Source organism: Brevibacillus brevis NBRC 100599, from assembly GCF_000010165.1.
GTDB lineage: Bacteria > Bacillota > Bacilli > Brevibacillales > Brevibacillaceae > Brevibacillus > Brevibacillus brevis_D.
The window spans coordinates 357,501-532,500 of sequence record NC_012491.1; the positions used below are offsets into that span (position 1 = coordinate 357,501).

General features: G+C 48.4%; 171 protein-coding genes, 1 rRNA gene and 4 riboswitches (2 of these 176 only partly in view). Of the genes, 122 read left to right on the forward strand and 50 right to left on the reverse strand.

Annotation, left to right across the window (positions count from 1 at the left end; genetic code table 11):
* The 5 genes from BBR47_RS02060 to BBR47_RS02080 form a co-directional block, all read left to right on the forward strand.
* A 23S ribosomal RNA gene (locus BBR47_RS02060) occupies nucleotides 1-500 on the forward strand (it extends 2,429 nt beyond the left edge of the window).
* Nucleotides 501-761: 261 nt separating this feature from the next.
* The gene (locus tag BBR47_RS02065) at nucleotides 762-1,436 is read left to right on the forward strand and encodes a response regulator transcription factor (RefSeq protein WP_012684103.1); all 675 of its coding nucleotides are present in this window, start codon (nucleotides 762-764) and stop codon (nucleotides 1,434-1,436) included.
* Nucleotides 1,433-2,728 carry a sensor histidine kinase gene (locus BBR47_RS02070; protein WP_012684104.1) on the forward strand — a complete coding sequence of 432 codons (1,296 nt, stop codon included), beginning with the start codon at nucleotides 1,433-1,435 and terminating at the stop codon, nucleotides 2,726-2,728. Before BBR47_RS02065 ends, BBR47_RS02070 begins: the two co-directional genes overlap by 4 nt.
* 140 nt (nucleotides 2,729-2,868) lie before the next feature.
* On the forward strand, nucleotides 2,869-3,156 hold the full coding sequence (locus BBR47_RS02075; RefSeq protein ID WP_012684105.1) for a HesB/YadR/YfhF family protein: 288 nt from the start codon (nucleotides 2,869-2,871) through the stop codon (nucleotides 3,154-3,156).
* A gap of 143 nt (nucleotides 3,157-3,299) precedes the next feature.
* Nucleotides 3,300-4,211 (forward strand): hypothetical protein, encoded by a 912-nt coding sequence (locus tag BBR47_RS02080; RefSeq protein WP_012684106.1) that lies wholly within the window; start codon nucleotides 3,300-3,302, stop codon nucleotides 4,209-4,211.
* A 75-nt stretch (nucleotides 4,212-4,286) separates the two neighbouring features.
* Here the strand turns inward: BBR47_RS02080 and menC are convergent, their stop codons facing one another.
* The 4 genes from menC to BBR47_RS02100 all read right to left on the reverse strand — a co-directional run bounded on the left by menC (nucleotide 4,287) and on the right by BBR47_RS02100 (nucleotide 10,278).
* Entirely contained in the window at nucleotides 4,287-5,435 is a 1,149-nt protein-coding gene (menC, locus tag BBR47_RS02085) for an o-succinylbenzoate synthase (protein WP_012684107.1), read from the reverse strand.
* 20 nt (nucleotides 5,436-5,455) lie between these two features.
* Complete coding sequence (locus BBR47_RS02090) at nucleotides 5,456-6,595, reverse strand: M20 peptidase aminoacylase family protein (RefSeq protein ID WP_012684108.1); 1,140 nt, start codon at nucleotides 6,593-6,595, stop codon at nucleotides 5,456-5,458.
* 69 nt (nucleotides 6,596-6,664) lie between these two features.
* A complete protein-coding gene (locus tag BBR47_RS02095; protein WP_012684109.1) occupies nucleotides 6,665-8,074 on the reverse strand; it encodes a YfcC family protein in 1,410 nt (469 codons plus the stop codon).
* A 179-nt stretch (nucleotides 8,075-8,253) separates the two neighbouring features.
* Entirely contained in the window at nucleotides 8,254-10,278 is a 2,025-nt protein-coding gene (locus BBR47_RS02100; protein ID WP_041749209.1) for a sigma 54-interacting transcriptional regulator, read from the reverse strand.
* Nucleotides 10,279-10,465: 187 nt separating this feature from the next.
* On the opposite strand from BBR47_RS02100, the gene BBR47_RS02105 reads away from it, so the two are divergent.
* Together BBR47_RS02105 and BBR47_RS02110 are read left to right on the forward strand one after the other, a co-directional pair.
* Complete coding sequence (locus BBR47_RS02105) at nucleotides 10,466-11,137, forward strand: LytTR family DNA-binding domain-containing protein (RefSeq protein ID WP_012684111.1); 672 nt, start codon at nucleotides 10,466-10,468, stop codon at nucleotides 11,135-11,137.
* Between the two features lie 142 nt (nucleotides 11,138-11,279).
* Nucleotides 11,280-12,791, forward strand: a complete 1,512-nt coding sequence (locus tag BBR47_RS02110) for an acetyl-CoA hydrolase/transferase family protein (RefSeq protein ID WP_012684112.1) — start codon at nucleotides 11,280-11,282, stop codon at nucleotides 12,789-12,791.
* A gap of 83 nt (nucleotides 12,792-12,874) precedes the next feature.
* Here the strand turns inward: BBR47_RS02110 and BBR47_RS02115 are convergent, their stop codons facing one another.
* Nucleotides 12,875-14,041, reverse strand: coding sequence for an MFS transporter (locus BBR47_RS02115; RefSeq protein ID WP_012684113.1), 1,167 nt, complete (start codon nucleotides 14,039-14,041; stop codon nucleotides 12,875-12,877).
* 157 nt (nucleotides 14,042-14,198) lie between these two features.
* Between BBR47_RS02115 and BBR47_RS02120 the strand changes: the two genes are divergently transcribed.
* Nucleotides 14,199-14,639 (forward strand): Lrp/AsnC family transcriptional regulator, encoded by a 441-nt coding sequence (locus BBR47_RS02120; protein ID WP_012684114.1) that lies wholly within the window; start codon nucleotides 14,199-14,201, stop codon nucleotides 14,637-14,639.
* Between the two features lie 76 nt (nucleotides 14,640-14,715).
* On the opposite strand, the gene BBR47_RS02125 is transcribed toward BBR47_RS02120, so the two are convergent.
* From BBR47_RS02125 to BBR47_RS02150, 6 genes are all read right to left on the reverse strand, one after another.
* Nucleotides 14,716-15,747 (reverse strand): cytochrome d ubiquinol oxidase subunit II, encoded by a 1,032-nt coding sequence (locus BBR47_RS02125; RefSeq protein ID WP_012684115.1) that lies wholly within the window; start codon nucleotides 15,745-15,747, stop codon nucleotides 14,716-14,718.
* Nucleotides 15,744-17,078 carry a cytochrome ubiquinol oxidase subunit I gene (locus BBR47_RS02130; protein WP_012684116.1) on the reverse strand — a complete coding sequence of 445 codons (1,335 nt, stop codon included), beginning with the start codon at nucleotides 17,076-17,078 and terminating at the stop codon, nucleotides 15,744-15,746. Before BBR47_RS02130 ends, BBR47_RS02125 begins: the two co-directional genes overlap by 4 nt.
* A 163-nt stretch (nucleotides 17,079-17,241) precedes the next feature.
* The gene (locus BBR47_RS02135; protein WP_012684117.1) at nucleotides 17,242-18,015 is read right to left on the reverse strand and encodes a pirin family protein; all 774 of its coding nucleotides are present in this window, start codon (nucleotides 18,013-18,015) and stop codon (nucleotides 17,242-17,244) included.
* 54 nt (nucleotides 18,016-18,069) lie between these two features.
* A complete protein-coding gene (locus BBR47_RS02140) occupies nucleotides 18,070-18,456 on the reverse strand; it encodes a DoxX family protein (protein WP_012684118.1) in 387 nt (128 codons plus the stop codon).
* Nucleotides 18,457-18,531: 75 nt separating this feature from the next.
* Nucleotides 18,532-19,158 (reverse strand): FMN-dependent NADH-azoreductase, encoded by a 627-nt coding sequence (locus BBR47_RS02145; RefSeq protein WP_012684119.1) that lies wholly within the window; start codon nucleotides 19,156-19,158, stop codon nucleotides 18,532-18,534.
* 140 nt (nucleotides 19,159-19,298) lie between these two features.
* The gene (locus BBR47_RS02150; RefSeq protein ID WP_012684120.1) at nucleotides 19,299-19,745 is read right to left on the reverse strand and encodes a MarR family winged helix-turn-helix transcriptional regulator; all 447 of its coding nucleotides are present in this window, start codon (nucleotides 19,743-19,745) and stop codon (nucleotides 19,299-19,301) included.
* A 191-nt stretch (nucleotides 19,746-19,936) separates the two neighbouring features.
* Here BBR47_RS02150 and BBR47_RS02155 point away from each other — a divergent pair, with 191 nt between their 5' ends.
* Entirely contained in the window at nucleotides 19,937-21,037 is a 1,101-nt protein-coding gene (locus BBR47_RS02155; protein ID WP_041749211.1) for a carbohydrate kinase, read from the forward strand.
* 3 nt (nucleotides 21,038-21,040) lie between these two features.
* A complete protein-coding gene (locus tag BBR47_RS02160; RefSeq protein WP_012684122.1) occupies nucleotides 21,041-21,967 on the forward strand; it encodes a pseudouridine-5'-phosphate glycosidase in 927 nt (308 codons plus the stop codon).
* A 76-nt stretch (nucleotides 21,968-22,043) separates the two neighbouring features.
* Here the strand turns inward: BBR47_RS02160 and BBR47_RS02165 are convergent, their stop codons facing one another.
* Nucleotides 22,044-22,955, reverse strand: coding sequence for a VanZ family protein (locus BBR47_RS02165; RefSeq protein WP_231850544.1), 912 nt, complete (start codon nucleotides 22,953-22,955; stop codon nucleotides 22,044-22,046).
* A gap of 218 nt (nucleotides 22,956-23,173) precedes the next feature.
* Between BBR47_RS02165 and BBR47_RS02170 the strand changes: the two genes are divergently transcribed.
* The 6 genes from BBR47_RS02170 to BBR47_RS02200 all read left to right on the forward strand — a co-directional run bounded on the left by BBR47_RS02170 (nucleotide 23,174) and on the right by BBR47_RS02200 (nucleotide 30,555).
* Nucleotides 23,174-25,594 (forward strand): heavy metal translocating P-type ATPase, encoded by a 2,421-nt coding sequence (locus BBR47_RS02170; protein ID WP_012684124.1) that lies wholly within the window; start codon nucleotides 23,174-23,176, stop codon nucleotides 25,592-25,594.
* A 64-nt stretch (nucleotides 25,595-25,658) separates the two neighbouring features.
* Nucleotides 25,659-25,859 carry a cation transporter gene (locus BBR47_RS02175; protein WP_012684125.1) on the forward strand — a complete coding sequence of 67 codons (201 nt, stop codon included), beginning with the start codon at nucleotides 25,659-25,661 and terminating at the stop codon, nucleotides 25,857-25,859.
* Between the two features lie 744 nt (nucleotides 25,860-26,603).
* A riboswitch (cyclic di-AMP (ydaO/yuaA leader) is annotated at nucleotides 26,604-26,750 on the forward strand.
* Between the two features lie 394 nt (nucleotides 26,751-27,144).
* Nucleotides 27,145-28,371, forward strand: coding sequence for a quaternary amine ABC transporter ATP-binding protein (locus BBR47_RS02185; RefSeq protein ID WP_012684126.1), 1,227 nt, complete (start codon nucleotides 27,145-27,147; stop codon nucleotides 28,369-28,371).
* Complete coding sequence (locus BBR47_RS02190; RefSeq protein ID WP_012684127.1) at nucleotides 28,355-29,194, forward strand: ABC transporter permease; 840 nt, start codon at nucleotides 28,355-28,357, stop codon at nucleotides 29,192-29,194. The genes BBR47_RS02185 and BBR47_RS02190 overlap by 17 nt, the downstream gene beginning before the upstream one ends.
* Nucleotides 29,191-30,126, forward strand: coding sequence for a glycine betaine ABC transporter substrate-binding protein (locus BBR47_RS02195; RefSeq protein WP_081437212.1), 936 nt, complete (start codon nucleotides 29,191-29,193; stop codon nucleotides 30,124-30,126). The genes BBR47_RS02190 and BBR47_RS02195 overlap by 4 nt, the downstream gene beginning before the upstream one ends.
* An 18-nt stretch (nucleotides 30,127-30,144) precedes the next feature.
* The gene (locus BBR47_RS02200; protein ID WP_012684129.1) at nucleotides 30,145-30,555 is read left to right on the forward strand and encodes a hypothetical protein; all 411 of its coding nucleotides are present in this window, start codon (nucleotides 30,145-30,147) and stop codon (nucleotides 30,553-30,555) included.
* Nucleotides 30,556-30,611: 56 nt separating this feature from the next.
* Here the strand turns inward: BBR47_RS02200 and BBR47_RS02205 are convergent, their stop codons facing one another.
* Nucleotides 30,612-30,980, reverse strand: a complete 369-nt coding sequence (locus tag BBR47_RS02205; RefSeq protein WP_012684130.1) for a DUF2294 domain-containing protein — start codon at nucleotides 30,978-30,980, stop codon at nucleotides 30,612-30,614.
* 242 nt (nucleotides 30,981-31,222) lie between these two features.
* Nucleotides 31,223-31,369, forward strand: a riboswitch (cyclic di-AMP (ydaO/yuaA leader).
* Between the two features lie 795 nt (nucleotides 31,370-32,164).
* Between BBR47_RS02205 and kdpA the strand changes: the two genes are divergently transcribed.
* The 11 genes from kdpA (at nucleotide 32,165) to BBR47_RS02260 (ending at nucleotide 46,766) form a co-directional block, all read left to right on the forward strand.
* Nucleotides 32,165-33,838: a potassium-transporting ATPase subunit KdpA gene (gene kdpA, locus BBR47_RS02210; RefSeq protein WP_012684132.1), complete on the forward strand. Its 1,674-nt coding sequence runs from the start codon at nucleotides 32,165-32,167 to the stop codon at nucleotides 33,836-33,838.
* A 73-nt stretch (nucleotides 33,839-33,911) separates the two neighbouring features.
* Nucleotides 33,912-35,951 (forward strand): potassium-transporting ATPase subunit KdpB, encoded by a 2,040-nt coding sequence (gene kdpB / locus BBR47_RS02215; RefSeq protein WP_012684133.1) that lies wholly within the window; start codon nucleotides 33,912-33,914, stop codon nucleotides 35,949-35,951.
* Nucleotides 35,952-35,986: 35 nt separating this feature from the next.
* Nucleotides 35,987-36,550 (forward strand): potassium-transporting ATPase subunit KdpC, encoded by a 564-nt coding sequence (kdpC, locus tag BBR47_RS02220; RefSeq protein WP_012684134.1) that lies wholly within the window; start codon nucleotides 35,987-35,989, stop codon nucleotides 36,548-36,550.
* A 21-nt stretch (nucleotides 36,551-36,571) separates the two neighbouring features.
* The gene (locus tag BBR47_RS02225; RefSeq protein ID WP_012684135.1) at nucleotides 36,572-38,902 is read left to right on the forward strand and encodes a universal stress protein; all 2,331 of its coding nucleotides are present in this window, start codon (nucleotides 36,572-36,574) and stop codon (nucleotides 38,900-38,902) included.
* A gap of 12 nt (nucleotides 38,903-38,914) precedes the next feature.
* Nucleotides 38,915-39,640, forward strand: a complete 726-nt coding sequence (locus BBR47_RS02230) for a hypothetical protein (RefSeq protein ID WP_012684136.1) — start codon at nucleotides 38,915-38,917, stop codon at nucleotides 39,638-39,640.
* Nucleotides 39,641-39,703: 63 nt separating this feature from the next.
* Nucleotides 39,704-40,546 (forward strand): arginase family protein, encoded by an 843-nt coding sequence (locus BBR47_RS02235; protein WP_012684137.1) that lies wholly within the window; start codon nucleotides 39,704-39,706, stop codon nucleotides 40,544-40,546.
* Nucleotides 40,547-40,707: 161 nt separating this feature from the next.
* Nucleotides 40,708-42,039: a DUF4179 domain-containing protein gene (locus BBR47_RS02240; RefSeq protein ID WP_012684138.1), complete on the forward strand. Its 1,332-nt coding sequence runs from the start codon at nucleotides 40,708-40,710 to the stop codon at nucleotides 42,037-42,039.
* A 123-nt stretch (nucleotides 42,040-42,162) separates the two neighbouring features.
* Entirely contained in the window at nucleotides 42,163-42,729 is a 567-nt protein-coding gene (locus BBR47_RS02245) for an RNA polymerase sigma factor (protein WP_012684139.1), read from the forward strand.
* Nucleotides 42,710-44,368, forward strand: a complete 1,659-nt coding sequence (locus tag BBR47_RS02250; protein ID WP_012684140.1) for a DUF4179 domain-containing protein — start codon at nucleotides 42,710-42,712, stop codon at nucleotides 44,366-44,368. Before BBR47_RS02245 ends, BBR47_RS02250 begins: the two co-directional genes overlap by 20 nt.
* A 189-nt stretch (nucleotides 44,369-44,557) precedes the next feature.
* A complete protein-coding gene (locus BBR47_RS02255; protein ID WP_007728877.1) occupies nucleotides 44,558-45,124 on the forward strand; it encodes an RNA polymerase sigma factor in 567 nt (188 codons plus the stop codon).
* Nucleotides 45,105-46,766 carry a DUF4179 domain-containing protein gene (locus BBR47_RS02260; RefSeq protein ID WP_012684141.1) on the forward strand — a complete coding sequence of 554 codons (1,662 nt, stop codon included), beginning with the start codon at nucleotides 45,105-45,107 and terminating at the stop codon, nucleotides 46,764-46,766. Before BBR47_RS02255 ends, BBR47_RS02260 begins: the two co-directional genes overlap by 20 nt.
* 59 nt (nucleotides 46,767-46,825) lie before the next feature.
* Here BBR47_RS02260 and BBR47_RS02265 read toward each other — a convergent pair whose 3' ends face one another.
* Entirely contained in the window at nucleotides 46,826-47,455 is a 630-nt protein-coding gene (locus BBR47_RS02265) for an HXXEE domain-containing protein (protein ID WP_012684142.1), read from the reverse strand.
* Between the two features lie 19 nt (nucleotides 47,456-47,474).
* Nucleotides 47,475-48,065, reverse strand: coding sequence for a TetR/AcrR family transcriptional regulator (locus BBR47_RS02270; RefSeq protein WP_012684143.1), 591 nt, complete (start codon nucleotides 48,063-48,065; stop codon nucleotides 47,475-47,477).
* A gap of 165 nt (nucleotides 48,066-48,230) precedes the next feature.
* On the opposite strand from BBR47_RS02270, the gene ytaF reads away from it, so the two are divergent.
* From ytaF to BBR47_RS02315, 9 genes are all read left to right on the forward strand, one after another.
* On the forward strand, nucleotides 48,231-48,923 hold the full coding sequence (ytaF, locus tag BBR47_RS02275) for a sporulation membrane protein YtaF (protein ID WP_012684144.1): 693 nt from the start codon (nucleotides 48,231-48,233) through the stop codon (nucleotides 48,921-48,923).
* A gap of 107 nt (nucleotides 48,924-49,030) precedes the next feature.
* Nucleotides 49,031-51,835 (forward strand): calcium-translocating P-type ATPase, SERCA-type, encoded by a 2,805-nt coding sequence (locus BBR47_RS02280; protein ID WP_012684145.1) that lies wholly within the window; start codon nucleotides 49,031-49,033, stop codon nucleotides 51,833-51,835.
* A gap of 30 nt (nucleotides 51,836-51,865) precedes the next feature.
* Nucleotides 51,866-52,582, forward strand: coding sequence for a sporulation protein YunB (yunB, locus tag BBR47_RS02285; RefSeq protein ID WP_012684146.1), 717 nt, complete (start codon nucleotides 51,866-51,868; stop codon nucleotides 52,580-52,582).
* A 126-nt stretch (nucleotides 52,583-52,708) separates the two neighbouring features.
* Entirely contained in the window at nucleotides 52,709-53,683 is a 975-nt protein-coding gene (locus tag BBR47_RS02290; RefSeq protein WP_012684147.1) for a copper amine oxidase N-terminal domain-containing protein, read from the forward strand.
* A gap of 120 nt (nucleotides 53,684-53,803) precedes the next feature.
* Nucleotides 53,804-54,877, forward strand: coding sequence for a PAS domain-containing sensor histidine kinase (locus BBR47_RS02295; protein ID WP_026133877.1), 1,074 nt, complete (start codon nucleotides 53,804-53,806; stop codon nucleotides 54,875-54,877).
* Nucleotides 54,849-55,505 (forward strand): response regulator transcription factor, encoded by a 657-nt coding sequence (locus tag BBR47_RS02300; protein WP_012684149.1) that lies wholly within the window; start codon nucleotides 54,849-54,851, stop codon nucleotides 55,503-55,505. Before BBR47_RS02295 ends, BBR47_RS02300 begins: the two co-directional genes overlap by 29 nt.
* Nucleotides 55,506-55,702: 197 nt before the next feature.
* Nucleotides 55,703-55,870, forward strand: a complete 168-nt coding sequence (locus BBR47_RS30760; RefSeq protein ID WP_012684150.1) for a hypothetical protein — start codon at nucleotides 55,703-55,705, stop codon at nucleotides 55,868-55,870.
* A gap of 23 nt (nucleotides 55,871-55,893) precedes the next feature.
* Nucleotides 55,894-56,361, forward strand: a complete 468-nt coding sequence (locus BBR47_RS02310) for a cytochrome c oxidase subunit II (RefSeq protein WP_012684151.1) — start codon at nucleotides 55,894-55,896, stop codon at nucleotides 56,359-56,361.
* A 15-nt stretch (nucleotides 56,362-56,376) separates the two neighbouring features.
* Nucleotides 56,377-58,050 carry a b(o/a)3-type cytochrome-c oxidase subunit 1 gene (locus tag BBR47_RS02315; RefSeq protein ID WP_012684152.1) on the forward strand — a complete coding sequence of 558 codons (1,674 nt, stop codon included), beginning with the start codon at nucleotides 56,377-56,379 and terminating at the stop codon, nucleotides 58,048-58,050.
* Between the two features lie 57 nt (nucleotides 58,051-58,107).
* On the opposite strand, the gene BBR47_RS02320 is transcribed toward BBR47_RS02315, so the two are convergent.
* Nucleotides 58,108-58,863 (reverse strand): SDR family NAD(P)-dependent oxidoreductase, encoded by a 756-nt coding sequence (locus tag BBR47_RS02320; protein ID WP_012684153.1) that lies wholly within the window; start codon nucleotides 58,861-58,863, stop codon nucleotides 58,108-58,110.
* 127 nt (nucleotides 58,864-58,990) lie between these two features.
* Between BBR47_RS02320 and BBR47_RS02325 the strand changes: the two genes are divergently transcribed.
* Nucleotides 58,991-59,623 carry a nitroreductase family protein gene (locus tag BBR47_RS02325; RefSeq protein WP_012684154.1) on the forward strand — a complete coding sequence of 211 codons (633 nt, stop codon included), beginning with the start codon at nucleotides 58,991-58,993 and terminating at the stop codon, nucleotides 59,621-59,623.
* 325 nt (nucleotides 59,624-59,948) lie between these two features.
* Here BBR47_RS02325 and BBR47_RS31870 read toward each other — a convergent pair whose 3' ends face one another.
* The 4 genes from BBR47_RS31870 to BBR47_RS02340 all read right to left on the reverse strand — a co-directional run bounded on the left by BBR47_RS31870 (nucleotide 59,949) and on the right by BBR47_RS02340 (nucleotide 63,738).
* Nucleotides 59,949-60,059, reverse strand: coding sequence for a putative holin-like toxin (locus BBR47_RS31870; protein WP_012684156.1), 111 nt, complete (start codon nucleotides 60,057-60,059; stop codon nucleotides 59,949-59,951).
* Nucleotides 60,060-60,247: 188 nt separating this feature from the next.
* Nucleotides 60,248-61,642: a sensor histidine kinase gene (locus tag BBR47_RS02330; RefSeq protein ID WP_041749213.1), complete on the reverse strand. Its 1,395-nt coding sequence runs from the start codon at nucleotides 61,640-61,642 to the stop codon at nucleotides 60,248-60,250.
* Entirely contained in the window at nucleotides 61,629-62,336 is a 708-nt protein-coding gene (locus tag BBR47_RS02335) for a response regulator transcription factor (RefSeq protein ID WP_012684158.1), read from the reverse strand. Before BBR47_RS02335 ends, BBR47_RS02330 begins: the two co-directional genes overlap by 14 nt.
* A 37-nt stretch (nucleotides 62,337-62,373) precedes the next feature.
* Nucleotides 62,374-63,738, reverse strand: a complete 1,365-nt coding sequence (locus BBR47_RS02340) for a hypothetical protein (RefSeq protein ID WP_012684159.1) — start codon at nucleotides 63,736-63,738, stop codon at nucleotides 62,374-62,376.
* Between the two features lie 254 nt (nucleotides 63,739-63,992).
* Between BBR47_RS02340 and BBR47_RS02345 the strand changes: the two genes are divergently transcribed.
* The 3 genes from BBR47_RS02345 (at nucleotide 63,993) to rpmG (ending at nucleotide 66,507) form a co-directional block, all read left to right on the forward strand.
* Nucleotides 63,993-64,949: a hypothetical protein gene (locus BBR47_RS02345; protein ID WP_012684160.1), complete on the forward strand. Its 957-nt coding sequence runs from the start codon at nucleotides 63,993-63,995 to the stop codon at nucleotides 64,947-64,949.
* 169 nt (nucleotides 64,950-65,118) lie between these two features.
* The gene (locus tag BBR47_RS02350) at nucleotides 65,119-66,333 is read left to right on the forward strand and encodes a GTP-binding protein (protein WP_012684161.1); all 1,215 of its coding nucleotides are present in this window, start codon (nucleotides 65,119-65,121) and stop codon (nucleotides 66,331-66,333) included.
* Between the two features lie 24 nt (nucleotides 66,334-66,357).
* Nucleotides 66,358-66,507: a 50S ribosomal protein L33 gene (rpmG, locus tag BBR47_RS02355; protein ID WP_012684162.1), complete on the forward strand. Its 150-nt coding sequence runs from the start codon at nucleotides 66,358-66,360 to the stop codon at nucleotides 66,505-66,507.
* 1 nt (nucleotide 66,508) lies between these two features.
* Here rpmG and BBR47_RS02360 read toward each other — a convergent pair whose 3' ends face one another.
* Entirely contained in the window at nucleotides 66,509-67,666 is a 1,158-nt protein-coding gene (locus tag BBR47_RS02360; protein ID WP_012684163.1) for a glycerate kinase, read from the reverse strand.
* Nucleotides 67,667-67,755: 89 nt separating this feature from the next.
* Entirely contained in the window at nucleotides 67,756-68,919 is a 1,164-nt protein-coding gene (locus BBR47_RS02365) for a cation:proton antiporter (RefSeq protein WP_012684164.1), read from the reverse strand.
* A gap of 230 nt (nucleotides 68,920-69,149) precedes the next feature.
* Between BBR47_RS02365 and BBR47_RS02370 the strand changes: the two genes are divergently transcribed.
* Nucleotides 69,150-69,494, forward strand: coding sequence for a cupin domain-containing protein (locus tag BBR47_RS02370; protein ID WP_012684165.1), 345 nt, complete (start codon nucleotides 69,150-69,152; stop codon nucleotides 69,492-69,494).
* Nucleotides 69,495-69,544: 50 nt separating this feature from the next.
* Here BBR47_RS02370 and BBR47_RS31760 read toward each other — a convergent pair whose 3' ends face one another.
* From BBR47_RS31760 to BBR47_RS02380, 3 genes are all read right to left on the reverse strand, one after another.
* Nucleotides 69,545-69,679: a hypothetical protein gene (locus BBR47_RS31760; protein ID WP_012684166.1), complete on the reverse strand. Its 135-nt coding sequence runs from the start codon at nucleotides 69,677-69,679 to the stop codon at nucleotides 69,545-69,547.
* 26 nt (nucleotides 69,680-69,705) lie between these two features.
* Entirely contained in the window at nucleotides 69,706-69,996 is a 291-nt protein-coding gene (locus BBR47_RS02375) for a hypothetical protein (RefSeq protein ID WP_012684167.1), read from the reverse strand.
* Between the two features lie 98 nt (nucleotides 69,997-70,094).
* The gene (locus tag BBR47_RS02380) at nucleotides 70,095-70,508 is read right to left on the reverse strand and encodes an Lrp/AsnC family transcriptional regulator (RefSeq protein WP_012684168.1); all 414 of its coding nucleotides are present in this window, start codon (nucleotides 70,506-70,508) and stop codon (nucleotides 70,095-70,097) included.
* A gap of 118 nt (nucleotides 70,509-70,626) precedes the next feature.
* Here BBR47_RS02380 and BBR47_RS02385 point away from each other — a divergent pair, with 118 nt between their 5' ends.
* The 4 genes from BBR47_RS02385 to clpP all read left to right on the forward strand — a co-directional run bounded on the left by BBR47_RS02385 (nucleotide 70,627) and on the right by clpP (nucleotide 73,000).
* Complete coding sequence (locus BBR47_RS02385; RefSeq protein WP_012684169.1) at nucleotides 70,627-71,385, forward strand: MBL fold metallo-hydrolase; 759 nt, start codon at nucleotides 70,627-70,629, stop codon at nucleotides 71,383-71,385.
* Between the two features lie 150 nt (nucleotides 71,386-71,535).
* Nucleotides 71,536-72,129 carry a winged helix-turn-helix domain-containing protein gene (locus tag BBR47_RS02390; protein ID WP_007726169.1) on the forward strand — a complete coding sequence of 198 codons (594 nt, stop codon included), beginning with the start codon at nucleotides 71,536-71,538 and terminating at the stop codon, nucleotides 72,127-72,129.
* Nucleotides 72,126-72,383, forward strand: a complete 258-nt coding sequence (locus BBR47_RS02395; protein WP_012684170.1) for a hypothetical protein — start codon at nucleotides 72,126-72,128, stop codon at nucleotides 72,381-72,383. The genes BBR47_RS02390 and BBR47_RS02395 overlap by 4 nt, the downstream gene beginning before the upstream one ends.
* Before the next feature lie 35 nt (nucleotides 72,384-72,418).
* Complete coding sequence (gene clpP / locus BBR47_RS02400) at nucleotides 72,419-73,000, forward strand: ATP-dependent Clp endopeptidase proteolytic subunit ClpP (protein WP_012684171.1); 582 nt, start codon at nucleotides 72,419-72,421, stop codon at nucleotides 72,998-73,000.
* 114 nt (nucleotides 73,001-73,114) lie between these two features.
* Here the strand turns inward: clpP and BBR47_RS02405 are convergent, their stop codons facing one another.
* On the reverse strand, nucleotides 73,115-73,750 hold the full coding sequence (locus BBR47_RS02405; protein ID WP_012684172.1) for a hypothetical protein: 636 nt from the start codon (nucleotides 73,748-73,750) through the stop codon (nucleotides 73,115-73,117).
* A gap of 206 nt (nucleotides 73,751-73,956) precedes the next feature.
* Here BBR47_RS02405 and BBR47_RS02410 point away from each other — a divergent pair, with 206 nt between their 5' ends.
* The 3 genes from BBR47_RS02410 (at nucleotide 73,957) to BBR47_RS02420 (ending at nucleotide 76,876) form a co-directional block, all read left to right on the forward strand.
* Nucleotides 73,957-75,642 carry a methyl-accepting chemotaxis protein gene (locus tag BBR47_RS02410; RefSeq protein ID WP_012684173.1) on the forward strand — a complete coding sequence of 562 codons (1,686 nt, stop codon included), beginning with the start codon at nucleotides 73,957-73,959 and terminating at the stop codon, nucleotides 75,640-75,642.
* A gap of 347 nt (nucleotides 75,643-75,989) precedes the next feature.
* Complete coding sequence (locus BBR47_RS02415; protein ID WP_012684174.1) at nucleotides 75,990-76,352, forward strand: hypothetical protein; 363 nt, start codon at nucleotides 75,990-75,992, stop codon at nucleotides 76,350-76,352.
* An 89-nt stretch (nucleotides 76,353-76,441) separates the two neighbouring features.
* Entirely contained in the window at nucleotides 76,442-76,876 is a 435-nt protein-coding gene (locus BBR47_RS02420) for a metal-dependent hydrolase (RefSeq protein WP_012684175.1), read from the forward strand.
* Nucleotides 76,877-77,041: 165 nt separating this feature from the next.
* Here the strand turns inward: BBR47_RS02420 and BBR47_RS02425 are convergent, their stop codons facing one another.
* Nucleotides 77,042-78,691: a DUF6583 family protein gene (locus tag BBR47_RS02425; RefSeq protein WP_012684176.1), complete on the reverse strand. Its 1,650-nt coding sequence runs from the start codon at nucleotides 78,689-78,691 to the stop codon at nucleotides 77,042-77,044.
* Between the two features lie 214 nt (nucleotides 78,692-78,905).
* Between BBR47_RS02425 and BBR47_RS02430 the strand changes: the two genes are divergently transcribed.
* The 9 genes from BBR47_RS02430 to BBR47_RS02470 all read left to right on the forward strand — a co-directional run bounded on the left by BBR47_RS02430 (nucleotide 78,906) and on the right by BBR47_RS02470 (nucleotide 89,128).
* Entirely contained in the window at nucleotides 78,906-79,820 is a 915-nt protein-coding gene (locus tag BBR47_RS02430; RefSeq protein WP_012684177.1) for a LysR family transcriptional regulator, read from the forward strand.
* Nucleotides 79,821-79,917: 97 nt separating this feature from the next.
* Complete coding sequence (locus BBR47_RS02435; protein WP_231850546.1) at nucleotides 79,918-81,006, forward strand: DUF418 domain-containing protein; 1,089 nt, start codon at nucleotides 79,918-79,920, stop codon at nucleotides 81,004-81,006.
* Nucleotides 81,007-81,105: 99 nt separating this feature from the next.
* A complete protein-coding gene (locus tag BBR47_RS02440; RefSeq protein ID WP_012684179.1) occupies nucleotides 81,106-82,209 on the forward strand; it encodes a citrate synthase/methylcitrate synthase in 1,104 nt (367 codons plus the stop codon).
* 651 nt (nucleotides 82,210-82,860) lie between these two features.
* The gene (locus BBR47_RS02445; RefSeq protein ID WP_012684180.1) at nucleotides 82,861-83,889 is read left to right on the forward strand and encodes an NADH:flavin oxidoreductase/NADH oxidase; all 1,029 of its coding nucleotides are present in this window, start codon (nucleotides 82,861-82,863) and stop codon (nucleotides 83,887-83,889) included.
* Nucleotides 83,890-84,034: 145 nt separating this feature from the next.
* Nucleotides 84,035-84,625, forward strand: a complete 591-nt coding sequence (locus BBR47_RS02450; RefSeq protein WP_231850547.1) for a TetR/AcrR family transcriptional regulator — start codon at nucleotides 84,035-84,037, stop codon at nucleotides 84,623-84,625.
* 74 nt (nucleotides 84,626-84,699) lie between these two features.
* Complete coding sequence (locus BBR47_RS02455; RefSeq protein ID WP_012684182.1) at nucleotides 84,700-86,079, forward strand: MFS transporter; 1,380 nt, start codon at nucleotides 84,700-84,702, stop codon at nucleotides 86,077-86,079.
* Between the two features lie 71 nt (nucleotides 86,080-86,150).
* Nucleotides 86,151-87,536, forward strand: coding sequence for a PLP-dependent aminotransferase family protein (locus tag BBR47_RS02460; RefSeq protein WP_012684183.1), 1,386 nt, complete (start codon nucleotides 86,151-86,153; stop codon nucleotides 87,534-87,536).
* Between the two features lie 102 nt (nucleotides 87,537-87,638).
* Nucleotides 87,639-88,412 carry an HAD-IIB family hydrolase gene (locus tag BBR47_RS02465; protein ID WP_012684184.1) on the forward strand — a complete coding sequence of 258 codons (774 nt, stop codon included), beginning with the start codon at nucleotides 87,639-87,641 and terminating at the stop codon, nucleotides 88,410-88,412.
* A 23-nt stretch (nucleotides 88,413-88,435) separates the two neighbouring features.
* On the forward strand, nucleotides 88,436-89,128 hold the full coding sequence (locus BBR47_RS02470; RefSeq protein ID WP_012684185.1) for a M24 family metallopeptidase: 693 nt from the start codon (nucleotides 88,436-88,438) through the stop codon (nucleotides 89,126-89,128).
* Between the two features lie 179 nt (nucleotides 89,129-89,307).
* On the opposite strand, the gene BBR47_RS02475 is transcribed toward BBR47_RS02470, so the two are convergent.
* The 11 genes from BBR47_RS02475 to BBR47_RS02525 all read right to left on the reverse strand — a co-directional run bounded on the left by BBR47_RS02475 (nucleotide 89,308) and on the right by BBR47_RS02525 (nucleotide 101,558).
* Nucleotides 89,308-89,889, reverse strand: coding sequence for a hypothetical protein (locus BBR47_RS02475; protein WP_012684186.1), 582 nt, complete (start codon nucleotides 89,887-89,889; stop codon nucleotides 89,308-89,310).
* Between the two features lie 549 nt (nucleotides 89,890-90,438).
* Nucleotides 90,439-91,254, reverse strand: a complete 816-nt coding sequence (locus tag BBR47_RS02480) for an ABC transporter permease (RefSeq protein ID WP_012684187.1) — start codon at nucleotides 91,252-91,254, stop codon at nucleotides 90,439-90,441.
* The gene (locus BBR47_RS02485; protein ID WP_012684188.1) at nucleotides 91,251-92,237 is read right to left on the reverse strand and encodes an ABC transporter ATP-binding protein; all 987 of its coding nucleotides are present in this window, start codon (nucleotides 92,235-92,237) and stop codon (nucleotides 91,251-91,253) included. Before BBR47_RS02485 ends, BBR47_RS02480 begins: the two co-directional genes overlap by 4 nt.
* Nucleotides 92,238-92,258: 21 nt before the next feature.
* Complete coding sequence (locus BBR47_RS02490) at nucleotides 92,259-93,068, reverse strand: ABC transporter permease (protein ID WP_041749214.1); 810 nt, start codon at nucleotides 93,066-93,068, stop codon at nucleotides 92,259-92,261.
* 1 nt (nucleotide 93,069) lies between these two features.
* A complete protein-coding gene (locus tag BBR47_RS02495) occupies nucleotides 93,070-94,167 on the reverse strand; it encodes an ArsR/SmtB family transcription factor (protein WP_012684190.1) in 1,098 nt (365 codons plus the stop codon).
* A gap of 152 nt (nucleotides 94,168-94,319) precedes the next feature.
* Nucleotides 94,320-95,648 (reverse strand): DUF4129 domain-containing protein, encoded by a 1,329-nt coding sequence (locus BBR47_RS02500; protein ID WP_012684191.1) that lies wholly within the window; start codon nucleotides 95,646-95,648, stop codon nucleotides 94,320-94,322.
* Nucleotides 95,645-96,835 (reverse strand): DUF58 domain-containing protein, encoded by a 1,191-nt coding sequence (locus BBR47_RS02505; RefSeq protein ID WP_012684192.1) that lies wholly within the window; start codon nucleotides 96,833-96,835, stop codon nucleotides 95,645-95,647. The genes BBR47_RS02500 and BBR47_RS02505 overlap by 4 nt, the downstream gene beginning before the upstream one ends.
* Before the next feature lie 4 nt (nucleotides 96,836-96,839).
* Nucleotides 96,840-97,778 carry an AAA family ATPase gene (locus BBR47_RS02510; protein ID WP_012684193.1) on the reverse strand — a complete coding sequence of 313 codons (939 nt, stop codon included), beginning with the start codon at nucleotides 97,776-97,778 and terminating at the stop codon, nucleotides 96,840-96,842.
* 48 nt (nucleotides 97,779-97,826) lie between these two features.
* The gene (locus tag BBR47_RS02515; RefSeq protein WP_012684194.1) at nucleotides 97,827-99,053 is read right to left on the reverse strand and encodes an MFS transporter; all 1,227 of its coding nucleotides are present in this window, start codon (nucleotides 99,051-99,053) and stop codon (nucleotides 97,827-97,829) included.
* Nucleotides 99,050-100,099 (reverse strand): ArsR/SmtB family transcription factor, encoded by a 1,050-nt coding sequence (locus tag BBR47_RS02520; protein WP_012684195.1) that lies wholly within the window; start codon nucleotides 100,097-100,099, stop codon nucleotides 99,050-99,052. The genes BBR47_RS02515 and BBR47_RS02520 overlap by 4 nt, the downstream gene beginning before the upstream one ends.
* A gap of 154 nt (nucleotides 100,100-100,253) precedes the next feature.
* On the reverse strand, nucleotides 100,254-101,558 hold the full coding sequence (locus BBR47_RS02525; protein WP_012684196.1) for a homocysteine synthase: 1,305 nt from the start codon (nucleotides 101,556-101,558) through the stop codon (nucleotides 100,254-100,256).
* Nucleotides 101,559-101,649: 91 nt separating this feature from the next.
* Nucleotides 101,650-101,756: riboswitch (SAM riboswitch) on the reverse strand.
* A gap of 311 nt (nucleotides 101,757-102,067) precedes the next feature.
* Between BBR47_RS02525 and BBR47_RS02530 the strand changes: the two genes are divergently transcribed.
* Both BBR47_RS02530 and BBR47_RS02535 read left to right on the forward strand, forming a co-directional pair.
* A complete protein-coding gene (locus tag BBR47_RS02530) occupies nucleotides 102,068-102,379 on the forward strand; it encodes a rhodanese-like domain-containing protein (RefSeq protein WP_007721173.1) in 312 nt (103 codons plus the stop codon).
* 80 nt (nucleotides 102,380-102,459) lie between these two features.
* Nucleotides 102,460-103,086 (forward strand): SCO family protein, encoded by a 627-nt coding sequence (locus tag BBR47_RS02535; protein ID WP_231850548.1) that lies wholly within the window; start codon nucleotides 102,460-102,462, stop codon nucleotides 103,084-103,086.
* On the opposite strand, the gene BBR47_RS02540 is transcribed toward BBR47_RS02535, so the two are convergent.
* Nucleotides 103,083-103,421, reverse strand: a complete 339-nt coding sequence (locus BBR47_RS02540; protein WP_012684198.1) for a YqzG/YhdC family protein — start codon at nucleotides 103,419-103,421, stop codon at nucleotides 103,083-103,085. The two genes, BBR47_RS02535 and BBR47_RS02540, sit on opposite strands and share 4 nt — an antisense overlap.
* A gap of 102 nt (nucleotides 103,422-103,523) precedes the next feature.
* Between BBR47_RS02540 and BBR47_RS02545 the strand changes: the two genes are divergently transcribed.
* From BBR47_RS02545 to BBR47_RS02565, 4 genes are all read left to right on the forward strand, one after another.
* Entirely contained in the window at nucleotides 103,524-104,294 is a 771-nt protein-coding gene (locus BBR47_RS02545) for a hypothetical protein (RefSeq protein ID WP_012684199.1), read from the forward strand.
* 98 nt (nucleotides 104,295-104,392) lie between these two features.
* Complete coding sequence (rnjA, locus tag BBR47_RS02550; RefSeq protein WP_012684200.1) at nucleotides 104,393-106,063, forward strand: ribonuclease J1; 1,671 nt, start codon at nucleotides 104,393-104,395, stop codon at nucleotides 106,061-106,063.
* Between the two features lie 79 nt (nucleotides 106,064-106,142).
* Nucleotides 106,143-106,571 (forward strand): BrxA/BrxB family bacilliredoxin, encoded by a 429-nt coding sequence (locus BBR47_RS02555; RefSeq protein WP_012684201.1) that lies wholly within the window; start codon nucleotides 106,143-106,145, stop codon nucleotides 106,569-106,571.
* 642 nt (nucleotides 106,572-107,213) lie between these two features.
* Nucleotides 107,214-107,921 (forward strand): SDR family oxidoreductase, encoded by a 708-nt coding sequence (locus BBR47_RS02565; protein ID WP_012684202.1) that lies wholly within the window; start codon nucleotides 107,214-107,216, stop codon nucleotides 107,919-107,921.
* Nucleotides 107,922-108,032: 111 nt separating this feature from the next.
* Here BBR47_RS02565 and BBR47_RS02570 read toward each other — a convergent pair whose 3' ends face one another.
* On the reverse strand, nucleotides 108,033-109,262 hold the full coding sequence (locus tag BBR47_RS02570; protein WP_012684203.1) for an MFS transporter: 1,230 nt from the start codon (nucleotides 109,260-109,262) through the stop codon (nucleotides 108,033-108,035).
* 186 nt (nucleotides 109,263-109,448) lie between these two features.
* Between BBR47_RS02570 and BBR47_RS02575 the strand changes: the two genes are divergently transcribed.
* The 8 genes from BBR47_RS02575 (at nucleotide 109,449) to BBR47_RS02610 (ending at nucleotide 118,964) form a co-directional block, all read left to right on the forward strand.
* Nucleotides 109,449-110,435: an LCP family protein gene (locus tag BBR47_RS02575; protein WP_012684204.1), complete on the forward strand. Its 987-nt coding sequence runs from the start codon at nucleotides 109,449-109,451 to the stop codon at nucleotides 110,433-110,435.
* Between the two features lie 70 nt (nucleotides 110,436-110,505).
* Complete coding sequence (locus tag BBR47_RS02580) at nucleotides 110,506-111,957, forward strand: spore germination protein (protein WP_012684205.1); 1,452 nt, start codon at nucleotides 110,506-110,508, stop codon at nucleotides 111,955-111,957.
* An 11-nt stretch (nucleotides 111,958-111,968) separates the two neighbouring features.
* A complete protein-coding gene (locus BBR47_RS02585; protein ID WP_012684206.1) occupies nucleotides 111,969-113,093 on the forward strand; it encodes a GerAB/ArcD/ProY family transporter in 1,125 nt (374 codons plus the stop codon).
* Nucleotides 113,093-114,226 carry a Ger(x)C family spore germination protein gene (locus BBR47_RS02590; RefSeq protein WP_012684207.1) on the forward strand — a complete coding sequence of 378 codons (1,134 nt, stop codon included), beginning with the start codon at nucleotides 113,093-113,095 and terminating at the stop codon, nucleotides 114,224-114,226. Before BBR47_RS02585 ends, BBR47_RS02590 begins: the two co-directional genes overlap by 1 nt.
* 107 nt (nucleotides 114,227-114,333) lie before the next feature.
* A riboswitch (SAM riboswitch) is annotated at nucleotides 114,334-114,449 on the forward strand.
* A gap of 100 nt (nucleotides 114,450-114,549) precedes the next feature.
* On the forward strand, nucleotides 114,550-115,563 hold the full coding sequence (locus tag BBR47_RS02595; RefSeq protein WP_012684208.1) for a methionine ABC transporter ATP-binding protein: 1,014 nt from the start codon (nucleotides 114,550-114,552) through the stop codon (nucleotides 115,561-115,563).
* A complete protein-coding gene (locus BBR47_RS02600) occupies nucleotides 115,564-116,229 on the forward strand; it encodes a methionine ABC transporter permease (RefSeq protein ID WP_012684209.1) in 666 nt (221 codons plus the stop codon).
* Nucleotides 116,230-116,289: 60 nt separating this feature from the next.
* Entirely contained in the window at nucleotides 116,290-117,129 is an 840-nt protein-coding gene (locus BBR47_RS02605; RefSeq protein ID WP_012684210.1) for a MetQ/NlpA family ABC transporter substrate-binding protein, read from the forward strand.
* A 188-nt stretch (nucleotides 117,130-117,317) separates the two neighbouring features.
* Nucleotides 117,318-118,964: a peptide ABC transporter substrate-binding protein gene (locus BBR47_RS02610; RefSeq protein ID WP_012684211.1), complete on the forward strand. Its 1,647-nt coding sequence runs from the start codon at nucleotides 117,318-117,320 to the stop codon at nucleotides 118,962-118,964.
* Between the two features lie 56 nt (nucleotides 118,965-119,020).
* Here the strand turns inward: BBR47_RS02610 and BBR47_RS02615 are convergent, their stop codons facing one another.
* On the reverse strand, nucleotides 119,021-119,470 hold the full coding sequence (locus BBR47_RS02615; protein ID WP_012684212.1) for an SRPBCC family protein: 450 nt from the start codon (nucleotides 119,468-119,470) through the stop codon (nucleotides 119,021-119,023).
* A gap of 115 nt (nucleotides 119,471-119,585) precedes the next feature.
* Between BBR47_RS02615 and BBR47_RS02620 the strand changes: the two genes are divergently transcribed.
* The 8 genes from BBR47_RS02620 to BBR47_RS02655 all read left to right on the forward strand — a co-directional run bounded on the left by BBR47_RS02620 (nucleotide 119,586) and on the right by BBR47_RS02655 (nucleotide 129,354).
* Nucleotides 119,586-120,389, forward strand: a complete 804-nt coding sequence (locus BBR47_RS02620; RefSeq protein WP_012684213.1) for a helix-turn-helix domain-containing protein — start codon at nucleotides 119,586-119,588, stop codon at nucleotides 120,387-120,389.
* Between the two features lie 241 nt (nucleotides 120,390-120,630).
* On the forward strand, nucleotides 120,631-122,256 hold the full coding sequence (locus BBR47_RS02625; protein ID WP_012684214.1) for a peptide ABC transporter substrate-binding protein: 1,626 nt from the start codon (nucleotides 120,631-120,633) through the stop codon (nucleotides 122,254-122,256).
* Between the two features lie 423 nt (nucleotides 122,257-122,679).
* Complete coding sequence (locus BBR47_RS02630) at nucleotides 122,680-124,329, forward strand: peptide ABC transporter substrate-binding protein (protein WP_012684215.1); 1,650 nt, start codon at nucleotides 122,680-122,682, stop codon at nucleotides 124,327-124,329.
* A gap of 134 nt (nucleotides 124,330-124,463) precedes the next feature.
* Nucleotides 124,464-126,059 (forward strand): peptide ABC transporter substrate-binding protein, encoded by a 1,596-nt coding sequence (locus BBR47_RS02635; protein WP_012684216.1) that lies wholly within the window; start codon nucleotides 124,464-124,466, stop codon nucleotides 126,057-126,059.
* A gap of 128 nt (nucleotides 126,060-126,187) precedes the next feature.
* A complete protein-coding gene (locus BBR47_RS02640) occupies nucleotides 126,188-126,445 on the forward strand; it encodes a hypothetical protein (RefSeq protein ID WP_007721136.1) in 258 nt (85 codons plus the stop codon).
* A 41-nt stretch (nucleotides 126,446-126,486) separates the two neighbouring features.
* Nucleotides 126,487-126,963, forward strand: a complete 477-nt coding sequence (locus BBR47_RS02645; protein ID WP_050763813.1) for a hypothetical protein — start codon at nucleotides 126,487-126,489, stop codon at nucleotides 126,961-126,963.
* Between the two features lie 172 nt (nucleotides 126,964-127,135).
* Nucleotides 127,136-128,791, forward strand: coding sequence for an N-acetylmuramoyl-L-alanine amidase family protein (locus BBR47_RS02650; protein ID WP_012684218.1), 1,656 nt, complete (start codon nucleotides 127,136-127,138; stop codon nucleotides 128,789-128,791).
* A 14-nt stretch (nucleotides 128,792-128,805) separates the two neighbouring features.
* Entirely contained in the window at nucleotides 128,806-129,354 is a 549-nt protein-coding gene (locus BBR47_RS02655) for a GerMN domain-containing protein (RefSeq protein ID WP_012684219.1), read from the forward strand.
* Nucleotides 129,355-129,932: 578 nt separating this feature from the next.
* On the opposite strand, the gene BBR47_RS02660 is transcribed toward BBR47_RS02655, so the two are convergent.
* The gene (locus tag BBR47_RS02660; RefSeq protein WP_012684220.1) at nucleotides 129,933-130,136 is read right to left on the reverse strand and encodes a DUF378 domain-containing protein; all 204 of its coding nucleotides are present in this window, start codon (nucleotides 130,134-130,136) and stop codon (nucleotides 129,933-129,935) included.
* A 185-nt stretch (nucleotides 130,137-130,321) separates the two neighbouring features.
* Between BBR47_RS02660 and BBR47_RS02665 the strand changes: the two genes are divergently transcribed.
* The 4 genes from BBR47_RS02665 (at nucleotide 130,322) to pstB (BBR47_RS02680) (ending at nucleotide 133,978) form a co-directional block, all read left to right on the forward strand.
* Entirely contained in the window at nucleotides 130,322-131,257 is a 936-nt protein-coding gene (locus BBR47_RS02665) for a phosphate ABC transporter substrate-binding protein (protein WP_012684221.1), read from the forward strand.
* A gap of 89 nt (nucleotides 131,258-131,346) precedes the next feature.
* Nucleotides 131,347-132,294 (forward strand): phosphate ABC transporter permease subunit PstC, encoded by a 948-nt coding sequence (pstC, locus tag BBR47_RS02670; protein ID WP_012684222.1) that lies wholly within the window; start codon nucleotides 131,347-131,349, stop codon nucleotides 132,292-132,294.
* Nucleotides 132,295-133,185, forward strand: a complete 891-nt coding sequence (pstA, locus tag BBR47_RS02675; RefSeq protein WP_012684223.1) for a phosphate ABC transporter permease PstA — start codon at nucleotides 132,295-132,297, stop codon at nucleotides 133,183-133,185. It abuts the gene before it with no gap.
* 19 nt (nucleotides 133,186-133,204) lie between these two features.
* On the forward strand, nucleotides 133,205-133,978 hold the full coding sequence (pstB, locus tag BBR47_RS02680; protein ID WP_012684224.1) for a phosphate ABC transporter ATP-binding protein PstB: 774 nt from the start codon (nucleotides 133,205-133,207) through the stop codon (nucleotides 133,976-133,978).
* A gap of 72 nt (nucleotides 133,979-134,050) precedes the next feature.
* On the opposite strand, the gene BBR47_RS02685 is transcribed toward pstB (BBR47_RS02680), so the two are convergent.
* Together BBR47_RS02685 and BBR47_RS02690 are read right to left on the reverse strand one after the other, a co-directional pair.
* Nucleotides 134,051-134,434, reverse strand: coding sequence for a hypothetical protein (locus BBR47_RS02685; RefSeq protein ID WP_050763814.1), 384 nt, complete (start codon nucleotides 134,432-134,434; stop codon nucleotides 134,051-134,053).
* Between the two features lie 60 nt (nucleotides 134,435-134,494).
* Nucleotides 134,495-136,540 carry a methyl-accepting chemotaxis protein gene (locus BBR47_RS02690; RefSeq protein ID WP_012684226.1) on the reverse strand — a complete coding sequence of 682 codons (2,046 nt, stop codon included), beginning with the start codon at nucleotides 136,538-136,540 and terminating at the stop codon, nucleotides 134,495-134,497.
* 230 nt (nucleotides 136,541-136,770) lie between these two features.
* On the opposite strand from BBR47_RS02690, the gene pstB (BBR47_RS02695) reads away from it, so the two are divergent.
* Entirely contained in the window at nucleotides 136,771-137,523 is a 753-nt protein-coding gene (gene pstB / locus BBR47_RS02695; protein WP_012684227.1) for a phosphate ABC transporter ATP-binding protein PstB, read from the forward strand.
* Nucleotides 137,524-137,587: 64 nt separating this feature from the next.
* Here pstB (BBR47_RS02695) and BBR47_RS02700 read toward each other — a convergent pair whose 3' ends face one another.
* A complete protein-coding gene (locus BBR47_RS02700; protein ID WP_007721121.1) occupies nucleotides 137,588-137,926 on the reverse strand; it encodes a winged helix-turn-helix transcriptional regulator in 339 nt (112 codons plus the stop codon).
* Nucleotides 137,927-138,096: 170 nt separating this feature from the next.
* Here BBR47_RS02700 and BBR47_RS02705 point away from each other — a divergent pair, with 170 nt between their 5' ends.
* The 8 genes from BBR47_RS02705 (at nucleotide 138,097) to BBR47_RS02740 (ending at nucleotide 144,637) form a co-directional block, all read left to right on the forward strand.
* A complete protein-coding gene (locus BBR47_RS02705) occupies nucleotides 138,097-138,720 on the forward strand; it encodes an ester cyclase (RefSeq protein WP_012684228.1) in 624 nt (207 codons plus the stop codon).
* Nucleotides 138,721-138,748: 28 nt separating this feature from the next.
* Nucleotides 138,749-139,300 carry an NAD(P)H-dependent oxidoreductase gene (locus BBR47_RS02710; RefSeq protein WP_012684229.1) on the forward strand — a complete coding sequence of 184 codons (552 nt, stop codon included), beginning with the start codon at nucleotides 138,749-138,751 and terminating at the stop codon, nucleotides 139,298-139,300.
* Nucleotides 139,301-139,334: 34 nt separating this feature from the next.
* Entirely contained in the window at nucleotides 139,335-140,048 is a 714-nt protein-coding gene (locus tag BBR47_RS02715) for an SDR family oxidoreductase (RefSeq protein WP_012684230.1), read from the forward strand.
* 106 nt (nucleotides 140,049-140,154) lie between these two features.
* Nucleotides 140,155-141,447 (forward strand): arsenic transporter, encoded by a 1,293-nt coding sequence (locus BBR47_RS02720; protein ID WP_012684231.1) that lies wholly within the window; start codon nucleotides 140,155-140,157, stop codon nucleotides 141,445-141,447.
* Between the two features lie 132 nt (nucleotides 141,448-141,579).
* The gene (locus BBR47_RS02725; RefSeq protein WP_012684232.1) at nucleotides 141,580-141,969 is read left to right on the forward strand and encodes a hypothetical protein; all 390 of its coding nucleotides are present in this window, start codon (nucleotides 141,580-141,582) and stop codon (nucleotides 141,967-141,969) included.
* A 27-nt stretch (nucleotides 141,970-141,996) separates the two neighbouring features.
* Nucleotides 141,997-142,599: a gluconate 2-dehydrogenase subunit 3 family protein gene (locus BBR47_RS02730; protein WP_012684233.1), complete on the forward strand. Its 603-nt coding sequence runs from the start codon at nucleotides 141,997-141,999 to the stop codon at nucleotides 142,597-142,599.
* Nucleotides 142,586-144,205 (forward strand): GMC family oxidoreductase, encoded by a 1,620-nt coding sequence (locus BBR47_RS02735; RefSeq protein ID WP_012684234.1) that lies wholly within the window; start codon nucleotides 142,586-142,588, stop codon nucleotides 144,203-144,205. Before BBR47_RS02730 ends, BBR47_RS02735 begins: the two co-directional genes overlap by 14 nt.
* Before the next feature lie 96 nt (nucleotides 144,206-144,301).
* Nucleotides 144,302-144,637: an ArsR/SmtB family transcription factor gene (locus BBR47_RS02740; RefSeq protein WP_012684235.1), complete on the forward strand. Its 336-nt coding sequence runs from the start codon at nucleotides 144,302-144,304 to the stop codon at nucleotides 144,635-144,637.
* 21 nt (nucleotides 144,638-144,658) lie between these two features.
* Here the strand turns inward: BBR47_RS02740 and BBR47_RS02745 are convergent, their stop codons facing one another.
* Nucleotides 144,659-144,910, reverse strand: coding sequence for a glutaredoxin family protein (locus BBR47_RS02745; RefSeq protein WP_012684236.1), 252 nt, complete (start codon nucleotides 144,908-144,910; stop codon nucleotides 144,659-144,661).
* A gap of 170 nt (nucleotides 144,911-145,080) precedes the next feature.
* Between BBR47_RS02745 and BBR47_RS02750 the strand changes: the two genes are divergently transcribed.
* The 15 genes from BBR47_RS02750 (at nucleotide 145,081) to BBR47_RS02820 (ending at nucleotide 158,873) form a co-directional block, all read left to right on the forward strand.
* Entirely contained in the window at nucleotides 145,081-145,329 is a 249-nt protein-coding gene (locus BBR47_RS02750) for a gamma-type small acid-soluble spore protein (RefSeq protein ID WP_012684237.1), read from the forward strand.
* A gap of 152 nt (nucleotides 145,330-145,481) precedes the next feature.
* Nucleotides 145,482-145,868, forward strand: coding sequence for a holo-ACP synthase (acpS, locus tag BBR47_RS02755; RefSeq protein WP_012684238.1), 387 nt, complete (start codon nucleotides 145,482-145,484; stop codon nucleotides 145,866-145,868).
* 264 nt (nucleotides 145,869-146,132) lie between these two features.
* Nucleotides 146,133-147,170: an outer membrane lipoprotein-sorting protein gene (locus tag BBR47_RS02760; RefSeq protein ID WP_012684239.1), complete on the forward strand. Its 1,038-nt coding sequence runs from the start codon at nucleotides 146,133-146,135 to the stop codon at nucleotides 147,168-147,170.
* Between the two features lie 397 nt (nucleotides 147,171-147,567).
* Nucleotides 147,568-148,899: an IS3 family transposase gene (locus BBR47_RS02765; protein ID WP_012684240.1), complete on the forward strand. Its 1,332-nt coding sequence runs from the start codon at nucleotides 147,568-147,570 to the stop codon at nucleotides 148,897-148,899.
* A 378-nt stretch (nucleotides 148,900-149,277) separates the two neighbouring features.
* The gene (locus BBR47_RS02770; RefSeq protein ID WP_012684241.1) at nucleotides 149,278-150,651 is read left to right on the forward strand and encodes a hypothetical protein; all 1,374 of its coding nucleotides are present in this window, start codon (nucleotides 149,278-149,280) and stop codon (nucleotides 150,649-150,651) included.
* A 185-nt stretch (nucleotides 150,652-150,836) separates the two neighbouring features.
* Nucleotides 150,837-151,277, forward strand: coding sequence for a hypothetical protein (locus BBR47_RS02775; protein WP_012684242.1), 441 nt, complete (start codon nucleotides 150,837-150,839; stop codon nucleotides 151,275-151,277).
* A 2-nt stretch (nucleotides 151,278-151,279) separates the two neighbouring features.
* Nucleotides 151,280-152,482: an alanine racemase gene (alr, locus tag BBR47_RS02780; protein WP_012684243.1), complete on the forward strand. Its 1,203-nt coding sequence runs from the start codon at nucleotides 151,280-151,282 to the stop codon at nucleotides 152,480-152,482.
* Nucleotides 152,483-152,712: 230 nt separating this feature from the next.
* Complete coding sequence (locus BBR47_RS02785) at nucleotides 152,713-153,012, forward strand: CopG family ribbon-helix-helix protein (protein WP_007721089.1); 300 nt, start codon at nucleotides 152,713-152,715, stop codon at nucleotides 153,010-153,012.
* A 3-nt stretch (nucleotides 153,013-153,015) separates the two neighbouring features.
* Nucleotides 153,016-153,366, forward strand: coding sequence for a type II toxin-antitoxin system PemK/MazF family toxin (locus tag BBR47_RS02790; RefSeq protein ID WP_005830205.1), 351 nt, complete (start codon nucleotides 153,016-153,018; stop codon nucleotides 153,364-153,366).
* A gap of 292 nt (nucleotides 153,367-153,658) precedes the next feature.
* On the forward strand, nucleotides 153,659-154,003 hold the full coding sequence (locus tag BBR47_RS02795; RefSeq protein ID WP_231850601.1) for an anti-sigma regulatory factor: 345 nt from the start codon (nucleotides 153,659-153,661) through the stop codon (nucleotides 154,001-154,003).
* A gap of 5 nt (nucleotides 154,004-154,008) precedes the next feature.
* Entirely contained in the window at nucleotides 154,009-155,010 is a 1,002-nt protein-coding gene (locus BBR47_RS02800) for a PP2C family protein-serine/threonine phosphatase (protein ID WP_012684245.1), read from the forward strand.
* 25 nt (nucleotides 155,011-155,035) lie between these two features.
* A complete protein-coding gene (locus BBR47_RS02805) occupies nucleotides 155,036-155,362 on the forward strand; it encodes an anti-sigma factor antagonist (protein ID WP_012684246.1) in 327 nt (108 codons plus the stop codon).
* Nucleotides 155,362-155,856, forward strand: a complete 495-nt coding sequence (gene rsbW / locus BBR47_RS02810; RefSeq protein ID WP_012684247.1) for an anti-sigma B factor RsbW — start codon at nucleotides 155,362-155,364, stop codon at nucleotides 155,854-155,856. Before BBR47_RS02805 ends, rsbW begins: the two co-directional genes overlap by 1 nt.
* The gene (sigB, locus tag BBR47_RS02815) at nucleotides 155,825-156,613 is read left to right on the forward strand and encodes an RNA polymerase sigma factor SigB (RefSeq protein ID WP_012684248.1); all 789 of its coding nucleotides are present in this window, start codon (nucleotides 155,825-155,827) and stop codon (nucleotides 156,611-156,613) included. The genes rsbW and sigB overlap by 32 nt, the downstream gene beginning before the upstream one ends.
* 97 nt (nucleotides 156,614-156,710) lie before the next feature.
* Entirely contained in the window at nucleotides 156,711-158,873 is a 2,163-nt protein-coding gene (locus BBR47_RS02820) for a Tex family protein (RefSeq protein ID WP_012684249.1), read from the forward strand.
* Nucleotides 158,874-158,898: 25 nt separating this feature from the next.
* Here the strand turns inward: BBR47_RS02820 and cmpA are convergent, their stop codons facing one another.
* Both cmpA and BBR47_RS02825 read right to left on the reverse strand, forming a co-directional pair.
* Nucleotides 158,899-159,021 carry a cortex morphogenetic protein CmpA gene (cmpA, locus tag BBR47_RS30770; RefSeq protein WP_012684250.1) on the reverse strand — a complete coding sequence of 41 codons (123 nt, stop codon included), beginning with the start codon at nucleotides 159,019-159,021 and terminating at the stop codon, nucleotides 158,899-158,901.
* 76 nt (nucleotides 159,022-159,097) lie between these two features.
* Nucleotides 159,098-159,436, reverse strand: coding sequence for a hypothetical protein (locus tag BBR47_RS02825; RefSeq protein ID WP_012684251.1), 339 nt, complete (start codon nucleotides 159,434-159,436; stop codon nucleotides 159,098-159,100).
* A 156-nt stretch (nucleotides 159,437-159,592) separates the two neighbouring features.
* Between BBR47_RS02825 and BBR47_RS02830 the strand changes: the two genes are divergently transcribed.
* The 7 genes from BBR47_RS02830 (at nucleotide 159,593) to BBR47_RS02860 (ending at nucleotide 166,429) form a co-directional block, all read left to right on the forward strand.
* Nucleotides 159,593-160,054: a SprT family protein gene (locus tag BBR47_RS02830; RefSeq protein ID WP_012684253.1), complete on the forward strand. Its 462-nt coding sequence runs from the start codon at nucleotides 159,593-159,595 to the stop codon at nucleotides 160,052-160,054.
* Nucleotides 160,055-160,150: 96 nt separating this feature from the next.
* Entirely contained in the window at nucleotides 160,151-161,167 is a 1,017-nt protein-coding gene (gene thiL / locus BBR47_RS02835; protein WP_012684254.1) for a thiamine-phosphate kinase, read from the forward strand.
* A gap of 5 nt (nucleotides 161,168-161,172) precedes the next feature.
* Nucleotides 161,173-161,643 (forward strand): tRNA (adenosine(37)-N6)-threonylcarbamoyltransferase complex ATPase subunit type 1 TsaE, encoded by a 471-nt coding sequence (gene tsaE / locus BBR47_RS02840; protein ID WP_041749765.1) that lies wholly within the window; start codon nucleotides 161,173-161,175, stop codon nucleotides 161,641-161,643.
* Nucleotides 161,624-162,346 carry a tRNA (adenosine(37)-N6)-threonylcarbamoyltransferase complex dimerization subunit type 1 TsaB gene (gene tsaB, locus BBR47_RS02845; protein WP_012684256.1) on the forward strand — a complete coding sequence of 241 codons (723 nt, stop codon included), beginning with the start codon at nucleotides 161,624-161,626 and terminating at the stop codon, nucleotides 162,344-162,346. Before tsaE ends, tsaB begins: the two co-directional genes overlap by 20 nt.
* Nucleotides 162,347-162,350: 4 nt before the next feature.
* A complete protein-coding gene (rimI, locus tag BBR47_RS02850) occupies nucleotides 162,351-162,806 on the forward strand; it encodes a ribosomal protein S18-alanine N-acetyltransferase (RefSeq protein ID WP_012684257.1) in 456 nt (151 codons plus the stop codon).
* Nucleotides 162,806-163,888, forward strand: a complete 1,083-nt coding sequence (tsaD, locus tag BBR47_RS02855; RefSeq protein WP_012684258.1) for a tRNA (adenosine(37)-N6)-threonylcarbamoyltransferase complex transferase subunit TsaD — start codon at nucleotides 162,806-162,808, stop codon at nucleotides 163,886-163,888. Before rimI ends, tsaD begins: the two co-directional genes overlap by 1 nt.
* Before the next feature lie 303 nt (nucleotides 163,889-164,191).
* A complete protein-coding gene (locus BBR47_RS02860) occupies nucleotides 164,192-166,429 on the forward strand; it encodes a hypothetical protein (RefSeq protein ID WP_012684259.1) in 2,238 nt (745 codons plus the stop codon).
* Nucleotides 166,430-166,437: 8 nt separating this feature from the next.
* Here the strand turns inward: BBR47_RS02860 and BBR47_RS02865 are convergent, their stop codons facing one another.
* Entirely contained in the window at nucleotides 166,438-168,372 is a 1,935-nt protein-coding gene (locus BBR47_RS02865) for an ABC-F family ATP-binding cassette domain-containing protein (protein WP_012684260.1), read from the reverse strand.
* 107 nt (nucleotides 168,373-168,479) lie between these two features.
* On the opposite strand from BBR47_RS02865, the gene BBR47_RS02870 reads away from it, so the two are divergent.
* From BBR47_RS02870 to BBR47_RS02895, 6 genes are all read left to right on the forward strand, one after another.
* Nucleotides 168,480-169,058, forward strand: coding sequence for a 5-formyltetrahydrofolate cyclo-ligase (locus BBR47_RS02870; protein ID WP_012684261.1), 579 nt, complete (start codon nucleotides 168,480-168,482; stop codon nucleotides 169,056-169,058).
* 131 nt (nucleotides 169,059-169,189) lie between these two features.
* Nucleotides 169,190-169,705, forward strand: a complete 516-nt coding sequence (locus BBR47_RS02875) for a MogA/MoaB family molybdenum cofactor biosynthesis protein (RefSeq protein WP_012684262.1) — start codon at nucleotides 169,190-169,192, stop codon at nucleotides 169,703-169,705.
* Nucleotides 169,699-170,700, forward strand: coding sequence for a molybdopterin-binding protein (locus BBR47_RS02880; protein ID WP_041749216.1), 1,002 nt, complete (start codon nucleotides 169,699-169,701; stop codon nucleotides 170,698-170,700). The genes BBR47_RS02875 and BBR47_RS02880 overlap by 7 nt, the downstream gene beginning before the upstream one ends.
* 61 nt (nucleotides 170,701-170,761) lie before the next feature.
* On the forward strand, nucleotides 170,762-171,154 hold the full coding sequence (gene tatA / locus BBR47_RS02885) for a twin-arginine translocase TatA/TatE family subunit (RefSeq protein ID WP_012684264.1): 393 nt from the start codon (nucleotides 170,762-170,764) through the stop codon (nucleotides 171,152-171,154).
* A 21-nt stretch (nucleotides 171,155-171,175) separates the two neighbouring features.
* A complete protein-coding gene (gene tatC / locus BBR47_RS02890; protein ID WP_016740769.1) occupies nucleotides 171,176-171,952 on the forward strand; it encodes a twin-arginine translocase subunit TatC in 777 nt (258 codons plus the stop codon).
* A 104-nt stretch (nucleotides 171,953-172,056) separates the two neighbouring features.
* Complete coding sequence (locus tag BBR47_RS02895) at nucleotides 172,057-172,479, forward strand: hypothetical protein (protein WP_041749217.1); 423 nt, start codon at nucleotides 172,057-172,059, stop codon at nucleotides 172,477-172,479.
* Between the two features lie 67 nt (nucleotides 172,480-172,546).
* On the opposite strand, the gene BBR47_RS02900 is transcribed toward BBR47_RS02895, so the two are convergent.
* Nucleotides 172,547-173,866, reverse strand: a complete 1,320-nt coding sequence (locus BBR47_RS02900) for a CAP-associated domain-containing protein (protein WP_012684267.1) — start codon at nucleotides 173,864-173,866, stop codon at nucleotides 172,547-172,549.
* 265 nt (nucleotides 173,867-174,131) lie between these two features.
* Here BBR47_RS02900 and groES point away from each other — a divergent pair, with 265 nt between their 5' ends.
* Together groES and groL are read left to right on the forward strand one after the other, a co-directional pair.
* Entirely contained in the window at nucleotides 174,132-174,416 is a 285-nt protein-coding gene (gene groES / locus BBR47_RS02905; RefSeq protein ID WP_012684268.1) for a co-chaperone GroES, read from the forward strand.
* Nucleotides 174,417-174,471: 55 nt separating this feature from the next.
* On the forward strand, nucleotides 174,472-175,000 hold the start of the coding sequence (gene groL / locus BBR47_RS02910; protein WP_012684269.1) for a chaperonin GroEL. Its footprint extends 1,103 nt past the window's final position; the window shows 529 of its 1,632 coding nt (coding positions 1-529); it begins with the start codon at nucleotides 174,472-174,474; the stop codon falls past the right edge of the window.

Here is a 175,000-nt window from a genome sequence, read left to right on the forward strand (position 1 = left end):
GTTCCGCATGGAAGGGCCATCGCTCAACGGATAAAAGCTACCCTGGGGATAACAGGCTTATCTCCCCCAAGAGTCCACATCGACGGGGAGGTTTGGCACCTCGATGTCGGCTCATCGCATCCTGGGGCTGAAGTAGGTCCCAAGGGTTGGGCTGTTCGCCCATTAAAGCGGTACGCGAGCTGGGTTCAGAACGTCGTGAGACAGTTCGGTCCCTATCTGTCGCGGGCGTAGGAAGTTTGAGGAGAGCTGTCCTTAGTACGAGAGGACCGGGATGGACGCACCGCTGGTGCACCAGTTGTCACGCCAGTGGCACAGCTGGGTAGCTATGTGCGGACGGGATAAGCGCTGAAAGCATCTAAGCGTGAAGCCCCCTCCAAGATGAGACTTCCCACAGCGCAAGCTGGTAAGACCCCTCATAGACGATGAGGTTGATAGGTTCGGTGTGGAAGCGCGGTAACGCGTGGAGCTGACGAATACTAATCGGTCGAGGACTTATCCACACACTCTTAGCAATCATGCGTATTCAGTTTTGAAGGAATGAGGCGAAAAGCTGTATTCCCGATTACTTGTTAAAAGTAATGGAGAATGCAGCTTTTTTTGTATTTCCGCCAGTACGTACAAATCTGATTCAAAAAAATACGTGCTCTAATGAAAGGAGCGTGTGCACAGCCAAGATCGGCGAGTGTGGTCATTATTGTGATTCCAGTCGATTATGCTATGCTGAATGACATACAGCTTTTTCAAATGAAAGAGGGATTAATATGCTTATTCTTGCAGTGGAGGATGAAAAAGCGCTGCTTCAGACAATTGCAGGAGTCCTGGCCGACGAAGGATATCAGGTGGATATGGCAGACCGCGGAGATGACGGCTTGTTATTGGCGGAACGCGGCATCTACGATTTGCTAGTCCTAGACATTATGATGCCAGGAATGGATGGTCTTTCACTGGTGAGAACGTTGCGTACAAAAGGGATAATGACGCCGGTTTTATTTTTAACGGCAAAAGATAGCGTAGAGTCGAGAGTCGAGGGATTGGATGCCGGAGCAGACGATTATTTGGTCAAGCCGTTTGCGGCCGAAGAACTGACGGCGAGAGTGAGAGCCCTTTTGCGTCGACAAGGGAAACAGAACACAGAAGGCGAGCTGGCATACGGTCCTCTATCGCTGAAGATAAATGAATATGACGGGTTTGTTGATGATGAGCCGATGAAGTTAACCACGAAGGAGTACGAGCTACTCAAGTACTTCCTGCAAAATCGGGAGCAAATATTGACGCGCCAACAAATTTTTGACCGCGTATGGGGAATTGATTCAGAAGCGAATTACGGAGTGGTCGATTTGTATGTCCACTACCTGCGTAAAAAGCTGGGTGCTTACGAAGGCTTCATCCGAACGATCCGCAATGTGGGCTACATTTTGAAAAAGGAAAACAAATGATGTTTCGAAAAACGAGGATTCGGCTCGTAACGTTGAACGTAGTAGTGGTGCTTCTCTTGTTGAACGGGCTGGGTAGCGCAGTCTACTACACGATGAAGTACCGTCTCTATTCGCAGGTGGATCGAGAAATGACCAAAGTCAGCCAAAGGCTGGCAGTTGATGCTTTGCCTCGACTCCATCGTATTGAAGACGACCCTTTTCCATACAACCGTCAGGAGAGGAAAAAGTTTAACGATCTAGATCGCCGATATGTTTTGCTCGTCTGGGATAGCTTTGGTCGTGTCATCGGGACGGCATTTAGTGATAGGCTGGAGCCAGAGGAGTATGCAAAATTCCAGCATAACGGAAAAGCAGACGGAATCGAAACAAAAACAGTGAATGGGCAAATCTACCGCATGCAGACAGTTACTGTTCCGAAAAAGGTCGTTGTAGGCAATCGGATACAGACTGCGTACCAGTTTCAACTGATTTACAATCTGGCGCCTGAGCAAAACGTGCTGGACAGCTTGCTATACGTTGTCATGATCGGCGACATTATCAGTATTGTCATTGCGATTGTGGCTGGGTGGTTTTTGGCGAGAAGGGCACTAATCCCGATCCAAGTCTCGTGGGAAAAGCAGCAGCAGTTTATTGCCGATGCTTCTCATGAGCTGAGGACGCCGCTCACGGCCATCATGGTCAATCTAGAAAGGCTTTTCAAACACCCGGATCACACGATTGAGCAGGAAAGTGAAAAAATCATGATTGGGATGCAGGAGGCCAAGCGCTTGAGCAGGCTCGTCTCGGATTTGCTCACACTGGCTCGCAGTGATTCTAACGAGTTGCAGATCATGAATCAGACGCTGCGCTTAGACGAGGTAGCGATCAAATGCACCCAGGTTTTTGCACAACTTGCCATCGCACGGGAAATTCGCCTCGAAACAGACATCCAGCAACCCATTGAGATGGTGGGGGACCAAGAACGTCTGCATCAGCTTATGGTTATCTTGCTGGACAATGCCTTGAAGTACACGAACGAAGATGGCCGGATTTATGTTTCTTGCAAAAAGGAAGGCGGTCGCGTTTCGATTCTTGTAAAAGACAGCGGGATCGGGATTTCCAAGGAGGATATTCCGTATTTGTTTGATCGCTTCTTCCGGGTGGATAAAATGCGCTCTCGTGCGACAGAAGGAACAGGCTTGGGGCTTTCTATTGCCAAATGGATCGTGGATGCTCATCACGGAAAAATTCAGGTCAGCAGTGAGGTAGGTATCGGAACCAGTTTTTTGGTTACACTTCCAATAAAGCCGTAAACAGATGGAAAGAACCGTTTTCCCAGAGTAGGGAATCGGTTCTTTTTTCAGATAGTGGAGCAATTCCATTTAACATACATTTATGTTTCAAATATCTCTAAATTGAGGTAAACTATAAGCAGAGAGGAGTGGTTGTACTCATGAACATGACGATCACTAAAGCAGCGGTAGCATGGTTTCGGGAAGAATGGGGATGCAAAGAAGGAGACAGCATTCGTTTTTTTGTCCGGTACGGAGGCGTTAGTACGGTCCAGGATTCATTCTCGATGGGGATTGCCAAAGAGTTGCCGAATGAAATCGGCATTTCGGCAGTAGAGGATGGCATCACATTTTATATGGAAAAAGATGAGCTGTGGTATATGAATGGAAAAGGGCTGGTTGTCGATTATCGCCCAGAGACAGACGAAGTGGAATTTAAGCTGGATTAAGTAAGGAAAATGATAGCGAGTAGGATGAAGGGCTCCGGATATTCGGGGCCTTTTTCCATGTGCGAAAAAAACCGATATTATACTTTACAAACAAAAATGTATGTTATACTATGGGTGCATAAATGGAAAAAGGAGGAGGTTACATGCGTTTACTTGATTCTTACTTGGAGCTTGGCATTACGGGAATGGCACGTGCAGCTGTAGCAGGATGGTTCGACGGTCATTATGGGGCAGCTTTATTGGCAGGGTACTTCATGGATCGTGAGCACGATCTCCCTGAACATGTAAAAGAGGGCATTGAGCGGACATGCGAATCCTTCCGCAAGCAAAAACCTGAATGGTTTGTTCCACTAGATCAAGACGAGAAAGCTGACCCCTCCTTGTTACAGCACGTCATCGATGGCCTCCAGCAAAATGTGAAGCAGCTTCGGACATCAGGCCATGGACTAGCACTAGGTGTGTTGGCATTAAAAGCACTGCGCGAACGCCCTGATATGATCACTCCGACTGTGGTGGATGGCCTAGTCAGGATTCTCCAAGCGACGACAGAAGACAGGAAAGACCGTTATTGGGGCATCGAGAATTACCATGGCATGACGATTGATGATGTCAAAGACGACGATGTTGCGCCTTACCATACAACAGCAGAGATGGCAGAGCGGGCGTTTGACGAGCTACATTTGGTTATACCGCCGCGTGATATTAACGGGGTACGTTATCATTTGGCAAGCGAGGTCGTTCATAACATCACACAGGCTCATGCGTTAACAGATCTAGAGCGATTCGGTTATGAGGATATTGTGAAGCCTGGTATCGTAAACCATCGTCTTCAAATCTATTTGAATCGCCATGTTCCTCCGTTCACTTTAGAGGATGAGGTGAAGGAGCCAGCTTTCGAGGAAATTTTTTCACCGCTATACTGGGAAAGGCTCTACAGCGATCCTCATGCATTGAAGCTTCCGTATGCTGCGTTGGATCTCTTAAAGCGGTTCCCGTCGGAGAAGAGAGCTCTTGCCGAACGTAATTTGTGCAAGCTTTTGACGATTACGGATTAATAAAATCTCACAAATAAAAAGAACAGGGAGGCCAATGGGCACTCTCTGTTCTTTTTCACTTCGAATGAGCGTCATCTACCAGGTAGGAATGACTGTCGTAGTAGACTCCCGATTTGCATAGTAGCTTTTATGCTCGATCAGGGCATTGCGAATGGCAGACTCATTGATGTCAAAACCGATCCCTGGCGTTGTCGGTACAGCCAGCATGCCAGGTGCTGCAAAATCGATGACAGGTGTCACGATATCTTCCGCAAAGTAGCGATGCGAAGGGGATGTATCGCCGGCAATCGTGAAGTTGCTAAGCGAGGCCATCGCGATATTATGCGCCCGTCCAATTCCTGCCTCCAGCATTCCTCCGCACCATACAGGTACGCCGCGTTTCTCACACAGGTCATGAATCTTCTTGGCATCTGTCAGACCGCCTACGCGACCGATTTTGATGTTGATAATCCGGCAACTGCCGAGCTCGAGAGCTTTGCGGGCATCTTCTACTGTATGGATACTTTCATCGAGGCAGATCGGCGTTTTCAGTTCTCTTTGCAAGGTCGCATGGTCGATGATGTCATCATGAGCCAATGGCTGTTCAATCATGATCAAACCGAAGCCGTCTAAAGCCTTCAGCATCTCCATGTCTGCCAGCGTATACGCAGAGTTTGCGTCCGCCATCAGTGGAACATCTGGTCCAAATGTGTTGCGGATCGCACGCATTGGCTCGACATCAAAGCCCGGTTTGATTTTCACTTTGATCTTTTTGTAGCCGTCACGGATGAAGCCTTCTACGCGTTGCAGCAGTTTTTCGATAGTCGGCTCGATTCCGATACTCACACCGACGTCAATCGTCGTACGAGTTCCGCCCAATGCTTGGGAGAGGGAGAGACCGTTCATTTTGGCGTACAAATCCCAGACGGCACCTTCCAAGGCAGCTTTGGCCATGTGGTTGCGGCGCATCCAAGAGAAGAGGCGGGATACATCATCAGGATGCTCGATCTCCCGTGAAAACAGCTGCGGGATCAAATACTTTTCGAGCATGTACCAGACCGTATCGACATCTTCCTCGTTGTAAACAGGGACGTCCATCGCGACGCTTTCACCGAAGCCGACATGGGCACCGCTGTACGCACGTACCAGAATGCATTCCTTGTGGGTTTCGACTCCCATGCTCGTCTCAAAAGGGGAATTCAACGGAATTTTGATTCGTTGCAGGTCCACGCGTTCGATTTTCATATTCATCTCTCCTCAACCGTTCATTTGGATTGTCGCTCAAACGTATTCAATACCGTTCTTGCCAAAATCTCGATGCCGTCTAGCAGCGCTTCTTTTTCAAAAGTCATCTGCGGGTGATGAAGTCCTGGTGTCAGGCCACAGCCTAAACCAAGCATGGTCGCACGAAGCTGTGGCCGTTCCTTGGTGTAGTAGTGGAAGTCTTCCGCGCCCGGTGTCTGAATCGGCGGTTCGAGCTTTTCTGCCCCAAAGGTTTGGGTAATGGCATCCGCCATGATCAGTCTCGCTTCTTCGTTCACTTCCGCCGCATAGACGCGTTCAGTGATCTCGTAAGACAGCTCAACTTCATATAGACGGGAAACGTGCTGCAAAATGTGCTCGACACGGGCAAATAGGGCGTGAATGACTTCATTCGTCTGTGCCCGTAGGTCCAAGTGGAACTGCGCCGAGCCCGGAATGATATTGCTGCTTTTGCTGCCAGCGGAAAGCTGCGTCATTTTGACGGAATAAGGGACGAGCGGATCGAGATGAATGCCTTTTAACTGCTCGACAATCGCAGCGGCTACCTCGATAGCGTTGACTCCGAGGTGAGGCCGTGCGCCATGAGCATCGGCACCCTTGATGTGCCCGAATACTGTACCTGCCGCTCCGTGCATGATGGCAGAAGCAGCTGTACCGCGTGGGATTTCTTGAATGGGACGAAGGTGGACACCGTACAGAAAATCAATATCGTCCACTACCTGCTTGTTCACCATCGCAAGTGCGCCATTTCCGCTTTCTTCTGCTGGCTGGAAAATGAGCTTTAGGCGCCCAGGGAGCTGGACGTCCATTGCTTGCAGAACCATGAGGACGCCTAATGCCATGGTCATATGCGCATCGTGTCCGCAGGAATGATTTGCGGTAAAGACGCCGTTTACTTCTTGCCAAAGGGCGTCCATGTCTGCTCGTACGCCTACAGTCAATTTTCCTGGCGTCAGATCGCCCCATTCGCCAACCACTCCCGTCACGTCATCAAAGGTAGTGACGTGGCAATGATGTTTTTTCAAGAAGTCAGCAATGAATGAGGTAGTTTGGACTTCCTCCCAGCTTATCTCTGGATGCTGGTGTAAATGCTCGTATAGAGAAAAAATGGCGGGCTGCAATTGTTTGATCGTTGTGCGCATGGTTCCTCCATCGGTTTGTTCGTACGCCAATCTATTTGACGCAGCCAGTTTAGTGAATTAGCTCATTTATTACGAAACGCCGATTGTCACTGCTACAATGAGCGCGATTGAGGCGATCACGGCCCAACCTGCTAGTAGCTTCCAAATGAATTTGACCCATTTCTCATACGGAATGCCTGCAACAGCCAGATAGCCCATCAACGCAGAAGAAGTCGGGATAATGGAGTTGGTGACCGCATCGCCGTATTGGAAGGCAAGAACCGCAATCTGACGTTGGATGCCGAGCAAGTCCGCAATCGGTACCATGATCGGCATTGTTGTCGCTGCCTGTCCACTACCGGAAGAAATAAAGAGATTGAGAAAGGCTTGAATTACAAACATAGCCAGAACGGTTACGGCATCTGGCAAATGACCAATCGCCGAAGTCAGACTGTTAATCATCGTATCGATAATTTTTCCGTCTTCCAGGACGACCGTAATCGCACGGGCAAAACCGACGATCAGCGCTCCAAACGTAACAGCTCTCGCACCAGCGACGAAGGAATCAAACAGCGTATTGACCGACAAACCTCCGACGAGACCAGCAACAAGGCCCATGATCAGGAAGGAAGCGGTAAGCTCGGTCAGGAACCATTCGTACTTGAATACACCGTATACGTTGAAGGCGAGGCCACAGACCATTACCAGGAAAACGAGCTTGTGGCGTGCATTCAGATCGGGAATGTCTACTGTTGCCTGTTCTTGACTTGCGTGATTCTCCACGCCATAAAGCACGCTCTTGGTCGGGTCTGCTTTGACACGATACGCATAGCGCATGACGTACCAGATGGCAAAAGCGAGTACGAAGACATACACAACAGCGCGGAAGGTAAGACCAGAGAAGAGCGGCAATTGCGCGAGGGACTGTGCCACCCCAACCGTAAATGGATTGATCATCCCACCCATGAAGCCGGCTGCTGCCCCCATGGTGATCATGGCTGTACCTGTTACGGCATCAAAGCCCATTGCACGAGCCAGCGCGATACCGATCGGAACGAAGATGATGCTTTCTTCTGCCATTCCCATCGTAAATCCACCAATGGAGAAGAGGAACATGGAAGCAGGAATGAGCAGCTTTTCCCGACCTTCCAAGTGTCGGACACCTTTATTGATCCCGGCCTCAATCGCTCCTGTCTGGCGGATGATTCCGAATACACCGCTTACAATAAAGATGTAGAAAATGATTTGCGCACCTTTTTGCATCCCTTCTGGAATCGCTTTGAACATGTCAAAGAACGAGACCGGATCACTTTCCACAGGATGGTAGCTGCCGTTGACGACGATGGTTTTGCCTGAGGCAGCGTCCTTGACGCGATCGAATTCACCAGCCGGAAGCACGTAGGAAGCCAGGGCTGCCAAAATGATGATGATAAAGAGAATGGCATAGGTATGCGGCACAGAAAAACGTTTCTTTGCAGGTTTCAATGGATGTGTAGACATGAGGTCACCTCGCTTTTTTTTGCTTATGACAAGCAAGGGTCGTGCCAAGTGTCGAAATTTCCCGAATATAAGCGTTTTCAGTGGATTTTCAACGGCAAGGGAAGGGAAGAAAATGAGCTTTAGGAATGTTTATTAGGTTTTATGCAGCCTAATACATCCTATTATTCAATGGGCGGATGCTAAATCCGCCCGTGTTTTCGCAACAATTCGATACCCGCGGGGGTGATGGAGGTTCCTTGTCGAGTTGTGCCTGAACGCACCAAACCTTGCTGTTCCAGCAGTTTTAGCTTGTGCCGCAGTGCGCTCTCCGTCCAGCCTACGGATTGCAGTTCGGGAGAGTGCGCCAATTGATAACGCCCGACTGGTTTGTTGGATACGTAATAATGATGCAAGCAATACAAAATGTCTAGGTCGCGGTTGTCGTCCAAATTGGGGATAGAAGCCGTCTGCTGCTTTTTGAAAAGGCTATCCGTCAATCGTTTGGGGAGATCCTGAATGCCGATGACAGGATGCTCGCTTACTGTAATGGCATAGTCGACGACATTTTTCAGTTCGCGAATGTTCCCCCGCCAGTCATGTCGATAGAATAGCTCCATGACTTCTGGCGACCATGTTTTGCGAATACCTTGCTGCTCCAGATGCTCATCGATGAGAAGGGGAATATCGCTGATTCGCTCACGCAAAGCGGGAATTTGGATCGGCAGGACAGCCAAACGATAGAACAGGTCCTCGCGAAAGCTTCCTTGGGAAACAGCGTCTTCCAAATCGCGATTGGTAGCAGCGATGATGCGGCAATCCACAGAAAGAATTCCCGTACCGCCCACGCGGATGACCTGCTTTTCTTGCAGTACGCGAAGCAGCTTGACCTGAATGGCCCCAGAGATGTCCCCCACCTCATCGAGAAATATCGTCCCGCCATCCGCTTGCTCAAACAGGCCGGGCTTTCCGCCTTTTCGTGCTCCTGTAAAGGCACCGTCTTCGTAGCCAAACAACTCGCTCTCCAGCAGGTTTTCTGGCAAGGAGGCACAGTTGATTGCGACAAAGGGGCCGTTTTTGCGTAGCGAGTGCTGATGAATGGCATGGGCGAACAGCTCTTTTCCCGTTCCGTTTTCGCCTGTCAGCAGAATCGTTTGATTGTTTTTTGCCATCTTTTTGCCGAGCTCGATGGATTGGAGCAGCGGTTGGCTTTGTCCTTTGATATCGGAAAAGGAGTAGGTGGCTGTATGACCGCGCAACGTAAGCGTGGTTCGCAAGCGTTGGATTTCAGTCACGTCTTTTAGCGTACAAACGAAGCCTAAATGCTCATGCCTACGGCGGATGCTTTGACTGCTGACGATAAATTGTTTGTGATCAATGGCTACGAGGGCGTCCTCCTGATCATCCTGTTCAAAAAAGGGTTGCAGCAAGCTGTGCTCCTTCAACACCGTGTATGGTTGTCCAACAATGGTAGATGCATGTGGACAAAACAGCTCAACGGCGACGTCGTTTATAAACGTGATCAGACCTTGTTCATTGCAAGCGATCACGGGGTCTTTGACTGCCTGAAAGGTAGATTGTAGCTGGCTGTTGAGTTTCTGTACTTCTGCGTAGGAGGTGCCGAGCATTTTCGCGAGCTCAGACATTTCTACAATGAAGGCAGACAAGTACTCGCGCTCCCATTCACTAGGCACACCTACCTTGCGACCGGTATCAATCAGGTCATGAATGCTGATTTTGCGAAAACCGAGATCGATCACCTCCACATGAGGAGGAAGAGGTACGTCAGGAACGCTCATGATGATGGCGTATTGAAATTCGAGATCATCAAATGTACAGCCAGGGTGAAAGGGAACGTAATTCAAATGATCGACGTTCGCCTCTAATAGATTTTGGATGACCTCCTGTGCGGAAACTGGCGAATTGTTCATAACAGGGACGGTCGTCCCCGGAGGGATCTGCATCAGGGCTTTCATTTTGTGCAGCTCGAAAAAACGGTTTAAAACCGTGATGGGTACGGAGTCAGCAACAGCTTGACGGGCAACTGTGTACAGCTCCGGGGATTTGGTTGTGATAAAGACATGATCGACTCCGCTCAAATCGGGAATGTGCTCATGGCTGGCATAACCGACGACTTTACAATACGGCTCGAAATAAGCCCGCAGCTCCTTTAACAAAAATTCGAGAGTGTCCGTTCCTTTTGCAATCAAGACAATGGTGTGGTCCATGCTGCACCGCCTTTGCTTAAACAATCGTGAATGTTTTGTAATCTCATGATAGCACAATGCCTGGCTGTAATCGGATGGATTCGCTTGTATAGAGAGGAAAGACAAGGATTGATTTGGTGGTAGGGAAATGTGTTTTAATAGGAGATAGAAGATAGAAAAAGCAATAACACGAGCAGGAGGAATCAGCATGGAGGACAGATTGGTTCCAGAGGTGCTGCAAATGATTGGGGAAGTCGTGCCAGACGGGGTATCGATTGCGATCTCGGACGGATCACAATACTTGTACTATCAACCGAGTTCGAATATTGATTTGAAAATTACGCCAGGGGATCTCGTTCCCATTGGCTCGGCTACACATCAAGCGCTCTTGGAAATGGGAAAAGTGGGGCATCAGGTGGAGAGTCGTATTTTTGGTGTGCCGTACTACGGACTCTCGCTTCCATTAGTGCGAAATGGTCAGGTCGTGGGCTGTATTACCGCCATCTATCCCCCTCAAAGCGTTCCGCTGACAAATCCGGAGGCGCGTCTATCGTTTTTAGTCGGAAAAGGGGAGGCTGGCTGGCTGCCTATTCCGTTAACAGAGATCGTCTATATTAGCTCTCATGATGGAAAAACGCTTCTGCACACGGCTAGTGGATCATATGCGAACAAATACAACATGGCTGAACTGGAGTACATGCTCCCGCAAGAGCGATTTGTGCGTTGTCATCGTTCCTATTTCGTCAATATGGAATCGATCGGCTTTATTCACCCGCATTTTCATTCGACGTTTTTATTGGAAATGAAGGATAAGCAAAAGACGAGAGTTCCTGTGAGCCAGTCGTACGCCAGCTCGTTTCGGCAATTGCTCGGCTTCTGAAATATCTGACAAATGAGAACGGTTCGCTGTCGTTTTTTCTTGATAGCCGCGTAAATATTCTGTTTTGCTGAAAATCGAGTGCCCGCTCAGAATCCGTGTGTTAGTGTAAAAGGCAACAAAGATGGCATGGGAGGTCACAATGATGTGGGAACGCTTACGCGATAAACGACTGGCAGATAAAATCGTGACGGCTGAGGTAGCAGCAGGATGGATTGAGGATGGCATGACGATCGGGTTAAGTGGTTTCACGCGTGCTGGTGATGCCAAGGTCGTGCCGCTCGCATTGGCTGAGCTGGCGAAAAAAGAGAACAAGCCTTTTGGCGTAAACGTATATACAGGAGCTTCACTTGGCTCCGATGTGGATGCCGTGATGGCGGAAGCGGGGATCATCAACAAGCGATTGCCTTTTCAAGCTGATCCGGTTATGCGCAAAAAAATCAACGATGGCAGCATGATGTTCGTTGACCAGCATTTGTCTCATACAGCGGAAGCGATTCGTCAGGGAGCGATAGACGCGGTCGACTACGCGATTGTGGAAGCGGTTGCAATCACAGAAGAGGGCATGATCATTCCGGCTACGTCCGTGGGGAACTCCAATATTTTCGTAGAAAATGCCAAGCATGTCATCATTGAGTTGAATATGGCTCAATCGGTGGAGTTGGAAGGCATCCATGATATTTATACACCAGCAAAACAAGGAGAGCGTGAACCGATTCCGCTCACGTCCGTGGATCAGCGAATCGGCACAGCAGGGATTCCTGTCGATCCGGATAAAGTAAAAGGGATTGTCCTGACGAATCAGTTGGATTCTCCGTCGACGATTGTGGAGCCGGACGAAGAAACGGCGCAGATCGCGGCGCATCTGATCGAGTTTTTGCGTCAGGAGGTAAAAGAGGGACGCTTGCCGAACAATCTCGCGCCATTGCAATCGGGGATTGGGTCGGTAGCGAATGCGGTTTTCAACGGATTTTTGGATTCGGAATTCACGGATCTGACGGTCTTCTCGGAAGTGTTGCAGGATGCGGTGTTTGATTTGCTGGATGCAGGTAAAATTTCGTTTGCCTCTGGCTGTTCGATAACGCTGACAGCTGAAAAGATGAAGCATGTCACCGAGAATTTCGCCCAATACCGGGACAAACTGCTGTTGCGTCCGCAAGAAATCACGAACCATCCAGAGCTGATTCGCCGCCTCGGTCTGATTGCGATCAATACCGCGATTGAAGCGGACATCTACGGCAACGTCAATTCGACCAATGTATCGGGTACGAGAATGATGAACGGTATCGGCGGTTCTGGTGATTTTGCTCGTAACGCACGTCTGGGTATTTTCGTAACCAAATCGATTGCCAAAGGTGGAAACATCTCGAGCATCGTTCCGTTTGCCTCCCATGTGGATCATACCGAGCACGATGTAGATATTATCGTCACTGAGCAAGGCCTGGCTGACCTGAGAGGCTTGGCTCCGCGCCAGAGAGCCATCAAAATTATCGAGAACTGTGCGCATCCGATGTACCGCGATCAATTGATGGCGTACTACGAGGAAGCACTCACACGTGGCGGACACACTCCGCATGTACTGGAAAAGGCATTCTCCTGGCACGTACGTTACGCGCAGGAAGGCACCATGTTGGAGAAAAAGCCAGCGTTGGTTTAGTCGATGGAATGATGAAAAAAGCAAACCCGCTCGGGCGTTAAGCCTTGGCGGGTTTTTCTAGTCTCCAGTGCAAAGTTTACGTTTTACGCTTGCAAGCTTTTCTGCCTTTTTTCCTGAGCAAACGAAACCCAGGCAAAGCCAAAGCCGACGAGGACGAGCAGACCGCCGACCCAGCTGATGTGAACGATACCTACATGGTCTACGATCACTCCACCAAGTCCTGCACCTAGCGCCAGCCCAAGCTGAAAAACCGAGGTGTTCATGCTGAGGGCCACCTGCGAAGAGTGAGGGGACAGCGTGATCAAATAATACTGCTGGGCTGGAACGGTGGTTTGCACGGCAGCGACCCAGAACATAACCGTGATGATTGCCCACGTGAACAGTTGCGAAGACAGCGGCAGGATCAGCAGGATAGCCGCATGGAGAAGCAAGCTGACATACAGCGTGGTGCGAATCCCCCATTTGTCGGTGGAGACGCCTCCGATCCGCGAGCCAGCCACACTAGCGAGGCCAGCCAAGAAAAGCGTGGTGCTTACCCAAGCAGTCGTCATGGCGGAAGTGCTCTGTAGAAGCGGAGTAATGTAGGTATAGACGGTGGAATACCCTGTGACAAAGAACAAAGAGATACATAGCGCATGAATCACCCGTTTGTTGCGGAGTGCGGCCAATTGTTTGCGTAGCGGGACGGTTTCTTCCCCCTGCTGCTTCGGCAAAAAGGCGAGGATGGCAAAGAAGGGAATCAGTGTCAGGACGGCAATGAGCGCGAAAACAGGACGCCATCCCCAGATGTCTCCCAGCATGGTACCAAGTGGAACCCCAAGCACGAGCGAAAGGCTGAAGCCCATGAGGATGATCGCGATGGAGCTGCCTTTTTTCTCCGGGGAGGCCATGTTAGCAGCCTGCGCGAGAGCTACCACGGTGTAGATGCCTCCGCAAAGCCCCAGTAGAATGCGGGATACCATCAGTAGGGAGAAGCTTTGGCTTATAGATGCGAGCAGATTTGCCACTATGAAAGAAAACAGTGTCCAAAGGATGAGCTTTTTGCGCTCTACTCCCGCGGTGAGCGCAATCAAGACCGGAGCCCCAAAGGCAAAGGCAAGGGAAAAGGCGGTCACTAACTGACCAGCAAGGGAGAGGGAGACATGGGTGTCATCTGCGATCATACCGATGATTCCGGTCACGATTGACTCAGCAGTGCCAATCATGAATTCTCCCAAGGCCAGCAATAGGATTAAAAATTTTTTGGGCAAGGTGGTTCACTCCTCGGGCTAACAAAATTGATGTAGTGACATTTTACAAAACGATTTCTATAATTTACATACATGAACCAAGGTGTTTTCGATGGATGGATTTCTATATACAAGTTATTTTGTGAAAAACACTTATGGATTTGAAAGGGTGATCTGCGTGGACCAAATTGATTACAAAATCATGAGCTTGTTGCACGAAAATTCGCGGATACCGTTTGCGGAGCTGGGGAGAATCATCGGGATGACGCAGCCTGCCGTGAAGGAGAGGGTCCGTCGTTTGGAGGAGCAGGGAATCATTACGGGCTACCACGCGTCGATCTCTCAGGAAAAGCTGGGTAAGCACACGACTGCTTTTGTCATGTTCCGCACCAAACAATGTGCGGCGTTCATCGATTTCTGCAAGCAATCGCCGGAAGTGACGGACATGTACCGGATCAGTGGGGAGTATAACTACATGCTGAAAGTGGTAACAAGGTCGACGGAGGAATTGGTTGCCTTCTCGGAACGCACTGGGGATTTCGGCTTCTCCTATACATTGATCGTGCTAACGGCGCCGTTTGAGCAAAAAATGATGCTGGAGGAAGAGAAAATCTTCTGATCGTGCTTTTGACCGAAAAAAAGAGGCTCCGCCGTATCAGGGCGAAGCCTCTTTCCTTTTGCGTTTTGCGAAAGTGCTATTTTTGCCGGACGTACTGCTCGTCCCTCATAAACAGACGCCAGAAATAAATAAAACCGGGTACGAGAATCGCAAAGCCGACTAAATAACAAATGAACAGAGCGTGGAACGTATCCGGGTGTGTAAAGCTGGACTCAATCGTCACATTGGGATAGACGATGTAGGGGAGGCGTGCAGCACCATACGCATAGCTGGCGAGCAGGTATTGCGTCGTGGCGACAATGACCGCAATCCGCGGAAGGTGGATGCCGAAATATCGACGATCTTGTGGTACCAAGAGAGCGATATAGCTAATGAAAAAGCAGACCGCCGATGCAATAAGCCACGGCAAATAGTCGAGAATGCGCTCATATAGCCATTTTGCCTCCATTTGCATCGTCATCACGGTAACCAATGCCGCAAGCAACGTAATCGGCCCCAGAAACACCGCATCCCGGCGATAGACAGAGAAGGCTTGCTTTTCACCTGCGACGAAGGAGTAGTCCGCGAGAAGCAGCGACGAGAGGTAGAGTGTGCTGCTGACGGCAAGACCAATAAAAGAATAGACGTGCGGGCTGGTCAAAAAGAGTCCCCAATCGAGAGACTCCACACCATTGATCGTTCGAGACAACCCGCCCTGTGTCACAGGGAGCACGCTGATTAACAGAGCTGGCACCAATATCCCGGTAACGCCTGAGACGATGCTGAGCATCTTGTCATACCTGTGAATCAGATGAGAAAACACCATGAATGTACTGCGAATCAACATCAATAACACCACGAGACATCCGGGAACAAGCAGCAGGCTTGCCAATGTGTAGGTCGCGCCAGGGAAAAAGGTAACGAGTGCGACTACAATTAACACGATAAAGACATTCACGACCTCCCAGGAGGGCGAGAGGTAGCGATTGGCGATTTGAGTGGCTTTGGTTTTTTCCCGATTCAAATAGATCATCGACCAAAAACCAGCACCGAAGTCGAAGGAGGCCGCAACGGAATAGATAACAACGAAAATCCAGAGCAGCGTAATGGCAATAATCGTATCGGTCATGCTGTTCCTCCGTCCACTTTCGGCTGTTCTGGCGGATCGAGCTCCAAGGGATGGCGGCCAAAATAGCTACGGAATACGAGTAGGGTGATGATCGCGAAAAATACGTACACCGAGAGGAAAATCCAAAATAGAGTAGAGATGCCTGCTGCTTGGGTAGCGGCGTCTACTGTTTTCATCACACGATACACCACCCATGGCTGGCGTCCAGTGCAGGCAAATATCCAGCCGAATTCGATGCCTAGCAAGGCGAGCGGGCCACTTACGACAAAGACCCAGAGAACCCAACGGGGATACTGAGAGCGCTTTAGGAGCTTCTTCCAAGCGAAGCCGATGAAACCAACGAAGATCAACAAGCTGCCGATGATGACCATCCCGTTAAATAGCGTATGGATGTAGAGTGGAGGCCACAGCTCCTTTGGAAAGTCGTCCAGACCGACCACGACCTCGTCAAAGCGGTTGGCTGCAAGGAAGCTGAGCGCCCATGGAATCTCGATGGCGTATTTGACTTTTTTCGTCTCGGGATCGGTAAAGCCGCCAATCGCGAGTGGGGCATATGCTTGTGTTTCAAACAGTCCTTCCGCAGCGGCCAGCTTTTCCGGCTGGTATTCATGCAAAAGCTGCGCCGACTCGTGACCGTTCAAGGCAGTTAAAAGGGAAAAGGTGCCTCCCACGATTAAACCGGCCAAGAGTGCTTTTTGGTGATACAAATAAACCCGACTCCCTTTTTCGGCGCGAAGCATTTTCCATGCTGCTACTCCAGCGACGATGAATGCCCCCGTCATATAAGCAGAGACAGTTACATGACCTGCCGTCACGAAAAAGCTGGGATTAAAAAAAGCTTTCCAGGGGTCCACGTCGACAATCTGCCCATCGACCATCCGAAAGCCAGTTGGCGTGCCTTCAAAGGCGTGGACATTCGTAATCAGGATCGCGGAGGCCGTCGCACCAAGCAAAACCATGAACAAGCTCAGCAAACGCATGTTGCGGGATAGGCGGTGAGCCGCGTAGACGTAGATGGACATAAATAAGGCTTCCACGAAGAAAGCGAATATTTCGATCTGAAAAGGCAGCGAGATCACCTTGCCGACAATCGCCATGAACCCAGGCCATAACAGGGAAAGCTGGACCCCAGCAATCGTTCCAGAGGGGATCGCGACACCTAGCAAGATCGCCTGCGCTTTTGTCCAGCGTTTGGCCATAATCTCGTAATCGCGGTCACGCGTCCGCCAAAAGAGGAGCTCCACCAGCAAGATCATGAGCGGGAGACCAACACCCATGGTCGCAAAAATAATGTGAAAGGCCATAGTCGTCCCGAAAATGGCTCTGGTCATCACGATATCTTCCACGTTCAACTTCCTTTCTGATCGACACCAAAAATTGTTAACGATTTCCTCGTTAATGTCCCATGAGGAGGCGGAGTTTATACGAAAAAGACCGTCACAAAAATGTGACGGCCGGGCTTGATGATAGGATAAGGGCGTTTGGAAGAGTAGATTATTTACGATAAAGTGGATAATCAACCTCAGTTGGTACCTGAATCAACACCAGGCGGAGCGGAGCATCCGTTGATGCTGTGTAGATGGCTGTGTTGCTTTCCTCGGTGGAGAGAACGACAAAGTCACCTTTGGTTGCCGGGGTGTGATTCTCGCTGACAGTTGCTTTCTCTGCAACGCTTCCGTTTCCTTCCACTATGACGACTGCGTGAGCATAACCAGCCGGGAGTTCTTTTGCATACGACTTTCCAGCGGGAATCGTGATATCGCTCATAAAGGAATCCGTGACCAACTGAATGGGCGCAGATGATCCGATGATGTGCTTCACTTGCACTCCATCTACATCCTCAGACGGAAACTCCTCATGATCATACTGATGGTAAGTCGGTGGTTGCTTCGTCGTTTGTGCCAGATGCGGTTCAAACCAGATTTGAAACATTTCCGTATCCTTGCCGAGATCTTCTGCATGGTACGCGCCTGAACCGGTTTGCATGATCTGTGCGCCGCCTGTCGACACCTCTTGAAGATTTCCGAGCGTGTCTCGATGTCCGACTGTCCCTGTAAGGACATACGACAAAATTTCAAAGCCGGAGTGAGGGTGCAGCGGAATTTCAAATGTCTTCAGTGATTTTGCCCATGCCCAGTAAAAAAGTGGTCCTACCCGTTTGACAACGGAGCCTTCATGAGGGAAGCCAATTGGTTTGTTCTCTACGATTTCACCGTCGCCAAAATGTCCTTTTGCTTGCTCGTTCTTTGTATAGACGCGGATTTCCATCTGATGTTCCTCCCTTAGTACAATTGCTGGCTTACGGGTTGTGAGGAGTTACCATTAAAACAAGATGTATGCACCTGGACCGATCAACGCTACACCAATAACTACTGCGATTATTGTCAGGTTGTATTCGAATCCGTTTTGTGTCACCCAATATCCATTTTGCCCGTGTACCTTCAGAATGGCAACCAGCATTGTGAAAGCAAGTAAAATAGCACTTGGCCAGATACCTACGCCTGCCGCAAACATCAGACCACCAACGAGTTCAGACAATCCAGCGACAAAGGCCATCGCTACGCCAGGTTTCACTCCGATGGACTCCAGCCAGCCGCCTGTTCCTTTCAGACCATAACCGCCAAACCAACCAAACAATTTCTGCGTACCATGACCTGCAAACGTCAAACCAATGACCAAACGAATTAACAACAATCCAGTATCCAACACTTTTCATCTCTCCTTAATTACTTTTAATTAGTATATCTTTATTTTGAGATATTTGCCCAAAAAGGCTGGCGGGCCTTAGAAGGATTCCGCCAGTTTTACTGCTTTTTCTACACCAGCTGCAACGAGCTCAGCTGCTTTGTCTTGGAATTGGTTGTGACCTTCTACGATTACTTCGGTTACATTGTTAACGCCCCAGAAGCCGAGGATCGTGCGAACGTATTTGTTTGCCATTTCCATCTGAGCCATAGGCCCTTCGGAATAAACGCCACCGCGTGCGCTCAACAGAGCTACTTTTTTGTCGCCCATCAGACCAACTGGACCTTCAGCTGTGTACTTGAATGTTTTACCTGCTTGGGAGAGGTAATCCATGTACGAGTGCAGAACAGCAGGAACAGTGAAGTTCCACATTGGGAAAGCAAATACGACTTTGTCTGCTGCTGTAAACTGGTTCAGGTATTTGTTAACCAAGTCAGCACGTTTTTGCTCATCAGCAGACAGCTCGATGCCGTTTCCTGCTTTCCACATAGCAGTCAGCATGTCGTTACCGTAATAAGGGAGGTTTTCTGCAAACAGATCCAACTCAACGATTTCGTCATTTGGATGTGTTTCTTTGTATGCTTTCGTGAAAGCTTCGTACAGCTTTACACTTGTAGCCTGCTCAACTGGGCGATCGTTTGCTTTAATAAAAAGTACTTTACTCATGGAAATTTCATTCCCCTTCCGTTTAGTAAGTGACTAACTTTTAATGTGTATATCTTGATTTTAAGATTATTACGTATTGGATCTTTTGTCAACACTTTTTTGAAAGATAGTGTTGGAGAGCGGGGACGGGGACTGCTCGTCTAATAAGTAGCTTGAGCAGTACGTCCCAATTTTTTAAGCAGTTCGATTGCTTGACGCTGTTCTTCTGGTGTGAGACCTTCCATCGCTTTCTCAATTGCGAGTTGATGAGGCGGGAAGATTTCAGACAAAAATTGATGCCCTTTTTCAGTGAGTTCTGCAAAAATGACGCGTCGGTCTGCTGAACAGGGCTTGCGAATGAGCAGTTGCTTCTTTTCGAGTTTGTCCACAACGTATGTGATGTTTCCGCTGGAGATCAATATTTTTTCGCCAATTTGCTGCAATGGTTGAGGACCTTTATGAAATAATACCTCTAGTACGCCGAATTCAGTTGGATTTAGTCCATGCTCGCGAATGTGACGATTGGAGTGAGCGGTAACCCAGTTGTATGACCTTGATAAAACGACAAAAAGATCGAGGGGATCATTTCGCAGTGGTTTGTCAGACATATGGACCCTCCTTTACATCTACATCGAGATTTCGATATCTCTAATTTAAGATAATCCTACATGATTGCATTCCTATTTGTCAAATTTAGAAAAAATAAAATGAAAACACGCTTGTGTAAACAGTTGTCTACGTGATAGACTTTTGTTTGTAAACAAGCTGTGAAAGCGTAACAGAAGAAAGGAGGATGACCGTGGAAAAAGACATGCAGATCCTTCATCATATCCGGCAAAATCCTTTTATCACGCAACAGGAGCTGGCTGATCTGATTGGCATCTCACGTTCAGCGGTAGCTGGCTACATCGCACAGTTGACCAAACGCGGGGAAATCAAAGGACGGGCTTATGTACTTCGTGATGAAGGAATGATTGCTTGTATCGGTGGGGCCAACCTGGACCGCAAAGCACGCGGCAAGCAACAGGTGCGTCTACACTCATCCAATCCCGTAACGATTATGGAATCGTGTGGAGGGGTGGCACGGAATATCGCGGAGAACCTCGGTCGTCTTGGCTGCAATACGTCCCTCATCACCAGCGTTGGCGAGGACAAAGAAGGCGAGTGGCTCTTGCAGGAGACGAAAAAGCACGGGGTGCACATCAGCCAAGTGTGGCGACTGCCTACACAGCGTACGGGAACGTATACGGCGCTTCTCGATATTGACGGCGAGATGGTTGTTTCTTTGGCGAACATGGATATTTACGATGCTCTCACACCGGAGATGTTCGCAGAAAAATGGTCGCACATTGCAGCAGCCCACGTGGTTTTCATCGATACAAACATTCCGGCGGACTGCTTGGCCTACATCATCGAACGTTGCCGGGAGGAAAACATCCTGCTCTTCGTTGACCCGGTCTCTTCCATTAAAGCAAAGAAGCTCCCACAGCAATTGGACGGAGTAGAGGCGATTTTGCCGAATCGCGAGGAAGCCGAGCTGATGGCTGGCATGAAGATCACGACGATCGAAGAATGCGCCGAGGCTTGCCGCAAGATCAGGGAACAAGGCGTCAAGCACGTCATCGTGACCTTGGGAGAAGAAGGCATTTACTATCAATCCGAGGACGTTGAGGAGCATATGCTTCCATATCCAACAGAAGTAGTAGATGTTACAGGTGCGGGAGATGCGTTCGCGTCGGGACTCTTGTATGGCATTGTAAACGGAGAGTCTTTCCAGAGAGCGTGTCGCCTTGGATTGGCAGCATCCGCTTTGACATTGCAAACAGAGCAGTCCGTATCTCCTCTATTAAAAGCAGAACAATTGGAACTGGCCGTAGAACAATTCGAAAAGGAGCGATAAGAGATGAAACAATATTTGACCTTTACTGAGGAAGTACGCCACGCACTGGAGAACAACCTGCCGGTAGTTGCGCTGGAGACAACGATCATTTCGCACGGTATGCCGTATCCGCAAAACATCGAAATGGCGAAAGAAGTAGAGCAAATCATTCGCGACAATGGTGCTGTACCAGCTACGATCGGGATCATGGACGGCAAAATCAAAATCGGTTTGACTGACAGCGAGCTGGAAGAGTTTGCGACGAACAAAAATGTAGCAAAAGTAAGCCGTCGCGACTTCGCATATATTTTAGCTAGTGGTAAAATCGGTGCGACTACAGTAGCCGCTACCATGATCGCAGCTGAGATGGCTGGTATCCACATGTTTGCAACTGGCGGTATCGGTGGGGTACACCGTGAAGGCGAAATCACTTGGGACGTATCTGCTGACCTGACTGAGTTGGCACAAACAGATGTAGCTGTAGTATGCGCAGGTGCGAAATCGATCCTCGATATCGGCCGCACACTCGAATATTTGGAAACGCAAGGTGTACCAGTTGTGGGCTACCGCACGGATGAATTCCCTTCCTTCTTCGCTCGCAAAAGCGGATTTGGCGTAGACATGCGTATCGATACACCAGAAGAAGTCGGTAAGATGATGAACACCAAATGGGATCTGGGGCTCAAAGGCGGTATGATTATCGCGAATCCAGTACCAGAATCTGATGCACTCAACCACGAGGAAATCGAGGCTGTGATCCAAAAGGCACTGGCAGAAGCAAAAGAAAACAACATTGCAGGGAAACAGGTAACGCCATTCATGCTCGATAAAGTGAAAAAGCTGACAGAAGGCAAGAGCTTGGCAACAAATATCGCGCTGGTGAAACACAATGCTGAAGTAGCTGCGAAAATCGCGGTAGCTTATCAGAAAGAAGCGAATCAAGGTAAATAAGAGAGATTGAAGAACAAAATAGGGAAAGAAAAACGAGCCGCTAGAATCGCTTCTAGGGCTCGTTTTTTTATTTTACTTACTCCCACCAATGTTGCATTCCACGGATTCCAACATCCCACAGCTTAGCGTTTCCGGAAACGATAATGGTAATTTCGTTTACCTCGTTAAAAGGCATCTCCCTTAAAGCTTCTGCCCCTTGATAGGATTGTTCGTTTAACTGAGCTAGTTCTTGTCCATCTACGATGATTTTGGCTTCACCCTTTGAGCCCCCATTGTCGGGAATGCCGAAATAGAAAGAAAGCCAGACATTTTTTTGGTTCCCCAGAATATAGTTGTATGTTTTGGTTGATTCCCCTTCACTGCTATACACGTTCATTTTCGGCTCTATTCGCTCACCTGCTACCGAAAAGCTTGGGAAATTCTCAGTTATAGGTGTAGTTCCTGTCATTTCTTTCATAACCGTTAATGATTGAACGGGGCCTTCTCTTTTTTGGAGGATTTCAGAGACAACCATGACTCCAAATACAAGTACAACAATAGTTAGAGCCGAAGCCATGAGCTTTTTATAAGAAAGGTTTGAAGAAAATCCAACTCGATAGGCAACATAACCAATCGCTGCACCTATTGTATTGGATATCACATCATTTACATCAAAGCTACCAAGATAGGTTAAGGCCTGAACTGTTTCTAGAACGAAAATCGCTAAGACAAACAAGGATATGAACTTCCCAAATCTTACACGATACAACAGGGGAAATAATATTCCAAAAGGGATAAAAGCAGCAACGTTTCCGAAATCAACAATCCATGAATAAGTTAGTTCTGGAAATGTAAGTGGTACTCCTTCTGGAGCAAGGATAAAGGTGTATCCATCTACACTTGTTGCACCGTCGAGTCTGTTAAACGCAAAGAACATAAAAAATAAAATTAAAATTGTATAGCATATGGTCCCAACTAAGATAATTTGCCGTGATTTCGTTTCCATCATTTCAATCTCCTTAAAGCTATTTGTTTCTGAATGATTTTACTCTGAATGAATACGTAAGTGATTAGCTGTTAGTCACTTGATGCCCATTTAGAAAAAAATTGAAAAAAGTACTTGATATACCCTAAGGGGGTATTGTATAGTAAAGGTGTGATCAGGAAACAACGTTAGGGAAACGATACGATAAAATATACCCCCAAAGGGTATTTGGAGGGATTATAATGAGTGCCAAAACAGCAGAGGCAACAGTCGCAATCTCAGGGATGACTTGCGCAGCTTGTGCACTGCGCATCGAAAAGGGCTTGGGAAAAATGGAGGGAGTGGAGACCGCCAACGTCAATCTGGCTTTGGAAAAATCCACAGTGGTGTTCGATCCAACGAAAACGAACATCGACGACATCCGCTCCAAAATTGAATCGCTCGGCTATGGAGTAGTCTCTGACAAGGTGGAGCTAAACATCTCGGGAATGACATGTGCGGCTTGCTCCACACGGATCGAAAAAGGCTTGAACAAAACAGCCGGGGTTCTAAAGGCAAACGTGAACCTGGCGATGGAAACAGCCACAGTCGAGTACGATTCCTCACAGGTAAGTGTGACAGACCTTATTCAAAAGGTAGAGAAGCTAGGGTATCAGGCGACTCGCAAGGAAGATGGAAAAGAAGAAGAAAAAGTAGATCGTCGCCAGGAAGAAATCAAACGGCAGACCCGCAAGTTCTGGATTTCCGCGATTCTGTCGCTCCCACTGCTCTGGTCGATGGTGAGCCACTTTTCCTTCACCTCGTTTATCTGGCTGCCTGAAAGCTTGATGAATCCGTGGGTACAGCTCGCATTGGCAACACCAGTACAATTCATCATCGGAGCACAGTTTTACGTCGGAGCTTTCAAAGCCCTTCGCAACAAGAGTGCCAACATGGATGTGCTGGTTGCTCTCGGTACCTCGGCAGCTTATTTCTACAGTTTATGGGTCGCGATCAACTCCATCGGTGCTCATGGTGGCCACATGCTGGAGCTGTACTTTGAGACCAGTGCGGTACTGATCACGTTGATCGTTTTGGGTAAACTGTTTGAGATGAAAGCAAAGGGACGTTCTTCGGAAGCGATCCGCAAGCTGATGGGCTTGCAAGCAAAAACAGCAGTAGTCGTACGAGATGGCGTCGAAATGACCATTCCTGTAGAAGAAGTGAGACTAGGCGACGTCGTTCACGTGAAGCCGGGCGACAAAGTACCTGTCGATGGCATCGTCATGGAAGGACAGTCCGCAGTAGATGAGTCCATGCTGACTGGTGAAAGTATTCCAGTGGATAAAGCCGCAGGCGATACCGTTATCGGAGCCACCTTGAACAAAAACGGCTTTTTGAAGGTCCAGGCAACCAAAGTCGGAAAAGAAACGGCTCTGGCGCAAATCATTAAAGTAGTGGAAGAAGCACAAGGAACAAAAGCACCGATTCAGCGTGTAGCTGACAGCATCTCCGGGATTTTTGTCCCAATCGTAGTAGGGATTGCTATTCTTACCTTCTTGATCTGGTACTTTTTCGTTATACCTGGCAACTTCGGTGAGGCTTTGGAAAAAGCAATTGCCGTACTCGTAATCGCTTGCCCATGCGCCCTCGGTCTGGCAACACCGACCTCAATCATGGCGGGCTCTGGACGCGCAGCTGAGCTGGGCATCCTGTTCAAAGGCGGGGAGCATCTGGAGACGGCTCACCATTTAGATACGATCGTCCTCGATAAAACAGGGACTGTAACCAAAGGCGAGCCAGAACTGACAGACGTCATCGCCATTGATATCGAAGAGCAAGAGCTGCTCTCTTTGGTCGGTGCCGCTGAGAAAAACTCCGAGCACCCATTGGCTCAAGCCATCGTTCGCGGTATTGCGGATAAAGGAATCACCGTGGCTGATACGGGTTCGTTTGAAGCCATTCCTGGTTTCGGTATCCGGGCCACCGTCTCCGGCAAAGAAGTACTCGTCGGTACCCGCCGTTTGCTGGAAAAACATCAAATTTCGTACCAAGCAGTGTCTGATACCATGCTGGCACTGGAGCGCTCCGGTAAAACGGCGATGCTCGCAGTCGTCGAAGGCAAGCTCGCTGGCTTGATTGCCGTAGCGGATACGATCAAACCAACCTCCAAGCAAGCGGTTCAGCGCATGAAAGCAATGGGATTGACTGTTATCATGATGACCGGTGACAACCGTCAAACCGCCGAGGCCATTGCCCGTGAAGCAGGAATCGATCACGTCATCGCAGAAGTCCTGCCTGAAGGCAAAGCTGCAGAAGTGAAAAAACTGCAAGAACAAGGCAAAAAAGTCGCGATGGTCGGCGATGGTATCAACGACGCTCCAGCACTCGCTACCGCTGACGTCGGTATGGCAATCGGTACAGGTACTGATGTGGCGATGGAAGCAGCCGATATTACCCTGATGCGCGGCGAACTGACTAGTGTCGCAGACGCCATCGAGATGAGTAAGCTCACCATCCGCAACATCAAGCAAAACCTGTTCTGGGCATTGGCCTACAACACCTTGGGCATCCCCATTGCAGCAATCGGCTTACTCGCTCCATGGCTTGCCGGTGCCGCAATGGCCTTCAGCTCCGTATCCGTCGTACTCAACGCACTAAGACTGCAACGAGTGAAGCTGTAACAACAGTAACAAGCGGCTTCGTCCGCCTTACCTATACAACATAAAATGCAAGGAGAGATTGATCATGACAAATATCACATTGAACGTAGAAGGCATGTCTTGCAATAAATGCGTAGCGCGCATCGAGAACACATTGAAAGATCTGGGTGCAGAAGGCAAAGTAAACCTGGCTGAAAAAAAGGTTGAGGTTTCCTACAACGAGAGCAACTTGACTCTCGATGCAGTGAAAGAAGCTATTGAAGACCAAGGCTACGACGTCGTTTAATCATCGTGTTTTTGAAAAGCAAAGCTCCTGCCTGATTCATTGAGGCAGGAGCTTTTTCAATTGTGATTTGAGTAGCTGTAGTGGAGGGGGAAGAAGCCCATTTCCAGTCTACGCTTCGGCCTACGCCCCGCAAGGGGTTAGACTGTCCGCTCCGAAATGAATGTCGGGAGTGCTTCAAAAGTAGGGTTTCGAGGATGTAGTCTCAGAGGTTGAAGCTGAAAACCCCCGCCATTCATTTCGGAGCTAAGTAGGGCTCCAGAGGCGCTAGGACTGGAAATGTTCTTCTTCCCAAGCGGCTATTGTTTACATCTTGAAAGCATCATTCAAAAAGTCTTTAAAAAAGCGTAGAACCTCAACAGCTCGTAGAGGAAACAGGAGAAATAAGCGAAGATCTTTGGACACACCTACCGAGGCGCAGTGAAAAAAAGCGAAACTGCCTTTAGCGTCCACCTCTGAGACACATCCTGATGGACTACTTTAGACGCGGTTTCGCTTTTTTTCACGGAGCCGGGCACCCCATGCTCCCGCGCAGGGGTTCCAAGAATCTGAGCGTTTTCTCCTGTTTCCTCCCCACCACAACAGCGAGTATAACGCACTAATCCTTCAACCGAATAAGCAACGAACAGCTAATCCAATCCGACTCATAAAGAAAGCCGTAATCCGGTTAAAACCATGCTAAACGAACGTTCACAATAACTGGAAGCCAGCGTATAATTCAAATCACAATCACGCTTCAATAAGAAACAACACATACGGCCTAGTTCCGATATTCTCGGAAGCGGGGGAACCAATCTTTTGGGGTTAATCCTGAGTGATCAGGAGGGATGAGGAAATGTCTTCTCTGCCATCCTACCCGTCAGCTAACCTCGTCGGCCAAAGCAGGGAAGGTCATGGATGGATAAAGTCTAGGCATTTTATGCGCAACAAGGGGATTCCTTGCGGGCGTGTGATAGGCCGATACAGGCTTTTTCTTTGGGGCCTTTGTTCTGGAGAAAAAGGATGGATCGGTCTATTTTTTTATGGAAATATCGACGAGCAGCTTACGCGATACAGTCGTGAAGGAAATGGTGTGGATCGCTGGGAGGCAGTCGGTACGACATAAACCGCTGACAATCGAAATCGGGAAGACAGAGTACAGGGAGTCCTGACAATGGACGCCAGGTATTCCGTAAGCCTGCGGATTTTCTACACGAGTAAAAATCAAGCGTGCCTGCTTTGGTTTGCTGGAGTGTGGAAGCTTCGCGGGCTTTTTACATTTACGAAAAAACGAAGGATGAGGGATATCATGTCCAAAATGAAAGTCCATCAACTTACAAAAGTGTTCGGCAAGCAGCCCGAGCTGGCCTTGAAGCTGCTGGCGGAAGGACGTACAAAAGAACAAATTTACAAGCAAACCGGCCAGTCCATCGGTGTCAATCAGGTCAGCTTTGAAGTCGAGGAAGGCGAAATCTTCGTCATCATGGGCCTATCCGGCAGCGGCAAATCAACCTTAATCCGACTGTGTAATCGACTGATTGACCCAACGAGCGGAAGCATCGAGATCGATGGGGAAGAGATCGTGGCCATGAAGGCGACAGCTTTGCGCGAGGTGCGGAGGAAGAAGCTCGGGATGGTTTTCCAAAACTTCGCCCTGTTTCCACAGCGGACGGTACGGGAAAACGTGGAGTTTGGTTTGGAGATTCAACAAGTACCACCAGGGCTCCGACAAGAAAAAGCACGGGAAGCGCTCGCGCTCGTTGGATTGACCGAGTGGGAAAATGCGTACCCAGATCAATTGAGCGGAGGTATGCGTCAACGAGTCGGATTGGCGCGGGCGTTGGCTAATAATCCAGATATTCTCTTGATGGACGAAGCGTTCAGTGCACTGGACCCGCTCATTCGAAAAGATATGCAGGATGAGCTGCTGGAGCTTCAGATGACGATGAAAAAGACGATCCTGTTCATTACACATGACTTGCATGAGGCGTTGCGACTGGGCGACCGGATTGCCTTTATGAAAGACGGGCAGATCATTCAGATCGGCCGCCCAGAAGAAATCCTGGCAGACCCAGCGGATGAATTTGTACGGAAGTTCGTGGAGGATGCCGACCTGTCAAGGGTACTCGTTGCTGAAAATGTGATGAAACGGGCAGAAGCAATCACCCCTGACAAAGGGGCGCGAGTGGCGCTGCAACTGATGATGGATAACGGCGTGTCCAGCCTGTACGTCGTGGACAAAAAGCGCACACTGCTCGGATTGATTACGGCGTATGACGTATCACTCGCGATCAGTACGGGAGATTCGCTGGAGGCAATCATGAAAACCGACCTCCCTACCGTTTCGCCTGACGCACGTCTGCACAGCTTGTTCCCGATGATGGCAGACCTGCATGTCCCGATTGCGGTAGTGGGCGAGCAGCAGCGTTTGTTGGGTGTCATCGTAAAAGGAGCGGTGCTAGGCGGGCTGGTAGGCAAAGTCAATGTACAAGAGCATCAGAGAGCAGAGGTGATGAGTGATGGACGTCGTGCCTAAGCTACCGATTGGCGGTTGGATGGAAGGGTTCGTGGAGGTGCTGGGCCAGTACAAAGGGGTATTGTTTGATCCGGTGGCTATCGTCATTTCCACGATGGTGACTTACTGTTCTACGGTTTTGGCAGAGATACCTTCGCTGATTCTCATCTTGCTGCTGGGGGCCGCTGCGTGGGTTTTTGCAGGGAGAGCGTCCATGGTCTTTACGGTTGTTGGACTTTCTCTCATCCACAACTTGGGGTACTGGGATGAAACGATGGAGACATTGGGACTCGTCCTCACTGCCACCATGATTTCGATCGCTATCGGGATTCCGGTGGGCATTCTTTGCGCGAGACACGATACGTTTCGCAATCTGGTTACGCCAATACTGGATTTGATGCAGACGATGCCAGCGTTCGTTTATTTGATTCCCGCCATCTTTTTCTTCGGTTTGGGCGAGGTGCCGGGAGTTATTGCCTCCGTTATTTTTGCTTTGCCGCCAATCGTGCGTCTTACGAACTTAGGCATTCGTCAGGTCCCAGCGGAAATGGAGGAAGCGGCGGACGCCTTTGGCGCAACTGGGTGGCAAAAGCTCGTGAAAGTGCAGCTGCCGTATGCGAAATCGACGATCTTGGCGGGCGTCAATCAGTGCATCATGCTCGCCCTGTCGATGGTGGTCATAGCGGCTATGATCGGGGCGAAAGGCTTGGGTGCAGACGTATATCGCGCCGTATCGCAAGTGGATATAGGAAGAGGATTCGAGGCGGGGCTATCCATCGTGATCATCGCTATCGTCCTGGATCGGCTTACACAACATGCAGGAAAAAAGGAGAGAAACACATGATGAACAAAATAGTTCCAGCTTTCTTGGCAGGGATGATGGGAGCAACAGCTTGGCTCGCAGGCTGCTCCAGTCAAAACACAAACACACAAATACCGACAGCAACGGTGGTCGGTCCTATTGCTTCTGAGACGTCGGACAACGCTTTAGGAGAAAAGCTCGACTACAAAATCATCGGAATCGACGCAGGAGCAGGCTCGATGGTAAAGACTGAGGAAGTCATGAACCTGTATGGCTTGGATAAATGGCAGCTTGTCGAAGGCTCAGATGCAGCGATGACAGCCGCTTTGATCAAGGCGTACGAAGCGAAGGAACCGATTATTATTACGGGCTGGACGCCGCATTGGATGTTTAAAAAGATGGATTTGAAATACTTGGAAGACCCGAAGAACGGCTTTGGCGGAGCGGAACAAATCCATACCATCGTGCGCAAAGGGCTGAAAGAGGATCAGCCTGCTGCCTATCAATTTCTGGATAAGTTCTGGTGGGAGCCAGCTGATATGGAGTCGGTCATGGTTCAAATGATTGACGGAAAAGATCCGGAAGTGGCCGCTGCGGAATGGGTAAAAAATAACGAAGCCAAAGTGGCGAAATGGGTGGAGGGCATACAGCCTGTCCAAAAAGAGAAGCTGACTCTCGCTTATGTAGCATGGGATTCCGAGATTGCCAGCTCGCACGTCGTCGAGCATGTGCTGGAACAGAAGCTGGGGTATGAAGTCGAGTTGAGTCAGGTGCAGACTGGACCGATGTGGGCAGGTGTGGCAATTGGGGATGTGGATGGAATGGTTGCGGCGTGGCTGCCGTCTACGGATACGAGCTATTTGAAAAAATTTGGTGGGCAAATCGAGGATTTGGGTCCGAATCTCGACGGAACCAAAATCGGACTCGTGGTTCCTTCGTACATGAACATCTCGTCCATTGAGGATTTCCAATAAGAAAGGAGAGGTGCTGCTATGAAGCATTATTTTGTAATGGGCAGAGGGGAAGCTTTCACTTCTTTTGTCCAGACACTCTGCTGCGACAGTTTGCCTGCATTTTGGGGAAGGAATCCAGGTGCCTTTTCATTGACGGTGGGGTCTGGAGACAAGACGATTCAGCGTTTTTTGCCCATCTCATTTGACGAGTGCTACCGCGATCAGGAATCCTTGCTGCTCTACCATTCCGTCTACATTTTTCCAGATGAGTGGGCGGAGGGACGAGACTTCGTTACACTGTTCAGGCAACTGGGTTCCTGCCGGATTTTTGTGATGACACAGGAGCATCGGAACGCGATGTTATACAAGGCGCTCGGGGCGAATCACGTCATCGTGAGTCAGCCCGGGTATAAGGGTTACGGCTGGTTGGCTGAACAGATGAGTGGCTAAGAGAGGAATAGAAAAGGCTCCGCCTGCACATGAGGTGGAGCCTTGTTTTCGTAAAATTAGCCCAACATTTTTTCGAGGTCCTTGTCCAATACATAAACCTCGATCCGTTCACCCATCTTCGTGCTGATGTCGCTATGGCTCGATAGTACCTTACAGCTGGTCAGCTTTTCTACGATTTCTTCTGATTCTTCGCTGTACATTTCACGAAGAACCTCGCGCATTTCTTTGACGATGCGGCGACCTTTATCGTGACTGGACAGATGCTTTTCTTCGACGGTGAGAACGCCCTTGAACCTAGCGATGACCATATCACCGACGATGTAGGTCTTCGCTTCCTGCGGACCTCGTCCAATCAGTTCGCGCTGAAATTTTATGAATGCTTCGCTGATTTCGGCTTCCAGCTTTTTTTTGTTAGAGATGGCCAAACGCCATACCTCCCATAATTTATCATTGTGCCTAATATTACTCAGCAGTCTTGGGACTGTCAAACAAATAGGCTGATAATGTGAAAACGCAAGAGAAACGATGAAATATCATGATCGGATGAGGCCTGATAGGTTTAAACCGCTTACACGGATAAAGAATGCAAAAATCGTGTGAAAAAGACTGAAATAGGACATTAACATCCGATTATGCCGGACGTATAATGAGATTCGTAACCAACAATTGCAAAATATGGCCAAATCCCGAGGCACTCGGGAACGGAGGACCCAATCAGTAGGGGTTAATCCCACGAATGAATCGTGGGAGGGATGAGAAACTCTTTCGCCATCCTACCCGTCAGCTAACTTCGTCGGCTAAAGCGAGGGAGGTCTAAAGACCGCCTATTTGAGGAGGCCTTTTTGTTATCCGTATGGAACGACAAAGGTTGACTCGAAACGTAATGCAGGTCTTTTCGTTTTGCTCAAAAACGGTCAATGACCGTTGTTACTTACAAGAAAATAGCTGTTTTTTTGAAAAAGGAAACGGGAGACAAAACGCAAAGAAGGCAACTTCAAGTCGGCTGGGCGTTAGGTAGACCAATGAGTACTTTTTCTCCGAAACAAAGGATCGTTTTTATTTGCCGCGAAAAGGCGGGCGACTTCTTTCGTCTGTTTATCTTTCGCTCGGTCAAATGTGGCGATCCTTCGGGGGAATCGTAAGCATTGGTCTATTTTTTTATCCTAAATGGCAGGCTTTCTTCAAAAAAAGTGTGTTCAAAAAGGTGGCTTTTCGACGTCGCATAAGCCCTCAGGACTACTACGTGATCAAAAGACAACTTTTTGAACTACCTTTACAAGAAAGCTGGTACAGGGGATAGCGAGAGAGACGACTCGGTCAGACTTCACGGAAACAATTCATACGGCAAAAAAAGGAGGGACATGGCATGGACGTGGTTTCCATACTACTCTTGGCGCTTTCATTCGGTGTATTTTTTGCACTCATCAAGTTTTGTGACGCCGTGGTAAGAGAACAGGGAGGGAAAGAGAAATGATCTGGTTGCTTTTGATTATGGCAGGGCTTGCGATGTACCTGTGCCACGCATTGATTTACCCGGAAAAATACTAGGGGTTACCCGAATCATTCGTTTATTTGGAACCATTTTTTAGAGGGAGTAGGAGGAACTGTCGTGGACTTTATACAAATAGCGTTGGTTTTGGTGGTGCTTTTCGTGCTCGCCATACCGATGGGAAGATATTTGGCACGCTCCTTTTCGCTGGAGACGACCCGATTGGACCGTGTTTTTGGCGGGTTGGAAAAAGCGATATACAAGCTGTCTGGCATTCGCGTAGCAGATATGACCTGGAAGCAGTACGCAATGGCTGTGCTGGTCAGCAACATTTCGATGGTAGCGATTGCGTATCTTTTGCTTCGTTTGCAAGGGATGTTACCTGGAAACCCGAGTGGGATCGCGGCGATGGAGCCGTTGCTTTCTTTTAACACGGCTGTCAGCTTTTTGACGAATACGAATCTTCAGCATTACAGCGGAGAGAGCGGATTGTCGTATCTATCGCAGATGCTGGTCATTATTTACCTGATGTTTACGACCCCAGCGACAGGGATCGCAGTCGTGATGGCCTTTATGCGCGGGCTGACTGGACAACGCAGCATCGGTAACTACTACGTAGACCTAGTACGTGCTCATACACGTGTGTTGATTCCACTGGCGATTGTCGTGACATTGCTCTTGGTGTCCCAAGGCGTGCCACAGACGATGGAGCCGACCGCAACAGCGACAACCATTAGCGGAACGGAGCAACAAATCGCTCGTGGTCCCGTTGCTTCACTCGTATCGATTAAGCATTTAGGAACAAACGGGGGCGGATTCTTCGGGGTAAACTCCTCGCATCCGTTTGAAAACCCGACACCGCTAACAAACGTGATCGAAATTTTGTCGATGTTCTTGATCCCAGCGGCACTGCCGTTCGCATTCGGCTTCTTGGCGAAGAGCCGCAAGCAAGGCTGGGTTATTTTTGGAGCGATGTTCGTGATGTTCCTGGCGTTCCTGATTACGGCCTATGCCAATGAAGGAATCGGCAATCCAGCACTGGAGCGGGCTGGCCTGTCACAAGAAATGGGCAGCATGGAAGGGAAAGAAGTCCGATTTGGTATCGCACAAAGCGCCTTGTTCACCGCCGTGACAACAGCGGCAACGACAGGAACCGTGAACAACATGCACGATACATTGACACCACTTGGCGGCTTGGTTCCGCTCGGTGAAATGATGCTCAACTGCGTATTCGGGGGAGATGGCGTCGGAACGATTAACATTTTGATGTATGCGATTTTGGCTGTATTCTTGGCGGGCTTGATGGTAGGGCGTACGCCTGAATTCCTCGGCCGCAAGATCGAAGGAAAAGAGATGAAGCTGATCGCCATCGCGATTCTCGTTCATCCCCTGATTATTTTGGCGCCAACCGCCATTGCATTGGCAACAGAAATGGGATCGTCCGCAGTGTCGAACCCAGGCTTCCACGGCATTTCACAAGTGCTGTACGAGTACACTTCTTCCGCAGCCAACAACGGTTCCGGTTTTGAAGGATTGGGCGACAACACGCCATTCTGGAACATTTCTACGGGACTCGTCATGCTGTTCGGCCGATACGTCTCGATTATTACGATGCTGGCGGTAGCAGGCTCCTTGCTCGCAAAAACGCCGGTACCGGAAACAATGGGTACACTGCGCACAGACAATAGTGTATTCACAGTGATTTTGATTGCCACGGTGGTGATCGTAGGCGCACTGACATTCCTGCCTGTGCTTGCTCTTGGCCCAATCGCCGAGTGGCTAACAATCCGATGATAAGAGGAAGTTTAATAGCTCACTTTGAACTTCGATTTGAAAATGAATACTAGAGGCAAAGGAGTAATTTTCCATGAGTAGAACGCGCACGGTTGCGCTTCCTAAAGATTTGTATCAACGGGCCTTTGTCGAGTCCTTCAAAAAACTGGACCCGCGTGTGATGATGAAAAATCCAGTCATGTTCGTGGTAGAGATCGGGTTCTTCATTACGCTTCTCCTGACGTTTGTGCCGAATTTGTTTGGGGGAGCTTCGGACCCGTTTTACAACGGCGTCGTCAGCTTGATCCTGTTCGTGACGATTTTGTTCGCGAACTTCGCAGAAGCCTTGGCAGAAGGGCGCGGCAAAGCACAGGCAGAGAGCTTGAAAAAAACGAAGCAGGACACGCAAGCAAAAAAAGTGGGGAAAGATGGTCGCGTGCAAGTCGTCAGTTCCACAGAACTGCGAAAGGGCGATCTGGTCATCGTGGAAGCAGGCGAGCTGATTCCATCCGACGGGGAAATCGTCGAGGGTGTCGCCTCTGTGGACGAATCAGCGATTACAGGTGAATCCGCCCCGGTCATTAAAGAAGCAGGTGGCGATTTTAGCTCTGTCACGGGAGGCACACGTGTCGTCAGTGACCGCATCCGTGTCCGGGTGACGACTGATCCCGGCGAATCGTTTTTGGATCGCATGATTTCGTTGGTGGAAGGAGCGAAGAGACAGAAGACTCCGAATGAAATTGCGTTGAATACGCTGTTGGTCAGCTTAACGTTAATTTTCTTGATCGTTTGCACGACTTTGCTGCCGATAGCCAACTATGTACATGCAGCCATTCCGGTTGCGACACTGATTGCTTTGCTCGTTTGCTTGATTCCAACCACGATTGGCGGACTCTTGTCAGCGATTGGGATTGCAGGTATGGACCGGGTCACACAGTTTAACGTCATCGCCATGTCGGGTAAAGCGGTTGAGGCGTCTGGTGACATCAACACTATTATTTTGGATAAAACGGGAACGATCACGCATGGTAACCGGATGGCTGCCGAGTTTGTCACCGTAGGCAACACCAAAAGCACGGAATTGAACCGAGTAGCTGCACAAAGCTCAGTCCATGACGAAACACCGGAAGGACGCTCTGTTGTAGAGCTGGCGAAAAAACAAGGTCTGGCACCTGCTGAACTGGAATTGCCCGGTTCCGAAGGCGTGGAGTTCCGCGCTGAAACAAGAATGAGCGGGACGAATCTGGCAAACGGGGTCATCATCCGTAAAGGAGCCGTCGACGCCATCAAGAAATACGTGGCAGAGCAAGGGGGCAACATCCCTGCTGATTTGGATGAAAAAGCAAACCGGATTGCAACGGCGGGCGGCACGCCATTGGCTGTAGTAGAAGGCAATACGATTCTCGGTTTGATTTACTTGAAGGATACCGTAAAGCCAGGGATGCGCGAACGCTTTGAAGAGCTGCGCCGGATGGGGATTCGTACGGTCATGTGTACGGGAGATAACCCGCTGACAGCAGCGACGATTGCCCGCGAAGCTGGTGTAGATGATTTCGTAGCGGAAGCCAAGCCGGAAGACAAGATTGCGCTGATCCGCAAAGAACAAGCGGCAGGCAAGCTGGTCGCCATGACAGGTGATGGTACGAATGACGCGCCAGCTCTCGCACAAGCCGATGTTGGTCTGGCGATGAATACAGGAACGGTAGCGGCGAAGGAAGCAGCGAACATGGTCGACTTGGATTCTGACCCGACCAAAATCATCGAGGTCGTTGCGATTGGCAAGCAGCTTTTGATGACACGCGGTGCATTGACGACGTTCAGTATCGCCAATGACGTAGCGAAATACTTCGCGATCATTCCTGCGATGTTCATGCTGGCGATCCCGCAAATGAGTGCACTCAACATTATGGGCTTGGCTACACCGCAAAGTGCGATTTTGTCCGCGTTGATCTTCAATGCGATCATTATTCCGATCCTGATTCCGTTGGCGATGAAAGGTGTGAAATACACGCCGATGAGCGCGACAAAGCTGCTTAGCCGCAACCTGGTGATCTATGGCTTGGGAGGAATTATCGTTCCGTTCGTGGGCATCAAGCTGATTGACTTGATTTTGAGTGGATTGAATTTAATTTAATTCATATTGAAAAAAGAAAGCTCAGGTGAACCGATATGATTTTGAAAAATTTGCGTCTCAGCCTCGTTTTGCTGCTGATTTGCGGCGTTGCCTACCCGCTGGCGATGACAGGAGTTGCACAGGTTGTCATGCCTGCACAAGCAAGTGGTAGTCTCATCACCGATGGGAGTGGCAAGGTGGTTGGCTCCGAGCTGATTGGGCAGACCTTCACCGATCCGAAGTACTTCTGGGGCCGCATTTCTTCTATTGATAACAATGCGTCAGGCTCTGGCTCGAACAACTACGCGCCATCCAACCCGGCCCTGATCGAACGTACGCAAAAGGATATCGCCGCATTTCTAGCAGCGAATCCTGGCGTGAAGCAGGAAGACATCCCGGCTGATTTGCTGACTAACTCCGCTTCCGGTCTGGACCCGCATATCTCTCCAAAGGCTGCCCGAATACAAGTAGAGCGTGTAGCCAAGGCCCGTAATCTCGAACCGGTACAATTACAGGCTCTGATTGAAGCGAATACAGAGGGAAGAAGCTTGGGTGTATTCGGAGAGCCGCGTGTCAATGTAGTGAAGCTGAATTTGGCCTTGGACGAATTGAAGAAGTAAAGATAGAAGGAGGGCTGCGAGATGGTAGAGCAGTTTCGGCGAAAGTCCCCGGAGGAAATCTTGCAGTCCATCTCCAGAATGCACCGGGGCAGGCTGAAAATCATTCTGGGGGCAGTCAGTGGTGCAGGTAAAACTTATCACCTGCTCATGGAAGGGCAGACGCTTAAGAAAAAAGGGATTGATGTGGTCGTAGCTGGCTCAGTTGAGGCCACTCATCCCAAGCTGGCGCAAAAGCGGGAGGGTTTGGAGCAAATCGAGCCAATCATCTGGTATTCTCTCGGGGAAGCGAAACATGATCTGGACGTTGCAGCCATTATCGAGCGAGATCCGGAAGTTGTGCTCGTAGACGGTTTGGCTCATCGCAATCGTTCAGATGCCCCGCGTCCAACCCGGCTCGACGATGTTCAGTTTTTGCTGAATAACAATATTAGTGTGATTGCGACGGTCAACATTTACGAGTTAGCCGGGATGAAAGAAATGGCGGAGCGACTGACGAAGGCTGAAGTGCGGATTGACCAGTGTGTCCCTGAGGATACGCTTGCCATGGCTGACGAGGTGAAATTGCTCGACGTCACGCCAGAAGCCATTCTGAAACGGCTGCAAGAAGATGATCGCAACCCGACTCGAACGAAGCATCCGTTGTTTCGAAGAGACAATCTGCATATGCTGCGAGAACTCGCTCTTCGGTTCGTAGCTACGGGCGTAAACGAGGATTTGGAGGATTATCGGGAGAAGCACGGCATGGTGGGGGCTTCAGGAGCCACAGAGAAGGTACTGGTTTCTGCCCAGTATCATTGGAACGGCTCGATATTGGTTCGGCGCGGACAACAGGTTGCCAAGCGGCTCGGCGGAGAGCTCTTGGTCGTCTGTTTTCTCCCTTTATCCAAAAAGCTGACGAAGGAAGAAGCGACTTTTAAGAGATCCATCGGAAAGCTCGTGGACAAAGTCGGTGGTACCTTTGAAGAGCAGATGCTTGCACGTGAAAAGGACGTAGCAAATGAGCTCGTCGCCTATGCGATGGAGAATAATGTGACCCGCATCGTCATGGGGCAGTCTAAGCGTACGCGCTGGGACGAGATATGGTACGGCTCCATCGTCCATAAGATTCTTCGGCAAACGAAAAATATCGATATCTTGATCGTGGCAGATCGTTCCGAGCGAGACGGTGAGCGCGTCATGCCGACCAAGCGAGAACAGGCGGTAACGGTCAATCCGTACCGACGACTCTCCGATGAGGAGATGCAGCAAGAAATCGGGAAAATCAAGCGCGGGACGCTAAAAGTATATGTAGGAGCCGCACCAGGTGTCGGCAAGACATACACGATGCTCCGAGAAGGTAACGAGCTAGCTGAAAATGGCATCGACGTGGTGATTGGGCTTTTAGAAACGCATGGACGAAAAGAAACCATTGAGCAGGTAGGGGGACTTCCTCTTATCCCGCGCAAGCGCATCCCGTATAAAAATGTGACGCTAGAAGAAATGGACACAGACGAAATTATCCGGCGAAATCCGGAGGTCGTACTGGTGGATGAGCTGGCACATACGAACGTGCCAGGGAGTGCCTATGAGAAGCGATATCACGATGTCGAGAAGATTTTGGCTGCGGGTATTTCCGTCATCTCCACGATGAACATTCAGCACTTGGAGAGCTTAAATGACAGCGTCGAGCAAATTACGGGAATCCGCGTTCGAGAGACGGTGCCGGACCATATTCTGCATCAGGCAGATGAGGTAGAGCTGATTGATATTTCACCCAAAGCGCTACGCCAGCGGATGCGGGAGGGAAATATTTACGCGATGGAAAAGGTGGAGCAGTCACTGACCAACTTTTTCAAAACAGGGAATTTGATCGCGTTAAGAGAGTTGGCCCTGCGTGAAGTGGCGGACGACGTCGACGAACGCTTGGAGGCATGGGAGCGACGAACGCTGCGCGGGCCTTGGCGGCAGCAGGAAGTCATTTTTGTCTGTGTGAATTTGCGGGCAGATAGTGAACGATTGATTCGCCGAGGGTTCCGAATTGCCTATCGGCTGAAGGCGTCCTGGCATGTAGCTTACGTGCAGGATCATCCGTCGCTGACAGAAGAGGAAGAGACGCAGCTGGCGAAGCTGAAGGCACTAACGGAGCGTCTCGGAGGTCGTTTTGAACGATACGAAGCCCCTTCCCGACGCAAGGTTTTCACCAAGCTAGTTTGGCATATGAACGAAAAAGGAACGACGCAGGTCGTCATCGGGCAGTCGGCACGAACCCGCTGGAAGGAAATTCTCGAGGGTTCGGTCATCCAGCGATTATTGCGGGAGGTCCGACACATGGATGTGCTGGTCGTGGCTGATCACGCACCCGATATGATGTGAGGGAGGGTAATGATGGGCACAGAAAAAGAAGGGCAATGGGACCAAAGCGTGGCAGACGCCTATAGCCGTTTGGAGTGCCTGATACGAGAGCCAACTACGGAGGCAGATTTGTTTTCCAGGCTGATACGGGTCTATCTGGAGGAAGAAGAGGTGCGCATACGGCAAAAGCTAAAGCGCAAATCCTCACAGCGAATCTCTCGCGTCATGCATGAGCGGGTGGGTGAGTTTTTGTCCGGGCAGTTGAGCGGGCTTTCGTTTCAAGTGATCGACGGTCTCTTGTTTATAAAGAGGGAAGAGCAGCTAGTCGGGGCACTCAAATGCATCCCTGATCTCGGTAGCTACGATACGCCGTCCTGGAATGCGACGCTCGCCCGTTTTACCAAGCAGTATCAGAAGCGGTTCAATCTGGCGCCAGAGAAGCTACTGTTCGTTATCTGCTCGCTCGCCAAAAGCCTGGATGCAGCCCATGCCAAGGAGTTGACCGGAATTGATGTGTGGTGTGGCGCGGCATTAACGACTCCCGCCTATCGGGATGCGCTTCAAATGTATGTCAGCAAATGTGTGGAGGTCATGGACGCTCTCCCGCAGCCTGTACACCAAGTGTATTTTTTAAGTGCAGATGTCCATCCGAATGCGCTTGCTTGCCAATTGCTGCGCGGGGAAAAAGCATCCTTGCCAGATCGTTGGTTACGACCGTCCGTCGGTGATCTCATCCAATTTTTGCAAGGCAGGCTGTGATATACTTTTAGGGATGTTCATACAAATGAATTTCCTTGGGAGGGACTGTTTATAAACGTAAAAGTGGCTAGTATCCCGCATTTCACAGGGGCGTATATCTCTGGTACAGAGTTAGCTCCGGACGCGCTTCGTACAGCAGGATTGATCGAGCAGTTGCAGCAGAATGGCTTGGAGGTGCAGGATGTAGGAAATCTGCATCTTCCCGATGAGTTGCCGCGCCATAATATTCCACCAGTTCGTAATTGGCCGGCTCCGCGTATGCTTTGGGATTTGCTGCAAAAGGACGCGCAAGAGTGGCTCAATACAGACGATTTTGTCTTGATGCTCGGCGGCGATTGCAGTTTGGTCGTTGCAACGGCGCAGGCTCATCAGGCTATTCATCAAGAGAAAGCGTATCTGCTGGTGTTAGACGGTCATCTGGATGCATTAGTGCCATCGGCTTCTCGCTGTATTGGGGCAGCAGGGATGGGATTGTGGTTTTTGCTTCAGGATCGTGGACAATGGATCGAACCAAGTGGCTGGGATGCAGAGCGAATCCGCCTTGTCGGCTGTCAGCAGATGCCAGCGGAGACGTTTGGCGTAGAGGTCATGACCTTGGCTCAGCTCACAGAAGGAAGTATTGTGGAACGAGTTTCTCATACGCTCCAATCGATCCCGCCTGATGCCAAAATCCTCGTTCATTTCGACGTAGATATCATGCACAAAGACGCGATGCCAGCGGCTTATTCTCCAAGTGATATTGGACTGTCTCTGTCGGAAGCCGAAGCATTAGTGGCGACTGTTCTACGAGATTCGCGCGTGACCAGTATGGAAATGACGGAATTCTCAGGCGCAAGGGATACCACTGGCGAGTATGCAAGGAGACTGGTAGAGTTGCTCGCTCGGGCACTAGCTGCACGTGCTTAAAGCCCTCTCATTTATGAAATAGTAAATTCGATAACGAGTGAGCTCGGCAGACCTGATTTCGTTCAGGCTGTCGAGCTCTTTTTTTGCGTGCTCCTCGTGAACCGAACGATTGTTTCTCGTGAATATTGAGTGAATCTAGGAAAATAAGGAGTGGAGCAGTTATGAAAAAAATGGCATTATGTGTGGCAGCATTGGCAGTCGTTGTATCAACGGGAATCCTCGTGTCCCCGTCGTTTTTCACAAGTAGTCCGGCAGCAGTGGTGAATGCAGCACCGTCTGTGAATACTAGCTTGTTTGTCTCGCAAAAGGCTGGAGATCCTGGAATTTTGCAAGCCGCTCAAAATGGATTTACCCAGCCGCTTGATCTGAAAGTGACCGATCAAGGCTTTATCTTGGAAGCAAAAGAGGTTCTGGCAGACCCGCTGCGCATCAGTATCATCGCCGGGGTAAAAGACAAAGACGGCAAGGCAACAGATGTGTATTGGGATAATTTCCACACCCCCACCCATGAATATCAAGAAATCACGATCAAGGATAAAGCGGGCAAGGTTTTACATAGCTCATCCCCCAATCAAGTGTCGTGGAAAACAAACCAGATAGGCGATTACATCCTGTTTGAACACGAGCTCAGAAGCTATTTTGACGATGGGAACAAGCTGCCGGACGAGCTGGTCGTAGAGTTCCACATGAAAAAGATGGGCAGTACCAAAGGCAACTGGCAGCTGTCGGTACCCGTGAACTTGAAAAAAGCAAAAGCTGCGACGAAAACAGTGGCTGTCAATCAGTCCCATACCTCTCTCCAAGGATTTCAGTTCGATTTGCGAGAGATTACCTTTGCACCGAGTGGAACAGAAGTGGTGATTGATTCGAATAACAAGGACTTCAGCTATCAGCTTGTCAATGAAAAGGGAGTCGTCCTTGGCGCATGGGACTCTGCAGTCGCTATCCATGATGAGAGCATTCAGAAAAACGTAATCAATACGATGAAATGGCGCGAGTCTGCTCCAGTGGAAAAAGGGCTGCGACAATTTCATTACTTCCACGACCTGAAAGAATCGAATGGTCTAACCTTTAAGCTGCATGCTGTTTATACAGAGGAAGAGCCAGGATTCAGCGTAAAACTGGACCCTGCCAGTGTGGGAGCAAAGCCAGTTACAGCAGAAAAGAATGGGACTCGCTTCACGTTTCACAAGGTATCTAAGGGCAGCGGAGAGGATCGCCACAACATCGAGTTTGAGGGGACGCTAGCGGAAGGAGTAGTGGGAATCTTCCCGTTTGATACATGGTACGTGACGGACGAAAAGGGCAAAAAGTACAGTGCGGTATGCCATATCGAGGAATCCGCCAATCAAAATGGACGGATGAAAGTAAGAGGGAATTTGGAAATCGAGGAGATGAAATCCTTGCCAAAGCAAATGACGATCACCTTTGACAGTATGTTGAAGGAGCATCGCGATGTGAGCTTTGCGGTACCTCTTTTGACAGGAAAATAAAATTTTTCAAAATAACGAGAAAGGATTTTCCAGCTCATTCGTATTAGTGGTGAATCAACCAAAACAGGAAGCTGCGCAGCATTCCCCACTGGCTGATCGGTGATAGATGGAGGAGTAGGAAAAATGCCGGACGATCGGGAATTGATCGAGCAAATCCAGGCGGGCAATCATCAGCTGTACAGTCAGATTATCGACAGGTACAATGGCAAGATCGTGACCTACTTGTACAAAATGATCGGTAACATGCCGGACGCACAGGATTTGGCTCAAGACGTGTTTACCAAAACCTTTTACCTATTGAAAGACTATCGGCCTGAGCACAAGTTTTCTTCATGGCTGTATCGCATCGCGAGCAATCATTGTCTCGATGAAATACGAAGACGCAAAAGGACGGAGCAGACCGCTATCGTAGAGGAACAGATCGTTGATCCAGAGACACCAGAAACCGCCCTGTTAAAAAAGGAACGGGACGCCCAGTTGGAACACAGTATCATGCTGCTGGATGAGGAGTATCGCGAGGTGTTCGTCCTGCACTACTTACAGCGTCTGTCGTATCGGGAAATCAGCGAGCGACTGTCTCTTACGGAGAGCGCTGTTCAAATGCGTTTGTTCCGTGCTCGTAAAGAGATGAAAAAAAGCCTGACGAAAACAATGGGAGGGGGAGATGTTCATGAAATGCTTCATGTTTAATCAATGGAAGCTCTATGCCAATGGCGAGCTCCCCCCTGCCGCAAGCAAAGGACTGGAACAGCATGCAGTAGAATGCCCACAATGTCAAATCAAGCTGCAAGAGTGGGTAGATCACATGCTGGAAGAGGAATTTTCCACTTATCCGGAAGTTCCTGTACCCGATACGTTTACGGACGAGGTCATGCGTAAACTGTTCGAAGCAGCTCCCGCACGCACGGCACGGAAGCGCTCCTCCCGAACCAGAAGACAAAGGGGCTGGGATATTGTGAAGAAGACAGGATTGGTAGTAGCAGGACTAACGGCTTTGGTCGTGACAGGTACGGTCGTTTCACCGACGTTTGCCAACTATGTGAATAGCTTGTTCCAGATTGAGAAGGATGCGGATAATGGCATGAAAAATGCTGTTGATAAAGGTTTTGTCCAAAAGCTTGAGCAAAAAGTAACCGATCAAGGGATTACTTTCGAAGCAAAAGAGGTGATGGCAGACTCGATGAGAATCGCCGTGATCTATGATGTGTACGACCAGAACGGCAAGCAAATTAAAATTGGTGAAGATGGACACCTACTGAATGCTTATCTGATTGATTCAACAGGGAAAGATTGGTTGGAAGACGATGGACCAACCTTGGGTGGTCACGGAAAGTATTTTATCGTAGAGCAGCCCTTAAACACTATTTTTGAATCTGCCGAAGCTACTCCGAATATGTTGACCTTAAAATTAGAACAGACCGAAATCGCAGGGAAAAAGGGAAAATGGTCATTGGAAATCCCGATCGATATGAAGAAAGCCAAGGAAGCGACCAAAACCGTTGTTTTCCAGGATACAGCTTTTCATTCACCACTGGGTATGGAGATTGAACTGGAAAAAATCGAATTTTCCCCGAGTGCGACCCGCCTGATGCTAGAAACTACTCTTGCTAAATCAGCTTATGTAGAAGTTGAACGGGAAATGGAAGAGGTAACCTTGGAAGGCGAGAGATCCAATATAACGGAAAAATACAAGGATCCCATTTTATCGGGGAACGATATTGCGTACGAAATTACAAACGAAAAAGGCGATGTCGTAGCTGCTTGGGATAATCCGTTTTTGGATGAGGGAATTACGAAGGAGAAGAATGTTCTCAGGTTAATGGGAGCGGTAGGCAGGTCACAAGGTGACTATGAGATGAAGTGGTGGCATACATTTGGCCCGATACAAGGGGAGCAAAAACTAAAGCTACAGCTCAAAAAAATTTATGAGAAAAAATGGGCTTCTTCTAAATTCGATCTTGCTCCAGCAGAATTAAACAAGAGATCAGCAACCTTCAAAGATGAAACAGGCAGTACCTTTACATTTTCGGCCTTTTCATTTGAGTCGGGTAGTGACAATAAGCCAGGTGTGGCTGTCTTGACAGTAGAAGGCACATTGGGGAAAGATGTAGTCAATACCCAATCTTGGGATGTAAAGGATGAAAATGGCCAGAGCCATCCGGTCCGTTTGAAAACCAATAGCACCAGAGACAAAGATGGACGAGTGCACGTCAAAGGTAAACTGGAAATTCCTCGTATGGAGAAACGACCAAAAAGTCTTTCGGTAACCTATAAGGAATATGCAGTGGAACACCCCGTAAATTGGGAAGTGCCGTTTGAAATCAAATAGATGAAAGACAGACAGGGGAAGAGGCTGACAGAGGCCTCTTCTTTTTTATTTCGATAAGTGATTATAGAATTTTTTAAAAGTAGAGAAAGGTTTTTCCAGCAATTCCGTATTAGCTTATGAATCAACCAAAACGGAAGCTGCGCAGCATTCCCCGCTGGCTTGATCTGTGATAGATGGAGGAGTAGCAAAATGCCGGACGATCAGGAACTAATCGAGCAAATCCTGGCTGGCGATCATGAGCAGTACAGACAAATTGTTGACAGATACAAGGGCAAGATCGTTGGCTATTTGTACAGGATGATCGGCAACATGCCAGACGCACAGGATTTGGCTCAAGACGTGTTTATCAAAACCTTTTATCGTTTACACGACTATCGGCCTGAGTACAGGTTTTCTTCATGGCTGTATCGAATTGCGAGCAATCATTGTTTCGATGAAATGCGAAAACGTAAACGGACAGAGCAGGTAGAAATCGATGAGGAGCAGCTGATTGACCCAGACACGCCAGAGACGACTTTGTTGAAAAAAGAACGGGACGCCGAGCTGGAACGCAGCATCATGCTACTGGATGAGGAGTATCGGGAGGTATTCGTCCTGTTTTACCTACAGCGACTGTCGTATCGGGAAATCAGCGAGCGACTGTCTCTCTCGGAGAGCTCCGTTCAGATGCGATTATTCCGTGCCCGCAAAAAGATGAAGGACAGCCTAGAGAAAACGATGGGAGGGGGAGCTATTTATGAAATGCTTCATGTTTAATCAATTGAAGCTATACGTAAACGATGAGCTGGCCCCTGCCGAGAGCAAAGGATTGGAGCAACATGTGGAAAATTGCCCACAATGCCAGAAGTACCTGCAAGAGTGGGTAGAAGGCATGCAAGAAGTGGATTTTTCCGACATTCCAGATGCTCTTGTACCCGATACGTTTACAGATGAGGTCATGGATAAGCTGTCTGATGCAGTTCCTCCACGTTCTACGCGAAAGCACTCCTCCCGAACCAGAAGACAAAGGGGTTGGGATATTGTGAAGAAGACAGGATTGGTAGTAGCAGGACTTACCGCGTTGGTGGTGACAGGAACGGTTGTATCACCTACGTTTGCGAATTATGTGAATAGCTTGTTCCAGATTGAAAAAAATGCGGATAGCGGTATGAAAAATGCTGTCAATAAAGGCCTTGTCCAAAAGCTGGAGCAAAAAGTAACCGATCAAGGAATTACGGTCGAGTTAAAAGAGCTGTTGGCTGACTCGATGAGGATCGCAGTCATCTATGATGTGTACGACGAGAGCGGTAAGAAGATTGAAGATCATAATTTGAATGCGAAGCTAATTGATCAGAACGGTAAGGATTGGTTTGAGGATGATGGAGGAGATAATTGGGGAAGTCATGGAGAGTTTTTCATCACAGAGCGATTTTTGAACGAAATCTTCGAATCAACTGAGGCGACTCCTGACCAACTGACCTTGCATTTAGAACAGACAGAAATCGCAGATAAGACAGGAAAATGGTCATTGGAAGTTCCGATCGATATGAAGAAAGCCAAGGAAGCGACGAAAACGGTTGCCTTCAAGGATACTGTTTTTCAATCGCCGCAAGGGCTTGGGATTGAGCTGAAAAATATCGAATTTTCCCCGAGTGCGACACGGGTCATGCTGGATACCACTTTCCCAAAATCAGCTTATTTGGAGGTTGAACGAACGTCGATCCTGTACGATCGGAAAAATCCGCAAGGCGCCATTGTCACAGAAAAAGAGCGTGATCCTGCTTTTTCGGGAGAGAATATGATGTACGAAATCACCAATGAAAAAGGGGATGTGGTAGCCGCTTGGGATATGAAATCATTAGATGATGAGCTTGATAACAAGGAGAATGTTCTTTTCACACCAAGAACAGAAGAAGAAGCGGAAGAAAGACCAGAAGGCGATGTCTTGAATTGGTGGCATACATTTGGCCCGATACAGGGAGAACAAAAATTAAAGCTTGAGCTAAAGAAAATTTATGAGAAAAAGCTGGCTTCGCCTACATTTGATCTGGTTCCAACAGAACTAGACAAGAAAGCTGCGACTTTCAAGGATGAGACAGGCAGTACCTTTACATTCTCTTCTTTTGCATGGGAGCCAGGTAACGGCGAAGATCTAGGTGAGGCCGTAATGACCATAGAGGGTACATTAGGAAAAGGCATAGTCGAGAACCGCGATTGGTCTGTAAAGGATGAAAATGGGAAGACTTACGCTGCGTCAGTGAGCACGGAAAGCACAAGAGACAAGGACGGACGGGTACAGATCAAAGGTGAGATCTCGATTCCGCGCTTGAAGCAACAACCGAAAAAGCTCACGGTATCCTACGCTACCTATATGATGGAACACGACGTGAAGTGGGAAGTACCGATTGAAATCAAATAGTTCAAAGAAAAGGAAGAGGCCGACAGTGGCCTCTTCTTTTTCATCACAGGAGCTGGTTTTTATGATTTGTGTACGTAAGGCCCCAACTGTTGACGAGTAAAGGTATAACGGGAATTTTCGTCCTTTAGCCAAATATTCCCCTTCACAATGAGAATGTACACCGCAACGATGAAGTAGCCCGTCCCAATGAACCAGTCTGATGTGGTTACCATGCCAGTGGAAATAATGTGCCTGATATACCATACCCCGATCGGGATGTGGAAGAAAATCACGGCGAACAAGCCCGGATTGTAGAGCGTTTTCGCTTTTAGATTCGCAAAAACTCCATGCCAGATAAACTGAAAGAAGCCCATGAGAATCGGTGCCAAGCCGAGCCAGATGACCGTTGGGAACAAGAGGGGAACCAGATAAAAGACATAGGCAATAACGAGGTTGATGATCATCGCAGACTGTGGATTCAGCGGGTAACGCTCTGGATGGCTGCTTTTGAAAATCAAACCGTTAAACAGTCCGGCAAAATATCCGGGCCAACGATACTCTTCATACTGATGAACAAGGATGGCGATGAAGCTTAGCCACAACAGCCGCTCGATAATAGGAATGGTACCCCATTGAATCATCAAATACAGACCAACGCCAACTGCCACTAGCAGACCGAAATCAGACCAGTATTTTCGCAAAAAGCCCATCTGTCTCTCCCCCTATTTCTTATTTTTCATGAAAATAGCGTGCGAATAACAAATCAATCTGTTGTTCTACGGAAGCTATCTCGATGCCAGCGCCTGTAGACAATATTGATTTGAGCAATGCTGGCAGAAAAATCGCTCCGAACAACTGCATGATCATCATCATGAGAACCTCATGGTTTTCTTCGTGGGTAATTTCCTTCAAAACTCTCTCAATCTTCACAAATCCGATGCTTTTGAGGAATTGACCGTACTCATATTGCGAAGTAAATACAGCGCCACCAAGTGAGAAGATTCGCGAAACCAGCTCGGGATATTGCTGGATGATCTGCACGTAGCTCATTAAAAACTGCTTGAGTCGTTCTTGGGGAAGCAGAGATGTGTTATCCAAGATATCAAATGTAGCTGTAAAGCTGCCTAGAAAAGCGCTGAGGGCTTCATTGATGAGCCTATCCTTGGAACCGAAATAGTAGTTAACCAAAGCAACGTTGGTACCGGAATCCGCTGCGATTTTCCGCACGGTTACACTCTCGAAGCCCTCCATCTTGATCAAATCCAGTGTCGATTGCAAAATTTTTGCTTTCGTTTCGGTGTTTTTGTCTGCCTGTGACATGACCAACCTCCTTTTGAATAGAAGCAAAATGCTTTGTTAAACGACGTTTTAAACGTTGTTTAATTTTATGGTATCAGCTTCCACCCAAGAAGGCAATGATTTATTGGCACATCAGCGGAGCTTTTCGCGTATACCTAATAGGCAATGGGAAAGAGGTGACCACATATGAGCGGATGGCTCGCACTCCTGCTCGTTTCCCTGGCCATCAGCATGGACAGTGTCAGTGTAGGATTGACGTATGGTTTACGGAACATGAGAATGCCCTTTTTGTCGCTCGTTGTCGTTTCCGGTTGTTCGTTTGCTGTTGTCTATGGTGTCATGCTTGTAGGCTCATCCCTCACCGAATGGTTAACACCCGAGATTGGCCAGTATATTGGAGCTGCGGTCTTGATCCTCATGGGTTTGTTTACTCTGTGGCGGCTGATTGAGACAAGGTCAGGGACAGAGGTTCAGGAGTCTACTGCTGCGAGCAACAACGCCGTTGTAGCCGAAGAAAAACAGGAAGAGCAGGAACCCATCGTATTATTGTCGCAGTTCCGTATTTTTGGTGTGATGATCCAGATTTTAAAAGATCCGTCCAAAGCCGATACTGACCGTTCTGGGCATATTATGGGCTGGGAGGCCGTCATGTTGGGGCTTGCTCTGTCTTTGGATGCTTTCGGCGCAGGCATCAGCCTTACGTTTTTGGGATACTCGCCACTGCTTGTCGCACTCTGTATCGCAGTGATGAGTGCCTTGCTTCTTGTGGTAGGAATTGCTCTCGGCAGCCGTGCAGGAAAAGCCAGCTGGCTGACGCGGCTCACCTGGCTGCCGCCGATTTTGTTGATTTGCATTGGTGTAGCCAAAAGTTTGAAATAACCGACAAACTAACACGGACCCGTCCAGATAAATGGACGGGTTGTTTTATTTTCTAGCTCGTCTGCATACACATGAAAATGAGTGAGATGTGGATGGAGGAGATGTAGGTGGATACACAGCCAATTCGAAAATGGTACACGCTGGCGGCGGCCGACGTGACCGAAGCCCTTCATAGTGATGCTGCGCAAGGGTTGACTCAGCAGGAGGCGGAGCGGCGACTGGCTAAACAAGGTGCCAACCAGTTGGCTGAACAAAAGCGAAAGCCTCTCTACTCGGTCTTTGTTGATCAGTTCAAGGATTTTATGGTACTCATCCTGTTTATCGCAACATTGATCTCGTACTTCCTCGGAGAGTACTTGGATGCGATTGCGATTATTGCGATCATCCTCATTAACGGCATCCTCGGCTTTATTCAGGAGGCCAAGGCTGAGCGATCCTTGCAAGCGCTAAAGGAGCTGGCATCCCCGATGGCGCGTGTCATCCGAGGTGGGAACATTTCTATGATACCGGCTTCGCGGCTGGTACCTGGTGACCTGGTGCAATTGGAGGCTGGGGATCGTGTTCCCGCAGATTTGCGTTTGCTTTTGGCCAATCGGCTAGAGGTAGAGGAGTCTGCATTGACAGGAGAGTCTGTTCCCGTCGGAAAAAACGTGAAAAGACTGGAGACAGCCCAGGCCTCCACTGTACCGCTTGGCGACCAAAAAAATCTCGCTTTCATGGGCACGATGGTGACCGGAGGAACAGGGAGCGGTATCGTCGTAGCGACAGGGATGAGCACAGAAATTGGGAAAATCGCGCACTTGATGAATACAGCGGAAGAAGCAGAAACGCCTTTGCAGCTGCGCTTGGAGCAAATGGGCAAAATTCTCGTGGTCGTCGCACTGCTGTTGACGATTGTGGTCATTGCTGCTGGTGTCTGGCATGGTCATGAGCTGTTTACGATGTTCCTGGCCGGGGTGAGTCTCGCAGTTGCGGCGATTCCCGAAGGCTTGCCAGCGATTGTGACTGTCGCGCTAGCGCTTGGCGTCCAGCGGATGATCCGCCGCAATGCGATCGTACGCAAGCTGCCATCAGTCGAGACGTTGGGCTGCGCCTCTGTTATTTGCTCCGACAAAACAGGGACCCTGACTCAAAATAAAATGACAGTTACCGAAGTGTGGCACAGCGATTCCACGTATGAGGTGAGCGGTAGCGGCTACGCACCAGAGGGAGCCTTTCACTACCTGGGGAAAATGGTATCTCCCGCCCGTGACGGGGCTCTCACGCAAATGATCCGAATCGCAGACCGATGCAACAATGCCCGTTTGACATGCGAGGAGCAAAGCACGCGCAATCTGCTTGGGATGGGCAAGGCATCACGCTTTTGGCAAGTCATAGGCGACCCGACTGAAGGTGCTCTCAAGGTGCTTGCCGCGAAGGCATTGGGCGGCAATACAGAGCGTACCACCCCAAAGAATCAGGGACAGCGTGTGGAGGAGCTCCCCTTTGATTCTGACCGCAAAATGATGTCCGTCGTCGAAAAGGGGATGGACGGTGTGTATTCCCTGCTGACCAAAGGCGCGGCGGAGGCATTGCTGGCGAGATCGACACATATTTTGTGGAAGGGTGAGCTCATTCCACTCTCCGCAACGCTTCGTCACCAGGTACTGGAGCAAACGGAACACATGGCGGGCAAAGCGTTGCGCGTACTAGGCTTCGCCTATAAGACACTGCAAGGCTATCGCCCGGGACAGCCGATTGGCTCTCTGGAAAACAATCTTGTCTTTGTCGGATTGGCCGGGATGATCGATCCACCGCGTGAAGAGGTACGTCCAGCGATCGATCTTTGCCATCAAGCTGGGATCAAGACAGTCATGATTACAGGCGACCACAAGGTGACAGCAGAAGCAATCGCCCGTCAGATTGGTTTGATGCGTGGCTACGGAGAAGTATTGGAGGGGCGGGAGCTGGATGGCATGTCAGATGAGCAACTCGCAGAGTATGCGGAGCGAGTGACTGTCTATGCCCGTGTGTCTCCTGAGCACAAGCTTCGGATTGTCCGTGCCCTGCAAAGTCAAGGACATGTTGTCGCCATGACCGGGGACGGTGTCAATGATGCTCCTGCGATCAAGACCTCAGACATTGGGATCGCGATGGGGATTACCGGTACGGATGTGACGAAGGAAGCGGCCGATCTCGTGCTGCGCGATGATAACTTCGCCACGATTGTTGCCGCCGTCGAGGAAGGGCGTAACATCTATGACAACATTCGAAAATTCATCCGTTATTTGCTGGCGTCCAACGTAGGCGAGATTCTCGTCATGTTTTTTGCAATGCTCCTTGGGCTTCCTTTGCCTTTGGTGCCGATCCAGATCTTGTGGGTCAATCTCGTGACAGATGGTTTACCGGCCATGGCGTTGGGCATCGATCAGGCGGAAAAAGATACGATGTATCAGAAGCCGCGCAACAAGGCAGAGAACATATTCAGCCGAGGCTTGGGCTGGAAAATTATTAGCCGTGGCTTTCTCATCGGGGCCATGACGCTGCTCGCGTTCTGGCTGACTCTCAAAGAGAATCCGAATGACTTGGTGCATGCCCAAACGGTCGCTTTCGTCACGTTGGTGATGGCGCAGCTGATTCACGTTTTCGATTGCCGGAGTCAATACAGTGTTTTTCACCGCAATGTATTTGAAAACAAATACCTCGTTTGGGCCGTACTTTCGTCGATCGTGCTCGTGATCGGTGTCGTATACATGGAGGCACTCCAGCCGATCTTCAAAACGACGGATCTGAATCTGCGCGATTGGGCATTAATTTTGGTCACGGCGGGAGTTCCTACGTTTGTCGCGGGAATCGGTGGGGTGCTTACCGGCAGCAGACAGCGCACAAGCAAAGAAAAAAAACCAGCTATGCGTACGGTTCGTCCTGACTAACCGAGCCGCCAAAGGGGAGAGGGGGCCATCGTGCGTGTGAGAAGGGGAGGATGGAAAAGACGCAGAAGGAGAATTTTTGCTGGGATCCTGCTAATCATTGTGGTATTGATTGTTTTGTTTATCGTTGTGGAACGCAGGGTGGAGCCGACGTTGATGCTGATTGCCCAGGCCAAGGCAGAGCAGGTCGCCAAGCTCGCGATTACCGATGCAGTCACCAAACGCATGACCCAGCAGGGTGTCGACGTCAACGAAGTTGTCATCATGGAGAAGGACGAGAGTGGTAGCATCAAAGCGGTGAATTTTAATTTCAAAGAGTATTCCCGGATTGTGGGGGAAACGACAGCCCGTATTCAAAATCGCTTGAAGGAATTCGAGCAGGAGCACGTCCAGACAACCATACCACTAGGCTTGGCTACCAAAAACGTCTTTCTGGAGCACATTGGGCCTGATATTCCGGTGTCGTTCGTTCCGATTGGTGCGGTCAAAACCAAGCTAGAAACGAAGCTGAAGCAAGCGGGAATCAATATGGTGCTGGTGACGGTCTACATTTATGTGGAAGTCGATCTGCGGGTCATTATTCCTTTTGCAACCAAACAGCAAACAGTCACCACGGAAATCCCAGTCTCCGAAGCCCTGATCGTCGGCAAGGTACCGACTTATTTGTACGACAATCCATCCGGGAAGCCCGATGTACCGATGCCGCGAACGGACCAAGTCCCAAGCAACCCGATCCCAAGCCAGCCGTGATGTTTTTCGCTTATACATGAAGGATTTACACATCTATGAAAATTTTGTTGAAACGTTTCTGAAAGGGTGCCGTCCAATGAATAGAGACACACAAAAACAAACAAGCACATTGGAGGCATAAACAATATGAAAACAATCCGTACAGGTATGATGACAATCGCGGCACTGGCCGCTTTGGGAACTAGCGTGGTATCTGCAACCTCCGAACCAGTAAAAGAACTTTCTGTTAACATAAACGGTCAAGCAATCGCACAAGATGCGATCTTCGATAAAGGTCAACAAACCGTACTGGTTCCACTTCGTCCTGTTGCTGAAGCTCTTGGTTTCAAAGTAAGCTGGAACGACAAGGAAAAAGCAGCAGAAGTGCAAAGAGGCGCGATCACCAGCTACGCAAAAGAAGGAGAGGATCGCTATCCTTTCGCAAAAATGTACAAAACGCTGGGAGCAGAGCCTCGCGTACTGAATGGCAGCACCTATGTGCCAGTTAAATTCGTAGACGAAATCCTGCAAGCAGACGTGAATGTAACCGATGATACAGTGACTGTAGTGGAGGACGAAATCGCTCCTATGCGCACAGGTACCATTACGAACATCAACAAATCCGATAAAGGCTACTCGGTTACACTGAACATCTATGAGTCTGGCATCATCCTGCACCTGACAGCAGACACCAAAATTACGGATGAAGCTGGTAAAGTACTGAAGCCAGAAGACTTGAAGCTGGGTATGGCCGTAGATGCTACGACCGAAAAATTCATGGCGATGAGCCTGCCGCCACAAACAAGTGCGCTCAGCATTACGGTAAAAGGCGGCTTGGAGACTCAGGACATCCTGGGAACAGCGGGAAAAGTAGCGAGCATCTCTGCTGACAAAGATGGCAACTACAAAATGCTCGTAGAGGGTCGCGGTATTACCGGAACCTCCCAAGAAAAAATCAACCTGAACATTACCGAAAAAACGGTGATCATCAATGCGCGAGACAACAAGGTACTCTCGCCAGCTGAACTGAAAGAGGATATGCAAGTAGTTGCCTTCTACGGCCCAATGATGACGAAGAGCCTGCCGCCTATCGGCACTGCTGAAAAAATCGTAGTAGAGTAAGAGGAAGTACGGGATGGCATTTGCTGTCCCGTTTTCTTATGTTCAGGGAATTCCCTGATACACTTTCTTTTATGGAAACTTTACAATAACGTTAGGATGATTGTCTCAAAAGGAGGAGCCATGGGTACGTCGAGTGAAGTGCTTTCCCTGATGCAGTCCATCTTTGCCAACGTCAGCGATGCGATCCTGGTGATTGATCAGGAGGGACGAATCGTAAAAGCCAATGCTGCGTTGGAGCAGATGACGGGCTGGACAGAAGAAGAGCTGATTCGAGATAAACATATTTGCGAGCTGTGTCTCGGAATGGCAACGTGTATGGAAGAAACGAGCTGCGCGGATTGCTTTTTTAAGCGCGTGCAAATGCCTTCATTCGAAATGAGGCTCCGAACGAAATCGGGTGTGGATTACCCTGTCGCTGCCAGCTCAGCGAGGCTAGAGGATGAATCGCAGGGGAAGCTGGTCATGATTTTGCGTGATATGTCTGCGCAACAGCGAGTGGAAAAAGAGCGCTACCAGTACAAGCTGACGAATTTTGCGATCCAAGCACAAGAAGAAGAGCGAAAGCGCATCGCCCGGGAGCTGCATGATGGCGTAGGGCAGGCGCTTTATAGTATTTTAGTGGGACTAAACGTAGTCAGACAACGAGAATTGAGCGAGCCGGTTATGCAGCATGTCGCGGAATTAGTGAATATGACTTCCAAGGCGATGGAGGAAGTGAAGCGTATGGCACTGGAGCTGCGTCCATCTGCACTGGATGATCTCGGTTTACTGCCTGCCTTACGTTCGTTGATGAAACGGGTGGAAAAGACGTTTCACATCCAGGTGGAGCTGCATGTTCAGGGGGAAAAACGCAGATACTCCGCTGCGATGGAAACAGCACTGTACCGGATTGTACAGGAAGCCATGACTAATACGGCAAAATACGCAAAGGCGAGCCATCTAGGAATCATGTTCGAGAATAGGGAGAAGGAAATTGTCGTCACGATTGTGGATGACGGTGTAGGATTTGAAGTAGAGAAAACATTGAAAATCGGCAAAGGTCTCGGAGTGTTTGGCATGAAGGAGCGTGCCCAGCTGCTTGGTGGTACCGTTGATATTCGCTCCGCACCCGAGGAAGGAACGACGGTGATCGTCCGAATTCCGGTGCCGAAGGAGGGGGTAGAGGATGAGCATTCGTGTCTTGATCGCCGATGATCATGCGATTGTACGCTCTGGGCTGGGGATGCTGATCAACGCTCAGGAGGACATGGAAGTCGTCGGATATGCGGCTGACGGAAAAGAGGCATGTGAAAAAGCATGGGAAGTCCGGCCCAACGTCGTCCTGATGGATTTGAGCATGCCGCCTGGGGAAAACGGCTTGACGGCAACGGCCAGACTGAAGGAAACGGCACCAGACATTCAGGTGCTCGTGCTTACGATGCATGATGACGAGGAATACTTGTTTCGGGTACTGCAAGCTGGTGCTGCCGGCTATATTTTAAAAAGCGCCCCTGACCTCGATTTGATCACGGCGATCCGCTCGGTCAATCAGGGCATGGCGTATTTGTATCCATCTGCGACGAAATCTCTGATCGAGGAATTTCTGCAAATGGTCAAGAACGGTGAAGAGCAGGCCAAGTACGACATCCTGACTGATCGGGAAAAAGAAGTGCTGGTCTTGATCGCAAAGGGCTTCAGCAACAAGGAAATTGCCGAGCAGCTCACTGTTTCCGTCAAGACGGTAGAATCGCATAAAGCGCATATTATGGAAAAGCTCCACCTGCGTACGAGGCCTGATTTGGTGCGGTATGCGATTAAGAAGGGCTGGCTGGATTTTGAGTAAGGACGATCCCAACACGGGGTCGTCTTTTTTTGTGTCGAACCTGTGACCAAAAATGGTCATAAAAAGGTCGAAATCAGGGGTTTCCCGGAACATTTTAGGGGATTTCCCCGAATTACTTCCAAGGGGTTCCAGCGTTAGAATGAAGGCGTGAAAACTACACCGCGCCCGTGAGGCACGTAGGAAAGGAGAAGAGCGCGATGGAGACGCAAGTTAACAAGGCGGAGAAAGGCAAGAAATCAAAATCCAGCAAGCTGCAAACGGACCAGGAAGACTTGAAGGGAACGTTTGTCGCGGTTCTGATCGTCGGAGGTATCATTCTAGTCGGTTGGTTGGGTGTATTTGGGCTTTTCCTGGATAGGGCGTAATAAGGAAGTAAAGGAGGGTACTTATGCATTTGCATCGATATGAAAAAATCTGGTTGATGCTTGGCGCAGGCGGTTTGGCCTTATTTATTGTATTATTGTGCGTCAATGCGTTTGCCATGGGGATGGCTCCGCCAAGTAATATGGAAATGATTGATCCGGAGAAGGTTACGGAGACGCCTCCTTTTGATAAACCAGGCTTGAAACAGGTAGGAGACAACGAATACGACGCTTACATGACAGCATTTGCTTTCGGCTTCTCTCCGACCAAGATGGAAATACCAGTTGGCGCAACGGTGAATTTCCACGTCACAAGTCCAGACGTTATTCACGGATTCCAGATTCCAGAGACCAACATTAACTTCATGGTTCTGCCTGGACACATCAGCTCGGCGACACACACGTTTGACAAGCCAGGTGAGTATTTAATCCTTTGTAACGAATACTGTGGCGCAGGTCATCAGGTAATGGCGACCACAATTATTGTGAAATAAAGGTAGGTGAATCCTATGGTAATCGCACGGAAGGTCGAAGATACACTCCCCCATGTCCCGGTTCAGCGTTCTGCGGCAAGGCTTAGTTTGGCCTATGTGTGGGTAGCTTATATTGCATTCGGTTTGGCAGCTGTGGCTGGGATGGTGCAGGGCATGGTTCGCGGTGGAATCATGGAACTACCGAGCTGGACAAATTACTATCAAATTTTGACCGCTCATGGCGTGTTGATGGCACTTATTTTTACCACGTACTTCATCGTCGGATTTATTTTCTCAGGAGTCGCCCGCACGACAGGTGGTTCCTTGCACGGAGCCGCCCTGAAATTTGGATGGGCCGGCTGGATTCTCATGACGCTAGGGACGTTGATGGCTGTTGTCACCATTCTGTTGAATGAAGCCTCTGTCCTTTATACGTTCTACGCACCACTGAAAGCATCTCCGTACTTTTACATTGGTTCTGCCTTGCTCGTAGTAGGCAGCTGGCTAGCGGGATTCGGGGTTTTTGCCAGCTATCGCAAATGGAAACGCGAAAATAAAGGGAAAACGTCTCCGCTGTTCCTCTACATGGGAGTCACTACTTACATTTTGTGGATTACTGCGACGATTCCTGTAGCGGTGGAGGTTCTGTTCCAACTCATCCCGTGGTCACTCGGGTTGGTTCCGACGATTAATATCATGCTCAGCCGTACGCTGTTCTGGTTTTTCGGTCATCCACTCGTTTATTTCTGGCTATTGCCTGCTTATATGGCTTGGTATGTATGTTTACCAAGAATCATTGGCGGTCACATCTTCAGTGATTCGCTCAGTCGACTCGCTTTTATCTGCCTGCTGTTGTTCTCGATTCCTGTCGGGTTCCACCACCAATTGATGGAGCCGGGTATCTCACCAGCATGGAAAATGATCCACGTGACACTGACGCTGATTGTTGTAATCCCGTCTTTGATGACAGCCTTTTCGATGTTTGCCATTTTTGAAACAACTGGACGTAAAAAAGGAGGAGTTGGACTTTTCGGTTGGTTCAAAAAACTGCCTTGGACAGACGTACGTTTCTTTGCTCCATTTGTAGGGATGCTGTTCTTCATTCCTGGCGGAGCTGGGGGAATTATTAACGCAAGTAACCAGATTAACGCGGTCGTGCACAATACGATTTGGGTTACCGGTCACTTCCACATCACGGTAGGGGCTGCTGTTGCGCTCACCTTCTTCGGTGTCACCTTTTGGCTAATTCCAGCATTGACCGGAAGGCAGTTGACCAAGACTGCGAATCGGATGGGAATGGTGCAGACGGTATTCTGGGCAGTAGGAATGTTCTTGATGTCGCTCGCTATGCACACGATGGGCTTGCAAGGGGCGCCACGCCGCACGGACTACACAACGTATATGGATCACCCGTTAGCTCTGGGCTGGATGGATTACCAGCGCCTGATGGCTTTTGGTGGAGGACTGTTGTTCGTATCTGCGATTCTCTTGATCCTGATCTTGCTGTATCTGACTTTCTACGCACCAAAAGGGAATACAGAATATCCGATTGCCGAGACAGAGACAACGCAAGAAGTTCCAAAAATTTTGGAGCGCTGGCCAGTTTGGATCGGATTGGTCGCCTTCCTGATTATTCTCGCGTACGGTTATCCGATTTTGCAACAAATTCAGCACCAAGCACCAGGCTCGCCTCCTTTTGTGACTTGGTAAGACGATACGTATGAAAAAGCCGCTCATTCCATTTGGAAGCGAGCGGCTCTCCTATTTTTATGGTTCGTATATCATCTTGCGGGTCATTCCGCCATCTATAATCAGCTCAGTACCCGTAATGAAATCGTTGTCCTTTTGTGTCAAAAATAGACATGCACGGGCAATATCGTCGGGTGTTCCTACGCGACCTACCGGATGCTGGGCATGATCACCGGGACGAAGAGCGGCATAATCGCGGTGCTCAATCCAGCCGGGAGAGATCGCGTTGACGCGAATCCCATCGGGGCCGAGTGAGACACCAAGCGCATGTGTTAAGGATAAAATGCCTCCTTTGGAAGCCGCGTATGCCTCCGAGTGTGGCTCGGACATGTGCGCCCGCGTCGAACAAAGATTAAGGATCGCGCCTCCACCATGGCGACGCATGATTTTGGCTGCTTCTCTCGATGCGAGAAAAACACTGCGCAAATTCGTGTTCAAAATATGGTCCCATGCTTCAACGGTCAGTTCATAGGGAGATTCCCATACAGACAAGCCCGCGTTGTTGATCAAGGCATCGAGTCGCCCCCAGCGTTCATCGACGGTTCTCATCAATTGTTCGATCTGCGCTGGTACGCTGACGTCGATGTGCTCGAAGTGTGCAGTACCTTTCACTGCTTCTGTCGAGTTGATTAGCGATGCCGTTTCCTCTCCCGCAGCACGATTGTACTCGGCGATGACGACATGTGCTCCTTCGGTAGCATACATGGTGGCGACAGCCCGTCCGATACCTTGGCCACCGCCAGTGACGATGACAATGTTATCCGTGTATTTCATCGAGAGTGCCTCCAAACAATAGGGTATGAAGCGAATTGTAAAAAGTGATTGCAAAATGTTTGTAACGATAATAAAGTAAGTAGTATCTTTTTAACAGCGTACTATACAGTATGGAGGAGATTCAATCATGAATACAGAACTGAAAATTACCGCTGAACAGGTAATGGAAGCCCGTCACAGCGTACGTAAATACGATCCGAATGGAAAAATTCCACAAGGCGAGCTGAACGAAATTCTGCGTCTTGCAGCAAGTGCGCCATCGGCTTGGAATTTGCAGCATTGGCGTTTTCTCGTCGTAACTGATCCTGCGATCAAAGAAAAACTGCTCCCAATCGCATACAACCAGCAGCAGGTAGTGGATGCTTACGCTACGATCATCATTCTCGGCGATTTGGAAGCTTATAAGTCTGCTCGCCCTGTTTATGACGAAGCATTGGCAAAAGGTTACGTTACAGAGCAAGTGCGGGAGAACATGATCGCACAAATCGAAGGGGCGTACAATAACAACCCGGAAATCGCGCGTGATGAAGCAATCCGTAATTCATCCTATGCAGCGATGCAGCTCATGCTGGCGGCAAAAGCAAAAGGATACGACACGTGCCCAATGGGTGGATACAACCGTGATGCGCTCATTAAAGAGCTGAACATCCCATCCCGCTATTTGCCAACACTCATGCTGACTTTGGGGAAAGCAAGCGTGCAAGCTTATTCGACTTCCCGTTTCGGCTTGGATCAATTGGTTATTCAAAATAGCTTCTAATAGCGTGTTCCAACAGCAAAAAACTCATCCACGCCACATATATATGCGGCAAGGGTGAGTTTTTTCCGTTGCTTCATTGTGCAAGTTTGCTTTTTCCGAAGCGTCAATCAAAGATTGAACGTATATCAACTAACATGTTATATTGGAGATATGATATGATATACTCTATATCGTATAAGGTTTTTTCTTAATGGATTCGGATATAAATAAAACCGTAGGTGTTCCCGCACCCACGGTTACTTCAATAGACGTTCCTACAAGGGAGCGGCTCCATATGTGTTACAGTGAAAAGACCGCCGCCTGGCCTCGCAAGCTCAAGGGCGGTCTATTTCTTTTTGAGGTAAGTAAGCAGCGCCAAAATGAACATGCCAAACATAAACATAAGCGTCAGCGCTTGATAAACCTCCACCAGCATCACCCCCTCGTTTTTAGACATGAGAGAGTGAGCCGACCACCCTTGAGAGATCTCGTTCTATTGAATTACCTTAATTTTACGAAAAGTGATAAGGAAAGACAATGAAAATACCTGATAGAAATATTACCGGGAACAAGCGAAAGTGACGAGTCAATTCCTCTTATACTTTCTCACGAAAAAAGGCAGGGGAGCGATTCGCTCTTCCTGCCTTATTGATTCGCCAACAACGGTAAATCGACCATAATCGATGTTCCTTGACCAAGGGCACTGCTGACCGAAAACCGCCCGGCATGGAGCTGAATGATCTCTTTGCAGATTGCCAATCCCAGACCACTGCCGGAGAGTTTGGAGCGTCCTTTGAAAAACTTTTCTGTGACATGCGGCAAGTCTTCCGGGTTAATGCCTTCGCCAGTATCCGTGACGGTGACAAGAAGCCTATCAGCTGACAAGGAAGCTGCGATAACGATCGAGCCATTTTGTGGCGTGAATTTTAATGCGTTATCCAATAGATTCACAAATACTTGCTTCAGCCGATTCGGGTCTCCCATAACGATAAGTGGGGTGGGGGGAGTCTCCAGCTTCAACTCGATTTGTTTTGCATGGGCACGTACTGAAAATTGAAGATGCAAATCTTGGAGAAGCTCCCGGACATCCATGGGCACACGAGACAATTTCATCTCACCGGATTGAAACTTCGAGAAATCGAGCAATTCCTCGACGAGCCCGATCAAACGATCTGTCTCCTTGGAGATGACCTCCAGACCGAGCATCGTCTCCTCAGGTTCTTCCAAACCACCCGAAATGAGTGTTTCGCCCCACCCTTTAATCGACGTAAGTGGGGTGCGCAGCTCATGGGAGACAGAGGAGATGAAGTCATTTTTCAGCTTTTCGTTTTTCCCGATCTCCGTTGCCATGTAATTGAAAGTATCCGCGAGAGTTCCTACCTCATCATCGAATCGTTTTGGAGCGCGGACAGAAAAATTTCCTTCTGCCATTTGTTTAGCCGCGTTGGTTAAATCTTCGATAGGGTCAACGATTCGTTTTGCCATGAGCAGGCTGAGTGCAAAAGCCAGGATGACTACGCCTGTCCCAACGCCAGCGCCGTACAAGGCAATGCGATTTACTGCTTGGTAGAGCGGTTCAGCAGAGATCGTGTACCGCAGAACACCTACAAATTCTCCGCTGTACGTAAGCGGGTTGGACACCGCGATGACGCGCTCCCGCGACTGTGGACTTTTCCCGATGTAGAGACCACTTTGCCCCTTGAGGGCATCCATCACATCAGGGGTATTGATAATCTCGCTGGTCTGAAAGCCGTAGGAGTTGAGAATGACCTTTCCCCCTGGGTCCAAGACCTCAATTTTGGCGTATTCCTGATTCGAAACATTCTCCAAAATGTATCGTGCTTTGTCTTTTAACCGATAGCCAGTGGCATACTTGTTAATAAAATTGGTGAAAGTCGTGCTGCGGGTCACTAATGCTTCGGTCGCAGTCCCGATGTAATACGTATGAACGGCCCAGTAAAACAGTCCCTCCAAAAGCAACACGATCAGAAGGAGGATCAGGCCGAAATGAAGAACCAGCCTACTCTTAATGCCTTTCATCTGGGACGTCCTTTCGCCACAGGTAGCCATACCCCCAGACTGTCTCCAGGAAAGCTGGATGAGCCGGATCGTCCTCGATTTTTTGCCGGATTCGGCGGATATTCACATCAACGATTTTTAAATCCCCGACAAAAAATTGACCCCAAACTGCTGTCAAAATCTCGTCCCGACTGATGGCTTTGTTCGCATTTTCTGCGAGTAATTTGATGATGGCAAATTCTTTTGGCGTGAGGTCAATTTCTTGTTCCGTCCGAATTAGCTTTCGTTCATCGAGCAATAGTCTGAAGGGGGCAATGTTAATTTCATTTTTGTCCTCGGCTTCAGGGATGGGTGTCAATCTGCGGTGCAACGCTTTGACACGGGCCAGCAGTTCCGCAGGGCTAAACGGCTTGGAGACGTAATCGTCCGCCCCGAATTCGAGACCCATGACTTTGTCCAGCTCCTGGCTTTTCGCCGTCAACATAATGATCCCGAGACGCGGATATTTTTTTCGTAGCTGCCCACATACTTCGAAGCCATCAATGCCGGGGAGCATGACGTCGAGAATTGCGATGACGATGTCCGTTTGTTGATCTGCGAGATCAAGTGCTTCTTCTCCGGTGCCAGCCTCGATCACCTCATAGCCCTCGCGTTTGAGATTGATGCGCACAAAATCCCGGATGGATTTCTCGTCTTCCAGTAATAGAACCTTCATTGGGCAAATCTCCTTGATAAGGATTTACTATTTCACTTTATTCCCGGTTCGTCATCGGTTTGTAGAGCTGACGAATCTCCTCCGCGGTAAGCTGCATGGATCGATATTCCGCGAGAGCAGCCTTTCCAAGGGTAGGGGTTGTTTGCGGTAAAATGGCGATCAAAACTTGTTTGCCCTCTTCCTTCAGCAAAATGTAGGGAACTTGCTTTTGCTTCAATCCGCTCTCAAATTTGATCCATTCGTTTTGTGGAATGCTTTGCAGCGTTAGTAATTCCGCCTTATTTTTCCCATTCGCACCGTAATATTGGAATCGGACTAGAAGTGGATTCGTATCATGGTTGATGGAGATGGTGTACTTTTCGCCCCATTTTGCCGGAATCTTGAGGTCAAAGCCCTGTGAGTAATTTTGATAATGATCCTCGATGTGTTTCAAGCCCGTTTTCCCGTCCCATTGGAAGTAGGAGGAGACCCAAGGGATTTCTGCCATGGCTAAATCCTCTGTCCCAGCGGGTTGTATCTTTGTGCCGATCTCGATGATGCCATCACCGTTGATATCTTCACTTTCCAAAGAATACGGCTTGAAGGTCAGGTCCATCTCTCCTTCTATTTTTGCCAAAGGGTTGGACAGTTGTCCATTGTCCCAGAGGAGTAGTTCAGTGGAAGCAGAGTGAGCACCTAATCCAGCATCAATAAATAGTCCGTTTCGGGTTGGTGATGCTTTTCCGATGATAGCCTGATAGTAGCCATTCACATATCCGTCAAGGGCTAGCTCCGTCTTTTTGGCGATTGTGCCGTTCGCCGCCCCATACAGCTCGGCTTTGGATGTGAAGTTATTTTTATCGAGAACAACGAGAGCGAGATCCTCCTGATTATCTCCTGTCAAATCGCCTACGGCCATAATGGTATAGGGCTGCTTCATCAATTCCTGGGTCATATTATTCGCTAGCGAATAAACGGAGAGCTCCTTGTTCAAATCTTCGCCGCCGCCCATTCCAATCAGCATTTCTGGAATTTTGTCCCCTGTGAGATCTTGAAAGGAGACGTAATCCAATTCACTGCCGACACCCGTAAAGGAGGAGAGCTTTTCCCAGTTTCCTTGCTTTTGGGTAAGCACAAGCACACCGATTTCATAATCGGTTTTTTCGGTTTTGTAAAAAGCGACGACCTCTGCAACCCCATCTCCGTTTAGGTCCTGTAGGGAGACGGCACTGGCTTCTGCGGGATGAAGAGGAACAGATAATTGTGACCCAGCCGGCAAAAATTGCATGACGGCCTGATTGATCGATTTTTGATCGCCGTCTGCTGACGGGGCGCGCATCAATTCATTGGGTGTATCTGTGAGTCCGCAACCGCTAACAAGCGAGGCGCAGAGTGCTGTCGTTACGAGCCAAGCCTTTTTCATTTCAAATGTTCCTTTCTATTGCTGCATCCATTTGACTATATTGTAGCTTGCCCATCCCGCAAATTTGTTGCAAAACGGTAAAAAAACCCGTTTTTGAGCTTTTCATGAACGAACGAACATGCTCTAAGCTACCTTATACAGGAAAAAAGTGCGAGAGAACAGGGAACATTGTACTAGCAACAATTGACCTAGCAAATTCGTTTAAAAATGTAGGATAGGAGTTGGATGTTATCTATACGAAGGAGGAGAATAGGATGAAAGCATGGCATAAAACAATGGCGGCAGTTCTTTGCAGCGGCACGGTTCTCATGGCTTCGGGTGTTGGGGCTGACCCAGTTCAAGCGACGGGCACCCAATCACAAGCATTTGCGCCGGTAGTCTTATTGCAACCAGAGCAAAATATCCCGTTCACCATACAATTTGTCGATGGATTTGTGGCAAAAGTAACGAACACAAAAACAAAAGCGACGAGTACAGTAGATATATCGGACAATAAGGCTACGTACGTGAAGCAAGGGATTTATCATGCCAATGGAAAGCTGCAAAAGGCAACCAATGGATATACAGAAAAGCTGGTGGAGCTGGTGCCCTTCCGGGATGCGAAAGGCAACCTGCGTTACATGGGCAAGCAAATCCTGCATGGACTGAACACAGAGGATCGTTTAGCAGTGGCGACAAGTGTGTGGAACGTCGTTGACAAACAACCGCAGCTTTTACAGGTAACGGTTCAAAAAGCAGACTGGGACAATATGCCGTCGACAGATGTGACGATCAATAGCGGCTTCAGTATGAGCAGCGATAGTACCTTTGTCCTCGACACGAAGTATGCAGACGTGACAGGGGACAACATCAAGGATCACATTTTCCTTGTAGGCGATAAGATGGGCGTATCGATGAATCAGACGGCCCATAACCTGCGTGTCGTGGTTCGGGAAGGGAAGGATAATCAGCAGACGTTTATCTCTGTAGGAAAGCACGACAGTGGTATTCTTCCGAAGCTCGCCATTACAGATGGTAATGCCGATCAGGTGAAAGACATCCTCGTCACAATGCCGACTGCGACAGGTCATGTGTATAGTCAGCTTACGTGGAAAGAAAATCGCCCGCAGCCAGTCGTCGACCAGGGGAAATTAAATGATCGTCAGGCGTACCAGCCAGTCATTGGGGTTTATGGTGAAGCGGTTGGGATGAATAAGGCAAAAAAACAATAGGAGAGTAGGCGTGGACGAAATCAGTCAGAGTGAAATCTGGCTGATTTTTCTTCAGTTTATTAAATCGTAATAATTACGTTTTGTGTTGACTCTGGATATTTCGATGCGTTATGATAACCATCAAATCGTAATAATTACGTTTTGAGAAAACTGAAAAGGAGAACCTAGCATGAACATGATTGAAAAGAAAATCCCTGTCACAGTCCTGAGCGGGTACTTGGGAGCGGGCAAAACAACGATACTGAACCATGTCCTGAACAATCGGGATGGGCTACGAGTCGCCGTGATCGTTAACGACTTGAGCGAAGTAAATGTAGACGCTTCTCTTATTATTTCGGGTAGTGGTCTTTCACGCGTGGATGAAAAGGTCGTAGAGCTGTCGAATGGCTGCATTTGCTGCACCTTGCGAGAGGATTTGCTGACGGAGGTAGAGCGTCTGGCTTTGGAAGGACGGTATGATTACATACTGATTGAATCGACGGGAGTAGGCGAGCCGGTTCCTGTCGCCCAGACTTTCACATACGTAGACGAAGAAAATGGCATCAATTTATCGTCCCTATGCCGCTTGGACACGATGGTGACCGTAGTAGATGCGTACCGCTTTTGGCATGACTTTTCGTCCGGCGAAAACCTTTTGGACAGAGGGCAGGCAGTTGGTGAAGAGGATATTCGTGAGGTAGCGGATCTGTTGATCGACCAGATTGAATTCTGTGATGTGTTGATTCTGAACAAATGTGATCGCGTTGCTCCAGATGATTTAATCCAGCTGGAAGCGATTCTGCGCAAGCTACAGCCACATGCTCGCTTCATCCGTGCTGTTCGTGGACAGGTGGACCCGCAAGCAATTTTGAATACCCATCTGTTCGATTTCGAGACTGCCAGTCAATCAGCGGGATGGCTTGCTGAGCTCCAGAAGGAAGTGCATACACCTGAGACGGACGAGTACGGAATTTCCTCCTTCGTGTATCGCAGTCGCAGGCCGTTTCATCCAGCCCGTTTCGAAAAGTGGTTGGAGGATTGGCCAGAGGAGATTGTACGTGCCAAAGGATTTTTCTGGTTGGCGACACGAAATGACGTGGCGATGACACTCAGTCAGGCGGGGCCATCCATCGAAATCGGAACGGCAGGCTATTGGACAGCGGCGTTATCGGCAGAAGAGCAACAAGCCATTCTGGTAGAAGAGCCGGATTGGCAGCAAACATGGCATCCCGTACATGGGGATCGAACCACAGAGCTCGTGTTTATCGGAATTGATCTGAGCCAGGAGCAAATCGTGAAGCATCTCGATGCATGTCTCCTGACCGATGAGGAATACGAGGCAGACTGGAGTAACTTGCCCGATCCACTCCCAACAGCAGATGCTGTTATCGAGACGACCTTGTAAACAAAAAAGAGGAGGCTGACATCCATGCGTGTGAACATTACTCTGCAATGCACCGAAACCGGAGATCGCAACTATATCACATCCAAAAACAAACGGAATCATCCCGAGCGATTGGAACTGAAAAAGTACTCCCCGCGACTAAAGCGCTATACCCTTCATAGGGAAACAAAGTAATTCAAAAGATACGGTTAACAGAATGCTGGAGCGGGATAGTAGCAATCCGCATAACCTGCTCGGCTGTCTGCTCCAAAAGCGAGGCAGCTTCGAGCATCGATTGATCCAGCGTCATCGGTTTGTTGGTGATGCTGACAACGGCAGAAACGCCTTTTTCATAAAGGGTGTCGATGCCATTTCCAATGGAGCCAGCGAGGACGATGACGGGAATGCCGTATCGTTGCGCGACTTGGGCGACTCCACATGGCGTCTTTCCTTGGGCAGTCTGGAAGTCGACTTGGCCCTCGCCTGTGATCACAAGATTGGCTTTGTCCATGGCTTCAGCGAGTCCGGTTGTCTCAATCACAATTTCAATACCGGAACGCAGCTGACCATTTAGAAAAGCGAGAAGGGCACCAGCGACACCACCCGCAGCACCCGTTCCAGGCAGATCGTGAATGGCGATGCCGCGGGTCTTTTCAATCAAGTCAGCGAAATGGCGCAAATAATCATCCAATTGCAGCACCATTTCGGGTGTAGCTCCTTTTTGCGGGCCAAAAACGTGAGAAGCGCCATTGGGTCCAACAAAAGGATTGGTGACATCACATGCGATGACGAAGTGACAGTCAGTCAGCCGCTTATCAACCTGACTGGTATCAATACGGCTCAGTCGTGATAATTCCCCCCCTCCAAAAGAGAGTGGCTGATCGTTTTGATCGAGAAGCACATATCCGAGGGCTTGGAGCATACCAGCGCCTCCATCATTGGTAGCACTGCCACCCAGTCCCAGAATGAACTTGCGGCAGCCTTGATCCAGTCCAGCCGTAATCAACTGACCAAAGCCATAGGTCGTCGTGACAAACGGGTCGCGATCTGCGGCAGAAATCAAGTAAAGGCCAGATGCAGCAGCCATTTCGATCACACAGGTTACACCGTCACCCAAAATACCGAATTCAGCAGAAATGTCCTCTCCAAGCGGGTTTTTTACGGTGGCGGTCAGTATTCTGCCATCTGTGGCATCGACCAGGCATTGAATAGTACCTTCGCCGCCGTCAGCCATCGGTTTCACGATGAGTTCACTTTGCGGGAGTGCGCGTTGAATCCCTGAGCGAATAGCTTCGCCCACCTGTTTGGCAGTCAGGCTGCCTTTAAAGGAATCCGGAGCGATTACAATTTTCATGACGGTGTTCCTCCTATCAGGTAGGGTGTTTTTACCATAATAAAAAAGACTGTCTCCCGCGTCTATGGCGAGAAACAGTCTTGGTTGTGTTAGGCGTTCTTTTTCAATGCCATTTCTTCTGGCTGTGTCGTTTTCGAGAAGAACCATTTCATCATTGGTGGAGTGACGATAGTGGTTAAGAGTACGACGACAATCAGGACGGCAAACATGTCTTGCGTGAGCAAATTGTTCTCCAAACCAATGGCGGCGATAATGAGTGCCACTTCTCCACGCGATACCATGGCAGCACCAATGGCCATTGAGTTTTTCCATGGGAAGCCTGTGATTTTTGCACCAAAAGCACCACCGATGAGCTTGGAGACAATCGCGATGACGCTCAAGAGCACAATCAATCCGAGATTTTCCAAGATGCCAGAGAACTGTGCCGTTACCCCGATCGAGGTGAAGAAGACTGGCACGAAAACCGCGTAGCTGATAGTTTCGACCTTGTGCGTTACTTCTGTCTTGTAATTGGTTAAGCTGATGGCTACACCGGCGATGTAGGAACCGATGATGGCGGCAACCCCTGTGTATTCAGCAAAATAAGCGAACAGGAAACAGATAATGAGTGCTGCGGAAATGACCGATTCTGTAACCTGCAACGGAGCAAATTTTTTCAAAACCCAAGGGACAACCTTCCAGGAAAGAGCGATGACGATGGCAAAAAACGCGACCTTTTTCAATACCACCATGCCGAGATTTACGTCCCCGCCAGCAAAGCTCATCAAGAAAGCGAGCGCGAGGATGACCAAAACGTCATCAATGACAGCAGCTCCCATGATCGTTGCGCCTTCTCTTGATTTTAGCTTGCCCAATTCCTTCAACGTTTGTACGGAAATACTCACACTGGTAGCAGAGAGCAGCAGGCCCAGGAAGATCGCTTCAATATTGGAGAGACCAATCGCAATCCCGGCACCATAACCGAGTGCAAGTGGCATGACAATTCCTGCGATCCCTACGCTGGTTGAAGACTTGGCAGTGCGTTTGAACTCATCAATATCGGTCTCCAAGCCTGCGATAAACATGAGAAGGATAACCCCGATTTGACTAATTTCCTTGAGGATTTCTGTGTCTGTGACTAGCCCGAGAACGGTAGGACCTAGAACGATACCGATGAGCAGTTTCCCCAAAACGGATGGCTGTCCCAGCCGTACGCTGATATCACCAGCGATTTTGGAGGCAATCAAAATGACAGCCAGCTGAAAAATAAGCATGTGGTTTCCCCCTTTTTACAAAATAAAAAAGAGCCCGCAATCACAGCTTTCTTTTTGTCGGCTAAAAAAAGACAAAAAGAACCCTATGATGACAGGCTCCTCCAGTTGCGAATCAAATATTCACTTATCGTACACAAATATTATAACAAAGCCAGCAGAAAAAGTAAACACTTGGTGACAAATGCTCCTCAGCGTGTGAAGATAGAGCAAAAACTGGAGGAGGAACAGACATGGCGAAAATCAGCAAAGAGAATGCAGAGCATTATCATTGGGGAGATCAATGTGATGGCTGGCATCTGGTCAAAGGCCAAGAGCTCAGCGTCATTCATGAGCGGATGCCAGGAAATACAGCAGAAGTTCGCCATTATCACGAGAGGTCGCGACAGTTTTTCTTCGTGCTGTCAGGACAGGCTATGCTCGAAGTGGATGGCGTTCGTAATGTGATCAACAGGCAGGAAGGGGTAGAAGTGCCTCCGGGAGTCAAACACCAGATGAAAAACGAGGGAGCAGAGGATGTGGAATTTCTTGTGATCTCGCAGCCGACAACAAGAGGAGACCGCATCCAGGAAAATTAAAGAAAGCCTGACCGTCAAAGGATGCGGTCAGGCTTTTGTATGTGTCATGCTTATTTGAAATTGGTAAAATCGGATACTTGCGCGAAGAAATCTGCCAATGCATGTATTCCTTCGAATGTTTGGTAAGCAAAAATAGGCAGACCCACAATAAACAACAAAGCTTCTCCGATATATTTGGCGATCATATGATCAACCTCCTTTTGGATGTTCGTTACGCTACGCGATCCAAAACAAAGGAACCATATGTATCCATTTCGCTGTCTGTATGCTGCATGCGCCTGAATAAGCGAAGGCGCTGCGGTTGCCTTGCCGCCATTGGATAAGTCTCAACCAACAATGTGTTAATAGGAGGTCGGTACATATCCGTGACGTTCTGAGGTAGAGCCCGGTTTTGCAGGCAACACTGTCTGAGACAAAAAGCAGAAGTGAAGCATCCTACAAAAATCGCGACCAAGGCGAAGAAATCTTCCAGCGAAAACAGCAATAACAGCATATCTTCCATGGCGATTCTCCTCCTTTCGTATTCCTCATTCTACTCTTGTTCACAAAATCGTGCAATCTTAAAAATTTATGAGAGCGAATACATTGACAAACTACCAACTATTTCAATTTGTTAATCGATAGGTTGACACGGTAGTTCCCAAAAGGAAGCAAGGCATCTAAAAAATGATTGAGGGCCTCTTGATCTTGAACATGTACCACCATGGAATAGCAGCCTTCTCCGCTAATGCGATGTGCTTGGACGATCTCGCTGCGACTTTTTATAAAACGCGTGAAGAGAGAATGATCGGTAGTGGTCATGAACATAGTGACCAGAGCAGTGAGGAAAGGGGCAATTTTAGCTTCATCAATGAGCGTCGTGTAGCCTTGAATAATCCCTTGCTGCTCCATCCGTCTAATGCGGTTGCCCACGGCTTGACCGCTTAGATGGACCTGTTCGCCGATGTCCTTCCACTGCAAGCGGCTGTTTTTGCGTAGCAAGGCAAGGATGGAGAGATCAATTTGGTCTAGCATGCGTAACTCCTTTCACGGCGAAAGTGGGAAGCCAGCAATCGTTTCGCGGCAACCGTTCACGGCCTTATACAATAAACGTACATCCATTATAGCGATAACGAGGAAAGGAAGAAATGATATGCAGATTCAGCTTGTACGACATGCTACCTTGCGTGTGGAATATGCAGGGCAGACATTTTTGGTCGATCCGATGTTTAGCTCCAAGGGCGAATTGCCAGCCGTACCAAATACGCCGAATCAGCGCCCGAATCCAGGAGTAGAATTGCCCATATCCGTGGAGGAAGTACTCGCTGGCGTGGACGCCGTCTTGGTGACGCATACCCATTTTGATCATCTCGATGAAGCGGCCATCCGACTTCTCCCGAAGCATTTGCCTGTATTTTGCCAGCCACCTGATCGAGAAAAGCTGGTGCAGCATGGCCTCGAACAAGTCATTGCCATCGAAGAGGCGTATACATGGCAAGGTATTCACCTGCATCGGACAGGTGGTCAACACGGAACAGGGGAAATTGGACAGCAAATGGGGCAAGTATCTGGCTTCGTTCTACAGCGAGCTGGTGAGCAGACGCTGTATGTGGCGGGGGATACGATTTGGTGTGAGGAAGTGGAACAGGCCATCGCTGAATATCGTCCGGATACGATCGTTGTTTTCGCAGGTGCGGCCCGGTTCTTGACGGGAGACCCGATCACGATGACGAAGGAGGATATCGTCCATGTCGCAAATGCCGTACCCGACAGCCGAATTCTCGTTGCCCACATGGAGACGTGGAACCATTGCTTGCTCAGCCGCCGGGAATTGAATGAATGTTTGCAGGAAAAACAGCTGTCTGGACGTGTACATGTTCCGCAGGATGGCGAAATCATCTCTTTTCAATGACGAACCGAATCGTAATAAAAAACAAAAGCTCCGCAGGCTATAGCGGGGCTTTTGACGTTGTCGAAAAAAAGGCTTAACCATCATTTGACAAACAAAAATGAACGTAATAAACTATTTTTACGTAAATGATTAATGTCATGAGGTGTTGTTGTGGCGCACGAACAACTGGAAACATATGTAGTCGAGAAGCCGGAACAGGCGATGGCGCTATTGAACCCGCTCCGTGCCGAGATTTTAAGCCGTTTGGCAGAGCCTGCTTCAGCAGCAGAAGTAGCGCGTGGTATCAATGAAATCCCGCAGCGTGTCAATTATCACTTGAAGGCCTTGGAAAAGGTTGGATTGGTTAGGCGGGTAGGGAGTCGACAGGTGCGCAATCTCGTCGAGGTGCTTTATTTGGCGATTGCGCGGACGTATGTGCTCTCGGAAGGACTGAACTGGGGCAATGATACCGTTCAGCAAATGAAGGATCAAGGGTCGCTGTCTCATCTGGTCCAGACAGCAGAACGAATCAAGCGGGATGCCATGCTCTTGCTGGAGCGCTCCGATCAAGAGGTGGAGGTTCCGAGCGCCTCACTGAATGCGAGCATTCAGCTAGCCAGTGCGGAACAGCGCAGTGCTTTTGTAGAGGAATACGTCCAACTGGTGAATCAGCTTGTGGCGAAGTATCAGCCAAAAGAAAAAGGACAAGAGACGTATCAGGTCGTTCTTGCGGTTTATCCAAAACAAGGAGGAGACGAGGCATGAAGGCACACGTTGTGGAGTCAAACAAGTCCAAACCCGTAATCGTTTGGGAAAATCGTATCCAGCCACAATCTGATCAGGTCATTGCCATGCCGAGCCGAAACGGAAATGGAGTTGTGGTCGAAAGAGAAGCTGCTGTTCAGACATGGTCAGTGGGTCCGGCGAGTAATCCGGCAGTGGTGACGCAGGTTTCATCTGGATTTAACAAAAAATCAATGGCGGTTCCACAAGCAACCAGCATGCGAATGGCAGCGTAAAAAGTTGAGCGTAAACAAACGAAGGAGGGTTTTTCATGAATCTCATTCCGGTAGTAGTCGAGCAAACGAGTTATGGAGAGAGGTCCTATGACATTTACTCCCGGTTGTTGAAGGATCGCATCATTTTTCTCGGAAGTGCCATCGATGATCAGGTAGCCAATGCAGTCGTAGCTCAGTTGCTGTTCCTAGCAGCAGAGGACCCGAAAAAAGACATTCACTTATATATCAATTCGCCCGGAGGCTCTGTCACAGCAGGGATGGCGATTATCGATACGATGAAGTTTGTGGCACCTGATGTGTCCACGATCTGCACTGGAATGGCAGCGTCTATGGGCGCGATGCTTCTCGTAGCAGGAGCGCCCGGCAAACGGTACGCGCTGCCCAATGCAGAAGTCATGCTCCACCAGCCGTGGGGAGGCAGTCAAGGACAGGCGAGCGATATTAAGATCGCAGCAGATCGTATCATGCGACATCGCCACATGCTGTATACGATCATCTCGGAGCGGACGGGAAAAACAGTCGAGCAAATCGAAAAAGATGCAGACCGCGACTATTTCCTTACCGCCGCAGAGGCGCTTGAATACGGCTTGATTGATAAAGTGATCGAAAAATTATAGAGATGGGGATAGAGGGTAAAGTGGCTTTTAAGCTTGGAGTTTAGCGTACCGAATGTTTGAACCGTCAGGGATTTTTCCTGACGTTTTTTTCTGCATACGAACGTGTTTAAAGGATTAAGTTTTACCGACTTGTTCTAGGAAGTTGTTCAATTGCTCCATAGCGTTGTTAACATTCATAAAAAAGATATCGATATCCGTAACGGTATACTTTTCAAGTAATTTCTCAGGTTTCGTAATTAATGTGTATAGATTTATACCTGTCTCATCCTGCTCTTGCTCAGGGTATACATAGATGAGTAGATCGTCAATTCGCTCTCTTAGCTCAATGATTTCATTTGCGGTGAGTTTTGCAGCTATATGTTCTTCTGTCAACAAATCATTAAGCTGCCTTGTGAGTTGGGTCAATTTGCGATTCGCGTCAAATAATTTTGCGATGGTTTGCTCGTTGTAGTGTTTTGCAAGGTAGAGCGAGATGATATTTTCTACACTTTCATAAATTTTCATCCTGCTATTTCCTTGTTTATACCCATTAACATACATTTGAAGTGATTCTAATGTGATTTCTTTTCCATTGGCATTACCTAAAAAATCACTGATAGATCCTACGTATCTATAGTTATTAAATACATTTTCTGAGTAGGTGTATGCAAGCATGCGGATTTCATCTTCACTGATGTCGGCTGCATCCTTATTGCATCCGGAGGTCACCAACACTAGCATCAAGGATAGCATGATTAGTATCTTTTTCATGATTTGTCGCCTCCTAAAAATAAAAAGATGACAAAGAGCATCAATTTTCTGACCAGTTTAACACCTTCATTTTAACATCACTTTGCCCCGATATTTGCCAGCCCGTCAGGATTTTTCCTGGCGGTCTTTTGTTTGCACATCAAAGTGTTTAAAGGAAAGAGGAGCCGGGTATGAACAAGAGTATCAGATGACGGGAGGCACATCTTGTGAAAATCAGAACAAAAATCATCCTGGCTTTTGGTGTCATATTGGCAGTCATGTTCGGTTCAGGTACGTATATGCACCTGCAAATGCTAGCAATGAAGGCATCCTACACCCAGATTATCGAAGAGGAAAAATTATTGACGGATCTGCGTGAAATGCAGTTTATCATGACAGGTCGAAATAATGACGAAAGAGCCTACTTGTTAACAGGCGATGAAGAATTTCGGAAGGAATTGAAGGGAAAGGCAGCAAAGGTGGACAGCTTGTTTGCCAAAATGAACAGTACTCTAGAGTCTTCTCACCATCGTGAAAAAATGGAGGAGGCAATGGGACTGTACAAGTCCTTTCTGGAGTCGAGTGATAAAGCGGTAGAGGCACAGGATAATGGGCTACATAAAGAAGCTATCGCGCATCATTTCGGCCAGGAGCGGCAATCGAGAATAACACTGGATTCGGTTGTGAGTGGACTGGTCGAAGAGGTGCGTAATGAAATCGAAGTAGATAGACAGGAGCTGGAGGAGAACGAAGGAATTTCGGCTATGATCCAGTTGTTTTTTAATGCAGTGGGAATTCTCGTCGCGATTGTGGTCGGCGGTTTTCTAATTCGATCGATTGTGGCACCGCTGCATCGGGTGAACAAACAGCTACATGAGATCGCTGATGGAAAAGGAGATTTGACGCAAGAGTTGACCGTCTTTTCCAAAGACGAGATTGGACAGTTGGCAGGCTCATTCAACCGGATGCTAGCCAATTTACGAGAGCTGATTTCTCAGGTTCGTGGACATGCCCAACAGGTTGCAGCCGCGGCTGAACAATTGACAGCGAGCTCGAAGCAAACGAGCCAAGCTACAGAACAGATCGCCATCACGATCCAGGAAATGACGGAAGGAACGGACAGACAATCCCAAAACGTAGAAGAGAGTCAGCAAGAAGTCGAGGAAATATCCGCAGGAATTGAAAAAATTGCGGAACGTGCCCAAAGCGTGTCTGCTGCGGCTGCCAGTACCTCAGAGCTGGCGACAGAGGGGGATCGAACCATCCAGCAGTCGGTTTCCCAGATGAACGGGATCGGAGAAACGATGGAGAATTTGACTGCACTGGTAGGTGGCTTGGGAAAACGCTCCGAGCAAATCGGTCAAATCGTCGAAGTCATTACGCAAATTTCAGGTCAGACGAATCTATTGGCATTGAATGCCGCCATCGAAGCGGCGAGGGCTGGCGAACATGGCAGAGGCTTTGCTGTCGTGGCGGATGAAGTACGAAAGCTGGCAGAGCAGGCATCTGCATCAGCACAAGAAATCTCCCAACTGGTAGCGTCGATCCAGATGGAGACGACCAACGCAGTCCTCACGATGGAAAAAGGCTCTCAAGAAGTAGCAGATGGGATGGGTGGCGTCGCAAGAGCAGGAGAAGCGTTCTCTCAAATTCGCGATGCTGTTGTAGGCGTGACGAATGAAATTCAAGAGGTATCGATTGCTGCACATACTCTTACGGAAAGTACAGGCAAGGTCGGACAATCGATGCAGATGATCGCGACTGTCGCGCAATCGGCAGTCTCTCACTCGGTGGAAGTCTCGTCAGCTACAGAAGAACAGCTTGCTTCGATGGAGGAAATCTACGCCTCGGCGGCATCACTTGCGAGCCTCGCGGATGATTTGGAAAAACTGATAGGCCATTTCAAGGTATAAAGCTTCGTCACAGGATACACCCCTTAGAATCGACAGAAAGATTCTGAGGGGTGTTTTTTCGTTTACGCCAATTTCCACAAAGCCAATCTTCGATACACGAGAAAAACCACGAGATTCACTGCTTAGCTTGGCGAAAGTGGGGGATGAAGCTGCTCTGGGAAGTAAGGGCTTTGTTGCTTTTTGAGTTAAATTTCTCGATATTTTTATAGAACATATGTTCTTATTGTGGTAAACTCTTCCTGTGTGGAGGTCATCGCCATACTCTGTAATCGTGGAAGATGAGTCTGTCACAGCGCCTCTAGTTGCGCTATGATAAGGCTTACGCGTTAAAAGGCGGAGGGGAAAGTATGAAACGATTCCGATTTGATCAGCAAGTAGGCAAAATAATTGATCGCTATAATTCCGTCCAGGCGACGATTTCTCGTGTCATGCGCACACCTGATTCCGTTTCAATAGGATGTATCCATTTGGAGGCAGGCGGGATTGTCGGTTATCATCCGGCGACTTGCCCTCAGCTTTTTCTCGTGGTGAATGGTGAAGGCTGGGTACGCGGTGAAGGTACAGAGCGTATCCCGATCCAGAGTGGTCAGGCGGCATTCTGGATCACAGGTGAAGGGCACGAATCAGGCAGTGAAACCGGAATGACTGCCATTGTGATCGAAGGAGATGGGCTCGATCCGGAGAGCTTCATGTCCTTGTTGGAGACATAACGCTTGTATGTATGATGGTACTGGTTTGCCATTCCACCAACCGTACATAAGCTCCCAAGACTCCCCAAGAAAGACGGTGTGAAAGGCAAATGACATGGAAAACACATATGGTACTCGGTGCCATTGCAGGCTACTGTGCCTATCCTTCGTGGAAGGGTAGTGTCATTGGTGCAACGATGGCACTTGTACCCGATATCGATCAAGCAAATAGCAAGCTCGGAAACTTGATGGGACCTTTGTCCAAAATGCTGCAAAAAGGATTCGGTCATCGTACGGTGACACATTCATGGGTGATTTTATTCCTTCCGTTCCTGCTGTTCGGCGATTCTTTGGCTGCCATGGCAGCGCTTTGGGGGATTTTGTCCCATCTGGTCAGTGATATGTTGGTGGGACGCATTCAGTTATTGTGGCCGTTGCGAGTGGGATGGCTCGGCATTCCGGTGTCCAAGTCGATGTATCGGACTGTGGATCGGATCGTTTTCTATGTAGCGATTGTGTATATCGTAATCAAGGGTTATCAGTAAGAAGAAGGACATGGAGAAAGGACCTCCCATCTAGAGGTCCCTCTCTTTCATATATTTGTAATATTCAGCACGGTTTGTGGTTTTAATAAAAAAGCTGACACCGGTTTTGACCGATGCCAGCTTGCTAGTAATGATTATAAGCGGATTCTTCTTATCACGAAACAATTAAGGCCCCATGAACTGTTGCACGAGCTCAGCATGTTCATTCATGAACTTATCTGCGTTTTGCATGACTTCTTGTTGCGCTTCCATCATTTGTTGGTCAGACACTGTAACGAAATTGATGGAGTTGTCAGCAGTCATAGCTGGAATTTCCAGTGCTTTGCCGAATTCTGCTTTGGACTTCAGCTTGAAGCTAAAGCCTTTTGGCATATCCGGAGTAGGGTTCGAGAAGTTCACTTTTACCGTGCCGTCAGAATCTACACCATTGTCCGTCTTCGTTTCGTTCACAGTAACATTACCGGTCAGAGCAACAGGGTTAGAGGAGTATTCGTCTGCCGCTACGAGTGCAAAGTCATACTTTCCGGTTGTTTTCTTGTCTTGCTTAGTTGTATCGAAAGTAGTCGAGAGGTCCAGAATTGGCTGGTCGGTCTCCTTCATCAGGATGCTGAACTTGCCCTTTGTCTTGTCTTTTTCTTTTGTCGCTCTGTAGGTGAAAGACATTTCGCCATTTTGCTGATCAGACAGGTTGTGCAGGGAGTAACGGTAGTACGTTTCTGCGCCTTTATCGTAAGAAACACTGTTGTAGACCAATTGATCTTTTTTCCCTTTGTCGTCGACCAAGAGTTTGCGGGACAAGATTTGATGATCGCTATTCACAAGCACGACCATCTTCAATTGCTCAGTTGATTTGGCGTTTGTATCTTCTGTATCCTTGATGATGTCATCGAAGGCTTGCTCGTAATCCTTCTTGAATTCTTCTTTGCTGATTTCTTCTACTTTGTAGCCACTGTCGAGCATCAGTGTAGCCACATTGTGGTAGCGGCTGTAGATCAGGTCAAACAGCTTCTGGTCTGCTTTTGCTTTCTCGGCAATTTGCTTCGTCAGAGCCGCGCCTTCTTGGGCGTTAAAGGTAACAGTGATCTCTCGTGCATCTTCCTTGAGACCTTCTTCAGAGAAAGAAACGTCTTTTTTGATGCTTACCTGGCTGTCTTTGATGCTGTCAGCATACAGCAAGGCATATGGAGTCATGACTGTTTTGAGTTCATCTTGGTTAAAATTGATCGCTTCATTTAAATCGCTATAGCGTACGAAGCGCTTTGGCAGTTCCTCGCCGCCCAGCTTTTGCTTAAGTGCATCGCGATCTTTCAGGTCCATATAAGCGTATTTAGAGTAAAACTCCGGTAGCTTGAAGCCCATAACAGAATCATTCATGAAGTACTCTAGAGAAGCCAGCTTTTTATCTTGTAGGTGAACTTCCAGGTTCCCCGATTGTTGATTTTTCTGTTCATCGATGTTGCTTTGCATCACGATCTTCGCTTTGCCCAGCATGTCGAGAATTTTTTGCGCCTGTGGGTCTGGGATGGTTGCATCTAGGGCAATGTCACTCAACTCAGTGGTGGAGTGAACTGGTTTTTCCAAGTACGGCTTCATGTAGTCTTGGTATTCCCCGTAAGCTTTGGATACGTCGCTAGAAAACTTCATCATGCTCTCCGCTTCCGCTTGCAGGTAAATCGTTTTTGCACTCTTAAACAAGTCGTACTTTGCATAGGCTGTTCCTAAACCACCCAGCACAACGACAGCCGCTGCCCCCGCGATCAGCCATGCTTTTTTCTTGCTTTTGCGCGGTGGGTTCACGTTTGTTGCAGTTTCCATCTTTTCTCTCCCCTTTTGTTCTCTCTCTTTGGTGAGTCCAATGTGCGTAATGATTTTGCGCACTCGATTTTGTATTGTACCATAAGGGGGAAAAAGGAGAACGATTTCCAGTAAATTTCTTCAAAAATGAGGAAGAAAGACCCAAAAAGTTGCATTCTTCCTACTTTTGTATGCATATAGAACACAGAAAAAGCGACAGCAGGGGGGAGATCACGTGGATTTTCGCGTGCTGCAAACGTTTATGGTCGCGGCCACGACAGAAAATTTTCACCAGACAGCAGAAGCGTTGTTCATTGCGCAGCCTACTGTCAGCCAGCATATACGTCAATTGGAAAAGGAATTGGGGATCAAGCTGTTTGAACGGGTTGGCAAACGCGTTCGGTTAACGGCTGCGGGCAAACGCTACTTGCCACATGCAAAAGGACTTCTTCAACAGTGGCATAGCAGTATGGAGGACTTGCAGGCTTGGAGACAGGGCTATCGGGAGAAGCTGCAACTGGCTGTTTCCCCGATTATTGCCCGTGCTCGTTTTTCCCATTTGCTGCACCGTTACACCAAGCTCTGTCCCGATGTAGATATCTCGATTAAAATTGTCGACTCCGTGGAAATTGGCCCACTGGTGCAAAATGGACAGGCTGATCTGGGCCTGACCCGGATGGTGCCAGGGGAATTCCAGTTGTCTACTTATCTTTTGTACGAAGATCCTATTGTCTTTGCAGTCCCTCACAGCGGCGGAGATATGGAGGCGCCCTTGCCTGATTGGGAGCAAGAGGTGCAAGCGAACCGTCTGCTGACCCATAATCACCCGGGCTATTGGGATGAGTTGCTGTTGCTTTTGCGTCAGAGGGGGCTTTCCTTGCGTACGATGGCTGTTTCGCAGGTAGACATTACAAAGCGATTCATCGAGGATGGGTTGGGTGTTTCCTTTTTGCCTCGGACGGCTGTCGATCGGGATTTGTTTGAAAACCGTTTTATTGAACTACCCACACCAGGCCTTGTTTTGCCGAAGGTCGCTTCTTATTTGCTGGTACCTAAAGCAGGAATTAGCGAGCCAGCGCAGCATTTTATGGAAATCTTGCATTCCTTGTATCCACCGATGCCGCTTGTTCAGCCGGGTGGACGGACATAGAAGATAACAAGCCTGTAAGGTAGAGGTAAGGTGAATCAATAGTTTTGATGAGTATATGTATGCTACACTGAACCCTGCTTAAAGACAGCAGGAGGGAATGACGAATATGCAGGCGGAACCAATCACACAGAAGGATCGGATTTATTCTATTGATATTGTAAGGGGATTGGCATTGTTCGGGATTTTGCTAGTGAACTTGCCTAGCTTTATCATGTATTCGGAAGACGTTCGTATGCCAATAGAGGCAGGGATCGATGCATGGATTCGCTTGAGCTATGATTTATTCATTCAAACGAAGTTTTTCGGGATTTTTTCGTTTCTGTTTGGCTTGGGTTTTTACATTTTCATGTCACGGGCTGAACAACGTGGACAAAAAGTATTTCGTCTCTTCAGCAGACGGTTGTTCGCGATGTTTTTCATTGGTGTGATTCACGTTATTTTGTGGTTTGGAGATATTTTGACGGTGTATGCGCTTCTCGGCTTTTTACTGATGCCTTTTTATCGAAGAAAGTCTTCTACGATTCTAGCATGGGCAGCCAGTCTGGGAGGAGTGTACATGCTCACTCAAGGCGTGGCACTTGTACAGACGCTTAATGGTCAAGAAGTATATCCATTTGTAGCATCACTCCAGACGACACTGATACCGATCTTTGTGATGTTCCTGTTTGGTTTGTACGCGGGAAAACGCGGTTTCATTGCTCAAATTCGCGAGCATAAACCGTTGTTAAAACGAATCGCTACTACAACTCTGGCAATCAGTCTTCCAATCGCAGCAGGGATTGTGTGCGCGAGCGGTGTCGTCTTTGGTTCAAAGCTTGAACAAGTGAATAAAATATTGGTTGACCTGAGTACACTGCCTATGGCGCTGTGCTTGATAGCCAGCTTGTTTCTGTTGCTGGATCGAGAGTCGGCAAGGAAGGTTCTCCAGCCATTTGCCTACACAGGACAAATGGGGTTAACGACTTATTTGGGTCAGACAGTCATCATGACCATTCTGATTCCTTTGTTCGGTATTACGGCCATGCCGCTCTCTTCTTGGCTTTTGCTCGCGCTTCCGATCTATGCGTTTCAATTACTCGCAAGCTGGTTGTGGCTGAAGCGTTTTAATCGAGGTCCGATGGAAAAGCTGTGGCGCTTCCTGACGTACGGACGTAAAAAGAAGGCAGTTCCAGCTCCTGCTAACTGATTGTAAAACGTGATCAAAAATCCGGTTTTCTTTTATTTCCCTTCACGATTATGAATCGATTATACTGAAGAGAAAAGAGACGAAAATGGAGTGGTGATGATGACAAAACAACATCCTTTGGCTATCGGCTTGGATGGTATCGCCGTAGCAGAAACAGACCTTAGTTTGGTGGATGGAATTAATGGACTGCTGGTGTACCGCGGTCATTGGGCGCGTGATTTGGCTATTCACCACACATTTGAGGAAGTGGCACACCTGCTCTGGTTCGGACATTTGCCGAGCGAGCAGGAGCTGACGGATTTAAAAGATAAGCTCAAAGCAAACCGTGAGCTGCCGGAGCATGTAAAAGGAATTTTGAAGCTGATCCCAGCAGATGTAGATATGATGAGTGTCCTGCGTACAGGCGTTTCGGCCCTGGGTAGTTCCTCGCACGGCTTCCCGCCAACCATCGATGAGGTGATTGCGCTGGCTGCCAAGATGCCAACAATCGTTGCGTATCGTTTTGCTTGTCTGGAGGGCCTCGAGCCGCTGGCACCGAATCCAGAGCTGGATCATACAGCGAACTATCTGTATATGCTCAAGGGCGTAAAGCCGAATGCGGCACATGTACGTGCACTCGATGCATACCTGATTTTGACACAGGAGCATGGCATGAATGCATCGACATTCTCCGGTCGTGTCGTGAGCTCGACTGAATCTGATCTGATTTCTTCCATTACGGCAGCTATCGGAACCCTAAAAGGGCCGTTGCACGGCGGAGCACCATCCGAAGTGACGGAGATGATCGAGGCGATCGGCACGAAGGAAAATGCAGAGCCGTGGCTGCGCAACAAGCTGGAGAGCGGCGGACGTTTGATGGGCTTCGGACACCGTGTCTATAAAACGATCGATCCGCGTGCAACTGCTCTGCGCGTCGTTGCATCCGAGCTGTCGTCCAACGATCCGTGGTTCGATCTGGCGACACACGTAGAAAAAGTAGGCTTGCAGCTGCTGGAAGAGTACAAACCAGGCCGCAAGCTGAATACAAACGTAGAGTTTTTTGCCGCAGCTGTCATGCGCGCAGTTGGCTTGGATGACAATTTGTTTACACCGACATTTGCTGTGAGCCGTGTGGTTGGCTGGAGTGCGCACATTCTGGAGCAGGCAGGCAATAACCGCATCATTCGCCCGCAATCCAATTACATTGGCACGATGCCAGAATAATAAAGACGTTAATTATAAAAGCTATCCGTTATGCGGATGGCTTTTTTTCGTGGTTTATAAATGTGGCTGTGGTGGAGAGAAGAATATTTCCAGTCTAGGCTCCAGGCTCCGTCCCGCTGAGGGCTGAGACTGTCCGCTCCGAAGGGATTCGCGGGGAAACGCAAAAGTGGTAGCCGCTACGTCGCATGGGCACGGTTGCGTTTCTTTTGCCCGCGAATCCCTTCTCCGCTCGGTCGGACTCCACAAGTCGCTACGTCTGGAAATATTCTTCTCTGTCGTAACAGATTACATCCTTATATTCTTTTAAGTCTTTTTAAAACCCGTTTAAGCAGGAAAAGCTCGTAGAGGAAACAGGAGAAAACAGCGAAGATCTTAGGGACACCGACCGAGACGCAATGCAAAAAGGGAAACACGCCCTTAAGCGTCCACCTCTGATACACATCCTTGAAGATACCACTTTGGACGCGGTTTCGCTTTTTGCATGAAGTCGTACAGTCAATCCCACAGCGGGTGGCCCTAGAATCTGAGCGTTTTCTCCTGTTTCCTCCCCACCACTACAGCCGGAAAAATTGTTTTAACAAAGTGCAACTTGGGATTGCAGAACATGCTTACTTTTGGCATGATAATGAAAAAAAGTAAGGAGTGGAGCAAATGGCGTTGTTGTCTACCCCGTTTCAGTTTAAAGGACTTAGCTTGAAAAATCGGATTGTCATGCCGCCGATGTGCCAATACTCCGTGGATGCACACGATGGAACACCAACGGACTGGCATTTTGTTCATTACGTTTCTCGTGCAGTAGGCGGAACAGGTCTGATCATCGTGGAAATGACCGATGTCGAGCCGGATGGCAGAATTTCCAACGGCGATTTGGGCTTGTGGTCTGACGAGCAGATTCCGGCGTATGCGCGGATCGTCTCCGAGGTTCATAAGTATGGGGCTAAAATTGGCATACAGATTGCTCATGCGGGCCGCAAAGCGGAAGACGCAGAAGTGCCTGTATCATCGTCCGCGATTGCTTTCCCAGGGGGACGCTACAAAACGCCACGGGCGTTGACGACAGAAGAGGTCAAACAAATGGTCGTCAAGTTCCAGGACTCAGCGAGACGTGCGGTGGAAGCAGGGTTTGATACCATTGAAATCCACGGTGCGCACGGATATTTGGTTCACCAGTTCCACTCTCCTTTGACAAATCAGCGAGATGATGAGTACGGGCGGGATAAAGCGCTGTTTGGCGTAGAAATTATTCAGGCAATCAAAGAGGTCATTCCAGCTGACATGCCGCTGATCATGCGCGTCTCAGCGGTTGAGTACGTAGATGGTGGATATGGGCTGGATTACAGCACGGAGCTGTGCCGACGTTACAAGGAAGCAGGCGTGGATATTTTCCATATATCCAGCGGCGGGGAAGGTCCAATTGGTTCAGCAGGCCGTCCAGGTGTTCATCCTGGCTATCAAGTACCATTGGCACGCGCGATTAAGCAGGCACTGGATGTCCCAGTCATTGCAGTCGGCAACCTCGATGATCCACAAGTGGCGGAAGCGTCGATTGGCAATGGTGATACGGATTTGGTAGCAGTCGGTCGCGGCATGCTGCGAGATCCTTATTGGGCACTGCATGCGATTCATGAGCTGTCGGCGGATGAGCTGCAGCCACCGAAGCAATATTCAAGAGCGTTTTAATCAGGTAAAAGAGCGATGGGCTTTCCTTTCGACTGTATCGTCGGGGAGAGCCTTTTTTACTTTGTGCCCCTTGACACTTATTGGCAGTAGATTTAAGATGAATGTCAGTCAGTACTGACAATCACTTCCGGGGATGAGGATAGCAATGAGCAGCAGCAAAAGTCTTACAAGTAGCGAAAAACTGATGATAGCCGCAATCGATCTCATAGCGGAAAGAGGCTACAACGGCGTAACTACGCAAGAAATTGCCACTATGGCAGGATTGAGCGAGAAGACGTTATTTCGTCACTTCGGCAGCAAACGGAATTTGCTGGAGAGTGCCTTTGACCGTTTTCATTACACGGAAGGACTGACAAAGCTTTTCGCGGAGAAGCTTACGTGGAATTTGCGTGAGGATTTGCTTTTAATCAGCCGAACGTATCACGAAATGATGAACCGCAATCGGAAAATGATTTTGATTAGCATAAAGGATGAGGCCCATTTGCCCGGATTCCGTGAGCGGACCCAAAAGCACCCGCAACAGTTAATGGTACTTTTTACAGATTACTTCAAAGAGATGGGCAAAAAAGGCAAGATGATCCAAACGAATCCCGAGGCACAGGCAACTGCTTTTATGGTCATGAATTTCGGGGCGTTTTTGAACGATCTGGATGGCACTAGCAATTTTTCAGGGGTATCCCTAGATGCATTTATCGAAGAGAGTGTAGAGGTTTTCGCTAGGGGATTGACTCCCTAGTTTTTTTATCAACCAAATGTCAGTCAGTACTGACAGTCAAAGTGTGAATAACAAAGTGAAGGGGAAGATACGGCATGGAAGCGACAAAAACGCAGCAAAACAGGGACATATTAATCCGAATCTTGATGTTTACCTTGGTCATATCCTCCATGAGTGCCTTGGTGTTTAACATTGCACTCCCCCAAATTAGCAAGGAGTTTGGTTTGAGCATAGCGCAAGTGAGCTGGCTATCGACCGCATATGGATTGTTATACGCGATCGGAACCGTGACGTATGGCAAGCTGGCGGATCGATACAAGCTCAAGAATTTGCTGACGTTTGGACTCTTGGTGTTTACGGCTGGTTCGTTTTTCGGTTTGGTCTCCGATTCTTTTGCGATGGCTCTCTTCGGAAGATGCTTGCAGGCAGTAGGGGCGGCTGTCATTCCGGCCACTGCGATGCTGATTCCTTTGCGATACTTCCCGCCGGAGAGCAGGGGTTCTGTTTTAGGAAGAACGGCAGTAGGATTGGCTCTTGGCGGTGCACTCGGTCCTGTGGTCGCGGCGTTAATCGTCAGCTTTGCCCATTGGCGTTGGCTGTTTTCCATCCCGCTCCTGATCTTGCTTACGCTGCCGTTTTACCGTAAATATTTGGAGGATGAAGAGATCGCGTCTGGTGGGAAGTTTGATTGGGTGGGTGGCTCCTTACTGGCGATCAGCGTGACGTCACTGCTTTTGGGAGTAACGAATGGATCCTGGTGGTTTGCATTGGGCAGCTTGGTTACTTTGCTTCTGTTCGTTTTACGAATTCGTTCGGTAGCTGATCCGTTTGTACAGCCGAAGGTTTTTGCCAACAAGCCGTATACAATCGGGATTTTGATGGCATTTCTCATAAATGGAATGGGAATATCGCTTTATTACCTCAGTCCGCTGCTCTTGGCCCAGGTGCAGCAGCTATCGACGAGCTGGATCGGCTTTGTGATGGTTCCAGCGGCTATCGCTTCGGCTTTGCTTGGTCGTGTGGGAGGGAAGCTCGCGGACAGGCGGGGGAATGTTTTTCTGTATTTCGTTGCGTCTAGCTTACTGATTGGCTGCTTTGGCTTGCTGTCTACTTTCACTAGCGCCTCGGTTATAGGCATTGCGCTCTTCTTAATACTGGGTAACGTGGGACAGTCTTTTATGCAAATCTCGATGGCGAACTCGATCTCGAGGACGTTGACGAAGGAGCAAGCGGGAGTAGGCATGGGAATCTTCTCGATGCTGAGCTTCATTTCCATGGGGATTGCGTCTGCGGTATACAGTAAGGTGATCGATCTTGGCGCGACTACCATTTGGAACCCGTTAAATCCTTATACGAGCGGTCTCATTTACAGCAATATTTATTGGATGATGACCCTGATGCACGTGTGTCTTATGGTCTTCTACTACTTTCAGTTCGGTAAGGCTAAGAGACAAAGCCTTCTGGCGGATAGCTGACCTTTTGTTCATTCAGGCTTACTATTATATGTGGTAGACTAAAACAAAAAAAGGAAGGGGGTTCCTGTCCGGTGCGAGAGCTTTCGGCCATTCGTTTTACAGAGGGAGAGCCATTGTTCATCCAAATCTATCACTTTATCAAAGACGAAATATTGCGTAACCAAATTACGTATGAAGAGTTTCTCCCCTCGATCAGAAGCTGTGCGCAATCGCTTGCTGTCAGCAAAAACACGGTGGAAGTTGCTTATCAGCTACTGGTATCGGAAGGGTACGTCACTAGCATTCCGAAAAAAGGATATCAGGTGACGTACAAGGCAGGACTTCCTTCCAGGCGGCATGTAACAGAACGAGAAGACTCTAGTATACCGCAGATTCGCTATGACTTTCGCTATGGCAACATCGAATTGGGGACATTCCCTTTTCATCCGTGGAATAAGCTGCGCAACAAGCTTATTTCCTACCATCAGCGCACGTATATGGTGGAGGGGCTGGCTCAGGGAGAGTACATCTTGCGAAAAGAACTCTCGAAATTGCTGCATGAAACAAGAGGAGTCCTCGCCACGCCGGAGCAGATCATTATTGGAGCCACCCCGCAACAGTTGGTGTCGATTGTCGTCCAGCTTCTGGACAGAGAGAAGCATGTGATCGGCGTAGAAAATCCGGGCTATGATGGTGCGAGAAATACGTTTCTCAACGGTGGCTACCGGGTACACGGTATTTCCTTGGACGCAGATGGTGTATCGATCGAAGAACTGAGACAAAGCGGGGCAAGCGTCATGTACGTGAGTCCTTCCCAGCAATTCATCAACAAAATGAGGATGCCTCTGGAGAAAAGAAACCAATTGACTCTGTGGGCGCAATCCTTATCGCATTTTTATTTGGTGGAGGATGATTACGAATGGGAGTTCAAATATCAAGAGAGCTACATCCCTTCGATCCAGAGTCTGTCTCCCCAAAAGGTTGTTTACATTGGGCGGCTCTCCAAAGCATTACTGCCGCTCATAAACGTCAGCTACGTCGTCCTTCCTTACGAGCTGTTATCGCGTTTTCACCAGCGCGTGCCTGAATACGATCAGCCTGTTTCCCGTTTGGACCAGTTGACGCTAGCGGCGTATTTGTCCGATGGCTATTGGCATAGGCATTTGCAGCACATGCGAAAAAACTACGGGGAGAAGCGAGAGGTGTTTCTTCAAGCAGTCGCGCGTTACATGGATGGACGTGTGGAAATAGAAGGGAAGGATACGGGGCTGCATGTATTTTTGACCGTAAAAAGTCAGTGTACAGAAGCGGAACTCATGGAACGTGCCTATCAAAAAGGCGTAAAAGTCTACGGAACTGCCCGATACTGGCTCCATGATACAAGGGAGCAGCCGACGGTATTGCTAGGGTACGGAGCATTGACCCCCGACGATATTCAGGAGGGCATTCGCTTGTTGGCTAGCGCCTGGTTCGAGTAACAGATCAGTTTCTGTCCCACTCATCTTGAACGATCTGTCCCTTTGGCCACGAATGGCTATCCATTACGATGGACAGGACAGCAATTAGAAAGGGTGGGAAAAATGAAATTTATTTTTGATCTGGACGGGACGATCTGCTTCAAGGGTCAGCCGATCTCAACGAACATTTTGGATAGCCTGCTTGCACTCGAACAGGCGGGACATACTGTAGGTTTCGCCTCCGCAAGACCGTGCCGTGACATGTTGCCTGTCCTCGATGAGCGGTTTGCCAACCATCTCCTCATTGGCGCGAATGGAGCGATGACACATCACCGAGGGAGCTTGCAGGGCAGCATGCCAATCCCGGATCGTTTGGCACATGAAATCATCAGCATTCTCGATGATTATCGCGCGCAGTATTTCATCGATGACTCGTGGAATTACGCACATAATTGTGTGTCGGCACATCCTTTTTTGAGCTATATCGATCCCAATCGGACAGCCAGCCGTGTGGACGTGGATCAACTGAATGCCGTGCTGAAAATCCTGATTTTATCGTGTGACCGCTATGAAGAATTGGTGGCGAGAATCAGGGAACTCGACGTTACGCTGCATTACCATTCCGCAGAAGGCATTCTCGACCTTACTTATCGGGGAGTGAATAAATGGGCTGCCCTGAATCGGTTCGATGTGGCAGGGGAGCCGTTCATTTGCTTTGGCAATGACATGAATGATTTACCGCTGTTTGAAAAAGCGCATCATTCCGTATTGGTTGGCGAGTATGAACCGCTGCTTGCATTAGCGAAGGAAAAAATCGCCATGGATGATTATGTAGAGCAATCCATTATTGCAAAATTGCGAGAGTTGGGCGAGAGGTATGAGTTAGCTCTTCCGTAAACGGAAAAGGAGGCTATTAAACGATGAATCCCTTATTGGAGAAGAGACATCAGGCACTGCGCGAAGCAGAGACCAAAGCTGAGTTTTTATTTACAACCATCGAAGAAAAGGGCATTATTCGTAGCGGTGTGACGGAAAAAGAGATCAACAAGGAGATTTACGAGCTGGCCTTTCAATTGTTCGGGATCAAAAAATATTGGCATAAGCGGATTGTGCGAGCGGGCAAAAACACGCTGTATCCCTACAGAGAAAGCCCACCGAATTTGACTGTCGCTCCCGAAGATATTGTCTTTCTCGATTTCGGGCCCATTTTTGAGGACTGGGAAGCTGATCTTGGTCGGACGTATGTGCTTGGAAATGATCCGGTAAAACAAAAGCTGCGCGACGATATTGAAAAAGCGTGGGACGAGGGCAAGGCTTACTTTTTGTCCAAGCCGGATATTACGAGCAGCGAGCTGTTTGCCTACATGTGCGAGCTCGCCAAAGCATACGGTTGGGAGTACGGCGGCCCACACGCAGGTCATCTCATCGGCGAATTCCCGCATGAAAAAATTCAAGGGGATGATATCGTCAACTATATTCACCCAGACAATCACAAGCCGATGAGAGAGCCGGACCATAACGGGCACCCGCGCGATTGGATTTTGGAGGTTCATTTTGTTGATCGGGAACGGGAAATCGGGGGATTTGTGGAGAAGCTGTTGACGGTGGAGTAAGGAAAGCGCTCATAGCGTTGAGTCGATAAGCTAGCCGTTGGTTCGTCAGAAATCACGGCAACTCAGACATTCAAAAGTTCTGTTGATATCATGCTTGCATCTTGCCATGACGGATTGACCTCCAGCATGGCTGTTTTCATTTATAAGGTGCTAGGTGCTAACCTAAGTGGTGGGAGCGTTCAAAGGCCTTTACTTAAATTGAGTTCTAAATCAATTTGCTTTTTTAACCATACCCCATAATCCTCCACTCGATAAATTTTCCATTCTTTTAGTTTCTGTGGGTTTTGAACGCCAACAAAGGCAGCATTAGGAGTGGTAGGTTCCAAGAAAAGCACGATGTCCTTTCTAGGGAATTCGTTGACTCCCACTTCTGGAATAAAGGGCTCTCTGACCAATCGAATATACGTATGGTCTTGCGTGCTTTCTCCCTCATCTAGACTTCCTTGGAGATAAGGTTGGCTCTCTTGTAAAAAAGGTAGCTCCTTCTCATCTTTTGTGCCTATCAGCTTGCCATCCCTCCGATAAGCAACGGTGTACAAATCCATCGAGTTTTCGAGAAGCCCATCGCAAATAGGGGAAACGCCCGAGACAAATATTTCCTTTCCTCTCTGGATGATAATTTTGCTTACTTCTGGATGTTTTTTTGGAGCCTCGGAATCAACAATCGGGGTGTTTTGCTGGTGTATTTCTTGACCTTGAGTGGCAAATCCGCATCCGGATAATAGTCCAATACAAACAACACTAAAAAATAGTCGTTTCATGAAGACCTCCAACTGAACAATATGATAGTGGGGATTTAAAATTCCCGTACCGATTCGATATATCATTTTACTTATGAGACGGGAATGTATGGAAAAAGGTTTCGCTTGGATGTCATAGGGATCAACTCCTTACGCGAAAAGTATGAGAAAACGCCTTTTCCAATCAGGAAAGGGCGCTTTTGGATTTCGTCGCTTGATTCCCTTTTTTATACCGATAATAGGTGAAAAATGACAGCCTGCTCTTTGCGCTTCAAACCCAATATAATGTGCTTCCTAGGATGAATAAGAAAAGAGGGAAGGCGATGAGTACAACGATTTTTTCTCATACGATGGCCGAAATGACGTGGGTACGCATGGCATATATGTCACTGGACGTTGGTTTTATGAAATCACATTGGGTCGCCAATGAATGGGGCTGGGAGCCAGAGGAACCAAGGCAAAAGAACTGGCTCCACAAGGCTACCTCGTCAATCCTGCCGGGTAAGCACAGGCTCTGGCTGCCCCTGACTTTGTCGAATGTTTCGCCGATTTTATCGTTTTCCACCGTACTTAATACATCACCATGTTCCCCGTCTTTTTCATATGCTTCTCCGCCAGCTTCAACAACACGACAGTCGCCGTCACCAGCACCAGCAAGACAGCGGCGAGAAGTCCCATACTCGGCAGCATTGCTTGTAATGTTGCTCCCTCCATCAGCAGCTCGCGAATCAACTGAAGCGCGTAGGTCAGGGGAAAGCAAAAGGAAATGACCTTGGCCCAAACCGGAAAGGCCATCGGGGGCAGACGGACACCAGAAAAGATTAGCATCGGCTCATCCAGGACGGTGTACAGAAAGCTCGCGTCGCGTGAAAACAGAAAGAGCACACAGAGAAAGCCGCCCCAGACGATGGCCGATACCAGCAAAATGAGGAAGGCGAGTGGAGGTGCCCACCAGCCACTCAATTGAATGCCATCGACAAAAAACAAGGCTAACAGGACAAAACAAAAGAACAGCCAGACTCCCTCGATCAGCGAGGAAAGCGAACGCCCATACAGAAAAGCGAGCCGGTTGACCGGACTGATGAAGATCATTTCCATGGTTCCCGCTTGCCGTTCAAAGCTCATTTGCCAGGACGACTGCACCAGGCACCAATAAAAAATGTAGCCTAGATAGCCAGTCAACAGGAACAACGGCAACTGCTCGTAGCTGATGAACCGGGCTAGAGGGGAATCCGCTCCCATCTGGAACGGGGCAAATGAATAATACGCGGTCACGAAATTAATGACAGGCCAGACCAAGAGCGAGAAGTAGATCATTTTGCTGTGAAACGAATGGCGATGCTCCTTGATGATTTCTGCCAAAAGCAGGCTACCCAGCTGTTTCATGCCCCCCTCCGATCTGCCATGTGCAGGATAACGTCCTCCAATGATGGCTGTTGGGTGGAGAGATGCAAGACGGGGGATTGGTGAGCAGCCAAGAGGGAAAGCAGCGGAGTTGTCATATCCGTTTTTCCCCGTAATGTCACTTCCCAGGTCTGCTCGTCTGTTTCTGCGATTTCACGCGAGCCGTCGTAATCTTGAGCCAGCTGGCGCAGATCGTAATCGAGCGAGTCGGAGAGAGAGGGGATCACTACCTGTAAGGCTGTATCCAGGTGGAGCGATTTGATCAGGTGCTCCGGTGTATCATGCGCCACGAGTCTTCCTTTATCGATGATGTATACCTCGTCGCAAAGCTCTTCTACCTCATGAATGTAGTGGCTGGTCAGCAGAATGGCTTTTCCATGCTGAGAAGCGAGCTCACTTACATGCTTGCGAAGCTGCCGGGCGATGGGGGCGTCCAAGCCGAGAGTCGGTTCGTCCAGGAACAGGTAACGCGGATCATTGATCAGGCCGCGGGCAATTTGCAGTCGTTGCTTCATACCTTTGGAATAGCGCTCGACAGGGGTGTTGGCAGCCTCATACAGGCCAACCTGCAAGAGCAATGAATCGATCCGATTACGCAGTTCATGCCCTTGCAAACCGTATAGACTTCCGAAATATTGCAGGTTTTCCCGCCCTGTCAGCCGCCAGTACAGCATGCGTTCTCCCCCTGCGATCATATTGACCTTGGCTTTGACGAACCGATCGTCTTTTACCGCGTCATATCCGTCTACCGTGATCGTGCCACTGGTTGGGGTGAGCAGTGTGGAGCACATCTTGATCGTTGTTGTTTTTCCTGCACCATTAATGCCTAACAATCCAATAATTTTGCCGGGTACCATTCGAAAAGAGAGATCAGCAACTGCCTCGACCTCTGTCCATTGCTGGCGAAACCAGCCTTTTTTCTCCTTCACCCGGTATACCTTCCGTAAATTCTCTGCGATCAGCATGATTATTGACCTCCTCGTTCGTTATCCGAAAATCGATTCCATAACGCGTTTTTCCATCCGACGTATGCCCCACACCCCCATGACGAGATAGACGAGAGACAAGGCTGTCATATGAAACAGCTGTGGGGAAACAGCATGCAGCGGCGCTCCTTGAATCACGCATTGCCGAAAAGCATCCAGTGCAGGCGCGAGCGGCATGATGAGACCGAGTGGTTGCACCCATTCAGGCAAATACGGAATCGGAAACGTCACCCCACTGACAAAGGCCATCACAGCAAACAGCGTGTTTTGTGTGATGTACGTATCGCGGAACCACAGCATGAGACTGCCCAAAACGAGTGCCTGGCAAAAGAAAGCTCCTGTAGACAATATCCAGACTAGGACGGCGCTCCATACATTTGTTTGAGAGAGGGTGAGCCCAAACAACGCCCCTACCAGTACAATCACCGAAAATTCAAACAAAGTACGCATGAGCTGTTGGGCGACATTCCCCAAAAAGTACCCCCTGCGCAAGGAAGGGGTGAGCAAAACGGCCTCCAGGGTCCCTTCCCGAAGCTCCGTAATGAGTGAGCGGCTGACATTCATCAAGGTAGAGACGGCAAACGCATAAAAAGCTCCGCCGAGGATGGCGTACGACAAGTAATCGGAAGAGCCGGCGAGATGTGCGAAATTTTCGTCCAACTGCCCGGCAAACACATAGTGATAGGCGAAGAAGGCAAACAGCACCGTATACACCCCGGAAAAAATGTGGCCGATGACAAACGACCACGGATAGGCACGAATCATTACGCGGGTGTTGCGGATAAAGGTAGCTTTGGCGACATGAAACACGTTATTTCCTCCGTTCTGGGGGATGTGATGAAGCAGGTGGAGAGACAAGTCCGGGAACAGGCATATCGATGAACTCATGCAGATCGACGGCGAGTTGTTCCAGCCGTGATGCAATCGCGCGGTAAAACACATACCGTCCCCGCCGTTCACTCCAGATAAAACCTGTGTCTACCAACAGATTCAAGTGTTTGTTGACGGCAGGCTCACTGATGTTGTGCAGGTCAGCCAACTGCTGCGTGCAGTAAGGATGAGCCAACAATGATTTGAGAATCGCAGTCCGTGTCGGGTCGCTGAACACCTTCATTTTGCTGATGAAGTCAGCGGGAATCACCGAGGTGGCTCTGGTGCCGGGAACGTCTACGGATAAGCACACAGAGATATGGTCGTCGTAAATGCCGAGCAACAAATGCGGCGCGACAAAAGTAGAGACACGTAAATGGACACGGGCCAGCTCCGAATAGCCAAATGTGTACGTTTTTGCCTTATGAAATTGCAAGAAGTTCTCGTGCACCTTCAAGCGCGGGTGAACCTGCGACAAAAACGGAATCGGATCCAGCTTGATCTGCTCTTGTGCCTCATGTACGGCGCGGACGAGCCACGGTTCAATCCGCCGTTCTTCTTTCTGGAAAAAAGGCAGATAGTCGTAGCAAAACTCCAGAAAGCTTCGCTTGGTCGAGAGCGGATGGCGCAAAAACTCCCGATGCTCTGGTTTCAGCTCTTCAAAAATCTCGTCTGTACGTCCTTGCATCCAAGTGTGAAGTTGTCTGGGATGATAGACGGGACCAATCATGAGTTGGGCAAACTCGCCAGCATCCATCGCCTGTACACGCTCCAACGCGGCCTCAACAGAATGCTCAAAGCACTCCTCCCAAGGCGCTAAGAAGTCCATGGCATCGAGAAACTGATTGGACATGGAGCTAAAATAGTGAAGCTTTTTCAAGAGCGGGGCAGGTAAAGCAGTGAGCAACTCCTCCGCCCAATGCAAGCGGGAGGTGTGATGCTCTGGCTTTGCAAGCACGTGGAGACTTAAGAAAAACTCATAGCCGGGTATGTATGCGACATGAAGATGCTTACGCAGCCAGTCAGGCAAATCTTGCACGGAGCATCCTCCTTTCTCGTTCAATTAACCATCTGGTGAATTCATTTTGGGAGCGGGCAAAATTGAAAAAATTATGCCGGAGGGACTTCTCGATGTCAAGAGAAAAAGAAAACAACCACGGCTAACGCATAGCACGTGGTTGTGGAGAGGTATTATGTCTCAGAGAAACGAGCGCCGAGCGTCTGCACGGCTTGCTGCATCGCTGTCAAATCCGCTTCGGGAAGCGCCTTTTCCTGATAGCGATATTGCTGATAGTAACGGGTGATGCGAGCGACTGCATCCAGCTGACCTGCATCTAGCAAGGGATGTTCGCGCAGGCGATTGAAAAACTCTTGGGGTGTCTCATGCAACTCGATTGGCACTCCTTGCTTCTCCATGAGGACAAGGAATTGATAGTAGGCGTATCGGGTGGGATCATCCTCTGGGCCGACTGGCTGTTTGAACCATTTGGCAGAGCCATTTTCTGCGCTTTCTTCACGGGAGGAGGGCGGGACAGTGGTCAATATGGTGTTTTGTGCAGCCGCCACTTCTTTTTCCAGCGTAATCGTCCCCTTGAAGCGCCTTTTCCATATGTATCGGCCGAGCAGGATCACACAGACGAGGATGAAGGCAATGATTAAGTACGGCTGCAGAATAGAAAAGAGTGATTCTCCGAGCTGTATCTGTACCACAGGATGATCTGCTTTTTGCCCGGTACTTTCCATGAGTACCTTCATGCCTGCCTGTTTTTGGTTCGCCTTCTCGTACAATTGCTCAAACAATTCCACAATGAAAATAAGCACTGGCTCAAAGAGCGTATACAGCCCATCGCTGACAGGCCCTTTTATCCAACTCCAGATCCAATAGATGAGACCAAGTATGATAGAGCTGACAGCCAAATAGCCTGCGATTAAAAGAAAACGTGTGCCGAGCACTTGACTGCCTAGTAGCAAGCTGATGCGAGCAGGTAGCCTCGTAGGGAGTGATCCTTCCCGCAGCACGAACGCCACAATCGCCACCAACATATAGCTGAGAGTGATGAAGACAAGCATGGAAAAAGAGGCTGCGAGTGTATAGGAACCTGGGTCAGCGATGGAGGTGTAGAGTACTGCTATCACGAGCTGCATGAGGCCCGCCATCAGTGCCAGAACAAATCTGCGTTGCAGACTGTCATGTCGATACCCTTTTGATGCAGCGCTTTGTACTCTCCAAAAATAAACAGCAGCCAGTACAAGCGCGATGAACCAAGAATCGTAGAGATAGAAGCTGCCCATTCCGATGAAAAACACAAGGGGATACAGCAACAGATGGAGCATAAATCGACCGCCACCACCATAGTACAACCAGCCCCCCGCCATGAGGAGGGTCGCTGCGACTAGGCAAAACGTGAGCAGTTGACCAAAGCCTGCTGTCATATACCCAAACAATACCAGGAAAACGCCCGTCAGCATGGCCTCCAGCCAAAACGCGAGCGTCCAGCGGCCTATCAACGAGAGTGTCATCCCATCATCACGCTCCTTTTTTTCAGGCGAGCATGCTGGAAGCGCTGGATGATGACAGGGTCAGAAGAAACGTCCAGTACCGCAACCTGATGACCGCATTGAATAAGGCGCTCCGCAGAGGCTTGTACGGATGGATCCATTCGTGGTGTCACAATGAGAATGGCTTCCTTCCCATGCGCTCCCTCTAATCGGCGAAGAACAGGCGCCAGTGGCGTTGTCACAAAATGGTGGATTTGCGCCAGCTGGGTCATGACGTGCAAGTGGTGTGTCTTGCCACTTCCCGCGGGCAAATGAAAATGCTCACGTCCTCGTTGCTTCACGGTGAGGTACAGCTCGTATCCGACTGATTTTCTCCTGCACAGGCCAGCCAAAGCCGCAAGACAGGAGATCGTCCGTTCATTGGTGATATCGTTATACTTCTGCATCATGGGTTCATAGGAGGGCAGGATATGCCCGACGATTCGCCAGTTTGGATGGGCTGTAAACTCGAAAAGACGCGTCTCGAGCGAGCCTGTTTTGGCGGTTGCCTTCCAATGGATGTGCTTGAAACGGTCGCCTGGCATGTACGACCGAATACCACGCTGAAAAGTGACATCATCCTGTTGGCGCTGACGAGAAAGCCGATTCCCGTCCGGCTCCGATTCAGCAAGTACGACGGGAGAAAGCGCAAGAGGCAGCGGATAGACCAGCAAGGAAAAGGAAACCGACAGTGTCATGGCGGTAGGCTCCTCGCCCAATAATGGCAATGTCTCGGATTGCACATCCGTCAGCCAGACTGTGCCTCGTTTGTTTGGGATGAGAGTCAAGGTGCGTGTGGCACTTTGTCGCATCGGCAGATCAAATCGAAGGCGAACGCTCGTCCGATGATTGAGGATTCGCACCTCGTCTGCACCTTCCACTGAGACATGCTCCGGCAGTGTGAAGCGAAGCCAGGTAGCAGGCAAAGGCAGCCACGAACGATTGTGCAGGCGAACTGTAATGTGCACAGGTGTCCCTGACAGGACGCGCGTTTGATCACTGGACCATTCGAGCGACACCCATTTGGACATCGACTTGGCCCACCAGTCTTGTGCAGCAGGGAGAAAAAAGAAAAAGCCCCCAAACAGAAAGAAAAACCAATGCCCGGAAAAAACGGCGAAGAGCAGTAAGACAAAACCGATTACGTGAAAGGTTTGCTTGGTGATCATCGCACTACACGCTTTCTTCGACGGGAGCGGGGACGCTGGTCAAGATTTGCTCCACGACTTCCTGCTCCGTCACGTGCAGCTCTGCTTCCATGGAGAGGCGGATGCGGTGAGCTGTCAGACTTGGGAACACCACTTTTACATCATCCGGCAAGACATAAGTACGACCAGAAACGAACGCGTAAGCTTGGGCGGATCGCAGCAGGGCGAGCATGGCGCGTGGACTGATGCCCACCTCAACCGAGCGATGCTGGCGAGTAGCTTCCGTCAGGTCGATGATATAGTCTTCCACCGGTTGGCTGAGGTGAACAGTCGTTACCTCGCGTTGCAGAGCCGCAATTTGGTCGACAGTGATGACCGGCTCGACCGCCTCTAATGGGGAGCCGCTGCGGAACCTCCGCAAAATTTCTTTGGCATCCTCTCGTGTACCGTAGCCAAGAGACAGCTTGAAAAGGAAGCGGTCCAACTGTGCTTCCGGCAGCGGATAGGTCCCTTCCGATTCAATCGGATTTTGGGTAGCAATGACCAGCATGGTCGATGGGAGTGGCAGGGTGACGCCTTCAATCGTAACCTGGCGTTCCTCCATGCATTCCAGCAAACCGGATTGAGTCCTGGGAGTGGCCCGGTTTATTTCATCTGCGAGCAAGACATCCGCAAAAACAGGTCCCTTTCGTAGTTCGAATTCACTTGTTCGTTGATTGAATACGTGAAGACCGACGACATCGGATGGCAGCAGATCCGCGGTGAATTGTAGGCGGTTGTAAGAGCCGCCAATCGCTTGCGCCAATGTTTTGGCAAGCACGGTTTTTCCCATTCCGGGCAAGTCCTCCAGCAATACGTGACCACGGGCAAGCAAGGCCGTTACTAATAGACGGATCTGACTTTCCTTGCCCACGATGACGCTACTGATAGCATGCTGAAGGTTATCCAATGTCGGATGTATCATGAATATTCTCCTTTTCTCATTCAAAATTGCGGAGTCATACGATTTTTATTATATATGGAATATCCTGTTAGTTACAAATTTTCGAAATAATAATCCCGTAAGCGCGGCGAGCACGATGACGGCCCCTACAGAGATGTAAAGAGGGCGAATCCCTACCTGATCGCTTAGCTGTCCGCCTAGCCAAATACCGACGGGCATCGTCGCACGCACGATGAGCAAGCGGACAGACAGTACACGCCCCATTAGCTCGGAAGGAACGTGAAGCTGATACAGGCTTGTGCTGTGTACCTGGAAAAAGGGAGCAAACAGACCAGCCAGTAGTTCGATGGTGATTGCAAGCCAGATGTCATGGGTAAAGCCTATTGCAACAAAGCTCAAGCCTCCTAGTACCAGTGACCCCAACATGATCAGGGGCTGTCCAAGGCTGCTACGGAAGCGAGGCACGAGCAATGAGCCGAAGAAATATCCCAACGGATAGCCAGCCAAAAACAAGCCTACATAAAACGAGGTGCCTTGCAGCTCGCCGGCTACAAAAGGCAGGTTTAGTACGAGTGTGACTCCGACAGCAAATTGGACGAGAGCCGAGTACAGACCGAGCCAGAGTAAAAGAGGCTTCTCCCAAAAAACCGCAAGACCAGCCTTAAACATGACGTACCACGATTGCTTCTTGTTGGCGGTATCCGCTGGGGCGAGTGGACAAAGAACCAGAAAGAAACCGCTGAGCGCATAGCTGATCGCGACCAACGCGAGTACGGACTCACCGCCGATACTCGCCACGAGAATCCCAGCCAAAGGCGGACCTGTAATCAAGGCAATGCGCAGGACACTATCCAAATAGGCATTGGCTTGGAGGAGCTGCTCTCTTTTGACCAGAGCAGGGAGGAGCGACTGGCTGGCTGGCACATACAGCGGTTGAACGAGACCGTTGATTAAGGCTGTAAAATACAGCGGCCAGAGCGATTCTGTCCCGGAAGTAATGACCGCAAAGGACAAACAAAAGGCAGCAGCTCGCATCCATTGAGAAAAAAGCATGACACGCTTCTTATCGAATCGGTCGATGTACGGTCCGGCTACCAACTGAATAGCGAGTGACGGCACGAAATATAGCAGCCACATCTGTCCGACCGCACCTTGTGAGCCTGTTGCCTGATAGATTAACCAGCTATTGGCGAGGGTACCGAGTGAGGCGCCTAGTTCTGAAATGAGCTGACCGAAAACAATCCAACGATAAGAACGCTGCTGCCAGACAGAGGCTTGTACAGCGGTTTGGCTCATGGGGTGCTCCTGTCCAGGAATTCATCCCATAACAGGGGAAGCTTGTCCAGCGTATGACGGCGGAGTCTGTAACGGGAGCCTGCTATTTCAACGAGATGGGCAGACCGCAGCATGGACAGATGATGGTGTACTGTCGATTTCGCCATAGAGAGTTGATCGGTTATCTCTTGCAGGCTCAGGTCCTTTTCCGCGAGCATTTTGACCATGCGCAGCCTGTGCTCATCTCCGAGTGCTTTTAAGGCTTGCACCAGTGAAGGGGGTGGCTGATAAGGATCTACAGCATCGTGCAAATTTTCGTCGGCAACAGGGTAATAAAAAATTTTCGTACCGACAGCATCGGCCTGTACGGTCCACGGGCGGTAGATCGCTTGCGGAATCAGCAGTACGCGTGTCACGGCAGGCTCTGGGAGGTAGCTCGATCCCGTCGCATACTCCACAAAGGCTTCGGGGTTGAGCTTTCCTAGCTTGCTTTGTTTTTGCGACCAATCCCGTTCTAGCATGCGAACGATTTTTTCCTCATGTGGCTTGATGTGAGTGGTATACCAGCCTTCCATCAATCCGAGAATATGACTCCGCAGCACTTCTCCATCAACGGAAGTAATATGTTCGATATACGATTCAAAAAAGAGATGTGCGCTGCACGCTTCCTGTAAAGCGGCGCAATCATCCTTGCTTCCTTGTGCAGCCTTCCGCCGTGCTTCCTGCCTATTTTCACCGAGGTAAGGGAGGGCTTCGTATCGGAGCTGTTCGATTGAGAGCTCTCTGACATACGAGAGAAAGGAATCCAGATCAGCGAAAGGGCAAAGATCGAGCAGTTGCAAAAGCGTCTTCCACGTGTTGTGCTCCTTCGCATAGTTGACCTCTTGTCGTACAGAAGGTGATAGCTCGTCCAACAGTTGACGCCAGTAGGTAGGAGGGTGCTCCATCGTGTGATGCAATTGGTCGTAGGTAGCGGCAGCGATTCCCAAGGCAGCTTCGAATAAAGGAGAATACGAGAGCTCAACCCGATAGGTCGTTCGTTCACTGCCAATGTTCAAAATCTTCATGTGATCATCCTTCCAAAATTTGTACATAATTATGTATTTTATAAAATACGAATTTAAAATTCAATATTTTTCGAACGAAATGAGAAAAGGAAAAGAAGAATCACAAATCTCTATCCAAAGAGATCATGTGATTCTTCTTTCTGTAAAGGTATGGTTAACCGACCGTGGATAATTGCAACGCACGCTGTAGTGCTTGCTCCAGATCAGAGAGGATATCGTCGATCGCTTCTGTGCCGACTGAGAGACGAATAAGCCCCGGGGTCACTCCGGCTGCTGCCTGCTCTTCTTCTGTCATCTGCTGATGTGTTGTGCTCGCTGGATGAATGATAAGTGACTTGGAATCTCCTACATTTGCGAGATGGGAGAACAGCTTCACTGACTCGATCAATGTTTTTCCTGCCTCAACACCACCGCGAATGCCAAAGGTCAGGATCGCGCCAGCACCTTTTGGCAAATATTTTTGGGCCAATTCACGCTGGGAGTCTGACTCCAATCCCGGATAACTCACCCACTCTACGGCAGAGTGATTGGCGAGAAACTGGGCTACTGCCAAGGCGTTCTGGCTATGCCGCTCGATGCGCAGATGCAGAGTTTCTAATCCTTGCAGGAACAAGAAGGAGTTGATCGGAGCGACTGCTGCTCCGATATCGCGCTGGAGCTGGACACGTGCCTTGATAATATAGGCAAGCGGACCGACTGCTTCTGTATAGACGACGCCATGGTAGCTTGGATCTGGTTTAGTCAGACCTGGGAATTTTCCGTTGTTCCAGTCGAATTTTCCTGAGTCTACGATGATACCGCCAATTGCTGTTCCGTGGCCGCCGATGAATTTGGTGGTGGAGTGCACGACGATATCGGCCCCGTGCTCAAAAGGACGGCACAAAATCGGAGTCGCAAAAGTGTTGTCCACGATCAACGGCACACCATTCTCGTGAGCAATACGGGCGATCGCCTCGATATCAGCGACATCAATGCGCGGGTTGCCGATTGTCTCGCAAAACACGGCTTTTGTCTTTTCATTGATATAGGCCCGGAAATTTTCCGGATTGGATTGATCTGCAAAATGAACCTTGATACCGAGGCGGGGAAGCGTGTGAGCGAACAGGTTGTAGGTACCGCCGTAGAGGCTGCTGGAAGCGACAATCTCGTCACCCGCATGTGCAATATTTAAGATGGCAAATGTAATGGCAGCCTGCCCGGATGCGGTCGCGAGTGCACCAACACCACCTTCGAGCAGGGCAACACGCTTCTCAAATACATCCTGTGTGGGATTCATGATGCGCGTATAGATGTTCCCAAACTCTTTTAGGCCAAACAGGTTGGCTGCATGCTCCGTATCGCGGAAAACATAGGAGGTCGTCTGATAGATCGGAACAGCACGTGAGCCTGTTACAGGGTCAACCTCCTGCCCACCGTGTACCGCAAGTGTTTCTGGCTTCCATTGTTGTTGATCGGACATGTCCATCTCTCCTTTTACTATAGGGAATCAGCGAATAAAAAAACGGAGCATTCTCCTGAGAAGAAGAAGGCTCCGATCATGCACGGGCTTGTGTTCATCTCTCAGAATCACTGGATTCTGCAGGAATTGGCACCATGCAGCTAGTCTGCTGGTTGCCGGGCTTCGTAGGGCCTGTCCCTCCACCGCTCTTGATGATAATAATTGTTGTCGTAATTGTATGAAAATAAGTCCGTGCTGTCAATGTGGAATATACAGTTATCAGGGAGGTTTTTATGTATATATGAATGAAGGTGGCTTACTCATGCCATTAATTTGTAACGGTTTTGTCTCAAGCTGTTCACATCCCGTGTGGCTACTGCCGCAGCGAAATAGGAGATAATGGTAGAAAATAGGGAGCATCAATGCAGGGTGAAGCCAAGTGCTCCTCGCGTTAGAAAAGTAAAAAAGCGTGTGATATCATGGAGGTGGTTACAACTGATCTGATCGTACATATAGGAGGATAAATAGCGATGAGCCATGGAGTAAAGGAAATGACACCACAAGAGCTGTTGGAAAAGCTGGAAGCCAAAGAGGAACTGCAAGTCATTGATGTACGTGAAGTGGATGAGTGGAATGCAGGTCACATTAAAGAGGCAAAGCTGATCCCGCTTGGCTTTTTGCCACATCGTATCGATGAGCTGGATAAGAACATTCCGATTGTGATGGTTTGCCGCAGTGGTGCCAGAAGCAATACAGCTACAGAGTATTTGAGTGCACAAGGGTATGACGTGGCGAATATGGTTGGCGGCATGCTCGCATGGCCAGGTGAAGTGGAACAATAAACGAGATAGAACCAGTGTGAATGCCTCCCGCGTGTAATCAGGAGGCATCACACATGGGACAAGCAGGGAGGAAGCAACCGATGAGTGAAGGAGCACAATTGCAGCAGGAATCTGCAATGAAGAAACATTGGTTTCCTGTGTTAGCTGGTATTATCATTTTAGCTATCGTCGGAGTATTTGGTTATAATTACATGACAAAAGAGAAGATCGAGGTATTGAAGCCGATTGCAGACTTCACCTTAGACAACAGTGACGGAACAACCTATACATTTCATTCAAGTGCTGGCAAGGTACGACTGGTAGAGTTTATGTTTACCAAGTGCCCGGATATTTGTCCGGCGACTACGTTCAACATGGCCAAGCTGCAAGATCAGTTGAAGGAAAAGGGACTGTTCGGAGACAAAGTGGAGTTTGTTTCCATTTCCTTTGATCCTGATAACGATACGCCGGAAGTCTTGCAGGACTATGCAGCCAAGTTCAAGGCAGATCAGAGTGGCTGGAAGTTCCTGCGTGGGGACGCACAGGCGGTAGAGAAAGTAACGAAGGATTTTGGTCTGATGGTCATTAAGCAGCCAGATGGTTCTTATGCCCATACGGCTCGCATGTTCCTTGTGGATGGAGATGGAAACATGCGTCGCGCGTACGGGATGGCAGCTAACATGGAACTGGAAGTCATGATGAAAGAAATGGTACAGCTCGCTGACTAGCGGGTCTCCTCATAGGAGATGTTTACGACCTCTTCTGTTTGATTCACGAATTCAATATGAACGAGTAACGCCCACCTGCGATTGCTTTCTTGAAGCAAGAGCTTAAACGTCTCTTCTGACGTGGTGGGCGTTTTTTGTTTTCGTCCGACATGCAGGTAGTCCACAATTTGAGCGTTTGGATATCGTTTCATCGTTTCCTGCATCGCGAGCCTGCCCCATTTTGCATAGGGAGGCTCGGCATAGGTAGGGAACGGTTGAAAGATGAGCAGGAAAAGGACGGTGGAGAGAAGGGGCATCATGTTCCGATAGCGAAATAGGCGACGAGCTGTTTGCACTTGCTATTCCCTCTCTTTTTCCAATGGTTTGCCATGTATTTTGAAGACTTTTCGGAATATCATTCGTAGAAAATAATGACAATGAAGTACGGGGGGTATTCGATGCATTACTTGCTCATTCCCTTATTTGGCGTTCCTGTTTTGGTGGGGGTTCTTACGGCGATTTTTCAAAAGCCTCCTTTCTGGAAAAAATGGGGGCTGACGATTGCTTCAGCCGTATTGATTTACGGAGGCTGCTTTGCCGCGAATGTATATTGGCAAGTGAAGTATGGCATTCCCGTGTTACCTACAGAGTCCGATTTAGAGGTCTTTTTCTATTTTTGTATCCTGTTGGTGTTTGTTTGTATTCTCCTGTATATTGGCTTTTTGATCACGATGAGAAAACAGTTTTGGAAGATGAACCTCGTTTTTCTATGCACAGCTTTTGGTTTGTTTAGTTTTTTTGCTGCTGCCTTTTTAGGGATGGGTCCCTTTTTGAAGAAAGCGGAGTACGTGATCGTCGTACAAAAAGCAAAAGACCAGTGGAAAGAGGCCAAGATGGACAACGAGAAGCCTATTGATCTCGCCCTCGTATACAGCAGACAAGAGTGTACCAAAAATTGTGTCGGGTATCCGTATTCAAGTCTCATCCTGGTACGAAATCAGTCGGACCAGCGGGTGGAGATCGATCTAAAGCTGCGATTGAAAAACAAAAGCGGCAACGTATTAAAAGAGGTCGAGGCCATACCGTTAAAGCTCGCTTCAGGAGAAATAACGGAGGTATGGACGGGGGATTCTTATGCGAAGCACGATTTCTGGGCGAGAGCTAGTGCCGTTACCGATGAACGAGTTGCCGATTTGGAGTATCAGTATTCGATTATTGACCGAAGATGAATGTGTGGAATAGACAAGACTGGGTGAAACGAACGTCTTACGTTGTGATATAATAAGAATGGCATGCTTGGTTCGGATTCCCATAATCATGCACGACGATGTTAGGAGGAAAGAGATTGAGCGACGTTAAGATTTTCGCGATGGGCGGCCTCGGCGAGATCGGAAAAAATATGTACTGCGTCGAGTATGAGGACGAAATCATCATCATTGACTGCGGGGTGAAATTCCCCGAGAATGAAATGTTTGGTATTGATCTGGTTATCCCGGATATTTCTTATCTGAAGGATAACCAGCACAAGATCAAAGCACTTTTGTTAACGCACGGACATGAGGATCACATTGGTGCGATTCCTTATATTTTACGGCAAATTAAGGTGCCGATCTACGGTGGTCGTCTGACCCTGGGCTTGGTCAAGGCGAAGCTGGAAGAGCACCGTTTGCAAAATGAAGTGAAGCTGATTCCAATTTCGGAAGATACGGAAATTCCTTTTGCCAAGCTGAAGGCGACATTCTTCCGTACGAACCACAGTATTCCGGATTCCCTGGGAGTTGTGCTCTATACACCAGAGGGAATGGTCATTCACACGGGTGACTTCAAGTTTGACATGACACCAGTCGGACAAACAACGGAGTACGGAAAAATTGCACGCATTGGTGCGAGTGGAGACGTCTTGGCGCTTTTGTCCGACAGTACGAACAGTGAGCGTCCTGGATTTACGATGTCGGAGAGAACGGTAGGGGAAGGGATTCTCGATGTGGTACGCAAAGCGCGTGGACGCATCATCCTGGCTACCTTTGCTTCCAACGTGCATCGCCTGCAACAGGTGGTAGACGCTGCCGAGCAATGCAATCGCAAAGTGGCGGTTATTGGCCGCAGTATGGAAAAGGTTTTCTTGATTGGACAAGAGCTGGGTTACATCCAAATGCCAGAGGGCATGTTGATTGATATTAAGCACATCGACAACTACGCGGACAACCAAGTGCTTATTATTTGCACGGGTAGTCAAGGTGAGCCGATGGCAGCGTTGACCCGAATTGCTTCCGGATCGCACCGTACTGTTTCCATTTATCCAGAAGATACGGTTATCATTTCCGCATCCCCGATTCCTGGGAACACAATCAACGTCAGTCGCACGATAGACAAGCTGTACCGTGCAGGTGCCAACGTGGTATTGAGTCATGCGTTTGACATCCACGCATCTGGACATGGCAGCAGTGAAGAATTGAAGCTCATGCTCAACTTCATTCGTCCGAAATATTTCATCCCGATCCACGGGGAATACCGGATGCTCAAGACTCACTCCAAGCTGGCCCAACAGGTTGGGATCGAGGAGAGCAACATCTTTATTATGGACAACGGCGAAGTGCTGAATTGCAACCGCGAAAAAGCGTGGCTCAGCAAAGTACAAGCAGGGATTGTCCTCATTGATGGCAGCGGTGTAGGCGACGTCGGCAATATCGTTCTGCGCGATCGCAAGCATTTGGCAGAGGATGGCTTGATGGTTGTAGTTGTCAGCCTGGATATGAAGAACTTCAAAATTTTGACGGGCCCAGATATCGTGAGCCGCGGGTTCGTATACGTACGCGGTTCAGAATCCTTGATTCAGGAAGCGACACAGCTCGTTCGTGGGCGTCTGCAAGAAGCGTTGGATAAGAAAATCAAGGAATGGTCTGAGTTGAAGTCACAGATTAATGAAGTGATCAAGCCGTTCATTTATGAAAAAACAGGCCGTAACCCAATGATTCTTACCATTTTGATGGAAGTGTAGCTTCTGCTTTCTCGGGTAGGCGCAGTCGGGGTATAATAATAAGTAAGTTGAACACGTGATACAAAGGAGAGATTGCCCAATGATGTCTTATGAAGCATATATGAGCCAAGTAATTCAACCAATGCGCGATGAGTTGACACGCAACGGTTTTCAAGAGCTTCGCACTGCTGAAGAAGTAGAGCAAGCACTGCCAAATGCAAAAGGCCTGACACTTGTTGTTGTGAACTCGGTTTGTGGCTGTGCAGCAGGACTCGCTCGTCCAGCGGTTGTACATTCCTTGAATCACGCTACAAAACCGGATAACATCTTCACGGTATTCGCAGGTCAAGACAAGGAAGCGACAGCAAAAGCTCGTGAGTATTTCGAAGGCTATGCACCGTCTTCCCCATCCTTCGCGATCATGAAAGACGGCAAAATCATGACCATGATCGAGCGTCATCAAATCGAGAACAACGAACTGGCAACAATCGCTGGCTTGTTGACCAACGCTTACGACACTTACAAATAAGAAAGTACGAAACATCACGAGGCGCCCGGTAACGGGCGTCTTTTTTTACAGACTTGAAATGGGGCTGTAGTGAAGAGAAGAATATTTCCAGTCTAGGCTCTAGGCTCCGTCCATATGAGGGTTAAGACTGTCCGCTCCGAAGGGATTCGCGGGGAAACGCAAAAGTGGTAGCCGCTACGCCGTATGGGCACGGTTGCGTTTCTGTTGCCCGCGAATCCCTTCTCCGCTCGGTAGGACTCCACAAGTCGCTACGCCTGGAAATATTCTTCACTGTCGTTACTGAGGACATTTCTTCATTCTTTCAAAGCTTTAAAAAGCGGGGTAAACACGGAAAGCTCGTAGAGGAAACAGGAGAAAACAGCGAAGATCTTAGGGACACCGACCGAGACGCAATGCAAAAAGCGAAACACGCCCTTAAGCGTCCACCTCTGAAAGCACATCCTGAAAGGACCACTTTGGACGCGGTTTCGCTTTTTGCATGGAGTCGGGCAGTCAATCCCCCAGTGGGTGGACCTAGAATCTGAGCGTTTTCTCCTGTTTCCTCCCCACCACTACAGCCCAAACTCAAATCTCTTGGGATTGATTTCCTTTTGTTATTATACTAAAATATTTAATAAGTATAATAATGGAGGGGGAGAGAAAATGAACAAGCTGGTAGTGATTACAGGCGTGACACGTGGTTTGGGCAGGGAAATGGTCGAGCGTTTTCACGAAGCAGGCTGGACAGTTGCAGGCTGCGGTCGTTCGGAAAAAGAGGTGCAAGGATTGCGAGAGCAATTCGGAGAACAGCATCATTTTTCTGTCGTCGACGTTTCGGTCATGGAGCAAGTGGAAAAGTGGGCAGAGGAAGTCAGAGCCGAGGTGGGCGTTCCCGATCTGTTGATTAACAATGCTTCTATTATAAACCGGAACAGCCCAGTCATTGGTCTTGAGGCAAATGAGTTTTCGAGAGTCATGGACATCAACGTGAATGGTGTTTTCTATGTAATTCGCGCCTTTTTACCGTTTATGGTTCAGCGCGCAAATGGAGGAGTCGTCGTCAATATCAGCTCATACTGGGGAAGATATGGGGAAGCGTTTTTATCGCCATACTGCGCTTCGAAGTTCGCCATCGAAGGATTGACGCAATCATTGGCAGCCGAATTGCCTGAGGGAATGGCCGCCGTGACGCTTGATCCAGGAGGCAGTATCGATACTGCCATGCTCCGTTCATGCTCGCCAGAAGATGTGGACAGCGCACCAAATCCGGTAGAGTGGAGCCGTGTGGCGGTACCGTACATCATCGGCCTTGGTCCGCAAGACAATGGAAAGTCGCTTACCTGCCCACCCGTGAGAAAAAGAACTAACTGAATATCGTTGCCATTGTTTTATTAGCTGTCGAGAATGCCCTCGACAGATTGAGTTCAACCAAAAAGCCGCTCGTTCCTGTAAAAGGATCAGGCGGCTTTTTTGCAATTGAAATCAGTATTTAGCAACCTCTGCTCGATTTTCCCGATGAAAATAAGCGTGTAACAGACAGAGCAGGACCGAACCCGCAGAGACAAGCGTTGCCAAGAACAAAGTTGGATGAATGCCACCATGGTCATACATGAACCCCATAGCCAGCGGCCCCAAGAGCCTTCCACCAGTTGTAATCGCCCCTACGACCCCCAAATAAAAGGGTGCATTCTCTCCGGTTTTTTCCGATATAAAAGTAGGGATAGTTGGCGAGATGAGCATTTCTCCAAACGTAGTGATAACCATTCCGACAACAAATGCGTAATAACTACCGTGGTAGACAAGCATACACCCAAAACCGACAGCATACGCGATGGCACTGACGACGAGTTGGGCAGACAAGCTCTGATTCAACAGCCGCTTGATCCAGGAAGTGATGGGCTGCCCGGCAAAAATGATAATCCCGTTGATCGTCCACAGCCAGCTATACGAAGACAGCGGCATGCCTTGTTCGGTAATATAAGGAGCAACGCCGGTGTTCCATACCGTATTCGAAAAGAAAATCAATGCTGCGCCCAATGCCATAAACAAGTACAATTGGTAGCGGAATAGCAGGGTAAAGCTGTTTTTTACGTGATGCTTTTGCTGTTCTTCCAGGTTTTCTCCGACCAGCTCCTGATGGGATATATTCTTCATAAAAAGGAAGAAGAACAAGGCAAACAATAAGGTGCTCGTGCTGTTGAACCAAAAAGTAAGCTGGAAGGATAAAGTGGCAATGACGCCAGCCAACGCGGTTCCGATTGCCATCCCCAAATTATTGCCGACGTAGACGATGTTAAATAATTCACGACGCTGCTCCTTCCAGCGGAAACCAATAAATGCCTGAATCGCTGGAAACGACAGGTTGAAGGTAAAACCAAGCCCCATCATGAGAATCAGGTAGGCAGGCCAACTCTGAACGAAAGGAATAGAAAATTGAATAAGACCTTGAAAGATCAATGCGCCGACAATAAGCCGCTTGGCACCTAGTCGATGAAACAACGATCCGCCGATGAATTGGCCGAAGATGCCAGCGAGAGATTGGATCATCAGGACGAATCCGGCTTCCGTCATCGAGCGTTGCAAAATGGTATGTACGTATAAGGTAGTAAGTGGCCACATAAAAGCGCTCCCGGAGGAGTTAATAAAGCTGGCGATGAGGAAGAAAATGGCCTCACGTGGATAGCGATTGAGGAAAACTGACGGTGATATCACGCGAATGCACCCCTTATCAGTAAGGATAAGAACAGTATAGCGAATATTCTAAACTTTGTAAAATGAAATGTTTATAATGTCACAGGTACCCAAATAAAGGCTGCTCCACTTTCCGCAAATTCGAGTATACTAATCAAAGTGGAGAGATGACATCAACTGAGGATAGAGAGAATAAAGGTGGACTTTATGAAAATATGGAAACGAGTGTTGCTTCTTTTGCTTGTCGTGATAGCTACGACAGCTGGATATTACGGATACTCTTTTTATCAATTTGCTCAAAATATTCAAGAGCCCAATATCGCACCGCCTAGTGGTGGGAATTCCACCAAAGCCGCGGAAATACCAGAGTGGGATGGCAAGGAACGTGTCAATATTCTGCTGATGGGAGTAGACCGCAGAGGGATGAAAAATAACGGGCTGCCTCGTTCTGACTCTATGATGCTGGTCAGCATCGATCCTACGGGGAAACGTTATGACATGTTTTCAATTCTGCGTGATACGTATGTAGATATTCCCGGTAGAGGTAGCTCGCGGATCAACTCTGCGATTGTAGAAGGTGGACCTGAGCTGGCAATGGAAACGGTTAGTCAGTTCACTGGACTTCAAGTAGATCGTTACGTCATTACTGACTTTGAAGGTTTCAAGGCTTTGATTGATGCAGTAGGTGGAGTCCAGATCGATGTAGAAAAAAACATGTATTATCATGACCCGACAGACAAAGGTGTCTACGATATTAATCTGAAAAAAGGTCTGCAAAAGCTGAATGGAGACAAAGCTTTGCAATATGTTCGTTTCCGCCATGATGCGACCTCCGATTATACACGGACGGAGCGTCAGCGGAAATTAATGACGGCAGTCGTGGATCAGATGAAAAATGGTACGACGCTGATGCAGCTTCCTACCATTTTGAAGGAAGTAACACCGTATGTTCAAACCAATATTAGCTCAGTGGACATGCTGAAGCTGTCTGCACTCGGATTAAAATTGAATACGTTAGAACCAGGTAACTATCAATTGCCACCAATGGGGATGTTCCGTGAGTCCCACCGTGCAGGTTCAGTTCTGGTTCCGGATGTCGATCAGGTTCAGTCGTTTATCCAAGAAAAAATCGCACCTCCTACCGAAGCATCAGATCAACCTGTGGGAGAAAAGAAAAGCAGCACGCAAAACTAAGCGTGCTGTTTTTTTGTATTTTTTAGGAAAGACTAACCATGATTTTCTAAGTGCTGAGGTGACAGTGTAGATGGATCGGGAGAGTGCACGTAATTGGTTTACACATACAAGCGACTTGGTCACTGAACATATCGATGAACCTGAAGGCCGCGTGCGACTTTTCTATTTATCGACCATGGCAGATGCCAAGGTTGTTTACAGCGAGCTCATCCCGAAGCTGCGCGAGATTTGTTTGGAAGAAAGCGAAATTGCAGTGATTGCTCAGCATCTAGGAGTGTCTAGCAGCAACCGAGTCTTCGATGATGGGGAAGCCATTGAGCGTTTACTCAGCGGCCATATTGTTATTCAAGTAGAGGAATCGTCCTATGGCTTGGCGTTCCCCAGTGATGGCACAGTTGGCAGAAACATTCAAGCGCCGGAAATCGAAACAGTTGTACTCGGCCCACAGATCGCCTTTGTAGAAGAGCTGAATGTGAACATCTGTATCATTCGCAAATATATGTCTACCCCAAGACTGTTCCATGAACGATTGAGCGTGGGGAAAACCATACCGATGAATGTGTCGATGCTGTATTTGAGTGGGACGGCCGATGAGGAAAATGTGAATACGGTACGTCAACGGATTAATGATCTGGAATTAGACACCAGTCTGGATTCCACCATACTGGCTCAGCATATCGCGGACAATGAGAAATCATTATTTCCTACGCTTCAGCAAACAGAGCGTCCAGACCGTGCTATACACGGTTTGCGACAAGGGCAGATTGCCATACTCGTGGAGGGGAGCCCATTCGCTCTGCTCGGGCCTACCACCCTGTTGCAATTTTTTCAGTCACCAGATGACTATTACTTGCGTTGGAGTCTTGCTACCTTCAACAGGCTCATGCGCACCTTTGCCATGATTTTGTCCCTAATCCTCACGCCGATCTATGTGGCAGCCCTGACCTATCATTACGAGATGGTTCCAGCTGACCTCTTGCTTTCGCTCGCGCAATCACGCTCTCGGGTACCGTTCCCGCCGTTGTGGGAGGCCCTTTTGATGGAGCTGATTATTGAGCTTTTGCGGGAAGCGGGAGCGAGACTGCCGACCAAGGTCGGTCAGACGATTGGTATTGTGGGCGGTATTGTTATCGGACAAGCTATCGTTCAGGCCGGATTCACGAGCAATATTTTGATTATTATCGTTGCCCTCGGCGCTTTGTCATCCTTTATCGCGCCTAGCTATATGATCGGTTCTACGATCCGGGTGGTTCGTTTTCCGATGATTTTTCTGGCAGGTGTGCTAGGTGCATTAGGCATTGTGGTCGGATTTAGTTTTTTGGCCAGTCACTTGCTTCGTCAGACCAGCTTGGGGCGTCCGTATATGTATCCGATTTATCCCGTGCGATTTTCAGATTGGAAGGATGGCTTTATACGGGCTCCCTTATCCTCCCTTTCGGAACGTCTCAAGTTTTTTAACCCAAAACGAATATCGCGCTTTGACAGGGATAGAGCCAAAGAGAAGAAAGACATTGACGAGTAAGCGAGGCGGCCATGAAGATCAACATCGATGTAAGTAAGGACAATACGATAACGGCATTTCTTGCAGGGGTTCTTGTGCATGGCACGCAGATAGGGATGGGCATTTTGGGCTTCCAACGAATCATTGCCAAGGAGGCGGGGCATGATGCTTGGATATCTGTCATACTCGCAGCTTTGTTTACTCATCTTACAGTGATGATCATTAACAAGACCTTGCAAAAATACCCTTCAGCCGATATTTACGGAATTCAGGAAGATGTGTTTGGAAAGTGGCTGGGAACAGGCATAAGCATCATTTATTTGACCTATTTTTTTGTGTCAGCTGGAGTCATTTTACGTACCTACATTGAAGTTGTCCAAACCTGGATGTTTCCGAATTTACCAACGTGGGTTCTGTCAGGGATTATCCTGTTTCTAGCGTTTTACACAGTCGTAGGGGGGATAAGAGTCGTAGCAGGCTATGCGTTTTTTTCCTTTATGGTCACGATATGGATGATATTTGAGTTATATTTTCCTTTGAAATTTGCCAGGTGGGAATATTTGTTTCCTGTCATGGACACCAGCTTGGAGAACCTTTTCAATGGAATGATTGCCATGTCTTTGACCAGTGCCGGCTTTGAGATTCTCTACGTTGTCTATCCTTATTTACAAAATAAAGAGAGGGTACACAAAAGTGTACAGTTGGCGGTGTTGGTGACGTATCTGATCTATTTGTTTGTCATGATTGTGGCACTGGTCTTTTTTAGTCAGGGTCAGCTCATGAGAACGATCTGGGCGACACTCAATATGCAAAAGATGGTGTACCTCCCTATTCTGGAAAGGTTTGAACTGGTTGTCATTTCGTTATGGCTTCTCGTGATCTTGCCGAATATTATGCTGTATTTGTGGGCTTCTGCCCGAGGTCTCAAGCGCTTGTTCGGATTCAATCTACGTCATTCGTTGTATTGGATTATACCCGTGATCTATGTAGCCTCCTTGTCGCTGCTTTCCAGACAGCAGATGAGTCGGATGACGACTATTTACTCGCATATAACTCTGTACATTATTTACGTGTACCCCTATTTTTTGTACCTGATGGTCTGGCTGAAGAAACGAAAGCAAAGGGTGAAACCAACCAGCAAAGGAGAGAGTGCCTGATGCTGCCTAAGCGTCTTTTGGCGTTGTGGTGTTCATGTATCCTTGTCCTGGCAGGCTGTTCAGATCGGCAAATTTTTGATGAGACAGGACTTGCCACGGCTGTCGGCTATGATCTGTTAAAGGATGGGGACGTTCGGGGGACAGCAATTATGCCTTCCATTAATCCAGAGGCGAAAGAAAAGATACAGGTTTTTTCAGCCATCGGTGAAACCAGCAAGGGAATTCGGGATCGGATAAATTTACAATCAGATAAAAGAGTATTGGGTGGGCAAATTCGTGTCGCACTCTACAATGAAAAATTGGCAAAGCGTGGACTTGGTAGTATCGTTGACACGTTGTATCGGGATTCCTCTATTTCCAGCAGGGTTTATCTTTGCTTATTTGAAGGCGAAACATATGATATGTTAACGCATCCCTATTCTGAAGAAGGGAATATCGGAATCTATTTATACCGTATGATTGAGCAAAATATTGAAGGGGAAAAAATTCCGTCTTCCACTATGCATGAGTTTTTTCGGTCTTATTATGACAAAGGAATAGACCCGATCATGCCGTTCATTGCAAGAAAGGGAAATGAGCTGCAAATCAAGGGGATCGCATTATTTCGAGGGGAGCGTTATGTAGGGTGGATCACACCCAAGGAAGCCTTTTTAATCAAGCTCATGCATGGAAAATTCCGCATTGGCAGCTACGATACTTCTGTCCCTGCTCATATTTTTGGCGAGATGCCCAAGAATCGCGGAAGTAAAAAAGACCGTGTGCAGCTTGTCTTTGACACGATTTCCAGCCATTCAAAAATCGAGCTGACCCAAGTATCTCCCCCGATCTTTGATATTCACATCCGATTAAATGCGCGGATTTTGGAATTAACCCTCCCGCTGAAGCTAGAGAATGCCAGGTTGATGAAAATCATGGAACATGCACTGGAAGAAGAGCTTGGAAAAGAACTGCAGAAAGTAGTGCATAAATTGCAGGACCTCAATGTCGATCCCGCTGGTTTCGGGATCGTGTATCGCTCAAATAGAAGGGGCAAGGCAAATATGACGCAGGCTGAATGGAGAAAGATGTTCAAAGAAGCGACATTTCGCTTCCACATAAAGTCAACCATCATCCGCAACGGCGTCATGGATTAAAAAACTTTTTCCTGCTATTACTATTGACGTGATATTTTCAAAAAGGATATAATCCGTTTTGTATCATCAAGAAATAGAAAAAACGAACATAATATACGTAGATATCTTTCTTATCAAGAGAGGCGGAGGGACAGGCCCTATGAAGCCCGGCAGCCGGTTCATTTTCGAATGAACGTCGCGGTGCCAATTCCTACAGGATTTTTGGATCTTGTACAGATGAGAAGGGTGGATGCGAACGTATACATTGCGTTGCAGCCCCTTTTTCGTTTGTGAAAAAGGGGTTTTTATATTTTTATCAAGATTATGGTCGGGAGGTGGATGCGTTGATCCAACTGCGTCATTTGCATAAAAGCTATCAAGTACAAGGTAAAACCATCCCAGCGTTAACGGGGATCGACCTTTCCATAGAGCAAGGCGAAATATACGGGATTATCGGACACTCTGGTGCAGGGAAAAGTACGTTGATCCGGTGCATCAATTTGCTAGAGCGCCCAACTTCGGGGGAAGTTATTGTGGACGGCGTCGATTTGACGAAGCTGGATGAAGGGAAGCTGCAAGAAAAGCGCCGCGCAATCGGCATGATTTTTCAGCATTTCAACTTGCTGTCTTCTTCGACGGTCGGCGAAAATGTTGCTTTTCCGCTCAAGCTGGCAAAGCGTTCGAAGGCAGAGATTGATAAGAAAGTAAACGAGCTGCTGAAGCTGGTTGGCTTGGAGGCACATAAGGACAAATATCCGTCTCAGCTGTCTGGCGGACAGAAGCAGCGTGTCGGGATCGCCCGTGCGCTCGCGAATGATCCAAAAGTGCTGCTCTGCGACGAAGCGACATCAGCTCTCGATCCGCAGACGACGAACTCCATTCTGGCACTGCTCTTGGACATCAACCGCAAGCTGGGCTTGACCATTGTGTTGATTACCCACGAGATGCACGTCATTCGCTCCATTTGTGATCGTGTCGGCGTGATTGATGGAGGAAAGATCGTCGAATCGGGTAACGTACTAGATGTATTCCTTCGTCCAAAGCATCCAACGACACAAGAATTCGTGGAGCAAGTAGCCGATTCTACAGAGCTGCGCGAAGCGGTCGAGCACGAAAAGGCTTCGGGGAACCGCACGATTGCTCGTGTCACCTTCCTCGGAGAAAAAACGTACCAGCCAATCCTTTTCCAAACGATGCAAGAGACAGGTACGGTGTTTAGTATTTTGCAGGGAACGATTTCTCGCATGAAAGATACGCCGTATGGTCAGTTAGTGATCGAGCTGGAAGGCGATGTCGCACAGAATCAAAAGACCATCGAGACGCTGCGCCAACGTGGCTTGGAAGTAGAGGTGATATAAATGGACTGGACATTCGAAAATGTGGATTGGGCTGAAATCGGCGAAGGTACGATGGACACGCTCACGATGCTTGGCTTCTCCACTCTGTTTACCGTCCTGATTGGTTTGCCGTTGGGCATCATTTTGTTTTTGACTTCTCGCGGACAGCTTTTGCAAAACCGCACTTTTTATACCATTGCATCATTCGTTGTCAACGTATTGCGCTCGGTACCATTTATCATTCTGATGATCTTGCTGATTCCAGTGACGAAAATGATCGTAGGGACTTCACTCGGCGTACTAGGTGCCATTCCGCCGCTCGTATTTGGTGCCGCTCCGTTTTTCGCACGTTTGGTGGAAACCTCTCTGCGTGAGATTGATAAGGGCGTGATTGAGGCCGCACAATCTATGGGTGCATCCAATTGGCAGATCGTCTGGAATGTCCTTTTGCCAGAGTCTAGATCCGGTTTGATCGCGGGTATTACGATCACGACGGTAACACTGGTCTCCTACACAGCAATGTCTGGGGTAATTGGCGGTGGTGGTTTGGGTGACTTGGCGATCCGATACGGTTATCAGCGTTTCCAAACCGATGTTATGGTTGTGACTGTTGTTATTTTGCTGGTGATGGTACAGATCTTACAGTCGCTGGGGGACCGTCTGGTTCTGAAATTCAGCCGTAAATAGGATCTTTCCATATAGATTGTCAAAAAATAAAACGAAATACATGCAAGGGGGAAATCATTCATGAAAAAGCTAGTCGTATCTGTACTTTCTACTGTATTGGCATTTTCTTTGGCAGCTTGCGGAGGCAAAACCGAAACAGCACCTGCTCCAGCTGAAGGCGGCGCACAAGGCGGAAAACAGGAAGTAACATTGAAGGTAGGCGCTTCTCCCGTTCCACATGCAGCAATCTTGAAGTTCATTCAACCAAAACTGAAAGAACAAGGCGTGAACTTGGTAGTCCAAGAGTTCACTGATTATGTACAACCTAACGTTCAAGTGAACGAGAAACAACTCGACGCAAACTTCTTCCAGCACAAGCCTTACCTGGAAGACTTCAATAAAGGACAAAACATGAACCTGGTGCCAGTAGTGGCTGTACACATCGAGCCATTCGGCGCTTACAGCAAAAAAATTAAATCTGTAGATGAATTAGTTGATGGCGCAACAATCGCGCTGCCAAACGACCCGACAAACAGCGGTCGCGCACTCGCACTCTTGGAGAAAAACGGCTTGATCAAGCTGAAAGAAGGCGCTGGCATCAGCGGTACAGTGAAAGATGTTGTTGAGAACAAGAAAAACCTGAAATTCAAAGAAGTAGAAGCAGCAATGCTGCCACGCGTTCTGGAAGAAGTAGATTTGGCGCTGATCAACACGAACTACGCGCTGGAAGCAAAGCTTGTTCCCACCAAAGACGCTCTGTTTATTGAAGATAAAGATACGCCATACGCAAACTTCTTGGTAGCTCGTCCTGACAACAAGGATTCCGAAGCCATTCAAAAGCTGGCAAAAGAACTGAACTCACCTGAAGTGAAAAAGTTCATTGAAGATGAATACAAAGGCGCGATTATTCCAGCGTTCTAATCTAGAAAAAATTGATCGATCAACAAAAGCCCAACTGGCCGAAAAGCTGGTTGGGTTTTACTTTTGTTTATAATATAGTGAATTTTCATAAAATTAAATGAAATCTATACTAACCCCGTTTTCAACCCAATTCCGGTCGCGTATATTGTGTTTGGAATGGAAAAATACAGATAAGGGGGAATATTCTGATGAAACAAAATCTCAAGTTGTTTCTTGGTGCGATGCTGGTCGCTGGAAGCGTGTTAGCTGGATGCTCCACGAGTACGCCATCGACGACAACCCCTCCAGCAGAGGGAAATGCAGCATCCGCTGAAAAGCCTGCAAATGCAAAGTCGCAGGTATTTCGGGCGAACATTGTGAGTGAGCCATCGACTGCGGACCCTGGTCTTGCGAAGGATGCTACTTCGGGAGCGATCATTCGTGCTACTTTTGATGGCTTGACGCGCTTCGATGCAAACGCAAAGCCAGTGAATTCAGTAGCATCCGATGTGAAGCTTTCAGATGACAAACTGGTGTATACGTTTACGCTCCGCGACTCCAAGTGGAGCAATGGAGACCCGGTAACTGCCCATGACTTCGTATATGCATGGAAGCGTGCACTCGGCAAGACCTTTGGTGCCGAGTATGCCTATCAGCTGTACTACATCAAAAATGCGAAGCCGATTCACGAAGGCAAGGCGAACCCCGACGAACTCGGTGCGAGGGCAATCGATGACAAAACACTGGAAGTCACGCTGGAGAATCCAACGCCTTACTTTCTGGAGCTGACGGCTTTCTACACGTACTACCCAGTTAACCAAAAAGTAGTGGAGGCTAATCCAAAATGGGCAAACGAAGCGGCCACGCACGTAAGCAACGGTCCATTTAAGATGACAGCGTGGGAGCACAAGAGCAAAATCGTGCTTGAAAAGAATGAGCACTACTGGGATAAAGACGTAGTAAAGCTCGATCGCATTGAGTTTGCGATGATCGAGGATGATAATACAGCGCTGTCCATGTTCGAGAACGGTGAGCTGGATTGGGCAGGCCAGCCACTCGGTGGACTTCCCACCGATGCGATTCCGACACTAAAAGAGGCGGGAAAACTCGTTGTTCATCCGAAAGCGACGATGTACTGGTACAAGATGAATACGACAAAAGGGCCGCTCAGCAATGTGAAAATTCGTAAAGCATTGGCATACTCGGTAGATCGTCAAACTATCGTAGATAACATTACACAAGTCGGACAGGTGCCAACGATGGGGATGTTGCCGCAATCCATGATTATCAAAAAAGACGGATACTTCAAGGATAATGATGTAGAAACAGCGAAAAAGCTGCTGGAAGAAGGCATGAAAGAGCTCAACGTGACAACGCTGCCGCCGATCACCTTGTCTTACAATCCAAGCGACAGACATAAGAAAATTGCCGAAGCGATTCAGGACCAATGGAAACAAAAGCTGGGCATTGATATAAAGATCATGGTAAAGGAAGCTGCCGTTCATTTGCAGGATATGCATGAACTTAATTACGAGATGGGCCGTATCGGTTGGAATGCAGACTTTAATGATCCGATGAACTACCTGGAAATGTTCCGAGATGGCAAAACAGGCAACAACGACACGGGCTGGGAAGATCCGCGCTATCAAGAGCTGCTGAAACAGTCATCGGTAGAAACTGATCCAGAGAAACGCAAGCAGCTGTTTGCAGAGGCTGAGCAAATCTTTATGGATGCCATGCCGTTGATTCCGCTGTTCACGGATGTGGATGTGTGGGTGCAAAGTGACAAGGTAAAAGGCGTTCAAGTAGATGGGCTCGGATTTATCGACCTCAAGTGGGCAGAAATGACGGAGTAACGAATAGAAAAAAATCCCGAGGCCAACGAAATTGCTGGTCTCGGGATTCTTTTGTATTAGAATCCAAAATCAAGTGTCTTGCCTGTCTCCGCATACGTCTTGATCGACGAGAGCATCATCGGCCAATTGTTGCTGGCACTTGCGTGGGAGGGATGATTTTCTGTCCATTGATCCTGAATCAGCGTCAGCTTGGTGCAGCCGCCAACCGGTTCTAAGGTAATGGTGACACGAGACTGCAATTCCGCATGATTCTCGTAATAGGCAGGGCCAGGATGTTCAGTGAAACTGAAAATGTGATGAGGTTCGAACTGCAAAATTTTCCCGTAAACATGCACCGTGTCGTCACCAGCTTTTCCCGGCCCAACATAAGCCATCTCATCGCCTACTTGAAAAGTTGAGCGAATCGTACAGCCAAAGAAAGTGCTCTTTACGCCTTCATCGGAAGTAAGGGCATGCCAGACCTGCTCTGGCGTAGCACCAATGTAGAAATCGAAGCGAAGATCCATCGTTTTACCCCCTCATTTTTTCATTTGGGAATTGTAATCAAGTCTCCCAACTACTACTCTTACTATAAGAAGAAATCGGTAGTGTGTATTGTAAAAACACGACAGGAGGCGCACCTTGGAAAATCAGACTGCTAAGCTCCCAAAGGGTGTACTGCATGCCTTAATTGGACAGAAGAAATTTTCGCTGGCCAGATACGAGCCATCTGCTGGAATCAGCTACTTCGTGCAGCATTACTGGGTCGTCCGGTGGGATTTGCGTACGGAACAACCTCACTTGCAAACCGTACTGGCTCATCCCAATGTGAATCTGGTGTTTGAAAAAGGAGCAAGTGGTATTTTTGGTGTAGCCCGCACGACTTCCTCGCATCTTTTAAAGGGACAAGGTCAGGTGTTCGGAGTAAAATTCAGGCCCGGAGGTTTTTATCCGTTTCTGAATGCCCCGATATCAAAGCTGAGCGGCACTTCTACCAGTCTGGAAGCCGTGTTTGGTGTTGCCACTGACCAGCTTGAGAAAGAAGTGCTAAGCCTGCCAAATGATGAGCAAATGATGAAAAGAGTAGAAGCCTTTCTATTCGAACATTTGCCGAAGCCTGACCCGAATGTTGCGCGCATTAGTGAAATCGTCAGGATGATCCAGGCAGATCGATCCGTACTCAAGGTAGAGGATGCCGTACAGTTGACCGGTATGAACATGAGGACCATGCAGCGCTTGTTTGACCGTTATGTAGGGGTTAGCCCGAAGTCGGTCATCCAACGATACAGATTGCATGAAGCAGCGGAGCAGATTGACCAAGGAACGGTCCGGGATTGGCTGGACCTGTCTACCTCTCTAGGCTACTACGATCACTCTCACTTCATTCGAGATTTTCGAGCAATTGTCGGTGTAGCGCCGAACGAGTATCGACAAGCCCAAATTTAATCATAGTGAACCCCTTCGCCTTCTGGCTGGAGGGGTTGTTTCTTGCTGCATAAATTTTTATGTACGAGGCATACTTCATCATGATGAAACTACCAATTTTATTTCCTTTAATAGAATTTGATGTTTGAATAAAACATAATTAATTTTACTTAAAATGTCTTCAATATTACTAAAAATGCAGTATATTTGTGGAGTAGCTTTCAAGGAATCTTTACCGATAGAAAAAGAGGGGGTCAACACCATGAAAAAAAGCGTTTTTGCAGCAATGAGTTCTATCCTGGTTCTTAGTGCAGCGCTGGCTGGTTGTGGCGGCGGTGGTGAGAAAGCAGGCGAGCAAGGCGGTGCTTCTAAGGAGCAAACAAGCGGTCCTAAAGAATTGAGAATGAACATGATGTCCGAGCCACCAACTGCTGACCCTGCATTGGCTGAGGATTCTACTTCCAGTGCGGTTCTGCGTGCAACATTTGATGGTCTCACTCGTATTGGCGAAGATGGCAAACCACATCCATCTGTAGCAGAAAAAATTGACGTATCCGAAGATGGCCTTACTTATACATTCACCCTGCGTGACAGCAAATGGAGCAATGGAGAGCCAGTTACTGCAAAGGATTTTGAATACGCTTGGAAGCGAGCGCTCAATCCGAAGACAGCAGCTAACTACTCCTACCAATTGTATTACCTGAAAAATGCAGAAGAATACAACAAGGGTAAAGCAAAAGCTGATGATGTTGGCGTAAAAGCGAAAGACGATAAAACACTCGTCGTGACTTTGAAGAACCCAACACCATTCTTCTTGGAGCTGACTGCGTTCTATACGTACTACCCAGTTAACCAAAAAGTAGTAGAAGGCAGCGATAAATGGGCAGGCGAAGCAAAAACTCACGTGGGTAACGGTCCATTCAAAATGGAAACATGGGAACATAAGAGCAAATTGGTTCTCGTGAAGAGCGATACTTACTGGGATAAAGACGCTGTAAAACTCGACAAGCTCAACTTCTCCATGGTTGAAGATGCAAATACAGAGCTGTCCATGTTCGACAATGACGATTTGGATTGGTCCGGAGCGCCTCTGAGCTCACTTCCTACCGATGCGATTCCTGCATTGAAAGAATCCGGTCAAATGCAAACACGCCCGATCGCGGGTACGTACTTGTACAAATTCAATACGGAAGTTCCGCCGTTCAACAACGCGAAAATCCGTAAGGCGTTTGCTTATGCTATCGATCGTAAATCGATCATCGACAACATCACGCAAGCAAACCAAGAGCCAGCTATGGGTCTGATCCCGCCAACAATGGCAGTGGCAACAAGCCCTTACTTCAAAGACGGCGATGTAGAAGCAGCGAAAAAGATGCTGGAAGAAGGTATGAAAGAAGAAGGCATTACCAAAATGCCTACCCTGACTCTTTCCTTCAACACGTCTGAAGGTCACAAGAAAATTGCTGAAGCTATCCAAGACCAATGGAAAAAAGCTCTCGGCGTAGACATTAAGCTGGAGAACAAGGAATGGAAAGTATTCTTGGAAGATGTGAACCAAGGTAAATTCCAAATCGCACGTTCCAGCTGGACTGGTGACTACAACGATCCATACACGTTCTTGGACCTGTTCAAGGACAAAGATGGCGGCAACAACGACACGAAATGGGAAAATCCGAAGTACAAAGAGCTGCTAAACCAATCTGCTCTGGAAAAGGACCCAGAAAAACGCAAACAAATCCTGGCACAAGCAGAAGCTATTTTCATGGACGAAATGCCAGCAGCTCCAATCTACTACTACACACATTCTTATGTGAAAAAAGACAAAGTAAAAGGTGTAGTACTCGACGGTCTCGGTTTCGCAGACTGGAAATGGGCAGACATTCAGTAAGAAAAAGCGCATAGCTTGTTGTAATAAAAGAAGGGTGCTACGGCACTCTTCTTTTTTTTGCAAACCATTTTAAGAGAGAACAATGGAGCAGAGGATTGAAGGTGATAGTAGGAATTATAAAATTATAAATTAAATTACTATTGCCATTTTACTGAATGTGGATAAAATTGGGTGAACGAAAAAATATGTAAATAAATGAGGGGTGAATCCTCAACTCTGAAAAAGCTTGATTTTATGCGGTTTTTCTTAGAGATATCGAAAGAGGGATGTTCTGGAAATTTTATTTACCGATCAATTTGTTTTATAATTCATTAATTCTCTTTATAAATAAATAAAAATTTATTAAATCATTCTAAAACATATTTAAAAAATATATAAAACCATGTATATTGATAAAAGATTTAGAAAAGGGGGATTACTTGTATGAAAAAGAATGTTTTCGTGGCAATGAGTTCTATCCTCGTTCTTGGCGCGGCACTCGCAGGATGCGGTGGCGGAAACCAGGCGGCACCGGCAGATAACAACGCTTCCGGAGCAAAGACAGAAAATTCTGCACCAGCTGGCTCTAAAGTACTGAAACTGAACCTGCACTCCGAGCCACCAACAGCTGACCCAGGTATCGCGGAAGATACAACTTCCAGCACCATCATTACTGCTACCTTCGAAGGTCTGACTCGCGTTGGTAAAGACGGTAAATACAATCCAGCAGCAGCAGAGAGCTACACTGTTTCTGAAGACGGTAAAAAATATACATTCAAAATTCGTGATAACAAATGGAGCAATGGCGATCCAGTATCCGCAAAAGATTTCGAATATGCTTGGAAACGCGCTCTTAATCCAAAAACAGCTTCCAACTATGCATACCAACTGTACTATGTGAAGGGCGCAGAAGCCTACAACAAGGGCAAAGGTAAAGTAGAAGACGTTGGCGTAAAAGCAATTGACGATAAAACACTCGAAGTAGAATTGGCGAACCCAACTCCATTCTTCCTGGAGCTGGTTGCATTCAAAACATACTTCCCAGTTAATCCAAAAGTAGTGGATGGCAACGAGAAATGGGCTACCGATGCGAAAACAGTTGTTGGTAACGGTCCATTCAAAATGGATTCTTGGGAGCACAAGAGCAAGCTCGTCGTTTCCAAAAACGATAACTATTGGGATAAAGACAACGTAAAATTGGACAAAATCGAATTCTCCATGGTAGAAGATGAGAATACAGAGCTGTCCATGTTTGAAAACGGTGAACTGCACTGGGCGGGATCTCCAACTTCTGCACTACCAACTGACGCGATTCCGGCTTTGAAAGATTCCGGCAAAATGACAACACAGCCAATCGCGGGTACTTACTTCTACCGTTTCAACACAGAAAAACCACCGTTTAACAATGCAAAAATCCGTAAAGCTTTTACGTACGCAATCGATCGTCAAAGCCTGATCGACAACATCCTGCAAGCTGGTCAATTGCCTGCAACAGGCTATGTACCACCAAGCATGGCGCTGACCAAAGACGGCTTCTACAAGGATAACGACATCGAAGCAGCGAAGAAAATGCTCGAGGAAGGTATGAAAGAAGAGGGCCTCACCAAATTCCCGGCACTTACTCTTTCCTTCAACACTTCCGAAGGTCACAAAAAGATTGCTGAGGCAATCCAAGACCAATGGAAGAAAAACCTCGGCGTAGACGTGAAGCTCGAGAACAAAGAGTGGAAAGTATACCTGGATGATGTACACCAAGGTAAATACCAAGTGGCTCGTGCAGGCTGGTTGGGTGACTTCAACGATCCAATCAACTTCTTGGAAATGTTCAAGGAAAAAGACGGCGGAAACAACGATACTCGTTGGGAAAATCCGAAGTACAAAGAACTCCTGAACCAATCCGCTCTGGAGCAAGACCCAGAAAAACGTAAAGCAATCCTGGCTCAGGCAGAGCAAATCCTGATGGATGAAATGCCGATTATGCCAATCTACTTCTATACTCAATCTTGGGTTAAGGACGACAGAGTACAAGATGTTATCATCGATGGTCTGGGTGCTGTAGACTACAAATACGCAGATTTCGTAGAAAAGAAATAATAGCTGTGCATGTAAAAGAAGAGAGGTGCTATACTCGCCTTTCTTCTTTTTTTATCTATTTAATATCCAAATTTTTACTTTTTATTGTATACTATTTTTGGAAGATTCTATCAGAGTTTATTGGAGGGTATATGATGAAGAAGAGTGTTTTTGTGGTATTGAGTTCGGCCCTCGTTTTCGGCGGAATGATGACAGGGTACGAAGGCGCTGTCCAAGCTGCTGAGCCGAAGGTATTAAGGATGAATCTGCAATCGGAGCCGCCTACAGCAGACCCAGGAATTGCGGAGGATACTACCTCTGGTACGATCATCACGGCTATATTCGAAGGTCTGACACGTCTCGGAAAAGACGGAGAGGTGCACCCGGCGGCGGCAGAGAGCTATACCGTTTCTAAGGATGGGAAGACTTATACATTTAAGATTCGTGAAGCAAAATGGAGCAACGGCGACCCAGTAACGGCACATGATTTCGAATATGCTTGGAAACGCGTGCTCGATCCAAAGATAGCTTCCAACTACGCCTACCAATTGTATTATGTGACAGGTGCTGAAGACTTCAACAAAGGGATCGGTAAAGCAGGAGACGTTGGTGTAAAGGCAATTGACGATAAGACGCTGGAAGTGGAGCTGACAAACCCGACACCATTTTTCCCGGAGCTGGTTGCTTTCAAAACATACTTCCCGGTGAACAAGAAGGTAGTCGAAGGCAACAGAAAATGGGCTGACGAGGCAAAGACGGTTGTTAGCAACGGGCCATTCAAAATGGAAACATGGGAACACAAGAGCAAGCTGTCTGTTGTAAAAAACGAGAAGTATTGGGATAAAGCCAATGTAAAATTGGATAAGATCGAATTCACCATGGTAGAGGATGAGAATACGGAATTGGCCATGTTTGATAACGACGAAATCGATTGGGCGGGTGCTCCAACGTCCGGGCTGCCAATGGACGCACTTCCGGTTTTGAGGGAAGCTGGCATCCTGAAGACACAGCCAATCGCCGGTGCCTACTTTTATCGTTTCAATACAGAGCAAGCACCGTTTACCAACGCAAAAATTCGTAAGGCGTTCGCCTATGCAATTAATCGTGAAAGTATCACCGCCGATATCCTGCAAGCAGGTCAAGTACCGGCAACAGGCTATGTACCACCGAGCATGGCGTTGAACAAAGACGGTTACTTCAAAGACAGTGATCTTGAAGTTGCAAAGAAATTACTGGTAGAAGGTATGAAGGAAGAGGGTATCTCCAAACTCCCGCCAATTACACTCAGCTACAACACATCCGAAGGTCATAAAAAGATCGCAAAAGAAATACAGGCTCAATGGAAGAAAAACCTCGGCGTAGATATCAAGCTCAAAAATTCAGAGTGGAAAGTATACTTAGATGACGTACACCAAGGTAATTATCAAATCGCTCGTGGAGGCTGGCTGGGTGACTTCAATGATCCCATCAACTTCTTGGAAATGTTCCAGGAAAAAGACGGCGGAAACAACGATACACGTTGGGAAAATCCAAAGTACAAGGAGCTCCTGAACCAATCCGCTCTGGAGCAAGACCCAGCGAAGCGCAAAGCAATTCTCATGGAGGCTGAGCAAATCCTGATGGATGAAATGCCAATTATGCCAATCTACTTCTACGTGAACTCTTGGGTGCAAAACGAGAATCTGAAGGATGTCGTAATCGATGGACTGGGTGATATTGATTTCAAATATGCGGATCTTACCAAAAAATAAAAATGCAGGAGAAGAGGGCTATTTTCGTGCCCTCTTCTTTTTTTCTGTCTCATGGACAAATGACCAATCCATTACGTCCTTGGCTACATAGAGTAAAAAGGAACTAACTGCAATTAGGGGGGATACTGATGGATATTGGGTCTTTGCTCAACATTGTGAAATCCATTCCTAAGGAAAAGCTGAGGACAGATGCCGGAATTAAAGAAGTCATTCGTGAAATGGCCAGAAAGTCAGGGAAAAAATTGACCGAGCAAGAGGTTAACAGTTATGCTGCGCAGTTTCGTCAGATGCAGAAAACAGAAAATGTCGGAAGTTTGTTGAATAAGCTTTCGAAAAAAGGTGTCACTGCAAAGGATTTGGAAAATATAAAAAAACGTTTTAGATAAGGGGGGAGAGTGAGGAGGGAGGTGGGATTATCGTTGAGAAAATGAAAGCGAAAAAGAAGCAGGCTGTCCCCAAGAACCCTTTGCTAGAATCGATCAACAAACTTGCGGATGCGCAGCATGCAAACAATGCCCAAATGATGAAAGAAATGAGTCAGGTGCGCCAGGAGCTACAGGATATGAAAAATACACTGGGGCGTCTCAAACAGGCACCTCCAAAAGGTACAGGAGAACGGCGAAGTCTGCTGTTTGGAGGACGACGGAATACCGCCCAAGTGGAAGCTGTACCCCCACCACAAAAGCCTGCCATTTCTATCGAAGATTTACTGCCGCTTTTACCGCATCTAGGCGACGCTATTCCCCAATTGAAAAACCCCAAGGTAGCCGACTCCATTAAGGTACTATCGAATCCAGCTGTGATATCGCTGATCCAGCAATTTCTTGCTAACGGGGGCTTGAACATGATAAAAAAACCGGTTCAACAAGTAAGTAGGCAAGAGAGAAGGGGATTTTTTCGGTAACAAATGCTCAGTTACAAAGACTGTCTCGCGGGGCTTGCGGAGGCGGTCTTTTCATTTTGGTACCAAAAGACTATAAACTTTACAGATCATCCAGCGTCTAATAGAATGGTGAACGTTGCACATTGGCTGACGCCACATAACGAAGAATACAGACATCACGGAGGAGGTCAGGATGAAGAGACGATTTTACCCTCTGCTTTTTGCATTGCTGGTCCTGCTGCTAATCCCCGGTTGGGCGGTTGCAGCAAGCAGTGCCTCAGAGGAAGCTGTCAATCTCGTGATTGGTGGACAAGCAGTAAATGCTGAAGTGCCGCCAGTCATCAAGAATGGGCGCACGTTGGTACCCGTTCGTGTCATCGCCGAAGGGCTAGGTGCAAATGTGGATTGGAAAGAGGCTACTCGAACAGCTGTCATTACCAAAGGCACACAGCAGCTCTCCCTTACACTTGACTCCCGTACAGCAGTGTTGAACGGCAAACAAGTGAAGCTTGATACGCCGCCTGTTATTTCACAAAAGCGTATGCTGTTGCCACTGCGTTTTGTCGGGGAGTCACTTGGTGTTACAGTCGGGTGGGACAACAGCAAGCGTACTGTCATTGCGAACGAAACACCGCAGGTCAAGCTGAATGGCAAGGTACCAACCCAGCCGATCAAGCTGTATCAAGTGGAAGACACGATGTACGCGTCCGCACAGGCCGTAGCTGAGCAAGTGGGACAAAAAGGCTTTACGTGGAAAAGACCTGAGCGCGGGATGACGATTGATGATCAGTTGGTCCTCCCATTACGTCAATTGGAGGACGAGCTTGGAGGGTCATTTACGTGGGACAAGAAAAATAGTCAGGTTGAGATCGATCGCCTCAATATTTTGAAAGGTGTATCTGAGAACGGCGACCGTGTTCGTATTGAAACGACCATACCTGTTATTCCGCAGTCCTTTGTGATGACAGGACCACACCGGATCGTCTTGGATCTCCCACAAACCGCATTGGATGATGATTTAATCGATGATCTGAAGCGTCAAGACGAGAAAAATGATAGCGTAGGCGAATCCGAGGAAACGGCCTCCGCTGCTGATGAAGACCAAGGCACAGATTCAGATTCTGACGGACTGAATCAGGCAGAACAAGCAACAGAAGAGCCTCTCATCACTAACCTGCGTTACAGCCAATACAGTGCGTCTCCTGACACAGTTCGCGTCGTTATTGAGCTGAACCAAAAGAGCACGTATGAGCTGGCTTACACGAAAGATGGTATCGAAGTAAAATTGGCCCCAAAACCGAAGAAAACAGGCTACCTGATCGTCGTTGATGCCGGTCATGGAGGAAAAGACCCTGGTACGAAGGGCTCCGCTGGCAACAATGAAAAAGATTACAACTTGGCTGTCTCCAATAAGATTGTGGCTTTGCTGAAGCAATACCCAGAGTTTCAAGTCGTTCCTGTCCGCACAACAGATGTGTTTTATGAACTGTCAGAGCGTGTCGCTGTTGCCAATGAGTTAGATGCCGACTTGTTCTTGTCTATTCACGCCAACGCATTCGAGAAACCGACGGCTGCAGGAACAGAAACTTTCTATTATAATGAAAACAGTAAAGACTTTGCCCAATTGGTACATAAATATTTACGTGGGGCAACGCAGTTCCCGGATCGAGGCTTCAAGAAGAGCGGCTTTTATGTGATCAAAAACACGAAAATGCCTGCTGTATTGACCGAAACAGGCTTCCTCTCCAATCCACAGGAGAACGCGCAGCTGACGAATCCGGCATTCCAAGATAAAATCGCGAAAGCCATTGTTGCGGCTATTCGTGAATACTACGAGTCTTATCAGTAAGGGGGCTTTACACGATGAAAAAAAGTCGAGTGATCTGGATGGCAGCGTTAGTGATGCTGCTTTTGGCCGGATGTGGGCAAAACGCGACAGAAACACCACAGCCAACCACACCAGTAGAACAGCCATCTGGTTCAAACACTGATCCATCGACAACAGAGCCGACTCTGAAAAAGCAAATGGTCACCGTTTACTATTCGGATAATAATGTGATGGAGCTGCAAAAAGAAGAGCAAGAGATCACGTTTGCAGAAGATATCGAGAAGTACAAAAAGACACTTGCCCTGCTGGAGACGCCTGTAAAGCCAGACGTGCACGTTCCACTGTGGAGAGACTTTAAGTACCATTCCATTACAATCGATAAAGGCACCCTGACGATTGATGCAGATAGCAAAAATAAGTTCAACATGGGTTCAAGTGGCGAGACAATGGCTTTGGATGCGTTGAAGAATACTTTCTTTCAATTCTCGGAAGTAAAGGAGATTGTCTTCTTGGAGGATGGCAAGAAAGTAGAAACGCTGATGGGGCACGTAGATCTCTCCGAGCCACTGAAACGAGATAATTGATCATCACCATAAAGGCGGCACACCCTGTTTATCAGGATGTGCCGTCTTTTTTGTGGTTAAGATTACAGAGGCTGTTGTGAAGAGAAGAATATTTCCAGTCTAGGCTCCAGGCTCCGTCCTGCTGGAGGTTGAGACTGTCCGCTCCGAAGCAATTAGCGGGGAAACGCAAAAGTGGTAGCCGCTTCGTCGCATGGGCATGTTGCGTTTCTTTTGCCCGCTAATCGCTTCTCCGCTCGGTAGGACTCCACAAGTCGCTACGTCTGGAAATATTCTTCTCTGTCGTGACCGAGTACATTCTTCAATCTTTTAAGGCTTTTAAAATCGTAATAACACGGAAAGCTCGTAGAGGAAACAGGAGAAAAAAGCGAAGATCTTTGGTACACCGACCAAGACGGAATGCAAAAAGCGAAACACGTTCTTAAGCGTCCACCTCTGAGACACATCCTGAAGATACCACTTTGGACGCGGTTTCGCTTTTTGCATGGAGGCGGGCAGTGAATCCCTCAGCGGGTGGGACAAGAAGCTGAGCGTTTTCTCCTGTTTCCTCCCCACCCCACCAACACCCGGACATAGTTTTCTTATCTTGTCGGTGTTTCTTCCCGATCCGTGAATAGAAACTTGATGGCATACACCCCAAACAAGCCTACCAACGTATACACGATTCGACTTACGATAGACTCCGCTCCACCAAACAAGCTTGCGACTAAATCGAATTGAAATAACCCGATTAACCCCCAGTTCAGGGCTCCGATGATCACAAAAAGCAAGGCCAAACGTTCCACATGGACACCCCCACCAAAAGAATAGGGACATTATTCCCATGTTTGCGCCGTTTTACAACAGGAATCCCGGGATCTTTAAGAAAGCTTTACATTCACAACATAATACGACAACATTCCCGCTGTATAGTTTGTACTTGTAAGAGAGAAAAAAACAAACCGAACCTTTTAAGGAGGATTTTCATCCAATGAAAAAACTCAGCAAAATGTTTATTGCGCTGACATGTGTAGGGGCATTACTCGCGGGGTGCGGAAGCGGCAACACTGCGCAGACACAGACACCAGCACCGGCGCAAAAACCAGCTCAGGAGCAAAGCAACTCTGGTTCGACAACAAAAACTTCCGGTGAACCTGTCACAGCAGTGGGTTCTACCGCTTTACAACCTCTGGTCGAGCAAGCGGCCAAAGACTTTATGGCAAAAAATGCAGGCGCACAAATCCAAGTACAAGGCGGAGGAAGCGGCACGGGCTTGAGCCAAGTAGCAAGTGGTGCAGCAACGATTGGTAACTCCGATATTTTTGCAGAAGAGAAAAAAGGCATTCCAGCAAACGAACTGGTAGACCACAAAGTATCGGTTGTCGGAATGGCAGCAGCGGTAAGCCCAAAAGTAAAAGTGGACAACTTGACCAAGCAACAATTGATCGACATCTTCACTGGAAAAATCACAAACTGGAAAGAAGTTGGCGGCGATGATATGAAGATCACGCTGGTTAACCGTCCGAAATCTTCCGGAACTCGCGCGACATTCAGCAAATTCGCGTTGGATGGCAAAGAAGAAGCAGAAGGTATCACAGAGGATTCCTCCGGTACTGTTCGCAAAATCATTGCAGAAACACCAGGTGCAATTGGTTACTTGGCACTGTCCTACTTCAATGACACTGTAAAAGCGCTGAAATTGGATGGCGTGGAAGCAAACGCAGAAAACATTGTAACGAACAAATATCCAGTATGGGCGTACGAGCATATGTACACCAAAGGTGAAGCAACTGGCGATGCAAAAGCATTCCTCGACTTCATCCTGACTGACGAAGTACAAAAGAAAACTGTTACAGAACTGGGCTTCTTGCCAATCACAGACATGAAAGTGGAACGTGATGCAGAAGGCAAAGTAACTCAAAAATAAGCATTATCGCCAACAGCAAAATAGAGGGGTAGGGGGGCCTTCCCCTCATTTTGCTTGCGTACAGTCGTTTTCTTTCCAGGAGGGAGAACATGAGCCATCGTACTGAAGGGATAAATACAGAGCGTAAATCGATGATTGCGCAAAAAATGCTGACAACGAACAAGCGTCAAAAAACAGAGAATATTACCGGCAGAACCATCGCGATGATTTGTGCGGGTTTGCTCGTTATTGTAGTTTTATCGATTACCTATTTTATTGCATCAAAAGGGCTATCGACGTTCTTTGTCGATGGAGTAAGCTTCAAAGAATTTTTAACCCATGTTAAATGGGACCCAGAGGGTGAGCCATCCTCGTATGGTGTGTTGCCCTTTATCCTTGGTTCGTTTTTCGTAACGGCACTGGCTGCTTTGATTGCCGCGCCACTCGGAATCGGCGCCGCTATTTTTATGACAGAGATCTTTCCTGGCTTCGGGAAAAAAGTATTGAAGCCAGTTATCGAGCTGTTGGTTGGTATTCCATCGGTCGTTTACGGTTATGTTGGACTAACTTTGCTTGTTCCTTTTATTCGCGAACAATTTGATGTTCTTGGCTTCAGCTTATTGGCAGGGGGACTAGTTCTTGCCCTGATGATTTTGCCAACCATTACGAGTGTGGCAGCAGATGCAATTGAGGCAGTTCCGCAAGATTTGCGCAATGCTTCGCTCGCACTGGGTGCTACTCGTTGGCAAACGATTTGGAATGTCGTGTTGCATTCCGCACTTCCTGGCTGTTTGACGGCCATTGTTTTGGGAATGTCTCGCGCCTTTGGAGAAGCTTTGGCTGTGCAGATGGTTATCGGTAACACAACGAAGCTGCCAAGCGGTTTGTTCGAACCAATCAGTACGCTCACTAGCGGTATTACATTGAACATGGGGAACACGATTCAAGGAACTCCGTATAACAATGCTCTCTGGTCAATGGCTTTGCTGCTCTTGGCGATGTCTTTCATCTTTATCGTGATTTTGCGCCTGTTGGGCAGAAAGAGGTTGGCAAAATAGATGAAAGCGAGACTGATGGACCGCGCTGCTACTGTTGTTTTGACACTGATTGCCGTACTGATTATCGGTACCTTGGTGGGATTATTGGGCTTCATTCTCTCACAAGGCTGGCATAAGCTGAATCTTGACTTTTTGACCTCTCCGCCGGATATTGTCAATGCGGGTGGCGGGATTGGACCACAGCTTTTCAACTCGTTGTACTTGCTGGTCCTAACTATGCTGATCGCGTTGCCGCTCGGTATCGGAGCAGGCATTTATATGGCTGAATATGCGCCGGATAACAAGATTACACAGTTTATCCGCATGAGTATAGAAGTTTTGTCTTCCCTTCCGTCTATCGTAGTTGGTTTGTTTGGATTGCTCGTGTTCGTAAATATGACAGGCTGGGGCTATACCCTGTTTGGTGGGGCGCTTGCGCTGACGGTATTTAACCTGCCGCTCTTGGTTCGTGTAACAGAGGATGCACTGCGCAATGTACCACGCAGTCAAAAGGAAGCGAGTCTCGCGCTTGGTATTACCAAATGGCGTACCATCGTGTCTGTCATCCTTCCAGCAGCACTCCCAGGTATCCTTACGGGGGCCATTCTGGCTTCTGGCCGTGTATTTGGGGAAGCGGCTGCTTTGCTGTTTACAGCAGGGATGTCTTCACCGAATCTGGATTTCACCGACTTCTCGATGAACAGTACAACATCACCTCTGAATCCGTTCCGTCCTGCCGAGACCCTGGCCGTTCATATTTGGAAGGTAAACAGCGAGGGGCTGACACCGGATGCACGTGATGTCGCAGATGGCGCGGCTGCTGTTCTGATTATTGCCGTCTTGCTCTTTAACCTTTCCGCTCGTTGGTTCGGGAATTGGGTTTACAAAAAGATGACGTCAGGATCAAACTAAGAAGAGGTAGGTGGCAGCCATGTCCGTACTGACCATGCAAGAAACGATCATTCAGACGAATAACGTGAATGTATACTACGGGGAGAAGCACGCCGTAAAAAATATATCCATGGATATTGAAAAAAACTCCGTGACAGCCTTTATCGGCCCATCCGGATGCGGGAAATCGACGCTTCTGCGGAGCTTGAACCGGATGAATGATCTGGTTCCTTCTTGTCGGGTAGAGGGTTCCATTATTGTTGATGGTATCGACATTAACAGCTCGCAAGTAAACATCGAGAGCCTGCGCCAAGTGGTAGGAATGGTGTTTCAACGAGCGAATCCATTTTTTAAATCGATCTATGAAAACATCGCATTTGCACCGCGTTTCCACGGGATGACCAATAAACGTGATTTGGACGAATTGGTTGAGTCGAGCCTGCAAAAAGCAGCGCTTTGGGATGAGGTAAAGGATCGCCTTCGCGACTCAGCGCTCTCCCTTTCTGGTGGACAGCAGCAAAGGCTTTGTATCGCGCGTGCAATTGCGATGCAGCCAACCATTTTGCTGTTGGACGAACCGGCTTCCGCACTCGATCCGATCTCTACCATGAAAATCGAAGAGCTGGTCATGCAGCTAAAAGATGAATATACGATCGTGATCGTTACCCATAACCTCCATCAGGCAGCGCGAATTTCTGAGAAAACCGCCTTCTTCCTGATGGGTGAGCTAATCGAGATGGATGAGACAGGAAAAATCTTTACATCGCCTGAAAGCGAAAAAACCGAAGATTATATTAGCGGACGTTTTGGATAAGTGAGAATAGAAAAGAACACGAAGCCCTCCCAAGCAAATCAGCTTGCAGGAGGGCTTCGTGTTCTATTGGTTTCAGATTTTCCGTAGATATCGTGAATAAAAACCATAGTAGGTAATAAACAGACCCAAGAAGAAGAACGCGATGACAGTGCCGTAGTCTTCGCTGGAAGCTTCATAGCCTACAACAGCTTTTACACCATATTTGATAGCCATATAGATAAGGGCAAAAGCAAGTAAAAATCCATACCTGTACCATTTGCTTTGATGCTTCATGTTCTCGCTTTTGACCTTCATCAAGTATCGAACATAACCGACTATCAAGCCAACAAAAAATATCGCCACAAACAAGTAACGCAGATAGTGGCTTTGATCAAAGACCTTGATAAAGGTTACGAGGGACATTGCTAGCAGTACAAAAAAGGCAATAACATAAAAGTGAATGGAACGCTTATCCAAGGTCCAGACATCCCCTTTCGCAGGATAGGTTTGTAAAGAGTTCACATTCACTTTATGATATCATGAATTTTTCAAAGAAAGGGTTGTTTCTCCCGCTCGAAAAAATTTAATGGTTTGTTCGAGATCTTCTACGATTTCTGTCAGGCGCAGAGAGTCATCGAGAAATTGCTCCGATAAGGATAGACTTTCTTGATTGGCGGCTACAGCTTGCTGTGTGCCTGATACTACTTGTTGTGCAGAGGCAGACAGATTGTCTACCCGCTGTGAAATGGCTAGGCTCTGTGTCGAGATTGTTCCTGTGAGCATTCTGATCGATTCAAATTGGGCAGTCAACGCTTCGCTGAGCTGGATGGTATTGTGGAAGATAGAAGCGGCCTGGTGCAAGGTTTGGATGCCATTTACAGTAGCATGATCGGTTGTTTGCAAGCAGGCGGCTACATGCTCCATTCGTTCTTCCCCTGATTCAATTACCTTTTGAATACGGGCAGATGCCTCTTCTGTCTGGTCGGACAGCAAGCGAATTTCGTCTGCTACGACACTGAAGCCGATCCCAGCTTGTCCAGCCCTGGAAGCTTCGATTCGAGCATTGAAGGACAAAAGCTTGGTTCGCTTGGAGATAGCGGAAATCAGACCGAGCATTTCGTTGATGTCGCCCATGCTTTCTCTCATGGAGGACATAGCATGCATAGATGCCTTCATATCTTCCGAGATACTGTGCATATTTTCTTTTAGTAAATCGATGGAGGTTGCTGCTTTTGCATTTTGCTGACGTGATTCCTGGCTTTGTACAATTGCTTTTTCCATGGAGTCTGTGATCCGAGACATTTCTTGTGTAATGCCGGCCATCGTGGCGTGGATATCATCGATCTGCTCCTGCTGATTGTCCATTTCTTGGGCAAGCCGCTCTGTTACGGATACGACTTCTGACTGCATGGCGTGAGAATGGCTGGAGCCTTTTCCTACATGATCGGCTACTTGTTTGACGTCTGAGATGACATACTGGATTTTACCGATGATCGTCCGGATTTGTTCACTCATTCGATTGAAGCTGTCAGCCAGCTGACGAATTTCATCATTGCTTTGTACGTGCATGGTTTGCAGCAGATCGCCCTCGCTAAAGGCGGACATTTTTTGTTGTGCTTCCTTAATCGGCTTGATGATTCGGCGAACGTACACATACAGCATCAGGGCGAGTGCAGCGAGTCCGACGAGTGAGACGGCCAAAATAGTTAGCTGAAGGCGACGGACCTCTTGCTTTACCTCGGATACCGACTGTGCGACGATCACTCCCCACTTTAGCGAAGGGGCAAATTGATAGGCGGCAAAAGAATCCACCCCATTGATCCTGCTCGGCTCGTACCCAGATTGACCGGCGATGACGTTTTGTACGATGGCAAGCTCAGTAAGTAGGGGGCGCTGCAACGCATAGGATTGATCGGGATGAGCGACCAGCTTGCCTTGTTGATCAACGATCATGGCATATCCAGTTTCCCCTAGTTTGATCTGGCCAATGGATTCGCTCAGCTTCGGAACAGAGACGAATGCCACGACGACACCTACAGGCTCCTCGTCTTCATTGCGCAAAGGGAGTGAGACGGCTATCTTGGGAAACTCCGTCTTGGAAAACTGGAAGACATCTGAGATAAAAACCCCCTGCAGTGGTTGATTCAATGCTCCCTCATACCAGTCCATTTTTCGCGGATCGTAGGAACTGTCGAGGGGTGATCCCGGAAAGGTCAAATACTTTCCGTCTGTGGTGACGATCTGTAATTCGGAAATCGTAGGATTGCTGGTGGACAAATCAGTAAAAATGCCAAAGATCTGACTGTTAGTGATCTTGCTGTTTTTATAAGTGGAGGCAAATGATTGCAAGGCGGTTACGATGTCATAGACCCTGCTATGTACTTTCTGTAGAGCTGCACCTGATGCTTCGTGTAATTGCTGCTTTGTTTTTTCATTGAGTGTGGCCTCGGATTGATAGCTGATGAAGAAAGCGGCAATTGCCATCATGCAGACAACCATTCCCATGATGCCTGCGAACAGCCTGGTGAAAATTGAACGATAATGAAACGACGAGCGACCCCACGGTTTTCTTATGTCTGGCATTAATTGTTCTCCCCTTATCAAAACGTTCAGCTTTATTGTAGGGGGTACCTAGAGGAGCGTATATGCTTTATCGACAAGATTTACCATAAATTAATGTAAGATGACCTATGTAAAAAGTCCTAAGACGAAATCTTTATCGAAACTTAATAAACACCACACGGAAACCTAACAATGGTGCGCTATAGTGGGGAAGTAAAAGGACGTAACAACCACGAAGGAGCGAAGACCGTATGAGTGTTATTTCGGTGAGAGAGTTGAATCTCTTCTACGGTAATAAGCAAGCCCTCTATCATATAAATCTGGATGTAGAGTCTGATTCCATTACAGCCTTAATTGGTCCATCAGGCTGCGGTAAGTCTACATTTTTACGGACGTTAAATCGAATGAACGACTCTGTACCGAACACCAAAATTACGGGAACTGTAAAAGTATTCGACGAGGATATTTATAGCTCTCGTGTAGAAGTTGAGCGACTTCGCAAAAATATTGGCATGGTGTTTCAGCATCCGAATCCATTTCCGAAGAGCATCTATGACAACATCACGTACGGGCCGAGACTCCATGGCATGAACGATCGTAACAAGCTGGACGAGCTGGTAGAGACGAGCCTCAAGGCAGCAGCCCTTTGGGATGAAGTGAAGGATGTACTGAAAAAGCCAGCAACAGGGCTTTCCGGTGGACAGCAGCAACGCCTTTGCATCGCACGGGCACTCGCTGTTCAGCCACAGATCATTTTGATGGATGAGCCAACCTCTGCATTGGACCCGATTTCGACAGCCAAAATCGAAGAGCTGTTGGAAGAGCTGAAGAACCGTTATACGATTGTAATCGTGACGCACAACATGCAGCAGGCGGCACGTATTTCCGATAAGACTGCGTTTTTCTTGAATGGCGAGCTAGTCGAGTTTGACAGTACCCCGACGATCTTCCAAAATCCTCGTGACAAAAGAACAGAGGATTACATTACCGGACGTTTCGGATAATTCAATAAGCATGATGGTAGGAGAGCGGACTTTTGAGGTCCGCTCTTTTTTATTTGAAAAACGTTTATAAATGTAACCCAAATCTCTTTAATTCAATGAAAATACCTTCCAATCGTTTCCCTTTCTCCGTTAACGTATATTCCACGCGGGGAGGGACTTCTGGAAACACTTTCCTTTCCAATATGCCGTGCTCCTCCAATTCCTTCAGTCTGAGCGACAGTGTTTTTGGACTAATCCCATCCATGGATTTCAGCAGGTCGCTGAAACGCAGCGTTCCTTCGATAAGCAGGTCCCGAATGATTAAAAAGGTCCATTTGGTCCCGATTACGTCAAGCGTCTTGGCAATGGGGCAAGGTTGGCCTGGGGTTCCTTTGTTCAGTTCGATTGGCTCAAGAACGTTCATCGGAATATCCTCCAAAAAATTATTAGGGTTTTTGGCTATTATAGCGCAATAGTATCTTTTCGGAAACTATATGAAATAAATATCACTACTTCCATAAATGAAGTTAGTGTCATTACAATAGCAATGTAAACCGATACTTCCCCTCTAAATAAGGAGCTGATTAGAACGACATGATTCCACTTACCAAAAAAATGAGTTCGATAGCTGGTATTGCTGTCATCTTCGGGACGATGCTGTTCACGACAGCATGCGCTACTGATTCGAAAACGTCTGCTTATGATAAACAAACGGCTGTGTTGTCCGCCAAGACAGACGTACAACTATTGAAGGATCTTCCACAACCCGTTTCGATGACGATTGATTCCTCTTTGGATTCAACGAAAGCTACCGAGATGGTACAGGCTGCACAACGTTTCTACGGATTCTGGAACACTGGGAATGAGGAGCTCATTGCACAAACCGTTTCCCCAAGTTTCATAGATAACACGTTGCCGAAAGGAAGACCACAAGGCCCCGATGGCTTGTTATTCGCTTCCCGCAACTTCCGTAAAGCAGTTCCCGACTTGCAATGCAAGGTTGAGGATTTACTGGTAGTGGGGGACAAGGTGACAGCTCGTCTTTCCTTTACGGGTACGAGCAAAGGCGAGTTTATGGGAAAACCTCTGGTCGGGAAGCCCATTCAATTTATGGCAATTGATGTTTTACGCATCCAGGATGGGAAGCTCGTTGAAGACTGGCACCTGGAAGACAATTTAACTTTTATGCAACAAATTGGCGTTTTAGCGGAAAATTGAACGTCCTAACATAAAGGAGATGGAAAAAATGAAAAAAATCCTTATCATCAATGGTCATCAAAAATATGGCTCATCGGAGGGGAAACTAAACCAAACATTGACGGATCATATGGTGCGTCTGCTCGAAAAAGAGAACCATGTACGAACTACCATTATTCAAAACGGATACCAAATCGAAGAAGAGCACGAGAAATTTCTCTGGGCAGATATGGTCATTTATCAAACCCCCATTTACTGGTTCAGTGTCCCTGGCTTAATGAAAACATATATGGATGAAGTATATGCCTACGGCTTGTTTTTCAAGGGGGCTAATCAGTACGGTAGAGGCGGTTTATTAACCGGCAAAAAATATATGTTTTCAACGACTTGGAATGCTCCAGAAAAAGCATTTAACGATCCGACCCAATTTTTTAATGGAGAAAGCCTAGAGGATGCGATTAGCCATTTGCACCGCGTACAGGAATTTTTAGGCATGCAACCTGTAAAGAGCTTTGCTTGCTATGATGTCATCAAAAATCCCCAGATCGACCGTTTTGTATCAGAACTCGAGGCGCATCTCAAACAGGTATTGAGTTTCTAATAAAAACCTCACAATAAAGGGGAGAGATCTTATCATGTTGCACAATCAAAAGATAGTCATCATCGGCGGAAGCTCCGGAATTGGTTTGGAGACAGCCAAACAGGCAGTAGCGCTAGGAGCAGGAGTGATCATTGCCAGCCGCTCCGAAGAGAAATTGCAAAAGGCAAAAGAGAGTCTGGGCTCCAAAGCCTCGGCGTATACGCTTGATATCACCGATGAGCAGCAGGTTCAGGCCTTTTTTGAAAAAGTAGGCACGTTTGATCATCTGGTCGTCAGCGCAGCGGAAACATCGGGTGGTTCATTCCTTCAAACGGATACAGCCCAAGCGCGGAAGCTGTTCGACAACAAATTTTGGGGTCAATACTATGCGGCGAAGTATGGAGCGCCGAAGATTTCCACAAACGGTTCCATCACCTTATTCTCCGGGGTTGTTGCCTACAAAGCGATGATCGGTTCGTCTGCCCTTGGTGCAGTCAATGCGGCGGTTTCGAATCTGGGGCAAACCCTCGCCTTGGAACTGGCACCAATCCGAGTGAATATCGTTTCACCTGGCATTATTGATACGCCATCACGGAGTAAAATGCCTGAAGATGTGCGCGAAAATTTCTATGCAACATTGGCAGACAAACTCCCTGTGAAGAGAGTTGGACAAGCGAAAGACGTCGCACAAAGCGTACTATACCTGCTCCAAAATAGTTTTGTTACCGGAACTGTACTTCATGTAGAAGGTGGCCACATTTTACTTTAACGAGTTCCATTACTTGACGTTTCAGATCATTTCAATTTGTAGTATGGTAGGAGAGCGGACTTTTTGAGGCCCGCTCTTTTTGGTTTTTGGAAAGGAGATACTTGCAGTGGTTTGGATTTCATGTTTCCTTTTTTTGATTACGTTGACATTGGTTATCTGGCAACCGCGGGGGTTGTCGATTGGTTATCCGGCTGTCGGTGGAGCACTGCTAGCATTGGCGATCGGGGTAGTCACGATTGGTGATGTTGCAGAGGTAACCTCCATTGTTTGGAATGCGACGCTCGCGTTAATTGGGATTATCATCATCTCGCTCGTATTGGACGAAGTCGGTTTTTTTGAATGGGCTGCGCTCCATATGGCCCGTTTTGCCAAAGGGAATGGGCGGCTGATGTTCGTTTATGTGATCCTGCTTGGTTCACTCGTATCCGCTTTGTTTACGAATGATGGGGCAGCCCTAATCCTGACGCCGATTGTGTTGGCACAGGTGCGGGCACTAAAGCTGGATGGGAAAACAGTTTTGGCATTTGTCATGGCGAGCGGGTTCATTGCAGATACGAGCTCGTTGCCCTTTGTGATTAGTAATCTGGTGAATATTGTTTCCGCTGACTATTTTGATATCGGCTTTGCTGCGTATGCGGCCAAAATGATCATTCCGACTTTGTTTTCGATTGGTGGAAGTTTGCTGGTTTTGTACCTATATTTTCGCAAAAGCATCCCGGCGCAGATTGACCTTTCCCATCTAAAAAATCCGGAGGAAGCGATTCGCGATCACAGAATGTTTCGCCTGGCGTGGCCGATTCTTGCGGTGTTGTTGATTGGCTTTTTTATTAGCGAGTCCATCCATACGCCCGTTTCTATCATCATTGCGGGGGCAGCCATCATTTTTTGCCTGGCTGCAAGAAAAAGTGAAGCGATCGCCATGCGGCGGATTATGAAAGAAGCACCGTGGGTAGTCGTTGTTTTTTCAATTGGCATGTATGTCGTGGTGTGGGGCCTGCACAACGCGAAATTGACTGACTTGGTCAAGGACGCCTTGGATTGGTTCATGGGGCATGGTTTATTGGCAACGACCTTGGGAACAGGCTTTCTGGCTGCTGCTCTTTCCTCTGTCATGAACAACCTACCGACAGTCATCTTCAACGCGTTGGCAATTGCAGGGACACAAGCAGATGGAGTGTTGCGGGAAGCGATGATCTACGCCAATGTGATCGGGAGCGATTTGGGGCCGAAAATAACCCCGATTGGATCGCTTGCGACCTTGCTCTGGTTGCATGTCTTGGGACGCAAAGACGTGACGATTACGTGGGGACAGTATTTTCGGACGGGGGTTATTTTGACCGTACCGACATTGATGTTCACCTTGCTCGGTTTGTATTTGACATTGGTTTATTTTTCATAGGGAATGAAAAGCCTGCTGGCTAGTAGCAGGCTTTTTTCTATTCATCATGCTGCTTGTAGTGAAATAGGCAGAATAGGACCTGACAAGGACGGAAAAAATAGGCGCAATGTACGTAAAAAGGAGGATGTTTCCATGTGGCATGGCTGGCCGATCGAACGCGTACTGATACTTTTTACTGGATTGGCGTTTGCCCTGATTGCGGTTCAGGTCACACTTTTTCACTCTCGACAAAACTTCCGACATTGGGCAATGTGGATTCCCGTGCTTGAGCTCCCTGTATTTGCGGTTACTGCTATTGTTTTATCGTTTGTGAATGCGGGTTGGCTACGCTGGGTGTTTGCTTTGATGATGGTCGTTGGCATGGTTGGGGGTTTGTATGGGGCCTATTTACATACGGTTGGCGTCGGGCAGCGTGTGGGGGGGTATTCACAGGGTCAAAATTTTCTCGTCGGTCCTCCTGTGATTCTTCCTTTACTGATCACGGCAATGTCAGCATTAGGGCTTCTTGCGCTGTTTTGGTAAAAATCGTTTTCGAAGGGGTGAGAGGACATGGAAAAGCCTGGACGTTACCCATCCTATGATGTTTGGGACCAGCATACAGAGTGGGATGCTCACACCAGGAAAGTGGTAGGCGCCAGACGAATGCCCGCGATTGCCAATCAATTTTTTACGAAGCACGAATCCTTGCTTTTGCAGACAGTCGTAGGCGTATTGGTCAATGATCACCGTTTGGAGGTGCTGACCTTTGTGGTGGAGCATCTGGATAATACGACGGCTAGTAATATCGGCGAATCACAGCGAAAGGTCGGAATTCCACCCAAAAAAGAGTTCTATCGCTCGGGCTTGAAAGGGATTGATGCGGAGAGTCATGCCGCTTATGGAACTGATTTTGTTGCGTTGAAGCTAGACCAGCAGGAAGCTGTTCTTCAGCACGTTGCGAATGGAGGCATCCAAAACCAGGAGGCGTGGAAAGACTTTGCTCCCGCAGATTTTTTCAAGCGGTTGCTGCATGACACAGTCAGTGCGTACTATTCGCATCCGTTAGTTTGGTCGGATATCGGCTATGGCGGACCCGCTTATCCGCGCGGTTATGTACGGGTGGAAAAAGGATTGACAGACCCATGGGAGGCGAAAACAAATGACGAGTCATGACCATCATACGATTACTCATCGCCCTACTCCTGTGGATCAAAGAAAATACGCCGATGACGCAGATGTATGTATCGTAGGTGCCGGAGCGGCAGGAGGCGTGCTGGCTTATGAGTTGGCAAAGGCCGGGTTGCGCGTAGTCGTACTGGAAGCGGGGCCGTTTTGGGACCCGCAACACGATTTCGCCAGTGATGAGCTGTCGATGCGGAGATTGGCCTGGCAGGAAACGAGGCTGGTAGCAGGCAAAGACCCGCTGCGTTTGGGACATAACAACTCAGGACGGGGAATTGGGGGAGGCACCGTGCATTTTACGGGGGTGTTCCTGCGTTTCCACGAGAGTGATTTTAAGACGAAGACGGTAGACGGCGTAGGGGAAGACTGGCCGATTACGTATCAGGACCTTGCCCCGTACTACGACAAGATCGAACGGGAGATTGCGGTCTCAGGTCCTAATCATTTTCCGTGGGGTTCCTTTCAAGGACCATATCCGTACCCGGTTCGGGAGCCCATCAGCGCCAATGCGCAACTGTTCCGGGAAGGGTGCGAGAAGCTGGGAATCGAGAGTGTGGTCGCCCCTCTGGCGATTTTATCGGGTCCTTTTGATGGGCGTCCCCCCTGTATCAATCGTGGCTTTTGCAATCAAGGGTGCATGCCGAATGCCAAGTACAGCGGGTTGATTCATCATATTCCCAAAGCGATAGCGGAGGGGGCAGAGGTACTGGCCGACTGCATGGTGACGGAAATTTTGATGGCTGGTGACCGGGTCGGCGGTGTGTTGTTTAACCATAATGGTTTGACGTACAGGCAAATGGCTCGTGTGGTCATTTTGGCCGGGTTTGTGGTGGAGACTCCCCGATTGCTGCTCAGTTCGGCGAATGCTCAGTTTCCGCAAGGGCTGGCGAATTCGAGTGGATGGGTAGGAAAAGCAATTATGCCCCACTCCAGTCATGATGTATACGGACGTCTACCGGAGGAAGTGCGATTGTATAAAGGAACCCCTGTGCTTGCCTTGACGCAGCATTTTTATGAGACGGACCGGGAACGAGGATTTGCCCGCGGATATACATTGAGTGCACACGGGTCACGTCCGGTCGGGATGGCGGCTGCCATTGCTGCCGAGAGGGAAGATGGCTCGTATTTATGGGGAAAACAGCTTCGAGAGACCATGCTGGATTACAATATGTATGCGCGGATCACCTTGGTAGGGGAAGTACTGCCTCACCCTGATAACAGAGTGACGCTCTCAGGGGAAAAGGATGAATACGGAATGCCGATCCCTACGGTAACGTTCAGTTATCAGGAGAACGACAAGCAGCTTTACAAGCATGCCATTGGGCAAATGAACCGGATTATTGAAGCGATGGGGGGGCATCCGGAGCATGTGGTGTCTGATACCGCTCATCTCATGGGGGGATGCCGAATGGGGAATGACAGGGAAACCTCTGTTGTGAATGAATACGGGCAGTCACATGACATACCCAATCTTTTCATAGCAGGTGCTTCTACGTTTGTTACCTCAAGTGGTAGTAATCCGACAAATACAGTCATGGCGCTGGCTGCTCGCACTGCAGACAAGATCATTGAGGCGATGAAAAAGCAAGATGTATAGGCGGGGTTCACATAACTTTTGCGTTCTATCTTCCCCATCATATAAGCCATATAGTATACTGATAAACAGATATGTAAGGCAAAGGTGGGTATCCTTATGGAAATGGATTTGATGCAGGTTCTGTTTTTGTCAGAGACTTATAAGCTACTTGGTGACAAGACGCGCTTGACGATCATGGCTCTCCTGCAAGTACAGTCCTTATGTGTCCGTGATCTCGTGGAAATTTTGCAAACTTCCCAGCCTTCTGTTTCCCAGCACCTGGCTAAGTTAAAAACGCATGGTTTGGTCAAAGAGCGCAGGAAAGGACCATGGGTTTATTACTCCGTTAATACGGAATGCAGTCCTGAAGTGAAGCAAATTTTGTCTAACTTGCCGGACATGTCGCCAGTCGTCAAACAAAAATCAGCTGCAAGTGAACCTTCATTTGGCTGATCAGTCGTAAAAAGCGTTGGATCAATTGAGATCCAACGCTTTTTTTAGTTCTTCCTTGTCAAATCCATGGATGACAATTTGCTCGCCGTTTTCCTTTTCAATGTAGGTTACAGGTGTCATGCTGGCGCCTAATTGAATGGCTTCCTGGAAAAAAGCCTCGTTTTGACGGATGTCTCTGTCTTCGAAAGCAATGTTGTTTGAAGTCAGCCACATTTTTTCTTCCTGACAAGGACCGCAAGTGACTTGGGTATAGATAATAACCTTGTGAGCCATACAGAATTGCTCCTTTCAAAAGCAGAGTAGAAGCCTTGCCTTTCCAATATGAATGATCCGTTGAGACAAAGCAAGTAAACAACAGCATGATTTGGAAAAATGAGGATGGATACGCATGTAGGGGGCTGTACAAATTATATTCAGTGACGTCGAGGAGGTGAATGTTAACGATGCCTAAACAAAACAACCAAGCAGGTATGGGCCAAGCGAACCAAGCTAGCCAAGCAGCTAACACTGCGACTGAATTCGCAAGTGAAACAAACGTATCAGAGGTTCGTCGTCAGAACCAACAATCCGCACAACGCTCTGCTTCCAAAGGTGCTGCGACTGAATTCGCAAGTGAGACAAATGTTTCGGAAGTTCGCCGTCAGAACCAACAATCGGCTGCACAACAATCTTCTGGCCAAGTTACTGAGTAGGAGCCAGCGGACAAAAGCCCTCGCAATTTGCGGGGGTTTTATTTTTTCCATAAAGTCTATGCATGGAATGTGGTCGTTATCCTCGCACTTGCAAAAGCGTAGAAGTGGATGATACTGTGATTCGTAATCAGCCCACTAGGAGGCAAGTGCTCATGATCATTGGAACAGGCGTAGACATTGTGGAAATAGAGCGCATCGCTACTTTGATAAAAAGACAAGAGCGTGCAATCAAACACTTTTTGACCACAGATGAACAACAGCTCCTGCATGGAAAATCAGAGACGAGACAGGCGGAAATGGTTGCAGGCAGATTTGCTGCCAAGGAAGCGGGAGCAAAGGCACTTGGCACAGGCATTGGTGCTGTACTCAGCTTTTTAGATATGGAAATCCTACCGAATCATTTGGGCAAGCCGGTCATGACCATAAAGAACGAGGTGTACAGCAAACTTGATCTCGACCCCACTCGCGTTCATATTCATGTGAGCATTTCGCATAGCCAGTCGCATGCGATTGCGCAAGTCATTGTAGAAGAACGATAGATGTTTGAAAAAACCGATAAACTTGTCTGCATATTGGGACGAGGATGGACATACATTTATATCGCGTAGATCAGGAGGGACTACCTGCTCTTACACAGGAAGGCTAAGTCTGTAGCCGATCCAAGCGATATGTCGCCAACTTCGTAACCATTTGCAACCATTGACACGATGTGCGCTGCATGGGCGAGAGACTGACAGATTTCCCAGGAAATAGACAGGGATGCCCTTCTTTGTCGAAAATATTGACAAGGAGGAGTTCATTGAATGAAACGGGTAGCTTTACCACTGGTGTTATTGTTGGTTTTCACCCTGTTCCTCGGCGGTTGTTTCGGTCAGAAAACACCAGAAGATGTGGTGAGCGACCTGAACGGTGCGTTGGGAAAAATGACTGGGTACAAGTCTCAGGCAGTTTTGACCATGCAGACAGGCTCTACCCCCATGGAGTACGATGTTCAGGTCTGGTATGAAAAGCCAACCAACTATCGGGTAGCTCTCACCTCGAAGCAGCGTGGCATTACACAAATCATCTTGCGAAACAATGAAGGAGTCTTTGTACTGACCCCGCATCTGAACAAGAGCTTCCGCTTCCAAAGTGGCTGGCCTGAGAACAACGGACCGTTATATCTATACGAAACGCTGGCCAAGAGCATTATCGATGACACTGAGCGCCAAATGAAGATGGAAGAAAAACAGTATGTATTCGAAGTGAAAGCGAACTACAGCGGCAATCGTTCTTTGACCAAGCAAAAAATTTGGCTGACAGAAGATTTCAAACCAACGCACGCCGAAATTATGGATGCTAGCATGAATCCGCTCGTACGTATTGATTTCACTGATTTTTCGTTCAACCCTATGTTTGACAAAGACGCCTTTGACAAAGAGCGCAATATGACAACAAGCTCGTTGACAACGATCCCAACAATGGCGCAAACAAATGGACAGGTCGTAAAACAACCGAACAGCCAATTCGGTGTTATCGTCCCTACGTATATGCCAGAAGGGGTTAAGCAAGGAGATATCGAGCCAGTCACCCGTGATGGAGAGAGAAAGGTTATCTTAACCTACAAAGGGACTTACAACTACAAGGTAATCGAAGGTCGCCCGACAGCAGCATCTGTATCGTATGAGCAAGGTATGCCTGTGAACCTCGGCTTTACGGTTGGTGTGCTTGCGCAGACAGGTGAAAATCAGCGACTTCTGACGTGGGAGCTCGACGGCATCGAATATACAATCGCGGGGGATCTTCCTGAGGAAGAAATGGTGAATGTCGCACAGTCGACATATGGCCTCAGCGCGAAATAAAAGCGTGGGAGAGGGGACGGTGAATGCCGTCCTCTTTTGTTTTCGCATTAGAAAGTGGCTGTAGCGGAGGGGAAGAAGCGCATTTCCAGTCTACGCTTCGGCCTACGCCCCGCAAGGGGTTAGACTGTCCGCTCCAGAGGCGCTTGGACTGGAAATGCACTTCTTCCCAAGCAACTTTGTTCTACTATTTTAGAAACTCCCCCCTGTTGATACATAAAGGAGAATCTTCCTAAGTTTTAAAGAAGCGATGAACCAAAAAAGCTGGCGAAAAGAAAAAGCACAGGGCTCGCAGACCTTGAACTACTACCCATTAGATGGACACTTTGAAAAAAGTGACCGTCTAACGGGTTTTTATGTTTTAATCATCATTAACGAGAAATGAGTGGGGATATGTTAGATGAGTAAAAATAGAATAAGTTTTACGGAACATGAGATACATATGTTAGAAAAAAATCAAAATGTACTTCGAGTAACAGGGAAAAACATCACGTATTCTTCTATGTTCAAATTTACCGCTGTACAGGCATATCGAGAGGGACAAACGCCGATTGAGATATTTCTTCAGGCAGGTTTCCCCTTAGAAATAATTGGTCGTCATACACCAAAAAAATGCTTACATCGATGGAGAAAAGTATATACGACTTTTGGGGAAGCTGGATTAATTGAGGAGCGCAGAGGCAAGGGGAGCACCGGTAGAAAGTCAGAGGGAGAATTATCAGCAGAAGAAAAACTGAGACGTGCTGAAGCACGAATTAGGCTTCTGGAGGCAGAGAACGAACTTTTAAAAAAGCTAGAAGCGCTCGAAAGACAAACCAATAAGACGTTATCGTCTCCCGAGCGCTTTCAGCTTATTAGCCTAGTTCTTCGTAAACATGGCTTGAAGCGTGTAACCCGTTATCTATGCCAGATTGCTGAAGTGAGCTCAAGTGGCTATTATCGCTGGTGTAGTGCTGAGGAACAGCGACAAATTCGAGAAGAAGCCGACGAACGAGACTTCCTGCTCATCAAGGAGCATTTCGAAACTCGAAAAGGGAGAGCAGGAGTGCTGGTCATTAAAATGAGATTGGAGCGGATGAACGGTGCCGTGATGAATCATAAAAAGATTCGTCGTCTTATGCAAAAGTTTAAGTTAGTCACTCTTATTCGGAAAGCGAATCCGTATCGAAAAATGGCCAAGGCTACTCAGGAACACCGCACATGCCCAAACCTACTTAAACGTCAGTTTGATCAAGGTATACCCGAGAAGGTTCTACTTACTGACATTACTTATTTGCGCTATGGTACTGGTCAATGGGCATATTTGTCTTGCGTAAAAGATGGGGCGACCAAACAGATTTTGGCACACTATCTGTCTTCGACATTGGAGTTATCACTAGTGAAACGGACACTAGACTTATTAATCAAACGATTGGACGGTAACGTCCATCCGGATGCTATTTTTCATTCGGATCAAGGAATGCACTACACTCATCTTACAACGAGGCGCCTTATTGCTGAGGCTGGTTTTAAGCAGTCGATGTCTCGCAAAGGTAACTGCTGGGACAATGCTTCAATGGAATCGTTCTTCGGTCATATGAAAGACGAACTCGAATATAAGGACTGTGTTTCACTTCAAGAGTTGCGTCAACGCGTCAACGAATATGTAACCTATTACAATTCAGAGCGTTATCAGTGGACATTAAAAAAGATGACTCCTGATGAAACCAGGAATCATCTCATTGCTGCTTAATTTGCAACAGGCTCTTTTTAAATACTGTCTATTACTAGGGGAGTAGTTCACCTTGACATCGCCTACCCAGTCGGAACTCCAAAAAGGGGACCACGCTTGTCGAACACTTCTTCCCTGAGAAACTTCCGCCCGTAGGGTGGCTTTGGATCGACGGTCCCCTTTTTGGAGTGGAGACGGCCAGTCAATCCCCCAGAGCGTGTCAGAGTCGAAGAGAACTGTGCTTTTTCTTTTCCTCCACTATGTTGACATAGTTTTCTACGATTTTCCCTCAAGTTTTCCTTTTTTCTCAAACGGGAATCTAAAAATACCCATGTACACTTGGTCTTGTAACAAAGAACAAGCACACTACACGAGCATAGACGAAAGGGTTGAGTGTATATGTTTAGCAAAACAAAAATGGGAATGCTGATGGGAACGATGGCAGTAGTTTTGAGTCTGGGTAGCATAGGCGGAGCAATGGCAGCCGATTCAGCAAAACCAACTTCATTGAATAAACCCGTAGAAGTAAAATTCAAAACCGGCAAGATGGGCCACCACGGTGGGGTGGGCTTCAAAGAAAATAAAGAGCTGCTCTCGCTGTTAAAGCTGGATGCTGACAAGCTGAAAGAAGAGCTTGCGGCAGGGAAAACACTCGCAGCGATTGCACAAGCCCAAGGAGTTGACACTGCAGATGTCGTGGCACTTCTGGTTGACCAGCAAGAGGCCAAACTGAAAGGAGCAGTAACAGCAGGCAAGCTGACGCAGGAGCAGGCAGATAAGCTGTCTGAAAATCTGAGCGACCGCGTAAAAGAACAGGTAGAAAACTCGAAACCGGATAAAGGCTTCGGCAGAGGAGGCTTCATCGGTGGCTTCGAGAAAAACGAAGAACTGCTGTCTCTCTTGAAGCTGGATGCCGATAAACTCCAAGAAGAACTGAAAGCCGACAAATCGCTGGCTACAATCGCAGAGGCTCAAGGCGTATCTGTGGATGATCTGGTGGCTCTGTTGGTAAAACAACAAGAAACCAAGCTGAAAGAGGCAGTAGCGGCAGGCAAGCTCACTCAGGAGCAAGCCGACAAGATGAATGAAAAAGCGAACGAACGAGTAAAAGAAATGGTGCAAAATACGCATCACGGACGTGGACCGGGTAGAGAAATGGGCTTCGAGAAAAACCAAGAACTGTTGTCTCTCTTGAAGCTGGACGCCGATAAGCTCCAAGAAGAGCTGAAAGCGGAGAAATCGCTGGCTACAATCGCAGAGACCCAAGGCGTATCTGTGGATGATCTGGTGGCTTTGTTGGTAAAACAACAGGAAACCAAGCTGAAAGAGGCAGTAGCGGCAGGCAAGCTCACTCAGGAGCAAGCCGACAAGATGAATGAAAAAGCGAGCGAACGAGTAAAAGAAATGGTGCAAAATACGCATCATGGACGTGGACCAGGTAAAGGAATGGGTATCGAGAAAAATGAAGAACTGCTGTCCCTCCTCAAGCTGGATGCAGACAAGCTGAAGGAAGAGCAAAAAGCAGGAAAATCGTTGGCGACTATCGCCAAGGAGCAAGGTGTAGAAGTGGATGATGTTATCAAGCTCTTGGTAGGTCAACACGAAACCAAGCTAAAAGAAGCAGTTAAGGCAGGCAAGCTCACACAGGAGCAAGCTGACAAGCGCAGCGAGGAATTGACTGCGATGGTGCAAAAGATGGTGGATGGCAGCTTTGAAAAAGTCGTTTTCCCAAAACATGAAAAAGAGAAAAAAGACCAGAAGGAAACCATGTAGAAAAGTCAGGCAGGTGGGAGTTACTCCCATCTGCTTTTCTATTTTCTCGGGATTGGTCGATGTGCGTCGATTTGTACATAAAAACCAACGTGCGAATGAGGTGAAAGGACAATCCGCGAATTGACACACAGCGGGAAAACACGATACATTCAGAGTAACTTATTGAATGAGGTGGCATGCTTTACATGAAGAAACCGTCTAACGAAGTTTTGTACCAGGAAGCATCGACCTACAAAGACATGCTCCTGCGAAAAAGCTGGAAAATGCGCATTAACGAGACTGTCATGTTTGTGCTGGGGATGATGATTCTCGCTCAATTTTTCCCGACCAATGACACGAGATTCAAGGTCCTTGTTTTCGCCATTGCCATTGCTGTTGTTGGATTGTCTCCGTTTATGTACAAATCGGTATTACGTCCGGTGTACAAGCTGACCAAGACCCACCTGATTATCTCCTTGTCAGGACAGGAAAAGAGCTACCCGCTATCTGAAGTCGAGCAAATTTATGAAGGCCGTCATTTTTATCTCGTTGGCGGCAAAAAGGAATCCCTGATGGTTTCTAGGCAATTTCTCAGTCATTTGAATGAACGCTTGTTTTACTATAAAAAAGGGAACAAGAGGAGATAGGAATGAAATCGTTTTGTCGTGACACTTGGGTAGAGGTTGATTTGGATGCCATCCGGGCGAACCTCGAGACATTCAAACGCCATTTGCCAGAAAAAACGGATATTATGGCTGTTGTGAAAGCAGACGGGTATGGTCATGGTGCTGTCCATGTTGGAAAAGAAGCGTTGGCGAGCGGTGCAGATTCACTTGCAGTCGCATTGCTCGATGAAGCGCTTATTTTGCGGAGGGCAGGGATCACAGCACCGATTTTAGTGTTGGGATACACACCTGTCGAGTCCATTGTCACTGCAAGCGAGCTGGAAGTGGAGTTAACTGCTTACAGCGTCGAATGGATCACGGAAGCGAACGACATTCTTCAGAAAAACGATCACAAGCCTGTCGGAATTCATGTGAAGACCGATACGGGGATGGGACGTTTGGGCGTTCGGACAAAGGAAGATTTGCTTGCGGTTGTAGGTGCCCTTGAAGAATGCTCGAAGCTTAAGTGGACAGGCATTTTTACGCATTTTGCCTGCGCGGATGAACCAGATACAACCCATGTGCGACGACAACACGACTTGTTTCAATCCTTTTTGCAAGCACTGCGTGAAGCAAATAAAAAATTGCCGACCGTTCATTGCTGCAATACGGCTGCGGCTATCGCATTTCCCGATTGGGGGTATGATACGATTCGTTTAGGCATAGGTTTATACGGATTGTATCCTTCTTTGTACATGAAAGAACGTGCGGATGTTATTCTTACCCCCGCGCTGGCGCTCAAGACCAGAATTGCCCACGTGAAGAAGGCAGATGAGCCATTTACCGTCAGCTATGGTGCTACGCATACAGCACAGCCGGATGAGTGGATTGCAACGCTGCCGATTGGATACGCAGATGGCTATTCTCGCCTTTTGTCCAACCGCGGTGAGGTGTTGTACAATGGCACGCGCTACCCGATTGCAGGCAGAGTTTGCATGGACCAAATCATGGTCAGCCTGAATTCGACAGAAGCAGCGGTCAATGATGAGGTCGTCTTGTATGGTAAGCAGGGTGATGAGGAAATCTCCTTGGATGAAATTGCCGATTTGCTGGGAACAATCAATTACGAGGTTCCTTGTATGCTGAATTACCGAATTCCGCGCCTTTATTTGCGCGACCAGAAGGTAACGGACGTATTTCACCCATTGACGATGAAGCACTCGTCCCATGAAAATGTAAATATCTAGCAGGGAAAATCAGCAGGAATTTCCCCGTGGAACACGAATACTAGTTAAGCGAAAAAGCTGGCTTTTTTGGGTAAACGAAGTCTTCACCTGCACCTTTGGATTGTTTACACTCACGTTTTCTCACCGAAAAAGCGCACAGTAGGTATATTTTTGCAATGGATTCGACATAATGGTATTGTTCATATTGGCTGTTCTTTCTAGAACCAGCAAAGCGGATGGAAGTTACGGTCATGGTTGGAGGTGGATTTGTCTTGTCGAAGTCAAACACGAAACGCATCATGATCAGCTTGCCACAACACTTGCTTCAGGAAGTGGATGGCGTTATTCAAAAGGAAAAATCCAATCGCAGCGAGTTTATTCGTCAAGCGATGCATTTGTATTTGAAAGAGCGAAAAAAACGTACAATCCGTGAGACCATGCAAAAAGGGTACATGGAGATGGCGAAGATCAATCTGAATATGGCATCGGAGGCTTTTGGCGCTGAAGAAGAGGCTGACCATACTCTTGTCCGCTTAGTTAGCGGGGTGTGACTGGTGATTGTCAAACGTGGCGATGTGTTTTTCGCGGACCTGTCCCCGGTCGTTGGCTCTGAGCAAGGAGGCGTACGGCCTGTTTTAGTCATTCAAAACGACATTGGAAATCGATTTAGTCCGACGGTCATCGTCGCAGCCATTACGGCGCAGATTCAAAAGGCGAAGCTGCCTACGCATGTGGAAATTGACGCAAAAACTTATGGATTTGATCGTGACTCCGTTATTCTGTTGGAACAAATACGAACCATTGACAAACAACGTCTAACTGATAAAATTACGCATCTCGATGACGAGATGATGGATCGGGTTAATGAATCCTTACAAATCAGTTTAGGACTCATTGATTTTTAACGTGTGAAAAAAGATCAGATTATTTGATAGGAAAAGCCACTTGAGTGAAGCAAGTGGTTTTTTGCTGTCAAATTTGCAGGGATTTCGTGGGTGTACATCGAACTGTTCGAAAAGAGAATTTAAGACAAAATGTGACACAATATGATTTATTTTTCGAGGTAGAGAAAAAACTCATTTCTACCTACCAAGCGAGGCGGAAGGGGTTTTTTTGGTTGTGGCAGACTATTCTCCTGAGACAATCAATATAGAACAAGAATCAGACATCGTGACGGCGCGGCAAGTGGGGCGAAATATGTCGAAGCTGTTTGGCTTTGGCACGATCACGCAGTCCCGCATCGCCACGTCAATCTCTGAATTAGCTCGCAACATTTATTTGTATGCGGGCGCGGGGGCGATCATCATTTCGCCGATTGAGCGCGAAGGAATGATCGGCTTGCAAATAACAGCAAATGACAACGGTCCAGGGATTCCTGATATTCGCCAGGCATTAGATGATGGCTATTCGACTTCGGGTGCCCTCGGAGCCGGATTGCCGGGTGTCAGGCGCATGATGGATGAATTTGAGATCCACAGTACCCTGGGTGAAGGAACGCGTGTTGTTGTTGTGAAGTGGAGCGATCAAGCAAAGGAGGAATGAGATAGATGGTAACCCGGAGCTTCCAAGAAGAGTATGTAAAAATTCTTCGGGATTACCTGAGTGCTCAAGGGGAGGACCAGCTTTATGGAGCCCAGCAGTTGGGCAAATGGATGCTTTCTCAAGATATTTCACCAGAAGAAATAACTGATTTGCACGCGCAAGCGCTTGAGCAGCTCGGGGAAGTGCCAGAGTTTGTGCGTTCCTCCTTCTCCATTTTGACAGAGGTCATGATTGAATATGGGAACGAGCACCGATCCGTAAATAGCTGGCGCAATCGCCATCAGCAAATGGAATCAGAAATAGCCGTGGCGAAAGCGATGCAGCAATCACTTTTGCCAAGTGAGGTTCCAGTCTATTCAGAACTGGAGATTGGCGTAGTGAGTATTGCTGCGAAACAAATCTCGGGCGACTATTACGACTTCATTGAGCAAAGTGAAGGGCGTTTTGGTGTCGCCATAGCAGACATTACCGGAAAAGGAATGCCTGCTGCGATGTGTATGTCGATGGTGAAATATGGGCTAGACAGCCTTGGACAAATGGAGCTGGGTCCCGATGAAATGCTGCACCATTTAAACAGGATCGTGGGAAGAAACATTGATCCGAGCATGTTTGTGACGATGATGTTTGGCAGTTACGACTCGAAGAAGCACTGTTTCCGTTATGCCATGGCAGGACATGAGCCAGGATTTTTGTATCGGTCGGCCGAAGGAAAGTTTTACGATCTTGAAGGACGAGGGAACGCACTCGGTTTATGCCCAAACAGTGAATACGAGGTTCAGGAGATTTGTTTAGAAATAAATGATGTTCTGATTCTTCTGACGGATGGTGTAACAGAATGCAAAAATAACCGATATTATTTGCAAAGGGAAGAGCTTGTACACCATTTGCAAAAAGAGGTTGGCGAATCTGCCCAAAAGATGGCAAACGGCCTGTACAATAGACTGCTTCTGCTCTCCCAGTTTAACCTGCTGGATGATTACACCATGATTGTGCTTCGAAGAACTTAAGCAACGTACGGGGGGGGAGACGCAGATGGACCTGCTAATTCAGACAACGAGCCTTGAAACTGAGCACCGAGTGGTCCTTGGTGGAGATATTGATGCTTTTACAGCACCGAAAGTAAAGGAAACACTCATGTCACTCGTCACCAAGCCGGACATCAATCACATTACGGTTGATTTGGAAGCAGTAGAATACATGGACAGTACCGGAATCGGAATTTTCATCGGGATTATGAAAGAGTGCTTCCAAAGAAATAGAACATTTGAGGTGCACAAAATGTCTCCGCGTGTGGAAAGGCTATTTCGCATCACTGGCTTATACGATCATATTGCCATCCGCAAAGGAGAGAGCGAGTAATGGGTCCAAATCGACCTCAGGCAGACGTGATTCAATTGACTCTGCCAAGTAAGGCGGAGTATTTGGGAGTTGCACGTCTGACTGTATCCGGTATAGCCAACCGTATGGGCTTTTCTTATGAAGAGATTGAGGATATCAAGCTTGCCGTCGGAGAAGCATGCACGAATGTAGTAAGACATGCATACAAGGAAACAGAGAATCCTGGCTCCATTCATATCCAATGCCACGTTTATGAGGATCGGTTGATGATCGAGGTAAGCGATCAGGGCGTTGGATTTTCGAATGAGCTCATTGCTGAGCAACTGACGCCGATTTATGCAGGGAAAAGCCTTGAGGATTTGGATGAGGGCGGGCTTGGGCTCTATCTCATTCACACGCTTATGGATGAGGTGGAGACTCGCTCTGAATCAGGAGTAGTAGTCTCCATGACCAAGTATGTTCGGCAGGATGGGGTGGCTGGCAATGACTGGACAATCTCGGAAGCAGAAATATAGTCCAGAGGAGTTGAAGGAGCTCATCCACCTGTATGGTGAAACAAAAGATCCTACGATACAGGAACAACTGGTGAGGGCCTATACTCCTCTTGTGGAATCGTTAGCGAAGAAGTTTGTTCGCGGACAAGTCATGTATGAAGACCTCGTGCAAGTCGGATTAATCGGCCTGCTTGCTTCCTTTCGTCGGTTCGACCCTAGCTTTGAACGGACATTTGAGAGCTTTGCGATACCGACTATCGTGGGGGAGATTAAGCGCTATATTCGGGACAAGACATGGAGTGTCTATGTTCCGCGCAGGGTAAAGGAACTGAGTCCCAAGATCAAACGAGTGGTCGACGAGCTCACGATCAAGCTACAGCGTTCTCCCCAAATTGCGGACATTGCCAACAGCCTCGGCGTTTCAGAGGAAGCGATTCTAGAGACGTTGGAGATGGGGCGCAGCTATCATTCTCTCTCTATGGACAGTGAGCTGGAAGCGGATCTGGACGGCAACACCATTTCTTTACTCGACCTAGTAGGGACGATGGAAGAAGGGTACGGAGCAGTCGAGCAAAATCTGATGCTGGAGCGGGCCCTGCAAATTTTGGATCACCGTGAAAAAGAAATCATTCAATTAACTTTTTATCAAAATTTGAGTCAGAAGCAAGCGGGGGACATCATGGGGATGTCGCAGATGCATATATCCCGCCTTCAGCGCAGGGCGTTGGGCAAGCTGAGAGAAGCATTGAGAGTGGAACAGCTGGAAACCGCGACGTAGAGGGGCCAAGTGGCTCCTCTTTTTTCTTTCCTTTTTCCAGTCCTTGTTAGCAAATGTGGTACAATAAACGACGAAGAATGAGCGCAGGAGGACAGGTATGGAGCTTACGTTGATGATCCAGACAATCGCCCAAGATACGGGTGTCAAACCTCACCAGGTGGAGCGCACGGTTGCCCTCCTGGATGAAGGAAACACGGTTCCTTTTATTGCCCGCTACCGCAAAGAAATGACGGGGCAGCTAGATGAAACACAAATTCGAGCGATTGAGGAACGCGTTCGCTATTTACGCAACCTGTCAGTGCGGAAGGAAGAAGTCGTTCGGCTCATCGATGAGCAAGGCAAGCTGACGGACGAGCTACGCGCAGCTATTGAGCGTGCGACAAAGCTGCAAGAGGTAGAGGACCTGTACCGCCCTTACCGCCAAAAACGCCGCACGCGTGCAACCATGGCTAAGGAGAAGGGACTAGAGCCACTTGCCAACTACCTCATGAGCTTACCGAAAGCCGGGAATCCGGAAGAAGAAGCAAAACCATATATCAACCCGGAAAAAGGCGTCGAGACAACTGAGCAAGCTCTGCAAGGAGCAATGGACATCGTGGCGGAACTTCTGTCTGATGACCCGGAAATTCGCCAGTGGGTTCGTCAACGCTCCGTGCAAAAAGGATTGCTTCTGACGGAGCAAAAAGCCGAAGAAGCAGACGAGAAAAATGTATACCAAATGTATTACGCATATAGTGAGCCTCTGAAAAAGGTCGTTCCCCATCGGGTACTGGCTATTAATCGGGGAGAAAACGAAGGCATTTTGAAGGTTTCCATTGAAGCGCCTGTCGCAGAGATTTTGGCTTGGATGCAAAAACGCACCATTCCGCGTGATACAGTTGCCCGCGATTTGCTGACAGTGACAGTCGAGGACGCGTATAAGCGTCTGATCGCCCCTTCTATTGAACGAGAGGTGCGCGCCGAGCTGACAGAGGCAGCCGAGGAACGTGCTATTCACATCTTTGCAGAAAACCTGCGCAATTTACTGCTCCAACCGCCTGTAAAAGGCAAAGTCGTCCTTGGGGTAGATCCGGCGTTTCGGACAGGCTGTAAGCTCGCTGTTGTAGACGAAACCGGGAAACTGCTCGAGGTTGCCGTCGTTTATCCGACCCCTCCGGCCAATAAAGTGGCAGAAGCTACAGTGAAAGTGAAGCAGATGATCGAAACCTATGGGGTTACGGTTGTCGCGATTGGGAACGGTACTGCTTCGCGCGAGACAGAACAGTTCATTGCCACGCTACTGAAAGAGCTGAAGCGAGAGGTAATGTACATCATCGTGAACGAGGCAGGAGCATCCGTGTATTCTGCATCGGCCTTGGCCAAGGAGGAATTCCCGGACCTGGATGTAGCAGAGCGAAGTGCGGCATCGATCGCACGACGTTTGCAAGACCCGCTCGCTGAGTTGGTCAAAATCGATCCAAAGTCCGTCGGAGTTGGTCAGTACCAGCACGATGTTTCCCAATCGAGACTGGCAGACAGTCTACAGTTTGTGGTTGAGTCTGCCGTAAACCATGTCGGGGTAGATGTGAATACGGCTTCTCCTTCTCTCTTGCAGTATGTATCAGGAATCAGCCGTCAAGTGGCGGGGAATATCGTGAAAAAACGGGAAGAGATCGGGATGTTCACGGAGCGCTCTCAGCTTAAGGCGGTTCCTCGCTTGGGCGCCAAAACGTACGAGCAGTGTATCGGATTTCTGCGCGTGATGGATGGAGCGAATCCACTGGATAAAACACCGATTCATCCGGAATCGTACGAGGCGACTCACCAGCTACTGTCGATGTTGGGCATTAGCGCTCAGGAGATCGGCAGTGAGAACTGCAAGGAACGCGTGCAGTCTTTAGATGTAAAAGAGACTGCTGCGAAGCTCGGGATTGGCGAACCTACGCTGCAAGACATTGTAGACAGTCTCTTGCGTCCTGGTCGCGATCCGCGAGACGAGCTGCCAAAACCACTCTTGCGAAGTGATGTCCTCCAGCTCTCTGATCTGAGTGTGGGCATGAAGCTGCAAGGTACCGTGCGCAACGTGGTCGACTTCGGAGCGTTTGTGGATATCGGTCTAAAAAACGACGGACTCGTTCACATTTCCCGTTTGAAGAAGGGCTTTGTGAAGCATCCGCTTGAAGTGGTGACTGTTGGCGATATCGTAGATGTATGGGTAGTAGAAATTGACGAAAAACGTCAGCGTGTAGGGATGACCATGATCGCTCCAACAGAAGGATAAGAAAGAACTAAAAGGCGGCCTCCTGTCAGTCAGGGCGGCCGCCATTTTTTTCTAAATATAAAAACCAGCAACTGTTGAGCACACGGATTTGGCGAACGTCCTTCCCATTAAAGGCACGTTGCAACTGCCTGCGCATCCATTGTGGCATGAAAGTACCTCCTGGAGAGATTCGTCTATAGGCAATGTATGCGCCAAGACGAGCAGGAGGTGCCTAGAATTTTCATTTACTCTTCTTCTTCGTGTAAATACTCCAATTGGGCTTGCAAGGCACGAATCTCTGTTAATAAAGAGATGAGCGGATACTCGGTTTCTTGTAAGGCAGCGAAACGGCGCTCCAGACCACTGACGTACTCCAAACCATCCACGATTGAAAGCTCGTTTCCTAACCGTTCCACATCTGCACAGTCTGCCAGAACCGTAGGTAATTCTGGACGCTCTGTGATCGTCAATTTGTCAATTTCCTTGTAAAGTCGTTTCAATAGAGCGATTAATTGGTACATATGCGTTTCGGGCAACGAGACAAACTGTAGTCCGTCACTGGACTGCAACAACAAATAGCGCATAAGCTCCTCCACCATTCTGTCTACCGTTTAGATATGACCGCATGCGGTCAGCAAATAAACGGTCACAACCGTTTATTTGCACTCAGTGTAGCCTATCTGTCTGGAACTTTTCAACTGGAACTGCTATGGTGAAAAGAAGGAAGCGGAGGAGATGAGATGACCGATACGGAACTGCAAATGCTGGTAGAGCAAATATCCAGCGAATTTTTTGCCAAGCCCTTTCGCCATCAGGCCCGCTTTAACAGCAGATTGCGGACGACTGGCGGAAGGTACTTGCTACGCTCGCATGACATTGAATTGAACCCAAAGCATTTGCAGGAGCATGGGGTAGAGGAATTGATTGCGATCATTAAGCATGAGCTTTGCCATTATCATTTGCACATAGAAAAGAGAGGGTATCGTCACGCTGATCGGGATTTTCAACTGCTTCTGCGTCACGTGGGGGGAAGCCGATACTGTCAACAGGTAGGAAGCGGCCGGACGACCCTGCCTTATCGTTACGAGTTGGTTTGCAAGGAATGTGGTATGAGCTACAAACGCAAACGAAAGATGAATCCGAGCCGCTATCGTTGCGGGCGTTGCAAAGGAAAGCTGCTGTTGCGTGAGCTAACGATGTGAATAGCCAGAGGCGTTGGCTTTCTTGCGCGTCTTTTGACAGCAGGGGTATAATGAACAGACGAAAAATGTTTTCCGCTAAGAAAAGGAGCGTTTGAAGTGGCACACGACGAATTTTCCCTGATCCGGCAATGGACGAGTCGTTCTGCGGGGCAGGAAGGGAACGGTTTGACCGTCGGGATAGGGGATGATGCCGCTGTCTTCTCCCCAGCGCCAGAAATGGAAGTCGTGGCCTGCTGCGATGCGATGGTGGAGACGGTTCATTTTTTGAAGAAAACGATGAATCCTAGTGATATCGGATATAAGGCTGTTATCAGCAATGTGAGCGATGTAGCAGCGATGGGCGGGGTTGCCCGGTATGCGCTTGTCAGTATCGCGGTAAGTCCGCAATGGACGCCTGACGAATGCCAGCAAATCTATGAAGGTATTTACGAGGCTTGTCAGGCATATGGAGTTCGTGTCATTGGTGGCGATACCGTTTCTGCGCCTGATGCCCTACACCTGAGTGTTACCGTACTGGGTGAGGTAGAAAAAGGGCGCGCCATTCGCCGCTCACAAGCAAAGCCTGGACAGCTTGTTTTTGTTACAGGGCATGTCGGAACTTCCGCAGCAGGACTACATCTTCTCCTGCAAGGCGAGACTGCTGAAAGAGGCGTCTCTGCATCTTGGGAGACATTGATGGATGCCCATCAGCGTCCCGTTGCCCAAATAAAGGCGGGCAGACTGCTGCTGGAATCAGGGGCATGCAGTGCGCTGAATGATGTAAGTGATGGACTTGCCTCAGAGCTGTGGGAGATTGCTGAAGCCAGTGGCGTATCGATTTTGGTCGATGCTGCAACGGTACCGATCCATGACGAAGTTCGGGAGTATGCACGGCACGTAGAGAAAGATCCGCTGGAATGGGCTTTTTATGGCGGTGAAGATTATCAATTGGTCGGAACGCTTGCGAAAAGTCACTACGAAGCCGTAAGCAAGCAATTTGCCGTTAGTGGTGTACGGTTTACTGTCATCGGTGAGGTGGTAGAAAAAAGGCATGATCCAGAATTGATGCTTCAGCGCGATGATCAACAGCTCCCGTTGCCCAAAGCGGGATTCAACCATTTTAGGAGTGGATGAAAGAGATGAGCTATACATGGAGGCTCACGGGAGCGCAGGAGACGCAGCGCTTTGCCGAGCAACTGGCAAGTCTGCTTGAACCAGGTGACTTCCTCGCGATGGAGGGAGATCTGGGAGCGGGCAAGACGACTTTTACCCAGGGGTTGGCCAAAGGACTAGGAGTCCGACAAGTAGTGAACAGTCCGACCTTTACTATCATAAAAGAATATCAGGGGCGCTTGCCGCTTTATCATATGGATGTCTACCGGGTAGGCGATGATCCAGACTCTCTTGGTCTGGACGATTACTTTTTTGGCGAAGGTGTCTGTGTCGTAGAGTGGGCCTCTTTGATCGAGGATGTCCTGCCGACAGATCGGATGACCGTCTTCCTGCGTAGAGAAGGGGAGGAACAGCGTATGATTGAGCTGGTTCCTCAAGGGAATCGTTATGTGAAATTGTGTAAGGAGTTTGATTTTGATGCGCGTACTGGCGATTGATACATCGAATCTGGTGCTAAGTGTAGCTGTGGTAGAGGAAGAGCGAGTCTTGGCTGAAATGACGACGAACCAGCAAAAAAACCATTCCGTGCGTCTGATGGACTGCGTCAGTGAACTGCTCGATGCAACAGGAACAGCGCCAGAGGAACTCAGCGGCTTCGGGGTGGCAAACGGACCGGGCTCCTACACGGGCGTGAGAATCGGCGTAGCTTCTGCGAAAAGCATGGCTTGGTCACTGAATGTGCCGGTTATCGGTGTATCCAGTCTGGAGGTAATCGCCATGAATGCCACAGGCTTCTCTGGATTGATTGTCCCGCTGTTCGATGCGCGCAGAGGTCAAGTGTATACCGGCTGTTATTGTTCCGAAGGCATGGAGGCGGTACGAGCGCAGTCCACAGAACAAATCATCCTGCTGCGAGAATGGCTGCCACTGTTGCGAGACCTGGCGCAAGGAGAGCCGATCTTGTTCTTGGGTGAAGATGTCAGGCTACATCGGGAGACGATTGTGCAAGAGCTCGGGGATCAGGCGCAATTTGCTTCTCCAGCGTTCAATCACCCGCGTGCTGCCCATATCGGCTATGTGGCACTACGCAAGCTTCAAGAAGGCGGAAATGCGCATGAACTAGTTCCAGAGTATTTGCAACTGGCAGAAGCAGAAGCGAAGTGGCTTGCCCAAAAGCAGGCGGGGGCCGTAAAGGAGTAAAAGCATGAGTCAACCAATCGATTTGGAATATCGTTATATGACGATGCAGGACGTTGGGGCTGTGGCAGAGCTGGAGCGCTTGGCTTTTACAACTCCATGGCCGCATGATGCATTTGTCAACGAGCTGACGAGAAATCCAAATGCACGCTATGTAGTCGTCGCTCACCAAAATAGAATTATTGCTTACTGCGGCATGTGGATCGTGATCGATGAGGCACATATTACAAATATCGCTGTCCATCCACTCTATCGTGGAAAAAAGGTTGGATTGGCGCTGATGATCAAAATGATGGGTGTTGCCAAGCTGCAGGGTGCCCATAGCATGACGCTGGAAGTTCGACCTTCGAACACAGTCGCGCGGAACATGTATATCAAGCTCGGCTTTAAAGAGCATGGGCGACGCAAGAGATATTATTCGGATAACAATGAGGACGCAATCATTATGTGGGTGACATTGTAATGAACAAGACGTATACGTCGCGCTACGAGAAGCGCATACAGCAAAAATACGAAGCACACAAGGAATCAGGTGCTCCTACTTATATTTTAGGAATTGAAACAAGCTGCGACGAAACATCGGCTTCTGTCATCCGTGATGGCCGAGAGGTTCTGTCGAACGTCATCGCTTCCCAAGCCGATATCCATAAAAGGTTTGGCGGAGTCGTGCCCGAGGTGGCTTCTCGCAGACATGTAGAGAATATTACGCTTACCATCGAAGAGGCTCTGACCGAAGCTGGGAAAACGTTGGATGACATCCAGGCCATTGCGGTGACGTACGGGCCCGGGCTTGTCGGAGCCCTGTTAGTTGGCGTGGCAGCAGCAAAAGCCATTTCCATGGCCAGAGGCATCCCGTTAATTGGAGTCCATCATATCGCGGGTCATATTTACGCGAATCGTCTGGTGCAAGAAATGGAGTTTCCGCTGATCGCACTCGTCGTATCGGGCGGGCATACGGAGCTTGTCTGGATGAAGGAGCATGGTCAGTTCGAGATTTTGGGGGAAACGCGCGACGACGCTGCAGGGGAAGCCTACGACAAAGTAGCACGAGCGCTGAATATGCCATATCCAGGCGGACCTCATATTGATCGCCTCGCGCATGAAGGTGAGGCAAATGTACCACTCCCTCGTTCATGGCTTGCGCCAGATTCCTACGATTTCAGCTTCAGTGGCTTGAAATCAGCTGTGCTCAATACCTTACACAATGCAGCACAGCGAGGAGAGACGATCGAACCGGCGAATCTGGCTGCGAGCTTCCAAGACTCTGTAACAGAAGTGCTCGTAGAAAAGACGATTCGGGCAGCCCGTTCGCATGGAGCGAAGCAGGTATTGCTGGCTGGGGGCGTTGCGGCGAATCGCGGATTGCGTGAGCGGTTGCAGGCAAGGTGCGAGGCAGAAGGAATACCGTTGGTGATCCCACCGTTCTCGCTATGCACAGACAACGCTGCGATGATTGCGGCAGCAGGCTTTATCAAGTATGAAAAAGGACAGTTTGAGGGGCTTGATTTGAACGGGGTCCCAAGCCTGTCGCTTTCAGAGCAATAGAGTGAATGGATGAAAAGCATCTCTGAGGTTGAATCAGAGATGCTTTTTTTGTTTGTTTAAACGAGCGGCTGTCGGTGAGGGGAAGAAGCGCATTTCCAGTCTAAGCTTCGGCCTATGCCCATAAGAATTTGACTGTCCGCCAATTTATCCACATCATAGGATAACTTTCTGGATTGTTCACATATACTCCTGTGAATACTGGTGATAACACGAGAAAATGACCGGGAAAACCGCATATACTCTGTGGATTGTTCTGTGGAAAATGTGGATAAAAAAGTCGAGTTATCAACAGGAGGGAGACTCGTGAGAAAGAAACTCGCGCTGATTTGCTTGTCATTCCTGATATTGTTTCTAGCTACAAATATAGGAAAACCGTTGGTAGCAAAGGAAAAACAGCAGGTCATCATGCTGTTTGTGGAGGGGATGTCGTTTCATGATCTGGAGCAGCTCAAAAAGTTATCTACTGTGGATAAATGGTTGGATGGCGCAGGAGCTGGGGCTCTGTCCATAAGAACACCCGGAACGCGTACGGCCGCAAACGGCTACCTGCTCATGGGGAGCGGCGGTCAAGCGCTTTACTCTGAAAAGAGCGGGACAGGCTATCATCTGTTTGAGGCGCTCTCGTCCAGGGAAACAGCCGGTGAAAGGGCGCAAGAGCTAGGCGGTGATGAAGCGCAGGAGGTGGCGCGCTCCTCGATCATTTTTCCGGGTATTTTCCGGCTCTTGGCAGATAATCGGGAGAAACCATATTCTGCGCAAATCGGGCTTCTTGGGACCGTGCTTGCTGCAAACAACATTCAGGTCGCTTTATACGGAAACGGTGACTTTGAGGATATTCGACAGAGACATGCCGTTCTGTTTGCGATGGATCAGCAAGGAAGGGTTCCGACAGGGGACATTTCGGCTAAAAGCATGGAGCACCTTCGTGGTTATCCGTACGGGATCAAGACAAACTACACGTACCTGCTTGAGAAAATCCACAGCGAACATCAAGCGGGCTTGATTATTGCTCAGCTCTCAGATTTAAACCGGTTATACCAGTTGAGTGCGGATATGGACCAAGGCCAGTTTACCCAGCAGTATCAGCGCGCTTTACGTGACTTGTCCTTTTTCCTTGACCAACTCCTTGAGAAACGTAAACCACATCAACGCATTGTATTGGCATCACCAGCCGTTAATCATGTGGCGACAAAAGAAAAGACTCTCTTAACTCCCGTGTTCATTTGGGGAGAGAAAGCGAATGGAGTTTTGACCTCCGCTACCACGAGGCAGTCGGGATTAGTCAGTGGACTCGATATGGTGCCAACTATACTGTCTTGGCTGGACGTACCCATACCAAAAGGGTTGGCTGGTCATGTCATACGTATCGAAAAAGGGAATGGTCTCACTGCCCTTCAGAATCAGGTAGGCAAGATTCATCATACATATGCGACAAGGCCAGCAGTGCTCTACACCTACGTCATGCTACAGATTGTCATTGTAGGGTGTGCGGTTGTCCTTTGGTGGTTTGGGCGGAAGAGGGAAGGGTCAGGACTTTTGCGGCTTCGTAGAGGAATACGACTTGCGTTGCTGGCTTTATTATGGTTTCCCGCATTGCTTTTGGCGGAGAGCCTACTCGACTGGCAGGTTACCGGCGCGGTTGTCTTGGGAGGGCTCATCATGACTGCATTGATCGCGGCTTTTTGGCAGGAAACCCATGCTCTCCCGCGAATCGTGATGACAGTTAGCGGAGTGACGACAGCCATTCTGCTGCTGGACGGATGGACTGGTGCTCATTTGATGCGGCAATCGTACCTCGGGTATGATCCGGTAATCGGAGCGAGGTTTTACGGGCTAGGAAATGAATACGAAGGGGTCCTGATCAGCAGCACGATCATGCTTGTGGCTTCGCTATACGAGAGAATGACCGGAGGACAAAAGGAGCTACGTCGGGAACAGAAATGGTTGCCTGCTGTCTCCGCAGCCATATACAGTGTCGTGCTTTATTACATGGTGGCACCGAGCCTGGGAACGGACGCAGGCGGTTTTCTTGCGGGGCTGATCGGATTTACCGTGGCATTGTCACGGCTTGAGGGCTGGCGAATTGGCAAAAAAGGCCTCCTGCTGTTGGCAGGCGGCCTGGTTATGGGTGTATGCGGTTTGATGGCGATCAGTCTCATGTCAGATCAACCCTTGACTCATGTCGGACGTCTTTCCGAGCAGATTGTACATGGGGAATGGGCCGAGGTAGGGCAGATGATTGAACGCAAGCTGGCGATGAATCTCCGCTTGATTCGCGTTTCCATTTGGAGCAAAGCATTTGTCGTCTCCCTGATTGCTCTAGGCGTTCTCACCTTGAAAAACGACCGCTTCTTGCACCATCTGGCGAAGGACACGCCATACTTGGTTAAAGGCTTTGCTGGTGTCATTGTGGGTGCACTGGCTGGGCTGTTTCTCAATGACTCAGGCATCGTCACAGCAGCTACCTGCATTACCTTTCTGGTGGTTCCTGCTCTCTATGCCGCCTTGGAGGAGCCTGCACAAGAGCGCTGTTCTACGTGAAGACGGGACTACTCTTCTGATAGCGTGCTCCACTCGTCATACAACTGCTCCAATTCTTCTTTGGCAGCATGGATTTGATCGTTGCGTTCTTTTGCCTGTACATGATCACTATAAATTTCCGGGAGACAAAGCTCTTCTTCCCATTTGACAATGTCAGCCTCTCGTTTTTGGATCGTGACCTCAATCTCTTCCAAGCGGCGCTGACGTTGACGCTCGCGACGTTTTACTTCCTTATCCAGCTCATACGAGGATTTCTCAGGCTGTGCCGTTGCGGTACCGCCTTGTTTTTTTGCGGGCAGCGCTGCTTGCTCGGCTGCGAGCTCTTCCAGTTCCTGCTTTTTCTCCACGAAGTAATCGTAGTTACCCAAATAGCTGGTCACGCCATCACCTGTCAGCTCTAGGACGCGGGTGGCAATCTTGTTTAAGAAGTAACGGTCATGGGAGACGAACAGGATCGTACCCGGATAATCGTAGAGGGCATTCTCAAGCACTTCCTTGCTGAAAATATCCAAGTGGTTCGTCGGCTCGTCGAAGATCAGGAAGTTTGCTTGCTTCAGCATGAGCTTTGCCAGAGAGACGCGTGCACGCTCTCCACCAGACAGGTCGCTGATCTTCTTTTGTACATCATCACCGCTAAACAAGAAGTTGCCGAGCAGGGTACGGACTTCCTTTTCCAACATATTCGGATATTCATCCCAAATTTCGCCGAGCACTGTATTCCGTTCGTTCATGTTACGATGCTCCTGGTCGTAGTACCCGATCGTTACATTGCTCCCGAAATGAATATCGCCGCGTAGCTTAGGCAACTGTTCTACGATCGTTTTTAACAGTGTCGATTTCCCGATACCATTGGGACCTACCAAGGCCACACGCTCTTCGCGCTCGATTTCAAATGTTAGACCCTGAGAAAGGACAGCATCCGGGTAACCAATCGCGACGTTGTTTGCTTTCATCACAATAGTACCGCTCATTTTCGCTACATCAAAAGAGAAGTGGACGGATTTGTTGTTCATGATTGGCTTGTCCAATCGGTCTATCTTTTCCAATGTCTTCCGTCGGCTTTGCGCTCGTTTGGTCGTCGTAGCTCGAGCAATGTTTCGCGCGATGAAATCCTCCAGCTTGGCGATCTCTTCCTGCTGCTTTTCGAATCGCTTCAAATCCTGTTCGAGACGAGCCGCCTTTTCATCGAGGAAGCGGCTGTAGTTACCGACATAGCGGGTAGCGCGTGTCCGTTCGATTTCATATACCACGGTCACGAGCTTGTCCAGGAAGTAACGGTCATGGGAAACGACGAGAATGGCACCCTGGTAGTTTTGCAAATACGTCTCCAGCCAAGTCAATGTCTCGATGTCCAGGTAGTTCGTCGGCTCATCCAGCAGGAGAATGGTAGGGGATTGGAGCAGCAGCTTGGCTAGTGCCAGACGAGTCTTTTGTCCGCCGCTCAATGTGCGGATCGGCGTCGTGTAATCGAAGTCAGCAAAGCGCAGACCGTGCAAGACCCCACGAATCGCCCCCTCGTAGCTGTATCCGCCTTTTTCCTTAAAGGCCTCCGAGCGGTGGGAGTAATTTTCCAACAGTTGCTGGTAACGCTTCTCATCAGCGAGAATAGCGGGATCGCCCATTTTGGCTTCGAGCTCACGAAGCTCTAGCTCTTCCTTTTGTAGATGGGAAAAAACACTCAATAACTCATCCCAAATCGATCGTTCCGATTCAAGGCCGCTGTTTTGTGCCAAATAACCGAGTGTAACATCCTTTGGAATGCGGATAATTCCTTTGTCGTAGCTTAGCTCGCCGGCGAGGATCTTCATTAGAGTCGATTTGCCTGCACCGTTTACGCCAACCAGACCAACCCTTTCCCCGGTTTGAATTTGCAGGGAGATGTCTTGTAGAATGGTTTCGATACCATATGTTTTTTCTATATGTTCAGCTTGTAGCAAAATCATCGGATTCACCTCTTTATATACTAATGCCAGTGTAGCTTAGAGAGAGCGCATGGGACAAGCCTCGTGGGAATGTCCCATGCACGATACGAAAGAGGGAAGAGGTTGTCATGGACCAAAAAACGAATAAAAAACAGCTGCGAAGCCATATTTTGGAGAGGCGCAAGTCCATGTCTGCAAAGGAACGGGAGCAGCTTTCCAGAGAGGTATGCGATCATTTGCTGTCTCATGAAAGGCTGGCTGATGCCAAAGCAATTATGGCTTTCCATCCTTTTGGCGATGAGCTGGATATTCTGCCCTTTCTACATGAGGCAAAAAAGCGAGGCCAAGACATATGGCTGCCGCTCACAAACGTTGCCGCGAGACGTCTCATTCCCTATCGGTATACAGGAACGGACATGCTAAAGCAGGGAGTCTACGGGATTTGGGAGCCAGATCCTGCCCTGGCAGAGGAAGCGGACGTATCACACCTGGATGCGATCATTGTTCCCGGCGTTGCTTTTGACAGCAAGGGCGGACGTATGGGATATGGTGGTGGTTATTATGATCGCTTTCTGGCAACGCTGAAAAAGCTCCCGTTCTTGGTTGGAGTTGGCTTCTCTATTCAGGTTGTGGAGCATGTACCCTTAGAGTCTCATGATGTTTTGCTAGATGCAGTTGTCACCGAAAAAGGTCTTCTGCATTTTTGAATGTTTTGTGTCAGTAGCTTTTACATGCCTTCTTCTGTCGCGAATGGTGCTATCCGCTAAGGAAAAACGACGAGACGTTTTTTACAGAAAAGTGTACAATACTATCGAATGAGAAACCGGAGGAATGTATCGTGAGCAAATGGAAGGTAGGCGTTATTTCTGCAAGTGATTCGATTGCCAGAGGAGATCGTGTGGACGATCGTATGCCAATCGTTCGTCATCTGACAAGGGAATGGCTTCAAGTAGATGTCGCTGTATACCGTGCCGTTAGTGATGATATGGAAGATTTGCAAGAACATATGATTGAGCTCGTAGACCGCGAAAAATGCGATCTGTTGATTGTTACTGGAGGAACGGGACTTAGCCCGCGTGACGTTACGCCAGAAGTGACAGCGTGGGTCATTGACAGACCAGTCCCCGGCTTGGCTGAAGAAATGCGCCGTGCTGGTTTGAAGCAATCCCGACGGGCGATGCTGACCCGTGCAGTTGCGGGAACGAGGGGGAATTCGTTGATTATCAACCTCCCTGGCAATCCGAAAGGCGTAGAAATCTGTTTCAATGCGATTGGCGATATGCTGTCCGACGCTTTGCACATTTTGCAAGGAACGGGAGAAGCAAACGAAGATTGGGGAGGATTGCATTGGTAGAAAAACCTCAGATGCGGGAAGTGCCAGTGCGTGAAGCGATCGGCATGATGCTTCCTCACGATATGACGCAAATTTTGCCTGGAGAATTCAAAGGACGCTTGTTCAAAAAAGGACATGTTGTCACCGAGGCTGATATTGAGCCACTGTTGTCCATTGGCAAAGAGCATATTTACGTGCTGGAGATGCCAGAAGGCTACATCCATGAGGAAGAAGCGGGCATTCGTATCGCGAAGGCTGTTTCCGGAACTGGCTTGACCTTGACGCCTCCTTATGAGGGCAAAGTATCGATGAAGGCCTCAAGAACAGGTTTAGCCAAAATCAACGAGGAAGCTGTCCATGCGTTGAACCAGCTCGAAGGAATTGCGTTTTCCACGATTTATGGTGATCAGGTCGTGCATCCGGGGCATACATTGGCGGCTACGAGAATCATCCCGTTAATTATGGAAGAGTCTCGAATCATCGAGCTGGAGCAACTGGCCAAACAGTTTGACGAACCGATTGTACAAGTAAAAACGTTTCAGGATAAAAGGGTGGGACTTGTTACGACAGGGGGAGAAGTTTTCTCTGGCAGGATTGCAGACAAGTTCGGTCCTGTGATTCGAAACAAGGTGGAAGCTCTTGGCTCTACTGTCGTAGACCAGCGTTTTGCGCCAGATGACAAGGAAGCGATCGAACAGCAGATTCAATCGTTCCTCGCTGAAGGGGTCGATCTGATCCTGGTCACGGGTGGCATGTCTGTCGATCCAGATGACCGCACGCCGGGAGCGATTGCAGGAGTAGGAGCTGAAGTAGTGCGCTACGGTACGCCGATGCTGCCGGGCTCCATGCTGATGGTTGCTTACAAAGGCGAAGTACCGATTCTCGGATTGCCGGGAGCGGTCATGCATGAAACGTTTACTTCTTTTGATGTATTTTTGCCTCGCATTTTAGCTGGGGAGCGAATTGTAGCTTCTGATATGACAAGACTCGGATATGGTGGTTTACGAAAGTGCTAGCTGGTTAGACTGGCAAATAACGAAAAGCAAACGACTTCACAAGAAAAAGGAGTGAACACGTATGAGCTCAATCGGGATTCCTGGATTAATCTTAATTTTAGTTTTAGCCTTGGTGCTTTTTGGTCCGAAAAAGCTTCCAGAATTGGGGCGTGCGGTAGGTCATACTTTGAAAGAATTCAAAAATGCAACCCGCAGTCTGACGAGCGACGATGAAGACGACGATGAGGAGAAAAAGCGCAAGGAGCTAGCTTCCAAAGAAGTGTCTGTTGCCAAAACAACGCCGGTTGTCGCTGACAAGGAAGCAGCGGAGCGGGAGAGAATTGAACGCGAAGTTCGTGAAAAAATGGAACGCGAGGTTCGTGAAAAAATAGAACGTGAACGCTTGGAAAAAGAAATCCGCGAAAAGCTGGAGCAAGAGCGCCTTCAATTGGAAAAAGAGCAGAAGAACGCGTAACAGGTAAGGTTGGTGGTTACCATGAAGGATCAGGAAATGACATTGGTAGAACACCTGACGGAACTTCGCAAGCGCATCATATGGGTGCTGGCCGTGTTTATTGTCGCATTGATCGTCGGTTTTTTCCTCGCCGGTCCACTTGTGGATTATTTAAAGCAAGAACCGATTGCGGATGGCGTGCCCATTGTCTCGTTGCATCCGTCAGACGCACTTCGTGTTTACATGCAGGTTGCCTTCCTAGTGGGTGCTGTCATCACACTGCCTGTAGCACTTTATCACGTTTGGCGTTTTGTTTCGCCAGGGCTGGAAGAACAGGAAAAGCGCGGGACACTTTACTTTATCCCGGCGGCTTGTTTTTTGTTTATCATTGGTGTCTTGTTTGGCTACTACGTCGTTTTTCCGATGGTCATGCAGTTTATGACCGGTATTACAGCATCGATGGGCGCAGACCCGAACTACGGAATCGCGCAATACTTTGGCTTCATGTTTAATATGGTCATTCCGTTCGGGATACTGTTCCAGCTGCCGATTATCGTTATGTTCCTGACGAGACTGCGAATCCTCAATCCAATGAGGCTGGCAAAGGCACGACGCTACGCTTACTTTGCATTGGCTGTCGTCGGGATTACCTTGACGCCTCCAGAGATTGTTAGTGATATTCTCGTGACCATCCCTTTGCTGCTTTTGTACGAGCTGAGCATTTGGCTATCCCGGATTGTTTATCGCAAGCAATTAAAAGAACAAGAAGCGTGGGAACAAGAATACGGCAGTTTGGAAACAAACGAACCCGTTCAATAACGAGCATGAGAAAAGTCTTCTGTCCTGAGTGGCAGAGGGCTTTTTTGGTATTTCGGCAGAAATTGAGAAATACTAAGGACGTTATGATCCGGGAGGTGCTGAATATGTGGCGGCTAATCGTATGTTTGGCGTTGCTTTTTTCTGGGAGTACTGCAAATGCAGCTGGGCTGGGGGAGCCTATTGAACTTTTTGATACGGACAAACAGCGCGTTGTGGCTAGCTTTGAAAATACCACAGGTTTTCAGGAGGAAGCCAAGCAGATTTTGCAAAGTGTGAGCGGGAGGGTCTTGGAGTTTAATCCATCCTTGGATTCCGCCATGATCGTAAAAATTCCACTAGTCCCTCCAAAGCCGATAAAGCTAAAATCCGCTAATCTCGATGCGATGATTGCAGAGATGTTTGTCATCATGCCCAAAAAAGGGGAGCGTCGTCCGTGGCTGATTCTGCATACGAAGGAATATGAAACGGTCGTTGTGGAGTTTATCGAAAAGGTTGACGACTTAAGGAAACAGGTGAAATTGCCGTAAAGTGGCACTTGCTTTTGCAAGAACAAGCCCGGTCGTCCATAAAAAGCGACGAGATCGGGCTTTTCGATTATTTATTGGGAGTGAGGAAGGTTTGGGTGAAGTAGTCTGTATATACGCCCACTCCTAATTGGGTGAAGCCTTTTTCGAGTACGTTTTTGCGATGGCCTGGACTGTTCATCCAGCCCTCATGGACTTCGATGGCATCCGTATAGCCTGCTGCAATATTCTCTCCGGCCATGCTATAAGCGAGAGAGGCACTTTTCATGCGGTCAAATGGATTACTCCCAGTCGTCGCAGAGATGTGATCGAAGAAATTGTTACTCTCCATGTCCATGCTGTGTTTGCGTGCCACATCGGCAGCCTTTTCATTCCATTGAAGGGGCGGAAGCTTGTATCGGTAGCGGGAGACGTTGACCAGATCGAGGATTTGGCGCTCAGATGCGGCATTGACCTGTTCTCGTTCGCCAACTCGAAGCGGCGGGGGATCAAAATTGGGTGCCTGACCTTGATAGGTCCACTTCGTTTCGTAAAAACTGCCGCGCAACAGCATTTGCGCATCCATCATACGTACAGCAGTGACCTTGTTGCCATTCTGCTTGTCCAAGTAATAAATGTAGGGGGTGCCATCTTTCATGACGAGAGGGCGTTGCTGTTTTTGATTGGTTATTTGGATTTGTGCCCCCTGAAAAGAGAAAGAAACAATGTTTTGTACAGCCAATTGACGCTCAAGTGATTGCTGGCTGGTGCCGACTCCGATGTTTCCGAGCTTTGCTGTAGGAGCAAGCGAGTACACATCGACGACTTTGTTATTTGCTATGCCGACTTGAATGTATCGGGCAGGCTCGTGATTGTACACCCACCATTGATAGCCGAGACTGCTTGGCTCTTTACGGGCAGGCTCACCTAACCGTTTGTGTACTTCCTCAGAAGACATGCCGAGAGCGATGTCAAAAATCGTGTTAGGCTTCTCCTCTCGAACGGGTGATGCAGGTGGTTTGACGGTTGCGGGCTTTTGGGGAAGCGTCAGAGAGGCAGGGACTGCATCGGGTGTATTCTGTTTTTCAGGCTGTCCAACGGAGAATACGGGAGGTTGACCGACCCAAGCGCTTTGGGAAGCTTCATCCCACCCGATAGGCTTGTTCAAGTGGCGACTGATCATGGACAGAGGTACATATAGTGTTCCTTCGTATTCGAGGGAAGCTGGTATTTCCTTGCCTTTCTCCATGTAGTACCCGGGCTTTTCGCTTGCGACGATTTCTCGGCCATCCCAATAGATAGAGGCCGGGTTAAGATTGACCCGTATAAAGGAAGTAGTATCCGAAGTGAAGAGACGGCTGATTCCGAAGACTCCCAGGGCAATTAAGCCAATCCAGAGCCATTTGTGCATGGAACAATTCCCTCCTTGGTGAGCTTGCCTGATTCTATGTTTCATTTATATGAGCGTGTCCGAATACTAGAACCTCCTTGCTAGAGAATGCAATTTAATAGGAGGAAGAGTAGTCAAGCAGTTGCAAATGGAAAAAAGTGAGGGAAACTACTTGCAAAGTACATAGTGATTCATTATTATAGGAATTGGGTGTTAGCACTCATAACAGTCGAGTGCTAACAACAGAAATCTTGTTTACCTACATTTTTTGAGGAGGGTGTTTTTAGTGCTTAAGCCATTGGGTGACCGTGTGGTAATCGAAGCTATCTCCAAAGACGAAACGACTGCAAGCGGTATCGTTTTGCCTGATTCTGCAAAGGAAAAACCGCAAGAAGGCCGCGTAATCGCAGTAGGTTCTGGCCGTGTTGCTGACAACGGTGAGCGCATCGCTTTGGAAGTAAAAGAAGGCGATAAAGTAATCTTCTCCAAATACGCTGGTACTGAAGTAAAGGTAGACAACAACGAATACCTCGTGCTGCGCGAATCCGATATCCTCGCGATCATCGGTTAAGGCTCTTAACATAGGAAGTCGAACGAATAAACACATAACAGGAGGTTGAGTTTAGATGGCTAAACAAGTCAAATTCTCTGAAGACGCTCGCCGCTCCATGCTGCGCGGTGTTGAAACTTTGGCAAATGCGGTTAAAGTAACCCTCGGTCCAAAAGGCCGTAACGTGGTTCTTGAGAAAAAATTCGGTTCTCCATTGATCACCAACGACGGTGTGACCATCGCGAAAGAAATCGAGCTGGAAGACGCTTACGAAAACATGGGTGCGCAACTGGTTAAAGAAGTTGCTACCAAAACCAACGACATCGCTGGTGACGGTACAACAACTGCAACTGTACTTGCTGCAGCTATGATCCGTGAAGGTCTGAAAAACGTAACTGCTGGCGCTAACCCAATGGTTATCCGTCGCGGTATGGAAAAAGCAGTTCGTGCAGCTGTAGAAGAAATCAAATCCATCGCGAAGCCGGTTGAGAACAAATCCTCTATCGCGCAAGTTGCTGCTATTTCCGCTGACGATCCAGAAGTAGGTAACCTGATCGCTGAAGCAATGGAAAAAGTGGGCAAAGATGGCGTAATCACTGTTGAAG

What these genes read in the sequence shown, in the direction of transcription:
- BBR47_RS02150 (WP_012684120.1), bottom strand. Translation starts at nt 19,745, where the DNA reads ATGTCTGACAAACCACTGCGAAATGATCCCCTCGATCTTTTTGTCGTT.
- BBR47_RS02170 (WP_012684124.1), top strand. Translation starts at nt 23,174, where the DNA reads ATGAGTGCCAAAACAGCAGAGGCAACAGTCGCAATCTCAGGGATGACT.
- BBR47_RS02705 (WP_012684228.1), top strand. Translation starts at nt 138,097, where the DNA reads ATGATTCCACTTACCAAAAAAATGAGTTCGATAGCTGGTATTGCTGTC.
- BBR47_RS02655 (WP_012684219.1), top strand. Translation starts at nt 128,806, where the DNA reads ATGAAAAAAAGTCGAGTGATCTGGATGGCAGCGTTAGTGATGCTGCTT.
- BBR47_RS02775 (WP_012684242.1), top strand. Translation starts at nt 150,837, where the DNA reads ATGAAGAAACCGTCTAACGAAGTTTTGTACCAGGAAGCATCGACCTAC.
- BBR47_RS02360 (WP_012684163.1), bottom strand. Translation starts at nt 67,666, where the DNA reads ATGAAAATTGTAATCGCTCCGGATTCCTTTAAAGGCAGCCTGACTGCC.
- BBR47_RS02320 (WP_012684153.1), bottom strand. Translation starts at nt 58,863, where the DNA reads ATGAAATACACGGATAACATTGTCATCGTCACTGGCGGTGGCCAAGGT.
- BBR47_RS30760 (WP_012684150.1), top strand. Translation starts at nt 55,703, where the DNA reads ATGGAGACGCAAGTTAACAAGGCGGAGAAAGGCAAGAAATCAAAATCC.
- BBR47_RS02760 (WP_012684239.1), top strand. Translation starts at nt 146,133, where the DNA reads ATGAAACGGGTAGCTTTACCACTGGTGTTATTGTTGGTTTTCACCCTG.
- BBR47_RS02690 (WP_012684226.1), bottom strand. Translation starts at nt 136,540, where the DNA reads ATGCCAGACATAAGAAAACCGTGGGGTCGCTCGTCGTTTCATTATCGT.
- BBR47_RS02325 (WP_012684154.1), top strand. Translation starts at nt 58,991, where the DNA reads ATGAATACAGAACTGAAAATTACCGCTGAACAGGTAATGGAAGCCCGT.
- BBR47_RS02800 (WP_012684245.1), top strand. Translation starts at nt 154,009, where the DNA reads ATGGTAACCCGGAGCTTCCAAGAAGAGTATGTAAAAATTCTTCGGGAT.
- BBR47_RS02190 (WP_012684127.1), top strand. Translation starts at nt 28,355, where the DNA reads ATGGACGTCGTGCCTAAGCTACCGATTGGCGGTTGGATGGAAGGGTTC.
- BBR47_RS02700 (WP_007721121.1), bottom strand. Translation starts at nt 137,926, where the DNA reads ATGAACGTTCTTGAGCCAATCGAACTGAACAAAGGAACCCCAGGCCAA.
- BBR47_RS02645 (WP_050763813.1), top strand. Translation starts at nt 126,487, where the DNA reads ATGAAAGCGAAAAAGAAGCAGGCTGTCCCCAAGAACCCTTTGCTAGAA.
- BBR47_RS02510 (WP_012684193.1), bottom strand. Translation starts at nt 97,778, where the DNA reads ATGATACATCCGACATTGGATAACCTTCAGCATGCTATCAGTAGCGTC.
- BBR47_RS02070 (WP_012684104.1), top strand. Translation starts at nt 1,433, where the DNA reads ATGATGTTTCGAAAAACGAGGATTCGGCTCGTAACGTTGAACGTAGTA.
- BBR47_RS02295 (WP_026133877.1), top strand. Translation starts at nt 53,804, where the DNA reads ATGGGTACGTCGAGTGAAGTGCTTTCCCTGATGCAGTCCATCTTTGCC.
- BBR47_RS02425 (WP_012684176.1), bottom strand. Translation starts at nt 78,691, where the DNA reads ATGGAAACTGCAACAAACGTGAACCCACCGCGCAAAAGCAAGAAAAAA.
- kdpC (WP_012684134.1), top strand. Translation starts at nt 35,987, where the DNA reads ATGATTTTGAAAAATTTGCGTCTCAGCCTCGTTTTGCTGCTGATTTGC.
- BBR47_RS02500 (WP_012684191.1), bottom strand. Translation starts at nt 95,648, where the DNA reads ATGACACTCTCGTTGATAGGCCGCTGGACGCTCGCGTTTTGGCTGGAG.
- BBR47_RS02635 (WP_012684216.1), top strand. Translation starts at nt 124,464, where the DNA reads ATGAAGAAGAGTGTTTTTGTGGTATTGAGTTCGGCCCTCGTTTTCGGC.
- sigB (WP_012684248.1), top strand. Translation starts at nt 155,825, where the DNA reads ATGACTGGACAATCTCGGAAGCAGAAATATAGTCCAGAGGAGTTGAAG.
- BBR47_RS02485 (WP_012684188.1), bottom strand. Translation starts at nt 92,237, where the DNA reads ATGCTGATCGCAGAGAATTTACGGAAGGTATACCGGGTGAAGGAGAAA.
- BBR47_RS02175 (WP_012684125.1), top strand. Translation starts at nt 25,659, where the DNA reads ATGACAAATATCACATTGAACGTAGAAGGCATGTCTTGCAATAAATGC.
- BBR47_RS02135 (WP_012684117.1), bottom strand. Translation starts at nt 18,015, where the DNA reads ATGGAAATCCGCGTCTATACAAAGAACGAGCAAGCAAAAGGACATTTT.
- BBR47_RS02130 (WP_012684116.1), bottom strand. Translation starts at nt 17,078, where the DNA reads ATGACCAGAGCCATTTTCGGGACGACTATGGCCTTTCACATTATTTTT.
- BBR47_RS02375 (WP_012684167.1), bottom strand. Translation starts at nt 69,996, where the DNA reads ATGGAAGATATGCTGTTATTGCTGTTTTCGCTGGAAGATTTCTTCGCC.
- tsaD (WP_012684258.1), top strand. Translation starts at nt 162,806, where the DNA reads ATGAACAAGACGTATACGTCGCGCTACGAGAAGCGCATACAGCAAAAA.
- BBR47_RS02730 (WP_012684233.1), top strand. Translation starts at nt 141,997, where the DNA reads ATGGAAAAGCCTGGACGTTACCCATCCTATGATGTTTGGGACCAGCAT.
- BBR47_RS02725 (WP_012684232.1), top strand. Translation starts at nt 141,580, where the DNA reads ATGTGGCATGGCTGGCCGATCGAACGCGTACTGATACTTTTTACTGGA.
- BBR47_RS02330 (WP_041749213.1), bottom strand. Translation starts at nt 61,642, where the DNA reads ATGAAAGGCATTAAGAGTAGGCTGGTTCTTCATTTCGGCCTGATCCTC.
- BBR47_RS02715 (WP_012684230.1), top strand. Translation starts at nt 139,335, where the DNA reads ATGTTGCACAATCAAAAGATAGTCATCATCGGCGGAAGCTCCGGAATT.
- rnjA (WP_012684200.1), top strand. Translation starts at nt 104,393, where the DNA reads ATGTTAGGAGGAAAGAGATTGAGCGACGTTAAGATTTTCGCGATGGGC.
- BBR47_RS02250 (WP_012684140.1), top strand. Translation starts at nt 42,710, where the DNA reads ATGAAATGCTTCATGTTTAATCAATGGAAGCTCTATGCCAATGGCGAG.
- BBR47_RS02870 (WP_012684261.1), top strand. Translation starts at nt 168,480, where the DNA reads ATGGACCAAAAAACGAATAAAAAACAGCTGCGAAGCCATATTTTGGAG.
- BBR47_RS02455 (WP_012684182.1), top strand. Translation starts at nt 84,700, where the DNA reads ATGGAAGCGACAAAAACGCAGCAAAACAGGGACATATTAATCCGAATC.
- BBR47_RS02340 (WP_012684159.1), bottom strand. Translation starts at nt 63,738, where the DNA reads ATGAAAAAGGCTTGGCTCGTAACGACAGCACTCTGCGCCTCGCTTGTT.
- rsbW (WP_012684247.1), top strand. Translation starts at nt 155,362, where the DNA reads ATGGGTCCAAATCGACCTCAGGCAGACGTGATTCAATTGACTCTGCCA.
- BBR47_RS02525 (WP_012684196.1), bottom strand. Translation starts at nt 101,558, where the DNA reads ATGTCCGATCAACAACAATGGAAGCCAGAAACACTTGCGGTACACGGT.
- BBR47_RS02125 (WP_012684115.1), bottom strand. Translation starts at nt 15,747, where the DNA reads ATGACCGATACGATTATTGCCATTACGCTGCTCTGGATTTTCGTTGTT.
- BBR47_RS02640 (WP_007721136.1), top strand. Translation starts at nt 126,188, where the DNA reads ATGGATATTGGGTCTTTGCTCAACATTGTGAAATCCATTCCTAAGGAA.
- BBR47_RS02745 (WP_012684236.1), bottom strand. Translation starts at nt 144,910, where the DNA reads ATGGCTCACAAGGTTATTATCTATACCCAAGTCACTTGCGGTCCTTGT.
- tsaB (WP_012684256.1), top strand. Translation starts at nt 161,624, where the DNA reads ATGCGCGTACTGGCGATTGATACATCGAATCTGGTGCTAAGTGTAGCT.
- BBR47_RS02555 (WP_012684201.1), top strand. Translation starts at nt 106,143, where the DNA reads ATGATGTCTTATGAAGCATATATGAGCCAAGTAATTCAACCAATGCGC.
- BBR47_RS31870 (WP_012684156.1), bottom strand. Translation starts at nt 60,059, where the DNA reads ATGTCTAAAAACGAGGGGGTGATGCTGGTGGAGGTTTATCAAGCGCTG.
- BBR47_RS02290 (WP_012684147.1), top strand. Translation starts at nt 52,709, where the DNA reads ATGAAAACAATCCGTACAGGTATGATGACAATCGCGGCACTGGCCGCT.
- BBR47_RS02365 (WP_012684164.1), bottom strand. Translation starts at nt 68,919, where the DNA reads ATGCTTATTTTTCAGCTGGCTGTCATTTTGATTGCCTCCAAAATCGCT.
- BBR47_RS02650 (WP_012684218.1), top strand. Translation starts at nt 127,136, where the DNA reads ATGAAGAGACGATTTTACCCTCTGCTTTTTGCATTGCTGGTCCTGCTG.
- tsaE (WP_041749765.1), top strand. Translation starts at nt 161,173, where the DNA reads ATGAGCTATACATGGAGGCTCACGGGAGCGCAGGAGACGCAGCGCTTT.
- BBR47_RS02825 (WP_012684251.1), bottom strand. Translation starts at nt 159,436, where the DNA reads ATGCGCTATTTGTTGTTGCAGTCCAGTGACGGACTACAGTTTGTCTCG.
- BBR47_RS02095 (WP_012684109.1), bottom strand. Translation starts at nt 8,074, where the DNA reads ATGTCTACACATCCATTGAAACCTGCAAAGAAACGTTTTTCTGTGCCG.
- BBR47_RS02710 (WP_012684229.1), top strand. Translation starts at nt 138,749, where the DNA reads ATGAAAAAAATCCTTATCATCAATGGTCATCAAAAATATGGCTCATCG.
- BBR47_RS02545 (WP_012684199.1), top strand. Translation starts at nt 103,524, where the DNA reads ATGCATTACTTGCTCATTCCCTTATTTGGCGTTCCTGTTTTGGTGGGG.
- BBR47_RS02750 (WP_012684237.1), top strand. Translation starts at nt 145,081, where the DNA reads ATGCCTAAACAAAACAACCAAGCAGGTATGGGCCAAGCGAACCAAGCT.
- BBR47_RS02515 (WP_012684194.1), bottom strand. Translation starts at nt 99,053, where the DNA reads ATGAGCCAAACCGCTGTACAAGCCTCTGTCTGGCAGCAGCGTTCTTAT.
- BBR47_RS02580 (WP_012684205.1), top strand. Translation starts at nt 110,506, where the DNA reads ATGGATCGGGAGAGTGCACGTAATTGGTTTACACATACAAGCGACTTG.
- BBR47_RS02445 (WP_012684180.1), top strand. Translation starts at nt 82,861, where the DNA reads ATGGCGTTGTTGTCTACCCCGTTTCAGTTTAAAGGACTTAGCTTGAAA.
- BBR47_RS02260 (WP_012684141.1), top strand. Translation starts at nt 45,105, where the DNA reads ATGAAATGCTTCATGTTTAATCAATTGAAGCTATACGTAAACGATGAG.
- BBR47_RS02520 (WP_012684195.1), bottom strand. Translation starts at nt 100,099, where the DNA reads ATGAAGATTTTGAACATTGGCAGTGAACGAACGACCTATCGGGTTGAG.
- BBR47_RS02385 (WP_012684169.1), top strand. Translation starts at nt 70,627, where the DNA reads ATGCAGATTCAGCTTGTACGACATGCTACCTTGCGTGTGGAATATGCA.
- BBR47_RS02820 (WP_012684249.1), top strand. Translation starts at nt 156,711, where the DNA reads ATGGAGCTTACGTTGATGATCCAGACAATCGCCCAAGATACGGGTGTC.
- BBR47_RS02465 (WP_012684184.1), top strand. Translation starts at nt 87,639, where the DNA reads ATGAAATTTATTTTTGATCTGGACGGGACGATCTGCTTCAAGGGTCAG.
- BBR47_RS02405 (WP_012684172.1), bottom strand. Translation starts at nt 73,750, where the DNA reads ATGAAAAAGATACTAATCATGCTATCCTTGATGCTAGTGTTGGTGACC.
- BBR47_RS02335 (WP_012684158.1), bottom strand. Translation starts at nt 62,336, where the DNA reads ATGAAGGTTCTATTACTGGAAGACGAGAAATCCATCCGGGATTTTGTG.
- BBR47_RS02610 (WP_012684211.1), top strand. Translation starts at nt 117,318, where the DNA reads ATGAAACAAAATCTCAAGTTGTTTCTTGGTGCGATGCTGGTCGCTGGA.
- pstC (WP_012684222.1), top strand. Translation starts at nt 131,347, where the DNA reads ATGAGCCATCGTACTGAAGGGATAAATACAGAGCGTAAATCGATGATT.
- BBR47_RS02765 (WP_012684240.1), top strand. Translation starts at nt 147,568, where the DNA reads ATGAGTAAAAATAGAATAAGTTTTACGGAACATGAGATACATATGTTA.
- BBR47_RS02265 (WP_012684142.1), bottom strand. Translation starts at nt 47,455, where the DNA reads ATGGGCTTTTTGCGAAAATACTGGTCTGATTTCGGTCTGCTAGTGGCA.
- BBR47_RS02530 (WP_007721173.1), top strand. Translation starts at nt 102,068, where the DNA reads ATGAGCCATGGAGTAAAGGAAATGACACCACAAGAGCTGTTGGAAAAG.
- acpS (WP_012684238.1), top strand. Translation starts at nt 145,482, where the DNA reads ATGATCATTGGAACAGGCGTAGACATTGTGGAAATAGAGCGCATCGCT.
- cmpA (WP_012684250.1), bottom strand. Translation starts at nt 159,021, where the DNA reads ATGCCACAATGGATGCGCAGGCAGTTGCAACGTGCCTTTAATGGGAAG.
- tatC (WP_016740769.1), top strand. Translation starts at nt 171,176, where the DNA reads ATGAAGGATCAGGAAATGACATTGGTAGAACACCTGACGGAACTTCGC.
- BBR47_RS02300 (WP_012684149.1), top strand. Translation starts at nt 54,849, where the DNA reads ATGAGCATTCGTGTCTTGATCGCCGATGATCATGCGATTGTACGCTCT.
- tatA (WP_012684264.1), top strand. Translation starts at nt 170,762, where the DNA reads ATGAGCTCAATCGGGATTCCTGGATTAATCTTAATTTTAGTTTTAGCC.
- BBR47_RS02590 (WP_012684207.1), top strand. Translation starts at nt 113,093, where the DNA reads ATGCTGCCTAAGCGTCTTTTGGCGTTGTGGTGTTCATGTATCCTTGTC.
- BBR47_RS02735 (WP_012684234.1), top strand. Translation starts at nt 142,586, where the DNA reads ATGACGAGTCATGACCATCATACGATTACTCATCGCCCTACTCCTGTG.
- kdpB (WP_012684133.1), top strand. Translation starts at nt 33,912, where the DNA reads ATGAGTAGAACGCGCACGGTTGCGCTTCCTAAAGATTTGTATCAACGG.
- BBR47_RS02245 (WP_012684139.1), top strand. Translation starts at nt 42,163, where the DNA reads ATGCCGGACGATCGGGAATTGATCGAGCAAATCCAGGCGGGCAATCAT.
- BBR47_RS02865 (WP_012684260.1), bottom strand. Translation starts at nt 168,372, where the DNA reads ATGATTTTGCTACAAGCTGAACATATAGAAAAAACATATGGTATCGAA.
- BBR47_RS02240 (WP_012684138.1), top strand. Translation starts at nt 40,708, where the DNA reads ATGAAAAAAATGGCATTATGTGTGGCAGCATTGGCAGTCGTTGTATCA.
- BBR47_RS02145 (WP_012684119.1), bottom strand. Translation starts at nt 19,158, where the DNA reads ATGAGTAAAGTACTTTTTATTAAAGCAAACGATCGCCCAGTTGAGCAG.
- BBR47_RS02585 (WP_012684206.1), top strand. Translation starts at nt 111,969, where the DNA reads ATGAAGATCAACATCGATGTAAGTAAGGACAATACGATAACGGCATTT.
- BBR47_RS02200 (WP_012684129.1), top strand. Translation starts at nt 30,145, where the DNA reads ATGAAGCATTATTTTGTAATGGGCAGAGGGGAAGCTTTCACTTCTTTT.
- rpmG (WP_012684162.1), top strand. Translation starts at nt 66,358, where the DNA reads ATGCGTGTGAACATTACTCTGCAATGCACCGAAACCGGAGATCGCAAC.
- BBR47_RS31760 (WP_012684166.1), bottom strand. Translation starts at nt 69,679, where the DNA reads ATGATCGCCAAATATATCGGAGAAGCTTTGTTGTTTATTGTGGGTCTG.
- BBR47_RS02225 (WP_012684135.1), top strand. Translation starts at nt 36,572, where the DNA reads ATGGTAGAGCAGTTTCGGCGAAAGTCCCCGGAGGAAATCTTGCAGTCC.
- BBR47_RS02795 (WP_231850601.1), top strand. Translation starts at nt 153,659, where the DNA reads ATGTCGAAGCTGTTTGGCTTTGGCACGATCACGCAGTCCCGCATCGCC.
- BBR47_RS02160 (WP_012684122.1), top strand. Translation starts at nt 21,041, where the DNA reads ATGAAACAATATTTGACCTTTACTGAGGAAGTACGCCACGCACTGGAG.
- BBR47_RS02475 (WP_012684186.1), bottom strand. Translation starts at nt 89,889, where the DNA reads ATGAAACGACTATTTTTTAGTGTTGTTTGTATTGGACTATTATCCGGA.
- BBR47_RS02605 (WP_012684210.1), top strand. Translation starts at nt 116,290, where the DNA reads ATGAAAAAGCTAGTCGTATCTGTACTTTCTACTGTATTGGCATTTTCT.
- pstB (WP_012684224.1), top strand. Translation starts at nt 133,205, where the DNA reads ATGTCCGTACTGACCATGCAAGAAACGATCATTCAGACGAATAACGTG.
- BBR47_RS02270 (WP_012684143.1), bottom strand. Translation starts at nt 48,065, where the DNA reads ATGTCACAGGCAGACAAAAACACCGAAACGAAAGCAAAAATTTTGCAA.
- BBR47_RS02770 (WP_012684241.1), top strand. Translation starts at nt 149,278, where the DNA reads ATGTTTAGCAAAACAAAAATGGGAATGCTGATGGGAACGATGGCAGTA.
- BBR47_RS02075 (WP_012684105.1), top strand. Translation starts at nt 2,869, where the DNA reads ATGAACATGACGATCACTAAAGCAGCGGTAGCATGGTTTCGGGAAGAA.
- BBR47_RS02440 (WP_012684179.1), top strand. Translation starts at nt 81,106, where the DNA reads ATGACAAAACAACATCCTTTGGCTATCGGCTTGGATGGTATCGCCGTA.
- BBR47_RS02665 (WP_012684221.1), top strand. Translation starts at nt 130,322, where the DNA reads ATGAAAAAACTCAGCAAAATGTTTATTGCGCTGACATGTGTAGGGGCA.
- BBR47_RS02575 (WP_012684204.1), top strand. Translation starts at nt 109,449, where the DNA reads ATGAAAATATGGAAACGAGTGTTGCTTCTTTTGCTTGTCGTGATAGCT.
- BBR47_RS02165 (WP_231850544.1), bottom strand. Translation starts at nt 22,955, where the DNA reads ATGATGGAAACGAAATCACGGCAAATTATCTTAGTTGGGACCATATGC.
- BBR47_RS02450 (WP_231850547.1), top strand. Translation starts at nt 84,035, where the DNA reads ATGAGCAGCAGCAAAAGTCTTACAAGTAGCGAAAAACTGATGATAGCC.
- BBR47_RS02420 (WP_012684175.1), top strand. Translation starts at nt 76,442, where the DNA reads ATGACATGGAAAACACATATGGTACTCGGTGCCATTGCAGGCTACTGT.
- pstB (WP_012684227.1), top strand. Translation starts at nt 136,771, where the DNA reads ATGAGTGTTATTTCGGTGAGAGAGTTGAATCTCTTCTACGGTAATAAG.
- BBR47_RS02090 (WP_012684108.1), bottom strand. Translation starts at nt 6,595, where the DNA reads ATGCGCACAACGATCAAACAATTGCAGCCCGCCATTTTTTCTCTATAC.
- BBR47_RS02435 (WP_231850546.1), top strand. Translation starts at nt 79,918, where the DNA reads ATGACGAATATGCAGGCGGAACCAATCACACAGAAGGATCGGATTTAT.
- BBR47_RS02505 (WP_012684192.1), bottom strand. Translation starts at nt 96,835, where the DNA reads ATGATCACCAAGCAAACCTTTCACGTAATCGGTTTTGTCTTACTGCTC.
- alr (WP_012684243.1), top strand. Translation starts at nt 151,280, where the DNA reads ATGAAATCGTTTTGTCGTGACACTTGGGTAGAGGTTGATTTGGATGCC.
- BBR47_RS02080 (WP_012684106.1), top strand. Translation starts at nt 3,300, where the DNA reads ATGCGTTTACTTGATTCTTACTTGGAGCTTGGCATTACGGGAATGGCA.
- BBR47_RS02315 (WP_012684152.1), top strand. Translation starts at nt 56,377, where the DNA reads ATGGTAATCGCACGGAAGGTCGAAGATACACTCCCCCATGTCCCGGTT.
- BBR47_RS02195 (WP_081437212.1), top strand. Translation starts at nt 29,191, where the DNA reads ATGATGAACAAAATAGTTCCAGCTTTCTTGGCAGGGATGATGGGAGCA.
- BBR47_RS02900 (WP_012684267.1), bottom strand. Translation starts at nt 173,866, where the DNA reads ATGCACAAATGGCTCTGGATTGGCTTAATTGCCCTGGGAGTCTTCGGA.
- rimI (WP_012684257.1), top strand. Translation starts at nt 162,351, where the DNA reads ATGAGTCAACCAATCGATTTGGAATATCGTTATATGACGATGCAGGAC.
- BBR47_RS02310 (WP_012684151.1), top strand. Translation starts at nt 55,894, where the DNA reads ATGCATTTGCATCGATATGAAAAAATCTGGTTGATGCTTGGCGCAGGC.
- clpP (WP_012684171.1), top strand. Translation starts at nt 72,419, where the DNA reads ATGAATCTCATTCCGGTAGTAGTCGAGCAAACGAGTTATGGAGAGAGG.
- BBR47_RS02370 (WP_012684165.1), top strand. Translation starts at nt 69,150, where the DNA reads ATGGCGAAAATCAGCAAAGAGAATGCAGAGCATTATCATTGGGGAGAT.
- menC (WP_012684107.1), bottom strand. Translation starts at nt 5,435, where the DNA reads ATGAAAATCGAACGCGTGGACCTGCAACGAATCAAAATTCCGTTGAAT.
- BBR47_RS02350 (WP_012684161.1), top strand. Translation starts at nt 65,119, where the DNA reads ATGAACATGATTGAAAAGAAAATCCCTGTCACAGTCCTGAGCGGGTAC.
- BBR47_RS02185 (WP_012684126.1), top strand. Translation starts at nt 27,145, where the DNA reads ATGTCCAAAATGAAAGTCCATCAACTTACAAAAGTGTTCGGCAAGCAG.
- BBR47_RS02565 (WP_012684202.1), top strand. Translation starts at nt 107,214, where the DNA reads ATGAACAAGCTGGTAGTGATTACAGGCGTGACACGTGGTTTGGGCAGG.
- BBR47_RS02625 (WP_012684214.1), top strand. Translation starts at nt 120,631, where the DNA reads ATGAAAAAAAGCGTTTTTGCAGCAATGAGTTCTATCCTGGTTCTTAGT.
- BBR47_RS02615 (WP_012684212.1), bottom strand. Translation starts at nt 119,470, where the DNA reads ATGGATCTTCGCTTCGATTTCTACATTGGTGCTACGCCAGAGCAGGTC.
- BBR47_RS02630 (WP_012684215.1), top strand. Translation starts at nt 122,680, where the DNA reads ATGAAAAAGAATGTTTTCGTGGCAATGAGTTCTATCCTCGTTCTTGGC.
- pstA (WP_012684223.1), top strand. Translation starts at nt 132,295, where the DNA reads ATGAAAGCGAGACTGATGGACCGCGCTGCTACTGTTGTTTTGACACTG.
- BBR47_RS02740 (WP_012684235.1), top strand. Translation starts at nt 144,302, where the DNA reads ATGGAAATGGATTTGATGCAGGTTCTGTTTTTGTCAGAGACTTATAAG.
- BBR47_RS02480 (WP_012684187.1), bottom strand. Translation starts at nt 91,254, where the DNA reads ATGAAACAGCTGGGTAGCCTGCTTTTGGCAGAAATCATCAAGGAGCAT.
- BBR47_RS02395 (WP_012684170.1), top strand. Translation starts at nt 72,126, where the DNA reads ATGAAGGCACACGTTGTGGAGTCAAACAAGTCCAAACCCGTAATCGTT.
- BBR47_RS02065 (WP_012684103.1), top strand. Translation starts at nt 762, where the DNA reads ATGCTTATTCTTGCAGTGGAGGATGAAAAAGCGCTGCTTCAGACAATT.
- BBR47_RS02380 (WP_012684168.1), bottom strand. Translation starts at nt 70,508, where the DNA reads ATGCTAGACCAAATTGATCTCTCCATCCTTGCCTTGCTACGCAAAAAC.
- BBR47_RS02470 (WP_012684185.1), top strand. Translation starts at nt 88,436, where the DNA reads ATGAATCCCTTATTGGAGAAGAGACATCAGGCACTGCGCGAAGCAGAG.
- BBR47_RS02105 (WP_012684111.1), top strand. Translation starts at nt 10,466, where the DNA reads ATGGAGGACAGATTGGTTCCAGAGGTGCTGCAAATGATTGGGGAAGTC.
- BBR47_RS02805 (WP_012684246.1), top strand. Translation starts at nt 155,036, where the DNA reads ATGGACCTGCTAATTCAGACAACGAGCCTTGAAACTGAGCACCGAGTG.
- BBR47_RS02535 (WP_231850548.1), top strand. Translation starts at nt 102,460, where the DNA reads ATGAGTGAAGGAGCACAATTGCAGCAGGAATCTGCAATGAAGAAACAT.
- BBR47_RS02230 (WP_012684136.1), top strand. Translation starts at nt 38,915, where the DNA reads ATGGGCACAGAAAAAGAAGGGCAATGGGACCAAAGCGTGGCAGACGCC.
- BBR47_RS02100 (WP_041749209.1), bottom strand. Translation starts at nt 10,278, where the DNA reads ATGGACCACACCATTGTCTTGATTGCAAAAGGAACGGACACTCTCGAA.
- BBR47_RS02255 (WP_007728877.1), top strand. Translation starts at nt 44,558, where the DNA reads ATGCCGGACGATCAGGAACTAATCGAGCAAATCCTGGCTGGCGATCAT.
- BBR47_RS02345 (WP_012684160.1), top strand. Translation starts at nt 63,993, where the DNA reads ATGAAAGCATGGCATAAAACAATGGCGGCAGTTCTTTGCAGCGGCACG.
- BBR47_RS02110 (WP_012684112.1), top strand. Translation starts at nt 11,280, where the DNA reads ATGTGGGAACGCTTACGCGATAAACGACTGGCAGATAAAATCGTGACG.
- BBR47_RS02830 (WP_012684253.1), top strand. Translation starts at nt 159,593, where the DNA reads ATGACCGATACGGAACTGCAAATGCTGGTAGAGCAAATATCCAGCGAA.
- BBR47_RS02415 (WP_012684174.1), top strand. Translation starts at nt 75,990, where the DNA reads ATGAAACGATTCCGATTTGATCAGCAAGTAGGCAAAATAATTGATCGC.
- BBR47_RS02895 (WP_041749217.1), top strand. Translation starts at nt 172,057, where the DNA reads ATGTGGCGGCTAATCGTATGTTTGGCGTTGCTTTTTTCTGGGAGTACT.
- BBR47_RS02600 (WP_012684209.1), top strand. Translation starts at nt 115,564, where the DNA reads ATGGACTGGACATTCGAAAATGTGGATTGGGCTGAAATCGGCGAAGGT.
- BBR47_RS02785 (WP_007721089.1), top strand. Translation starts at nt 152,713, where the DNA reads ATGGTTGGAGGTGGATTTGTCTTGTCGAAGTCAAACACGAAACGCATC.
- ytaF (WP_012684144.1), top strand. Translation starts at nt 48,231, where the DNA reads ATGAGCGGATGGCTCGCACTCCTGCTCGTTTCCCTGGCCATCAGCATG.